The following is a 224971-nucleotide window of genomic DNA, read 5'->3' on the forward strand; positions in this document are numbered from 1 at the left end:
AGCGATCGCGGCTTCCGCCGCTCCTACAGGCAAGGCCCGCTCCGCGTCCACGAGCCCGAAGACCTGCCGACAGCCGCGCGAATGCACGACCGCGCGGTGCCGGCCGCAGGATCTCCGGGGGGAGATGGCTGGCGAAGCAGCCCGGACGCGGCCATGCCGCGCTGTCCCGGTTCCTGCGACGCCTCCGCGACACCCTCGCCGTTCCCAACGCCACCCCGGCCGCCGCGGGACGGCCCGGACGCGTGCGCGACGCGTGGAGGACGCCATGAGCAGCACCCAGACCCCGGCCGCCGAAGCACCGGCCATCGATCCCGTTCCCACCGCCGCGGCCAGTCAGGCGAGCCGCGCCGAAACGAACGCAGCCACCGACGCGACCGGCGACGACGACGCCATCCCCGCGCCGCGCACCGCCGCCGCATCCGACGCACCGGACGCCAAAGCGGCCGTCTCCACCTGGATCACCAAGGAAGCCGGCAACCGCCGCATCCCCTTCGACCGCGCGCGCCTCGCACGCAGCATCGATCGCGTCCACGCCGAATTCCCGCAGCTGGAGATCGACGACTACAAGCGCAGCGTGTTCGGCTTCGTCGAGCGCAAGGCCGCGGTCAACGCCGACGACCTCACCGACCACCTGATCCGCGAGGCCGAAGCGCGCGTGGATGTAACCGCGCCGGAGTGGGAACAGTTCGCCGCTCGCCTGTACCTGCACCGGCTGTACAAGCGCGCCAGCCGCAACCGCTTCTACGACACCGAGCACAAGTACGGTTCCTACGTCGGGCTGCAGGAGAGCCTGGCCGACCGCAACGTGTATTCCAACGACATCCTGCGCGCGTACTCGAAGGAAGAGCTGCAGGAGGCCGGGCGCATGATCGACCCGGAGCGCGACAAGCTGTTCGCCTACAACGGCCTGTACCTGCTGGCGACACGCTACCTCGCCACCGACGCCTCGCGCGAGGTGTACGAACTGCCGCAGGAGCGCTGGCTCACCATCGCGCTGTACCTGATGCAGGAGGAAAAGCCTCGCGAGCGCCGCATGCAGCTCGTCGGCGAGGCCTACTGGGCGCTGTCGAACCTGTACATGACCGTGGCCACGCCGACGCTGCAGAACGCCGGCAAGACCGGCGGACAGCTGTCGAGTTGCTTCATCGACACCGTCGACGACTCGCTGCAGGGCATCTACGACTCCAACACCGACATCGCGCGCGTGTCCAAGGGCGGCGGCGGCGTGGGCGCGTACATGGGTTACGTGCGCGCGTCGGGTTCCGCCATCCGCGGCGTGCCCAATTCCTCCGGCGGCGTGGTGCCGTGGATCAAGCAGCTCAACAACACCGCGGTGTCGGTCGACCAGCTCGGCCAGCGCAAGGGCGCGGTGGCGGTGTACCTGGACGTGTGGCACCGCGACATCGAAGCGTTCCTGGACCTGCGCCTGAACAACGGCGACCAGCGCCTGCGCGCGCACGACGTGTTCACCTCGGTATGCATCCCCGACATTTTCATGGAAGCCGTCGAGCGGCGCGGCGACTGGTACCTGTTCGACCCGCACGAGGTGAAGCGGATCAAGGGCTGGTACCTGCAGGATTTCTTCGACGAGAGGAAGGGCGAGGGCAGCTTCCGCACGAAGTACGAGGAAGTCGTCGCCGACGAACGCATCGCGCGCAGGACGGTCAAGGCGATCGACATCTTCAAGCGACTGATGGTGTCGCAACTTGAGACCGGCAACCCGTTCATGTTCTACCGCGACGAGGTCAACCGGAAGAACCCGAACAAGCACGCCGGCATGGTGTATTCGTCCAACCTGTGCACCGAGATCCTGCAGAACATGAGCCCCACGCGGCTGATGCAGGAGATCATCAGCGGCAACCAGATCGTCACCACGAAACAGGCCGGCGACTTCGTCGTGTGCAACCTGTCATCGATCAACCTCGGCCGCGCCGTGGTCCAGTCCGAAGGCCAGGGCGACCTGATCACCGACGTGCTCGAACGCCTGATCCCGATCCAGGTGCGCATGCTCGACAACGTGATCGACCTCAACGCCCTGCCGGTGCCGCAGGCCACGATCACCAACCGCAAGTACCGCGCGATCGGCCTGGGCACGTTCGGCTGGCACCACCTGCTGGCGCTCAAGGGCATCGAGTGGAACGCGAAGGCCGCCGAGGACTACAGCGACGCGCTGTACGAGCGGATCAACTTCCTGACCGTGCAGGCCAGCATGGAACTGGCGAAGGAGAAGGGCGCCTACCCGACATTCAGCGGAAGCGACTGGCACACCGGCGCCTACTTCCGCGACCGCGACTACAACAGCCCGCAGTGGCTGGAACTGGCTGCGCAGGTGGCCGTCAACGGCGTGCGCAACGGCTGGCTGCTGGCGGTGGCGCCCAACATGAGCACCGCGCAGATCGCCGGCTCCACCGCGTCGATCGACCCGATCTACTCGGCGTTCTACTACGAGGAGAAGAAGGACTACCGGCGCCCCGTCGCCGCGCCCGGACTGTCGCTGGAGACCTGGCCGTACTACGAAAAGGGCGCCTACAAGGTCGACCAGTTCGCCTCGGTGCGCCAGAACGCACGCCGCCAGCGCCACGTCGACCAGTCGATCAGCTTCAACTTCTACGTGCCCAGCACCATCCGCGCCAGCACGCTGCTGGACCTGCACATGACGGCCTGGCGCGAGGGGTTGAAGACCACCTATTACGTGCGCTCGAACGACATCGACATCGCCGAATGCGAGTGGTGTAGTAGCTGATTGCTTCACTCCCTCCCCTGCGAAGGCAGGGGAGGGTTGGGGAGGGGTGTCGTTGGCGTCACCGCGAACCGTGGGCACCCCCTCCCAGCCTCCCGCTGCCGTCGCAGGGGGAGGAGCCAAGGCGCAACCCCCACCCCTCGCGCTCCGCACAACAAGCCTTCCGGGAACCACCATGTCCGCCACCGCACCGCTCACATCAACTTCGCTCGACCGCATCCGCATCCTCGAGCCGCGCCACCCCAACCGCTCGACCGGCATCATCAACGGCCGCACGTCCGGCATCCTCAACTGGAACGACATCCCGTACCCGTCGTTCTATCGCGCCTACAAGGAACTCTCGACCAACTTCTGGATCCCGGACGAGGTCGACATGAAGGCCGACGCCAGGCAGTACGGCGAGCTCTCGGCGCGCGAGAAGAACGCCTACGACTCGATCATCGGCCTGCTGGCCACGCTGGATTCGCCGCAGACGCGCTTCATCTACAACGTCGCCGAATACATCACCGACCCGGCCGCGCACGCCAACGCCGCGATCATCGGCCAGCAGGAGGTGATCCACAACGAGAGCTACAGCTACGTGCTGGCGTCGATCACGGATCTGGCCAACCAGAACCGGATCTTCGAGATCGCACGCACGCACCCGACCATCCTCAAGCGCAACGCGCCGATCATGGCGTCGTACGACGACTTCATGCGCGAGAAGACCGCCGAGACCCTGCTGCGTTCGCTGATCCAGTCCTCGATCCTGGAGGGCATCAACTTCTATTCCGGATTCGCCTACTTCTACAACCTGGTGCGGCAGAACCGGATGGCCGGCACCGGCAAGATCATCAGCTTCATCAACCGCGACGAACTGGCCCACACCAAGTTCATCAGCGAGGTGATCCGCGCCATCGTCGGCGAGAACCCGGAGCTTCAGACCGACGAGCTGACCGACTACGTGCACGGCGCCTTCGAGCATGCGATCGAACTCGAGATGCAGTGGACCGGCGAAGTGCTCGACGGCATCGACGGCATCGACGTCGACGAGATGGTCCGCTACGTGAAGTACCGCGCCAACAAGATGGCCGGGATGCTGGGCATCGAGAAACTGTACGCGGAGTCCACCGATAACGTCATGCCCTGGATCCGCGCCTACGCCGACAACTTCACCGAGACCAAGACCGACTTCTTCGAGATGCGCAATGCGTCGTACAAGAAGACGAATGTGGATAACGGGTTTGATGACCTGTGAGGGGCGGGACTGGGGACTGGGGACTGGGGACTGGGGACTGGAAAAGGCAAAGGCAGGGATGCCCTCGCCCCAACCGCCAGCCCCTAACCCGTAACCCCTAACCCCTAGGCCCCAGCCCCCAGCCCCTGACCCCTGCCCCATGCGCATCCTGATCGCCTTCACCTCGCTCAGCGGCAACACCCGCGACCTCGCGCGCAGGGTGCGGGCGCGTTGCGAGGAACGCGGGCATGCCGTGACCTGGATCGAAACCGACATCGAGGGCCTCGCCGCGGCCGGGCCCGATCCGCGCCACGACCTTTACCTGCTCGGCTCGTGGAGCGACAACGCCGGGCGCACGCCGCCGGAGATGAAGCGCTTCATCGCCGAGCTGGTCGCCGCGGTCGGCAAGCCGGCCAACCTCGCGGTCTTCGGCACCGGCGAAACGCAGTGGGGCGAGGCGTACTACTGCGGCGCCGTACGCCGGATGGCCGCGTTCTTCGGCACCCGCCACCCGCGCCTGGAGATCGAGCAGATGCCGCACGGCGAGCACGACTCCACCAAGGTCCGACGCTGGACCGACCACATCCTGGATACCATCGAGACCACCGACCATGCAGACCCTGCACGCCACGTCGCCTGACGACTACGCCGCCGCGCTCACCGCCCACCCGCGCCTGCTGGTGGACTACCACAAGGACGACTGCCCGGGCTGCCGCATGCTCGACGTGTCGCTGCGCAAGTTCGCGGCCGAGCCGGCGGCGGCGAACCTCGTCCTGCTCAAGGTGAAGATGGAAACCCTGGGAGAGGAATTCTTCCGCGGCCTCGGCCTGCGGCAGACACCGACGCTGTCGCTGTTCGCCGACGGTAGCGAAGCGACGCGCCTGCCCGGCTTCCAGACCCCGGCACAGATCGCGCAGGCAGTGGCGCGCCTTTAGGGACCGGGCAGCTTGCTCCAGCCTTGCACGCCGAGAACCTCACCGCTTCCGCCGCTCCTGCGACGGCCCAACGCCTTCCTTGCCAGAGTCAATCCATGCCCAACCGCACGATCACCGAAGCCCGCCTGCTGGAAATGGTCTTCCCCGACCACACCAACCACCTGGGCACGCTGTTCGGCGGACAGGCGCTGGCGTGGATGGACAAGGCGGCGTTCATCGCCGCGTCGCGCTACGCGCGGCGCACGGTGGTGACCGCGCGTTCGGAGCAAGTCGATTTCCAGCTGCCGGTCCGCCAGGGCCAGCTGGTGGAAACCGTCGCCCGCGTGGTCGAGGTGGGCAACACGTCGATGCAGGTGGAAGTGGAGCTGGTCGCCGAGGACCTGCTCAGCGGCGAGCGCGAAACCTGCACCCGCGGGCGCTTCGTGATGATCGCGCTGGATTCGCGCGGGCGGCCGACGGCGGTGCCGGCGCTGCCGTCCGGCTGACGCACGCGGTAGCATCGGCGCTTCCTCCGACGAAGGACACCGCCATGCGCCTCGCCCATCGCGCCAGCCCGCTGCTGCTTGCCATGCTGTTCGCATCGCCGTTCGCGGCCGCACAGGATGCGGCGCCGACGCCGCGTCCGGAAGTCGCCGCCGCGGCGCAGGAACTGCAGCAGAAGGTCATCGACTGGCGCCGCGACTTCCACGCCCACCCGGAGCTGTCCAACCGCGAGGAGCGCACGGCGGCCAAGGTCGCCGAACACCTGCGCTCACTCGGCCTGGAACCGCGCACCGGCATAGCCCACCACGGCGTGACCGCGATCATCAAGGGCGGCAAGCCCGGGCCGAAGATCGCGCTGCGCGCCGACATGGACGCGCTGCCGGTGACCGAACGCAACGACCTGCCGTTCGCGTCGAAGGTCACCACCACCTTCAACGGCCAGCAGACCGGCGTGATGCACGCCTGCGGCCACGACGCGCACACCGCGATCCTGCTCGGCGTGGCCGACGCGCTGGTGGCGATGCAGGGCGAACTGCCGGGCGAAGTGATGCTTGTTTTCCAGCCCTCGGAAGAAGGCGCGCCCGAAGGCGAAGAGGGTGGCGCGTCGCTGATGCTCGAAGAAGGCCTGTTCGCCGACTTCAAGCCCGAGGCGATGTTCGGCCTGCACGTGTTCTCGTCGGTGCAGGCCGGGCAGATCGCGGTGCGCGGCGGGCCGCTGATGGCCGCGTCGGACAAGTTCACCATCGACGTGCACGGGCGCCAGACGCATGGTTCGGCGCCGTGGGGCGGCATCGACCCGATCGTCGCCGCCGCCGACCTGGTCGGCACCGCGCAGACCGTCGTCAGCCGCCGCAGCAACATCTCGAAGCAGCCGGCGGTGGTGAGCTTCGGCTCGGTGCACGGCGGCATCCGCTACAACATCATTCCCGACTCGGTGCAGCTGGTCGGCACCATCCGCACCTTCGACGAAGGCATGCGCGCGCGCATCCACGCCGACCTGGACAACGTCGCCAACCACGTGGCCGCCGCGCACGGCGCCACCGTCACCACCGACATCCCGGTCGGCACCGGCAACCCGGTCACGGTCAACGACCCGGCGCTGACCGCGCGCATGCTGCCCAGCCTGCAGGCCGCGATCGGCGCCGGCAACGTCTACGAACCGCCGCTGCAGATGGGCGCCGAGGACTTCGCCTACTACGCGAAGGAAGTGCCGTCGATGTTCTTCTTCGTCGGCGCAACCGCCAAGGGAATCGACCCGGCCGAGGCGCCGAGCAACCACTCGCCCGAGTTCATGCTCGACGAGTCCGCGCTCGACGTGGGGCTGCGGGCGATGCTGCAGGTGACACTGGATTACCTGGGCTCGCCGGCGACGTAGGTCGGGGTTGCATCCCCGACGGTTTCGATCGCGGGGCGTCGGGGGCGTAGCCCCGACCTACGGCAGGTTGTTGGCTGAGTGCGGGTCGATCGAATAGGGGAAGGTCTCGTCCAGGAACCCGGGCTGCGCGCGCACGCGGTCGATCCAGGCCCGCAGGTGCGCATGCGGTGCCAGCGACAGGCCGTCGGCTTCGTCGGCGCGGCTGGCGTAGGCGAACAACCCGATGTCAGCGACGGTGTAATCGTCACCGACGATGAAGTCGCGCAGCGCGAACTGCGCGTCGAGGATCTCCAGCGCACGCAGCGCGCCCCGACGCTTCGCCTCCACCAGTGCCGGCGCGCGCCGCGCCAGCTTGCCGGTCAACGTCCAGTGCCGCAGCGCGCCGACCTGGCTCTCGATCCGCTCCTGCTCGAAACTCAGCCACTGCCAGACCTTCGCCCGCGCGAACGCATCGCCGGGCAGGTACCGCGTTCCGTCGGCGAGAAAACACAGGATCGCGTTCGACTCGGCCAGCGCACGGCCGTCATCGAGCACGATCGCCGGCACCGTGCCGGTCGGGCTGATGCGCACGAACGCCTCGTGCCGGCCCTCGCCTTCGAAGATGGACACCTGCTCGGTGCGATGGGGTCGTCCGAGATGGTGCAGCAGCTGGCGCACCTTCCAGGCGTTCTGCGAGGGCAGGTAGTCGTACAGCACCAGCATGGTCGTCTCCGCGTGCAAAACGGCAGGATCACCGGCGGCCGCTGCGCGCGAACTCCGTTTCCTGCGGCGGAATGTTCCCGCGACGCCATCGGTGCGGGAAGCAGGCAGCGTTCGGGCCCGGCCACGACCGGCCAAGTAGAATCCGCACATGGCTTCCCACGACCTCCCCCTCGGCCGCGCCGTCGACTACCCGCGCGGCTACGACCCGAACCTGCTGTTCCCGATCGCGCGCGCGCACGGCCGCGCCGAGCTCGGCGTCGGCGACGCCCTGCCCTTCGAGGGCATGGACCGCTGGCACGCCTATGAGTTGGGCTGGCTCGATGCGCGCGGCAAGCCCGCCGTCGCCACCGCCACGATCACCGTACCGGCGCACTCGCCGCAGCTGGTCGAATCCAAGTCGCTCAAGCTCTACCTCAACTCGTTCAACGCCGAGCGTTTCGACGGCGCCGAGTCGGTGCGCGAGCGCATCGCCGGCGACCTGTCGCGGGCCGCCGGCGCAACGGTCGAGGTCGCGTTCGGACTGCCGCCCATCGACTCGCGTGCCGCCGCGGACGACGACGCGGTGTCGATCGACGCGATCGAGATCGACTGCGACGCCTACGACGCGCCGCGTCCGGATTTCCTGGCCGCCGACACCGGCGACATCACCGACGAAACGCTGCGCTCGGACCTGCTCAAGTCCAACTGCCCGGTCACCGGCCAGCCGGACTGGGCCAGCGTGCGCATCGCCTACCGTGGCCCGCGCATCGACCGCGCCGGGCTGCTGCGCTACCTGGTGTCGTTCCGCGAGCACGCCGGGTTCCATGAACAATGCGTCGAGCGCATCTTCGTCGACGTGCTGGCGCGCTGCCGGCCCGAATCGCTGGCGGTGGAAGCGCGCTACACGCGCCGCGGCGGCCTCGACATCAACCCCTGGCGCGTGCTGCCGGGGACGGCCGCGCCCTCCGCCGCGCGGGACCTTCGGCAATGAACGTGAAATTCACGCTGGGGCGCGGCGCGATATTTTCTTAACAGTCGCCGTGGGACGCTGCCGTCCGCAAACGCGGCACAGGAGGCCCCGATGAGCACCCCCAAGAACCCCAACGATCCCGATTCGCTGTCCCTCGCCCCCAGCGGCAGCAAGAAGAAGGCCGATTTCTCCAACGTGCAGAGCGGCTCCAGCAGCACCGAGGCCGACGCGCCCAAGGCCGATTTCAGCAACGTGCAGGGTGGCTCGAGCAGCACCGAGGAGTCCATCGGCGAGCAGACCTATACCGTGCAGAAGGGCGACACGCTGTCGCACGTCGCCAAGCAGTTCTACGGCAAGGCGAGCGCATGGAACCGGATCTTCGAGGCCAACCGCGACCAGCTCGACAACCCCGACCTGATCCAGCCCGGCCAGGTGCTGAAGATCCCGCCGCAGGCCGACTGACCGGCGCGCGACGCATTCCTTTCCCATACGGAGACATTCCATGACACGCAAGACGCTCAATATCGCGATCGCCGCCGCCCTGCTCGGTACGCTGGCGCTGGTCGGCTGCAAGAAGGGCCAGGACGAAGCGGCGATGACGCCTCCGCCGGCGACCACTGAACCTGCGCCCGCGCCTATGCCGGAACCGGCACCCGCGCCAGCCAGTTCGGCCTCGGTCACCGCGGTCGACCTGGGCAATTCCATTGGCGCCGACATGAAGGTCGCCACGCCGTCGACCTCGTTCGCGCCCACCGACACCATCTACGCCTCGGTCGCCACGAGCACCAGTGATCCGGCGGCGAGCGTGCCCGGCACGCTGAGCGCGACGTGGACGTTCGAGGACGGCCAGGTCGTCAACGAGGAGAGCAAGTCGGTCAACCTGACCGGCGCCGGCAACACCGAGTTCCACATCGCCAAGCCCGACGGCTTCCCGGCCGGCAGCTACAAGGTCGAGATCTCGCTGGACGGCAACGTGGTGCAGAGCAAGGATTTCTCGGTGAAGTGACGCACTGGCCCATGCGCTGATCCTCGTGGAAGCGGGGATCAGCGAGTCACCCACGCCCGCGCCCTGCGCGGGCGTTTTTTTGGTTCTTCTCGCAACTGAGGGAGGTGAAGATCCAGGCAAGCGGTCTTTGTGCGCGCTTCGGACACTGCGTCGTCCCGACCGGGGCATGCTCCCCGGCTCGGCAGGATCGCCGCTGTGCGGCTCCCCCCGGCCCGGCGCAGCGCGCCGGGCATTCGCACAGGCGCGCCAAGCAGCCCGTGCTCATCCATGCCTGACTCGCCGCCGCAGGCCATCCATGGCCTGCTTTCCGCATCCCCCGGTCTGGACGCCGCGCCGGCGATTCACTGTCATGGCTTGTTCATCGGCAACCGAAGATCAAAGGCCGTCGGGGACGTAACCCCGACCTACGCGGCTTCAACCGAAGCGACGAAGGTCACGTCAAGATGAGCCGTGTCCTGACGGGCGGGGGCCGCGAGCAGCAATCCGCCCGCGCGCTTTGCCCACGCCACGGCGGCGGGCGACAATGGCGGGCCCGATCCGCGTGCCAGCGCGCGGCCCCGCCGGAGCGATGCCGCAGCGCATCGCTGCCCGCCCCGACCCGCAATTCCGCAGCGAGCCCGACACGACATGTCCGAGACCCCGAAGATCCTCTACACCCTGACCGACGAAGCCCCGTGGCTGGCGACCCGATCACTGCTGCCGGTCGTGCAGGCCTACGCCGCCACCGCCGGCATCACGGTCGATACCCGCGACATCTCGCTGGCTGCGCGCATCCTGTCGCAGTTCCCGGAGGCGCTGCGCGAGGACCAGCGCGTGGCCGACGACCTGGCCGAGCTGGGTGAGCTGGCGAAGACGCCCGAAGCCAACATCATCAAGCTGCCCAACATCAGCGCCTCGGTGCCGCAGCTCAAGGCCGCGATCGCCGAGCTGCAGGCGCAGGGTTACGCGCTGCCGGCGTACCCGGACGAACCGCGCGACGAATCCGAGCGCGAGACCAAGGCGCGCTACGACAGGGTCAAGGGCAGCGCGGTCAACCCGGTGCTGCGCGAGGGCAATTCCGACCGCCGCGCGCCGGCTTCGGTGAAGGCCTACGCGCGCAAGCACCCGCATCGCATGGGCAAGTGGGAGAAGGATTCGAAATCGCACGTCGCGCACATGGACGGCGGCGATTTCTACGGCAGCGAGCAGTCGGTGGAAATCGCGCAGCCGGGCTCGGTGCGCATCGAACTGGAAGGCCGCGACGGCCGCCGCCACATGCTCAGGACCGGCGTCGCGGTGCAGGCCGGCGAGCTGATCGATGCGGCGGTGATGGACGCGGCCGCGCTGTCGCGCTTCGTCGGCGAACAGATCGACGATGCGCGCGCCAAGGACGTGCTGTTCTCACTGCACCTGAAGGCGACGATGATGAAGGTCTCCGACCCGATCATGTTCGGCATCGCGGTCGAGGCGTTCTACAAGCCCGTGCTCGACAAGCACCGCGCGGCGCTCGACGAGGCCGGCTTCGACCCGAACAACGGCATCGGCGACCTGTACGCGCGCCTGCCGTCGATGCCCGCGGACGTCGCCGCGCAGATCACGGCGGAGATCGACGCGCTGTACGGACAGCGCCCGGGCCTTGCAATGGTGAACTCCGACAAGGGCATCACCAACCTGCACGTGCCCAGCGACATCATCGTCGACGCGTCGATGCCGGCGATGATCCGCGACTCGGGCCGGATGTGGAACGCGGCCGGCGAACTGCAGGACACCAAGGCGCTGATCCCCGACCGCAGCTACGCCGGCATCTACCAGGCGGTGATCGAAGACTGCAAGGCCCACGGCGCGTTCGACCCGGCGACGATGGGCAGCGTGCCCAACGTCGGGCTGATGGCGCAGAAGGCCGAGGAATACGGCTCGCACGACAAGACCTTCCGCATCCCCGCCGACGGCACCGTGCGCGTGCTCGACGAGGCCGGCAACGCGCTGATGACGCACGAAGTGCACGCCGGCGACATCTGGCGCATGTGCCAGACCAAGGATGCGCCGATCCAGGACTGGGTGAAGCTGGCGGTCAACCGCGCGCGCCTGAGCGGCACGCCGGCGGTGTTCTGGCTCGACCCGCAGCGCGCGCACGACGCCAACGTCGCGCGCAAGGTGGAGCGCTATCTCAAGGACCACGACACGAACGGCCTGGACATCCGCATCCTGCCGCCGGTCGAGGCGATGAAGCTCTCGCTCGAACGCATCCGCCGCGGCGAGGACACGATCAGCGTCACCGGCAACGTGCTGCGCGACTACCTCACCGATCTGTTCCCGATCATGGAACTCGGCACCAGCGCCAAGATGCTGTCGATCGTGCCGCTGATGGCCGGCGGCGGACTGTTCGAGACCGGCGCCGGCGGTTCGGCGCCCAAGCACGTGCAGCAGTTCGTGGCCGAAGACTACCTGCGCTGGGATTCGCTGGGCGAGTTCCTGGCGCTGGCCGCCTCGCTCGAACACCTGTCCGAGACCACCGGCAACAAGCGCGCGAAGGTGCTGGCCGACGCGCTGGACGCGGCCAACGCGCAGTTCCTCGACAACGACAAGTCGCCCACGCGCAAGCTCGGCGGCATCGACAACCGCGGAAGCCACTTCTACCTCGCCCTGTACTGGGCGCAGGCGCTGGCCGCGCAGGCCGCCGACGCCGGACTGAAGACCACCTTCGCCCCGCTGGCCGCGGCGCTGGCGGAGAACGATGAGAAGATCGTCGGCGAACTGATCGCCGTGCAGGGCAAGCCGGTGGACATCGGCGGCTACTACCGCCCCGACCCGGCGAAGGCCTCGGCGGCGATGCGGCCAAGTGCCACGCTCAACGCGGCGCTGGAAAGCCTGGGCCAGGCCGACGGGGCCGCGTAAACCCGTCCACATCCCGCTCTTCCCCTTGAGGGATGGGCGGGAGTGCGGCTACGGCTTTCTTTCCGACCCCGGGTCGGGCGACAGCCGATCGGGTCGCCGGCGCTCACGCAGGATGAACCGGACGAAGGCCTCCACCAGCGCCACCCCGCCCAGGAGCATCAGGCCGAGCCACGCCACCAGGTTGGTCAGGCCCCAGGCGGTTCCCAGGTCGGTGCCCGGGGTCGAGCCGGTGTAGTCCAGCGTGGCCATCGACAGCAGCAGGAACAGCGCGAGCAGGCACGCCGCGACGAACACCGCGCTGGCCATCCGCACGGTACCCAGGATGATGGCCAGCACGATCATCGGCCATGCCGGCCACCACAGGTCCGTCGACAGCGGCCTGCCGGGGTCGTCCCGGTGCGCCAGCAGGAGCAACAGCCCCGCCATGACCAGCGGCACCGTCACCACGACGATCCGGGCCGGCAGCCTCCACTTCCCTTCGCGTTCCATGGCCATGGCCATGGACATTGACAGGGCCAGGCTGACCAGGACGTGATGTCGCGGATCCGGCGGCCGGCCATGCCCACCGCCGGGCGCCATCGCGGACCGACGCGCCCCTGACGTGAAAGAGCGAGCGAAAACCCGCGCCGCACATTCATTCCGCCCACACCCGCTCCTGCCTACGCTCCCGGCTCCATCCTCAGGAGCCATCGCATGTCGTCCTTCGTGCTGTACCTGATCGGAATGCTGATCGTCATCGGCGGGCTCGCCTATGGCGCCTCGCTGGCCGGGCTGCCGACGCAGTGGATCGCGGTCGGCGTTGTGGTGCTGCTGGGCATCGGCATCGTCACCGGCGTGTCGAAGACCCGGCGCCGGGATCCGCCTGCCGAATGAACCGGCCCGGCGGGCCGGCTCAACGGAACGGCGACAGCGCCACCGAGCAGATCGAAGCAATGGCGCCGCGCCGGAACGGCCGCGGGGGGCGGCCGCAATCGGTGTCGCGCGCACCGCCGGCTGCGTCCGGCGGCGGAGCGCCGTCTTCCGGCTCCCCGGCATGGTCGGCCGCCAGCGAGAGCGCCAGCTTCGTGTCCTGGATGTAGCCGTTCTGGAACAGCAATGCGGTGTAGATGCTCATGCTCCACTCCTGCGTCATCTTGAGTGGGAAGAAAGATATGTGCATGCTGTTCGCCGGAAAAGCGACCTTTTCGCAAGCCTGTCTTGAATCAAAATCAATACAAGCTACCGGGATCCTCATCCATGAGCCGCCTCCCGCTGCACGCCCTGCAGGGCTTCGTCGCCGCCGCGCGGATGGGCAACCTGTCGCGCGCGGCCGAGTCGCTCAACCTCACCGTCAGCGCGCTCAGCCACCAGATGCGTGGGCTGGAGGCGCGGCTGGGCCAGCAGCTGCTGGTGCGCAAGTCGCGCGGCGTCGGCCTGACCCCGGACGGGCAGCGGCTGCTGGAGCGGATCGGGCCGCACCTGGACGCCATCGGCCAGGCGCTGCAGCCGTTCGCCGCGCGCCACGACAACCGGCTCGCGGTCAGCGCGACGCCGTCGATGGCCTCGGCCTGGCTGGTGCCGCGGCTGGGCGGCTTCCTCGCCGCGCATCCGCAGGTCGAGATCAGCCTGCAGTCGACCGAATCGGTGGTCGACTTCAGCCGCGAAACGCAGATCGTCGCGGCGCTGCGGATCGGCCTGGGCCAGTGGCCGGGGGTGGTGTCCGAGCACCTGTTCGACGAATGGCTGGTGCCGATGGCCAGCCCCGCGCTGGTCGAACGCATGGGCGGCTTGCAGGCGCGGCCGCTGGGCGAGTGGCCGCTGCTGGGCGATCCCGACGGCCAATGGGAGCGCTGGTTCGAGACCTTCGGCGTGCAGCCGCCGGCGCGCTACGCGGCCGTGTTCGACGACTCCGAATCGCACCACCGCGCCGCGCTCGACGGCGTCGGCGTGGCGCTGGGCCGCGTCACCCGCGCGCGCCTGCTGCTCGACTCCGGGCAGCTGGTGATGCTGACCGGGCAGCGCCTGAAGGCGCGCTACTCGCACTGGCTGGTGTATCCGCCCGAGGCCGCGACGCACCGGGGACTGCAGGCCTTCCGCACCTGGCTGCATGAAGAGGCGGCGGAGCATGTGGGGCATACCGAGCGCGAAGCACCGGCCTGACCTGGTCTTGCAGGAGCGGCCGCGAGCGGCGCGTTGTGTCACGCTTGCCCCCCAACACCCGACCGGAGCCCTCCCATGCGAACCGTCCTGGCCGCCTGCGCCCTCACCGTCGCACTCACCGCGTGCACTGTCACCACGTCCGCGCCGCAGGCCGGCGCCGAGGCCGCCGAGACCACGGCTCCGGTTCCGGCGCAGGCCGAAGCCGACGCACTGCAACAGGCAATCGCCGGCGACTGGCGCGACCCCGCCAACGTCGCCCGCGATCGCTACCGCCATCCGGCGCAGACGCTTGCGTTCTTCGGCCTGGAACCCGGCCAGACCGTGGTCGAGATCACCCCCGGCGGCGGCTGGTACGCCGAGATCCTCGCGCCGCTGCTGCGCGACAACGGGCACTACGTCGCCGCGGTGGTCGACCCGATGGCGATGGAGGAAGGCGGCGGCCGCGACTACCAGCAGCGGTCGAAGACGCGGCTGGAGGAAAAGTTCGCCGCCGCGCCGGCGCAGTTCGACCAGGCGCAGGTCGTCGCCTACGATCCGGCCGCACCGGTGTTCGGCGCGCCCGGGTCGGCCGACGTGGTGGTGACCTTCCGCAACGTACACAACTGGCGCTCCAACGGCCAGGCCGAAGGCATGTTCCGCGGCTTCTTCGACGTGCTCAAGCCAGGCGGCGTGCTCGGCGTGGTCGAGCATCGCGCCGAGGGCGACGTGGCCGACGACGACAAGTCCGGCTATGTCGGCCAGCAGCAGGTGATCGCGATGGCCGAGGCCGCCGGCTTCACCCTCGACGCGACGAGCGAAGCCAACGCCAATCCGAAGGACACCAAGGACCACCCCAACGGCGTGTGGACGCTGCCGCCCAGCAACAACCACGACGACGCGGACGACGCGAAGTACCAGGCGATCGGCGAGAGCGACCGGATGACGTTGCGGTTTGTGAAGCCGTGATTGGTGATTGGTGGATTGGTGATTCGTAAATGCAAGGGCTGGCCTTTGCCTTTGCTTTTGCCAATCACGAATCACCAATCGCCAATCACATCCCATGCTCCTCGCCCTCAACAAACCCTTCCACGTCCTGTGCCAGTTCACCGACCGCAGCGTGCCGGCGCGGCGGACGCTGGCGGAGTTCGGGTTGCCGGCGGGCGTGTATCCGGCCGGACGGCTGGACCACGACAGCGAGGGCCTGCTGCTGCTCACCGACGACGGTGCACTCGCGCACAGGATCACCGACCCGCGCCACAAGCTGCGCAAGACCTACCTGGTGCAAGTCGAGGGAACGCCGACCGACGCGCAGCTGCAGGCGTTGCGCGACGGCGTCGCGCTCAACGACGGCCGCACCCGCCCGGCGCATGTGCGGCTGCTCGAAACGCCGCCGCCACTGTGGCCGCGCGACCCGCCGGTGCGCTTCCGCAAGACCGTGCCCGACGCATGGCTGGAGCTGGCGATCAGTGAAGGCCGCAACCGCCAGGTGCGGCGGATGACCGCGGCGGTGGGCCTGCCCACGTTGCGCCTGGTCCGGGTGGCGATCGGCGACTGGCAATTGCAGGCGCTGCAGCCAGGCGAATGGCGCACGCTGTCGGATTCACCTTCCTGAACCCATTCAGGGTCGGACGTTTTTTTGCGTTCCCATGTTCGCGGGCGCGCGGTTGCGTCGATCGATTCTGGTAACGTGACGAACGCGGCACATCGCATTCAGTTTCATCAGGGCAACGGAACGATTCCGGCATGACCAACTCGACGGCCCACGCGTCCGGCAGCATCCTCGTCGTCGACGACCAGCCCGCCAATCTTCGCGTCGTCAGCGCCCTGCTCTCGCGCCACGGCTACGAGGTCATCACCGCCGACAGCGGCGAGGAAGCGCTGGCGATCGCGTCGGAACAGGCGCCCGACCTGATGCTGCTCGACATGATCATGCCCGGCATGGACGGCTTTGCCCTGCTCGAACGGATCAAGCAGCGGCCGGAGCTGCTGCGCTTGCCGGTGGTGTTCCTCACCGCCGCGCACGATCGCGAACTGCTGCTGCGCGCGTTCGACGCGGGCGCCGTGGACTACGTCACCAAGCCGTTCATGCCGGAAGAGCTGCTGGCCCGGGTCAACGCGCACGTCGGCCTGAAACAGACGCGCGACCGCCTCGAACGCGTCGCCCGCGAGCGCCAGGAACTGGTGAACCTGGTCGCGCACGACCTCAAGAACCCGCTGACCAGCGTGCTGTTCGCCAGCGACATCCTGGTCCATAACGGCACCCGCCCCGAACGCATCCCGCGCTATCTGGAGATGATCCATGAAAGCGCCCAGGACGCGCTGGGCTATATCAAGCGCTACCTCGAAGCGCAGGCCGACAGCGTGCTGTCGCGGCAGCATGCCGAGTCCGGCGATGTCTCCGCGCCGCTGCCCGAGGTGCTGGCGTGGCTGTCTCGCCGCTACGGGCTGCAGCTGGAAGGCCGCGGCATGCAGCTGCGCGTGCAGGCGCCGCCGCGGTGCAAGCCAGTGGCGATCGACGACCTCGTGCTGCGCCAGGTGGCCGAGAACCTGGTCAGCAACGCGATGAAGTACGCGCCCGACAGTGACATCGAGATCTCGGTGCGCGGCAGTGCGCCGGGCTTCTGGCAGCTGCTGGTGGAAGACCGCGGCCCGGGCATCCCGGCGTCGCACCAGCGCGAACTGTTCAAGCCCTTCACCCGACTGGGCGAGATCGATCCAACCGATGGCATGTCGAGCGGCCTGGGCCTGTCGCTGGCTCGGCAGATCGTGTCCAACGCCGGCGGGCAGCTGTGGTACGAAGACCGCGACGGCGGCGGCGCGCGCTTCGTGATCGAGCTGCCGGAGGCGGCGGAACGCGGCTGATCGCTGCGACGCGCAATCCGAAAACCACGCAGGAGCGGCGGAAGCCGCGAGCTTTGGGTTTGTTCCCATGCGGAACGAAAAGCTCGCGGCTTCCGCCGCTCCTACGGCTGTGTGGCCATGGGTCAGTCGGCAGTCGTCTTGCGCGCACGCTTGGCAGTGGCGCGCTTGCGCGGCGGCGCCTTCTTCGCCTCGATCCGGGTCGCCTTGCCTTCGATCGCCTGCTCGCGCGACTTGCGCTGCTGGCGACGCACCGCGTACAGCAGCAGGCCCGCGCCGACCGCGCCGGCCACGGCGACCGCCGGGTTGCGGCGCACGAACTTGGTCGCCACGCGGCTGCCGGCCTTGAGCGCGCCGAGTGCGGCCCCGGTTTCGATCCACTTCATGGCGCGATCGGGGACGCGGTCGCGCAGGGTGTCGCCGACGCTGCCGGCCAGCTCCAGCGCGCGGCCGGAGATCGATTCGAGTTTGCTCATGGGGGGATGCCTGGGGAGGTTGGCCGACCGCCAGTTTCGCGGCGGCGGTGTTGAGTCGGCGTGAGCGCGGTGTGTTTTGAGCTGACCGGAAAGCAAATCCCCCATACCCCCTTTTCAAAGGGGGCAAAGGCGAAAAGCCTTGCCCGAACCCCGAACCCCGAACCCCGAACCCCGAATCCGAATCCGAATCCGAATCCCGAATCCCAGACTCACGTCCCCCGCGGCTTGGCGCGATGGGTGGCGACGGCGTTCCACGGATCTTCCGGCCACGGGTGCTTCGGGTAGCGGCCCTTCATCTCGCGGCGCACCTCCGGGTAGGTGTTTTGCCAGAAGCTGCGCAGGTCACGCGTGACCTGCAGCGGGCGGCCCGCCGGCGAGAGCAGGTGCACGGTCAGTGACATGCGGCCGTCGCAGATGCGCGGAGTGTCGGCGAGGCCGAACAATTCCTGCAGCTTCACCGCCAGCACCGGCGAAGCCGGCTTGCCGTCGTCGCCGAACGCGTATTCGATGCGGCGCTGTTGGCCCGAGGGCACGAGGACCTGCGTCGGCGCGAGCTGGTCGATGCGCTGCCGCAGGTTCCAGTCGAGCGGCGATTTCAGCGCGCCGGCCAGTTCGTCGGCCAGCAATGCATCGAGCCGCGTCTTGCCGGCGAACGCGGGTCGCAGCCAGTCATCGAGCGAGGCGAGCAGCGCTTCGTCGCCGAGGTCGGGCAAGGTGAGTTCGGGCATCCACTCGCGCAGGCATCGCACGCGCGTCCGCCACTGCCGCAGGCCATCGCTCCACGGCAATGCGTCGAGGCCGAGATCACGCACCGCATCGATGAGCGCCTGCGCCGCCTGGCCGGAATCGACGCGCCCGGCGGGGCGCGCGTCGAGCACGATGCCGTCGAAGCGCTGCACGCGCTCGGCGACCAGCGCGCGGCGTTCGACGTCCCAGCGGGTTTCGTCGCGATCGGAAAAATGCGCAGCGAATGTGCTGCGCAGGAAACGTTCGTCGACCGGCGCCGCACGCAGCAGCAGCGCATCGCGCGCCTCGAAGCGCAGCTCGCTGGCGACCAGCCACGGCTCGCCGACCAGCGCGCTGTCGTCGAACAGCCGCGCCATGCGTCCGTTGCCCAGCTGGTAGCGGCGCGGGTCGTCGGCATGGCGATGCGCGATGCGATCCGGGAACGCATGCGCGAGCAGGTCGCCGAGGCGGTGCGCCTCAACCTCGCGCGGCGGCGCCGCGTCGACGCGCAGGCGTCGGCGCCACTGCTTCGCGGCGGCGTCGATGGCAGCGAGCGCGGAACGGTTGGCATCGTGCGGAACGCGCCCGTCGCGGAACGCGGCCAGCGCGCGCCAGCGTTCGGCCAGCGCGTCGGACCGCGATCGCAGCGGATCGCGTGCCTCCACCAGCGCGGCCAGGTCACAGGCGAGCGCGCGGCCTTCGCCCTCGCGCGCGGCCAGCAGCATCGCCGCCAGCCGCGGGTGGGTGCCGAGTGCGAGCATGCCTCGGCCTGTCGACGTGATCGCATGCGCCGCGTCAAGCGCACCGAGCCGGCGCAGCAGGTCGCGCGCGGCAGCCAGCGCACCGGGCGGTGGCGGGTCGACGAAGCGCAGCGCATCCGAGCCCCAGCCGGCCAACTCCAGCGCCAGCCCGGCCAGCTCGACCTGCATGATCTCCGCGCGCCGCTGCGGCTCCAGCCGCTGCGACTGCGGCCACAGGCGGTACGTCCAGCCCTCGGCGACGCGACCGGCACGGCCGGCACGCTGGTCGGCCGAAGCCTGCGCGATGTTCACTACGTCCAGCCGCGAGAAACCGCTGTTGGGATCGAAACGCGGCTCGCGTGCCAGGCCGCTGTCGATCACCACGCGCACGCCGGGCAGGGTGACGCTCGACTCGGCGACGTTGGTGGCGAGCACGACGCGGCGGCGGCCCTGGGGGTCGGGCTGCAGGACCTGCGACTGCTGGTCGACGGGGAGGTCGCCGTGGAGGGGGAGCACCACGAAGCCCTGCTCCTCCCCCTGCCTTCGCAGGGGAGGGAGCAAAGCGGACTGCAGTCGCGTGATCTCGCGCCGGCCGGGCAGGAACACCAGCACGTCGCCCGGGTGTGTGGCGAGCGCATGCTCGACCGCACGCCGCGCCTGCGACTCCGGCGACTCGTCGCGGCGCGCGGGGAAGTGCGCGACCTCGACCGGAAAACTGCGCCCCGCGCTCGACAGCCGCGGCGCGTCAAGGAATTGCGCCAGCCGCTCGCCGTCGAGCGTCGCCGACATCACCACGATGCGCAGGTCGTCACGCAGCGATGCCTGCACGTCGAGCGCCAGCGCCAGGCCGAGGTCGCCGGCCAGGTGTCGCTCGTGGAACTCGTCGAACAGCAGCGCGCCGACGCCCCCCGGCCCGCTGCCGCCCAGCTCGGGATCGTCCTGCAGCATGCGCGTCAGGATGCCTTCGGTCACCACCTCGACCCGCGTGCGCGCCGACACCCGGCTTTCGAAGCGGATGCGATAGCCGACGGTGTCACCGACCGCCTCGCCCAGCTGCCTGGCCATGAACCCCGCGGCCGCGCGCGCGGCGACGCGGCGCGGCTCAAGCATCACGATCCTCCTGCCCGCCAGCCACGGCGCGTCGAGCAGCGCCAGCGGCACTTGCGTGGTCTTGCCCGCACCAGGCGGCGCCTCGAGCACCAGCCGTGTGTGTGCGGCGAGGGTGTCGCGGACCTGCGGCAGCAGCGCGTCGATGGGGAGTGTCATCGGGGTCACCGCGCAAGGATACGGGCAACGCGTATCCGCACTGGTGCGGCGAAGAGCCGAACCCTCACCCGGCGCTTCGCGCCTCCCTCTCCCGCAAGCAGGAGAGGGACTGGAACGCGCGAGCATCGGCAATCGGCGAACATGGCGAGTGCGAGCACCGAAGACCGTCAACCGCACGCCATTGCAGAGCCGGCGCGGGCGGGAATCGCGGAAAGTGCGCCATGGATGGCGCACGGCCCCGACTTGGGCCATGGATGGCCCACGGAGGGGTGGAGCGATCCCGCCCGCGCCGGCGGACCGTCCGAAGCCGCGTCACTCAAGGCTTCGTATCAAAATCGCGACGACCTCTCATCGCCGCGACCGCGTGCATCGGTCCCGCCAACCCGCACAACCACAAGCCGCTATGCTTCCGCGTCCACGACGAACGCGGACCAAAAGCCCGTGCAACTGATCGACATCGGCGCCAACCTCACCCACGACAGCTTCGACCACGACCGCGATGCCGTGCTGCAGCGCGCGCGCGACGCCGGGGTGGTGCAGATGGTGGTGACCGGCGCCAGCCGCGAGCACTCGCCGCAGGCGCTGGAACTGGCGCGCGCGCATCCTGGCGAACTGTTCGCCACTGCCGGCGTGCACCCGCACCACGCCGCCGAGTACACCGCCGAGTGCGACGCCGAGATGCGCGAACTGCACGCGCACCCGGAAGTGGTGGCAGTGGGCGAATGCGGCCTCGACTACTTCCGCGACTTCTCGCCGCGGCCGGCGCAGCGGCGCGCGTTCGAACTGCAGCTGCAGGTCGCCGCCGACACCCGCAAGCCCCTGTTCCTGCACCAGCGCGACGCGCACGCCGACTTCCTGGCGATCATGCGCGAATTCGAAGGCAAACTCGGGCCGGCCGTGGTGCATTGCTTCACCGGCACCCGCGAAGAGCTGTTCGACTACCTCGACCGCGACTGGCACGTGGGCATCACCGGCTGGCTGTGCGACGAGCGCCGCGGCCAGCACCTGCGCGGACTGGTGCCGAACATCCCCGCCAACCGGCTGATGATCGAAACCGACGCGCCCTACCTGCTGCCGCGCACGCTGTCGCCGAAGCCGAAGGACCGCCGCAACGAACCGGCGTTCCTGCCGCACATCGTCGAGGAACTCGCCCGCGACCGCGGCGAGGACGCGGCCGTCGCCGCGGCCAATGCCACGGCGACGACGCGCGCCTTCTTCGGCCTGCCCGAAGCGCCGCTCAAGGCTTCCGGCGGCGGGTACTGACGTACACGTCGCCCGGGTCGGCGGCGGTCAGCTTGCGGCCGAAGTACAGCCGGGTGCCGTCGCCCGACAGCGACGCGCGCGTTTCCGAACCCGGCGTGTTGACGTGGGGATTGGCGATCCGCACCGGCTTGCCCCACTTCGCACGCACGCTGCGTCGGGTCGCGACGTAGATGTCCTGGTCGAACGCGGTGGCGCCCGCGCGGTTGGAGCTGAAGACGATCTCCAGGCCATCCTTGCGTACGTTCGGCATGCGATCGTCGAAGGACGTACTCAGTTCGGCCACGCGCCGGCCTCGCAGCACGGTGCCGTTGCGCAGCACGCGGCTGACGTAGATGTCCTGGCCCTGGCTGTCGGCGTAGCCGTTGCTGGAGAAGTACAGGAACGTACCGGCCGACGTCTGCACCAGCGACGGACTGAACTCGGCGCCGGCGGTGTTGGGGCCGTGCGGGGCGCAGCCCAGGTGCAGCGGCGCCAGCCAGTGGCCGGAGCGGAATTCGCGGCTCAGGTAGATGTCGCCCGGCGCGGGGCCGGCGGCTGGCGTGGGCGGTGGTTCGCTGCCGGGGTAGCAGTCGTCGGCGTGCGCGCGCGAGCTGACGAACATCAGCCAGTTGCCGCGCAGGGGCGTGGGACAGTAGTCGAACTCGGTGGAGTTCACCGGCGTGCCGAGGTTGCGCGGGGTGCCCCAGTCGGCGAATCGCCCCCTGCCGCGGCGCGAACGGTAGATGTCCAGCTTGCCCTGGGCGCCGGGCGCGCTGCGGTTGGAGGCGATGTACAGCTCGCGCCCGTCCGGCGATTCGATCGGGCAACCCTCGGCGGCGACAGGCGTGTCGACCACGGCCGGCAGCATCTGCGCGGCGCCCCACGGGCCGTAGTGGGGGCCCCGGTTACCGGCGACGGCCGCAGGCGCGGCGCAGGCCAGGGTCGCCGCAACGGCGGCGACGAGGATGGCAGGGGTGTTGTTGTGGTTCATGGCGCGGCTGTTCATGGTGATTTCCTCGACCGGATGCGCCGGCCCGACGCGCCGGCGGGTGCCGGCGCCGCCAGACTCCGCCGCGGCGCGCCAACGGTCTTGAGGCGGCGACTCGGGCGTTGATCGGGTTTGCTTGGAAAGCTTGGGAAATGCTTGGGGCCGCTCGCGACGGCTTTGTACGTATGCCCGGTTGCGCCCGGATTTCCCGCGGAGGCTTTCGATGCAGCCGGCACCCGCCAGCCTTGCCTTCGACGACGTGCTGATCGATTTCGCCGGGCGGCGGCTGGTCCGCGGCGGCGTCGGGCAACCGCTGGAACCCAAGGCCTTCGATGTACTGGCACTGCTGGCCGGCAGCCCGGGGCAGGTGTTCACCCGCGACGGGATCCTCGACGCGGTCTGGGGCCATCGCCACGTCACGCCGGGCGTGCTGAACCGGGTCATGACCCTGCTGCGCCAGGCGCTGGGCGAGGACGCCCACCACCCGCGCCTGCTGCACACCCTGCATGGCGTCGGCTACCGGTTCGACCTCCCCGAACCTGCTCCCGGCGTCGCGACGGAAGCGGTGCAGGCACCAGTGCCGGAAACCCCACCGGAACCGCAGCCTGTACCGGCACAACCGCCGATGCGCCACGCCGACGACCGGCCACCCGGACTCCCGCGCCTCGCGCTGTGGTCGCTGCCGTTGCTCGCGCTGCTCGCCTTCGCCGGTTGGAAATGGTGGCCGCATGCGTTGCCGCCGGCCACCGCGGGCGCTCCGGCCGCGACCGTGCCGGAGCGCAGCATCGCAGTGCTGCCCCTGGTCAATGCCAGCAACGACCCCGAACAGCAGTTCTTCTCCGATGGCCTTTCGGAAAACCTGATCGACACGCTGTCCCGGTTCGAGGAACTCAAGGTGATCGGCCGCATTTCGGCCTTCCGGTTCCGCGGCAGCAAGGACGACAGCGCGACCATCGGCCGCAAGCTCGGTGTGTCCTACCTGCTCGGCGGCAGCGTGCAGCGTGCGGGCGACATGGTGCGCATCAACGCTTCCCTGACCAAGGCCACCGACGGCAGCACGCTGTGGTCCGAGCATTACGATCGCCCGTACAAGGACCTGTTCGCGCTGCAGGACGAGATCACGTCCGCAGTCACCGGCGCATTGCGGGTGGAGTTGCTGTCACCCGGGGAAGCCGCGAAGCACGACGACCGCCCGCCCAGCGGCAACATCGACGCCTACGACGCCTATCTGCAGGGCTTGAAGCACTGGCACGACGAGGACTTCCGGAAGGCCGCCGAGTACATGACCCGGGCCGTGGAAATCGATCCCGACTATGCGATGGCATGGGCGCACCTGTCGGGGTCGTGGAGCACCGTCGCCACGTTCTTCAACGAGCCCCCCGCGGTTGCCCGCGAACACATGCGCCTGGCGCGCCTGGCGGCGGACAAGGCGCTGCAACTGGCGCCCGATCTTGGCGCGTCCCACGCTGCCCGCGCCTACGTGCGGTTCTACGGTTTCGACCACCAGGGCGCCCTGGCCGAGTGCCGTCGCGCCGTGCGGCTGGCGCCGGACGATGGCACGGTCCTCAACGGCTGCGGCTATACGCTGGCCGGCATCGGAAAACTGGGCGAAGCAATCCGGCTGCGGGAGCACCTGCTTTCGATCGAGCCGCTGTACACCGTCAACAATTTCGAATACGCGCAACTGTTGATGGCGACCGGCCAGCTGGACGAGGCGCAGAAGTACCTTCGCATTGCAGAAGGCCTGTCGCAGCCTGGCTCATCGCCGATCCAGCTCATGCATGTCGCCATTGCGCGCGGCGACGCGAAGGCCGCGCAGGATGTCGCCCGCAAGCAGGCTTCGCCCTGGCGGGAGCTGGACCTGGCGATCGCAGCGCAGATTTCCCCGGACCGCGCGGCGGCGGATGCCAGTCTGGCGCAGGTCCTGGCCGACGGGATCGCGACCAAGGCCAGCCCGTATTCCGTCGCGCAGGCCTATGCACTGCGCGGCGACTACGACAGCACCATGCAATGGCTGGAGCGTGCGCCGCCCCACGAGTTCCTTTTCATGCTGGCCGATCCCCTTGTCCTGCGCTTGCGCGACGATCCGCGCCTGATCGCCCTGTGCAGGAAGATCGGCCTGCCGCCGCCAGCCACGAGCGAAGCGCTGAGCCTCGACCAGATCCGCGCGGCGGACGGCGCGGCGCGCTGAACCCGTACGTACCCGAATGGAAACGTAACGGCCGTTTCCTTCAATTACTGAACTTGCCAGTACAATTGCGGCCCCGCTGCCGGCCGGCGGCGGTCCCTCCCCACGGGAACCCCGCATGCACGCAAGCTTCCGCGCCGTTGCCGCCGCCTGCCTGGCCGCCCTGCTGGCCGGCTGCGGCGGATCTGAACCCGCCGAAACCGACGCCCCCGCCTCCACTCTCGCCGTCACCCTGGCGCCCGCGCAGATGCGGCCGATCCAGCGCACGGTGGTGGTGTCCGGGCCGGTCGCTGCCTTTGAAGAGATGCAGCTGGGGGTGGAGATCAGCGGCGCGCGGGTGACCGCGCTCAACGTCGACGTCGGCCAGCAGGTCCGAGAGGGCGAGGTGCTGCTGGAGCTCGACCACCGCAACCTCGACAGCGAGCTGCAGCAGGCGCAGGCGGCGCTGGCCGAAGCCGAGGCCGGCGTCACCCTTGCGCGCGCCAACCTCAGCCGCGGCGAACTGCTGGCGAAGGACAAGTACATCAGCGCCTCCCAGCTCGACGAACTGTGCGCCGCACGCACCCAGGCCGAAGCCCGCCGCAACACCGCGCGCGCCAGCCGCGACGCGGCGCAGCTGCGGCGCGACTTCGCCGAACTGCGCGCGCCCGCCGACGGCATCATCTCCAAGCGCCTGGTGCAGCCCGGCCAGGTGGTCGCCGCCGGCACCGAGCTGCTGCGCCTGATCCGCGACGGCCGCCTGGAGTGGCGCGCCGAACTGCCCGAAGACGACCTGGCCCGGGTCGAACCCGGTGCCACCGTGCGACTGCCATCCAGCGCCGGCACGGTCACCGGCCGCATCCGCGCGGTCAGCCCCGGCGTCGACAGCCAGACCCGCACCGGCACCATCTACGCCGACCTGCCCGAGCCCGGCCCGCTGCAGCCGGGCACTTACGTCGAAGGCCGCATCGTCACCGGCGCCGGCAACGGCCTGACCGTGCCCGCCGCCTCGGTGGTGCAGCGCGACGGCCACGCCTACGTGTTCACCCTCGACGGCAAGAACGTCGCCCACCGCGTGCGCGTGGCCACCGGCGCCAGGGTCGGCGACCAGGTCGAAATCGTCGACGGCCTCAAGGCCGGCGACGCGGTGGTCGAACAGGGCGCCGGCTTCCTCGGCGACGGCGACACGGTGCGCGTGGTGGCGGCGAAGCCGGCAGCGACCACCACCGGCGCGGCGACCGCGCCATGAATTTCTCGGCCTGGGCGATCAGGCGCCCGCTGCCGGCGCTGATGCTGTTCTTCGCGCTGTGCGTGGCCGGGCTTTGGGGCTTCCACGAGCTGCCGGTGGCGCGCTTCCCCGACATCGCGTTCCCGATGACCACGGTCACCATCACCCAGCCCGGCGCCTCGCCGAGCCAACTGGAGGCCGAGGTCACGCGCCGGGTCGAGGATTCGGTGGCGACGATCCCCAACATCAAGCGGGTGATGTCGAGCGTCAGCGAGGGCGTGAGCACCACGTCGATCGAATTCCAGCTCGAAACCGATCTTGCCACCGCGCTCGACGACACGCGCGATGCAGTCACCAAGATCCGCACCGACCTGCCGCAGGACATCCAGGAACCGGTGATCTCGAAGGTCGACATCGGCGGATCGCTGATGACCTACGCGGTAGTCGCGCCGAAGCTGCGTCCGGACGAGCTGAGCTGGTTCGTCGACCGCGAGGTGACGCGCGCGATGTACGGCGTGCCCGGCGTGGCCGCGGTCAAGCGCGTCGGCGGCATCGACCGCCAGGTACGCGTGGACCTCGATCCCGACGCGCTGCAGGCTTTCGGCGTCACCGCCGGCGACGTCTCGCAGCAGCTGGCACGGATCCAGGTCGAACGCGCCGGCGGCAAGGCCGAACTCGGCGGCGAACAGCAGGTGATCCGCACCGTCGGCACCATCGACAGCGCGAAGGCGCTGCGCGATTACTCGATCAGCCTGCCCGACGGCCGCGCGGTGCGGCTGTCGGCGGTGGCGCGGATCACCGATGCCGCCGCCGATCCCACCGAGGCCGCGCTGCTCGACGGCAAGCCGGTGGTCGCGTTCTCGATGTCGCGCACGCGCGGCTCGAGCGAGGTCGCGGTCGCCGACGGCGTCGAACAGGCGCTGGAAACGCTCAAGGCCGACCACCCCGGCGTCGACTTCCAGCTGGTCACCACGGTCATCGACGAAACCGTGCGCTCCTACGACTCGTCGATGACGATGCTGTGGGAGGGTGCGCTGCTGGCGCTGCTGGTGGTGTGGCTGTTCCTGCGCGACTGGCGCGCGACCTGGGTCTCGGCGGTGGCGCTGCCGCTGTCGATCATCCCAACGTTCGCGGTGATGCACTGGTTCGGCTTCAGCCTCAACCTGATCACGCTGCTGGCGCTGAGCGTCGTGGTCGGCATCCTCGTCGACGACGCCATCGTCGAGATCGAGAACATCGTGCGCCACCTGCGCATGGGCAAGAAGCCGATCGACGCCGCGCGCGATGCCGCCGCCGAGATCGGCACCGCGGTGATCGCGACTTCGCTGACCCTGGCGGCGGTGTTCGTGCCGGTGGCGTTCATGCCCGGCATCGCCGGCAAGTTCTTCCGCGAGTTCGGCTGGACCGCGGCGACCGCGGTGATGTTCTCGCTGCTGGTCGCGCGCCTGCTCACGCCGATGATGGCCGCCTACCTGCTCAAGCCGCACGGCGAGGAGAAGGCCGAATCGAAATTGATGGCCTGGTACCTGGGCTGGGTGGATGCGGCGCTGCGCCACCGCGCGCGCACGCTGTGGATCGCGACCGGCCTGTTCTTCGCTTCGCTGGCGATCGTGCCGTTCATCCCGACGACCTTCATCCCGACCTCCGACCTGGGCCGCAGCAACCTCAGCCTGGAGCTGCCGCCGGGCACCACCCTGCAGGACACCACCGCGGTGGCCGAGCGGGCGCGCGCGCTGCTGTCCGATATCCCGGAACTGACGCAGGTCTACACCGCGGTCGGCAGCGTCCTCGACGTCGGCGACCCCTCCAAGTCCGGCGTCGGCGAGCCGCGCAAGGCGACCCTGATCCTGGACTGGGGCAAGCCCGAGGATCGCGACCGCGACCAGAAGACCCTGGAGCGGCTTGCCCGCAGCCGGCTCGCCGACCTGCCGGGCGTGCGCGTGAGCTACATCAGCACCGAGCCGGGCGAGATGATGCAGCTGGTGCTGGCCGGCGACGACCCGCAGCGGCTGCAGTCGGCGGCCACCGCGCTCGAGCGCGACCTGCGCAGCATCGACGGCCTCGGCAGCGTGACCTCGTCGGCGTCGCTGCTGCGCCCGGAGATCGTGATCACGCCCGATCCGGCGCGTGCCGCCGACCTGGGCGTCGCTACCGCCGACATCGCCGAGGCCGCGCGCATCGCCACCGCCGGCGACTACGAGCAGCGCCTGGCCAAGCTCAACCTGCCCGAGCGCCAGGTGCCGATCCGGGTCGGATTCTCCGAGGCAGCGCTGGCCAATCCCGCGCTGGTCGGACAATTGCGCGTGCGTGGCAAGAACGGCCCGGTGCCGCTGTCGGCGGTGGCCGACATCCGCGCCGCCAGCGGCCCGTCGCAGATCTCGCGCTACCAGCGCCAGCGCAACATCACCTTCACCGCCGAACTCAACGGTCGTCCGCTGGGCGAGGTGATGACCGAAGTGCAGGCGCTGCCGAGCGTGCAGCACCTGCCCGACGGCGTGAGTTTCCTCAACACCGGCGACTCCGAGGTGTTCATCGAGCTGTTCGTCGGCTTCGCGATCGCGATGGTCGCGGGGCTCGCGTGCATCTACATGGTCCTGCTGCTGCTGTTCAACCATCCGCTGATGCCGCTGACCATCCTCACCGCGGTGCCACTGTGCGCCGGCGGCGCGTTCGGCGCGCTGCTGCTCACGCAGAACATGCTCTCGCTGCCGGCACTGATCGGCCTGCTGATGCTGATCGGCATCGCCAGCAAGAACTCGATCCTGCTGGTCGACTACGCGGTGATGGCCGAGGACGAGCACGGGCTGTCGCAGCACGATGCGCTGATCGATGCCTGCCGCAAGCGCGCGCAGCCGGTGATCATGACCACGCTGGCGATGGGCGCGGGCATGATGCCGATCGCGCTGGGCTTCTCCGGCGACTCCAGCTTCCGCGCGCCGATGGCGATCGCGGTGATCGGCGGGCTGATCACCTCGACCCTGCTGAGCCTGATCGTGATCCCGGCCGCGTTCACCGTGCTCGACGACCTCGGCGACTGGGTGGCGGGGAAGTTCCACCGCCAGCCCCAACACCCGGCGCAAGCCGAACGCTGAGCCGCACGCCCCGACCTTCTGTGGGACCTGCCTTTCGTGGGAGCGGCTTCAGCCGCGAGCTTTTGGGCCAGGGATTCGGGATTCGGGATGTGCGTTTCACCGATTCCCAATCCCCGATCCCGCCCCCAAAGACTTGCGGCTGAAGCCGCTCCCACAGGGACTCGATGGATGGGGTCAGGCCCGCCCCGCCTCGTACGCCTGCAGGTGCACCCAGGCCGCCGCCAGCAGCGGCGCGTCGATGCCGTGGGCGCGGGCGCGGTAGAGCATGTCGCCGACGATGTGCTCGCCCTCGATCGCGTGCCCGGCCTGCAGGTCGCGCAGCATCGATGCCTGCAGCGGCGAACCGGGCTGGGTCAGCGTCGCGCGCGCCTTCTCCACCGCCGCCTCCGGCACCGGCTCGCCTTCGGCCGTGGCCACGGCCAGGCATTCGCGGTGCAGCGCGTCCATCAACTCGCGCCCGCCCTCTGCGGCAACAATGCAGCCGACGCTGGCGCGCACCAGGCAAGTGCCGGCGGCGAGCGCGGCGAGGAAGCTGTACTTGCTCCAAAGCTCGCGCGCGATGCGCGGGCTGCACAGGTGGTCGATGCCGGCCTGCGCGCACAGCGCCGCGAAGGCCCGGGTCCGCGCGCTGTCGACGTCACCGGCACGTTCGCCGAAAGTGATCGAGGCCGGGTGGCCGAGATGCAGGATCTCGCCGTCACCGCCCTTGGCCGCGCTGATGAAGCACAGGCCGCCGACCACGCGGTCGGCGCCGAAGCGCGCGTCGAGCGCGGCGAAGTGGCGCAGGCCGTTGAGGATCGGCAGGACCGCCGTGCCCGGTCCCACCGCAGGCGCGATCGCGTCCATCGCACTGTCGAGGTCGTAGGTCTTGCAGCTGAGCAGCACGAGGTCGAACGGCGCCTGCGCGGCCAGCGCGGGCAATCCGTCCGCCGTGGCGTGCGCGACCTCGAGGTCCGCGTCGCCCAGCGGGCTGCGGATGCGCAGCCCGCCCTGCGCAAGCTGCGCCGCGCGCGCTGGCCGCACCAGGAACGTCACGTCCACACCGGCCTGCGCCAGGCGGCCGCCGAAGTAACCGCCGGTGCCGCCGGCGCCCAGGACAAGGATTCGCATCGTCTTGCAGCCTCCAGCAATTGGGAGCGATCCATGGCTCGACCGCGCGTAGGTCGGGGCTACGCCCCCGACGGCTTCGGCCCGCGCGTTTGACCCGCACGCGTCGGGGGCATAACCCCGACCTGCCGCATGTCAGCTGCGCAGCCCGACGCCGCGCCGCAGCAGCCACAGCGCCAGCGCCGCCAGCGCGACCACGAACCCGAGCATCAACGCGTAGGCCACCCACAGCGGCACGTCGCTGGTGCCGAGCAGGCCATAGCGGAACGCATTGACCATGTAGAAGATCGGGTTGGCGTGGGTCAGCGCCTGCGCCCATCCGGGCAGCAGCTGGATCGAATAGAACACGCCACCCAGGTACGTGAGCGGGGTGAGGATGAAGATCGGCACGATCGCCACGTCGTCGAACTTCTTCGCGTACACGGCGTTGACGAAGCCGGCCAGCGAGAAGATCGTCGCGCCCAGCAGCACCGTCGACAGCGTGACCAGCGGATGCGGGATGCGCACGGTGGTGAACAGCATCGCGATGCACAGCACGATGATGCCGACCATCAGCCCGCGCAGCACCGCACCGGCGACGTAGCCGCCGAGGATCACCCAGCTCGGCATCGGGCTGACCAGCAGCTCCTCGACGTGGCGGCCGAACTTGGCGCCGAAGAAGCTCGACGAGATGTTGCCGTAGCTGTTCTGGATCACGCTCATCATCACCAGCCCGGGGACGATGAAGTCCATGTACCGGAACCCGCCCATCTCGCCCACGCGCGAGCCGATCAGGCCGCCGAAGATCAGGAAGTACAGGGTCATGGTGATCGCCGGCGGCACCAGGGTCTGGCCCCAGATGCGCAGGATGCGCACCACCTCGCGGCGGGCGACGGTGTACAGCGCGATCCAGTTGCGGCGCGTGTCGCTGGCGGCGGATACGTCGGCGCGGGGCGTGCTCATGCGGCTTCCCCCTGCTGCGGCGCGGCGTTGCCGTTGCCCGTCATCCGCACGAACAGCTCCTCCAGGCGGTTGGACTTGGTCCGCATCGAGCGCACGCGGATGCCCGCCTCCCCCAGCACCGCGAACACGCGGTTGAGGTCCATCGCCCGCGGCATGTCGAGGTCGAGCGTGTGCCGGTCGAGCGCGACCAGGGTCGCGCCTTCGATCTGCGGCAGCACGCCCGGCAGGTCGCCGTCGACGTCGAACAGGAAGCCCTCGACGTCGAGCCTGGCCAGCAGCGCGCGCATCGGCCCCTGCGCGACGATCGTGCCGTGGTCGATGATCGCCAGGTTGCGGCACAGGCTCTCGGCTTCCTCAAGGTAATGCGTGGTGAGGATGATGGTGGTGCCGGCGGCGTTGATCTCGCGCAGGGTCTTCCACATGTCGCGGCGGATCTCGATGTCCACGCCCGCGGTGGGCTCGTCGAGGATCAGCAGGCGCGGCCGGGTCATCATCGCGCGCGCGATCATGAGCCTTCTCTTCATGCCGCCCGACAGCGTGCGCGCCGTGAGCTGCGCCTTGTCCCACAGCTGGGCGCGCCTGAGTTCTTCTTCCGCGCGCGCCAGCGCCTCGTCGCGCGCGATGCCGTAGAAGCCGGCGTAGTTGACCAGGATGTCGAGCGGCTTCTCGAACATGTTGAAGTTCAGCTCCTGCGGCACCAGGCCGATCAGGCGCATCGCTTCGTCGCGCCGCGCGTGCAGGTCGACGCCGAACACGCGCACGTCGCCGGACGTCTTGTTCACCAGCGAGGACACGATGCCGATCAGGGTCGACTTGCCGGCGCCGTTGGGGCCGAGCAGGGCGTGGAAGTCGCCCGGCTGCACGTCGAGCGAGATGCCCTTGAGGGCCTCGACGCCGTTGTCGTAGGTCTTGCGCAGGTCGCGCACCGACAGCGCCGGAGGCGCCGCCGCCGATGCGCCCGCGGAGGGCTGCGTGGTTGCGGTCATGGGGCTCCTGGAGGCCGCGGCGGGCGCGGCAAGCCGGTATTATAGGCGTCCTGCGGAGTCCACTCCGGCAACACAACGTCCGATTTCTTGTCCGCCATCAAGCGCTTTCCCATGAAGCTCACCGGCCGGCGCATGCTCGCGCCGACGGTCGCGCACCTGTCGTTCGTGCGCGACGACGGCCAGCCACTGGACTTCATCCCCGGCCAGTTCCTGCAGGTGCACTTCGAGTACGCCGACGGCACCGCGACCAAGCGCAGTTATTCGCTGGCGACGATCCACGACCACGCGCTGGCCCCGGGCGATGCGGTGGAGATCGCGGTCAGCTACGTGGCCGGCGGCGCCGCGACGGCGCTGTTCGAGGGCCTGGACGAGGGCGACCACGTCGAGGCCAGCGGGCCGTTCGGGCGCTTCTGCCTGATGCCCGCCGACGAGAATCGCCGCTACCTGCTGATCGGCACCGGCACCGGCATCACGCCGTACCGGGCGATGCTGCCGCTGCTGGAAAAGCAGATGGCGCAGCGTGGCGTGGAAGTGGTGCTGCTGCAGGGCGCGCGCTCGCCGGGCGAGCTGCTGTACGGCGACGAGTTCCGCGCCTTCGCCGACGCGCACCCCCGCTTCCGCTACCTGCCCTGCCTGTCGCGGGAACTGCCCGGACCGGGTTCGCCGCAGGCGCACCCCGACGTGTGCCACGGCTACGTGCAGCAGTTCCTGGGGCAATTCGCGCCCGACCCCGAGCAGGACATCGCCTACCTGTGCGGCAACCCGAACATGGTCGACGCCTGCTTCGAGGCGCTCAAGGAACACGGCCTGCCGGTGCCGCGGATCCGCCGCGAGAAGTACGTTTCGTCCAAGTGACGTTCTTGCGGGAGCGGCTTCAGCCGCGAGCTTCTAGGCTCACTCGACAACCAAGAACCCGCGCTGCGACCCTGTAGGAGCGGCGGAAGCCGCGAGCTCTTCGGCCGCCGCGGGGAAAGCTCGCGGCTCCCGCCGCTCCTACGGACATCGTGGAGGCCAACCCATGTCACATTCGCCGCGGGGCCGCGTCGTGTCATCCTGACCCCTTGCTCCCGCCCCGCTTCCGCAGGCCACCATGTCCCGCAAAGCCCGATTCATCCTCGTCGCCATCGTGCTGCTCGCGCTCTTCGGCTACCGCCAATACCGCGACCGCGCCGGCGACGCGCCCGCCGACAACAAGGCCGTCGCTTCCGCCAAGGCCGGGCGCGCCGACGCACCACCTGCGAAGCCGCGCATGCTCGGCGATATCGCCTTCCGGCCCTGCACGCTGCCATCGCAGATGGGCGCGCCCGGCGTCGAGGCACAGTGCGGTTCGCTGTCCGTGGCGGAGAACCCCGCCCTGCCGCAGGGCCGCAGGATCGAGCTCAACATCGCCTGGATCCCGGCCGACGAGGACGGCGACCTGCAGCCCGACCCGGTGTTCATGCTCGCCGGCGGCCCGGGCCAGTCGGCGACCGCCAGCTACCCGGCGGTGGCACCGGCGTTCAAGGACGCGCTCAAGCAGCGCGGCGTGGTGCTGGTGGACCAGCGCGGCACCGGCAAGTCCAATCCGCTGCAGTGCAAGGAGCTGGCCGAAGCGGAGATGTCGGGCGACGAAGCGCAGATGCAGCAGGTGATGCTCGCGGCGGTCGAACGCTGCCGCGATGAACTGTCGCAGCGCGCGGACCTGCGCTTCTACACCACCACTGACGCGGTTCGCGACCTTGATGCGGTGCGCGACGCGATCGGCGCGGACACGATCAACCTGCTCGGCATCTCCTACGGCACCCGCGTCGCGCAGCAGTACGCGCGCGCGTATCCGCAGCACACGCGCACGCTGGTGCTCGACTCGGTGGCGCCGAACGACATCTACCTGGGCAACGACTTCGCCCGCAACCTCGAATCCGCGCTGGACCTGCAGTTCGCCCGCTGCGGCAAGATCCCGGCCTGCGCGAACGCACTCGGCGACCCGGGCGCGCAGCTCGACGCGCTGATGGCGCGGCTCGAGGCCGACCCGCCGCTGGTGACCTACCGCGACGCGTCCACCGGACAGTCGAAGCAGGAACGCCTGCTGCCCGCGCACATCGCCGGCCTGGCGCGCATGTACGCCTACTCGCCGATGGTCTCGTCGATCCTGCCGCTGCTGATCCACGAGGGCGCGCAGGGCCGCTTTGATGGGCTGATGGCGCTGTCGAAGATGCTCGGCAGCCAGCTGTCGGACCAGATGGCCTACGGCATGCAGCTGTCGGTGATCTGCAGCGAGGACGCGGACGGACTGGAGGACGACCCCGGCATGGACGATTCGCTGCTGGGCAACTCGCTGGTCGCCGGACTGGTCGCGCAGTGCGACGCGTGGCCGAAGGGCAAGCGCCCGGACGACTTCCACAAACCGCTTGCCAGCGACGTGCCGGCGCTGCTGCTGTCGGGCGAACTCGACCCGGTCACCCCGCCCGCCTACGCCGAGCGCGTCGTGAAGACCCTCCCCAACGGCCGCTCGCTGGTGCTGCGCGGCCAGGGCCACAACGTGATCGGCGCCGGCTGCATGCCCAAGCTGTTCGCGCAGTTCCTCGAAACCGCGGATGCCAAGGGGCTGGACGTGGCATGCCTGGACAAGCTGGCGTACACGCCGCCGTTCACGACTTTCAACGGGTGGGGGCCATGATGGTGGTGCAGGGGCTGGGATCTGGGGGCTGGGGGTTGGGAAGAATTAAGACCCCGGCTCCAGGCAGCCAGTTCCGCGGCGCCCTCCCTGCATTCGCTCGACACCCCAGTCCCCAGTCCCCAGATCCCAGCCCCCGGTCCAGACCATGATCACCGCCGAACACCTCCGCAAGACCTTCCCCGGCAAGGGCAAGGACAAGGCTCCCGTGGTTGCGGTCGACGATGTCGGCTTCGAGGCGCGCGACGGGGAGATCACCGGCCTGCTCGGCCCCAACGGCGCAGGCAAGACCACCACGCTGCGCATGCTGTATTCGCTGATGGCGCCGGAAAGCGGGCGGGTGCTGGTCGACGGCCGCGACGTCGCCACCGACCCGGTCGCCGCGCGCCGCGCGCTGGGCGTGCTGCCCGACGCACGCGGCGTGTACAAGCGCCTGACCGCGCGCGAGAACATCCGCTACTTCGGCGAGCTCCACGGCCTGCCGCGCGCGATCGTCGATGCGCGCATCGCCACGCTGGCCGCCGCGCTGCAGATGGAAGACTTCCTCGACCGCCAGACCGAAGGCTTCAGCCAGGGCCAGCGCACCAAGACCGCGATCGCGCGCGCGCTGGTCCACGACCCGCGCAACGTGATCCTCGACGAGCCCACCAACGGCCTGGACGTGATGACCACGCGCGGGCTGCGCGGCTTCCTCAAGGAACTGCGCGCGGAAGGGCGCTGCGTGATCTTCTCCAGCCACATCATGCAGGAGGTCGCGGCGCTGTGCGATCGCATCGTGGTGATCGCCAACGGCCGCGTCGCCGCGCAGGGCACCGCCGACGAGCTGCGCGCGCAGACCGGCCATGACAACCTCGAGGATGCCTTCGTGGCGCTGATCGGTTCTGAAGAAGGGTTGCACGCATGAGCGCGCTGTGGACGGTTTGCCTGAAGGAGCTGCGCGAACTCTCGCGCGATCGCCGCACGCTGATGCTGGCGCTGGTGATGGGGCCGCTGCTGATGCCGGCGCTGCTGTTCGGGATCCTGACCCTGGCCCAGAGCCGGGCCAAGAGCCAGATCGAGAAGCCGCTGGAGATCGCGATCGTCGGCGCCGACCGCGCGCCGCAGCTGGTCAAATGGCTGGCCGCCGAAGGCATCGAACGCAAGACCCTGGAGGGCGATCCGGACGCGGCGATCCGCAGCCAGGACGAGGACGCCTACCTGCGCATCGGCGACGACTTCGGCGAGCAGTGGACGTCAGGCACGCCGGCGCTGGTGGAGATCGTGCACGACAGCACGCGCCAGGATTCGGCCATCCCGGTGCGGCGGATCGAGAACGCGCTGCAGCGCTACGGCCAGCAGGTCGGCGCGCTGCGGCTGCTGGCGCGCGGCATCAGCCCGGCGGTGGCCGCACCGCTGTCGGTGGCGCACAAGGACCTGTCCACGCCGGAAGCGCGGCGCGGCATGTTGATGGCGATCCTGCCGTACTTCCTGATCCTCAGCGCCTTCATCGGCGGCGCCTACCTGGTCATCGACACCACCGCCGGCGAGCGCGAACGGCAGTCGCTGGAGCCGCTACTGGCCACGCCCGCCTCGCGCGGCGCGATCGTCAGCGGCAAGATCGTGGCGGCCTCGCTGGTGGGATTGGCGACGCTGCTGCTGACCCTGCTTGCGCTGAAGATCGGCGCGCAGTTCGCGCCCGGCATCGGCCGGATGATGGACGTGAGCCTGCTCGCGATCGCCAGGATGCTGCTGGTCCTGCTGCCGATGCTGTTCATCGGCACCGCGCTGCTGACCTTCATCGCCGCCGGCACCAAGTCGGTGAAGGAAGCGCAGAGCTACATGTCGATGCTGATGCTGCTGCCGATCGTGCCGACGGTGATCCTGATGGTCAGCCCGGTCCGGACCCAACTGTGGCAGTTCGTGGTGCCGTTCCTGGCGCAGAACCAGATGCTGCTGAAAGTGATCCGCAGCGAGACGATCGCGCCGCTGGAATGGGCGGTGTACTTCGGCGCCGGCTTCGGCCTGGCGGCACTGCTGTGGTTCGCGGCCACGCGCCGCTACCACCAGGAGCGGCTGGCGATTTCGGCCTGAGGCGCCGCGCCGCCGCTCCTACGAACACGCGTCGTCGGCGCCAAACCTTGCATCCCCGCGATTCGCCGCCATCCTCGTGCCATGCACCTGGATACGCCCGAACCGACGCTCGACCCCGCCGCCCAGCGCCGCCACGACCGCGGTCGCCTGGCGCGCGCGCTCAAGGCCAGCCTGGCCTTCGTGCTGCTGCTGGTCGTGGTGTTCTCGGCGCAGCAGGCGCTGGACTGGCGGCCGTTCGCGGTGGTGCCGCAAACCGCGACCGGCCTGCTCGGCCTGCTGACCGCGCCGCTGCTGCATGGCTCGCCCGCCCACCTGGGCGCGAACGCGGTGTCGCTGCTGCTGCTGGGCACCCTGGCCGGCGCCGTGTACCCGCGCGCGACGATCCGCGCACTGCCGCTGGTCTGGCTCGGCTCGGGCCTGGGCGCGTGGCTGCTCGGCGACGCCGGCTCGCACCACCTGGGGGCAAGCGGGCTCGGCCACGGGCTGCTGTTCCTGGTGTTCGTGCTCGGCCTGCTGCGCCGCGACCGCGCCTCGATCGCCACCGCGATGATCGCGCTGTTCCTCTACGGCGGCATGCTGCTGACGGTGCTGCCGCGCGAGATCGACGTGTCGTGGCAGTCGCACCTGGGCGGCGCGGTCGCCGGCGTGGTGGCCGCGTTCGCGTTCCGGCGCAAGGACCCGCAGGCGCCGCGGCGGCGCTACAGCTGGGAGATCGAAGAGGAGCAGGCCGCGCGCGACGCGCAGGCCGCGGCCGCAGACCGCGACCAGTTCGAAACGGGCTCGCCGCGCGACGTACCCGTGCTGTGGCATCGCAATGACGATGCAGCGGAAACGGGCATCGTCCTGCCATTCCCGCCCCGGCGCGATGCACGGCCGGCGGCCGGAAACCGTGACGGCGGTGATTGACGGCGCGCGCAGGCACGGCGATCCTTCCGCCGCCCACTGACGGGCGTCGCGATTCGAGGGAGTGAACATGCGCAAGATCCTGCTGCCGGCCTGCATGCTGGCGACCGCACTGCTGCCGATGTCGGCCATGGCCAACCGTGCCGATTACGGATTCGTCCGGGTCGAAGCCGGCAGCACCGACGCCGAACTTGAATTCGACGGCCAGTCGGCCAGCGACGACGACAACAGCTACAGCATTCGCGGCGGCTATTACTTCAGCCGGAACTGGGCAGTTGAAGGCTTCTACAGCCGTTACGGCGAAAGCGAATACTTCGCGGGCCCGGAAAGCGGCGCGTCGCTGGAGCTGTCGGGCTTCGGCGCCGGCATCACCGGCAAGAAGAACTTCGGCGACGACGGCCTGGGCTTCTACCTGGGTGGTCGCGCCGGCGTCGTCGCCAGCAAGCTCGACATCGAGGTTTCGGGGGTCGCCGGCATCACCGGGGAAAGCGACGACTCGGTCGACGCCTACGCCGGGGTCAGCGCCGGCTACGACTTTTCGACCAACCTCGGGCTCGGCCTGAGCTACGACTGGTTCGAGGCCGGCCCCGAGATCGCCGGCGCCGACGTCGACCTGACCGTGCAGACGCTGGCGCTGGGGCTCGAGTACCGGTTCTGAGCCAGGGGTGTCGTCGCTCTGTTTTTGACGGTGGTCGCGGCTTCCGCCGCTCCTGCGGAGGGAGTCCGGGAATCCGGCCTGCCGTGGCGTGACGATCGACGGTCGGCGTCGCCGGTCACTCCTCCCGCAGCGGCGCGAGCTTGCGGCCGATGACGGCGTAGTAGTGCAGCGGGTTGCCCTCGATCGAGATGCGGTGGCGGTAGCGTTCGAGGTGGTGCAGCTGCATGAACTCGCCGGCGATCAGGTGCTTGACGAACAGCGCGAAGCCGCTCGCATCCGATTCGCCCAGGAACGTTTCCTTGATGTTGAACGCGATCCAGCCGCCGTCGACGACCAGGTTGAAGGCCTCGCGGAAGGCGTCGGCGGGAATGTCGTCGTAGCCGAGCGCGGCGATCGTGGTCAGGCAGGTGAACTGCCAGCGTTCGAGCGCCTGCTTCAGCGCAGGGTCGGGCTCGGTCACATCGGCGACGTAGTAGGCGTCGTAGAAGCCCGGGCGGTCGCGGTCGAGCGCGGCCTCGGCCGCCGCGGAAATGTCGGCGCCGACCAGCCGCGACACGCCGTAGTGCGACAGCTCCTCGCCCATCATCCCGTTGCCGGCGCCGAAGTCGAGCACGCGCTGGCGGTTGAGGTCGTCGCCGCTCTGCACCAGCACCTGGTTCAGCAGCTGCGCGAGGAAGCGCGGCGAATCGCACTTGAGGCGTTCGTAGAAGATCTGCTCGTACAGCCCGGGTACGCGATAGATGCTGTCGTAGTCGTGGAAGCGGATGCGCTCGCTGCGGCCGTCGGCGTGGTCGAGGACGAAGTAGACGTCGCTCTCCGGCTGGCTGCTGAAGTTCACGTCCGGCAGCCGGATGCGGTGTCGTACGTGCTGGATCATTCGATGCTCCCTCTGCTTGAAGAGTTCGTTCGAGGCCCTACTGCCGCGCGGCCAGGCGCAGCCCGCGCGGGGTGAGCGCGCGTTCGACCAGTTCGAACACGCCCTGCACCAGCAGCGCCAGCAGCGCGGCGGGCACCGCGCCTTCCAGGATCAGGCCGATGTCGTCGAGGCGGATGCCGGCCAGGATCGGCTGGCCGTAGCCGCCGGCGCCGATCAGCGCGCCTAGGGTCGCGGTGCCGACGTTGATCACCGCGGCGGTCTTGATACCGGCCAGGATCGTGCGCAGCGCCAGCGGCAGTTCGATCCGCCACAGCCGCGTGCGCGGCGGCAGGCCGATCGCGGCCGCGGTCTCGCGCAGCTCGCGCGCGATGCCGGCCAGCCCGGCGTGCGTGTTGCGCACGATCGGCAGCAGGCTGTAGAGGAACAGCGCTGCGATCGCCGGCCCCGCGCCGATGCCGAACAGCGGGATCATGAACACGAAAACCGCCAGCGACGGCAGCGTCTGCAGCAGGCCGGTCGCCGTCAGCACCACCTGGCCCAGCCGCGGCCGGCGCGCGGCGACGACGCCCAGCGGCAGCGCGACCAGCAGCGCCAGGCCCAGCGAGATGCCGACCAGCGCGAGGTGTTCGACGGTGCGGCGCCAGATGCGCTGCGCGAGCCCGCCACCTTCGGGCGCGTCGACGCCGAGCCAGTCGGCGGCCACCTGCGCGCCGGTCTCGCGGTCGATCTTCACCCGCGCGTTGAGCCGCTGCATCGTCTGCGCATCGATGCGCCCAGCCATGCCCTGCAGCGCCGCCAGCCAGCGCGGCGCGCGCTGCGCGAGGTCGGTGCGATACAGGTACACCGCCTCGTAGGACGGGAAATAGTGGCGACTGTCGTCGAGCACGCGCAGCCCGTAGTACGGGATCTCGGCGTCGGTGCGGTACAGGTCGGTGACGTCGAGCGCGCCGTCGGCAAGGCCGCGATAGGCCAGGTCGTGGTCGAGGCCGTTGGCACGTTGCGGCAGTTGGTATGCGGCGCGCAGGCCGGGCCAGCCGTCGGCACGCTGCATGAACTCGTTGCTGAAACCCAGGCGCAGGTCCGGATGCGCGCGCAGGTCGTCGATGCTGTCGATGTCCAGCGTCTGCGCTCGCGCTTCCGCCATGCCCAGCGCATAACTGTTGTCGAAACCCAGCGGATCGGTCATCGCCAGGCCGCGTTCGGCGAGCGCCGCGCGCAGCGCGTCGATGTCGGCGCCCGGCATCTGCAGCAGCTCCTGCGCAAGCGTGCCGGTGTACTCGGGATAGGCGTCGATTTCGCCTTCGAGCAGCGCGCGCCACAGGATGCGCGTGCCGCCGAGCTGGCGCCGGTGCTCGACCTGCGTTCCCGTGCCGGGCCCGAGCGCGGCGCCGATGTCGCCGAGGATCACCGACTCGGTGAAGTTCTTCGAGCCGATCACCGCGCTGGCCTGCGGTGACGATTCCTGCGCAGATTCCTGCGCCGACGCAGCGCCGGCGAGCAGCAGCAAGGGCAGTAGCAAGGGCAGCAGCCACGCCCTCACAGCGCGTCGTCCAGGCTGCGCTGCGCGGTCATGAACTGCGCCACGAACGGATCGGCGGGCGACTCGACCAGCTCGCGCGCGCTGCCCTGCTGGACGATGCGGCCGGCGCGCAGCAGCACCAGCGTGTCGGCCAGCCACGCCGCCTCGGCGACGTCGTGGGTCACCAGCACCACGGTCTTGCCCAGCGTCGCGAACAGCTCGCGCATCTGCGCCTGCAGCTCGTGGCGGATGACCGGGTCGAGCGCGCCCAGCGGTTCGTCGAGCAGCAGCACCGGCGGGTCGAGCATCAGCGCACGTACCAGCCCCACGCGCTGCCGCTGCCCGCCCGACAGCTCGGCCGGGTAGCGCTGCAGCAGGCCGTCGGGCAGCGCACACAGTTGCGCAAGCTCGCGACTGCGCTCTTCGATCTTCGCAGCCGGCCATCCGAGCACGCGCGCGACCAGGGCGACGTTGTCAGCCGCGGTCAGGTGCGGGAACAGGCCTCCCTCCTGGATCACGTAGCCGATCCGGCGGCGCTGCTCAAGCAGGCGTTCGCGGCGCAGCGGCTCGCCGTCGAAGCGCACCACGCCGCGGTCCGGCCAGTCCAGCCCGATCAGCATCCGCAGCACCGTCGACTTGCCGGCGCCACTGGGACCGATCAGCGCCGTGGTGGCGGCAGAGTCGATGTGCAGATCGACGCCGTCGAGCGCCACGACCGATCCGTAGCGCTTGGCGATGTCCTGCAGTTCGAACACCGCGGTACCTTAACGCATCGATGCCAGCGGCACCTTGGTCACCACTGGGCTAAGATCGGCGCATGCGCATTCCAGCCTCCCTGCTCGCCGGCACGCTCGCCGGACTGTTCGCGCTCGGCGGCTGCGCCGCCACGGGCCCCGCAACGCCGGCTTCGATCGACACCCTGATGCGCGACTACAGCGGCGACGTGCCCGGCGCGGTCGTGCTGGTGCTGCGCGACGGCCAGCCGCTGGTGCGCCGCGGCTACGGCCTGGCGGACATGGACGCCGGCACGCCGGCAACGCCCGGGACCAACTTCCGCCTGGCCTCGGTGAGCAAGCAGTTCACCGCCGCGGCCATCGTGCTGCTGGCGCAGGACGGCAAGCTCTCGCTCGACGACCCGGTGCGCAAGTGGCTGCCCTCGCTGCCGGCCAGTGCCGACCCGATCACCCTGCGCCACCTGCTCACGCACGGCTCGGGACTGATCGACTACGAAGACCTGATGGCGCCCGACGCCACCGAACAGGTGCATGACATCGACGTGTTGCACATGCTCGAGAAGGAAGACCGGCTGTACTTCGAACCCGGCACCAGCTACCGCTACAGCAACGGCGCCTACGCGCTGCTGGCGCTGATCGTCGGCAAGGCGTCGGGGCAGGACTTCGCCACCTTCGTGCGCGAGCGCATCTTCAAACCGCTGGGCATGGACAACACCGTCGCCTACGAGAAGGGCATCTCCACCGTGTCCAACCGCGCCTACGGCCACAGCCTGGTCGACGGCAAGTGGGTGCGCACCGACCAGAGCTCGACCAGCGCGGTGCTCGGCGACGGCGGCATCTACTCCTCGATCGACGACCTCGCGAAGTGGGACGCGGCGCTGTACGACGACCGCCTGCTGTCGGACGCGATGCGCTCCGACGCCTTCAGCGTGCAGAACCCGATCCACGACGAAGTGGACGTGGACGGCTACGGCTACGGCTGGCGGATCCACGGCGAGACAATGTGGCACTCGGGCGAGACCATGGGTTTCCGCAACGTCATCGTGCGCTGGCCGCAGGAGCATTTCACTGTGATCGTGCTCACCAACCGCAACGACCCCGAGCCGTACCGGCTGGCGATGAAGATCGCCGATTTGTACCGGTAAAGCCTTCCTGCCGTAGGTCGGGGCTACGCCCCCGACGGGCTTTGCCCGCACGGTTGCCGTGACCGATTGGGACGCACCGCGACCCGCACGAAAGGCCGTCGGGGACGTAGCCCCGACCTACGTGCTAGCGTCGCGGCTTCCCAAGCCGGAACCTTCGCGATGCGCTGCGCCGCCACTACTGCCTGCCTCCTGGTCCTGCTCTGCCTGGCCGCCTGCAACCGCGACTCGCCGCCGACCGATTCGCCATCCGCCCCGGACGCCGCGCCGGCGCCCTGGGCCAACGACCCGTCCGCGCTGCGCATCGAGGCCTACGTGCGCAAGCTCGCCGACGACGCGATGGAGGGTCGCGAAACCGGGACCCGCGGCTACCGCATGGCATCCGACTATGTCGCCGAGCGTTACGCCGAAATCGGCCTGGAGCCGGCCGGTGACGCCGGCACGTTCTTCCAGCGCGTACCGCTGCTCAAGGCCACCCGCGAACGCGATGGCGCGCGCTTCACTGTCACGCGCAACGGGCGCAGCATCGCACTGCGCTTCCAGGACCAGTTCCTGCCGCTGCCCAACTTCAACGCGGCGCAGGCCGCAGTCGACGCGCCGGCGGTGTTCGTCGGCCAAGCGGTGTATGCGCCGGCGCTGGGCGTGGACGATTTCAAGGGGCTCGACCTCAATGGCAGGATCGCGGTGCTGTTCGGCGGCGCGCCGGCGCGCTTCGACGACGACCGCCGTGCGTTCCATTCCTCGTACCGCGAGAAGCTGCGCGAAATTGCCGAACGCGGCGCGGTGGGCGCAGTGTTCGTCAATACGCCGCAGGACGAGGCCGGCTGGCCGTGGGCGCAGCGCTCGGCCAACTTGGCGCGCCCGGCGATGCGCCTGCGCGGCGATGACGGCAAGGGCATCGACACGTTCCCGCAGCTGCGGGTGGTGGCGTCCGTGAGCGCCGCGGCGGCCGACCTGGTGTTCGCCGACGGCGCGCAGACCGCCGCGCAGCTGTTCGACGCCGCGGAAGCGGGCACGCTCGAGGGTTTCGCCCTGCCGGGCACGATCACGCTGGGCTCGCGTTCGGTGATCGAGCCGATCGAGTCGCGCAACGTCGTCGCCCGGCTGCCCGGCGACGACGACGCCCTGGCCGGCGAGCACGTGGTCTACAGCGCGCACCTGGACCACATCGGCATCGAGGCGCCGACGGAGGGCGACCGCATCAACAACGGCGCGCTCGACAACGCGCTGGGCGTGGCGATCATGCTCGAAACCGCGCAGCAGCTGTCCGATGCAGGGGACCGGCCGAAGCGCTCCCAGCTGTTCGTCGCCGTGACCGCCGAGGAGAAGGGCCTGCTCGGCGCCGAGTGGTTCGCCACCCATCCCACCGTGCCCGCGGAGTCGATGGTGGCCAACATCAACATCGACATGCCGGTGCTGATGGCGCCGACCTCCGACGTGGTGCCGATCGGAGTCGAGCATTCCACGCTGCAGGCCGTGCTGGAGACGGCGGCGAAGGATATCGGCGTGACGCTTTCGCCCGATCCGTTCCCGGAGGAAAACGTGTTCGTGCGCAGCGACCAGTACGCCTTCATCCGCGCCGGCGTGCCGGCGGTGTTCCTGAGCGGCGGCGTGGTGCCGGCCGACGAGGACGATGAGCGCGATCCGAAGGTGGCGCTGCGCTATTTCCTGCGCAACTGCTACCACCGTCCCTGCGACGACGCCGACACCCAGCCGATCCAGTACGGCGACGCCGCCCGCATGGCGCGCCTGAACGCACGCATCGGCCAGCTGGTCGGCGACGCGCCCGAACGCCCGCGCTGGAACGAGGGTGACTTCTTCGGCGAGATGTTCGCCAGGTAGCCGCGGCCCGGGGCAACGCCCCGACCGGGACAATGCCGGAAACGCCGTAGGTCGGGGCTACGCCCCCGACGCTCTTCGTGCAGGTCACGACGCATCGCCTGATTGAGGCACGGCAACCCCACGGGTAAAGCCGTCGGGGGCGTAGCCCCGACCTACGGCACTTCGTGGGCTGTCGCAGCCGCTTTAAACTCTGGCTTCCCATCGCAAAGGACGCCCCCCATGGCCCACTGGTACTTCAGCTCCGGCAGCAACAGCCCGCGCGTCGGTCCGCTCGACGACAACGCCGCGCACGCGCATGCGCAGCAACATCCCGAGGACCTGTGCTGGCGTGACGGCATGCCGGCGTGGAAGCCGGTCGGCGACGTGCCGGAACTGGCGCCGTCCGCGAACGCGCCGCCGCCGTCGATGCCCGCCCTGCCCTCGACCGGCTCGGGCCGCGGCCAGGCCGACGAGATCGACTACCGCATCGTCGGCGGCGACATGCAGTTCGTCGAGATCGAGCTCGACCCGGGCGAGAGCGCGATCTCCGAAGCCGGCGCGCTGATGTACAAGGATGCCGCCGTGCAGATGGACACGGTGTTCGGCGACGGCTCGCACGCCGGCCAGGGCGGCGGCATGTTCGACAAGCTGCTGTCGGCCGGCAAGCGCGTGGTCACCGGCGAGAGCCTGTTCACGACCATGTTCACCCATGGCGGCCAGGGCAAGGCGAAGGTCGCGTTTGCAGCGCCCTACCCCGGCACGGTGATGGCGATGAAGCTGTCCGAGCACGGCGGGCGACTGGTCTGCCAGAAGGACAGCTTCCTGGCCGGCGCGCGCGGCGTGTCGGTGGGCATCCACTTCCAGCGCAAGATCCTCACCGGCCTGTTCGGCGGCGAGGGTTTCATCATGCAGAAGCTCGAAGGCGACGGCTGGGTGTTCGTGCACGCCGGCGGCACGGTGATGGAGCGCCAGCTTGCCGCGGGCGAGCGCATCGACGTCGACACCGGTTGCGTAGTCGCGTTCCATTCCAGCGTCGACATGGACGTGAAGGCGGTCGGCGGCATCAAGAGCATGCTGTTCGGCGGCGAGGGCGTGTTCCTGGCCACGCTGACCGGCCCGGGCACGGTGTGGCTGCAGTCGCTGCCGTTCTCGCGCATGGCCGGGCGCATGCTCGCCGCCGCGCCGCAGTCGGGCGGCAAGGACCGCGGCGAAGGTTCGATGCTGGGCGGGATCGGGCGGCTGCTGGACGGCGACAACAGCTTCTGAGCCGGCCGCCAATTCGTAGGATGGGTAGAGCGTAGCGAAACCCATCGGCCATTTGCTAACGAGCGAACGATGGGTTTCGCTACGCTCTACCCATCCTACGGTTGCGGCGTCGCCAGCCGGTCGTGGTTGAGGATCGCGTTGAACACCAGCGGATAGCTGCCGATCGTGCCGCCGCGCCAGATGGGGTTGATCGCGAACAACAGCACGTTGCCGCTGCCGTAGCGCGCGTTGACCACCGCCGCGCGCCCGGCCATTTCACCGCTGCCGTCGAGCAGGCCGGACACCAGGAGCTCGTCCGCATTGGCGAAGCGCAGCACCACCTGCGGCCGCTGTGCGGGCGGGATCAGCCACGGGTTGTTGCGCGCCTGCTCCTCGTTGACCGCGGCCGCCTCCCAGGGTTCGGGATCGGGCAGCGGCGCGGCGGCGACGAACGGCCGGCCCTGTGGCACGTCCACGTCCTGCTTGCCGCCGCGGCCCGTGGGTCGTTCGTAGTTGTCGGCGATGGCAAGGCTGCCGCGCTTGCGCGCCTTGCCGCCGGGCGATGCGATGCTGGACACCTGGAACGACAGGCCTTCGGCGCTGTAGACCGCCAGGTCGTCGCTGTCGTAGCCGCTGGCGACCGGATGCTTGCGGTCGACGAACTTCGCCTGCAGCACGCTGCCGACGACCTTCAGGTCGTCGGTGGGGGTGACGAAAACGCCGGGCGCCAAGCCCACGTCGATGGCGAAGACCGCGCTGTCTTCCGCCGCGACCAGCAGGCCACCGTGCGCGACGAATTCCTTGAGGTTCGCCACGCCGCTCTCGCCCATGCCCGGGCGCATGTCGTCGGTCGCGTCGATGCGGCCGAGGTTCGGGGTCAGTTCGGTGGTCTTCCACGGCAGCGCGTTGCCCCACATCGGCAGGCCGTCGATGATCTGGCGCGTGTTGCCGCGCCCCACGGGCGCGAACAGGATCACGTCGTACTTCGCGCGCAGGTCGGCGTCACGGGTGATGTCCTGGGTACTGATGTAGGTGTAGGGCACCTGCAGCCGGTCCAGCTCCATCCGCCACCAGCCTTCGGTCTGGGTGCTGAGCCAGGTGTGCATCAGCGCGATGCGCGGCAGCGGCTTGCCGGCGTCCGGCACGTCGACGCCCGCAAGTCCTTGCGGAACGGCGACCGGGCCTTCGACCCGTGTCATCGGCGCGTCGAGGATCGCGGCATCGGTGACGCGTGCAACCTGCACGTCGAACAGGTCGCCCATCGACCAGCCGGTGTCGTCGTAGGGCGTGTCGTACTTGTCCTTCGGCGACCAGTACTGGCGGTCGAACAGGGTGTCGGCGATGCGCGAATACGGTTGGTCCATGCGCACCACGTAGCTGCCGGCCGGGAAGCGGTGCTTGCCGGCGGCGTCGCCGGTTTCCTTGCCGGCCTCGTTCGTACGCCTGGGTTCGTCCACCGTCACCGCGGAGTCCAGGCGGCTGACCTCGACATGCTGCAGCTGCATGATCCGCAGCAGCCGCGCCTGCGCGCCGCCGCGCTTTTCGCCGGCCGGGAACACGTAAGCCGCCGGGCCCGCTGCGCGCGGCTTTTCGATCGAACGCTTGCTCTTGTCGTAGAAGTTGCGCAGGAACATCCGCCCGTTGTCGGCGAAGTAATGCAGCGCGGTCAGCAGCGCGGTCTGCTGGTAGTTGTTGTTGTTGCGCGCCGACCACAGCACCTCCGGCCATGGCGGGTTGGGCCGGTACCAGGTCCGTGAGTACTGGTCGGGGCGCAGGATGCGCTTGACCGTGTCGGCGCCGTCGTTGCCGTAGGTTTCGTACAGCCGGCTGATGCCGTTGTGGGTGGCCGCCATGAACATCAGGTAGCCCGGGCTCCAGGCGTCGAACTCGCCGTGCGTCCACACGCCCGGCATGCCCATCTTCGTGAGCTGCTGGACGTTGTCCCAGCCCATCTGCTGCCACTCACCGGCCAGGATCGGATCGATCCAGGCGTTGTACGGGCCGGTGCCGATGGTGTTGTCGTACAGGAACGCATACGACTCGTGCAGGTCGTGGATCACCTGCGCGCCCTGCCCGACGTAGGTGTCGAGTACCGCGCGGCTGAGGTTGAGCGTCAATCCCATCGCATCGCGGTTGTTGTCGTGGGCGACGTAGTGGCCCCAGTAGGCGAGTGAGGGGTAGGTCTTGCCGGGATTGGCCAGGTGCCAGTTGTAGACGTCGACCTTGCGGTCGCGCCCGTCCACTTCCACCACCGGCGTGATCAGGGTGATGACGCCGGCGCGGATCGCGCGGATGTACGGCGCCTCGTCCACCGCCAGCCGGTAGCCCAGCTCCATCAGCGCGGTCGGCGAGCCGGTCTCGGTCGAATGCAGCGCGCCGGTGATGTAGTAGACGGGCGTCGATTGCGCGATCAGGGCCTCGGCGCGTGCGTCGTCCATGTCGATCGAACGCGGGTCGGCCAGTTTGCGCAGGCGCGCAGCGTTCGCGTCCAGGCCGGCGATCAGCGCCTCGTCGGCGATCGCCACCGCGATCATCTCGCGCCCCTCTTCGCTGTCGCCGATGTGGATCACGCGTACCCGCGGGCTGGCCTTCTCCAACTCGCGGAAATAGCGGTGCACGTCGGCGCTGTAGGGCAACCAGCCCTCGGCGCCGGCGATGCGGCCGAACACGTCCAGCGGCGTGGGCACGGTGTCCGAGGCCGGCAGGTAATCGGTGAACGGCGAGTTGAGCGCGGGGTCGGTGGTGAACTTCGCGATCAGGTCGGTGTACGCCTGGTCGATCGCCTGGTCGGGCGCGCGCGAGTATCCGGCCGGAGCTTCGGGCCCCGCGACCGCCGGCAACGCCACCACCAACGCCAGCAACATCCAGAATCCGCGCACGGCCACTCCCCTTGGGTTCATTGCAGATCTTTGCATCGACGCCGCGCCAATGGCGCCGGTCGCAATGAACGACGAACCAGTGCGCGCCTGCCCCCATCGGGGGAGGCTTGCCGGCAGCCGCCCGGCACCGGGCACCGCCCGAGGATCCGGACAACTGCTGTCACCCCCGCAATGACGGGGATGACGATCAAGAGCGGATTGTCCAGGCCCTCCCTAAGGCGCGCGGGCGCGGATCACTGCGTCGATGGTCGCGTTGCGGACGTGCTTGCGGAAACGCGCGACGATCTTGCGCTCCACGGCGCGCGCGTCGCCCAGGCCGATGGCGACTTGCTCGTCCTGCTTCGCCAGCGCGGGCGCCAGCGCCTCGAACGCGTCCATCTGCTGCCTGCAAGCGGCAAAGGAACCGGCCGCGATCTCGCTCGGCGCGGCATCCACGTGCGTGGCGTAGCGGTCGGCGTACTGCGTGTGGCACTCCAGCACCGCGGCTTCGACGGATGCGCGCGTCGGCGCGGTCGCCTGCGCATCCGGCGTCGCGGCCTGTGCGGTTCCGGCCAATGCCAGGGCGATGGTGATGGTGATGGATGGAATCAGGTGCATGTTCTTCTCCTTTCGCTGATGTCCGCGATGTCACGCGCAGGACACAGAACAGCAAACCGTAGGATGGGTAGAGCGCAGCGAAACCCATGCTGTCATGCAGGACGATGGGCTTCGCTGCGCTCTACCCATCCTACGTGGCGCGCAGCGGCGCTTCTCAGGTGCCTTTGTTCCCATCGTCCCAGGCCATCGGCTGCCAGAGTTCGACCTTGTTCCCCTCCGGGTCCATGATCCACGCGAACTTGCCGTTCTCGTGCGACTCGGGGCCGGCAACGACCGGCACGCCGGCCTCGTGCAGCTGCGCCAGCAATTCATCGAGGTCGTCGACCCGGTAGTTGATCATGAATGACGAGTCGCTCGGGCTGAACCACTGGCTGTCCCTGTCCGCGACGTGCCACACCGTGAGCCCCCCGTCGTCGGCCTTGTCGTCCGGCCACCTGAGCACCGCGCCGCCGAAACCCTCCAGCGGGATGCCCAGGTGCTCCTGGTACCAGGCCGCCAGCGTCTTGCTGTCGTCCTTCGACTTCAGGAACACGCCACCGATTCCGGTCACTCTCGCCATCGTGGTCTCCGGCTGTTTCGATCTGGCCGCGCGGTCAGGCGTCGGGCCCGGACCAGACGGCAAGCTCGTTGCCGCTGGGCTCGGTGAAATGGAACCGCCGGCCGCCCGGAAACGAAAATATCGGCTTGACGATCTCCCCGCCCGCGGCCATTACCTTCGCGAGCGTGCCTTCAAGATCGTCGCTGTAGAAGACAATCAGCGCGCTCCCCCGGTCGACGCGCGCGGCGGATTCGGCCCGGAAGAAGCCACCGTCCAGGCCTTGTCCCGAGAAAGCCGCGTAATCGGGCCCGTAATCCTCGAACGACCAGCCGAACGCCTGTTCAAAAAAGCGCTTCGTGGCATCGAGGTCCCGCGCGGGGTATTCGACGTAATCGATCATTTCGTGTGTCGGCATGGTTGTCTCCCGGGTGACGACTCCAAACTGCGCTTCGCGCTCCGGATAGCCCGCTGCCGGCCACGCATCGCTTTGCCCCCGCTTGCGCGTGACGCTGAATCGGTGTCCGCCTCTTGGGACACGATCTCTCAAGTGGAATAATTCCCTCCGTCCCCACAAGCTTGTTCCCACAAGTTTGATCACCAGAATCTCCACCATGGCTTGCCCTTCTTGGCAGACCACTGGCGATATCTACAATCAATAGCGCGCTTGAGCTTTGCATAGTTGCTGTTTGAATAAACGACATGGAACTCGGACGGAAGGTTGCCGACAAGCGTGCGCTGATAGTCTTTGAGGTATTGGCCACGATCATAATCAAAGTAGGCCATTGCAAATTCATTGCCTTGGTCTGAGATCATGTCGCTGATGAGGCATGTGTCCCACCACTCAAAGAGTTCGTGGATAGATACCTCCCCGGCTCGGTAGCGCTCGAGCGGTTCGCGACCCTCCGACGTGAAGAATTCACTCATCAGGTCGTTCTCGATCAGCCAGCGAAAAACTGGAACTATGTGGTTACTCGCGTGCGCGTCGGGAAGACCGGCCTGAGAAATGGTCTCGTAGTGGTACTTGGCTTTGTCGTAGACGTGAGTGTCTGTCATGGGGCCTAACTTCTCGTTACACCAAGTATCCGCAGCATAGCCCCGCCGACAACACGTTGTTTCTCTCCGTGGCAGCGACGCTCACGCTCCCGGCAACGGCATCCCCCGGAACGCCTTCACCGTGCGCAGCACGAAGCTGGAGTTGACGTCGGCAACGCCCGCTTGTGCAAGCAGGCGGTCGAGGAGGAAGCGGGAGAAGTGTTCGAGGTCGCTGACGGCGATCTGCAACAGGTAGTCCATGTCGCCGGTCAGTGCGTGGCAGGCGACGACTTCATCCCACTCGTTGACGAAGTCGGCGAAGGCGGCGACGGATTCGGCGTCGTGGTGGTTGAGCTGGACGCGGACGAAGGCCTGCAGGCCCAGGCCCACGTGCTCGGGATCGACCTCGGCGCGGTAGCCGGCGATGACGCCGTCGCGCTCCAGGCGCTGCACGCGGCGCAGGCAGGCCGAGGGCGAGAGGTGCACGCGTTCGGCCAGCTCGGCGTTGGTGAGGCGGCCGCGGCGCTGGAGTTCGGCGAGCAGCTGGAGGTCGGTGCGGTCGAGGTCGCTGGAGGCCATTCAAATGCGCCATTTCCGGAATTGACGCAATAATCGTGCGCCAATACGCGCCTTTGGCGCAACTTTGCAATCCTGTTGCGTGGCCTGGCGGATAGAGTGGAGAGTCGTACGAAAGGAGAGCCGCCATGTCCGCCACCCCGCGCCGCGTCGAAAACCTGCATACCGACAAGGGCAAGGTGCCGGTCTATGCCACCGGCATCGTCGAGCAACCCTGGGACGACTATTCGGACGACGACCACGCCACCTGGGCGACGCTGTACGCGCGCCAGCGCGAGGTGCTGCGCGGCCGCGCCAGCGACGAGTTCATCGCCGCGCAGGACGCGATGGGCATGACCCCCGACCGCATCCCGAAGTTCTCCGAGCTCAACGAGGTGCTGCGCGAGGCCACTGGTTGGACGCTGATGGGCGTGGAGGGCCTGCTGCCGGAGCTTGATTTCTTCGACCACTTGGCCAACCGCCGCTTCCCGGTGACCTGGTGGATCCGGCGCCCGGACCAGGTCGACTACATCGAGGAGCCGGACCTGTTCCACGACCTGTTCGGCCACGTGCCGTTGCTGATGAACCCGGTGTTCGGCGACTACATGGAGGCCTACGGCCGCGGCGGCGTCAAGGCGCACGCCATCGGTCCCGACGCGCTGCAGAACCTGACCCGGCTGTACTGGTACACGGTGGAGTTCGGCCTGATCCGGCAGAAGGATGGGCTGCGCATCTACGGCAGCGGCATCGTGTCGTCGAAGGGCGAGTCGCTGCACTCGCTGGAGTCCGACGCGCCCAACCGCATCGGCTTCGACCTCGAACGCATCATGCGCACCCGCTATCGCATCGACACGTATCAGAAGACGTACTTCGTGATCGACAGCTTCGAGCAGTTGATGGAGGCGACGCGGCCGGACTTCACGCCGATTTATGCGCGGCTGGCGGAGCAGGAGTCGATCCCCGCCGGCACGGTGCTCGACACCGACACGGTGTACCAGCGCGGCAGCGGCGAGGGCTGGGCCAGCGACGGTGACGTGTAGCTTCCGTCCAAGCCCGGCAAGCCGGCGGCGCGCCTCTTCAGGCCAGCGATGACGGGCGCGAACCGGTGGCCACGGCCGGCGCCCGTGGAGGTTGCGCGGTGTCATCCAGCACGCCACGCGGCAGCGACGCCCGCGCCCGCGCGCCTCCGTACTTGCGGTTGAGCCAGACCGCGGCCACCACCGCGACCACGAGCGGGCCGAACCACGCCAGGTACTGCACCACCACCAGGTCCAGCTCCGCGAGGACCGAGCGCAGGCCGATGGAGACGAACGCGATGTGCACGGCGATGCCGTTGCCGATCATCGCGTTGAAGTGCTCCCTGAGCCACCAGCGCGGATTGTCTGGCGCACGACGCCACTGCACGACCGAATCGACGCCGGCCGCCACGCCGACCGCGCCGAAGACCTGGAACAGCAACGCCCCGATCATCGTGCCCATGACCGCCACGCCCAGCCCCGACACGCCGACCAGCGCCGCGAAGATCCAGTACATCGGCCCGAAATAGCGCTCGCGATGGTTGCGGTCGCGGATCGCGCGCCACGCGCTCCAGCAGGCACTGCCGGTGAGCAGCAGGATGTAGCCGAGGAAGATCGCCGTCAGCGGGCGGCCGCGCTCGGCGATCGCCAGGCTCAACGGCACGCCGCTGGCCAGCACCGGCAGCATCGCCAGCAGGAAGGCCCGGCCAGCGAGACGGTGCCGCGGCGTGCCCTTGCGCATCGCGGCGGCGGTCCAGTACGTGGCCAGCGCCACCGTGCCGGCGGCGACATGGATGAACAGGAACCAGCGGTATGCGTCCATGGAGATCCTCCCATTGCCCGGAGGGCAGTCTCGTCGCCGGCGCGGCGCGGGCTCAGGTGCCGGCGGTCATCGATCGCGGGTGCCGGAAGTCACTATCTGCGCGCAACGTCTTGCCCGGCGCCACCCCGGCACGCAAGCTGGCGCCATGCAGAGCAACTGGCACGAACGGGTCGACGGACTGCTGTCGCCACTGTCGCTGGCGGCCTACGCGGCGTGGGCGGCAGTGTGGCTGGCCGCGGGCGGTGCGATGGCCGGCGACCCCGCGGTGGCCTGGGCGCTGCGGGCAGCCCTGGTGCTGTTCCTGCTGCTGTTCGTGTTCGAGCACCTGGTGTCCGAACGCCTCGGGATGCGTGGCTTCCTCGCCGTCTGCGCAGCGATGGCGGCGCTGGCGCTGTGGATCACGGCAATGACGCCGCACGGACTGTCGATCGTCCTGCTGGTGCTGCTGGCGGCGGTGCTCGGCTCGCGGCTGGCGTGGCGCGACCTGCTGCTCGCACTGGCGCTGGTCAACCTGGGTCTCGCCGTCGTGGTGTGGACCGCCTGGCAGGGCCGCACGCAGCAGTTCCTGATCGTCATGTGCGCCTATCTCAGCTTCCAGGTCTTCGCCGCGCTGGTGATGCGCTACGCGGCACAGGCGGAGGCGATGAGCGAGGAACTGCGCGCGGTGAACGCCGACCTGCTGGCCACCCGCGAGCTGCTGGCCGAAAGCGCGCGCGACAACGAGCGCCTTCGGCTGTCGCGCGAACTGCACGACATCGCCGGGCACAAGCTCACCGCGCTGAAGATCAACCTCGCCGCGCTGGCCCGCGAAGCGCGCGACGACGACGAGCGCGTGCGCCTGTGCGCGCGGCTGGCCGACGAACTGCTGGCCGAGATCCGCGGCGTGATCGAACAGATGCGCACCGACGACGGCCTCGAACTCGGCGCGGCGCTGGCCGCGCTCGCCACGCCGTTCCCGCGGCCGCGGGCGCACATCGAGATTGCGCCCGCGGTGCGCGTGGGCACGCTGGTGCAGGCCGAAGCCGTGCTGCGCACGGTGCAGGAAGGCCTGACCAACGCCGCGCGGCATTCGCAGGCGCGCAACCTGTGGGTGGTGCTGCGGCGCGAGCGCGACATGCTGCAGCTCGACATCCGCGACGACGGCCGCGACGCCGGCGCGCCGCTGCGGCCCGGCAACGGCCTGACCGGCATGCGCGAACGGCTCGAGGCGGCCGGCGGCGGGCTGCTGGTCCGACGCACCGATACCGGCGGTGTGCACCTGCAGGCCTGGCTGCCGTCCGCGGCATGAGCACGCCCCGCGGCAACGCACCGGGCGCGGACGCCACGATCCGCATCGCGCTGGCCGACGACCAGGCGCTGGTGCGCAGCGGATTGAAGGCGTTGCTCGCCGGCTTCGACCGGACCTGCGTCGTGCTGGAAGCCGGGGACGGCGAAGCGCTGCTGACGGCGCTGGCCGACACGCCCGTCGACGTGGTGCTGTCCGACATCCGCATGCCCGGCATGGACGGCTTCGCCCTGGTGCGCGCGCTGCGCGAACGCGGCGACGCCACGCCGGTGGTACTGCTGACCACGTTCGACGACGCGGCGCTGCCGCTGCGCGCCGCCGAGGCCGGCGCGCAGGGCTTCCTGCTCAAGGACGCCTCGCCCGAGGACCTGTACGACGCCGTCGCGCGCGTGGTCGCGGGCGAAACCCTGCTGCAGCCGGTGAGCACCGACCCGGTGCGCGCGCGCTTCCGCTTCCGCGACGACAGCGCGCCGATCGACACCTTCAATGAGCGCGAGGTCGCGATCCTGCGGTTGCTCGCCGGCGGCTATTCGAACCGCGAGATCGCGCGCTCGCTGTTCCTGGCCGAGGGCACGGTGAAGAACTACGTGTCGGTGATCCTGGACAAGCTGGGGACGCGGGACCGGACCCGGGCGGTGCTGAAGGCGATCACGCTGCGGGTGATTTGAGGGGCGGGCAGCTCAGCAGGTATCGACCTGGCGCAGGTACGCATCAAGCCCGCGCGCCGGGTCGTCGTCGAAGCTGCGTCCGGTTTCCCGGATCTGCGCGATGCGGTCGGGGCGGAAGTTGCGGAAGTCGCCGCGCAGCCGGCACCAGGCGCCCAGCGTCCAGACGCCGCCCCAGAAAGCCAGGCACAGCGGCTCGACCTCGCGCGCGGTGACGCGGTCGTCGCCGTCGCGGTAGTCGAGCAGCAGCAGCTCGCGCGCCTCGATCGCGGCGTGCAGGCGGTCGACCGGGCCGCGCGTTTCGTGCCGGCCCGGGATCACCGGCGCGAAGATGCGGGTGCGGCGGCTGCGTTCGCGCAGGTCCGGCGGCAGCACCGCCTCGATCTTCAGCAGCGCCGCGCGCGCAGCCACGCCCAGGCGCTCGCCGCCGAAGGCACGCACGAAGCGCGTGCCGACCACCAGGGCCTCGAGTTCGGCGGCGTTGAACATCAGCGGCGGGATGTCCGCGCCCTTGCGCAGCATGTAGCCCACGCCCGCCTCGCCCTCGATCGGCACGCCGGAGACCTGCAGGTCGGCGACGTCGCGGTAGATCGTGCGCAGCGACACGCCGAGGGTCTCGGCGAGGCTGCGCGCGGGCAGCGCGGAGCGGCGGCCGCGCAGGGCATGGATGATCAGGAACAGTCGGTCGGCGCGGCGCATGCGGGCGCATGATCCCCCATTCCGCGCCCGCGCGGCAGCGTCACTGCTGCGACCACAGCCCGACCCGGTTGCCCTCGCAGTCGCGGAACTGCGCGAAAACGCCGAGGCCGTCGTGCAGCTCGGTGCGCGGCACCAGCACTTCGCCGCCCTGCCCCGGCATGCGGTCCAGCACCGCGGACACCGATTCGACCGAAAGGTAGACCGTGGTGCCGGTCATCGACGGCGCCATCTTCGGGTGCGCCACCAGCGCACCCGACGAATTGGGCTTGCCGGCGTAGGGGAACACGGCCATTTCGTCGTCGGCGAAGCGCTCGCGGGTGAGCGACGTGCCGAGGAGACCTTCGTAGAAGGCTTGGGCGCGGTCGAGGTCGGCCACGGGGATCTCGAACCAGGCGGGGATGTTGGGGTTGAGCATCGGGGACTCCGTCGTCGTGCGGCATTGCACCGGCACAGCCTGCGCCGGGCCTGCTGCCAGCGTGGCGTCAGCACGGCGCATGCGACAATCGCGGCCCCGACCCAGAGGATTGCATGCCGTGTCGCACGATGCCTTGCCCGCGCTTTCGTCCCAGCAGCGTTCCCTTACGCGCTTCCTGATCGAGGCCCAGCGCGAGGGCCAGATCAATGCCGAACTGCGCCTGCTCATCGAGGTGGTGGCGCGCGCCTGCAAGCGGATTTCCGTCGCGGTCGGCAAGGGCGCGCTGGGCGGCGTGCTCGGCGATGCGGTGGCGGCCGGCGGCGACGGCGGCGCCAGCATCAACGTCCAGGGCGAGGCGCAGAAGAAGCTGGACGTGCTCAGCAACGACATCCTGCTCGAAGCCAACGCCTGGGGCGGGCACCTTGCAGGCCTCGCTTCCGAGGAAATGGACCACAGCCAGCCGATCCCCGACGCCTATCCGCGCGGCAACTACCTGCTGCTGTTCGACCCGCTCGACGGAAGCAGCAACATCGACGTCAACGTCAGCGTCGGCACGATCTTCTCGGTGCTGCGCAGCCCGGAGGGCGTGGCCGAGGTCGGCGACGAACACTTCCTGCAGGCCGGCCGCGAGCAGGTCGCCGCCGGCTACTGCATCTACGGGCCGAGCACGATGCTCATCCTCACGCTTGGCCACGGCACGCACGCGTTCACGCTCGACCGCGAGCAGGGCTCGTTCGTGCTGACCAAGCGCGACATGCGCATTCCCGAGGAAACGAAGGAGTTCGCGATCAACATGTCCAACCAGCGCCACTGGGAAGCGCCGATGCAGGCCTACGTGCGCGACCTGCTGGCGGGCAAGGAAGGCCCGCGCGGCAAGGATTTCAACATGCGCTGGATCGCGTCGATGGTGGCCGACGTGCATCGCCTGCTCACCCGCGGCGGCATCTTCATCTACCCGTGGGACCGCAAGGATCCGTCCAAGGCCGGCAAGCTACGGCTGATGTACGAGGCCAACCCGATGGCGATGCTGGTCGAACAGGCCGGCGGCGCGGCCACCAACGGCCGCACGCGGATCCTCGACGTGCCGCCAACGCAGCTGCACCAGCGGGTGCCGGTGTTCCTGGGATCGAAGCGCGAGGTGGAGGAAGCCACCCGCTACCACGTCGATCACGACGCGTAGGCCGGGGCTACTTCCCCGAGGGATTTTGGCGGGTCACGTCACCCGCGGAGAGGGCGGGCAACGAACGGCAAGGGCGTCGGGGGCGCAACCCCCGGCCTACGGGAAGGTGCCGTCCAGGTAGTACCAGCGGCCGCCTTCGCGCACGAAGCGGCTGGCCTCGTGCAGACGCACCGCCGAGCCGCCACCGATGCGGTAGCGGGCGACGAATTCGACCACCGCCGCGTCCGGTGCGCCCTCCTCGTGTCGCTTCACCGACAACCCGAGCCAGCGCACGTTTTCGTCGAGCTCGAGCGTGGGCGGGCGGGTGGACGGATGCCAGCTGGCGAGCAGGTAGTCGCGCGCGCCGCGCACGTAGGCGCTGTAGCGCGAACGCATCAGGGCTTCGGCCGTCGTCGCCGTGGCGGTGCCCGCGAGCAGCGGACCGCAGCAGGCGTCGCCAGCGCGGCCGGAGCCGCAGGGACAGGGCATGGAAGTCATGGCGTGCATTGTCGGCGGCGGCGCGGCGCCATGCATCCCCGGCTGCATCGTCCGGCCACTGGGTCCTCCGGCCCACGGGGGCTGCACGAACGAACGCCGCGCGATTACGATGCGTCCATGGCCACGCATCCGATCCTGCAGGACGACCAGGTCGAGCAGCTCGCCGACCTGCTCGAGCAACGCGCCGTGCCGTTCGGTGGGCTCGGGCTGGAGGCATTGGACGGCTTCTTCTCGGCGCTGGCGGTCGGGCCGGACGGCATCGACGAGGTGCAGTGGCAGGCGGTGGTCTGGGGCGGGCCGGCGCCGCGCTGGAACGATGACGACGAGGCGCGCGAGGTCGCGGAACTGCTGGCTGGCGCGCGCGAACTGGCGCTGCGCCGCGCCTGCCACGAAGACGAGGCCTTGCCGGACCGGCTGATGCCGCTGCTGTGGCTGCCCGAGGATCCCGATGCGCCGCATCCGGACACGCTCGACGCCGGCCGCGACTGGGCCGAGGGCTTCCTGCGCGCGGTCGAACTGCGCGAGGGTGCGTGGGACGCGTGGCTGGACGAGGACGAATGGATCGCCGCGATCCTGGGCCTGCTCGACCAGCTCGCCAGCGGCGAGGTGCTCGGCGAGAACCCCGCCGACCCGGCCGCGCCGCTGACCTGGCGCCAGCGCGTGGACATCATCGCCGCGCTGCCGGGCATGCTGGCTGACTTGCAGCACCATCGCATCGCCATGCTTACCTCGCGCGTGCCGCTGCAGCGCGCGGACACGCCGGGGCGCAACGAACCGTGTTCGTGCGGCAGCGGGCGGAAGTACAAGAAATGTTGCGGGGGTTCTGCGGCTCCGGGTGCTTCCATGCCGTAGGAACGGCGGGAGCCGCGATCTCGTGCAAGCCAAGGTCAAGGGCAAATCCCCCATACCCGCTTTTTCAAAGGGGGCAAAAGCAACCGCTTCTCCCTAGCCCCCAGTCCCCAGTCCCCAGTCCCCAGCTCCCAGCTCCCAGCTCCCAGCCCAGACTAGCCCCCCTCGCGCGGGTGGTTGAGCACCAGCCAGTACATGCCGACCTGCTTGACCGCCCACACGAACTGTTCGAAATCCACCGGCTTGCGGATGTAGCTGTTCACGCCCAGCGCGTAGCTGGCCTCGACGTCGAACGGTTCGGTGCTTGTGGTCAGCACCACCACTGGCAGGCCGCGGGTCTTTTCGTTGGCGCGGATCGCCTGCAGCACCTCGCGCCCGTCGACCTTGGGCAGGTTGAGGTCGAGCAGCACGATCGAGGGCAGGTCGTCGGGGTCGCGATGCGCGTACTGGCCGCGCGCGAACAGGTAGTCGAGCGCCTCGGCGCCGTCGCCGACCACCTCCAGGCGGTTGGCCACGTTGGCCTCGGCGAAGGCGATGCGCGTCAGTTCGACATCGTCCGGATTGTCCTCGACCAGCAGGATGTCTTTCTGGCTCATGCCTGGTTCCCGGGATCCGGCACGGCCGGCAGTTCGACGAAGAATGTGCTGCCGGCGCCGGGCTCGGACTGCGCCCAGACGCGGCCGCCGTGTCGCTCGGTGACGCAGCGCACGATGGCAAGGCCCAGGCCGTTGCCGCCGCCCTGCTCCGGCCCGTGCAGGCGCTGGAACGGTTCGAACAGTTTGTCGGCATAGCGCATGTCGAATCCGCTGCCGTGGTCGCGCACGTGCATCACGATGCGGTCGTCGCGGCGCTCGCCTCCGATTTCCACCTGCACGCGCTCGCGGCCGCGCGAGAACTTCCATGCGTTGTGCAGCAACCGGGTGACCAGCAGCCGCAGCTGGCGCTCGTCGCCCCAGGCCTGCAACCCGGGCTGGACTTCGATCCGCGCTTCGCGGCCGGCGTCGGCATCGGCAAGCTCGGCGTGGGCCCAGTCGACCAGGAGGCCGATGTCGACGGGCGCTTGCTGGAGCTCGGCGCGCATCGCGCGCGAGAGTTCGAGCAGTGCGTCGATCAGCTCGGCCATGCGCGCGCTGGCGCTGCGGATGCGCGCGATGTAGTCGCGCGAGGTCTCGTCGAGGCCGCCGTCCAGGTGCGCGGCGAGCAGCGCGGAGAAGCTGTCGATCGCGCGCAGCGGCGCGCGCAGGTCGTGCGAGACGCCGTGCGCGAACGAGGCCTGCAGGCCTTGCATGGCGGCCAGTTCTGCGCGGGCCTCGGCCAGCTGCTGCGCCACCGCGGCCGTCTCGTCGCCCGTGGATTGGCTGGAAGTTCCTGCGCTCGACATGACCCGGCCCTGCGTGCTGTGAGGAAGGTATCAAGGCCGCGTCACGGCGGGGTGTAGACAATGTGAACGCTTTCGCAGGCAGAATGCGCCGATGGCCCTGGACCAGATCCTCTTCCTGTTGATCCTCGCCGGCGGACTGTACCTGTTCGTCAGCGAGCGCGTGCGCATCGACGTCAGCGCGATGCTGATCCTGCTCGCGCTGGTGGTGACCGGCGTGCTCGACAGCGACCAGGCGCTGTCGGGCTTCGCCAGCGAGCCGGCCATCATCGTCGCCGCCGTGTTCGTGATCTCCGGCGGCCTGGCCGCGACCGGAATCACCGAGCACATCGGCCAGTGGATCGGCCGCGCCGCGGGCAAGAGCGAGGCGCGCGCGATCGCGGTGACGATGCCGGCGGTGGCGGCGATGGCATCGTTCACCCACCACGTCATGGTCACCGCGATGATGCTGCCGATCCTGACCCGCTTCGCCAAGGCGAACGGGCTGTCGGCCTCGCGGCTGCTGATGCCGATGTCCTTCGCCGCCTCGCTGGGCACCACCCTGACCCTGGTCAGCGCGCCGGCCTTCCTGCTCGCCGACAACCTGCTCGAGCGCTCGGGAAGCGGCGGCCTGGACATCTTCTCGATCACCCCGATCGGCATCGCGCTGGTGGTGTTCGGACTGGCCTACATGCTGCTCGCGCGCTGGATGCTGCCCAAGCGCAGCGGCAAGGACGGCGGCGACGAGTACCTGCGCCTGGATCGCTACCGCACCGAGCTGCTGGTGGTGAAGGATTCGCGCTGGAACACCCGCCCGCTCGGTGACCTGCAGAAGGCGCTGGGCGACAGGTTCCGCCTGGTCGCCTGGCTGCGCGACGACAAGCGGCGCAGCGACCTGGGCAAGGACAATCCCCTGCTCAGCGGCGACGTGCTGGTGGTGGAAGCCTCGGCCGAAGCACTGGCGTCGTTCCACGACGACCCGGGCATCGTGCTCGCGCCGGTGGCGCGCTTCGGCGGCAGGGGCGACGACAAGGAATCGCAGCTGGTGCAGGCGGTGATCGGCCCCGGCTCGGAGTTCATCGGCCGCAGCATCCGCGAACTCGAGTACTCGCGCCAAGTGGATGCGGTGATCGCCGGACTGTGGCGCCGCGACGGCGAGATCGCCCCGCGCCTGTCGGATGCGCGCCTGCGCGAAGGCGACCTGCTGGTGCTGTGGGGCAAGCCGGGCGACTTCGCCGACCTGGCCGCGCACCACGGCTTCCTGATGCTGGTGCCGTTCGCCGGCGAGGCCAAGCGCCGGGTGCGCGCGCCGCTGGCGCTGGCGATCCTGGGCGCGACCATCGCCGCGGTGGTCACCGGCTGGCTGTCGGCGCCGATGGCGTTCCTGGCCGGCGCGGTGGCGATGGTGGCGCTGCGCTGCGTGGAGATCGGCCAGGCCTACCGCAGCATCGACGTGCGCGTGTACGTGATGATCGCCGGCGTCATCCCGCTGGGCATCGCGATGGAGCAGAGCGGCACGGCCAAGCTGCTGGCCGACGGCCTGCTGCCGCTGGTGCACGACTGGCCGGCGCTGCCGATCCTGCTGGTGATGTTCACCGCCGCCGCGCTGCTGACCCAGATCCTCTCGGACTCGGCGACCACGGTGCTGCTCGGCCCGATCGCGGTGGCGCTGGCCGACTCGCTGGGCATGCCGGCCGTCCCGTTCGTGGTCTGCACCGCGCTGGGCGCGGTGGTGGCCTTCCTGACCCCGATCGGCCATCACGGCAACCTGCTGATCCTGGGGCCGGGGCAATACCGCTTCGCCGACTTCCTGCGCATCGGCGCGCCACTGACGATCCTGCTGGCGTTCGTGTGCGCGTGGATGACGCGGTGGTTGTGGCTGGGGGGGCCGCTGCTGCCGTTCGGGGGCTGACGCAACACGCTGTTGCTGTTGAACTTGCTGTTGCGCTTCCCCATGCCTGAAAGATCTTGAAAACAAGATCAAAGGCTTTCGCCTTCGGCGACTTCATTTCTTTTGATGAGCGTCACTGCGCGCGCAGGAGCGCGCGCGAACAGCGAAGCTGGCCCCGAAGGGGCGAGCGCCATGGATGGCGCGAGTAAAAGAAACAGAAGCAAAGAAAAACGCTTTGCGCCCAGAGCTGACCGGGCTATTCATTGATGCAGGGATTTTTCTACGGGTCTTCTGCCATTCGGCAGGGCGGTGAAATCTTTAGCAGCAAAGGGCAACAACAACAGCGGCTGACGCCGATCAGAACAACTCGCCCTGCGGCGACGGCTTGCGCGGCGCGGTGAACTGCGTGGTGTCCAGCGCCGGCATGCGGCCGAAACCCAGGCGCCTGTGCGCTTTGGCAAAGCGGGCAGCAATCAGGTCGGCGAACGGCCCTTCGCCGCGCATGCGCTTGCCGAACCGTGCGTCGTAGTCCTTGCCGCCGCGCATCTGCCGGATCAGGCTCATCACGTGCGCGGCGCGCTCGGGATAGTGCAGCTGCAGCCATTCGCGCCAGATGTCCTTGAGTTCATACGGCAGGCGCAGCAGCACGTGGCCGGCCGACTGCGCGCCGGCTTCGCGCGCGGCTTCGAGGATGGCTTCCAGGTCGCGGTCGGTGATCATCGGGATCACCGGGGCGACCAGCACGCCGACCGGCACGCCCGCTTCGGCCAGCGCGCGGATGGTCTTGATCCGCGTGTGCGGTGCCGCCGCGCGCGGTTCCATCTTCGCCGACAGCCGGTTGTCGAGCGTGGTGACCGACAGGTACACGCTGGCCAGGCCGCGTTCTGCCATCGGCGCGAGCAGGTCCAGGTCGCGCAGCACCAGCGCGCCCTTGGTGACGATGCTGACCGGGTGGTGGCATTCGGCCAGCACCTCCAGCAGCTCGCGCGTGATGCGATGGCGGCGCTCGATGGGCTGGTAGGCGTCGGTGTTGATGCCCAGCGCGATCGCGCTGCAGCGGTAGCCGGGTTTCGCCAGCTCGATCCGCAGCTGTTCGGCGGCGTTGGTCTTGGCGTACAGCCGGGTCTCGAAGTCCAGCCCCGGCGACAGGTCGAGATAGGCGTGCGAGGGGCGCGCGAAGCAGTACACGCAGCCGTGCTCGCAGCCGCGATAGGGATTGACCGACTGGCTGAAGCCGACGTCCGGCGACTGGTTGCGGCTGACGATGCTGCGCGCGCGCTCCTCGGTCACGCGGGTGTCCGGGCGCGGCGGCGGGGCCTGTTCGCCGGCGGCATCGGTCGGGTCCCAGGCCGAGCCCCAGCCGTCGTCCTCGCTGCGCGCGACCCGCTTTTCGAAGCGGCCGCCCACGTACGAGGCCGCGCCGCGCCCCTTGGGCGCGCCGTGCATCGCCAGCGCCGCTTTGCCATCGTCACGCATCGACTTAGGCTAACGTGAGTGGATCGCAGCGGCCGCGACATCGGTCCATCCCCGGCACGACGAGGAACCGGCATTCATGTTCGACACGCTGCAAGACGCCTGGCGCGCGTTCACGGGCATCCCCTACATCCACCTGTACGTCTCCGCGGTCTGGATCGCCTACATGATCGGGCTCGGTGGCTGGATCGTGCTGCAGAAGCGCGAGCCGGTGGCCACGCTGAGCTGGCTGCTGGGGCTGGCGGCGCTGCCGGTCGTGGGCCTGCTGGTCTACCAGGTGTTCGGGCCGCAGAAGATCAAGCGCCATCGCCTGCGCCGCAGCCGCAGCCGGATGCCGCGCGAAGCCGCCGGCCTGCCCGGCGACCACGACGAGGCGGCCGAGCTGGCCCGGCTGGGCGCCGCGTCGACCGGACTGCCGCCGTCGACGGCGCAGTCGGTGCAGCTGCTGGTCGACGGCGCGGCCAAATACGCATCGCTGCTCGAGGCGATCGCCAGCGCGCGCGAGCACATCCACGTCGAGTACTACATCTGCCAGCCCGACAGCACCGGCAACGCGCTGCTCGAGGCACTGGTCGAACGCGCGCGGGCCGGGGTCAAGGTGCGGCTGCTGCTCGACGCGGTGGGCTCGGCGAAGGCGACCAAGCGCTTCTTCGCGCCGCTGCTGGCGGCCGGCGGCGAGTTCGCCTGGTTCCATCCGGCGCGCTTCGGCCGGATCTGGACCCGGACCTGGATCAACATGCGCACCCACCGCAAGATCGTGGTGATCGACGGCCGCATCGGCTTCACCGGCGGCATCAACATCACCGACGACGAGAACGACCGGCTGCGCGACGATGCCTACCGCGACCTGCACCTGCGCATCGAGGGCGACGCGGTGCGGCTGTTGCAGGTGGTGTTCGTCGAGGACTGGATGTACGCCACCCGGAGCCGCGCGCTGCTGGGCGAGCTGTCGCGCGACCTGCCCGAACGCCGACCCGGGCCGGTACTCGCGCAGGCGCTGCCGTCGGGGCCGGACTCGTCCTGGGAGTCGATCCACCGCCTGCACGTGTCCGCGATCCACGTCGCGCGCGAGCGCGTGTGGCTGATGACGCCCTACTTCGTGCCCACCGAAGCCGCCCTGATGTCGCTGACCTCGGCCGCGCTCGGCGGGCTCGACGTGCGCGTGATGGTGCCGGCGCGCAGCGACAGCCTGCTGGTGACGCTGGCCGCGCGCTCGTACTTCGACGACCTGCTCGCCGCGGGGGTGAAGGTCTACGAATACGGGCCGCGCCTGCTGCATACCAAGGCGCTGCTGGTCGACGACGACTTCGCCCTGATCGGCTCGGCCAACTTCGACAACCGCAGCTTCCGCCTCAACTTCGAGCTGTCGATGCTGTTCCACGACGCGGCGATCGCGGCCGAGCTGGCGGCGCTGTTCGAGCACGACCTGGGCCAGGCACCGCGCGTGCGCGACGACCGCGACCGGTCGCTGCTGCGGGCACGGCTGCCCGAGGCGCTGGCGCGGCTATGCGCACCGCTGCTGTGATCCCGGCCACGAACCGACGGATGCGCGCACCAGGGCGCCCGGCGGCGCGGCGACGGGGCCGGCGCGGCGGTTAGACTGTCGCCCTCCCCCGGCCGAGGATCCGGTGCATGGTCTGGCTCTACCTGCTGTTGGCGCTGGCCGCGTTCGCGGTGGCGCTCAAGACGACGTCGATCGCGCTGGCGGTGGTCTGCCTGCTGGCGGCGCTGGGTTTCCTGGTGGCCTGCGTGCTGGGGCTGCTGGCGCGCCGCATCGGCAGCCAGAGCCGCGACGAGAGCCTGATCCTGGATCCGGCCGAGCTGCACCGCCTGCGCGAACAGGCCCAGGCCCGGCGGGCTGCCGCGGCCGACGGCGGCGAACCGCCCGCCGCCTGATCCGCTCCCGCGCGTGACCGTCCTCAGCGTCAACCTCAACAAGATCGCGGTGCTGCGCAACTCGCGCGGCGGCGGCGACCCCGACTTGCTGCGCGCCGCGCGCACCTGCCTGGACGCCGGCGCGCACGGTATCACCGTGCATCCGCGCCCGGACGCGCGGCACACCCGCGAGGACGATGTATACGCGCTGGCGGAAGTCACGCGCGAGTACGGGGTGGAGTTCAACCTCGAAGGCAATCCCTTCGCGCCGCCGCGCCCGGGCTATCCCGGCTTCCTCGCCCTGTGCGAACGCGCGCGCCCGGCTCAGGCGACGCTGGTGCCGGACGGCGATGCGCAGCTGACCTCCGACCATGGTTTCGACTTCGCCCGCGACGCCGATGCACTGGCGCCGCTGGTCGCGCAGCTGCGGGCGCTGGGCTGCCGGGTCAGCCTGTTCGCCGATACCGGTGCCGACGTGGCACGGGCCGCGGCGATCGGCGCGGCTCGGGTGGAGCTGTACACCGGGCCGTACGCGGAAGCCTTTGCCGGCGGCACCGCCGGTACCGCCCTGCCCGCCTACGCCGACACCGCGCGCGCCGCGGCGGCGGCCGGCCTCGGCGTCAATGCCGGGCACGACCTGAGCCAGGCCAACCTGGGCGCCTTCCTCGACGCGGTGCCCAACGTGCTGGAAGTTTCGATCGGCCACGCGCTGATCGGCGAAGCCTTGTACGAGGGCCTCGACGCCACGGTGCGCCGCTACCTGGCGCTGCTGGCCTGAGCGGCCGTGCAGCAGCTCAGGGCTGCCGCACGAATCCGATGTCCTTCACGCCGGCGCCATCGGCCGCGGCCAGCACCCTGACGAGGGTTTCGTAATCGCTGTCGCCGGCGGCGTCGATCTGCAGCATCGGACGCTCGCCGGGCGCGCGTCCAGCCACGTCCGCCAGCAGCGGCCCCAGTGCTGAAAGGGAAGTCGCGCTTCCGTTCCAGCTCAGTCCGCCGGCCGCATCGATGCGCAGCACGATCGGCTCGGGCGGCGGCAGGCGCTCCGCGTCCGGCGGCGCGGACTGCGGCAGCGTGAGCGGAATCGGCCGCGACAATACCGGCGCGGTCATCATGAAGATCACCAGCAGCACCAGCAGCACGTCCACGAGCGGCGTGATGTTGATCTGCGCCTGTTCCTGCCGAATCGACTGGTCCGCGAACGCCATGTCGCACCTCCCCTTCCGGCTACGGTGGACATCACGTTGCTCCCGGTCGCGTGAAGGCGGAATCCACAAAAAAAACGCCGCCCCGGAGGGCGGCGTTCAAAGGTAAGCCCGGGCGGCGCGCTGCAGGTGCGCTGCCCCGGTGGAACGGTTACTTCTTGACGAAACCGATCTTCTGCATCTGCGCGTTCTTGGCCTCGGCCAGCACCTTGGCGAGGATGCCGTACTCGGCCTGCTCGTTGACGTCGATCTCCAGTGTCGGCTGGTTGTTGACGTCACGCTGGACCTCGGTCTCCATCATGGCGCGCAGCGCCGACAGCGGCGTCGGGCTGTCGTTCCAGAAGATCGTGCCCGACTGGTCGATACGCAGGCGGATCGGCTCGGGTGGTTCCAGCGGATTGACCGGCGGGTTGAGCGACCGCTGCGGCAGGTCGATGTTGATCGGGTACGACGGGATCGGTGCCGTCATCATGAAAATGACCAGCAGCACGAGCATCACGTCCGCGAGCGGAATGATGTTCATGTCGGACATCGCACCGCCGTCGGAATTTGAAGAAAAGGCCATGGCGCAGTGTCCTCAGCGGTTCGTTTCTTTGGTGGCGACGAAGCCGACCTGGCGCATTCCCTTGGCCTGGGCGAGATTGACCACCTCGTTGATCGTGCGGTAACGGGTGGTCTTGTCGCCGCGGATGTTGATCGCCGGCTGCGGGGTCTTCTGGGCCTCGACCGCCAGCTGGCTTTCGAGCACGTCGCGGGTGACCGCCTGGTCGTTCCAGTAGACGTCTCCTTCCTCGGTCACCGCCAGGGTAATTGGCTGCACCTTGTTCTTGATCTCGTCTGTCTGGTCGAGGTTGGCCTCTGGAAGCTCGACCTCGATCTTGTGCGACATCAGCGGTGCCGTGACCATGAAGATGATCAGCAGCACCAGCAGCACGTCGACAAGCGGAACGACGTTGATGTCAGCCTTCGGCGCGCCGCTGCCGCCATCGTTGGTGCTGAAAGCCATGTCAGGACTCCGTCAGGCGATTGCGGGTTAGCGCTTGACCGAAGCTTCGCCGACGCGGGAACCGGTCGCGAAGAAGTCGTGCAGGTCGTGCGCGAAGGTGTCGAACTTGTTGTTCGTGATCCGGTTCAGGCGCACGAAGAAGTTGTAGCCGAGCACCGCCGGGATGGCGACGAACAGGCCGAACGCCGTCATGATCAGCGCCTCGCCGACGGGACCTGCCACGGCGTCGATCGATGCCTGGCCGCCGGCGCCGAGCCGGATCAGCGCACCGTAGATGCCCCAGACGGTACCGAGCAGGCCGACGAAGGGCGCGGTGGCGCCGATCGATGCCAGCACGGTCAGGCCGCTTTCGAGCTTCATCGACTCGCGGGTCACGCCCTGGCGCAGCGCACGGTCGACGAACTCGGAGCGGTTGAGCGACTCGACCAGGCGCGAGCCTTCGCTCTGCTGGTGGTGCGCCGCGGCCTGGGCTGCGTCGAGCGCGATCTTGGAGAACGGCTCGCTGCGCGGCTGTTCTTCCATGTAACGGATCGCGTCCTGGGCGTTGGTCGTTTCCCAGAAGGTGGAGACGACCGAGTCACCGCGGCGACGCAGGTTCATGTTCTTGAGCAGGTTGACGACGATCCAGTAGATCGACATCACCGACATCAGGATCAGGGTGAGCGCCACCACCCACTGGACGATGTGCTGTCCCGGGTTGGTGACCATTTCGTTGATCAGATGGTCGACACCCATCTGGGAGAGTGCAGCGGCGGCGTCGCCTCCGGGGGCGGGCGCGGTGGTGGTTTCCTGCAGCATGACGCTTACCTTTGGATGTGGTGGTTTGGAGTTTTTGGATCGGTGTGACGGGTATAGCAGATGGAACCGGTTGTCGGAATGCGGACCGGGTGGTCAGCCGCCGAGCGTGAAGTCCACGGGGACGCGAACCCGGCCTGCGGCCTTCTGCCCGTTCACGATCGACGGGTTGAAGCGCCACTTCTTGGCCGCCGCGATCGCGGCGCGGTCCAGGTCGCGGTTGCGGCTGGATTTTTCAACCGACACATCGACCACGTTGCCGTTGGCGTCGACGTCGATGATCAAGATCACCGTGCCCTCGATGCCGGCGCGGACGGCCGCCGGCGGATACCTGGGCGGGTTCATGTTCTTCGACGAAACGTCGACGCTGGCGCCGATGTTCGGCTGCGGCGCGGGCGGCGCAGGCGGGGCCGGCGGCGGGGCCGGGGTGTCCATCGGCGAGGGCTCGTCGAACACCACCGGCGGCTCCTCCGGCGGCGGCGGCAGCGGCGTGGGCTGCGGCGGCACCAGCTCCTTGATTTCCTTGGGCTTGGGCGGCTCCGGCGGCGGCGGCGGCGGCGGCGGCGGCGGTGGCGGCGGCTCGATGATGACCACGCGGGTCACGTCTTCGTCGTCGTCGGCCCCGCCCGGGGGGGCCACCGGCGCCAGCAACAGCAGCAACGCCGCGACGTGAACCGCGATCGCCAGGGTGATGCCGGTGATGCGCGGCCAATTGAGGCCATCGTCACCTTCGCGGTCGTTGTGCTTGTGGTGGATCGGCTGCTGTTCCGTCATGCGTAGCGGGCTCGAAATAGGGCCGGACGCCGCGGCGCCCCGGATGTCATTGGTCCGCGGCCGTTTCGGCCGCGGGAACTTCCAAGCTTATACCAATCGATGCGGTCGATACCAACAACTTCCGCAGCAATCGGCTGTGTCGTCAACCCTTCTGGGCAAGAATCTTCCTGGCTTCCTCGGGCTTTTTCACGCCCTTGTCCAAGGCCTTCTGCGCCGCCTGCTTGGCTTCGCCCAGCTGGCCCTCGCCCCACAGGATACGTGCCAAGTTGAGGTAGGCCTCGCCATCCGGCGCCATCTCGGCGGCCTTGCGGTAGTTCTCGATCGCCGGGCCCGGCTGGTCGGTGAAATAGTAGGCCTGCCCCAGCGCCAGGTAGGTCTGGTAGTCCGGCTTGAGCACGCCCTTTTCCATGCCTTCCTTGATCACCGCGATGCCTTCCTTCTCGCGGCCCTCGGAGTTGAGGTAGAGGGCAAAGAGGTTGCGGTAGTCGCGATCCTCGGTGAGCTGGCCGCTGGCGCGCATCTTTTCCAGCAGCGCGATCGCCTTGTCGTTCTGGTCGGCCTGCATGTAGATCGAGGCCAGGTTCATCTGCAGCTTCTTGTCGTCCGGGTTCTTGGCCAGCGCGGCTTCGGCAATGCTGGCCGCTTCACCGGCCTTGCCGCTGTCGAAATACGAGGCCATCAGCAGCTGCTGCCATTCGGGCTTGGCGTCGGCGCCAGCGGTGTCGATGGCCTGTTTGAGCGCCGTGATCGCCTCCGGGTAGCGTTCGAGCCGGTACAGCGCATTGCCCCTGATCGCCTGCACGTCCGGGTTGGTGGTCTTGGTCTCGGCGACCAGCTTGTCGAGGGTCGCCAGGCCCGCGGCATCGTCGTCGGACTGCATCTGCAGCTGGCCGAGCATCAGCATCGAGTCGTAGTGCTCGTTGTTGTTCAGGCCGTTGAACTCGAGCGCCTTGCCCAGGTAGGCCATGGCCTTGGCGTCGTCCTCGCCGATCAGGCTGGCGGCGGCCAGGCGCGCGGAGATCGAGCGCTCGTAGGCGTTGGCCTTTTCGTTGGCGATCATCTCGTCGGCCAGCGGCACGACCTTGGCCGAATCGCCCTCTTCGTACGCATCGAAGATCTTCTTGAGGTCCTTGCTCAGCTTGGCCGAGGCCTTGGCTTCGGGTTCCTCGCGGGTGGCGTCGGGATACTTGGCCTCGGCCTTGGCCTGCGCCTTTTCTTCCTTGGCCTTCCTTTCAGCCCTGGGGCCCTTGCGGTTGAACGCTTCGGACGCGGACTGGGCGAAGGTCTCCGTCGCGGCGCCGGTGAGGAACAGCGCAAGCACGGCAGCGCTCAGGGCGTGACGAACGGGAAAGGACTTCGACATGGGGTCACCTTGCGGTCGTTGCTGGGATGGCGGCGCGCAGCGCGGCCGGGTTGGGAAAACTAGCAGAAACATCTTTCACGCGCGCTATCCCGGCTTAACAAAAGCTTCAGCCGCAGCGTGGCTTGCGACCGCTCGCGCGGGCCTGTTCGTAGGTGGGAAGCAGGCCGCTGGCGCGCGATTGCAGTTCACCGATGCGGGCCTGCGGGTCGGGGTGGGTCGACAGCCACTGCGGCGGACGGCTGCCGCCGGCGGCGATCATGTTCTGCCACAGGTTCACCGCCGCGCGCGGATCGAAGCCGGCCTTGGCCATGAGCCGCTGGCCGACCACGTCTGCTTCGCTTTCCTGGTCGCGCGAATTCGGCAGCAGGAAGAAGCCCTGCGCCGCCATGCCGCCGAGTTGGGTGGTGGTGTTCGCGGCGCCTTGGCCGTAGCGCGAGCCGACCAGCTCGCCGGCCACGCCCAGCGCGCCCTGGGCCATCAGCTGCCGGGTGATGCGTTCGTCGTGGTGGTGGGCGACGACGTGGCCGATCTCGTGGCCGATCACCGCGGCCAGCTGGTCCTGGTTCTTCGCCACCTTGAAGATGCCGGTGTACACACCGACCTTGCCGCCGGGCAGCGCGAAGGCATTGGGTTCGTCGTTGACGAACACCGCGGTCTCCCAGGACGTGCCCTGCCCGCTGTCGGCGGGAAGTTCGCGGATCAGCGCGGTGACCACGCAGCGCACGTACGCCAGCTGCCTGGTGTCCTTGGTCTGCGGGGTCTTGGCCTTGGTCTCGACGAAGGCCTGCGCGCCCATCTGGTTGAGCTGCGCCTGGGAAACCGCGCCCACGTACTGGGTCCGGCCAGTCGGCGAGGTGGTGGTCGCGCAGCCGGCGGCGGCGGCCGCGACGACGAGGCCAAGCAGGAGCTTTTTCATGGCGCGGTTTCCCTGTAATCGAGGCTTCGGTTGTACGGCAGCACGGATCAACGCCCTGTTAATGCGCGCCCTGTTAATGCGCGCCCTGTCAATGCGCGACCCGTCAATGCGCGACCCGTCAATGCAGGCCCGCCAGCAGCAGCGTGCAGGCGATCAGGTTGTTGACCGCGTGCGCGCCGATCGCCGCCCACAGCGTCCCGGTGCGGCGATAGACCCATGCGAACAAGGCCCCCATCATCGCGTAGCACGTCCACAGCAGCGCGCCGGCCAGCAGCCCGTTGCCGCCGGTGCCCGGCAGTTCGTGCATGCAGGCGAACGCCGCGCTGCTGAGCGCGATGCCCAGCAGCGGCCTGCCCGCGGCCCACAGGCGCCCGAACAGCACGCGCCGGAACAGCAGTTCCTCGTAGGCCGGCGCCAGCAGCGCCACGAGCAGCAGCAGCAGCGCCGGGCTCTGCGCGCCCACCGCCTCGATCAGCGGCTGGTTGGTCGGCACTTGCTCGACGCCGGCCTGCTGGCCGAGCGTGGTCGCCAGCGCGGTGAACGCGAACGCCCCGACGCCCGCCAGCAGCGCCCAGCCCCAGGTCGACGGCCTGCGCGCTGCCGCGTGCGAAGCGGAGCGCTCGATGGCTCTGGCCGGGCGGCGCCAGAAATACAGCACCAGCGCGGCGGACGCGGTCGCCGCGACGCTGATCAGGACCAGGGCCATGCCCTGCGGCTGTCCAATCTGCGCGGCGACCTGCTGCGGATCGGTCGCCTCCCCGCCCGCCAGCCCCAGCTGCACGCCCTGTACCAGCGCCCAGCCAATCACGCCGACGATGGACAGCCCGAACACCAGTCCCACTGCCAGCAGCAGGTCGACCGCGGACGCGGCCAGCGCACGCCGCCAGGGCTGCGCGGGCAGCGGCGGGATGGCGAGTTCGGCGCGGGCCTCCATGCAGCGGCTGCCCTCAGACGTCGAGGTTGGAGACCTTCAGCGCGTTGTCTTCGATGAACTCGCGGCGCGGTTCGACGACATCGCCCATCAGGGTCGAGAAGATCTGGTCGGCGGCGACCGCGTCTTCGATCCGCACCTGCAGCAGGCGGCGCGTGTCGGGATTGACCGTGGTGTCCCACAGCTGCTCGGGGTTCATCTCGCCCAGGCCCTTGAAGCGCTGGATCTGGCGGCCTCGCTTGGCTTCCTCCAGCAGCCACGCCTGTGCTTCCGCGAAGCTGGCGATGGGCTGCGCGCGATTGCCGCGCACGATCTGCGCGCCATCGCGGACCAGGCCGTGCAGCAACGCGGCGGTGTCGCGCAGCGGGCGCAGGTCGCCGCTTTCGAAGGCAGAGAACGGCAGCACCTGGACCAGTTCCTCACCCATGTGCCGACGCGTGACCAGCAGTGCGCCGGGCTGGGTATCGCTGGCCGCCTGCAGTTCCAGCGAGTAGCGCGGCTTGCCCAGCCCGCTGCGGTTGAGGCGCTTTTCCAGCGCGTCCAGCTCATGGCGCTCGTCGGTGTTGCGCGCGAAGTGCGCGGCGTCGAGCGGGGTGAAGTCGATCAGCGATTCGAGCACCAGCGGGTCGAAGCGGTGCGCGTTGCGGGCGATGGTGTCGCGCGCGCCGGCGTAGGCCAGCAGCAGCTTCTCCAGCGCCTCGCCCTCGATCGGCGGCTCGCCGTCGGCGGGAACCAGCGACGCGCCCTCGACCGCGTTGCCGGCGAGGTACGCGTTGAGCGCCGCGTCGTCCTTCAGGTACAGCTCGGTCTTGCCCTGCTTGATCTTGTACAGCGGCGGGAGGCCGATGTAGACGTAGCCGCGCTCGATCAGTTCGGGCATCTGCCGGTAGAAGAAGGTCAGCAGCAGCGTGCGGATGTGGCTGCCGTCGACGTCGGCGTCGGTCATGATGATGATGCGGTGGTAGCGCAGCTTGTCCGGGTTGTACTCGTCCTTGCCGATGCCCGTGCCCAGCGCGGTGATCAGGGTGCCGACTTCCGCGGACGAGAGCATGCGGTCGAAGCGCGCGCGCTCGACGTTGAGGATCTTGCCCCTCAAGGGCAGCACCGCCTGGTTCTTGCGGTTGCGGCCCTGCTTGGCCGAGCCGCCGGCCGAGTCGCCCTCGACGATGAACAGTTCGGACAGCGCCGGGTCCTTCTCCTGGCAGTCGGCGAGCTTGCCGGGCAAGCCCGCGATGTCGAGCGCACCCTTGCGACGGGTCAGGTCGCGGGCCTTGCGCGCGGCCTCGCGGGCGCGGGCGGCGTCGACGATCTTGCCGGCGATGGCCTTGGCCTCGTTGGGGTGTTCCTGCAGGAACTCCTCCAAACGTGCACCGAACGTGTGCTCAACTACTGGTCTCACTTCAGATGAGACGAGCTTTTCCTTGGTCTGCGAGGAGAAGCTGGGATCCGGCACCTTGACGCTGAGCACGGCGATCATGCCCTCGCGCATGTCGTCGCCGGACAGGTTGACCTTGGCCTGCTTGGCGATCCCGTTCTGCTCGATGTAGTTGGTCAGGGTGCGGGTGAGCGCGGCGCGGAAGCCGATCAGGTGGGTGCCGCCGTCCTTCTGCGGGATGTTGTTGGTGAAGCAGAACATCGTCTCCTGGTAGGAGTCGGTCCACTGGATCGCGACGTCGACGGTGATGCCGGCCTCCTCGCCGCTGACCGAGATCACGTTGGGGTGCAGCGGCGTCTTGAGCTGCGCCAGGTGCTCGACGAACGAGGCGATGCCGCCTTCGTACTGGAACACGTCGCGGCGCCCTTCCCCGCGCTCGTCGACCAGGGTGATCTTGACGCCCGAATTGAGGAACGACAGCTCGCGCAGGCGCCGGGCGAGGACGTCGTAGTGGAATTCGACGTCGGTGAAGGTGTCGCTGGCCGGCCAGAAGCGCACCAGGGTGCCGCGCTTGTCGGAAGCCTCCTGCCGCTCCAGCGGCGCCACCGGCTCGCCCATGGCGTATTCCTGATGGTGGTGGAAGCCGTTGCGCCAGATGTCGAGGGTGAGTTTCTCGCTCAGCGCGTTGACCACCGAGACGCCGACGCCGTGCAGGCCGCCGGAGACCTTGTAGCTGTTGTCGTCGAACTTACCGCCGGCATGCAGCTGGGTCATGATGACCTGCGCCGCCGAGACGCCCTCTTCCTTGTGGATGTCGACCGGGATGCCGCGGCCGTTGTCGGACACCGACACCGAACCGTCCTCGTGGATGGTCACGGTGACGTTGTCGGCGTGCCCGGCCAGGGCTTCGTCGATGGAGTTGTCGACCACCTCGAACACCATGTGGTGCAGGCCGGTGCCGTCGTGGACGTCGCCGATGTACATGCCCGGGCGCTTGCGCACGGCCTCCAGGCCACGCAGCACGGTGATCCGGCTGGAATCGTAGACGTTGCTCTGGCCGCCCTGCTCGGCGTCCTGGTTGGATTCGGTCATTCGGCTCAAGGCTCCCACGGCGACGGGAGGGCCGGCACCGAGACACATTAGCTATGGATGCGGCAATTATAGCAATTTCCGGGCCGAATCACCGTTCGACGCCCGCCGGACGCGGGTTTCAGGCCGGATCCACCCGACCCTGTTCCACGTGGAACACGACGTGTTCGCGGCCGCGCAGGGCGGCTTCGGCGGGCAGTTCGGTTCCAGTGACGAATACCTGCGCGTGCCCGGCTGCCAGCCGCGCCAGCACGCGCTGCTGGTGCGCGCGGTCCAGTTCGGACGCCAGGTCGTCGAGCAGCACCACCGGCCATTCGCCGCGCCGGTCCACGTAGTGCTCGGCCTGGGCCAGCACGCAGGTCAGGGCGGTGAGCTTGGCCTGGCCCCGCGACAGGGTCTCGCCGTTGGGCAGCGCGCCGTGGCGGACGCGCCAGTCGGCCCGGTGCGGGCCGACCGAGGTGAAGCCCGACTGCAGGTCGCGGTCGCGGGCCAGGAGCAGGGCATCGGCCAGCGGCAGCTCGTCGCGGCGCCAACCGGGCTGGAATTCGACGTCAGCCGTTCCCAGCGCAGGCGCCAGTTCGGCGGAAATGGCACCCAGCGACTCCTGCAATTGCACCAGGTAGGCCTCGCGCAGGCGCGTCATCGGTTCGCCAACCTCGGCCAGCTCGTGGTCCCAGGCATCGAGCTGCCCGTCGCGGACGCGCTGCTTGAGCAGGCTGTTGCGCTGCTTGAGGGCGCGGGCGTAGCGGCGCCACAGCGGCAGGAAGTCCGGTTCCACGTGGAACAACCCCCAGTCGACGTAGCGCCGACGCGGCTCGCCGCCACCGCTGACCAGGGCGTGGCTGCCGGGTTCGAAGCTGACCACCGCCAGTGCGGCGCACAGGTCGCCCAGGCTGGCGACCGCCTGTCCGTCCAGGCGTCCTTCCCAGGCCTGTCCGCCGTGGCGCAGGCCGGCCTTGCGGCGTCGGCCGCCGCCGGCTTCCTCGTCCCACTCGGCGTAGACCTCCAGCGCCGGCGCATCGCTGGCCACCAGGCCGTCGCGCACGCGGCCGCGGAAGCTGCGCCCGTAGGCAAGCAGGTGGATGGCCTCCAGCACGCTGGTCTTGCCCGCGCCGTTGTCGCCGACGAGCAGGTTCAGGCCGGGACCGGGGGAGACGGCCACCTCGGCCAGGCGGCGCAGGCGACGGATCTCAAGCCGTGACAGGCGCATGCGGGTTCAACCGGCGCACAACAAAACGCCCGGAGCGGGCCGGGCGTTGTTGTTCCACGTGAAACCAACCCGGATCACAGCCGCAGCGGCATCACGACGTGGCGGCAGCGCTCGTTGGAAGCCTCGCGCACCAACGCCGAGGAATTGGCGTCGCGCAGGGCAATCACCACGTTTTCGTCGCGCAGGGCGCTGAGCGCGTCGAGCAGGTAGTTGACGTTGAAGCCCACCGCCAGGTCATCGACCTTGGTGTCGGCCTCGACTTCTTCCTGCGCTTCTTCCTGCTCAGGGTTGTGGGCGTTGATCTTCAGCTGCCCGGGCGAGACTTCCAGGCGCACGCCGCGATACTTCTCGTTGGACAGGATCGCCGCGCGCTGCAGCGCCGCGCGCAGCACTTCGCGGTCGATCCGGACCTCGCGATCGGCGCCGATCGGGATCACCGCCTCGTAGTCGGGGAAGCGGCCGTCGATCAGCTTGCTGGTGAAGGTGACATCGTCACGCTTGACCCGGATGTGGTTGCGGCCCATCTCCAGCTCCAGGGTGCGGTCGCCGCCCTCGAGCAGGCGCTGCAGCTCGGTCACGCCCTTGCGCGGGACGATGATCTGGCGCTTGGTCTGGCCTTCGGCCTCCAGCGCGGTTTCGCACAATGCCAGGCGATGGCCGTCGGTGGCCACGCAGCGCAGGCGACGGTCGCCCAGGTCGAACAGCAGGCCGTTGAGGTAGTAGCGCACGTCCTGCTGGGCCATGGCGAACGCGGTGCGCTCGATCAGCTCCTTGAGCGCGGACTCGGGCACGCTGACGCGCTCGGTAGCCTCGACCTCGTCCACCGACGGGAAGTCGTTGGCCGACAGGCTGGCCAGGGTGAAGCGGCTGCGGCCGGCCTGCACGGTGACCTTGTCGCCGGTCTGCGAGACCGCGACCTTGCTGCCGTCGGGCAGGGCACGGACGATGTCGAACAGCTTGCGCGCCGGGATCGTGGTCTCGCCGTCCTGGGCATCGTCGACGGCGCTGCGCGCGATCATCTCGACTTCGAGGTCGGTGCCCGTCAACGACAGTTGCCCGTCCTTGACCTGCACCAGCAGGTTGGCCAGCACGGGCAGGGTCTGGCGCCGTTCGACGACGTTGACCACCTGGCCCAGCGGCTTCAGGAATACTTCGCGCTGCAGACTGAAACGCATGCCGGTTTGTTCCCCTATGCCCTTGCTTCAAGAATGGGATAAATACAAAAGCTGGTGGTGCTGGTGTCGCGCGAATCTGGTTGTAACACATCCAAGCTGTTGAATTTATTGAACTTTATCGCCTTCACACCGCGTTGATAACTGCTCGCCCGCTCCGGGACAGCCTGTGGACAACTTTCCAGTCCCGGAATCGTCCCCGGGTTGTCCACAACCTGTCCACGTCCTGCCCACCGCGCCGTCGATCATTCCATGTCCGTGTCCGCATCGCGGCCGCCGCGGTCATTCGCTGAGCTTGCGGATCAGCTTTTCCCAGTCCTCGTGCAGCTTGCCGTCGGTGTCGAGCAGGCCGCGGACCTGGCGGCATGCGTGCAGCACCGTGGTGTGGTCGCGCCCGGCGAAGGCGTCGCCGATCTCGGGCAGGCTGTGCTCGGTCAGCTCCTTCGCCAGGGCCATCGCCACCTGGCGGGGGCGGGCCAGCGAACGGGTCCGGCGCTTGGACAGCAAATCCTTGATCTGCAACCCGTAGTAGTCTGCCACGGTCTTCTGGATATTGGCGATGCTGATCGCCTGCTGCTGCGCCCGCAGCAGGTCGCGCAGGGTCTCCTGGGCGAACTCGGCGGTGATCGCGCGGCCGGTGAAGTTGGCGCGCGCCGCCAGCGTGTTGAGCGCGCCTTCCAGGTCGCGCACGTTGGAGCGCATCTTCTTGGCGATCAGGAACGCCACGTCCTCGGGGATCTGCGCGCCGCGCTCGCGCGCCTTGGACAGCACGATCTGGGCGCGGGTCTCGAAGTCGGGCGGGTCGATCGGCACCGACAACCCGGACGCCAGGCGTGATTTCAGCCGCGGTTCCAGGCCTTCGACTTCGCGCGGGAAGCGGTCGCAGGTCATGATGATCTGCTGCTTGCCGTCGAACAGCGCGTTGAAGGTGTGGAAGAACTCCTCCTGGGTGCGGTCCTTGCCGGCGAAGAACTGGATGTCGTCGATCAGCAGCGCATCGACCTGCTGGAACTGGCGCTTGAAGCCGTCCATCGCCTTGTCCTGCAGCGCCTTCATCATCGCGCTGAAGAACTGTTCGCTGCGCACGTACAGCACCCGCATGCCGGGGTTGTGGCGGCGCATCTGGTTGCCGGCGGCGAACATCAGGTGGGTCTTGCCCAGGCCGGTGCCGCCGTAGAGCAGCAGCGGGTTGTGGGCGCGGTCGCCCGGGTTCTGCGCGGCGTGCGAGGCAGCCGCGCGGCCAAGCTGGTTGCTGCGACCCTCGACGAAGTTGTCGAAGGTGTAATGGCTGTCGAGGTTGCCGGCGAAGGCCACCGCTTCGTTCGCGCCGCGCGCCGGCGAGGCGGGCAGGGGGCGTTCGGCCGCCGCGCGCGGCATCGAGCCGACTTCGAGGGTCACGTCCGGGGTCCCGGCGAAATGGCCGAGCAGCTCGCGGATGCGTTCGAGGTAGCGGCTGCGGACCTCGTCGCGGACGAAGGCGTTGGGCGCGTACAGCACGGTGGCGTCGTCGCGCCAGGTGGCCTGCAGCGGCTTGAGCCAGGCGTGCACGTCCTCGGCCGGGAACTCGGCTTCAAGGCGTTCTAGGCAGCGGGGCCAGGCATCCATACGTTCGGTTCTGCACAATGACGGCGCCGCGTCGCGCATCCGGATCCGGGCGCGCAACGGTCGCGGAAACAAGGGGACAGGCAGACTACCACCACCCCCCGGCGGGTGCATCGCCGCGGTTCGCCGATCCGCGCCAGGCGCGCGTCCGCCGGACGGCCGGGCTTCGGCGCCTGCGCCTGCTTGACCGGCCAAATCGGCACGCAGTAAACTCTCCGGTTCTTTCCGACGCGTATCGTCCCGAGTCCGCCATGGCCACCAAGCGCACCTACCAACCCAGCAACCTCAAGCGCAAGCGCGACCACGGGTTCCGTGCCCGCATGAAGACCGCCGACGGCCGCAAGATCCTCGCCCGTCGCCGCGCCAAGGGCCGCAAGCGCCTGACGGCCTGAGGCCGTTTCGCCCCGGCCGGCCGATGCCGATGGTCGGGATCGAACCGTTTCTCCCATGAATGCCCGTTTCCCGCGCCAGGTGCGGGTACGCGCGCGCGCCGAATTCGACCGCGCCTTCCAGCAGGGACGGCGCACCGCCTCCCCGCTGTTCTCGCTGCATTTCGTCGCCGGCCCGCCGCCGGCGCGGCTGGGCCTGGCCGTCTCGCGCAAGGTCGATCCGCATGCGGTCGGCCGCAACCGCATCAAGCGCGTGCTGCGCGATGCCTTCCGCCGGCTGCGGCCGCAGCTGGCCGCCGGCGACTACGTGGTGGTGGCGCGCAAGGCCGCGGCCGACAGCGAAAACAAGGCCCTGCGCGAAGGCTTCATGAGCCTGTTGCAACGCGCCGGTACGTTGCCGCAGGCCGGCATGGACGGCACAATCCCCCCCGCGGCGCCCGCTGCCCCTTCCTCCCATCCCGCGTCGGATGATCGATCCGACGGCTCGAGCCTGCCTGCCTGATGAACCAGACCCGTACGTTCCTGATCTTCGCCTGGCTGATGGTGGCGGTGCTGCTGTGGATGGAGTGGGGCAAGGACAACAACCCTGCGCCTGCGCCGGTCGAAAGCGCACAGCAGCAGGTGCCGCCTTCCCCCGGGGCGCTGCCGGGGATGGTGCCCGATAGCGATGCGGGAATCCCCGCTGCGAAGGACAGCGCGATCCCCAGCGCCAAGCCCGCCGGCTCGACCGGCGCGCCGGTCGCCGACGTCGCCGCGGCGCCGGTCGCCAGCGACCACCGGGTCACGATCACCAGCGACGTGCTGACGCTGTCGCTCGACGGCGGCAACGTGTTCGACGCGCAGCTGCTGCAGTACCCGCAGACCAGGGAGCCCGGCAGCCCGCCGGTCAAGCTGCTCGACGCCGACCCTGCGCACTACTACATCGCCAGGAGCGGCTGGATCGGGCAGGGCGGGACCCGCGTGCCTGAACTGGTGCCCGAGGATCCGCAGCAGCGCGAGATCGACCTGACCACCGGCCAGCCGACGGTGCAGGTCAGCTTCGTCTCGCCGCCCGGCGCCGGCGTGCGCATCCGCCGCACCTACACGCTGTCGCGCGGCAGCTACGCGATCGCCGTGCACGACGAGGTGCTCAACACTTCCGGCCAGCCGTGGCAGGGCTACATCTACCGCCAGCTGGCGCGGATCCCGCCGCAGACCAAGCGCGGCATGACCGGCATGACCAACCCCGAGTCCTACAGCTTCGCCGGCGCCAAGTGGTTCAGCGCCGCCGACGGCTACGAGGGGCGCAAGTACGCCGACTTCGTCGACGACGGCCCGCTCGACAAGACCGTCACCGGCGGCTGGATCGCGCTGCTGCAGCACCACTTCTTCACCGCCTGGATCCCGCAGAAGGACCAGGCCGCGCGCTTCGGCCTGACCACCTCCGGCCAGGTCCACGGCATCCACGCGATGGGCCCGTCGTTCTCGCTCGCGCCGGGCGAGAAGGCGGTCACCAACGCACGCCTGTGGGTCGGCCCGAAACTGGTCTCGCAGCTGGCCGCGCAGGACGTGCCGGGCCTGGAGCGCGCGGTCGACTACAGCCGCTTCCAGCTGTTCGCGGTGCTCGGCCAGGGCCTGTTCTGGGTGCTGGCCAAGCTGCACGCGCTGTTCGGCAACTGGGGCTGGGCGATCATCGCCATGGTCTGCCTGCTCAAGCTGGCGCTGTTCCCGCTGTCGGCCGCGCAGTACAAGTCGACCGCCAAGATGCGCCGCTTCCAGCCGCGCATCGCGCAGCTCAAGGAGCGCTACGGCGACGACAAGCAGAAGTTCCAGATGGCGATGATGGAGCTTTACAAGAAGGAGAAGATCAACCCGGTCGGCGGCTGCCTGCCGGTGCTGCCGCAGATGATCATCTTCATGGCCCTGTACTGGGTGCTGATGGAGTCGGTGGAGCTGCGCCAGGCGCCGTGGATGGGGTGGATCCAGGACCTGACCGCGCGCGATCCGTACTTCATCCTGCCGGTGCTCAACATCGCGATCATGTGGTCCACGCAGAAGCTCACGCCGATGACCGGCATGGACCCGATGCAGCAGAAGATGATGCAGACCATGCCGCTGATCTTCGGCGTGATCCTGGCCTTCCTGCCCGCGGGCCTGGTGCTGTACCAGGTGGCCAACGGTGGCCTGGGCCTGCTGCAGCAGTGGGTGATCACCAGGAAGTACGCCGAGCCGCCGCCCGCGGCGGCCGCCGGCAAGAGCTGATGACGCAGGCCCGCCGCAAGGCGGGCCTTGCGCATCCGGGTCTGCGAAACTGCCGGCCATGCACGACGACCGCGACACCATCGTTGCCATCGCCACCGCGCCGGGCGCCGGCGGGGTGGGGATCGTGCGCCTGTCGGGCCCGCGCGCCACGACGATCGCGCGCGAGGTGTGCGGCGTGCCGCTGCGCCCGCGCCTTGCGCGCCACGTGCGCTTCCGCGACGCCGACGGAATCACCATCGACGACGGCATCGCGCTGTATTTCCGCGCGCCGGCCAGCTACACCGGGCAGGACGTGGTCGAACTGCAGGCCCACGGCAGCCGCGCGGTGCTGCAGCAGCTGGTCGAACGCTGCCAGGCGCTGGGCGCGCGCGGTGCGCGGCCGGGCGAGTTCAGCGAACGTGCCTTCCTTGCCGGCAAGCTCGACCTGGCCCAGGCCGAAGCCGTCGCCGACCTGATCGCCGCCGGCGACGCGCGCGCCGCACGGGCCGCGCGGCGCGCGCTGGACGGCGAGTTCTCGCGCCGCATCGACGCGATCGCCGCCGAACTGCTGGCGCTGCGCGTGCACGTCGAGGCCGCGATCGACTTCGCCGACGAACCACTCGACACCCTCGGCGGCGGCCCGCTGCGCAGGCGCCTGGATGCCGCCATCGACCTGCTCGCCGCGCTGCTCACCGACGCCGAGCGCGGCCGCAAGCTGCGCGACGGCCTGCACGCGGTGATCGTCGGCCCGCCCAACGCCGGCAAGAGCTCGCTGCTCAACGCGCTGGCCGGCAGCGACCGCGCCATCGTCACCGACATCGCCGGCACCACCCGCGACCTGCTGCACGAGACCGTGCGCATCGACGGGGTCGAACTGACCCTGGTCGACACCGCCGGCCTGCGCGAGTCAGGTGACGTGATCGAGCGCGAAGGCATGCGCCGGGCACGCGCCGAGCTCGGGCGCGCCGACATCGCCCTGGTCGTGCTCGACGCCCGCGATCCGGAAGCCGGCCGCGCAGAACTGGAGACCGCGGTCGCCGGCGTGCCGACGCCCGTGTGGCTGCTCAACAAATCCGACCTGCTCGCCGGCCCGCCGCCGGCCCCCGGGATCACCGGCGCCCTGCCGGTCTCGGCGCGCACCGGCGCCGGCCTCGACCACCTCCACGAGCGCCTGCGCGTGCTGTGGCAGGGGCATGCGGCGGACACCGCCGAGGGCACGTTCACCGCCCGCGCCCGCCACGTCGACGCCCTGCGGCGGGCCGCCGCCGAACTCGAAGCCGCCCGCCAGGCGCTGGCCGGCGAAAGCCTGGACCTGGCCGCCGAGGCCCTGCGGGCGGCCCACGACGCCCTGGGCGAGATCACCGGCCGGGTCGCGCCGGACGATCTACTGGGTCACATTTTTTCCAGCTTCTGCATCGGCAAGTAGCGCAGCACGCATTCAGCTGGCCGGGGAGTTGACAAACCCGCTGTACTATCGCGTCCTACGCAAGTGCACCAATCGCACATCCAGGGGGAGTACCGATGTCACTTTCACAGTCCATGTCACCGCTGGCGCCCGACGCGCGGCCGGCACACCTGCGCCTGGCGCTGGGGGTGCTGCTGGTCGTCGCGCTCAGCGCCTGCGGCAAGAAGGAAGAAGCCGCGCAGCCAGGCCCGGGCGCCGAGCCGGCCGCCACCACCCAGCCGGCCAAGGCGCCGCCCAAGGCCGTTTCCGACGAAGTCGCCGCGCTCAGCGCCGACGACCTGCGCAAGAAGGCCAGCGAGGCCTACCAGGACAGCCGCCTGTACGCACCGGCCGGCGACAACGCGATGGAGTACTACCTCGCGCTGCGCGACAAGCTGCCCGGCGACCCGGGCGTTTCCAGCGCGCTGACCGACCTGCTGCCGATGACGGTGATCGCCACCGAGCAGAGCCGCGACCGTGGCGACTTCGACGAAGCCCAGCGCCTGTACGCGCTGATCGAGAAAGCCGACAAGGACCATCCGTCGCTGGCGCGGCTCAAGTCCAGCGTTGCCGCCGCCGAGCAGGCCGAGGCCCAGCGCGTCGAGCAGCAGAGGCTCAGCGCCGAGCAGGAAGCCGAAGAACAGGCGCGGCTGGAGCGCGAGCGCGCCGCGCAGCAGGAGCAGCAGCAGCGCGAGGCCGCCGCACAGCTGGCCGCCCAGCAGCAGGCCGAGCAGAAAGCGGCCGCCGAACGCGAAGCCGCGCAGCAGGCTGCCGCCGAGCGCGAAGCCGCGCAGCAGCGCGCCGCACAGCAGCGTGCCGCGCAGCAGGCCGCCGAGCCGGCCGAGCCGAAGGTGGTCTCGGCCAGCGACCTGCGCCCGATCAGCACGCCTGCGCCGCGCTATCCGATCGACGCGCTGCGCGCGGGCCGCTCAGGCGAGGTGCAGGTGGAGTTCACCGTGGCTGCCGACGGCTCGGTGACCAGCGCCCGCGTGGTGCGCTCGAACCCGCCGCGCGTGTTCGATCGCGAAGCCGTCGCCGCGGTCAAGCGCTGGCGCTTCGAACCGACCGGCGCACCTGTCACCACCCGCCGCACCATCGGCTTCAACCCGGGGGGGTGAGGCAGGCCGCTTGCGCGGCACTGCCGCGCGGCCTGTCGAACGCCCGGCCATGGATGGCCGGGCCGGGCGATCCGGAGCCCATGTCGTTGCGCCATGGATGGCAGCGATCCATTACCGAGTGAAGCGTGCACGAGCGGCACTGCCGCGCGGCCGCGAACGCCCGGCCATGGATGGCAGCGAGTCACTTCGAACGAGACGCACGGGAGCATGTGGGAGCGGCTTCAGCTGCGAGCTCTTCGCTCCAGCGGGAAAAGCTCGCGGCTGAAGCCGCTCCCACACGATCTGCCGGCGTCGGCGTCGGCACCGACGCCAAAGACAAAGCCCGCCACCCGGTGCGCGATAATGCGCGCATGAACGACACCATCCCCACCGTCCACCTGCGCAACGCCTGGCGCGGCAGCCATCCGTGGATCTTCCAGAAGCTGGTCGACAAGCCCGCGCAGCGGCCCAGGCCCGGCAGCGTCGTCGACGTGGTGGGCGTGGACGGCACCTGGATCGGCCGCGGCTTCTACAACGGCCATTCGCGCATCGCGCTGCGCATGCTGGAGGCCGATCCGGGCGTCGCGATCGACGCGGCCTGGTTCGCACACCGCATCGGCGAAGCGGTGCGCCTGCGCCGCGACGTGCTGGGCCTCGATGCGGTGTCCGACGCCTGGCGCGTGGTCCACAGCGAAGGCGACGGCCTGTCCGGCCTGGTGGTCGACCGCTACGCCGACCTGCTGGTGGTCGAGTTCTTCAGCGCCGGCATGTTCCGTCACCGCGAGTGGATCTACGACGCGCTGCGCGAACAGTTCCCCGGATGCCGCTTCCATGCCTTCGCCGACGAACACGTGCAGAAGCAGGAGTCGTTCGACTTCAAACCGTGGAACAGCGAGGGCACGCAGGCCTCGGCCCCGGCGATCATCACCGAGCACGGGGTGAAGTTCCGCGCCGACCCGGCCGGCGCGCACAAGACCGGTTTCTTCGCCGACCAGCGCGACAACCGGCAGTGGCTGTCGCAGCAGGTCGCCGGCAAGCGCGTGCTCGACCTGTGCTGCAACACCGGCGGCTTCGGCGTGTACGCGGCGGTGCGCGGCGCCAGCGAAGTGGTCGGCGTGGACATCGACCAGGACGTGCTCGAGATCGCCCGCGGCAACGCGAAGCTCAACGACGTGCGCGTGCGCTTCGTGCAGGCCGACATCTTCCCCTGGCTGCGCGACGCGGCGGCCGGCGGCGACGCATACGACGTGGTGATCCTCGACCCGGCGAAGATGACCCGCGACCGCGAGCAGGTGATCCCGGCGCTGAAGAAATACCTCGACATGAACAAGCTCGCGCTCGGCGCGGTGAAGCCCGGCGGGCTGTTCGCGACGTTCTCGTGCACCGGCCTTGTCCGCGAAGACCAGTTCCTCGACATGCTCCGCCGCGCCGGCTACTACGCCGGGCGTACGCTGCAAATCCTGAAGGTCTCGGGCGCTGGCGCGGACCATCCGTTCCTGGCCAACGTGCCGGAGTCGCGCTACCTCAAGGCGGTGTTCTGCCGGGTGTTGGACTGAGCGCAAGCCGCGGCGCGTGACGCACGCGAAAGCCCGGTTGCCGCGCGTCCGGTGCGGTGCGCGCGACCCGGCCATGACCGGCTTCATCGGGAGACGTCATCTCGACGCGCTATCCTGCCGCGCGCAGGCACAGGCCCGCCTGCGCGACACCCCCGAACAAGGAGTTCCAATGAAGCTGTCCGCACGCACCGCGCCCCTGCTCATCCTTGCCGTCCTGCTGGGCGGCTGCCAGGAATCCGCGCCTGCCGATCCTGCCGTCGACGCCGGCGCTCCCCCTGCACCGGTCGCATCGGCTCCCGCCGGTTCCGAAGAAGCCATCGCCGATGCCGGCGCGCCCGGCGACGCGACGCCAGCCCCCGCTGCATCCGGGACGCCGGCCTTCGACATCGACGCCATTCCGGTCTCCGATGCCGCGCTGGGCGAGTTCCCGTATTTCTCGCTGCCCGCCGGCTACGAGCCGATGAACAAGCCGGTGGAGATGGATTACGCACGCTTCCCGTTCTGGACCGGGCAGGGCTTCGAGTGGGTCGAGGGTCGCAGCTACGAGGCGTCGATCGACGCGGCCGATGGCAAGACCTGGTCGGAGTTCGAGCTGCGCAAGAACCTCGAAACGCTGCTTACCGGCGTCGGCGCGGTCAAGGTGACGTCGTCGAAGATTCCGCGGGAATGGACGGACAAGCTCGAAGACGACACCACCCAGGGCCACATCGACGGCCTCGGCGACATCTACAACGAAGCGGCGACCGTCTACGTCCTGCGCCGGGCCGACCGCAACATCTGGGTCCACTTCGTGACCAACAGCGCGATGGGCAACTGGATCATCATGGAAACCGCGCCGTTCGAGCCGACGGCGAAGCTGATCGACGCCAGCGCGATGAAGCGCAGCCTCGACGCCACCGGCAAGGTCGCGCTGCAGGTCAACTTCGCCACCGACAGCACGCAGGTCGAACCGTCGTCGCAGCCGCAGGTCGAACAGGTCGTGCAACTGCTGCAGGACGATCCGTCGCTGCAGCTGTCGATCGACGGCCACACCGACAACACCGGCGACGGACAGCACAACCAGGTGCTGTCCGAGGGCCGCGCGGCTTCGGTGGTGGCCGAACTGGTCGCGCGCGGCATCGATGCCGCGCGGCTGCAGGCGCAGGGCTACGGCGACAGCCAGCCGGTGGCCGACAATGGCACCGAAGCCGGCCGCGCGCAGAACCGGCGGGTGGAGCTGGTCAAGCGCTGAGGCGCAGCCCGGGCTCTTGTGGGAGCGGCTTCAGCCGCGAGCGTTTCGATGTGCGTCGGTGGGATCAGGAACTCGCGGCTGAAGCCGCTCCCACAAGAGCCTCGTTTCTGCTTGGCACCAAGGTCCCGGTTAACGCTTGCGGTGCGCCTGCAGGTACTCGCACAGCGCCACGGCGTTGTTGTGTTCCTCGTCGTGCGCGCCGAACAGCAGCGTGTTGCGGCCCTTCGGCGCCAGCGCCTTGCGCAGCGCAGCCACGCCTTCCGGGTTCGCAGCGAGCTCGGCGAAGTAGCGTTCGCGGAACCCGTCCCACTTCGCCGGCTCGTGGCCGAACCACTTGCGCAGCGCGTCGCTCGGCGCAACTTCCCTGACCCACGCCACGTCGCCCAGCTTCTCCTTCGACAGCCCGCGCGGCCACAGCCGGTCGACCAGGACACGGTTGCCGTCCTCCGGATCGGCTGCCAGGTAGACCCGTTTGGCGCGCAGTTGCACGACAGGCTCCTCAGTGCGGATGCGGGGCAGGGGTGGTGCCGGCGTTGGCATCCGGGATCAGCGCCAGCAGGTCGGTGACGCCAATGTCCACGCCGGCCTGTGACAGCAGCGTTGTCGCTTGGCCACGGTGGTGGGCCTGGTGGTTGAAGAAGTGCAGCAGCAGCGGGACGAGTTCGCGCGTGAAGCCATTGCCGCGCGTGTTGGTGTAACGCAGCACTTGCCGCAGGTCGTCGTGGTCCAGGGTCGCGATCCAGCGTTCGATGATCGCGTCCAGCCAGTGGCGATGCGCGGCGAGCGCGTCTAACTCCGGGAACGGCAGGGCGTCGAGGCGTTCGGGCGTCGGCAGCGCGCGGACCGGGTCGAGCTCCGCATGGCGGGCAGGCAGGGCTGCAAAGCGCTGCAGCCAGATCGTGTCGGCGACCACCAGGTGGTTGAGCGTGCCCAGGATCGAACCGAAGAACGCGCCGCGGTCGCGCGCCAGCTCCGCGGCCGGGAGCGTGGCCGCCGCGGCGTACAGGCGCTCGTTCATCCAGCGGTTGTAGGACGCCAGCAGCGCGAAGTGCGATTGCAAGCCGAACCTCCGATGCAGGTGGCCTCGTGCGCATTGTTGCGCTGCAGGGCCGCACGATCCAGCGGCCGGCTCCTGAGGGCGGGTCTTACGCGGCACGATTTGATGGGAAGTCCCCGACAGGCACAGAATGGAAACTCACTTGCAAAGTGGGGTTTCGCCATGAAGACCACGTTGCGGAACAACGGCATCGGCGCTTTCGTTTGCATGCTGGCCTGTACCTGCGCCTGGGGGGCGTCGGACGGCTGGACGCGCATCACATCGGAACGCAGCATTGCCGCGGACTCGCCCGAACAGCATGAAGTGCGCGAATGGCTCCAGGCACGCGCCGCGCCCGGGCTCGGGACGCCGGGTGCGCTTCGCCTGGGCGTGACGCGGGTGTTTCCCGGCCAGTCGGAGCTTTCCGCGGCGGCCTCCGGGCCGGCGCCGGGCTTGTTCCCGCTGGTGACAACGGATGGCAACGCGGTGCGGGTATTGAGCTGCTCCGGCGGGCGTACGGAGTGGACCTATCGCGCGGACGGCGGGCAGTGGGTCCTGCAGCACTATGCCGCGCTCGGCGACGAGCCGTGCGACGTGGCGCAGCCGCTGGCGAAATTCGAGCCCTGACGCACCGCCCACCGGGTCGGCAAGAACGATCGCATTCGCTGCGACCGGGACGCTTACACTGGCGGCATGTCCGACACCCAACTGCTGTTGCTCCTGCTGGTCGCCGTGTGCGCGGCGATCGTCCTGCTGGTCGTGCTGCTGCTGCGCAAGCCCGGGCGCGCGCTGGAAGCGGCGCTGCGCGAGGAGCAGCGCGATGGCCGCGGCGAGCTGCGGCAGCAGCTCGACAGCCTGTCGACGGCCCAGGCGCAGCGCATCGACGGCTTCGGTGCGCGCCTGACCGAGTTCAGCATCCGCACCGACCAGCGCCTGGACGTGCTGCGCGAGACGCTCACCGAAGACGCGCGCAAGGCGCGCAGCGAAGGCGCGGACCTGCAGCAGCGCTTCGCCGACACCCTCGGCCAGCGCCTGGCCGAACTGACCCAGCGCAACGAACAGCGCATCGGCGAGATGCGCGCCACGCTCGAATCGCAGCTCAAGGCGCTGCAGGCCGACAACGCGCACAAGCTCGAACAGATGCGCGCCACTGTCGACGAGAAGCTGCAGTCCACCCTCAACACGCGCCTGGACGCGTCGTTCAAGCTGGTGTCCGAGCGGCTGGAAGCGGTGCAGCGCGGCCTCGGCGAGATGCAGCAGCTGGCGGTCGGCGTGGGCGACCTCAAGCGCGTGCTCGGCAACGTCAAGACCCGCGGCACCTTCGGCGAGGTGCAGCTGGGCGCACTGCTCGAACAGGTGCTGACGGTCGAGCAGTACGAAACCAACTGCGTCACCGTGCCCGGCAGCAGCGAGCGGGTGGAGTTCGCGGTCAAGCTGCCCGGCACCCACGCCGATCAGCCGATCCGGCTGCCGATCGACGCCAAGTTCCCGCGCGAGGACTACGAGCGGCTGATGGACGCGCACGACCGCGCCGATGCCGACGCGGTGTCGGCCGCGGCGACCGCGCTCGAACGCCAGGTGCGAGTGGAAGCCAAGCGCATCCGCGACAAGTACCTTGCGCCGCCGCACACCACCGACTTCGCGCTGCTGTTCCTTCCCACCGAGGGCCTGTACGCCGAAGTGCTGCGCCGGCCCGGATTGTTCGACGGCCTGCAGCGCGAGTTCCGCGTCACCCTAGTCGGGCCGACCACGCTGCTGGCGCTGCTCAACAGCCTGCAGATGGGCTTCCGCACGCTGGCGATCGAACAGCGCTCGAGCGAGGTGTGGCAGCTGCTGGGCGCGGTGAAGGCCGAGTTCGGCAAGTTCGCCGGCGTGCTGGAGAAAGCGCACGGGCAGCTGGACACGGTGCAGAACAGCATCAAGGCTGCAGGTGTGCGCACGCGCGCGATCGAGAAGCAGCTCAAGGGCGTGGAAACATTGCCGGGCGCCGAGGCGCAGAAGCTGCTGGGCGAAGACGGCGAGTGAGGCCCTCGCCGCGCTGCTTTTGTAGCCGCGCTGCTTTGTAGGAGCGGTTTGAACCGCGAGCTTTTGCCTTGGCCCCTCCCCCTGCGAAGGCAGGGGGAGGCTGGGAGGGGGTGCCCACGGTTCGGGCTGATCCCAACGGCACCCCTCCCCAACCCTCCCCTGCCTTCGCAGGGGAGGGAGCTAGAAGCTCGCGGCCACAAAGCCGACGATCAGTTCGTCGGCGCGCCCGGAATGATCGGCATCACGTCCACCGGCACCGTCGGGTTGGCGCTGTCCTCGCGCAGGTAGTCGGGCAGCGAGTCGTCTTCCTTCTGCTCGCGGTCGCCGGAGATCTGGTAGTTGCGGCGCTGCAGCCACGCGTCGCGCACCAGCGCGTAATCGTCGACCGCGCCGGCGCGCATGCTGTCGACGGCAAACAGCTGCGTGCGCACGTCCACCAGCTGCAGGCCCTGCAGGAACACGCGCGTCTTGTCGTCCTCCACCTGGCGGATCGGCGACAGCTGGCCGTCGCCGACCAGGCCGAAGGTGTCGCGCACCGTGCGCGGGCCGAACAGCGGCAGCTCGACGTAGCGCGAGGTCTTCCACCCCCACACGCCCAGCGTCTGGCCGAAGTCCTCGCTCTTGTTGGGCAGCTTCGCGTCGCTGGCCGGGTCGAAGATGCCGCCGATCCCCAGCGTGCTGTTGATCGCGAAGCGCGCCAGCGACTGCCCGGCCTGCTTCGGCTTGCCCTGCAGCAGCGCGTTGAGCGCGCTGATCGGCTGGCCGAGGTTGTGGAAGAAGTTGCTCACGCCCAGCCGGATCGGCCGCGGCACCACCTTCGCGTAGGCCTTGGCGAGCGGCTTGGCGATCGTGCGGTCGACGGCATTGTTGAACGTGTGCACGCGGCGGTTCATGCCTTCCCACGGGTCGTAGCTCTTCGGCAGCTGTGCCGGCGTGGGCAGGGTGTCGTCGTAGACCGGATCGTAGGGCGGCTCGCCGTAGATCGCGGCGTAGTCGAGTTCGGCCTGGGTGGGCGTGCCGTCCCCGGCTGCCGCGGCAGGATCGACCTGCGGCGCGGCGGCCGGCGCTGCCTCGTCGGTCGGCGCCGTCGTCGTTTCGGCGGCACCTGCGGCCGGAAGCTCCGCGGGCGCGGGCGCACCGTCTGCCGCGCCCGGTGCAACCATCGCCGGGGCCGCGCTTCCCACCGGCGGCGGCGGCGCGTCGTCGCGCACGCCGCTGTGGCTGGCGCAGGCGCCGAGCGTCAGGGCCAGCGATGCGGCGAGCATTGCTCGGAAGGCGGCGTGACGGGTCATGGATTCGATTCGCAGGATTCGGGGGAGGGGAGGGACATCCAGGTCACCGGGTCGAAAGCGGCTCAGGCCGCGAAGCCGAGTGCGGGCGACAGCCGGTACGCGCCGCGCAGTTCGGCCAGCCCTTCCGGCGTACCGTCGACGGCGACTTCGCCACCGGCGCGCGCGGCGAGCTCGGCCAACAAGGCCAGGCCGGCGCTGTCGATGCGCTCGACCGCGCTCACGTCGAGCCGCCGGACGCCGTCGAGCGCATTCGACGCGGGCCGCCAAAGCGCGGCCACGTCCTCGCGCAGCAGCGCGCCGGCGAACACCAGCGCGTCGCCGTCGCGGCGCACGCTGGAACTACTTCTCGGCATTCGCGTTGAGCTGGCCCTTGCGCAGCTCGGCGGCGACCTGCGCGATCGACTTGTTCTGCAGCTCCTGGTCGAACTGCTGGCGGAAGGTCTGCACGAACGACACGCCCTCGACCATCACGTCGAACACCTTCCACTGGCCGCCGGACATGCGCATCAGGTAGTCGACCGGGATCGCCTCGCCGTCGCTGCGCAGCATTTCGCTGGACACCTTCACGCCCAGGCCGCGCGGCAGCGGGGTCTCGGACTTCACCCGCACGCGCAGCTTGGTGTTGAAGCTCAGCAGCGACGAGCCGTAGCGCTGCATCAGGTTCTCGGCGAGCGCATCGCCAAAGGCGCTGATGTCCTCGGCCGACGCGCCGCGTCCGTGGCGGCCGAGCACCTGCCGCGCGGCGTAGTCGCTGTCGAACATGTTGTCGAATTCGCTGCTGACGAACTGGCGCAGCGCCGCGGGGTTCTTCGTGAACTCGGCGCGACGGCTTTCCAGCGTGGACAGGATGCGTTCGCTGTTGTCGAGCACCAGCTTGCTGGGCGAAGCCACGCGCACGGCCGAATCGGCCTGCGGGGCGGCGTGGACCGGGGCCAGGCCCGGCACCGTGGCCAGCAGCGCGCCGGCGACGAGGAGGGGAACGAGCTTGCGGTTCATGGCTGGGGGGTTTCCATGGGGGAGGGGGACTGCGGTGCCGCGTTGCCGGCATCGGCCGGCGCGGCCGCGGCATTGTCGCCGCCGCCGCTGAACATGTACTTGCCGACCATCTGGATGATGTCGACCGCAGGCGTGGTGAATGCGATCTCTTCGCCCGGTTTCAAGGACTCCGGGTCCCCGCCCGGCTGCAGGCCGATGTAACTCTCGCCGAGCAGGCCATTGGTGAGGATGCCCGCCGAGGTGTCGATCGACAGGTCCTGGTAGCGGTTGTCGATGTCGAGCGTGACCACCGAGTCGAGCTTGACCGGATCGAGCGTGATCTCGCCGACCCGGCCGATGGTGACGCCGCCGATCTTCACCGGCGCCATCGGCCGCAGCGGCCCGATGTTGGTGAAGCGCGCCGTCAGCTCGTAGGTGTCGCCGCCGAAGCCGAACTTGCCGTTGGTCGAGGCGATCGCCAGCACCAGCAGCGAAGCCAGCGCCAGCAGCAGGAACGCACCGACCGCGAATTCGAGACGTGGACCGCGGGTTGTCATGTTGAAGTCCTCAGGTTCTTTCCGTTGCCGTCATTCCCGCGCAGGCGGGGATGACGATCAAATGCGTGGCTGTGCGACCGGCTCATCGGAACAGCAATGCTGACAGCACGAAGTTGAACATCAGCACCAGCAACGACGCGTTGACCACCGCGCGCGTGGTCGCCACCGAGGTGCCCTCGATCGTCGGCTCGGCGTGGTAGCCCACGTAGCAGGCCACCAGCGCCGCGGTGCCGCCGAACACGGCCGCCTTCTGGAAGGCGACGATGAAGTCGTGGCGATAATCGACCGCGTCGCGCAGCACCTGCCAGAAGGTGCCGGCGTCGATGCCGATCACGTGCACCGCCTCGAAGTAGCTGGCGGTGATGCCGAGGCTGCAGAAGAATGCGGTCAGCAGCGGCACGCAGATCACCGCCGCCCAGAACCGCGGCGCGACGGCTTTCGCGACCGGATCGATCGCCATCAGCCCGAGCGCGGTGATCTGGTCGGTGGCGCGCATCAGGCCCAGTTCGGCGGCGATCGACGACCCGGCGCGGCCGACGAACAGCAGCGCGGTCAGCACCGGCGCCAGCTCGCGGTACAGGCCCAGGCCGACCAGCGCGCTGATCTGGTTCGCCGCGCCGTAGGTTTCCAGCGCGCGGTAGCCCAGCAGCGTCACCGACAGCCCGACGAAGGCGCCGCCGACCGCGATGATCGGCAGCGAGCGCGCGCCGATCTTGTAGATCTCGCGCAGCAGCTCGGCGAAGAAGTCCGCGGTCGGCTTCGACGCGCGCAGCACCGAAAGCGAGAACAGCCCGGCGCGGCCGAGCGAGCGGGTGGCGGCTACGAAAGGCATGGGGCGACCCGCAATGGCATGGCGAACGAAACCGTCCAGCGAACCGGACGCTGCTTTTGCCCCCTTTGAAAAAGGGGGTATGGGGGATTTGCTCCGTGGCCTTGGCCAAGACCAGAAGCAAATCCCCCTCTGTCCCCCTTTTGCAAAGGGGGAAGACAAGCGGCCTGCGTCGTCGCGCTCATGCCGCGCGCTCCCGTTCGGCCGTATCGAACGCAATCGGCCCGTCCGGCTCGCCGCGCAGGAACTGCAGCACCAGCGGGTCGTCCGTCGCTTCCAGTTCCGCCGGCGTGCCGGAAAACACGATCCGGCCGTTGGCGATCACGATCGCGCGGTCGGCCACCGGCAGCGTCTCGTGCACGTGGTGGGTGACGATGATGCTGGTCAGGCCGAGGCTGTCGTTGAGGCGCGAGATCAGGCTCATGATCACGCCCGATGCAATCGGGTCCAGCCCGGTCAGCGGTTCGTCGTAGACCATCAGCGGCGGATCCAGCGCCAGCGCCCGCGCCAGTGCCACCCGGCGCGCCATGCCGCCGGACAGCTCGCGCGGATACAACTCGCCGGCAGTGCGCAGGCCCACCGCGTGCAGCTTCATCGCCACCAGGCGGTCGATCACCGGCCGCGGCAGTTTCGTATGCGTGCGCAGGGGCAGGGCGACGTTCTCGGCCGCGGTCAGGTCGGTCAGCAGGCCGTTGCCCTGCAGCAGCACGCCGATGCCCTTGCGCAGCTCCAGCAGCGCGCGCTGTCGGCGCGGCACCGGCTGGCCGAACACCTCCACCGTGCCCGCCGCCGGCACCAGCTCGCCGGTCAGCGCCGCCAGCAGCGTCGACTTGCCGCTGCCCGACGGTCCCAGCACCGCGGTGATGCTGCCGCGCGGCACCGCAAGGTCGATCCCGGACAGCACCGTCCGCGTCCCGCGGTCGAGGCGGACGTCGGTCAGGCGCACGGCGATGTCTTGCGTTGGCGTTGCGGCGGGCATGCGGGGGAGGGCTCGGAAGCGGGGCCGCATCATGCGGACGAAATCCTGCGCAGCATGGGCAAATCCGGCTGAACAGGGCTGGAGTCGCTGAACCGGACAGTACAGGAATTATCGCGCAATCCGGCGTCGGGGGCATAAACGCGGCACGACATCGCTCCCACGTAGGTCGGGGCTACGCCCCCGACGCCCGTGCGCCGTCACGCGCGCACTCGCTGCATCCGAGCCGAGGCAAAGCCGTCGGGGGCGTAGCCCCGACCTACGTCAATGGGCGGCGGCGTCCGACATCTTCGTATCGCGACATGCGACCACCCTCCGGCATCATGCCCGGATGCCCGATGCCGCCGGCTTCCACCTCGTAAGCAGCAATCGCCTCGAAGCACTCGCCCGCCACCTGGCCGGGCGGCTTTCGCGGCCGGTGGCCGAAGACGCGCCGTTGTGGCCGGACACGATCCTGATCCCGCAGCCGACCCTGCGCCGCTGGCTGCAGGCCTGGCTCGCCCGCCACCTGGGCATTGCCGCCAACCTGCGTTTCCAGACGCCGTCCGAGTTCACCTGGGAACTGCTGCGCGCCGACCGGCCGGAGCTGCCCGAAACCTCGCCCTGGGATGGCGCGCGCCTGCGCTGGCGGCTGTACGCGCTGCTCGGCGACGACGCGCCGCCGGAGGTCGCCGAACACCTGCGCCGCGCACCGGGTTCGCAGGAACTCGCGCGCTGGCACCTGGCCGAAGCCCTCGCCGCTGCCTTCGACCGCTACCAGGCCTACCGTCGCGGCTGGCTGGAGGAGTGGGAAGCCGGCCGCGACCCCGACGACTGGCAGGCGACCCTCTGGCGACGCCTGCTCGACGACGGCGCCGGCCCGCCGCGCTCGCGCCTGCTCGGTGACTGGCTGCGCCGCCACGACGGCAGCGGCACGCCGCCGCCCGGCGTGCCGGCGCGGATGACCGCCTTCGGCACCGTGCACGTCTCGCCCGACGTGCTGCGCCTGCTCGCGGTGTGCGCGCAGACGATCGAACTGGATTTCCATCGGCCTTCGCCCAGCGCGGCGTACTGGGGCGACGTCGAGGCGCTGCGCGTCGTCCTCCGTCGCGACGGACCGGACGCGCTGCCCGAAGCGCTCGCCGCCGCCGCGCACGACAACCCGCTGCTGCAGGCCTGGGGCGCGGCGGGGCGCGAGTTCGACGCGCAGCTGTTCGCCTACGACCTGGTGCAGCCGGACACCGAGATCGAGCTCTACCGCGAACCGTCGCGCGACACCCTGCTGCACGCGCTGCAGGCCGACGTGTTCGCACGCACCGCGCCGGCGCCGCTCGAACTGCACCCGCGCGACCAGTCCATCCAGGTCCACGCCTGCCACTCGCGCCTGCGCGAGGTGGAAGTGCTGCACGACCGCCTGCGCGCGATGCTCGACCCGGCCACCGACGAAGGCGCACGCTTCGACCCGCCGCTGCAGCCGCGCGAGATCGCCGTGCTCGCGCCCAACATCGGCGACTACCTGCCGCTGGTGCGCGCCGTGTTCGGCGGCGTGCCGGGCGACGACCCGCTGCATATCCCGCACACCCTGTCCGACCGCCCGCAGGCGCAGGCGCATCCGCTGGTGGCGATGTTCCTGTCGCTGCTCGACCTGCGCGAGGCCCGGCGCACGGCATCCGAAGTGCGCGACCTGCTCGCGGTGCCGCAGGTGATGGCCGCGTTCGAGCTGTCCGAGACCGACCTCGACCGCATCGACGACTGGTTCGCCGCCGCCGGCATCGCCTGGGGCGAGGACGAGGCCCACCGCGAGGCGCTGGGCGTGGGCCGCTGGCGCGAGCACAGCTTCGCCTTCGGCCTGGACCGGCTGCTGCTCGGCTACGCGACCGGCGAAGGCAGCGACGACGTCGCAGGCATCGCGCCCTGTGCCGTGGCCGAGGGCGGCGATGCCGGGCGCCTGGACGCGCTGGTATCGCTGCTTGCACGCCTGCACCGGCTGTCCGCGTGGCTGCGCGAGCCGCATCCGGCCGAGGAGTGGCGCCGGCGGCTGGCCGGAGAATTCACCGCGCTGCTGCCTGCGATCGCACGCGACGATGGCGAGCAGCAGGCGCGGCGCATCGTGCTCGAAGCGCTCGACGGCTTCGCCGCGCAGGCGGCAGGTACCGGCCCGCTGCCGCTGGACGTGGTCCGCGCCGCGCTCGATGAAGCGTTGCAGGCGCCGTCCCCGCACCAGCCTTTCCTCGGCGGCGGTGTCACCTTCGCCGGCATGGTGCCGCTGCGCACGGTGCCGTTCCGCGCGATCTGCCTGCTGGGCATGGACGCCGAGGCGTTTCCCCGGCGCGAGCCGCCGGGCGACGTCAACCGCCTGGCGTCCGGGAGTGTGCGCGGCGGACGCCGGCTCGGCGACCGCTCGGTGCGCGAGGACGACCGCTTCCTGTTCCTGCAGCTGCTGGCCGCGGCCGGCGACGCGTTCCACGTCAGCTATGGCGGCCGCGACGCGCGCGACGGCAGCGTGCGCGAACCGTCCGCGCTGGTGTCCGAACTGCTCGACGTCGCGCAGCGCTACCTGCCGCCGGGACAGGATGCGCGGCAACGGCTGGTGCTGTCGCACCCGCTGCAGCCGTTCTCGCCGCAGGCCTTCGGCGCGCCGATGCCAGGCGAGCAGGCATCCGACGTCGCGCTACGGCGCTTCTCGTACCGCGCGCAGTGGTGGCAGCCGGCGCGCGGCGGCGCGCTGCAGCCGGCAACGCCGTTCGCGGCCACCGCGCTGGCGGCGCGCGACGATGGCGAAGCCGACGCGCTCACCCTGCAGGAGCTGCAGTCCTTCCTGCGCAACCCGGCGCGCGGCTTCCTGCGTGGACGCCTGGACATGGCGCTGCCGTACCGCGACGACGCACGCGGCGACGACCGCGAACCGCAGGGCGACAACGCGCTGCTGCGCCACCAGGTGGTAACCGCGCTGATCGAACGCGAGCACAACGATACCGCCCTGCGCGCGCGCGGGCTGCTGCCGCCGGGGCACGAGGGCGCCGGCTTCGCGGCCGATGCGCGCACGCGCGCGACGCTGCTGCGCGAAGCCGTGATGGAGTGGCGCGGCGACGCACCGGCGGCTCGTATCGAACGCGCCATCGCGCTGCCCGGCCTGCTGCTCGACGCGCGCATTGCCGACGTGCACGAAGGCCGGCGCGCCGTGGCGCTGGCCGGCAGCCTGAAGGGCAAGCACTGGCTGCGCGGGCTGCTGGAGCATCTCGCGCTGGCCGCGGTGCTCGGCGAAGACGCGCGCACGCGCCTGTTCTGGCTCGAGTCCGCGCGCGACGGCACGCTGGACCTGGCGACCGGCGACATGCCGTCGCTGGCGCCGGAGGCGGCCACCGCGCGGCTGGCCGACCTTGCCGCGCTGTGGCGGGAAGGCCGGACGCGGCCGCTGCCGTTCGCGCCGGATGCCGCGTTCGCATGGCTCGAAAAGCTGGACAAGGGTGAGGGCGCGGCGTGGAAGGCGGCGTGTGACGTATTCGAAGACCGCAACGGCTTTGGCGACGGCCACGACGCCTGGTTCCGGCTCGCGTTCCGCCCGCACGGCATGCTCGCCGCGCGCGACGACGCCAACGGCCGCGAATTCGTCACGCTGGCGCGGCGCGTGTTCGAAGGCGGTGAGGCATGACCGCGCCGAGCGCCACCCCCGCGCCCGACGACCTCGCCCTGCGCCTGCCGCTGTCCGGCGTGCACCTGGTCGAGGCCAGCGCAGGCACCGGCAAGACCTTCGCCATGACCGCGTGGATCCTGCGCCTGCTGCTCGAGCGCGGCGTGCCGCTGCCGAACCTGCTCGCGGTGACCTTCACCCGCGCCGCGACCGCCGAGCTGCGCGAACGCATCCGCCGCCGCCTGCGCGACGCCGAGTTCCTGCTCGGCGGCGGCGCGCCGCGCGATGACGAGGAGCGCCAGACCGCGGCGATCATCACGCAAGCAGTTGCCGCCGGCGGCGACGCCAGCGTGCGCGCGCGCCTGGCCGCCGCGTTGGTGCAGCTGGATGAAGCATCGGTGTCGACGATCCACGGCTTCTGCCAGCGCGCGCTGCGCGAGTTCGGCTTCATCGCCGGCAGCATCGGCGACGAGTCCGTCATCGATGATCCGCGCGAGGCCTGGGCCGAGGTCGCCGCGGACCTGTGGCGCCGCGCCAACACCGGCGGCGAAGACGACGCCCGCCACCTGCGCGCGCTGTGGAAGACGCCCGGCGACCTGGCCGGCGACCTGCCCGGCATCTGCGACCCGGCGCGCGCGCTGCTGCCCGCGGCCGATGCCTCCGACATCGCGCAATGGCTGCACGCGCTGCGCGACGACGCCCGCACGCGCTTCGCCGCGGAGCTGGCGCGCCGCCGCGAGCGCAGCCAGGACCAGTTGCTCGAACGCATGCACGCCGCGATGGCCGGCGCGCGCTTCGCCGCCGCGGTCGCCGCGCGCTGGCCGGTGGCGCTGGTCGACGAGTTCCAGGACACCGATCCGCAGCAGTGGGCGATCTTCCGCCGCCTGTACGAGGCCGGCACCGCGCGCGTGCAGCACGGCGAGGCGGAGCCGCCGCTGCTTGGCCTGGTCGGCGACCCCAAGCAGGCGATCTATGCCTTCCGCGGCGGCGACCTGGACACCTACCTCGCCGCGTGCAAGTACGTGGACGAGCACGGCGGCAAGGACAGCCTCGACACCAACTACCGCTCGCGGCCCGCGGTGCTCGGCGCGATCGAGGCGCTGTTCACGCACAGGCCGAAGCCGTTCCGTTCCGACATCGACTTCCACCCCGTCCTCGCCGCGCGCACCGGCGACGAGGACGCACTGACCGTGGACGGCGCGGTGCCGCCCGGCCTGACCGTGCACTGGCTGCCGCCGCCGGAAGACGCATCGAAGAAGAAGCGCCCCAAGGACGACGACGTCCGCGACGCGATCGCCACCACTGTGGCGCAGATCGTGCGCCTGCTCGAACACGGCCGGCTGCGCGACAAGGACGGCCCGCACGCCAACGACGGCACGCGCGCGGTGCGCGCTTCCGACATCGCCGTGCTGGTGCGCAAGAACAAGCAGGTCGCGTGGGTGCGCGACGCACTGGCCGCGGCCGGCATCGGCGCCGCCACCCAGGGCAATGACAGCGTGTTCGCCTCCGAGGCTGCGGGCGAACTGCACTGCCTGCTCGCCGCCTGTGCGCACCCGGGCGACGCCGCGCGCGTGCGCGCCGCGCTGGCCACGCGCCTGCTCGGCCTGGACGCCGCGGCGATCGACGCGCTCGACCAGGCGGTCGACGACGGCACGCCCGCGCTGCCCGCCTGGCAGGCGCGCTTCGAAGCCGCGGGCCTGGCCTGGCAACAGCGCGGCCCGCTGCCGGCGCTGATGCCCTTCCTCGACGGGCAGCACCTCGATGGCCCGGACGGCAACGCCGCCGCCGCGCGCCTGGCCCGGGCCGGCGGCACCCGCCTGCTCACCGACGCGCTGCACCTGGCCGAGCTGCTGCAGGCGCGCATCGACGCCAGCCAGGGCCTGCACGCGCAGCTGCGCTGGTTCGCGCAGCAGTGCGCCGCGCCGCCGCAGGGCGACGACCTCGCCCTGCGCCTGGACGCCGACGCCGATGCGGTGCAGGTGATGACCCTGCACAAGGCCAAGGGGCTGGAATACCCGGTGGTGTTCCTGCCGTTCACCGCCTTCGCCGACGACGGCCGCGACAACAGCGGGCTGCGCCACAGCCGCGTGCGCGGTGACGACGGCGCCGCGGCCAACTACTTCCACCAGCACCGCGGCAGTGGCAAGGGCAAGACCATGGTGCTCGGCGACGCCGCCCGGCACGACGCCTGGCTCGCGCGCGAAGACGAGGAAGAACGCGCCGAAGACCTGCGCCTGCTCTACGTCGGCCTGACCCGCGCGCGCCTTGCGCTGCACGTCACCTGGGGCCATACGTACGACTCCAACGGCAGCGCCATGCACTGGCTGCTGCACGGCGGCGAGAAGGCCGGGCGCAAGGAAGACACGCTGCAGCCGGACGGCATGCGCACGCACATCGACGCGCTGGCCGCGGAGTCGAACGGCCGCATCGTGGTGCAGGCGATGCCCTCGCCGGTGCAGGCGGCCGTGCTGTCGCCCGCTGCCGGCGAACAGGGCGCGGACACGCCCGAAGCGCGCACCGCCACCGCCCGCCTGTCGCGCGGCGGCGGCCAGTACAGCTTCTCCGGCCTGCGCGGCGAGCACCGCGAAGCGCTGCCCGCGCGTGGCGCCGACGACGAGGCCGCGGCCGCCGCGCCGCCGGACGCCGTCGCCACGCCGCTGGCCGGCGCGGCGTTCGGCAACGTCGTGCACGACACGCTCGAAGCCGCCGACTTCGCTGCGTGGGACGGCGTCGCCGAAGCGCCCGACGCCGCGCACGACGCGATCCGCGACGCGCTCGCCCGCCACGGCCTGCCACAAGGGCCGGACGCCGTGGCCCAGGTCGGCGACCTGGTCGCGCGCGCGCTCAACGTGCCGTTGCCCGGCATCGATACGCTCGCGCATTTGCCGGCGTCGCATCGGGTGGCGGAGATGGAGTTCCACTTCCGCCTGCGCGCCACGCGCGTGCCGGCGCTGTATGCATTGCTGGAGGAACACGGCTACCCGCGCGCCACGCCCGCCGCGCGCGGCGGCGCCATCGAAGGCCTGATGCACGGCTACGTCGACCTGCTCTACCGCGACGACGCCGGCGCGCATTACGTGCTCGACTACAAGACCAACCGCCTCGGCGACTACGCCCCGGCCGCGTGCGCGCAGGCCATCGCCGCCAACGACTACGACCTGCAGTACCTGATCTACCTGGTCGCCGTGCAGCGCTGGCTGCGCCTGCGTCTTGGCGAAGCCTACGACCCCGCCCGCCACCTCGGCGGCGCCGTCTACCTGTTCCTGCGCGGCCTCGTCCCCGGCGACGACGCCCGCGGCATCCATCGCGACCGCCCGACGCAGGCGCTCATCGACGCCATGGACGCCCTGTTCGACGGAGGCATCACATGACCCACCTCCGCCACCTCCCCAACGCCCGGCTCCAAAAGCCCTCCCCTTCAAGGGGAGGGTTGGGTGGGGATGGGTTTCTCCTTGGCCGCAGAAGCACAACACCCCCCAACGGCTCCCGCCCCGGAGCCCCCCCATGACCGCCGCCGACACCCTCGCCCAGCTCGCCCGCGGCAAACCGTCACCGCCGCTGCGCGAAGTCGACCGCGCCTTCGCGCGCCTGCTGCAGCGCATGGGCGGCACGCCCGAAGTCGCGCTCGCCGGCGCACTGGCCATGCGCGCGGTGTCGCTCGGCCACGGCGGCTTCCCGCTGGCCGGCGCACGCGCCCTGCTCGACGAACTCGACGCCGACGCCGCGCTGCCCGACGCCGACGCCTGGGCCGACGCGCTGCGCGCCAGCCCGCTGGTCGCGGCCGGCACCGAGGCCTCCGCGCCGCTGGTGTTCGAGCACGACATGGTCGCCCTGCGCCGCTACGCGCGCTACGAACAACGCCTCGCCGACGCACTGCGCAACCGCCGCGGCGTGGTTGCCGAAGCCGTGGACGACGACGCGCTCGCGCGCCTGTTCGCATTGCCCGTAGGGCGGGTCTTGACCCGCCATCCCGACGATGGCGATGCACGGACCCGGAGCAGCGGCGACGACAGCAACAATGGCGACAACAGCGGCGGGTCAAGACCCGCCCTACAGGTCGACCGCCAGGCGCTGGCCGCGTGGACCGTGCTGCGCCAGCGCCTCACCCTGGTCACCGGCGGGCCCGGCACCGGCAAGACCACCACCGTCGCGCGCATGCTCGCGCTGCTCGCCGCGCGCACGCCCACCGATGAGGCGCAAATCGTGCGCATCGCACTGGCCGCTCCCACCGGCCGCGCCGCCGCGCGCCTGGGCGAAGCCGTCGCCGATGCCCTCACGCGCGATGTCGAAGCCGGCCGCCTCGACGCCGACATCGCCGCGCGCGTCCCGCGCCAGGCGCAGACCCTGCACCGCCTGCTCGGCTGGCAGCGCAGCGGCGCCTTCCGCCACGACGCCGCGCTGCCGCTGCCCTACGACGTGGTGGTGGTGGACGAAGCCTCGATGGTCGACCTGCCGATGATGGCCCGGCTGGTCGACGCGGTCGCCCCCGACGCACGCCTGGTATTGCTCGGCGACCCCGACCAGCTGCCCGCCGTGGAAGCCGGCGACGTCCTCGGCGCCCTGTGCGCCGCCGCCGGCGACGGCCTCGCCGTGCCGGCGGAGTTCGAAGCTCTCGCCGCGTCCGGCGACCCTTCAGATCATCATCCCCACAACCTTTCAGATCGTCATCCCCACAACCTTTCAGATCGTCATCCCCGCGAAAGCGGGGATCCATGGACGTTCCGCGACGAAGAACCGATGTCCACGGACTCCCGCCTTCGCGGGAGTGACGAACAAGTGGTCGCCGTCACCGCCCCACTCACCGGCCACCGCATCCACCTCACCCGCGGCTACCGCCAGGCCAACGCCGCCGGTGTCGCCAAGCTCGCCCGCGCCGTGCAGCACGGCGAAGCCGCCGACGCGCTCAACCTGCTGCGCAACGGCACCGACGGCGTGCACTGGATCGACGCCCCGCCCACCGCGCTCGAACGCCACCTCGAAACCGAAGTCCTGCCCGCCTACCGCGCCCTGGCCCAGGCCGAAGACCCGCGGGCCGCCCTGCGCCTGGCCGCCCGCGTGCGCGTGCTCACCGCCCTGCGCCACGGCCCCGCCGGCGCCGCCGCCTGGAACGCCTGGTTCGCCCGCCGCCTCGGCCACGGCGACGCCTGGTTCCGCGGCCGCCTGCTGATGGTCACCGCCAACAGCTACCGCCACCGCCTGTTCAACGGCGACACCGGCGTGTGCTGGCCCGACGCCGACGGCCACCCCGTGGTCTGGTTCGAACAGGACGGCCAGCTGGTCCCGTGGTCACCCGGCCAGCTGCCGCAACACGACACCGCCTTCGCCACCACCGTGCACAAGGCCCAGGGCAGCGAGTTCGACGACGTCTGGCTGCTGCTCCCCGCCCGCGACAACCGCGTGCTCTCGCGCGAACTGGTCTACACCGGCATTACGCGTGCACGGAAGGAGTTGCATGTTGCGGGAAGCGCCGAGGTGATCGAGACGGCGCTGGGGCGGCATGCAAGTCGTTGGTCAGGATTAGGGTGGCGGCTTGGTTCGTAGGGGCCGCTTTCGACCCAAAGCGGACATCGACGAGCCCTGCAAGTGCCGCTCGAGCAGCGAGACGTTGGCGTTTTCGAGCGCAGGTCGAGCCACTCCTCCGAGCACCCGCTCTGAGAACCGCGAGTGGCGGTACTGCAACGGAAAGCAACGCGTTGTCGCGAGTGAGAGCCCTCCCGGCCACCCTGCCTGAGCGCGCTGCACGGTCGGTCAGCTGAATATCTCCGCAGCGAGCGCATTGTTTCTCCAAGTCTCACATCTGAGCACCAAGGTCGCTCCGTCGACGGCGAGGCTGTGCGCTGTCTCGAGGATTTCCATGGAGCGTCCATTCCCTGCTGTTGCCATCAGCATTTCTCGTGGATCGAATTCTCGCAGCGCTGAGCGGGTAGCGACCATTTACGCCTTGGCCAAAGTCGCAGCCGCGCCGGGCTCCGCGGCGAGCCTAATTGCCGCTATCGTGAGCCGCGTGTCTTGACGGCAGTGCGACTGGCGCCCGCCTTGGCAAGCCTTCGCGGCCGCCACCAGCCCACGGGGTTGGACCGCGTTGTGCGCGTCACCGGGGCGCGGTACGGTGCGATTGGGGAATTGATCTTTTGCTGTATCGACTGGATGCGCACGGGATGCGCGCATCTTCAACGTATGCGGATGCGACATGCATAGCCTCTATCAATCCGAACTCGCCATTGCTCGTGGGCTTAGCCCCGGCGTCGCGGCGCTCACACACCTGTCCTCAATCCTCCGGTCCGTGCTCCAGAGTGCGGCGATCTGCGCGATCGAGATCGTCCATCAATCGGCGCCCGCGACAGAGCACGACTGGGAGTTGGAGGGGTACCTCGACCGTTTCGGCCAGCCATCGGACGGCTTGCCCATCGAAGTCCTCGATCACCTCGTTCCGGCGATTCGCGGCATGGTGTCGCGCCAGTACTTCCGTGGCTGGTTCGAGACGAGTGATGCCGGCGATCCGCCGCTTGTCTCTGCGTTGAGTGAATGGGTCCGATTTCGCAATCAACGCTTGGGCCACGGGGTCGTCGATGCGCCCACTTCCGCCTTGTGGTCCGAGAAAACCGAAGCACTCATCATGCGGCTCTTGGCGGTCGATACCGGCGTGTTGCCCACGAGCACGAAGGCTGGCTTGCATATCCGCGTCGGCGATATCGACGTGCGGATCACCACGCCGCTTGTCATTGACGAGCGCCCGATCGTCGTCACGAAGGTCGGTCCCAGCCGAGGTGTCTGGAAGCTGCATGCGCAGCTGCTGTCGTTGCACAACGCTCGCGTGCTGACTGTCGATCTACCCGCGACCAACGTTTTCGTCGCCGACGGAGTGCGGCCGGACAAGTTCCGCTGGACCGAAGTCCCGTCCAGCGACGGGTCAAAGCTCGTGCTTCACAACATCCCGGGTCGACAGACGTCGACGTTCGTTGGGCGAAAGCGCGAACTCGAAAAACTTGTCGACTGGTTCGACGAAATGACCGACTACCGTCCATGCCTCGTATTCGGTGATGGCGGCTTCGGCAAGACTACATTGGTGCTCGAGTTCTTTAATTCGCTCATCGAAGGCGAGGACGAAATCAAGGCGCCGGTGCCGTCAATCATCAGCTATTACACGGCCAAACGAACACGATGGTCGGAGGATGGACTCATCCACATTAAGGGCATGTCCGAGGCGATGGAGGACAGCGTCCGGGAGCTGATGTACTGCCTCCGCCCTGTCCTGAGCCGGGAGTGGTACCGGGCCGAGGGCCGCGCCCTCGTCGACAAGGCGGCAGGCGAACTGAGGGCAGAGGGCTTCTCCCGTGATGACGTGCTGCTCATCATCGACAATACCGAAACGCTCGCGACGTCCACCGCTGACGCTGAGGCCTTGGGCGATTTCCTCAAGCACGTGGCGAGGTCCATCGGGCGGGTCGTCATCACGTCTCGACGGCGGGAGCTGCTCGCCGCCGAGCCTGTGCCTGTCGCCAAACTTTCGGATCCCGAAGCTCTCACGCTCATCCAGCGGCTCGGTGACGTATATGGGGCGGTCGCGATCAAGCAGTCGGGCGACGCGAAGTTGCGTCGTGCCTGCGAGCAACTGATGTATAAGCCGCTGCTCATCGACACACTGGTGCGATACGTCGCGCGATCGTCATCGAGCGTGCAGGAAGGCTTGGACCAAATATTGCGCAAAACCAACGATGAGCTCCTAGAATTTCTGTACGAAGACGCGTGGCAGCGAATGCTGCCGACCGTCCAGGATGTCTTTATGACCCTCGTTCTGTTGGTCACGCCCGTCGATGGAAAGTCGGTGGGCGATGTTTGTCGCGAGATTGGCGTGCAGCACGCGGAGTTCCAGGCGAGCCTAGCCGAAACCTACTTCGCCACGGTCGTTGACCACGGTGAGACGTACGACATGGAGATCGTCGAGCTAGCTAAGGAGTTCTTCAGGCAGAAGAAGAAGCGTTTGGTCGGCCACGACGCGGAGAAGCTAGAGAAGATCGCGACTCGAGTCGACAAGCTCGCAACGGAGCGCTTTGAGATCGCCAAGAACTATCGCCAGGATCGTGTGGCGGATGCTTTCCGGAGTGAATTCGCGAAGGCGGCGAAGATCGCGACCTTCAAAAAGGATCATACGGGTGCCCGAGAGCTCTTCGAGCTGGCACTGCAGGACGAGCCGTTGAATGCGGCGCTGCGTGAGCGGTACGCGTCGTTCCTCTTTCGAACCATACGTGATGCGGCGGCGGCGCTCCCCGTAGCTCAGGCGGCCGTCGACCTCGACCCCAAGAACGCCGATGCCCACCTGACACTGGGCCTGATCCTCTACAAGCAGGGCCAGCTGGGTCCCGGCGACAAGTCGATCGCGCGGGCGGAGGAACTGGGCAAAACCACCGCTCTGTGCATGCTGAGGCGCGCAATCGCGCGATACCACGCGGTTGCTCGCCAACCTTACGCGCGATCGAGCTCGCGTCTTTTGCGCGAGGCGGAACAGTTCATCGAGTTGGCCATGCGCACCGGCAACACAAAGGACCTTTATTACGAGAAGAACCGCAAGGTAGCTGAGAAGTACGCAGCGATGATCAGCGCGCTGAGGAGTCGGATCAGCCGCCGCGAAGCGTCAGCCGACAACGCGCCGGAACATGCTTAGGAAGTTTCCTGCGGATTCGCTGAGCTGCGTTGTCGGCCGGTGCGTACACCGATCGGAGGCACAAGTGTTCGGGTCGAAGCGGACTAGCGTGTCGGCCATGGCCAGCCAGTGTCGGCTTGCGACCCAAAGCGGGCCTTCCTCCCTACACGCCTGGCAGCGCCCGCTCATACCAGCATCGCGAGCGGTTCACGATCTTCACCACCGATAGCATCACCGGCACTTCGATCAACACGCCGACCACGGTTGCCAGCGCCGCGCCCGATTGCACCCCGAACAGCGCAACCGCTGTGGCAACCGCAAGTTCAAAGAAGTTGCTCGCCCCGATCAGTGCGGATGGTCCGGCGACGCAATGCGCCACACCCAACCTGCGATTCAACAGGTAGGCGAGTCCAGAGTTGAAGTACACCTGGATCAGGATCGGAACCGCCAGAGTCGCGATGATCGCGGGCTTCTCGATGATCTGTTGTCCTTGAAAGCCGAACAGCAACAGAAGTGTTGCCAGCAACGCAACCAGTGATATCGGCCCGAGGCGTGCAAGCGTCGCGTCCAGCCTTGCGGTGTCGCCATCGGCCAACAACCAGCGACGAAGCACAACCGCAAGGGCCACCGGCACCAAGATGTACAGGCCAACGGACAACGCCAACGTGTCCCAAGGCACAGTGATCGACGACAGCCCCAGCAGCAGCGCCACCAGCGGCGCGAAGGCCACGACCATGATGGCGTCATTGAGGGCGACCTGACTGAGGGTGAAGTTGGCGTCACCCCGGCACAGGTTGCTCCATACGAACACCATGGCAGTGCACGGCGCCGCGGCCAGCAGGATCAAGCCCGCCATGTAGGAGTCGATCTGATCGGCTGGCAACCAGTCCACGAAGATGTGCCGGAGGAATATCCACCCCAGCAGCGCCATGGAAAACGGTTTGACCGCCCAGTTGATGAACAGCGTGACGCCGATGCCCCGCCAGTGCGTGCCTACGTCGCGCATTGCGCCGAAGTCGACCTTCAGCAGCATGGGGATGATCATCAGCCAGATCAGCGCGGCGACGGGCAGGTTGACCTTGGCAAGCTCAATGCGGCCGAGGACGGCAAACGTGTCGGGGAACAAGTTCCCGAGCGTGGTGCCGGCAACAATGCACAGTCCCACCCACAAGGTCAGGTAACGCTCGAACGTTCCCATGCGGGGCGCCGCATCAGTCACGATATTGCGCCTCGTCGTCCGGCTCCACGAATCCAATGCGATCGAGCGCCTGCTTCAAGCCTGTGCGGTCTTCCCAGATGGCCGAGGGCAGCGCCAGCAGCGCCAGCAGCCGCGCCTTGACGATTCGGTGGGCCTGGCGGAAGGCTTCGCGCTTGACGGTGTCGTCGCCTTCGACCGCCGCCGGGTCAGGCAGCCCCCAGTGCACCCGCAGGAAATCGCCGAACACGACCGGACAGGTTTCGGTCGCGGCCGAGTCGCAGACGGTCACCACCAGATCCATCGGAGCCACGCCCGGGGCCGCAAACTCGTCCCAGGATTTGCTGCGCAGGCCGACGGTCGGGATGCCTTCGACTTCCAATTGCTGAAGTGCATACGAATTGACGGCACCAGTGGGCTGGCTACCGGCACTGAAGGCCTCGAAGCGGTGGCCGGCCCAGGCGCGCAGCGTGGCCTCGGCCAGCACGCTGCGAGCGGAATTGCCCGTACAGAGGAAGAGTGCGCGACGTTTCATGGAGAAGGCTCGGGTTGGATGGACAGGGCAAGCGGTCAGCAGGCGCAACCGGTTGCAGGGGCGCACCCGTCGTCCGGTGCGCCGACGCAGCAGTTGTGGGTCAGGTAGGCGACGAGTCCGTTCATCACCTCGAAGTTGGCGCGGTAGCAGACATTGCGGCCGCGGTTCTCGCTGTCGACCAGGCCCGCATGGACGAGCTCCTTCAGGTGAAAGGACAGGGTCGCCCCAGGCACGACCAGCGCTTCGCCGATCTCTCCGGCCATGCGGCCTTTGGGACCGGCCTCGACAAGCAGCCGGAAGGCAGCAAGACGTGTGGAGTGCCCGAGCGCCGTCAATGCGGTGATTGCCTGATTGGTTTCCATTATTTTAGAATAATAGAATGAATATCGGCCAGCAACCCCCCGAAAGTCCGGACCTTCCTCAACTGACTCCCGCCCTTTTGCCAGCCCCGCGGCACGATGTCCTGGGCGTCGACGCCAGCGCGCATCCGCCTCGTATCCTGCTTCTGTACGGCTCGCTGCGGTCGCAGTCCTACAGCCGCAAGCTGGCGCTGGAGGCTGAGCGCATCCTGCGCAAGCTCGGTGCCGACACACGGGTGTTCGATCCCGACGGGCTGCCGTTGCTGGACAGCGTCGACCGCAACCACCCCAAGGTCCAGCAGCTACGTGAATGGTCGCAGTGGTCGGAAGGCCAAGTTTGGGTTTCGCCCGAACGGCACGGGACGATAACCGGAGTGTTCAAGAACCAGATCGACTGGCTTCCCCTCGAGGACGGCAGCGTGCGGCCCACACAGGGGAGGACACTCGCAGTCATGCAGGTGTGCGGAGGCTCGCAGTCGTTCAACGTGGTCAATACGCTGCGCGTGCTCGGGCGTTGGATGCGGATGGTGACGATTCCCAACCAGTCTTCTGTGGCCAAGGCCTGGCAGGAGTTCGACGAAGGAGGCCGGATGCGACCTTCTCCCTTCTACGACCGCGTCGTGGACGTCATGGAGGAGTTGATGAAGTTCACCCTGCTCGTGCGCGGACGGAGCGACTACCTGGTTGATCGCTACAGCGAGCGGAAGGGCGCCGATGCGGCCCGTCGCCTCGCCCAGGAGTCCGGTGCGGTCGAAGACAATCCTGCAGTGGCTACCTGACAGGCACCATGTCGTGTCGGCTCATGGTGTCGAGCGACAAATGCAGCAGCTGATGGAGACCCGGCGTGAGCCAGTGGGGCAATTGATTCGCAGGGATCTTTCCCCGGACAATCCCCGCCTTTGCAGGCAATGTTGCTTGCCGGAAGACGATTCGCATGGACATCCGCAATGCCACGGTCGATGACGCGGCAGCAATCGCCGCGATCTATAACCCATATGTCGCAAATACCTGTACCACCTTCGAAACCGACACCGTCTCGGCGCAGGACATGCGTGAGCGGCTCGCGGAAGCAGACGAGTTGCAGCTCCCGTGGCTCGCTGCGACGGAGAGCGGCTCGGTTGTCGGTTACGCCTACGCTTCCAGATGGAAGGGGCGCTGCGCCTATCGGCACTCGGCCGAATCGACGGTATATCTGGATCAGTCAAGCCGGGGGCAAGGCATCGGGCGGGCGCTGTACACCGTGCTGATTGATCGCCTGCGCGCCCAAGGCATTCATACCGTCATCGGCGGCATCGCGCTGCCGAACGACGCCAGCATCGCATTGCATGAGCGGCTTGGTTTCGAGAAAGTTGCCCACTTCAAGCAGGTGGGCTTCAAGCGGAATCGGTGGATCGACGTTGGATACTGGCAACTTTTGCTTAACAAGTTCCGCGAGCAGGCAGCCTGATTCGTACGTTGATCGAACGTTGATTCTTGGCCGGAGCAGTCACCAACGGTCTGAAACTGTGTAGCAGTTGCCGGGTGGGTCAACGTACGCGCATGTCATCGCCTTGGCAAAGGCACGCAGGCCGACCAAAACGGGGTCGGAGTCGACCTTGTACCCAGCGTCCGCTTCTGGCCGAAAGGAGCCGCCACTTCCCTCGGAAGCATCTCGGGGCAGCCGTTCTCTCCACGCCCTGCGCCATGGCGTTGCCGTTGTGGTCGACAACTGCCGCGCCCGCTGGACTGCCGGCGCGTTCCGCCGTGAGCCGGCCCGGTCGGGCCGGCTGCCGGGCAAGGGAAGAACGGGGTGGGAAGAACGGGGTCAGGTTTACTTTTCGCGCGAAGTCCCCGTTCTGGGAGGAATGAAAGTCCACTCTGGCCCCTGTTTTCTCATGATCGGTTGATTGCGCGTAGATTTGCGCTGCAATGACCCAGGCCCTCACCCTCGACGGCACGCGCATCCACGACATCCCGTCGTTCTACGACGAGATCAACCGGGTATTCATGGTCGGTGTCGGCTGGACGCTCGGCCCCAGCCTCGATGCGCTCGACGACATGTTGTACGGCGGTTACGGCGTGCTCGACGGCGATGCGCCGGCGACGCTGGTCTGGACGGACTTCGAGGCGAACCGCGAGGCGCTCGGCGTCGAGACGACGCGACAATACCTGCTCGGCAAGCTGGCGCAGCCCGAGCGCTTCAACAGCGCGCACTTCCAGCGCGCACTCGATGCGCTGGAGGCCGGGGCGGGACAGACCTACTTCGACATCGTGCTGGAAATCATCGGAGCGCATCCGAACATCACGCTGCTGCCGCGCTGATGCCGGGGAAACACTGCACTGGTCGAACGGAGTCGGTTCACTTGTGTGGCTGTTGAGAAGTGAATCTGCCCTTCTGCCCGGCAGCGGGCCTGGTCGGGCCGGCTGCCGGCAAGATCCGGCGATGTGGGCCGTCGTGAGACTCAAAGCGAAAAAGGTGTCAGGGTCAGTTTGCTTCAAGGCCTGCGCGCCTTCGATATCGGCTCGAGATCCCGTGCGTTCTACGTGGACCCGGCACCCGCACGGTCGAACACCAGCACCCCGTCATCGGCGATGAGCCTGGCTTGCGCGACTTGTCGATCGCTTCCCCTGTCGAACACGATCTGCAGGGTGCCGGCGGGGACGTAGGCGTCCGGGAAGACGAATCGATGGCTGCTGACGGGTTTCAGGGATTGCAGCCGGCCATCGGCCTCCAGCGCGAGTCCCTCGGCGGTGCGGCTGACCACCAGTTCCTCCGCCTCGATCCTGGTGTCCAGGATGCCGGCCAGGACCGGGCTCTGGCTGGCGCGCCGTGCATAGCGGCCGGTGAAGCCGTCGAAGAGTTCCGATGCAGCGGTGGAACTGATCCGGACGGACCAGTCGCCCGGCCAGCCGAGCACATCGGATACCGCGTTGCGGATCTCGTCGCCCAGGACGCCGCCGCGCTCGCCGTTGGTCAGGATCACCAGCCCGTCGCCCGTCAGCAGGTTGCCTTCGATGTAGGCCTTGTAGCTGTCGTTGGCGCCTGCGTGGTGGAAGATCCGCGACGCGCCCTCGCCGGCCAGGCGAAGCCCGAGTCCGAACGTGCCGGGCGAGACCTCGGTCATCATGTCGAACGCCAGTTCCCGCGGCAGGAAACCATCGCGTCCGCGATAGCTTTCGCCCAGCGCCCCGACCAGGCGGCCCAGGTCGCGGGCAGACGCCCACAGCCCGGAGGGCGCCAGTTCGGGAAAGCTCTGCCACCCGCGGGGGAGAGCGGTGGGCCGGCCGCTTTCGTCGTGGGCATGCGCGATATCGGCGGTGTCCCGGGCGGGCGTGGCATCGAACCGGCTGCGGGTCATGCCGAGCGGCTCGAACAGGTGCCGCTGCGCCACGGTATCGAAGGGCTGGCCGGTCGCATCCTCGATGACGGCCTGCACGACCATGTACCCGCCCCCGGAATAGCGGGAACGCGTGCCCGCGCGGTCGATCCGCGCCAGTGGCTTGTTGAGGGCCGGGGGTTCGCCGGTGAGGATCTGCACGAGCGATGGCAGCTGCGCGGACGGGTCGAAGTCCTTGAAGCCGTGCACGTTGAAGCCGGCCGTGTGCGACAGGAGCATTCTCAGCGAAATGCCGGTCTCATCGCCGTCCGGTCCCGGCGGGATGCGCCAGCGACGCAGCCAGCGGCCAACGTCCGCTTCGAGGTCCAGGATGCCGTCGGCGACGAGCTTCAGGCACAGCGCCGCGGTCGCCACCTTGCTGACCGAGCCGACGGAGAACAGCGTGTCCGGCCCCACCGGCATGGTGCTGCCCGCCAGCCTGGAACCGTAGCCTTCGAGCACCTCCACATCGCCATTGCGGAGGATGGCGACGGCGACGCCGGGTACGGCGTGGAACGACATTCTTTCCGCCAGCGACCACCGCTCGACCCCGGTATGGACCGTGGGGCGCAGGCGGGATTCGAAGGATGGTTTCGAGGATGGCGGCCGGGATTGCCCGGAAGCCGACAGCGAAAGAAACGGCAGGGCCAAGCTGCCGGCAAGAAGCTCCCGACGGTTGATGACAGGCATGTGCTGCCCTCCATTGTCTGGTTGGCAGCGCCCGCCCGGTAGGGAATGCAACGCTGGTCCGGTGCCCTAACCAGCGCCATCGCGCGAACGCGATGGACCGAGGGTACAGAAGATCGATCGTCGTCTTCAATCGGTGGCGGCGCCCAGGGACGATGGCCCGAACGCGGCGGGCCGATCACGCGCCCGTCAGAACGCTTCGTGCCTGCGGGCGAAGCTGGATCCGGACAGCTTGCTGCCGAAGCTCAGGAAGCGACGCCGAAGAACGGGGTCAGGTTTACTTTTCGCGCGAAGCCCCCGTTCTGGGAGGAATGAAAGTCCACTCTGGCCCCTGTCTTCTCATGGTCGGTTGATTGCGCGTAGATTTGCGCTGCAATGACCCAGACCCTCACCCTCGACGGCACACGCATCCACGACATCCCGTCGTTCTACGACGAGATCAACCGGGTATTCATGGTCGGTGTCGGCTGGACGCTCGGCCCCAGCCTCGATGCGCTCGACGACATGCTGTATGGCGGTTATGGCGCGCTCGACGGCGATGCGCCGGCGACGCTGGTCTGGACGGACTTCGAGGCGAACCGCGAGGCGCTCGGCGTCGGGACGACGCGACAATACCTGCTCGGCAAGCTGGCGCAGCCCGAGCGCTTCAACAGCGCGCACTTCCAGCGCGCACTCGATGCGCTGGAGGCCGGGACGGGACAGACCTACTTCGACATCGTGCTGGAAATCATCGGAGCGCATCCGAACATCACGCTGCTGCCGCGCTGATGCCGGGGAAACACTGCACTGGTCGAACGGAGTCGGTTCACTTGTGTGGCTGTTGAGAAGTGAATCTGCCCTTCTGCCCGGCAGCGGGCCCGGTCGGGCCGGCTGCCGGCAAGATCCGGCGATGTGGGCCGTCGTGAGACTCTGCGCGAGGCGATTTGGCTTGCGTGCAAGGGTTTCAGGTCTGCGCGCAAGGGTCTGACCCTTGCGCGCAAGCCAAAAAGCGCCGCGCTCCGACCGCTGAGGTCCGAACGCCGACCAATTTCATTGGACGCCCGACCGTTCTGGTCGGGCCGCGAACCAGAAAGCCTCGCGCGCAAGGCGTTCCGGCTTGCGGCTGGAGCAAAAAGCATCGCGTTTCGAGTCGCGGAGGCCGGCGCGCGAGGCAATCCGGTCGGAACGCCGGTCAATCCGGTTGGAACGCCAGGCTTTTCGCCTTGCGCGCAAGGCTTTTTCGCCGGCGGTCGGGACTTTTCCGTTGGCGCGCCGGGCTCAGGCCCTTGCGCGCAAGCCCTGGACCCTTGCGCGCAAGGGTCTGAGCCTTGCGATCGGGGCGTTCGCGGACGCGTGCGGCGACGAAGAACGCGGGTTCACTCCAACGTGGAGGGAACGACGCAAAGCAGGGTCAGAGTCAACTTTCCGCGCGTCCTGCGTTACCACATCAACGCCAGCAGCCACGCATCCAGGGCGGTGCCCGGCAGGGCGAACGCGGGTGCGAGGTGCACGACCAGGAAGAACGGGACGCCCCACAGCGTTTCGCGGTGCACGCGCCGCAGGGTGAGCAGGTCGTGCAGCACGAGGATCGCGGCCAGCAGGAGCAGGCCTCCGATGGTCAGCAGGATGGCGTCGATCCCGGCGAAGGCCGGCAGCCCGGCGATGCGGATCAGCGCCGGCGAGATGATCGAGAACGAGGCGAGCAGCATCAGGCGCCGGTGCGCGTCGGCCTGCCGGCGCTTGCGCAGGCCGCGCACGAGGAACACGACGTAGGCCACCAGTGCGCCGAGGTCGCCCCAGGCGATCAGCCCGATGAGGCCGCGCTGCGCGTCGACGTCGATGCCGTCCGCGCGCCAGTTGTGCACGATATGCAGGATGGTGAACAGCGAGGTGGCGACCACTCCCGCGGCAACAACGGCGGCCAGCACGCCCAGCCGGCGGTGCGTGGCGACGTTGCCGGTCGAGACCAGCAGGGCCTGCGCCGCGAACAGCACGAACCACGCCGCGACCACGGTGCCGTGCAGCACGAGATGGGGCTTGAGCGGGATGCCGCTGCCGTCGCGGAAGAAGAAGCTGTTCCAGAAGCCCGCGATCACGGCCGCCAGCAGCAACAGTCCGATCGAGGCAGCGAACACCCTGCGTCGCGGTGGCACGAAGGTGGCCGCTTGCGGCAGCGGCAAGATGCTCGGGTCGTGCATCGACGCTCTCCCTCTCCGGGTGCGGCTTGCCGGTCGTTCCCGCCGTTCGGGCGGCTGCGGCGGGCCGTCTCCGGTCTGTAACGCGGAAAAGGCGGCAATGCAGCCAGCATCGCGAGCGGTCGCGGGAAAAGAACGGGGCCGGGGCCGCTTCCGTGGCTCGGCTGCCTCTTTCGAAGGTCGTTGGCGACGGGAGTGCCGCGCCACCGCGCCCGATCAAACCCGCCGCGCGCACCAGCCGTGGATCATCCCTGCCTGGTGGAAGCGCAGCGGGGTTTCGAATCCCGCATCGGCCACCAGCGCCGCCACGCGATCCGGCGGCAGGATCGCCACGTCGCGGGCGTAGTTCGCGCGCATGCGTTCAATCGCCTCATTGTCGAGGCCGGCGCCGGACATGGTGCGCATCCACAGCTGCAGCATCGCGCGGTAGTCGGGCGCGCTGGTGTCCCAGGCCAGGTCCGCCCACGCGAGCGTGCCGCCCTTGCGCAGACGACGGCCGATGGCGGCGAAGAAGGCGGTGCGCTCGGCGGGGTCGAGCAGGAACTGCGACACGAGGAAGCAGGTGGCGCCGTCGAACGCGGCGTCTTCCGGAAGCGTCTCCACCAGTCCGGCGTGGAACTCGCAACGTTCGGCGAACCCGTCGCTCTCGGCGCGCGCGCGGCACGCTTCGATCATGCCCGGTGCGGGGTCGAGCGCGAGGAAGCGCCAGCGCGGGAAGCGCCGCGCCAGGTGCGCGATCTCGGCGCCGGTGCCGGCGCCGACGCACAGCAGGCGCGCGTCTTCGGGCAGGTCGGCGAACACGGTTTCGAGCAGGAAGTGCAGGCTCTCGCGGATCGGCGCCATCCGCGCCCACTGCGCGTCGTAGCCGGCGGCCTGCTGGTCGAAGAGGGTGTCGAGTTCGTGCTGCTGCATGGAAGGCACTTCCGGAACGTGGGTCGCCTCCACGATACAGAAGGCGTCAAGCCGCCCGGCGCCTGTTCCCCTTGCGGCAGAGTGCGCTAGCGTCGGCGGATGCGCGTCCAGATCGGCCGCGCGCAGGCGATGCCGATGCCCAGCGAAGCCAGGGCGACACCCAGCTTCTCAACGTCGATGTCGTCGCTGGTCAGCACCGACCACATCACGAACACGCCGCCGCCGCCGAACAGGAGCGTGGCGAACAGCCAGGCGCCGAGCCCGGTACGGGCCATCCTGGGCGGTTCGCCGCGCGCTTCGCGGCGGGCCAGGGCGCGCGCTTCGAAGCGACGGACGACGGGGAATGCGATCGCCGCCAGCACCAGCGCGCTGCCGGCGAAGATCGCGAGCTGCCACCAGCCGGCATCCTTCAGCGCGGGCCACCGGAGGTTCGAGAAGATGACGACCGCGCCCGCGGCGACTGCGCACAGCAGGATGATCGCGAAAGGCGAGGTGCGGTAGGGCACCGGCTTGTACAGGTCGGCAAGCGGCTGCCCAGGTTGGTCATGCCTCATCGCGTGCACCTTGTGCAGGAGCGGGAGTGGTTCTCACGGCCGTCATCTTGCCCGGAATCGTTCGAAGAACGAACCCCGATCCGGGCGGGAGTCGCCTGCGTGCTGCTGCATGCCCGGAGAGATGTCGAATCGATGCCTGGTCGTTCGTCGTCGCACCGTGGACCCGGATGGCGTCGCAGCGCCTCCCTTCCATGTCGCATGCATTCGCCGGGCGGATGCATCCATCCATCGACCGTGCGAGACAAACGATGACCCCGACCATCACCGCCTTTGAACGTTCACCCGACCGCGGCCAGGGCCTCGCGCGCGACATGCGCGTGCGCTGGGCGCTGGAGGAAGTGGGCCAGCCCTACGATGTCCGCTTCGTTTCCTTTCGGGCGCTCAAGCAAGCCGCGCATCGGGCGCGCAATCCGTTCGGTCAGATCCCGACCTACGAGGACGGCGACCTGGTCCTGTTCGAGTCGGGGGCGATCGTGTTCCATATCGCGCAGCAACACGCCGGGTTGCTGCCGGACGATCCGGAGTCGCGCCTGCGCGCGCTGGCCTGGATGTTCGCTGCAACCGGCACCGTGGATCCGCCGATCATGGAACGTTCGATGGTCGCGCTGTTCGAACGCGACAAGCCGTGGTTCGAGGAGCGCCTGCGCGTTGTCGACGAGCGCGTGCGCAAACGGCTGGACGAGCTGTCGGCCCGCCTGGGCGACGCCGACTGGCTCGACGGCGGTTTCAGCGCCGCCGACCTGCTGATGGTGCATGTGCTGCTGCGCCTGCGATCATCGGGCCTGCTGGATGCGTTCCCGCGCGTGGCCGCCTACGTCGCCCGCGGCGAAGCGCGACCCGCCTACCAGCGCGCGTTCGCCGCGCAACGGGCGGTGTTCACCGCGCACGCTGGTGGTTGAAGCCTCCCGCCTGGTCACCATCGTGTTGTCATCACCGTGCCCGGTTTGTGCCGGAGGCGGGGCAGCGGGCACCATCGTCGGCATGGACAAGGCCGGACCGCCAGTGATGCGCTTCGTTCCCGCCGTGTGGGCGGCGCTGCTGCACCTGGTGCTGTTCGCCGGGGCGTTCGCGCTGTTCCTCGGCCGCAAGCCCGGGGTGTTCCGCTGGCAGGCGGTCATCGACCTGGTGCCGGGTTTCTATACCCACGTCTTCAACTTCTCGCTGTCGTACCTGCTGCTGGCCGGCATCGGTTTCATGTGGGTGATGATGGGCGTGGCGCTGCGACACGTGGCGTGGGCGGCGCTGTTCCTGGTCGTGGGCAACCTTGCCTACGAGTTCCTGCTTCCGCTGCTGAACACGCGCGACCCGGTCGATGCGGCCTACGGCGTCGGCGGGACGCTGCTTGCCTTCGCCTGGCTGTGGATCGTGCAGCGCGCCGGCCTGCGGCCGAACCCGAAAGCAGGGTTGCGCGGGTAACTCCGGACTTGATCCGGGGCACCCGGGACCTTTCGACACGTGGCGGAGCCCCGGGTGCGGCACGCTGGATTGGTGAGCCAACCCAGCCTGCGGTTGATCCGCCAGCGGCAGGACGCCATGCGTGCCGCCGGGCCGCGGCTCACCGGTACGCGCCCGGCCCGCTCCACAGCACTTCGCCAAGCCGGTAGACGCGGTGCATGGTGATGACGTCGCGCGCGTCGCCGATGGCCGCGAGTTCCGGATCATCCGGTTCGACCAGGCGGCAGGCGCCGGACTCGCGGTGCAGCGCGGTTTCCAGCGGGCAGACCATCAGCCGTTGCGTGCCGGGCAGGGGCAGGAAGAGTTCGGTCATGCCTTCGTCGTGCCAGGCGCGCAGGCGGGTTTCGTCGAGCAGGTCGTAATAGACCTGGTAGCCGCCCACCTCCAGGCTGGTGCCGGAGGCGGCCGTATCGTTGCGGCGGCCGCGGTTGGTGCCGGGGCTGCGGGCCAGGCCCGCGTTCGCCGGCGCGAGGTCTTCCGGGAGCATGCCCGGCGGCTGGCCCCACACGTGCGCGGGGCGCTGCGCGGCGGGTTCCGGCACGTCGGATGGCGGGGATTCCGGCTCGGGCGGGGTGGCCGGGATGTCGACCACCTGGAGCGCCGGCGAGTCATCGGCCTGCTCGACCGGCGTGGCCTGGACGCGGCTGGCCGGGCGCGCGGGCGCGGGGCGTTCGCGCGGCGGTTCCGGGCGCGGGTTGGGCACGGGTGCGGGCGAGGGTGGCCGCAGCGCGTCGTCGATGTACGTCACCTGCAGGCGGCTGCCGGCTGCGCCGCCGGCCTCGGGCGCGGTCACGGTGATCGGCGGGGACAGCACCAGCAGCAGGAGCAGCAGCGCGTGCCACAGCGCCGACGCGAGCGCCGCGATCCAGGCGTGCGTGCGTTCGGTCCGGTCCGGGGCGGTGGGCGCCGCGCCACGTGATGCGTTGCTCATGCCACCGCGGGGGCGTCGGAGCGGCGGGCCTTCACGGTTGTCCTGCGGCAAGCGGCATGGGGCCGGCATCGTAACGTGCCGGCCCCCGGGCGGACTGTGCGCGTGGTCCGGCGATGCGGCCGGTGTTCACGCTTGCGCGCGGCGGCGCGCGGGCCGGCTCAGGCCGCGCCGGCCAGCAGCCGGTTCATCCGCTGCACGAAGGCCGTCGGGTCGACCAGCTGCGCGCCGGCCGAGAGCAGCGCCTGTTCGAGCAGCAGCGTGGCCAGGTCGGCGGCGCGGGCGTCGTCGGTTTCGGTTTCGACCTGCCTGAGCAGCGGATGCGCGGGATTGATCTCCAGCGTCGGCTTGTTCTCCGGCACGTCCTGGCCGGCCTCGCGCAGCAGATGCGCCAGGTGCGGGGCCATCTCCCACTCGGACATCGCCAGGCACGAGGGCGAATCGGTCAGGCGCGCGGACACGCGCACGTCCTCGACGCGGTCGCCGAGCAGGCGCTTGAGCTTCTCCAGCAGCGGCGCGGCGGCCTTGGCGGCTTCTTCCTGCCTGGCCTTGTCGGCGGCGTCCAGCGGCAACTCGCCCTTGGCGACGTGCTTGAGCGGCTTGCCCGCGTACTCGTGCAGGTTGCCGAGCATCCACTCGTCGATGCGGTCGGACATCAGCAGCACCTCGATGTCCTTTGCGCGGAAGGCTTCGAGCTGCGGGCTGCCGGCGGCGGCGCGGTAGCCGTCGGCGGTGACGTACCAGATCGCGTCCTGGCCGGGCGCCATGCGGCCGACGTAGTCGTCCAGTGACACGGTCTGCGCTTCGCCGTCGCTTTTTGTCGAGGCGAAGCGCAACAGCTTTGCGATGCGCTCGCGGTTGCTCGCGTCCTCGACGATGCCTTCCTTGAGCGTGTTGCCGAAGGCCCTGAGGAAGGCGGCGAACTTTTCCGGCTCGTCGCGCGAAAGCTTTTCGATCAGGTCCAGAACGCGCTTCACGCACGCGCCCTTGATGCGTTCGAGCTGGCGGTTGTGCTGCAGCAGTTCGCGGCTGACGTTGAGCGGCAGGTCGTCGGCGTCGACCACGCCGCGCACGAAGCGCAGGTAGTTGGGGAGCAATTCCTCGGCGGCGTCCATGATGAAGACGCGCTTGATGTACAGCTTCAGGCCCTTGCGCTCGTCGCGCCCGCCCATCATCAGGTCGAACGGCGGCCTGGCCGGCAGGTACAGCAGGGTGGTGAAGCTCTGGCTGCCCTCGACGCGGTTGTGGGTCCAGGCCGCGGCGTCGTTGAAGTCGTGGCCGAGCGACTTGTAGAAGGCCTGGTACTCCTCGTCGCTGATCTCCGACTTGGGTCGCGACCACAGCGCGGAGGCGTCGTTGGCGGTTTCCCATTCGGGGGCGGCGTCGGCTTTCTTGTCGTCACTGTCGTCGTCGCCGGCCGGCGCTTCCTTCGGCATGCGGATCGGGAAGGCGACGTGGTCGGAGTACTTGCGCACCAGTCCGCGCAGCTTCCAGCCGTCGAGGAACTCGTCCTCGCCGTCCTTCAGGTGCAGCACGACGGTGGTGCCGCGCTCGGGCAGGGTGGCGGATTCGAGCGTGTACTCGCCGCGGCCGTCGCTGTCCCACTTCACGCCGTCCTCCGGCGCCGCGCCGGCGCGACGGGTGAGCACGGTGACGCGGTCGGCGACCACGAAGGCGGAGTAGAAGCCGACGCCGAACTGGCCGATCAGGCGCGCGTCGGCCTTCTGCTCGCTGCCCATCGCTTCCAGGAAGCGGCGCGTGCCGGAGCTGGCGATGCTGCCGATATTGGCCACCACCTCGTCGCGCGACATGCCGATGCCGGTGTCGCGGATGGTGATGGTGCGCGCGTCCTTGTCCCAGCTCACGTCGATGCGCAGCTCGGCGTCGCCGGCCAGCAGGTCGGGGCTGGCGATGGATTCGAAGCGCAGCTTGTCGCAGGCGTCGGAGGCGTTGGAGATCAGCTCGCGCAGGAAGATTTCCTTGTGCGAGTACAGCGAGTGCGTCACCAGGTGCAGGACCTGGGCGACTTCGGCCTCGAAGGCGCGGGTTTCGGCTTGGGTTTCGGTGCTCGTGGTCATCGGGGCGATCCGGATTGCATGGCCATGGACACGCGGATATGCGCGCGATGGCGTGGATTTCAAGTCAGGCGGGGGTTCGCGACCGGGTCGGATCCGGACTCGCGTGGTCGCGGCGCGGGGATGACTGGCGATGAAGCGCTATCGGGCCGACGGTGACCCGGGAGTGGCAGCCTGCGGCTGCGGACCCGGGTGGATCATCACCCGCTTCCACCAAGGCAGGACTTACCGCTGCGACGACCGGCAGCCGGGCACCGTGCACGTGCTGGATTGCAGCGTCTGGCCGATGCCGGCCACGGCCTGGACACCTATACCAACCAGCATGCGCGCGACGATTACGAGAAGCGACTTGGCTAGTCCGTCGCCATATCCGGCGTTTCGTCGCATTCGGCTTGCGGATGCGGGCCGCTGGCCGCACGGTGGTGGTTGCTGCGCGTGCAGCGCCGTCGTTCCACCGGAGGCCCGACCATGAAAACCCTGATCGCCCTGCTGGCCTGGTGCGTGCTGTTCGTGCTGTGCTGGCCGCTCGCGCTGTTGGCGCTGGTGCTGTGGCCGCTGGCCTGGCTGGTGCTGCTGCCGTTTCGCCTGGTCGGCATCACCTTCGCGGCGCTGTTCGCGTTCCTGTACGCGGTGTTGACGTTGCCCGCGCGCCTGCTCGGCTGGCGCCCGCGCCAGGCGACGCAGGCGATGGCCTGACTCTCTCGGCGGGCATCCCGATCGGCGTCGGTGGTAGATTCGTCGTCATGGCAAACGCAACGAAGAAGATCCGCTTCAAGACGAAGCTGCTGCGGCCGAAGAGCCCGAAGGATGCCGCATGGACGTTCCTCGTGCTGCCGAAGACGGCCAGCGCGAAGCTGCCCACGCGCAGCATGGTCACCGTCGACGGCACGCTCGAGGGCGAGGCGTTCCAGGCGACGCTGGAACCGGACGGCGAAGGCAGCCACTGGCTCAAGGTCGACAAGGCCCTGCGCGAAGCCGCCGGTGTCGTGGCGGGCGATACGGTCGCGCTCGAGATCGCGCCGGTGGAAGTGGAGCCGGAACCCAAGGTGCCAGCCGACCTGCGCAAGGCGCTTGCCGCGAATCCTGAAGCAAAAGCGACCTGGGACGACATCACCCCCGTCGCGCGACGCGACTGGATCCACTGGATCATCTCGGGCAAGAAAGCCGAGACGCGCGCCAGGCGCATCGACACCGCCTGCGACAAGCTCGCCTCCGGCATGCGCCGCGCCTGCTGCTTCGATCGCTCGGGGATGTACAGCAGGGGCAACATGGGCGCGCCGGCAGCGGCGGAGTAGGGCTGCCCCTGCCCGGACTTCTCCCGGACTTCCGCCGCTCCTGCAGGCATTCAAGAGCAAAAGGCCGGGCATGTGCCCGGCCTTTCGCATCGACCGCGATCGTCAGGCCGCCGTCAGGCCGTGGTCTTCTTCTCCCCGGCGATCCAGCCGTCCACGCGACGCTCCAGCAGGTCCAGCGGCAACGCGCCGCCGCCGAGCACCGCGTCGTGGAAGCCGCGGATGTCGAAGTCGTCGCCCAGTTCGGTCTCGGCCTTCCTGCGCAGCTCCTGGATCCTGATCATGCCGACCTTGTAGGCGGTGGCCTGGCCGGGGAAGACCAGGTAACGCTGGATCTCGGACTTGATCGCCGCATCGGGCACCGAGCTGTTGGCGCGGAAGTAGTCCACCGCCTGCTGCTCGGTCCAGCCCTTGGCGTGCATGCCGGTGTCGACCACCAGGCGGATCGCGCGCCACATCTCCGACATCAGGCGGCCGTACTCCGAATACGGGGTCTCGTAGGTGCCGGGCATTTCCTTGGCCAGCCATTCGGCGTACAGGCCCCAGCCTTCGCTGTAGGCGGTGGTGCGGGCCTGGGTGCGGAACTTGGGGATGCCCTCGAGTTCCTGCGCGATCGAGATCTGCATGTGGTGGCCGGGGATGCCCTCGTGGTACGCGATCACCTCCAGCTCGGTCTTGGGCATCGAGTTCATGTCCGACAGGTGCGCGTAGTAGATGCCCGGTCGCGAGCCGTCGGGCGTGGCCGGGTAGTAGTGCTGCGCGGCGCCGTCCTGCTCGCGGAACGCTTCCACGCGCTTGACCACCAGGTCCGCCTTGGGCAGCAGGCCGAAGTACTCGGGCAGGTGCTGCTTGATGTTGTCGATGTCCGCGGTGGCTTCGTCGATATAGGCCTGGCGGCCGGCGTCGGTGTTGGGGAACAGGCGCGCGGGGTCGTTTTGCATGTGCTTGAAGAAGGCCTGCAGGTCGCCTTCGAAGCCGATCTGCGCCTGCACCTTCTCCAGCTCGCCGCGCAGGCGCGCCACTTCGGACAGGCCGAGCTCGTGGATCTGCTCGGCGGTCATGTCGGTGGAGGTGTTCCGCTTGAGCTGGTAGGCGTAGTACGCGGCGCCGTCGGGGTGGGTCTGGCCGACGCCGGTCGGGTTCACCGCGGCCTTGGGCAACTCGGACTCGGCGAACGCGATCACGCGCTCGTAGGCGGGCTTGACCACTTCCAGCAGCGCCTTGCGCGCGTCTTCCTTCAGTTCCGCGGCGCGCTCGGCGGTGATCTTGCCGTCCTTGGCCAGCGCGTCGGCCTTGGCCTGGGCATCGGCCCACAGCGCGCTGTCCTTGCCGTCGTCGAACGGCGCACCGCTGACGACCTTGCGCGACTGGTCGATCACGCCCTCGTAGGCGAACTTCGGCGGACGGATGTCCTTGGCCGAGGACGCGCGGCCGCGTTCGAGCAGCTGGTCGAAGGCCGTGCCGAACTTGCGCAGGCGCGAGACGTAGGCGACGTAGTCGGACTCGTCATCAACCTTGTGGAAGTTGATCATGAACATCGGCGCCTGGCTCTGCATGCCGTTCATCTGGTCGAACGGATAGCCGTCGTCGAGGAAGGGCAGGCCAGCCTGGGCGAGCTCGGCCTGCTTCTTCCACAGGTCCCACGACAGCTGCGCCTCGGGGCCGAGCTTGTCCCGGTCGAAGCCCGCTTCCATCTCCTTCACCGATGCCTGCAGCCAGTCCACCCGCTTGCGGATGCCGGCCTCGGACATGTCGTCGATCTGGTCGTACAGATCCTTGCGGCCGAGGAAGGTCAGCTGGATCGGGCTGAACTGCAGTTGCTCTTCGTACTTCTCGTCGAACCAGGCGTTCAGGCGCGCGGTTTCGGCCTGCTGGTCGCTCGTGGTGGCGGGGTTGGCGGCGTCGGCGCTGGCGGACGGGGCGTCGGCGGCCGGCTGCTTGCAGGCGACCAGGCCGAACGGCAGCGCCAGCGCCAGTGCGGCGGCGAGGGAATTGCGGGCGAAAAGGGTGCGCACGATGGGTCTCTCCCGGACGGTTGTCGGCGCATTGTGGGGCGCAATGCCGGCGGCGGCCATGGCGGATGGTCATGGTTCGGCGCGCAGGAGACGCAATCGTGCGCGCCGCGGGTCCGCGGTCGGCGCGGGCGCGGCGGACACGCGCCGGCGTGCGCTGTCGTTCATGAAGATCAGCAGCGCCGGGCCGGTGTACGGGGCCATCGCGTGTCGGGTTCAACCGGCGCATCGCATGAAGAGGAAAAACAGCGAGCGACGATGTTCAGCCTCGACGCGAAAACTTCACGAGTGCGCGACCCCGCGACCGATAGCCTGCGCGTGTATCCGGAGTTTTCCGTTCCGGTCCCGACAAGAAAACGACCGCTCCGTGCGGCATTCCCGAGACGCTTCGAAAGCGCGACCATGCAACGCCATTCCCCCAAACCCGACGCCGACACCAACCAGAAGCCCGACAGTTACGACGAAGCGCACTATCGAGCAGTGTTCCTCGATGCGCCGTATTACTCGACCGGGCGCAACTGGCGCGACTACGCACCGGCCTACCGTTACGGCCATGCCGCGCGCGACGAGCATCCAAACGAACGCTTCGAGCAGGTCGAACCGCAGCTCGCGCGCGAGTGGCGGCGGCGCAAGGCCGATTCGCGCCTGCAATGGGCCGAGGCCCGCGGCGCCGTGCGCGAGGCATGGCGCCATCACGACGAGGTCGCGCGCTGCGGCCATTGATCGGTGCCATCAACACGTTCGTGTGGGAGCGGCTTCAGCCGCGAGCTTTTGATTCCCTTCCCGGATCAGACAAGAACTCGCGGCTGAAGCCGCTTCCACGAGGGCAATGCCCCCGCAAGCCCGCACGCGCCGCGTTACCATGCGCATCCACCCAAGGAGCAGCGCCATGGCCGACACTGACGAACAACGCAACGGCGTCGGCCGTGCACAGGCCGAAGACGCGGTCCGCACGCTGCTGCGCTGGGCCGGCGACGATCCGGGCCGTGAAGGCCTGCTCGACACGCCCAAGCGCGTGGTCGACGCCTACGGCGACTGGTTCAGCGGCTACGTCGACGATCCGCGCGAGTACCTGGAGCGCACCTTCGAGGAAGTCGCCGGCTACGACGAGATGATCGTGCTGCGCGACATCGAGTTCGAGAGCCATTGCGAGCACCACATGGCGCCGATCATCGGCAAGGCGCACGTGGGCTACCTGCCCGACGGCAAGGTGGTGGGCATCAGCAAGCTCGCGCGCGTGGTCGAGGCCTACGCGCGCCGCTTCCAGGTGCAGGAGAAGCTGACCGCGCAGATCGCGACTGCGATCGAGTGCGTGCTCAAGCCGCGCGGCGTCGGCGTGGTGATCGAGGCCAGCCACGAGTGCATGACCACCCGCGGCATCCACAAGCGCGGGGTGAGCATGGTGACGTCGAAGATGCTCGGCGGCTTCCGCGAGGATGCGCGCACGCGCGCCGAGTTCCTGCGCTTCCTCGACAAGACCGGGCGCTAGAAAGGTAAAGCGCAGGCCAGGCCCGGGGATCGCCGGGAAGCCGCTCCCACAAGGTACGCGCACAAGCAACATTCGATATCGTCATCCCTGTGCAGGCGGGGGTTGGTGGAGCTAACCGGGAAAAGCCCGCGGCTCCGCCTCTCCTGCGGGGGCGCTTCCCGCCGGGCGTGCCGCTACGGCGTGGCTGCGGCACAATCGCGGTCCACGCCGAACGAAAGGATCGTCCGCATGCGCCTTCCAGTCCTGCTTGCCATCGCCGTCGCCGCCAGCGCCTGCGGCGGGGTCGAGTATCGCGACACCAATGCCGCGGTCGACGCCAACCCGCTGTGCGCCAGCGCGCCCAGCCAGCCCGGCGAGCCAACGTCGAAGGATTGCGAGCGCACCACCGAGGCGACGTGGAGCAGCGAACGCAAGGACCAGGGCGAGCCGCTCGACTTCAGTGGGAAGAACGACGACTGACACCGGTCATCGCCCCGCGTGCGCGGATTGGCAGGAGCGCACCCGGGCGCGACCCCGCGTCTCCGGTTACGCCGGTCCACGCCGGATATTCCACGCCGGATACCTGCGTGGTTACCGGCGGCGACCGCACACGGAATATGCGCAAGAAAAACCCGCCTTCCCATGGGAAAGGCGGGCAATGAGCTGAGCCTGGAGAGAGAGGTAGGTCAGCCCTCGGGCGGCGCCGTTGGATCGGTGGGCGCGTCCGGGTTCTCGGGATCGGCCGGGGTGTCGGCCGGCGGCGGCATCGTGGTGTCCGGCGGCAGGGTGTCGTCGGTGGGCGGCGGCGTCATGGTGTCGTCGACCGGTGGCGGCATCGGCTCGGGCATGGTGTCGTCCGGCGTGGTCTGCTCGACCGGCGGCACCGGATCGGGCGACATCACGCTGTCGTCGTCCCGGCCGCAGGCCGCCAGCAGCAGCGCCGCGGCCGCAAGGGGAAGAAGGGCGTGTTTCATCGCGTGTCCTCGTCGTCGTGGTGACGGCTGCAGTGTGCGTGGCGGTTTGTAGCCGGACCGTTAGTTTTCGCGAATGAAATCGTACGATCGGCGCCTGCGCGATGCGCGTGTTGCGGGGGGTTCATGTGCACGGCGCCGGCGTTCAGTCCGGCTCGATCACCTCGTCCAGTGCCTGCGCCGACAGCGGTACCAGCGTCCAGAACGGCACCCGCTGCGCGGACCACGTCGCGGCGGCGGCATCGAGGATCTCGAGCAGGGTCGTGAACTGGCCGGCCTCGGCCGCCCGCCAGGCGTCGACGCGGTCGAGCAGCAGCAGGTAACCCTCGGCCGGCCACCAGGACAGGTCGCCCAGGCAGTCGGCCAGCGCATCCCAGTTGCGGCCGAACCAGTCGGGGAAGCGCAGCGCGGCGGCGAAGCGGTCGAGCACCTCGTCCTTGTCGCGGCAGCCGGCAAGATCGATCGCAGCCACGGCGAAGCCGGACTCGCGCGCGATTTCGTCCAGCCCTTCGCGATCGCGCACGTCGATGAAGTAGGTGCCGTTCTGGCTGGCGTCGGCCAGCAGCGCGCGCAGCTCGAATGCGCTCATCGGCGCGATCCCGCGGGCGTGAAGCGGCGGAAGCTGCGGTAGTGGTCGTCGGTGTAGAAGAACTCCGACGGCGGGTTGCCGCCGGACACGATGCGGCGTGCGCCGCGGTCGCGCGAACCGGGCGTGCGCACCGTGTACTCGCGGTAGTAGCCGCGCGGCTGCGACGGCAACAGGCGTTCGCGGTTCTGGAACGTGCCGCCGTCCTGCCGGTGCGGGTACGGGCCGCCGCGTTCGATCAGGGCCAGCGTGTCGAGTGCTTCGGCGGGCAGCCAGGCCGGATAGCCGGTGCGCGCGGATTGCGGGGGCAGTGCGAGGGGAGCGTGGTCGCCGGAGGTCCGGCTCGCCGCAGGCGTGTCGCCGGCGGGGACGGCGACCTGCGGGCCGTACTGCGACCACGCCCACAGCCCGACCAGCAGCAGTCCGATGATCAGCCAGGCGTTGCGTCGCATCGCGTGGATCCGCTCAGCCGCAGCTGATGCGGACGATGGCGTTGCCGTCGTCGACCTCGACGTTGAGGCGGTCGGCGCGGAAGTCCATCGTCACCGGCTGCCCCGGCTTGATCACGCGCAGCGCGCCGGTCGCGCCCGCGGCGGCCTTGGCCTGGGCGACGGTGGCTTCGCTGGCGTCCTGGCCGATGTATGACTGCGCTGCGTCGGCGTTGCACTGCGTGGCCGCGTCTGCCGGGGCGGAAGCGGGATCAGGTGCAATCACGTCGTTACCGGCCTGCGCGGCCTGCGCCTGCGCCGCGGCGTCGCCAGGAGGCGTGGCGCAGGCGCCCAGCGCCAGTGCGGCGACGAGCGCGACAAGGGACGGCGGATGGCGGGCGATGTTCATCGGCGTGCTCCGTGGCGTGCCTTCCAGCGTGGGCCGCCAGCGTGCCGCCGCCGCCGTGTGCAAAACGTTAACCCGTGCCGGCCGCGCCTTTGGCGTGCAGGGCCACCAGTTCCGCCATCAGCAGGGCGAGGGTCACCACGTCCTGGTGGTTGTGCGCGGCCACCCGCTTGAGCTGCGACGACGAGCCGCCGCGCAGGTACTGCAGCCACGCTGCCGGCGCCTGCGAACCGGGGAGGTCGTCCTCGCGCACCACGCCCAGCGCCTCGCGCTCGATCGTTGCCAGCCGGCAGTTCTCCCAGCGCCCGCGCCAGCGGCGGCGCGAGGGAAACAGCAGGTCGACGTGGCGCAGTTCGCGCAGCGGATCGGGCTGGCGCGCCAGCCGGTAGCGCGTCTTCAGCAGCGGCGCGTCGTAGCAGCGGCCGTTGTAGCTGGCCAGCACCGTGTGCGGCGACAGCCAGCCGGCGAAGGCGCGCAGCATGTCGGCCTCGGCCGCCATCGTGGCGATCAGCAGCTGGCGCACGCGCAGCCCATCGCCGCGGTCGCGGTGATGGTGGAAGTCGGCCGCGCCGACCATGAAGGCGCGGGTGCCGGTGCCGCCGGCAAGGCCCGTGGTTTCGGTGTCGAAGAACAGCAGGTCGCGCGGCTCGACGTCGACCTGCGCCGCGGGGTCATGGCGCATCGACGCGCGCGCGGAGAAGGCCAGCGACCAGGTCGCCGGCGGAGCGGGCATCGGCAGGTGCGTTTCGACCAGCCGCACGCCGGGCGCGATCTCTTCGCCGGGCAGCGAGCGGTCGACCGGTCCGCGTGCAGGCAGCCGTGCGACGGTGCGTGCGCGGACGCCGAGCAGGCGGCGCAGGGAGTCGATGGATTGCGCGGCGGGTTTCGGTTCTCCTGCGCGTGGATGCGGGTCGCGCGGCGAGGTTCCTTCGTTTGCGACGGCGTCGAAGGGTTGGCGTGGGCTTGTATTGGCGCACGCGCTGCTTTCGGAGGGTTGTGCCGGATCCGACGCAACCCCCTCCCAGCCTCCCCCTGCCTTCGCAGGGGGAGGGGCCGAGGCGCCACCGACCTCGCGGCGCAGCGTGCGCAGTTTCTGCAGCGAGACGCTCATCGCCAGCGTTCTCGTGGGAGCGGCTCCGGCCGCGAGCTTTGGGCTTGGCTCCTCCCCCTGCAAAGGCAGGGGGAGGCTGGGAGGGGGTGCTCACGGTTCGCGATGATCCCAAAGACACCCCTCCCCAACCCGCCCGGCCCGCCAGCACAGCTGGCGGTCGCTCCGCGATGCGCGAGCCAATGGCTCGCAAGCGCATCGCTACGCCCCCTGCCTTCGCAGGGGAGGGAGCTGGAAAGCTCGCGGCTGAAGCCGCTCCCGCAGCGGCGTGTGGCCCTCACGCTGCCGACCCGGCCAGCAGGCCCAGCACCTGCAGGGCCAGTTGCTTCGGCGTCGCCAGCGTCTTCGCTTCGTCGATCGCAAGCACCGGTCCAACGCAGGCCGGGCAGCCGGCGCGGCAGTCGCAGCGTTCGACCAGTCCGCGCGCGTGCTGCACCAGTTCGGCCTGGCGCTGCCACAGCGGTTCGCTCAGGCCCACGCCACCGGGGAAGTTGTCGTACAGGTACACCGTGGGCACGAACTGCGCGGATTCGAAGACCACGCCGTCGGCCGGCGCGTCGGCGCCGATCGCCACGGCCCTGCCGTCCGCATCCTGCGCGCGCCCATGGCCGTCGCCGTCCTGCGTCGCGAACCACGCGCCGTCGCCGTTGCCCACCGACTTCTGCAGGTCGCGTGCGTCGGCCATCATCGCGACTGTCGCGACCACGTGCAGCGCGTGCGCAGCACCGAGGAAGCCGTCGAGCGCGTCCTGCTTCGACGCGAAGGCGCGCAGCAGCACCGCCTGCGGCAGCTGCCACCAGGCCGCGGTGGTGTGCAGCTCCTGGTCGGGCAGGTTGACCGGGCCGTAGCCGATGTTCTCGTGGGTGTAGTAGCGGATCTTCTTGTAGCCGGCGACACGCCGCACCACGTGGACTTCGCCGTGATGGGCGTCGCCGCGCCCGGCCTGGCAGCCGTCGAAGCGGTCGAGCACCTTCAACTTCGTGTAGTCGATGCTGTCGGTGTAGTAGTCGACGTGCGTACGCGCGACGAAGGCCTTGCGGCCCTCCCAGTCCAACCGCTCCACCTGGTAGGGCGTGGACTGCACCATGTGGATCGCGCCTTCGTACAGGGTGAGCGCGGCAGCCGAGTAGTCGACCTCGGCGATGATCTTCTGCGCGCCGTCGGTGCGGTCGACGACCACGAAGTTGCCGTCCGCCACCGAGCGCAGCGACACCGCCTGCGCGGGGTAGCTGTCGGCGATCCACTCCCAGCGCGCGCCTTCGCGATGCACGACTTCGGTTTCCGCCAGCGCTTCCAGGTAGACCTCCGGATCGACCGGGCCGAACCCGTCGCCCGCTGCGAACGGCAGCTCGAACGCGGCGCAGCGGATGTGGTCGAACAGCACCAGCGGCTGGTCGGGCGCGATGCGCGCGTGTTCGGGCGTCGCATCGGCGAAGAAGTCCGGGTGCCGCACCACGTACTGGTCCAGCGGCTGCGAGTTGGCGACCAGCACGCCCAGGCTCGCGCGCTGGCGACGGCCGGCGCGGCCGAAGCGCTGCCAGGTCGCCGCCACCGTGCCGGGATAGCCGTTGAGCACCACCACGTCGAGGCTGCCGATGTCGACGCCCAGCTCCAGCGCCGAGGTGGCGATGATCCCGTCGATGCGTCCGGCGCGCATGTCGCGCTCGGCGGCGCGGCGCTCGGTGGGCAGGTAGCCGCCGCGGTAGGCGCGGATGCGCGGATGCCTGCGCGGGTCGTGGTCGAACACGTCCTTGAGGTACTTGGTCAACACCTCGACCATCAGGCGCGTCTGCGCGAACACCAGCGTCTTCAGTCCCGACCTGATCGCGATGCGCGCGATGCGGTTGGACTGCGAGCGCGCCGACGCACGCAGGCCGAGGTCGCGGTTGACCACCGGCGGGTTCCACAGCAGCACGTGCCGCTCGCCGGTCGGCGCGCCCGATTCGGTGATCGCGTGCACCGGCGCCTCGACCAGCGCCTGGCAGTGTTCGCGCGGGTTGCCGATCGTGGCCGAGCACAGGATGAACTGCGGCGCCACGCCATAGAACGCACACACGCGCTTGAGCCGTCGCAGCACGTTGGCCACGTGCGAGCCGAACACGCCGCGGTAGGTGTGCACCTCGTCGATCACGACGTAGCGCAGGTTCTCGAAGAACTGCGCCCACTTGGTGTGGTGCGGCAGGATCGCCTGGTGGAGCATGTCCGGGTTGCTGACCACGATGTCGCCGTGCAGGCGGATCGCCTGGCGCGCGTCGCCGGGGGTGTCGCCGTCGAAGGTGAAGGCCTTCACGCCGAGCTCGCCGGCGCGGTTGAGCTCCAGCAGCTCGGCGACCTGGTCCTGGGCCAGCGCCTTGGTCGGGAACAGGAAGAGTGCTTTTGAAGCCGGGGCCTCCGCCGGCGACGTCATCGCCGCGGCGACCACCGGCAGCGTGTAGCACAGCGACTTGCCTGACGCGGTCGGCGTGGCGATCGCGACGTGTTCGCCGCGCTGCGTCGCGTGCCAGGCCTCGGCCTGGTGCGAGTAGAGCCGTCCGACGCCGCGTGCGCGCAGCGCCGAGCGCAGGGCCTGCGGCACGTCGTCGGGAATGGGGGCGTAGGCGCCCTCGCGGCCGGGAACGGTGAAGCTGCCGGTGATCCGGTCGCCGTAGCGCCGCGACAGCGCGCGGGTCAGCGCCGCGCCGTCGCCCGTGCGGCGGCCGTCGTCGCCCAGCGCCAGCGCACGCTCCTCGTCTTCCACCCGCCTTGCCAGTGCCTGTGCCATGCGTCGTTCCCGTCAAGTTGCGTGGCAGTGGGCCCGACGGGCGTCGCAGCCGGTGAGACGGGCGGCCGCGGGGTTCAGGCCAGTTCTGCAGCCGCGACGCGGCGCACGGTGAACGCCCGCAGCCGCGCCGGGCTCGACACGCCGATGCCCTGCGCACGGCCGGCGGTGTACAGCGTCACGTGCGGCGGCGGCACCGGCAGCTGGCGCCCGAGCAGGCGTCCCAGTGCACGGTGGAAGGGCGCCATCGCCGGCAGGTCGATGCGTTCGATGAGCGAATGCGCGACGACCACGCGGCCGTCCTCGACGACCGCCTTGCGCAGCAGCAGGTGCCGGTCGCTGCGTTCGAACCGCCAGTCGCGCGCGTCGCGCAGCGCGCGGACCAGGACGCCCGCATGATTGCCGGCGGTGGCGTGCAATTCGGCGCCGAGCGCGGTGCCGACGAGGGTGACGTGGAGTTCCGGTTTGGGCTCCAGGTGCAGGCCGTCGACTTCCACCGTGGCCAGCGGCGGCGGCCAGCGCTCGGGCGCGATCGGGAGGACGAGCGTGTGCGGGGCGGTGGCTCGGGCCATCGCTGCATCATGCCGCTCCTGCTCCCCGGCCGCTCGCAAGGTCGATCGCGTGGCAGGGCATGCACTACCCTGCACCCTGGTACGGCAACGCCCGCACCGAAGTCCCCGGATGACCGAACCCGAATGACCGGAAAACCCTTCGCCCCCGCCTGCGAGCGCAACCGCGAACCGATCCTGGCGGTGCTGCGCGAACGCTTCGCCGGTTCACGCCACGTGCTGGAAGTGGGCAGCGGTACCGGCCAGCACGCGGTGCATTTCGCCGCGGCCATGCCGTGGCTGCAGTGGCAGTGCTCGGACCGGGCGGAACACCTGCCGGGCATGCGCTCGTGGCTGGACGACGCAGCGCTGGACAACACGCCGCCGCCGCTGGCGCTGGATGTCGCCGATGCGGCGTGGCCGCGCGCGCCGACCGGCTGCGGGCGCTTCGATGCGGTGTTCAGCGCCAATACGCTGCACATCATGGGCTGGGACGGGGTCGAGGCGTTCTTCCACGGTGTTGGCGAGGTGCTGGAACGCGAGGACGGCGTGTTGGTGGTCTACGGGCCGTTCAACTATTCCGGCGCGTACACCAGCGACGGCAACCGTGACTTCGATGCCTGGCTCAAGGCGCGCGACCCGCGCTCGGGGATCCGCGACTTCGAGGCGGTCGATGGACTCGCGCGCGGCACCGGGTTGCGGCTGGTGGATGACGTGGCGATGCCGGCGAACAACCGCTGCCTGGTGTGGCGGCGGATGCGGGGACAGGTGCCGTTCCGGCGTGATGCGAAAAGCGCGTCGGGGATGTAACCCCGACCTACGGCATCTGGATCACGTAACTTTCCGATGCAGGGCGTTGCCGCGCGGTCGTAGGTCGGGGCTACGCCCCCGACGCTCCGCGCTCCTCAACCCACCCGCGCTCCTACAGGTCCGGCGGGGTCTTCAAGCTGCACGAGCGGCGACGGCGGCCACGCGTGACATGTCTTCCGGCGTGACGTGCAGGTGCGGCGCGATCCGCAGCAGCCCGTGACGGCGGGTGCAGATGATGCGTTCGCGCCGCAGCGCATCGAACACCGCATCCAGCCGCTCCGCCGGTGGCCGCAGCGCGGTGAGGTGCGGTGCGTGGCCGGGCGTCTTCCACGCGGACAGTCCGTGCGCGTCCAGCGCGTCATCGAGCGCGCGGGTGCATTTGCCGAGCGCGGTGGCGATATCGGGTACGCCCCAGGCCAGCACCTGTTCGAGGCCGGCGGCGGCCATCGCCAACGGCAGCGGCTCGTCCAGGCCGCCGGCATCGAAGCGGCGTGCACCGCGCCGCGGTGGCGGGGGTGCCTCGACCGGGAATCGCCAGCCGTCGCCCGCGTCGCGCGCCGACCAGTGCTGCTCGATCGCCACGCCCGCCTCGCGCCAGCGCGACGCCGCCCACAGCCAGGACAGCCCGCGCGGCCCCAGCAGCCACTTGTAGCCGACGCTGGCCACGAAATCCGGCTGCCAGCGCGCGATGCCTGCCGGCAGCGCGCCCAGGCTCTGGCTGAGGTCGAGCACCAGCGCGGCGCCGGCCGCGTGCACGCGCGGGGCGATACGGTCGAGATCGAGCAGGGCGCCGTCGTCCCAGCGCACCTGCGGCAGCGCGACCACGCGCACGCGCGGCTCGGCATCCAGCGCGGCGAGGACCGCGTTCGTCCAGCCCTGGCCGGGTGCGCGCCGCACCGCGGCAATGCGTGCGCCGGTTTCGGCGCAGCGCTGCTGCCAGGGCAGCAGGTTGGAGGGGAACTGGCCTTCCAGTAGCAGCACCGCCTCGCCGGCCGCCAGCGGCAGGTTGCGCGCGGCGGTGGACAGCGCGAACGCGGCCGAGGGCACCGGCGCCACGGCCTCTGCGTCGCCGTCGAGCAGCCCTGCGGCCAGCGCGCGCACCGCTTCGACCTGCGCTTCGAGCGCGTCGAACGACTGCGTCCACGGCGCGGCATTGGCTTCGAGCGCGAGCCGTGCGGCCGCATGCACGCCGCGCAGCATCGGCGCGCGCGCGGCGCAGTCCAGGTACAGGACGTCGCCGAAGGGCATGAATGCGGATGCGGCGTCTTCGGGCGGCAGGGGCGCGTGCGCGGGTGGCATCGGCCCACTTTACCGGGAGCGCGGGCCCGGCGCGGCCGGGTCGTCATCCGGCGTTCGGCCGGAATTATTATGCTGTGCGCATGTCCGCGTTTCCTGCCCCTACAGAGGACGCCCGCCAAGGCGCTCCCGCGCTGGCCGAACGCTACCGCGCGGTGCGGGCGCGCAGCATCGCGCTGGCGGCGCCGCTGTCGGCCGAGGACGCGATGGTGCAGAGCATGCCCGACGCCAGCCCGGCGAAGTGGCACCTGGCCCACACCACCTGGTTTTTCGAACGCTTCGTGCTCGGCACGCGCGACGGCTATGCGCCGGTCGACCCGCAGTGGGACTACCTGTTCAACAGCTACTACAACAGCGTCGGCCCGATGCACGCGCGGCCGCGGCGCGGGCTGGTGTCACGGCCGTCGCTGATCGAAGTGCTCGAATACCGGGAAGAGGTCGACGCGCGCATGGCGCGACGCTTCGATGCCGGCGACCTCGACGAGGATGCCGAGCGCGTGATCCTGCTCGGTACCCACCACGAGCAGCAGCACCAGGAGCTGCTGCTGACCGACATCAAGCACGCGCTGTGGTGCAACCCGCTGGGGCCGGCGTACCGCAACGATCTTCCGCAGCGACCGGGACGCGCGGCACCGCTGCGCTGGATCGCGCGCGACGAAGCCGTTGCGGAGATCGGCGCCGCGCCGTGGCCGCAGGCGCGCGGGTTTGCCTACGACAACGAATCGCCGCGCCACCGCGAGCTGGTCGCCGCGCACGCGCTCGCCAGCCGGCCGGTGAGCAATGCCGAGTACGCGAAGTTCGTCGACGAAGGCGGCTATGCCGAACCGACGCTCTGGCTCAGCGATGCGTGGGCCCTGCTGCGCGCGGAAGGCTGGCAGCGGCCGCTGTACTGGCACGAGGACGGCGCGCGCGAGTTCACCCTCGGCGGCTGGCGCGAACGCGATCCACACGCGCCGGCCTGCCACCTGAGCCTCTACGAAGCCGACGCGTTTGCGCGCTGGGCCGGCGCGCGCCTGCCGACCGAAGCCGAATGGGAACAGGCCGCGACCGGCGTCGCCGTCGACGGCAACTTCGCCGACGCCGGCGCGCTGCATCCGCAGGGCGCGAATGCCGGCGGCAGCGGCTTGCAGCAGCTGTTCGGCGACGTGTGGGAGTGGACGTCCTCGGCCTACACCGCGTATCCCGGCTTCCGCCCGCTGCCCGGCTCGCTGGGCGAGTACAACGGCAAGTTCATGAGCGGGCAGAACGTGCTGCGCGGCGGCAGCTGCGCCACGCCCGCCGACCACGTGCGCGCCAGCTATCGCAATTTCTTCCCCCCTACCGCTCGCTGGCAGTTCTCGGGCCTGCGCCTGGCCAAGGATCCCGAGTGAATGCCGCTCCCGAGCTGACCGACCTGCATCCCACCCCCGACGACATCCTCGGCGACGTGCTTGCCGGCCTGTCGCAGTCGCCAAAGCGCCTGCCGTCGAAGTACTTCTACGACCGCCGCGGCTCCGAGCTGTTCGAGCAGATCACCCGCCAGCCCGAGTACTACCCCACCCGGATCGAGCTGCAGCTGCTTGCCGACAGCGCCGCCGAAATATCCGCTGCCGTCGGCCCGCGCGCGCACGTGGTCGAGTACGGCAGCGGCAGCGGGCGCAAGACGCGGCTGCTGCTCGACGCGCTGGACGACCCGGTTGCCTACACGCCGATCGAGATCTCGCGCAGCGCGCTGCTGGCCAGCGTGGAGCGGCTGGACCGCGAGTTCGATGACGTCGAGGTGTTGCCGGTGTGCGCCGATTTCACCCATCCGGTGCCCCTGCCCAGGCCCGCGCGCAAGGCCGAGCACGCGCTGGTGTTCTTCCCCGGCTCCACGCTGGGCAACTTCACCCACGCCGAATCGCTGCGCCTGCTGCGTGCGATGCGCGAAACCATGGGCGAGCGCGGCGGCGCGCTGGTGGGCATCGACCTGCAGAAATCGCCCGAGGTCATCGAGGCTGCGTACAACGACGCGGCCGGGATCACCGCGGCGTTCACGCTCAACCTGCTGGCGCGGCTGAACAATGACATCGGCAGCGATTTCGATCTCGACGGCTTCGAGCATCGTGCCGTGTACGCGCGCGAGGCCGGCCGGATCGAGACCTTCCTGGTCAGCCGCCGGGCGCAGGACGTGGTCGTCGATGGCCATCGCTTCCACTTCGACGAAGGTGAGGCGATGCAGGTCGAGTACAGTCACAAGTACACGGACGCTGGTTTCGCGGCGCTGGTTGCTGAAGCGGGGCTGCGTGTTGCGCAGCGGTGGAATGATCCGCGGGACTGGTTCGGGTTGCGCTTGCTGCGGCGCGATTAGATGTTGTGGCCGCATCGGCCTGTGCCGCAGGTCGGAGCTACGTCCCCGAGGCGCTTTTCGCGTTGCGGCGCCATCGTAGGGCGGGTCTTGACCCGCCTGCTGTTCGGTGGAGATCAAAGGCAAAAGCTTTCGCGCCGTGACGGCGCGAGCCACCTTTCTTTGCTTGTGCAAAGAAACCTGGCGCAAAGAAACACACCCCGCCTACGCGCCCGGTGCTGTGCACCGGGTCCGCGGAGCCGGCGGGATTTTTCGAAGGGGCATCCTGCCCCTGCGAAAAACGCCGCACATCCCTGTGCGGCGCCCTTCGGGTCTTGTCCGCCGGCTCCGCCGCTTCGGAGGGGCCCCGAAAGTCAAAGTCGACGGCAACGGCAAAAGGCGCATCTGCGCGGGCTGGCCGTAGGTCGGGGTTACATCCCCGACACGCTCTTCGCGTGGTCGCCGCCGCGAGCTCCTGGTCTCCGGGTATCTCTCCAGTTCGCGGCTGAAGTCGCTCCCACAAGCCTCCGGTTGCCGATATCCCTGCGCGCACCATGCCCAATGGCACGGTGACGAACGACCCATGTCGGGCGAGGATGGGATTGTCCCGATACGCAGGAATCGCCGCATGCGCCGTTCGCACCTCGCCAGCCTGTCGCTCGCCGTCGCCCTCGCGCTGTCGTCGCCATTCGCGGCGTCGACCGCGCAGGCCGAAGTGCCGCCACCGGTCGACGTGGCGTATCCGGGCACGATCGACATCGAGGTCGATGCCACCGACCTCGCCCAGCGCATCTTCCGCGTGAAGCAGGAAATGCCGGTGCAGCCCGGCCCGCTGACCCTGCTGTTCCCTGCCTGGCTGCCGGGCAACCACCGGCCCGCCGGCCCGATCGAGAAGATCGCCGGGCTGGAGATCACCGCCAACGGCCAGCGCCTGGAGTGGAAGCGCGACCCGCTCGACGTCTATGCCTTCCACGTCGAGGTGCCGGCCGGCGTGTCGTCGCTGTCGATGCAGTACCAGTACCTCACGCCCACCGACCGCAACCAGGGCCGGGTGGTGATGACGCCGAACATGCTCAACCTGCAGTGGAACGCGGTGGTGCTGTATCCGGCCGGCCACTACGCCAGCCGCATCCAGTACGCCGCGTCGGTGAAGTATCCGGCCGGCTTCCAGGCGGCCAGCGCGCTCGATGTCGCCAGCCGCGATGGCGCGACGGTGCACTACCGGCCGGTGCCGCTGGACATCCTGGTCGACTCGCCGGTGTACGCCGGCCGCTACTTCAAGTCCTTCGACCTCGCGCCCGGCGCGAAGGTGCCGGTGCGGCTGAACGTGGTCGCCGACGCGGCGAAATACCTGGAAGCCGAGCCCGAGCACATCGAACAGCACCGCGAACTGGTGAAGCAGGCGCTCAAGCTCTACGGCGCCCAGCATTACGACCACTACGACTTCCTGTTCTCGCTGTCCGGGCAGATGAGCGGCAACGGGCTGGAACACCAGCGCTCCAGCGAGAACGGCGTCGGCACCGACTACTTCACCGACTGGGACAAGAAGACCGGCAGCACCGACCTGCTCGGCCACGAGTACACGCATTCGTGGAACGGCAAGTACCGCCGCCCGGCCGACCTGTGGACGCCCAACTACAACGTGCCGATGCAGGGCAGCCTGCTGTGGGTGTACGAGGGCCAGACCCAGTACTGGGGCAACGTGCTGACCGCGCGCGCCGGGCTGCGGCCGATGCAGGCCTCGCGCGACGCGCTGGCGCTGGTCGCGGCGACCTACGCCGACAACCGCCCGGGCCTGGAATGGCGCGCGCTGCAGGACACCACCAACGACCCGGTCGTCGCCCGCCGCCAGCCCAAGCCCTATCGCGGCTACCAGATGAGCGAGGACTACTACTCGGGCGGGCAGATGATGTGGCTGGAGGCCGACGCGCGCATCCGCGAGCTGAGCCGCGGCAAGAAGTCGCTGGACGATTTCGCGCGCGCGTTCTTCGGCGGGAACGATGGCGAGTGGAAGACGCAGGACACCTACACCTTCGACGACGTGGTTGCCACGCTCGACGGCGTGGTGGAAAGCGACTGGCGCACGTTCCTGCGCGACCGCCTCGACGGCAAGGCGCCGCTGACCGGTGGCCTCGAAGCCAGCGGCTGGAAGCTGGTCTACCGCGACGAGCCCAACGCCTACGCCAAGGCGCGGGCGAAGGACGACCGCGGCGGTGCCAGCTTCATCTATTCGCTCGGCATCAACCTCGACAAGTCCGGCGAGGTGTCCGAGGTGCGCTGGGACAGCCCGGCGTTTGACGCCGGCGTGGGCAGCGGCATGACCGTGGTCGCGGTCAACGACATCGAATACGGCAAGGACGCGCTGACCGACGCGATCAAGGCCGCGAAGGACGACAAGGCGCCGATCCGCCTGCTGGTCAAGACTTTCGACCGCTACCGCACGATCGACGTCGACTACCACGGCGGCCTGCGCTACCCGCATCTGGAGCGCATCGAGGGCACGCCGGATTACCTGACGAAGATCCTCTCGCCGCGCAAGTGATGCCGCAGGTGTCGTAGGTCGGGGTCACGCCCCCGACGGCTCTTGACTGCGGCATTCCCGGAGGGCCAAGCACCGCATTGCGCCGGGCCTGGGGAGTGTCACGCAGCCTGCACGATCCGCAGCGGGTTCTTCCATTCCGCCAGCAGTTCGGCTTCGCGCGCCTTGGCCTTGTGCAGGTGCGCTTCCTTGACGTGGCCGTAGCCGCGGATCTGTTCGGGGATGGCGGCGATCTCGGCGGCGAGATCGACGTTGCCGGCGTCGAGTGCGTCGAGCAGGCCGCCCACCGTCTGCTCGTAGTCGTCGATCAGCCGGCGTTCCATCCTGCGTTCGGCGGTGTAGCCGAACACGTCGAGCGCGCCGCCGCGCAGGCCGCGCAGCTTCGCCAGCACCTTGAACGCGGTGAATACCCACGGGCCGTACTCGCGCTTCACCAGTTCGCCCGTCGCGTTTTTCTTCGCCAGCAGCGGCGGGGCGAGGTGGAAGTGCAGCTTGTAGTCGCCGTCGAACTGCTGCTCGAGCTTCCTGCGGAAGTCGCCGCTGGTGTACAGGCGCGCGACTTCGTACTCGTCCTTGTAGGCCATCAGCTTGAAGAAGTAGCGGGCGACGGCTTCGGCGAGGTCGGTGGAACCGGGCGCCTTCGCCTGCTCGGCGCTGCGCACCCTGGCCACGAAGTCGGTGTAGCGCCTGGCGTACTTCGCGTCCTGGTAGTCGGTGAGGAATGCCGCGCGGCGGCTCACCAGTTCGTCGAGCGAGCGCGACAGGCGGCTGTCGTCCAGCGGCAGGAAGGCGACGCCGTCGCCGCCGTGCGCGGGCACGTGGCGCAGTTCGTCCTCGTCGCGCGCGGCCTTCGGTGCGGAGGTCGCGCCCCACTCGGTGCTTTCCCATTCGCCCGGCGGCAATGCCTGCAGGTCGCGCGGCGTGCTTTCGGCGGCGGTGGGCGCGTTGCGGACGATGCCGGCGGCTTCGAACACGGCGTCCGGATCGATCGCCGCCAGCCGGCCCCAGGCGAAGGCGGTCTTGTTCATCTCCACCGCGGCGCCGTTGAGTTCCACCGCGCGCATCAGCGCCTCGAACGACAGCGGCACCAGTCCGCGCTGCCAGGCGTAGCCGAGCATGAACAGGTTGGTTGCGATCGCATCGCCCATCAGCGCGGTCGCGACGCGCGTGGCGTCGAACTGCAGCGGTGCGCCGCCGTCGAGCGCGTGGCTGACCGCGGCGACGATCTCGGCGGCCGGGAACTGCAGGTCGGGGCGGGTGGTGAAGCTGCCCGGCATCGCCTCCCAGGTGTTGAGCACCACCTGCGTGCGTCCGGCGCGGATCTTCGACAGCGTCCAGTAGTCGTTGACCACGACCATGTCGCAGCCGAGCACCAGGTCGGCCTCGCCGGCGGCGATGCGCACGGCGTGGATGTCTTCCGGCGCGCGCGCGATGCGGATGTGGGTGGTGACCGCGCCGCCCTTCTGTGCCAGCCCGGTCTGGTCGAGCACGGTCGCGCCCTTGCCCTCCAGGTGCCCGGCCATGCCCAGCAGCGCGCCGATGGTGACCACGCCGGTGCCGCCAACGCCGGTGAGCAGGATGTTCCAGGGCTGCGAGAGGTCGGAGGCGGCGGTCGGCATCGGCAGCTCGGCCAGGCGCTCGGCGGCGTTGGCCTTGCGGCCCTTGCGCGGGGTGCCGCCGTGCACGGTGACGAAGCTGGGGCAGAAACCCTCGACGCAGCTGTAGTCCTTGTTGCAGTTGCTCTGGTCGATCTCGCGCTTGCGGCCGAATTCGGTTTCCTTCGGCAGCACGCTGACGCAGAACGACTTCTGCCCGCAGTCGCCGCAGCCCTCGCACACCAGGGTGTTGACGAACACGCGCTTCTGCGGATCGATCATCTTGCCGCGCTTGCGGCGGCGGCGCTTCTCGGTGGCGCAGGTCTGATCAAAGATCAGCACGCTGACGCCCTTCACTTCGCGCAGGCGCTTCTGCACCGCGTCGAGTTCGCGGCGGTCGAGGAACTCGACGCCGGACGGGAAGATCGAGCGGTCGCTCCACTTTTCGATGTCGTCGCTGAGTACCACGATCGCCTGCACGCCCTCGCTGCGCATCTGGTGCGCGATCTGCGGCACGCTGAGCTGGCCGTCCACCGGCTGGCCGCCGGTCATCGCCACCGCGTCGTTGTAGAGGATCTTGTAGGTGATGTTGACGCCGGTCGCGACCGACTGCCGGATCGCCAGCGTGCCGGAGTGGAAATAGGTGCCGTCGCCGAGGTTCTGGAACACGTGCGGGGTGTCGGTGAACGGCGCCTGCCCGGACCATGTCACGCCTTCGCCGCCCATGTGGGTGAAGGTGTCGGTGTCGCGGTCCATCCACGTGACCATGTAGTGGCAGCCGATGCCGGCCATCGCGCGCGAACCTTCCGGCACCACGGTCGAGGTGTTGTGCGGGCAGCCCGAACAGTAGTGCGGCACGCGCGGAAACTGCGCGCGCGGCAGGGTCAGGGCGCCTTCCTTCTCCTGCATCCAGTGCAGCACCTGCTCGATGCGGGCGGCATCGTTGGCCTGCATCGGGATGCCCTTGCGGATGCGGCGCGCGATCACGCCGGCGATGGTCGCCGGGGTCAGCTCGCCGGTGGACGGCAGGATCCACTCGCCGCTTTCGTCGTACTTGCCGACGATGCTCGGGCGGCGGCCGCCGTCGAGGCCGAAGTCGAAGTTGTAGAACAGCTCCTTCATCTGGCCTTCGATGAAGCCGTGCTTCTCCTCGACCACGAGGATGTCCTCCAGCCCGCGCGCGAACGCGCGGATGCCGACCGGCTCCAGCGGCCAGGTCATGCCGACCTTGTAGACGCGGATGCCCAGCGCCGCGCAGGCCTCTGCGTCCAGGCCGAGGTATTCGAGCGCCTGCAGCACGTCCAGGTAGCTCTTGCCGGTGGTGACGATGCCCAGCCGCGCGGTTGGTGAATCGATCACCACGCGGTCGATGCGGTTGGCGCGCGCGAACGCCTGCGCGGCCTTGACCGCGTAGCGGTGCAGGCGCATCTCCTGTTCCATCGGCGGATCGGGCCAGCGGATGTTGAGGCCGCCCGGCGGCATCTCGAAGTCGTCCGGGGTGACGATCTCCAGCGCGAACGGGTCCACGTCCACCGACGCCGACGACTCCACCGTCTCGGCGATCGTCTTGAAGCCCACCCAGCGCCCGGTGTAGCGGCTCATCGCCCAGCCCAGCAGGCCCATCTGCAGGATGTCCTGCACGCCGGCCGGGTTGAGCACCGGCATCATCGCGCTGACGAACTCGTGCTCGGAGCCGTGCGGCAGGGTCGAGCTGCGGCAGGCGTGGTCGTCGGCGGCCAGCGCCAGCACGCCGCCGAGCTTCGAGGTGCCGGCGGCGTTGGCGTGCTTGAACACGTCGCCGCAGCGGTCCACGCCCGGGCCCTTGCCGTACCACATGCCGAACACGCCATCGACCTTGGCGCCCGGGAACAGGTGGGTCTGCTGCGTGCCCCAGACCATGGTCGCGCCGAGGTCCTCGTTGAGGCCGGGGGTGAACTTCACGCCGGCGGCTTCGAGATGCCTCGAAGCCCGCCACAGCTCCAGGTCGAAGCCGCCCAGCGGCGAGCCGCGGTAGCCGCTGACGAAGCCGCCGGTATTCAAGCCGGCGGCCTCGTCGCGCAGGCGCTGCATCAGCGGCAGCCGCACCAGCGCCTGCACGCCGGACAGGTAGATGCGGCCGCGGGTGCGGGTGAACTTGTCCTCCAGCGTGTAGTCGGCATCGACCACGCCGCGGGTCAGGCCGGTGCCGGCGGAGGCGGGGGAGGACAGTTCGGCGGTGCTGGTCATGGCGGCGGGCCTTTGGTCTGGCTGGCGACCTGCAAAGTCGCGGGCTGGGGCGGGCGCAAGTGCCCGTCGCGGCTGGGAAAAATGGCGCGGAATTGTAGCAGCGGGCGGCCTTTTCCCCGGTTGCCGGCCGGCGTGGCGTCGTTGCGGTTGCAGCGGATTCGTCGCGGTCGTGTTGGCGCGTCAACACCATGATGGTGCCGGTGTGCGAGCGTGGTGCAGGGGCCGTGTTGCGCCGCGTGCGGTGGCCGCGACCTGCGCCAGCGGCTACCATGCGCGCCGGGGAAGGGGTTGCCCCGCCACACGAAGTCGCAATGAACATGTCCATCGCGCGCCGTTTCGGCGCTTTCGCACTGCTGTTCCCGCTCCTGCTTCCGATCGCACTGCACGCGCAGTCGCTGCCCAAGCCCAAGGAGTTCTATTTCGACGGGGACGGTTCCACCACCGCGCCGCTGGTCCTGCTCGAGGGCAGCGATGCCGCGACCCAGGAGCGGCTGCTCAAGGCCATGAAGGGCCACGGGCGCAACGCCGACCTGGCCGCCGCCCAGCTTGCGCACATCGCCTACGCCAGCGGCCGGCCGGAAACCGGCAGCGCGCTGTATGCGCGCGTGCTGGCCGACCTGGGCAACAACAGCCGCATGCGCCAGCCGCTGCTGTGGAACCACGGCTGGGACCTGTATCGCTCCGGGGATGCCGCCGCCGCGCTGTTGCGCTGGAAGGAGGCGGGCGTCGACACCTACAACAATCCGAGCTGGGTGCCGCCGACGCTGGCACTTGGGCTGTGGGCGCTCGACCGCCGTGAGGAAGCGGTGGAGTGGTACGCCGCCGCGGTGCGTACCGAGCCGACGCGCTGGCGCGATCCGGCCAACCTGCCGGCGCTGCTGCCGGACTGGAGCAAGGACGACGTCGCGAAGCTGGCCGAAGTGGCCGCCGCGTGGGCCGAGGCGCCGCCGAGCTGGCCCTGAGCGGCCTCCCGCGAACCCTGTAGGAGCGGCGGAAGCCGCGAGCTTCTGATCTTCCCAGGCGGCGTGGAAAGCTCGCGGCGTCCGCCGCTCCTGCAGGACAGCGGTCGGGGTTATTGCGCCGACGCGTCCTCGATCGGGACATTGTGGCCGCGCAGCCATTCGCGCACCGCATCGCGTTCGCGTCGCGCGGAGGCGTTGAGCGTGGCATCGCGGGTCATGAACAGGTAGCGCTGGAAAGTCACGCCCTGCGCGTTCACCGCGCCCGGGCTGGCGCCGGCATCGAGCAGCTTCAGCACCCAGTCCATCTGGTTGATCTTGGCGGCCACGTGCAGCGCGGTGTTGTGCTGGCGGTCGATGGCGTCGACCTGCGCGCCGGCGTCGAGCAGCCGCTGCGCGTTGGCGCCGCGCTCGGTCATCAGCGCGGCCATCAGCGGCGTGGCGCGGGTGACAGTGTTGGGCGTGTCCGGGCTGGCGCCGCCCGCGAGCAGGGTTTCCAGCCAGTAGGGCGTGTCGGCCTGGGCGGCCAGGTGGACCGCGGTCAAGCCGTCGTCGTCACCCAGGGCCGGATCGGCGCCCGCCGCGAGCAGGGCTTCGAAGCCGCTGCGGCTTTGCTGCAGCATCGCCCACTGCAGCATGGTGGTGCCGTTGTCGCCCCGGGCGTTGGGATTGGCGCCACCGGCGACCAGTTCGCGGATGCGCGCGGCATCGCCGGATTTCGCGGCCTGCGCGAGCTGGGCGGCGGCGGGATCGCTGAAGGTCTGCTGGGTCATCGAAGGGGTTTCCTGCTGGGCGCACGCACTGCATGCGAAGAGCATGAACGTGGACAGCGCGAGCGCCATGGGCGCGGCGTGTCGGCGGCGGCGTGGGATCGGGGGCGTCGTGGCGAAGGGATTCGGCATCGGCGGTTCATCTTAGGCCGCGCGGGCGCCGGCTGTCGTGATGCCGGTTTCGCGGCGCGCATGTGCCGGCCACTGCGGGCCGTGCCGGTCAACGGGACTGCATCGCAGGCGCGCGGCCCGCGCAGGCGGGTGGCGGGTGGGAACCATGGTCACGTCGCATGGGCGTGGCTGCCCGCGGCGGATTACCAGTTCCAGGGCATCGCCTTGCTGACCTTGTCGCCGACCCAGGATGCGCCGTCGGCGATCTTGCCACCGGCCCAGGCCGCTCCGTCGGCGATCTTGCCGCCGGTCCAGGTCACGCCGTCGACGATCTTCTCGCCGGTCCAGGTCGCGCCCTCGACGATCTTTTCACCGGTCCAGGTTGCGCCCTCGACGATCTTCTCGCCGGTCCAGACCGCGCCCTCGACGGCCTTGTCGGTCAGCCACTGTGCGCCGTCGCCGGCCTTGTCGAGCAGCCATTCGCCGCCGTCGCCGAGCTTGTCGGTGGCCCATTCGATCGCCTCGCCGCCGGCGTCGGCCCAGTCGCTGAGCGTGCTGCCGGTTGATTCGATGACCCCTGCGATGGCGTCGGCCGGCTTCTGCAGGCCGGTGAACTCGCCCAGGTCGCGGACCAGGCTGCCGGTGAAGTCGGTGGCGTTCTCCACTGTGCCGCCGGCCCAGCTCACGGCGCCCGAGGCGGTGTCGCCGGCCAGGTCGAGCCCGCCGTCGACCACGTCGCCGAGGATGCTGGCGGTGCCTTCGACGTAGTCGCCGTTGGCGTAATCGGTGGCGACCACGTCCTTGATCTGGCCGACGGTGTCCTTGCCCACGTTGATCGCGTCGCCGACGAGGTTGGTCACCGTATCGATCGTGTTGCCGAGGGTGTTGAAGTTGAACTCGCTGAAGTTCTGGAAGGCGTCGATCCCGAGCCCGGCCAGGGTGCCGTCGAGCGGGTTGACCGGTTCGTACGGGGTGTTCTGCTTCAGCGCCTCGACGTAGGTGGTGTTGTCGCCGCTGCCGCCGTGGGCGCCGATGATCGGCGTGGTACCGGCCGGGGCCTGGATGCGCAGCTCGTGGCCGACCGCGTCCGGCGGCGACAGCGGCGGCGCGAACGGGATCGGCAGCGCCGGCACGTCCTGCTGGGCCAGGGTCAGCGGGTCGCCGTTGACCACGTAGCGGCGCATCTGGCCACTGTCGGCAAGCTCGCTGCGCGCGGCATTGGGGTTGAACCCGAGGTCGCGCAGGGTCTCGTTGCTCAGCCCGGCGGCGTTGAAGGTCACCGCGGAGGCGTCGACGGACAGCGCCGCGGCCGAAGCCAGGCCGCCGCCCAGCGAGTGGCCGGTGAACACCACGTTGCCGTCGCCGAACGCGACCTCGGCTTCCTTGGCCAGCGCGACCGCCTGGTTGTACTGCTTGGTGTCCATGCCGAACGCCTGGGTGGCGTCCGCCTTGATGTCGCCCATCTCCTTGGGGTTGGTGCCGGCGAAGGCGACGACGTACTGGCCCTGGTCGTTCTGGTAGATCGCGGCGCGGAAGCCCGAATTGCTCTCGAGCGAGGCCGGGTCGATGTTGATCACGTTGCCGTCGGCATCGACCAGGTGGTCGCCTTCGGGCTGCAGGCGGTTCCAGCCGGCCGCTTCGAGCTCGGCCTCGGACTGGGTGCCGGTGACGCCGTCGGGGCCGCTGAGGGTGTAGGAGTCGTTGGACATCTGCGCCAGCTGCAGGTCCACGTCCTGCTGCGGTGCGGTGCCGGCCACCTGGCTGCTGAACTGTCCGTTCCCGGGCTGCAGCGGCTGGTAGGGCGAGTTCGCCGGTGCAGGCAGGTTGGCCGGGTTGGCGATGGACGGCGGGATGAAGTCCGGGCGCATCTGGGTCTGGAAGCTCATCTTCGCGTGCCTGCACGTTGGAATGCTCCCAGTGAGCCATCCAGGCGCCGCCACCGACAGCTGGGAAGAACCCTAGGGTGTGCGGGCGCACGGCCGCTGCGGGTATCGTCGTCGCATACCGTCCACGGGAACCTCGCCGATGAAATCGACCCTGTCCTGCCTGATCGCCCTGCTGTCCGCGGCCACCTTCGCCTGCGCCGCGCAGGTGCCGATGCCCGGCGACACACGGATGAGCCCGCAGGAGGCCGCGCAGCTGCAGGCGGCGCAGGAGGCCTCCGCGGCCTACCACGCGCGCATCGCGGCCGAACTGGCCGCCACCGGCCAGCCGCGCGAGCTGGCCTTCGCCGCGGCGCTGCGGCCTCTGGCGGACCGGACCCCGTCGCAGGGCGCGGTCCCGGGTGGTGACACGCCTTCGCAGGCCATCCCGCAGGACCCGCGCGAGGCCCGGTGGCGGCAGTTGGCCTCGGCCCGCGCCGGCAGCGACGTGCTGGCCAACATCCTGCTGCTGCAGGGCGACCCGAGTACCGGCGCTGCGACGCGGGAACAGGCACTGGAACGCTGGCAGCGCCTGGAGCCCGACAACCTTGCCCCGCGCCTGTTCGCCGGGGACGCCGAAGCCTGGCTGCCGCAGGCCGGCGCCTACGCGCGGCTGGACATGCACTATTACGAGCGGCTGCGCTGGATCCAGGCCGAACTGGTCGCGCATCCGCCGCGGGCGGTCGAGCGGGCCATGTTCGGCGGCGCCAACATGGCCCCGGACGAAGCCGCGGCCATCGGCGCGGCCGGGATCCTGGCCGCGGTGGCGCTGCCGGGGTTGCGGACGCTGACCGAGGCCTGCCGCGGCGACGCGCTCGACGCCACGCCGACCCGCCGCGCCGACTGCAGGCACGTCGGTCGGGTGGCCGCCGATACCGCGGACACCAGCATGGGCATCTCCATCGGCATCGGCCTGCTGGAGGCCACCGCGGCGAATCCGGCGCAGCGGACCGAAGCGCAGGCGCTGCGGCGGCGCCAGGACTGGCAGATGATCCAGTGGAACCGCGCCGCGACCTCGCAGCCCGACGACGGCGCCGCCCAGTTCGTGCGCCTGCTGCGCGACCCGGCGGTGCGCGGCGAGCGCGACCTGGTCGAACGCGTGCTGGCCGAAGCGGGCATCGCGCTTGATCCGCCCGCGGGCTGGGAGATGCCGCGGCGGTAAACGGAAGCTCGTAGGTCGGGGCTACGCCCCCGACGGCTTTCGAGGTGACGCGGCGCGTACGTTTCGGAAACCCGGAATCAATGCGCGCAGATCAAGAGCCGTCGGGGGCGTAGCCCCGACCTACGGTGTCGGGATTGCGGGGGATCCCGCGAACCTGGCTTGCGTGTCGCGCTACTCGTGCCGCAGCGCGGCGATCGGGTCGAGCCTTGCGGCCTGGCGCGCGGGATACACGCCGAAGGCCAGGCCGACCAGCGCGCAGAACGTGGCCGACAGCAGGATCGGCACCGGCGCCCAGGCCACCTGCCAGCCGGCGAAGGCGGCGATCGCGTACGCCAGCGCGGTGCCGAACAGCAGCCCCAGCAGCGCGCCGGAAATGCAGATCACGCTGGCCTCGCGCAGGAACTGCGCGACCACGTCGCGGCGGCGCGCACCCAGCGCGCGCAGCAGGCCGATCTCGCGCCGGCGTTCGAGCACGTTGGCCAGCATGATGTTCATGATCCCGATGCCGCCCACCACCAGGCTGATCACCGCGATCGCGCCCATCACCACCTGGAAGATGCGCTGGGTCTGCTGGTGCTGGCGGAACAGCTGCTGCGGCACCACCAGTTCGTAGTCGGCCTCGCCGCCGTGGCGCTGCTCGAGCACCGCGCCCAGCACGCCGGCGCCGGCGGCCAGCTGCGCGGGGTCGTCGATGCGCAGCAGGAAGCGGTCGAGCTCGTCGTCCTGCGACTGGAAGCGGAACCGCGCCAGCGCACTCGCCAGCGGTACGTAGATGCGGTTGCTTTCCAGCCCCAGCTGCACGCCCTCGAACTTGTCCTTGCCCAGGTCGCGGTCTTCCAGCACGCCCACCACTTCCAGCCAGACGTGGTTGACCTTGACCAGCTGGCCGATCGGGTCGGTGCCGTCGGCGAACAGGCTGGTGGCGGCCTGGTAGCCGAGCACGGCCACCGCGGCCAGCGCGTCGTCGTCGGCCTGTGTCAGCGCGCGGCCGCTGCCGACGCGCAGCGACGATAGCGCGAAGTAGTCCGGGCTCACGCCGCTGGCCTGGGCGTCGCTGTGGCCATGGTCGCTGAAGGCGGCGTAGGTCTTGACCGCCTTCTCGGCGGCAAAGCGCTCGGCGCCCGGCACCACCGCCAGCGCGGCGCGCGCGTCGGCGACGCTCAGGCCAAGGCTGCGTTCGCGGGTCTCGCGGCGCGCGTCCTCGTCCTGCGGGCGGGCCTGCGCGATCAGGTTGTGCAGGCCCAGGCTCTCCACAAGCTTCAGCGCCTCGCGGCGGCTGCCTTCGCCCACCGCCTGCATCGCCACGATCGCGCCGACGCCGAACACCAGGCCGAGCAGGGTCAGGCCGGTGCGCAGGCGGCGGCGCCAGAGTTCCTCGACGGCTTCGCGCCAGATCGGGGGCAGGGCGGCGAGCAGGCGGTTCATGGGCTGTCGGTCTCCGTGGCGTCGTCGTCGGCGTCAACGTCGGCCGTTCCGCCTTCGGTTGTCTCCTGCTTGCCGGCGGCCGCATCGGCGTCGTCCGCGTCCTCCGGCACCGCCGCGTTCGCCAGCAGCACCTGGTCGCCGGGCGACAGGCCCGAGAGCACCTGCGAGCGCGCGACGCCGCGCGCGCCCAGCTCCACCTTGCGCCAGTCGAAGTCGCTGCCGTCGCGCACCCGCACCACGCGCGCGCCGTCGCGGCTGCGCAGGGCGACGTTGGGCACGCTGATCGCCTCCGGCGCGTCGAGCTGGATGATCCGCGCGCGCATCTGCTGGCCGGGCACCAGGCCCAGCCGCTCGGCGGCCTCGCGCGGCACCGGCGCGCGCATCGACAGATACTTGACCGGGTCGCGGCGGCTGCGCGACTTGGGCGCGCTCGCCACCCACGACAGCTCGCTGGCGATCGTGTCCTGCGGCCGCCCGAGCGGGTACATCTCCACCGCCTGGCCCACGCGCACGCCCTGCGCTTCGAGCTGCGGCAGCGACAGCTCCACTTCCATCGCGTTGGCATCGGGCAGGCTGCCGAACTCGCGGCCGGCGTACAGCGAGGCGCCGGTCGCCGGCTTCACCCCGGACCAGTTGGCGGCGAGCATCAGCACGCCGTCGTTGGGCGCGCGCAGCTCCAGCGCGGCCAGGTCCTCGCGGCGCGCCTTGGCGTCGAGGGCGAAGGTCGCGCGCTGGGCGTCGAGCAGGGCCTGTTCGGCGCCGCCGCGCACGTCGGCCTGGTCGCGCTGCCACTGCAGCGTGTCCTGGCGCGCCTCGAGGTAATGCACGTCCTCGATCGCGTCGAGCACGTCGTTGCGCGCCAGTGTGCTCAGGTCGGCGCCGGCGTAGCGGCGCGCGATGCCAAGCTGGGTGGCGACCTGGGCCATGTCCACGCCGACCCGGCCCTGCGCTGTGGCCAGCTCGTCGTCCTTGGCCGCGCGCGCCAGCGCGTTGCGCTGCAGGTCGACCAGTGCCTGGGCCAGGTCCTGCTCGCTTTCGTCGCTGCTGAAACGGGCGATCAGCTCGCCCTTCTTCACCCGGCTGCCCTCGGGCAGCATCCATTCGATCCGGCGCGAGGACCAGCCGGTGCCGGGCACCTGCAGCGGCGTGGGCTTGGCCGAGCGCAGCACGCCGTCGGCGCGCGTCTGCAGCACCAGCGGGCCGGCGACCACGGTTTCCGTCACCGGCGGCGCGGGCGGTTCGCCGCAGGCGGCCAGCAGCAGCGCCGCGGCCAGCGGCCATGCGCGGTGAATGCGCTGGACCGTCATTGCGTCTTCTCCGTGGCGAGGTCGGGCACGGTCAGTTCCACCCGCACCGCCTGGCCCGGCTTGAGCCGGGCCTCGGGATCGTCGAGGCGGATTTCCACGTCCATCACCGGGATCGGCTGCACCTGCGACTTGCTGCGCACCGTGCGCCCGACCGAGGCGACCCTGGCCGGGAACACGCCACCGCCGCCGTCCACGCGCACGCGCGCGGCCATGCCCGTGCGCACCCGCAGGTAGTCGCGCTCGGGCAGTTCGGCGCGCACCGCCAGCGTGGCCGGGTCGGGGATCTCGGCGATCGTCTGGCCGCGCCAGACCTGGCTGCCGACATCGAACTTGTCGCCGTTCCAGCTGCTGCGGTGCATGAGGATGCCGCTGCGCGGGGCGGCGATGGTGAGGTCGGCCTGGGCCTTGCCCAGGCGCGCGACGTCGGCGGTGAGCTGGGCGATCTCCGAGCGCACCAGGCGCAGTTCCTGCGTGCGCTGCTCGGCGTTCGCGGCCTCGAGCTCGCGCGCCAGCTCGAGCTTGCGCTCGGCCTGCTTGCGGGCGACCACCAGCTTGCGGTACTCGATGCCGGCGATCAGCTCCTGCGGCTGCTCGGTCTTGCGCGCGGCTTTTTCCAGCTCGGCGCGCGCCTTCTCGGTTTCCAGGTGGCTGCTGCGCTCGCGCTCGGCCAGCTCCAGCTGCAGGCGGTCGAGCTCGCGCTGCTTTTCCTGCAGCTTGCTGTTCTTCTCGGCCAGCGACTTGAGCACCGTGCTGGCGTCGAAGGCCACCGCCACCGTGCCCTTTTCCAGCGGCGCGCCGTCGGGCGCGAGCTGGGTGATGTTGAACTGCCACATGCCCTCGACCGTCGGCGGCATGATCTGCGCGCTGGTGCGGGCGTAGACCTCGCCGTCGATGCGCAGGGTCTCGGCGCCGGCCGGCAGCACCAGCGCGAGCAGCAGGCAGGCCAGCAACGGCTTCATGGCGCGGCTCCCGTTTCGCTGGCGGCCGGCGACGGGGCGACGACGCGCACGCTCATGCCCGGCAGCAGCGGCAGGTCGGTTTTCGGCGGAAGTTCGATGTCGACCACGAAGTAGCTGCCGTTGCCCCATTCGGCGCGCGGTTCGGGCGCGCCGGCGATGCCGCGGATGTGTCCGGTCACGCTGCGCCCGGGCAGGGCGTCGAACGACAGCCGCACCGCCTGCCCCACCTGCAGGCCGCGGCGATCGGGTTCCAGCGCCCAGGCGCGGACCCGCATCGCGCTGCCGGGCGCGACCACCTGGCCTGCCTCGCTGCCGGGCATCGCCGATGAACCTTCGTCGATGCGGCCGCCGAGCCAGTTGTTGTTGTAGCCGTGCACCACCACGCCGTCGCGCGTGGCGCGCACCTCGGCGTTGGCGGCGACGGTGGCGTAGTAGTCGCGCTGGAGCTGCAGTTTCTCCACTTCCAGCGCGCTGTCCTTGCGCTGGCGCTCGACCGCCTCGCGGGCGGCGTCGAGCTGCTTGCGCATGAGGTCGGCCTCGTGGGTGGTGCGGTCGAGTTCGCCCTGGTAGCGGTCGTAGTCCAGGCCGGACACCAGCTCGGGCGGCAGCGCGGCGTCCAGGCGCGCGGTTTCGAGTTCGGCCTGGGCGTCGACCAGCGCCGATTCGGCCTCCAGCGCCTTGACCTGCAGCTCGGCCAGCGTCTTGGCGGCGGTGGCCTGGGCCTGTTCGATCTGGGCGTCGAGTTCGGGCAGCTGCGAGGCCGCCTGGCCGGGGTCGATGCGCAGCACCGGGTCGCCCTTCTTCACCCGCTCGCCTTCGGGCACGAAGAAGCGGATGACCACCGGCGAGCTGTTGGAGAACGGGGTGTAGATCACCTGCGCGTCGGTCGCGCGGACCTCGCCGGTCAGCACCACGGCGCCGGCCGTGGCCGCCCAACCGGCCAGCGCCAGCGCCAGCAGCGCCGGGGCGAGCCGCGCGATGGCGCCGCGGTCAGCGCGTGACATCGGATTCGATCCTGCCGTCGCGCAGCGCGACCTCGCGCGGGGCGTGGGCGGCGACGTCGCGGTCGTGGGTCACCAGCACCACGGTCTGGCCGCCCTTGTGCACTTCGTCGATCAGGCCCAGCACGTCGGCCGCGCTCTTCGAGTCGAGGTTGCCCGTTGGCTCGTCTGCCAGCAGCAGCGCCGGCTGGAGCAGCAGCGCACGGGCGATGGCGGCGCGCTGCATCTGGCCGCCGGACAGCTCGCCGGGGCGGTGCCCGCCGCGCTCGCCCAGGCCGACGCGTTCGAGCAGGTCGCGCGCGCGCCGTGGCGCCTCGGCGGGCGGCTCGCGGTGGAAGCGCAGCGGCAGCAGCACGTTTTCCAGCACCGTCAGCCGCGGCAGCAGGTGGAAGCTCTGGAACACGAAGCCGATGCGACGGTTGCGGATGTCGCTGCTGGCCTCGTCGTCGAGGGTGGCCACGTCGCGGCCCTCGACCAGGTAGCGGCCGCTGCTGGGGTGGTCGAGGCAGCCGAGGATGTTGAGCAGGCTCGACTTGCCCGAGCCCGAGGGCCCGGTGACGGCCACGAACTCCCCCGCGCCGATCCGCAGGTCCACGCCAGCCAGCGCGTGCACGGTCTGGCCGCTCATCGCGTAGCGGCGGTGCACCTGCTGCAACTCGATCATGTCGCGCATCCCATGGCGCTCCCCCTGCGCCGCTGCGCGCAAACCCGTCCCCTGAACAAGACCACGCCCCGCGCCGTCGGTTCCCCTGGGGGAGGATAACGACCGCGGCGAGCAGGCGTCGAGGCGGCCGGTCGCGGCCGCCCCCGGGCCGGTGTACCCTCGCGGATCGTTTCGTCGTCCGGAGGAAGCGCATGAAGACAGTGTTGGTCGCCAGTTCCAAGGGCGGTGTCGGCAAGACCACGATCGCAACCCATCTCGCCGCGCAGTCGGCGCTCTCGGGACAGCGCACCGTCCTGGTCGACGCCGACCCGCAGGGCTCCTCGACCCGCTGGGCCGAGCGCCGCGCCGGGCTGGAAAGCGCGGTCCTGCCGCTCGACGGCACCGGCAAGGGCTGGCGCCGCGCGGTCCCCGACGACGCCCAGCGCCTGGTCATCGACGCCCCGGCCGGGGCCATGCGCGGCGACCTGGACGGCTTCCTGGAGCACGCCGACGCGTTGGTGGTGCCGGTCCTGCCCTCGTCGCTGGACATCGACGCCACCGTGCCCTTCCTCAACTCGCTGGCCAAGCACCCGCGCATCCGCCGCGGCCAGCTGCGCGTGGGCCTGGTGGCCAACAAGCTCAAGCCCTGGACCAATGCCTCGCAGCAGGCGCTGGACCTGCTGGCGCAGTGGCCGTACCCGGTGGTCGCGCAGCTGCGCGACAGCCAGGCCTACGTGCTGCTGGTGGGGCTGGGCAAGAGCCTGTTCGACTACCATTCGGCGCAGGTCCGCGACCACCAGGACGACTGGCAGCCGCTGCTGCGGTGGCTGAAGAAGTAGCCATGCGCGAACTGATCCTCCTGCGCCACGCCCACGCCGAGCCGCCCGCGACCGGGCAGTCGGACCTTGATCGGCCGCTGTCGGCCGAAGGCAACGCCGAGGCCGAGGCCGCCGGCCGCTGGCTGCAGGAGCAACGCCTGGTCCCCGACCTGGCGCTGTGCTCGCCGTCGCGGCGCACGCGCGAGACGCTCGAATCGGTGCTCGGGCAGGTCGGCTACGTCGACCAGCGCCTGGAAGACGACATCTACGAGGCTTCGCCCGGCGCGCTGGCGGCGCTGGTGGACCGGCACCAGGAGGTCGAGCGGCTGCTGGTCGTCGGCCACAACCCGGGGCTCGAGCGCCTGGTCGCGCTGCTGCACAGCGGCCAGTCCGGCGACTACCGCGGCATGCCGCCGGCGGCGATCGCGGTGCTGGCGCTGTCCGGCGACGGCGGGATCGAGCCGGGCGCCGCGACCCTGTCCGCGTTCTGGTGGCCGTGACGCCGAGCCGTACCTTCGCGGCGATCGCCGCCTGCCTGGTCGCCGCGCTGCTGCTGGTTCCCGTGCTCCGCGCCGCGGAGATCGACCCGGCCGCGTCCCACGTCGGCTTCGCCCTCAAGACCCGCTGGGGCAAGACCCTGGTCGGCCATTTCCCGCACTACGAAGGCCAGGTGGCCGCGCTGCCCGACGGCCGCCACCAGGTGCGGCTGCGGCTGTCCGCGGCCACCGTGGAGATCGAGGACAGCCCCACCTTCACCCGCCTGACCCGTGGCGAGGGCTTCTTCGAGGCCGACCGCTACCAGTGGGTCGAGTTCGTGTCCGATCCGTATCCGGACGCGCTGACCCGCGAAGGCGGCCGGCTCGGCGGCGCGCTCACCATCCGCGGCATCGAGCGGCGCGAGTCGTTCGTGATCCGGCCGGCGGCCTGCGACAGCCCCGGCGTCGAGTGCGACATCGTCGCCCGCGGCAGCATCAACCGCGACGCCTACGGCATGGGCCGCTGGGGCTTCGCGATCTCGGACAAGGTGGTGTTCTCGCTGCGCGTGCGCACGCTGCCCGGGAACGGCGCGTGACGCCCACCGCGGCGCGGGCGCTGCGCTGGCTGCTGCCGTGGCTGCTGCTGGGCGCCAGCGCCTGCACCAGCCTGTCGCCGCTGCAGCGCGAGCGCGCGGTGCAGGTCGCCGCGCAGGCGCAGTCGACGCTCGACACCTGCGAACGCGACGACGCCTGCGCCGACCCGTCGCCGCTGCGCGCGCTGGGCAGCCGCGCCTACGCGCAGAGTTCGCCCGAGTCGCCGCACCACTACGCGCTGCTGCTCGACTACGGCCAGGACGCGCTGCTGGCGCGGCTGAACCTGATCCGCAGCGCGCAGCGCGCGATCGACCTGCAGACCTACATCTTCGACGAGGACGACGCGGGCCACCTGGTGCTCGACGAACTGCTGGTCGCCGCGCGGCGCGGGGTGCGCGTGCGCGTGCTGATCGACCAGCTCTCCGCGCTCAAGCACGTCGAGACCCTGGCAGCGCTTGCCGGCGCGCACCGCAACTTCGAGCTGCGCATCTACAACCCGGTGCTGGGGCGGGCGCACATCAACTACCCGCAGTACGTGCTGGCCGCCGCCTGCTGCTGGCGGCGCCTGAACCAGCGCATGCACAGCAAGCTGCTGCTGGTCGACGACATCGTCGGCATCACCGGCGGGCGCAACTACCAGAACGACTATTACGACTGGGACCCGGTCTACAACTTCCGCGACCGCGACGTGCTGGTGGCCGGGCCGGCGACGCGGGAGATGGCCGCCAACTTCGAGGCGTTCTGGGACGCACGCCGCACCCGTCGCATCGCCGAGCTGGTCGACGTGGGCAAGGCCCTGCTGCGCGATGGCGTGCCGCCGCTGCCGCATCCGGAATTCGACCTGCCCGGGCGCGCGCAGCGCATGGCCGTCGACGCGGGCGACGACGCGCTGGTCGAGCGGCGCCTGGCGTCGGCGGCGCTGCCGGTGGGCGAGGTCGAGTTCATCGCCGACCTGCCGGCCAAGCATCGCCGCTCCGGCGAGGACGAGGTCGCCCCCTCGACGCGCGGCCTGCGCGAACTGATCGCGTCGGCGCAGTCGGAAGTACTGCTGCAAACGCCGTACCTGGTGCTGTCGCCGGCCGCGCAGGACCTGTTCCGCGAACTGCACGATCGCGACGACCCGCCGCGGGTGCTGGTCTCGACCAACAGCCTGGCTGCGACCGACGCCTTCATCACCTACGCGCTGTCGTACAAGTACAAGCGCCGCTACCTGCGCGACTTCGGCTTCGAGATCCACGAGTTCAAGCCGTTCCCGGCCGACGCGCCGATCGACCCCGAGGCCACCGGCGCGTTCGGGGTCTCGTGGCGCGAGGACGGCACGCCGGTGTTCACCCGGGCCGCGCAGCCCGAAGGCCGGCGGCCGCTGGGGCGCGAGTACTCGGCGCTGCGCTGGTCGGGGTTCTCGGCCAACGAGCCGGTGCCGCTGCAGCGCGCCGGCGTGCGCTTCGGGCTGCACGCCAAGTCGCTGGTGATCGACCAGCGCATCGGCGTGGTCGGCACCCACAACTTCGACCCGCGCGGCGACAACTACAACACCGAGAGCGCGGTGGTGATCGAGGACCCCGTGTTCGCGAAGGCGCTGGCCGACAGCATCCGCCGCGACATGGCGCCGGCCAATGCCTGGACCATCGCCCGCCGCCCCAAGCCGCCGGTCTTCTCCGGGCTCGAATACTCGCTGGCGAAGATCTCCGAGCACCTGCCGATCTTCGACCTGTGGCCGGTGCGCTATGCGACCAGCTACGAATTCCAGCCCGGCCCCGACTGCCCGCTGCCGCTGCCGCCTTCGGACCCGGGCTTTCGCGCGTGCTACGAGCCGGTGGGCGACTTCCCCGAGGTCAGCCTCGGCATGAAGAGCGTGCTGACGCGGATCTTCACCGGCTTCGGCGCGGGGCTGGCGCCGATCCTGTAGGGCGCGCCTGCACGGCGCGGCTCAACTCGTCTCACATCGACATCGCGGGGCCGGCGCGGACGGCGGCATCGATGTCGTGGGTCGGCTGCCGTGCGTGCGACTGCTCCCGCGCGATGGCCTGGTTGGCGGCCTGCAACTTTTCGTCCGACTGTTCCACCGGCGTACGGATCGCGTCCTCCACGCGCACCGCCGCGCGCTTGTGTGCGGGGTCGTCCAGGCGCCCCTCGACGGCGAAGATGTTGCCGGTCGTGCCCAGCACCACGTGGTCGACGCGGCCCAGGGCATTTGCGGCCCCGGCGGTGCCGGCGGTCGCCCGATGGCCCTTGCACGCCGCCAGCAGGCTGCGGCTGACGCGTTCGCTCATCGCGTCGTGGGATTTGCCCAGGCTCTCGTCGATGCGGCGCACGCCGGCGCGGATCTGCTCGAGCATGGCGTGGTCGGGGTGCTTGGGATCGTCGGGGTCGCGATGAGCCGGGGCCGCCGGCACGTGCTGGTGGTCGTGTGTCGGATGGACACTGCCGTCCTGGGTGTGGTCGAAGTGGTGCAGGCTCGCCGGCGTGGTGGCGCTGTCGTAGTACGGCCGGCGCGCCTTGTTGGCACCCAGGTCCAACCCCTCCATCTCGATCAGGTCCTCCTTCAGGCCGACCCCGGCCATGTCGGCGATGACCCGCGGTGCGGCGCCCTGGTGCCGTACGCCCGCGTGCGCCTCGGCGGCGAGGATCCGCTCCCAGGCCCAAGCGCCGTAGTAGTTGGCGTAGTCCGCGGTCGGTCGCGGATTGCCGGCCAGGTCGCGGTGCTCGCCGATGCCGAGCGGGCGCTGGCCGGGTTGCGCGTAGTTCGGCGACGGGCGGTCGAAGTAGTGCCGGCCCATGGCGGCGATGTTGGTCGGCGTCTGGGACAGCGAGCCGTCGGGGTTGAAGGTGAGGCCGGGTTTGGGCTGCGCCGGAGACGAGCGCGTGCTGTGCGTAACAAAGTCATAAACGCGGCCGTTCAGGGTTGCCTCCATGTCCGCATAGGAGGCGCTGGGGTTGCTCTGCTTTTCGCGGCTCAGCAACGCGTTCCATCCGGCGATCTCCGCCTTCGCCTCGTCCTCGCGTCCGGCCTGGATATAGGCCTTCAGTTCATCCGTGTAATCGTGCACCTGGCCTTTTGCCCCGGCCTGCTGCCGGATGTCCTCCAGGAAAGTTCGGGTTGCCGCGAGCTTTGCCTGGTGGTTGAAGCCGTGCTGGAGTTCGTGCCCCATCACGAAGGTCAGGTCGCGCACGTCGTAACGCCCCTGCGGGTTGCCGACGGAACCTGTCTGCAGCACCTGCGCCGGAAGGTTCATCGCCTTGACCGTGTCCCTGCCGTCGTAGGTGGCGCCCGCCGACATCGCCGGGTCGAGAATGGCGAAGCGCTCCAGGTGTCCTTGTCGGGCTGCGGCTTTTGCCTGCTCGGCAAGCACCGGCGAACCGTTGAGGGTGGACTGCAGGTTGTCCAGCATGTTGGCACTGACGGCATGCGATTGATTGGCCAGGTCGCGATAGCTCTGATGGGCAAAATCGACCGACATCGACTGCAGTTCGATCACCGACCGCAGGTCGTCGCCGGCAGCGCCGCCGCCGGGCCGAAAGCTGGCAATCGGCAGGGAGACGAGGCCGGTGTGCTTGTCGTATCGGCCGATCTGCGTGGCACTGCCGGGAGCTTCGAGCGCGAAGCCGTTGATCCGGCCGAGTGCGGCGTCCTGGTTGAGCTGCGCGAGCCGGTCGGCGTCAGCGGTCAGTGCGGCGCGAAGCTGCGCTGCCTGGTCCGACGTGGTGCCCGGCTGGGCGGCGAACTGTGCAAGCGCGGCTTCGAGTTGCGGATTGGGTTTGGCCATCCCGGGCTCCTTCCCTGGATCAGGATCAATTCAATGTACCGATGGACTTCACGCAAAGCCGGCCGGACACCCCGGCGACCGCGTTCTGCGGAATGATCGAGAGCGTGATGTCGTTCTTGTAATAGCGCCAACTCTGCAGCTGGCCGATCTCGCCGTGGATCGGCGCGTCGCGGTAACCCATCGCTTTGAGTGCGGAGTTGTAATGGTCGAAATCGAAGGCGCACACAGGCGACATGTCCGTGTCCTGGTCGTCATCCCTCCAGAAATGCAAATCGATGCCGGCCTTGGTGGACGCAGTGACAAGGCGATAATTCATCGCGACATGCCATCCATCGGCAAGAGCCTGCTCGTACCCGTATAGCCGCTCGTCTGATGAAGGGTTGAAAGTCAGACCTGTTTCTTGCTGCGCTCTTTCCAGGCTCAGATCGCTCCGCGACTCCAACCCCTCGATCAGCTTCAGGAACCGCCTGCCGATCTCCTCGGCGGTGAGCGTCGGGTGGTCGGTCGGCGTGGCGGGTGTGGTCATTGCGGTGGACTCCTGTGCCGGCTTTGGAGACGTGGACGGATTCGAGTGGGCGCAGCCGGAGAGGAACACGGCTGATGAAACCAGGAGCAGCGTTGCGGCACGCCGTCGCGGGTTTCCTTTGCGGCACGAACTCATCGTTGCGTTCCTTCGCATGGCCAGCGGTGGAGTCTATCCAATGCGCATCAGACGCGGCCGCGACGGTCGTCACGCGAGGGCTGCCTGCCGGGGCGCCACCCGGCGCGCCAACCCGCTGTCCACACGCTTCCTCGCCGGTCACCCCTGCCATCCGATCAATGACTTCCGGCCCATGGCCAATGTTCTTTGGTGTTGTAGATTACCAACACACCGAAGCACCACCCACCCAGGAGTCAGCCATGAACACCCAGTTCCACGCCCCGACCGGTCACGTCGCCCCCCGCCCGTCGGCCCCGTCCATCGCCCGTCCGGCGTCCTACCGCGACGCTCCGCGCAACCGCGATTTCGGCGTCGGTTATGGCAACAGCAGCGGCTATGCCAGCGGCAAGCACTACGCCACGAACTGGGGCAACGCCCGCTTCCGCTGCGGCTGAGCCCGCCACGGCGGCGGCGCGGCAGGCAGCGATTTGTTGACGCCCGCGCGTGCGGCGCCCTAGTCTTCGCAGTCTTTCCCTTCCTGCGGACCGGCCATGTCGATCACGGTGACCATCGATCTCAGCGATCGCGATCTCGAGCACTTCCAGAAGGCGATGGAAGCATCGCGCAAGACTGCCGAGGGCAAGACGCCCGAGGAAGTGGTGGCCGCCGCCGGCAAGCTGCTGGCCGATGCGCAGAAGGTGCACATCCCGGATTTCGTCCGCGAACGCCTGCTGCAGCTCGACGACATGATCGCCATGGTCCGCGACCAGGGCTGGCACATGGACGACAAGGACCGCCAGCGGGTGATGTCCGCGCTGGTCTACTTCGTCAACCCCAAGGACGTGATCCCCGACCAGGTCGAGGTGCTCGGCTTCCTCGACGACGCGATCATGATCGAACTGTGCGTGCGCGAGCTGCGCCACGAGCTCGACGCCTACGACGACTTCTGCGAGTACCGCGCCCACGAGGCGACCAAGCGCGGCGTCGAGCCGTCCGGCGTCGGCCAGGCCGACTGGCTGGAAAGCCGCCGCGAGGAACTGGTCGACCGCATGCACACGCGCCGCGAGCGCGATGTCGGCGTCGGTTACGGCAGCAGCAGCGGCTACGGCGGCCGGCGCAGCTACACGCGCGCCTGGCGCCCGGGGATGTTCACCTTCAAGTGAGCCGCCACCCCTGCGCGCCGTGGACAGCGGCGTGATCTTCCGCAAGGCCACCAGCCTCGAAGCACTCAACGCCTCCTCGCGCGACACCGCGATGGAGGCCTTGGGCATCGTGTTCACCGAAATCGGCGACGACTACGTGCGTGGCACGATGCCGGTCGACGCGCGCACCCACCAGCCCTACGGCCTGCTGCACGGCGGCGCCTCGGTGCTGCTGGCCGAGACCCTGGGCAGCAGCGCCGGCAACCTGTGCGTGGCCGACGACGCGATGTGCGTGGGCATCGAGATCAACGCCAACCACCTGGCCGGCGTGCGTGAAGGCACCGTCACCGGCACCGCGCGGCCGCTGCACGTGGGCCGCAGCACGCAGGTGTGGGAGATCCGGATCGAAGACGACCGCGGCCGGCTGGCCTGCGTGTCGCGGTTGACGCTGGCGGTGGTGCCGCGGCGCGGCTGAAGCCGCTCCCACAAGGGCTGCTTTCCGGTGGTCGAATCGGTAACGCCACGCTTCCGATTCCTCGCCAGCCGGCGCATCCGGTATCTTTGCGCGGATGACCGCGCAGCCTTCCCCCGTCCCAGCAGCAGCACCGGCGCCGGGAAGCGCCCTGCAGCGCGCGTGGCGCTACGTCTACCGCGTGCCGTTCCTGCTGTGGCACATCGTGGTCGACCTGCCGGTCACGCTGCTGCTGATGATGCCGCCGTGGGGCAAGCTCGAACTCGGCGGCTCGCGCCTTGACCACCGCATGGTGCGTGCGTGGTCGTCGGGGCTGCTGCGGGTGTTCGGCTTCCGCCTGGTGCGCATCGGCGCGCCGGTTCCCGCGGCGACGCTGTTCGTCGCCAACCACGTCAGCTGGGTCGACATCGTCACCCTGCACAGCCAGCGGATGATGGGTTTTGTCGCCAAGCGCGAGATCGCCGGCTGGCCGCTGGTCGGCTGGCTGGCCACGCGCGGCGAGACGATCTTCCACCAGCGCGGCAGCACCGAATCGCTGGGTGGCGTGCTGCAGGTGATGCTGGCGCGGCTGCGTACGGGGCATTCGGTCGGCGTGTTCCCGGAGGGGCGCACCGGCCACGGCGACGAGGTCGGCCCGTTCCACGCGCGGATCTTCCTGGCCGCGGTCGAGGCGGGCGCGCCGGTGCAGCCGGTGGCGCTGCGCTACGGCGCCAATGCCAGCGCGCAGACCATCGTCGCGTTCCGGCCGAAGGAAAGCTTCCTCGCCAACTTCCTGCGCCTGATCGGCGAGCCGGCGCGGGTGGTGGAGGTGGTGTTCCTGCAGCCGATCGTGCCCGGCGACGCGGAAGGGCGCCGGCGCATCGCCGAACTGGCGCGCGCGCGCATCGTCGAGGCGATGGGCGGCGAACCGGAACCGGCCGCGAAGCCGTAGCGATGCCGATGTCCCGCGTCCCGCCGCCACCGCGCGAGACCCCGCCTGCGACCACGGACGAAACGGTGGCGTCCGCCGGCACCCGCCCCCTGCACGGCGCCGACTACCGCCCGCCGTTCTGGCTGCGCAATCGCCACCTGCAGTCGATCCTCGCCGGCAGCCCGATGCGGCGCATGCGCGGCGCCTACGGCCTGAAGCGGATCGGCGCGGTCAGCACCGGCCACATGATCGACGGCGGCGACGGCGTGCGCCTGCACGGCCTGCACACCACGCTGCCGGGGACGCAGCCGCGCGGGCTTGCCCTGCTGCTGCACGGCTGGGAAGGCAGCACCGAGTCGAGCTACATGCGCATGACCGCGGTGCAGCTGCTGCGGCGCGGATTCGAGGTGTTCCGCCTCAACTTCCGCGACCACGGCGACACCCACCATCTCAACGAGGCGCTGTTCCACTCCAATCGCATCGACGAAGTGGTGCACGCGGCCTGCGACATCGCGCGCCGCTTCCTGCCCGCAGGCGGGCCGCCGCGGCCGATGGTCGCCGCCGGGCATTCGCTGGGCGGCAACTTCGTGCTGCGCCTGGCGCTGCGCGCGCCGTCCGCCGGCCTGCAGCTGGCGCGCGTGGCCTCGGTGTGCCCGGTGCTCGACCCGGCCCGCACCATGCTGCAGATGGAGCGCGGCACGCCGATGTACATGCGCTACTTCGAGAACAAGTGGCGCGAGTCGCTGCAGCGCAAGCGGCGGCTGTTCCCCGAGCAGCACGACTTCGACGACGCCACGCTGAAGCTGCACATGCGCGAGTTGACCGAGTGGCTGGTGCAGCGGCACACCGACTTCGGCACCCTGGACAACTACTTCGACGGCTACTCGATCGCCGGCGACCGGCTTGCCGCGCTGGCGGTGCCGACCGACATCCTGATGGCAGCCGATGACCCGGTGATCCCGATCGAAGACTTCCACGAACTGGCACTGCCGGCGACGGCGCGGCTGGAGATCGCGCGCTGGGGCGGGCACTGCGGCTTCATCCAGAACGCGCGCCTGGACGGCTTCGCCGAGCGCTGGGTGGCGCAGCGCTTGGCGACGACGCTGGCCTGAAGGTGGCGCGCGGGTGGCTGCAGCGCGCAGCCGCCGGCGCGGGCGGCCGCTAGAATGGGCGGATTCCGGGCCCCTGGCCCGCCGACACTGATCCCATGCAAGCAGACATCCTCGACGCGCTCCGGCGCGGGGCGAACGAAGACGCCCTGTCGCTGGCCCGCGCCGCGACCGCCGCCAATCCCGAAGACCCGCAGGCGCACCGCGCGCTGGCCATGGCGCTGCGTGCCAGCGGCGACGGCGATGCCGCGCTGGCGAGCATCGACCGCGCGATCGCGCTGGCGCCCGAAGACGCCGACCTGCACTTCCACCGCGCCGGCTACCTGGTCGGTGGGCGGCAGCTGGAGGCCGCGCAGGCGGCGCTGTCGCAGACCGTGGAGCTCGACCCCAACCAGTTCGGCGCCTACGTCATGCAGGCGCAGCTGGCGCTGGGCCGCGGCGACATCGACGAAGCCGAGCGGCTGGCGCGGCTGGCGGCGCGGGTCGAGCCGGAGCACCCGTGGACGCGCCTGCTCGAAGGCAGCGTCGCGCTGGAGCGCGGCGACGCCGATGCCGCCCTGGCGCTGCTGTCGCAGGCGGCCGAAGAGGCCCCCGACGACGCGCAGATCCGCTACGCGCTGGGCTTCGCGCACCTGAAGAAGGGCCACCTGGCGTTCGCCGAGCAGGCCTTCCGCGGCGCGCTGGAGAAGATGCCCTCGGCACGCGGCGTGCGCGCGCTGCTGGCCGACCTGCTGCGCCGGCAGGGTCGCCCGCAGGAGGCCGCCGACGAGCTCGCGCCGCTGCTCGAAGGCGACGACACCACGCCCGCGCTGCGTCGCCTCGCCGGCGAGCTGGAGCTGCTGGCCGGCCGCCCCGAGCGCGCGCTGCCGCAGCTGCGCCTGGCGCTGGCCGCGCAGCCCGACGACACGCGCATGCTCCAGGCGCTGTACGAAGCGTTGCGCCGCAGCGGCGACCGCGAGCAGGCGCGCAGCGTGTTCGAGGCCGCGCTGGCGACGTCGCCGCAGGTGGCGGCGCTGTGGCAGGCGCGGCTGGCGGTGGAAGACGCCGCCGACCCGCTTGCACTCGACGTCGCCGGCCGCTGGCTGGCGCAGATGCCCGAGTCGGTGCCGGCGCTGGAGGCGAACATGGCGCTGCTTGGCATGCGCCGCGATGGTGAGGGCGCCGAGGCGATGGCCCGGCGCATCGTCGCGCTCGTGCCCGGGCACCGCAGCGCGCAGATGCGCATCGTCGACCGGCTGGTGGCGCGCGATCCCGACGCCGCGTTCGCCCACATCCAGTCGCTGATGTCGCAGACGCAGGCGCTTGAGGCGCAGTACGAACTGCGCGATTGGCTTGCCCACACCCAGCTGCGGGCCGGGCACCGGGAAGCGGCGATCGCGGGCTGGGTCGGACTGCACGCCGATGCCGCTCCGCGCAGCCTGCCCCTGCCGGAGCCCACCGCGCCGGCCCCGGCCCTGCCGCCGATCGTCGAGCCGGCCGCGGACGCACCCGCCGTCGCCTTCCTCGCCGGCGCGCCCGGTTCGGGCGTCGAGCGCTTGGCCGCGATCCTGGCCGGCGCGCTGCCGGCCTTCCGCGGCGACCGCTTCATCCATGGGCGCTCGCCGGAAGACCTGCTGCAGAACTTCAACACCACCGCGAAGCTGGCCGCGGGCGAGCTGGATCCGGCCGCGGTTGCCGCCGACTGGCGCGACCAGCTGCCGGCGCGCGGCGTGGCCAACGGCGAGGTGGTCGACTGGCTGATGTGGTGGGACAACGCGCTGCTGCCGATGCTGCGCACGCAGCTTTCGCACGCGCGCGTGCTGATCGCCGTGCGCGATCCGCGCGATATGCTGCTGGACTGGATCGCGTTCCGCGCGCCGCTGATGCTGCAGGTCGAGTCGCCGCTGCAGATGGCGCAGTGGCTGGCGCGCCACCTGGAGCACGTCGCGGTGCTGCACGAGGGATCCCCGATCATCTACGCGCTGCTCAAGCTCGACGAGATCCACGACGACCCGGCCGCGGTCGCGACGATGCTGGGCGAGGCGCTCAACGCGAACCTGCCCGCGCCGCCGGCGGACATCTTCGGCCCGTCGCACTTCGAAGCCGGTCGCTGGCGCGAGTTTTCCGGCGTGCTGGCCGACGCCTTCGCCGCGCTCACGCCGGTCGCACGGCGCCTGGGCTATCCCGAAACCTGATCCGAGGAGGCACGCGATGCGCATCCACAGCAGCAGTTTCGACAGCAACGGCCCGATCCCGGCGGAGTACGCGCTCGGTGCGCCAGGCGGCTTCGGCGGCAACCGCAACCCGCAGCTGGCCTGGGACGACGTGCCTGCAGGCGCCCGCTCGTTCGCGCTGCTGTGCATCGACGCCGACGCGCCCACCGATCCGTCGCTGGCCGGCAGGGACGATGTCGAAATCCCGGTCGCGCACCCGCGCGGCGAGTTCATCCACTGGGCGATGGCCGACATCCCCGCCGACGTGCGCGGGATCGCCGCCGGCAGCTGCAGCGACGGCGTCGACAAGGGCGGCAAGCGCGCACCCGGCGGCCCGGCGGGCGCGCGCCAGGGGTTGAACGACTACACCGGCTGGTTCGCGGGCGACGCCGAACTGGGGGGAGATTACTTCGGCTACGACGGCCCGTACCCGCCGCCGAACGACCTGCGCATGCACCGCTATTTCTTCCGCCTGTTCGCGCTTGATGTCGACAGGCTCGACCTGCCCGAACGCTTCACCGCCGGCGACGTGTTCCGCGCCATGCACGGCCACGTGCTGGCCGAAGCCGCGGTGCACGGAAACTATTCGCTGCATCCGGACAACGCCGCCGCGTAACGCAACGGCGTTGTCCGTAGGATGGGTAGAGCGCAGCGAAACCCATCGTCTCGTATCCAGCGCACAGGGAACCGATGGGTTTCGCCTTCGGCTCTACCCATCCTACGCATGCCTATCGCGTGAGCTCCGACTCCACCACCATGTCGAGCACGTAGGCGATCGACGACGCATCCGCCGGCACCGGCCCGGGCTTGTCGAACTTCTTCAGCCGCAGCACCTTGCGCTCGCCCTGGCGGAACTCGAAGCCCTCGATGTCGCCGTAGAACGCCTCCCATTCGCCGGGCGGCTGCTTCACGCCGTTGTCGTCGTAGCGGATCTCGCGCACCTGCAGGCACTTGTAGTCCGGCATCATCGGGTGGTGGCAGTCGATGCGCTGCGGCGCGACCTCCATGAACACTGTTTCGCCTTCGCCGCCATGGCGGGTTTCGGCCGTGGCCTCGCCCGTCCACGTCGTGGTGCTGCCGTCGGCCGCGACCAGTCGCAGTCGCGGCGGCGTGTCTTCCTCGAAGTGCACCTCCTGCGGCTGCGCCAGCAGCGTTGCGATGGCCGAGTCGGCGTCCATCAGCGGAGGCTCGCAGGCCATCTGCGTGGACATCATCTGGCCGATCTCCAGCTTGCCGCCGTCGCCCACGGCGTAGCTTGCGCCCTGGCCGTTGCAGCCGCCGGACACCGACACGCGGCCGTCGGCAAACGTGAGCGTCAGCACGTGGTCGCCGCCCGGAAACAACGCATCGATGCGCCCGCCGCCTGCGTCGGTGGCCGATGCCAGCCGCCAGTGGTAGCCGGCGAGCGTGGCGCTGTCGGCGACGTACGGGGCGCTCGTGTCCGCGGGCGGAGGTGTCGGGCCGGTCGGCGTGGGCGCGGGTGGGCCTTGCGTGCAGGCCGCCAGGGCCAGCGCGACGGGAAGCAATAGCGTCGTCTTGTTCATGCCGGGGACTCCTTTGGGAAGGCCTGCAAACGCACGGGCGCGCAGGACGGGGTCGACGCTCGGCCGGCGGGCGCGGTGGCCGCCGGCACCGGCAACAACAGCGCCGAAGCAGCCCCTCACGCGCAGCCTGCAGGCGCAACACCAGTCACGCCGCCACGAATCATGTCATGACGACTGCTGCACGGCAGGGGCGGCAGTCGCCGCATCGGCGCCGCCCGGCAGCGGCAACCCCACCTTCCTGCGGAACGCCATGAAGCGCGGGTCATCGTGGTATGGCCGCAGCAGCGGGTCGCCGAACAGGGTGAGCATCATGGTGAGGTCGTACTGTGCCGCGCCGCGTTCCAGCCACTGGAACATTTCGTCCGGCTGCCGGCGCACGGCGTACAGCTGGGCAACGGTGTACGGCGCGGCCTTGCCGTACTGGTCGATGTAGGCCTGCAGTGCGGCATCGGCGACGGCGCGATCGTTGCCGAGTTGTTGCGCCAGCGCCAGCGCTGCTGCTTTCAGGTCCGGATCGATTTCCTGTCCGGCCTCGCGCAGCGCGGTGGCCGCGTCGCCGCGTTCGATCGCGAAGGCGCTGAGCGCGGCATGCGCGTAGGGTAACTCCGGATCCAGCGCCAACGCCTGGTGCACCGCTTGTTCGGCCTCGGCAAGTTGTCCGCTGTAATCCAGCACCAGGGCGGCTTGCAGGTGGTTGGAAGGGTCGTCCGGCGCCATCGCCACCGCCTTGCGCGCGGCTTGCCCGGCGCCGGTGATGTCCCCATGCGCTACCAGCGCAGTCGCCAGCTGCATATGGTTGCGGGGGTTGTCCGGCTCCAGGTCCAGCTGCTTGCGCAGGGCAGCATCCGCGGCGTCGAATTGCCCCAGTTGCTGCAGGGCGTTGCCCATCAACCCGTACCAGTCGCCGCGCAGCGGGTCACTGGCGATGGCCTTGCGGAACAGCGGCAGCGCCGCTTGCGGTTGGCCGGCATTCTTCAACTTGTCGGCAAGTATCACCATCGTCATGCCGTCGTTCGGTGCCATTGCCAGTGCCTTGCGCGCCTCCGCCAGCGCGCCGGCCGGGTCATGGTCCAGGTAATCAAGAAAACTGCTGCGCAGCCCATGCACGAACGCCGATTCCGGCGCCAGCGTGGCCGCACGCTCCAGCGCGGCGCGGGCCTCGGCCAGTATCCGTTGCCGTTCCGCGCCCCCCAGGAACGAGGTACCCAGGACGAGCTTGACCTGGGCCATCGCGCCCCAGGCATAGGCGTATTCGGGGTCGAGTTCGACCGCCCGCTCCATCAGCGCGATGGCCTGCTCGAAGTCCGTCCGGGTCTGGCGCCGTGACTGCTCGCGGCCCTGCAGCAGCAGTTGATACGCATCGACATTGCCGCTGGGCGGCTTCTGCCGATCGATCAACGAAGTGCCGAGCAGCTTGATCTTCAGTGCGTCCGCCACCGCCCGGCCGATCTCGCTCTGGATCGCGAACACGTCCTGCAGCGGCCGGTCATAGGCCTGCGACCACAGCGCGCTGCCGTCGCTGGCGCGGATCAGACTCGCCGTCACCCGCAGCGTGTCGCCCTGCTGGCGCACCGAGCCGGTGACCAGGTTCGCCACGCCCAGCGCCGCGCCGATCTGCGCCGGCGAGTCCTTCGAATCGCGGAACTTGAAGCTGGAGTATTTGCCGATCACCTTGAGATCGGCCAGTTGGGTCAGCGCGGTGATCAGTTCCTCGGACAGTCCGTCCGAGAAGTACGCCTGCTCCGGGTCACCGCTTTCGTTGGTGAACGGCAGCACCGCGACCGACTTCGCCGGCACTTTGGCGAGTTCGGCGGCAACGGCCTTCGCGTCGGACCGGTCGGCCACGCTGGTGGCGTCGCGCCGCAACACGAAGGTGTTGGTGACCAGCAGTACCACCGCGACGGCGAGCACGCCGATGATCCAGAAATCCAGCTTGCGGCCGGTACTGTGCGTGATCGAGTCGCCCGGTGCGACCTCCGATTCGCGCTTCAGGCCCTGTGGCGTGAATTCGTAGAACCACGCGAACGCGATCCAGAACGGGAAACCGATGCAACAGGCGATCACGAACCAGCGCGTCCCCCAGTCCGGCATGCCGAACGCCGGCCCCAGCTGCGCGATGCCCTGCGCCAGCGCCCACGCCGCGCCGATGTAAAGCACGCCCGCGCGCAGCACGTTGCGGCGCTTGAGTTCGGCGAAGAAGCCGCCGGAGGCGCGGCTGGCCGCTGCCGGTTCGCCCTGACCTGCTTCCATCCGCGGCCCCCCAGTGCGCTATCCGGAACTCCAACGCAGGTACCCCCGCCAGGCGGCCAGCATCGCTTGCCTCAGACCGTTGCCGGCAACCACAGCAACAGCGCCGCGCCCAGCGCCACGCGGTACACGGCGAACGCGGTGAAGCGGTGCGACTGGATGTAGCGCAGCAGCCATTTGACCGAGATGAAGGCGGTGATCGCCGAGGCGACGAAGGCGACGGCCAGTGCGGTCCAGTCCTCGTTCGCCGCCTCGCCGCTGCCGATCACGTCGACCAGCTCGTAGGCGGTGGCCGCGAACATGGTCGGGATGCCGACCAGGAACGCGAACTCGGTTGCCGCCACCCGGCTGGTGGTGCCGAACAGCAGCGCCACGAAGATCGTCGCCGCCGAGCGCGAGGTGCCCGGGAACACGCCCGCCACCACCTGCGCGATGCCGACCAGGATCGCCACCGTCCAGCTGATCGCTGTGCGCTCGCCCAGCGCCTGCGCGCGCTTGGCCGCGAAGTGCTCGGCGGCCACCATCCACACGCCGCCGAGGATCAGTGCCCAGGCGATCGGCTGGACCCGGTCCGGCAGCTCGAAACCCAGCTGCTTGACGACCACCCCCAGCACGCAGGTCACGCCGAAGGCGACCCCGAGCTTGAGCGCGTAGTCGCGCGCCTGCGCCGGGTCCAGCGTGATGCCGGCCGGATCGTGCGTGGCCGGGGCGCGCCGGCCGAAAAAGCCCATCGCCAGGTCCCACAGCCGCTGCCGGTAGATCAGCGCGATGGCGAGGATGGCGCCAGCCTGGATCGAGATGTTGAACAGGTCGCTGCGGTGGCCCAGCCAGTGCTGGGCGATCAGCAGGTGCCCGGTGCTGGAGATCGGCAGGAACTCGGTGATGCCTTCGATGATGCCAAGCAGCAGGGCGGCGAGCAGGTCGGTCACGGCGGGCCAGGGGTGGAGGCAGGCGGGACAGGATACGGGAGCGCCGCCAGGTTCCGGCCGTCACTCGCCGTAGGATGGGTAGAGCGAAGCGAAACCCATCATCCCGCGCATCTGGGCATGCCGATGGGTTTCGCTTCGCTCTACCCATCCTACGTAGCTCCGAGCAGCCGAAGATCTGCATCAATTTGGTGCTAATGGCGAACAGATCGCACCAACAAGGTGCAAAAGGATCAAATTCATCCCTTGTTTCTCAACAAAATCAACAGCTTGCAATCCATCCCGCCTTGGCACGCCACTTGCAATATCCAAGGCAACCTCCCAGCCGGCCACCCGCCATGTCCATCGAAAACATCGAAAAACTCATCGCCGACCATCGCGTCGAATTCGTCGACCTGCGCTTCTCCGACATGCGCGGCGTGCAGCACCACGTCACGTTCCCGAAGTCGATCATCGAGCCGGGCCTGTTCGAGGACGGCAAGATGTTCGACGGCTCCTCGATAGGCGGCTGGCGCGGCATCCACCAGTCCGACATGGTGCTGCTGCCCGACCCGGACACCGCCTTCCTCGATCCGTTCACCGCCGATCCCACGCTCGTGCTGACCTGCGACGTGCTCGACCCGACCACGATGCAGGCCTACACCCGCGACCCGCGCGGCATCGCGCGCCGCGCCGAGGCGTTCCTCAAGTCCAGCGGCATCGCCGAACAGGCGTTCTTCGGCCCGGAGCCGGAGTTCTTCATCTTCGACTCGGTGCGCTACGCCAACGAGATGGGCCACACCTTCTTCCACATCGATTCGGAAGAGGCGCACTGGAACTCCTCGCGCGAGTACGCCGGCGGCAACACCGGCTACCGGCCGGGCATCAAGGGCGGCTACTTCCCGGTCGCGCCGCTCGATTCGCTGCACGACATCCGCGCCGAGATGTGCAAGACGCTCGAGGCGGTCGGCATCGAGGTGGAAGTGCACCACCACGAGGTCGCCAACGCCGGCCAGTGCGAGATCGGCACCAAGTTCAACTCGCTGGTGAAGAAGGCCGACGAGCTGCTGACCACCAAGTACGTGATCAAGAACGTCGCCCACCGCAACGGCAAGACCGCGACCTTCATGCCCAAGCCGATCGTCGGCGACAACGGCAGCGGCATGCACGTGCACCAGTCGCTGGCCAAGGGCGGGGTGAACCTGTTCAACGGCGACGGCTACGGCGGCCTGAGCCAGACCGCGCTGTGGTACATCGGCGGCATCTTCAAGCACGCGCGTGCGATCAATGCCTTCGCCAACTCCACCACCAACTCCTACAAGCGCCTGGTGCCGGGCTTCGAGGCGCCGGTGATGCTGGCGTACTCGGCGTCGAACCGCTCGGCGAGCTGCCGCATCCCGTACGTCGCCAACCCCAAGGCGCGCCGCATCGAAGTGCGCTTCCCGGACCCGATGAACTCCGGCTACCTGATCTTCACCGCGCTGATGATGGCCGGCCTGGACGGCATCAAGAACCAGATCGACCCGGGCGGCCCCAGCGACAAGGACCTGTACGACCTGCCGCCGGAAGAAGAGAAGAACATCCCGACCGTGTGCCACTCGCTCGACCAGGCGCTCGAAGCCCTCGACGCCGACCGCGAGTTCCTCAAGGCCGGCGGCGTGATGACCGACGACTTCATCGACGCCTACATCGGGTTGAAGATGAAGGAAGTCACGGCGTTCCGCGCCGCGACGCATCCGCTCGAGTACCAGATGTACTACGCGATCTAGGCAAAGGCGGGAATGGGGAACAGGGAATGGGGAATGCGAGATGCGTTCCCCGTTTCATTGCACCTCGTACACGCACCCGTAGGAGCGGCGGAAGCCGCGAGCCCTTGCCGTTGCCCCTCCCCCTGCGAAGGCAGGGGGAGGCTGGGAGGGGGTGCCCACGTCTCAGACGATGCCAACGACAGGCTCTTGCAGGAGCGGCGCGAGCCGCGAGCTTTCCCCGCGGCCGCCGACGAGCTCGCGGCTTCCGCCGCTCCTACAAACGCTTTTCGATCCGGATTCACCGCGTGGTTGCAATCAGCCCGCCCGCGCGCTGCAATGCCCCCATGCCGATCCGACGCCTGACCCTCCTCGCCCTGCTGGCCATCGCGCTGTCGGCCTGCAGCCACGCCCCGCCGCGCAATCCGATGGCGCAGTGGGTGCCGTCGCCGAACTTCGACGAGCGGCGCCCGGTCATCATCGTCGTGCACTACACCGAGCAGGAATCGGTCGAGCAGAGCCTGCACACGCTGCGTACGCGCAACAGCGGCGGGCCGGTCAGCTCGCACTACCTGGTCGGTGACGACGGCGCGATCTACCAGCTGGTCGCCGATGCCCACCGCGCCTGGCACGCCGGCGGCGGGCGCTGGGGCACGATCACCGACCTCAATTCGGCCTCGATTGGCATCGAGATCGACAACGACGGCCGCGAGCCCTTCACCGAGCCGCAGGTGCAGGCGGTGCTGCGCCTGCTCGACGACCTCACCGCGCGCCTGCGTATCCCGCGCACGCAGGTGATCGGGCACTCGGACCTTGCGCCCACGCGCAAGATCGACCCGGGTCCGCTGTTCCCATGGAAGCGGCTGGCCGAAGCCGGCTTCGGGATCTGGCCGGCGGACGACGCGCCGCCGGCGCCGGAAGGCTTCGATGCGATGCGTGCGCTGCGGCTGGTGGGCTACGACACCACGGATCCCGAAGCCGTGGTCCGTGCGTTCCGGCTGCACTTCCGTGGTGACGCGCAGACGGTCCTGGACGAAGAGGACCTGCGGATCCTGCATGCGCTGACGCTGCCGGACGGGGCGGGGCTGCTGGCGCCGATGCCCGCGGACCGCTGATCGAGCCTGCCAGGCGCTTGCCTGGTGGCCAAGATTCCAAAAGCGGTGCCTCTAGAACACCATAGTCGGTGCCTCTGTTGGCCAGCGACCGCACAGACTATGCGCTTTAGAATGCCAGCTTACCTAGAATCCCATATAAATCATGCGTTTACCGTGGTCAAAGGGCTGGGTTGAAACTGCATAGTTTGTACGGGCTCCGCCGCATGAGGCACGCCGCCGCTTCAGCCATGCCCTGCTCGGAGGCTCTCGTGGTAAATGAAACTAGAGCATCGCAAGTGCTGCAGCACTCCGATGGTCAGTCGAACTTCGCGTCAGAACGCGATCCTTGAACGGCGACCATCTTGGGCCGCTTACGACCCAAAGCGGACATCGCTGGCTCCAAGTCTCCGTCGCGGTCGACTGATTCTCGTGATCAACGCTTCGACCGCATACCTAGAAGCGGTACAGGAGCCGACCCTGGAGCAGCTGGCCGGCGAGCCCCCCCTCAGTGACTGCCGACGAACTCCTATTGCGGAAGGCACCGAGATCGGTGTCCGGAGACCATCGCTGGGCACAGTCGATTCAGCCAGCGGCGTCTGCTGCTGGTTCACAGCGGAACCAGCGCATAGCCTTGCTGCTGCAGCGTGATGATGCTGGTCAACGCCGAAAGCGATATTGCGATGCTGGGTGCCAGCGAGTTGCTGTCCAGCTGCCGGGAGTGCAAGGCCTGGCCGCACACGAACATTTGCACTCCCGCCGCCGACAGTTGCGCGATCAGCCCGAGGTTCGGGTTAGCGACCCCATGGCGGACGCGGTACGCGGGATCAGCCAGCGCTGAATCCGTTGCTCCTTCGCTGAGCAGCACGACGAAGTCCAACTGCTTCTTCGTCACTCCGCTTGCCTTGAGCAGGTTGACGGCGCGCGCGACCCGCTCCAAGCCCGGATCCGTCGCAGCGGGTGAAGCCGGCGCCACGGTCAGGCTGAATACCGCCCGCCGGCGCATTTTCGGGTCGGGTTGGTGGGCGGCGTCCGGCAGGACGATCGCTTTGCCATGCATGGCGATAGTGTGGGCGGGAGACGTCGCCGGCGTCGCCGCCTGCGCGAAGTAGGTCATGCCCGCCAGCACCAGGCCCAATAGCAAGGATGTGCCCCGCATCAGCGCGGTCCGAGCACGGTGGCCAGGTCATCTGGTGCCGGCATGCCGGCTCGGCGCTGGACCGTGCCGTTGTCGTCGCGGAACAGGATGCCCGGCGTGCCTTGGAACCCTAGTTGGACCATCAGTCTTTGGTTCGCATCGAGGGTGGCGCGCACATTGGCGGGCACGGAGGCCGCCGGCTTGATGCCGCCTGAGCTGTAGCTGGTTTCATTGCGACGGAGCGCCTCCGACGGCGAGCTGGCGGTCATGATCGTGGCAACCTTGTTGGCGCTGTCCGGACGGATCACACCGACCATGATGTGCCGCAGTTGCACCTTGCCCGAATCCACCCACGGCCGCGCTGCACTCCAGAACTTGTTGCAGAACGGGCAGTTCGGGTCGCTGAACGTGTAGATCACGCGGGGCGCATCGGCCTTTCCGTCGGCGATCCATTCGCTCGCCTCCAGCAGTGCCCAGGTGCGGGCCGACATCGGACCGGCGACAAGTCGCTGCAGCGCCTCGGCGCCGATGTCCTCGCCCTTTGCATTGATCAGCGTCCCAACGACGGCATGTTCGCCTTCGTTGGTCGCGTATACCGCCACGGGCTGCTGGCCTGCGACGCCTGCAAAGCCGCGAAGACCCGATGGGGCGTCGAACTCGCCGAGCACTTCGAAACCCTGGGCTTCAATGGCTTCGATCACGGCGGGCCTTTCAGTCTCCGGGTTGCTGGTGGCGTTCGTTGGGACAGCCGGTGCGGTGGAAACCGACTTTTCCTCGGCGGCCTGACTGCAACCGGTGGCGAGCAGCAGGGCGGACGAAAGCAGTATTGCAGTGGGGTTCACTCGTGCCATCACGGCACCTCCTTGGTTGGAAGGGTTGGGGGACTCGATGAGGGCGCAGCACCGAAGCGCCGCAGCTTTACGGCAAGGCTCGCATTCGAGAGTTCGCCCATGTGGGTGTCCACAAGCCGGCCGTCGGCATCGAAGAACAGCGTCGTTGGCAGGCCGCGCGAGCCGGACTCCTGCATTACGGACGAGAATGGATCGAGCAGCACATTGCTCAGTTGCAGGTGACTCTCGCGCAGGTAGTCACGGATCTCCGATTCGGATTCCCCCTGATTGACGAAGACGAACGTCACGTCGCCGCGTTCTTCCTGCGCCTTGGCCAGGACCGGCATTTCGCGGCGACACGGCGGGCACCACGTCGCCCACAGGTTCACGACCATCGGCTCGCCGGTCATCGCCGAAAGCTTCGTGCTGCCGCCGTCGAGCGTGCTCAGTTCGGTCGCCGGCAGTTTCACCACCGACTGCTGCATCAACAGCAGCGCGCCACCGAGAACGGCCCAGGAAGCCAGCCCTGCGATCGCACCGAACAGCAGCGGACGTCGCAGCGCGGGAGCGTTTCGCGCTCGCCATGCGCCGAATGCGAGGCCCGCGAGCACGCCCGCCCAGATCGAGAAGCCGCCGTCGCCGATGCGGACAATTGACCACGGATCCGCGAGGTACTGCGGCCACCATGCGAGCACGAAGGCTAGCCGCGCCGCGAGCACGCCGACCATCAGCATGTCGAGGAACGTCGAAAGCGGCTTGATCGCGGGTTGCCCGGGCAAGGGCACAACGAACTGCCGGGCGACCAGTGCGGCAATCGCGAGTGCGACCAGCAGCACCACCAGGGACATGGGAAACGGGCCAAGACTGACCATCATTGCGCTCCTTGCTGGACGCGCTGCAGGCGGGCCAGGAATGCTTCGGGGGTGATCTCGCCCACCGTGCGCTCGGCGCGGTGTTCTTGGCCGTCGGGTCCGATGAGCAGCAACGTCGGCGGACCGGCCACCTGCCATGCCTTCATCAATGCCCGATCGGCCACATCGTTGGCGGTGACGTCGGGCCTCACGACCTGCATGCCGGCGAGCATCGATGCCACCTGCGGATCACCGAACACTTCCCGTTCGATGACATGGCAGGAAACGCACCAGTCGGCGTAGAAATCGACCAGCGTCCATTGGCCTCGCGCACCGGCTTCGGCGATGCGACGTGAAAGGTCGTCGGCCGTCTTGGCTTGGACGAAGGCGACCGTCGGCGCGGCTGTCTGCGCACTCGCATCGCCGGCACCGAGTCGTTCCAGGGGGCGCCACGGATCGCCGGAGCCGCTGGCACCGCCAATCATGAGTGCCAGTGCCCAGACCGCCGACGCGGCTGCAAAATAGCGCGGCAGCCACAGGCGCAGCGGGCCGCTTGCAGGCGGTGCGACCAGGGCCAGGAAACCCGCCGCCACGCCGAGCAGCCAGGCGCCCCATAGCACCAGCGCCGTCGCCGGTGCCAGCACCCGCGCCAGCATCGATATCGCCAACGCCAGCAGGACGTAGCCGAAGACCGCCTTGACGCGATCCATCCACGCGCCGGGGCGCGGCAGGATGCGTGCGCCGAACACCGCAATCGCGAGCAGGGGCAATCCCATGCCCAGCCCAAGCGCGAACAGCGCCAGGCCGCCGGTCAGCGCGCTGCCGGACTGGCTGATGTAGAGCAGCGCGCCGGCAAGTGGCGCAGTCATGCACGGTCCCACCAGCAGCGCGGACAGGAACCCGAGCGCGGCGGCGCCAGCGAGCGTGCCGCCGCGCTGCTGGCGACCGGCGCGATCCAGGCGGTTGCCGAGCCACGCCGGCAACTGCAGCTCGAACGCACCGAACATCGACAGCGCAAGCACCACGAACACCGCCGCGAAGGCGCCCAACAGCCACGGGTTCTGCAAGGCCGCCTGCAGGTTGGCACCGGCGATCCCGGCGGCCACGCCGAGCGCGGCGTAGGTCAACGCCATCGGCAGAACGTAGGCCACCGACAAGGCGAGCGCACGCCGCGTGGTCGGCTGTCCGCCAACGATCAGGCTGGAAACGATCGGGATCATCGGCAGCGTGCACGGCGTGAACGCGAGCAGCAGCCCCATGCCGAAGAACACCGCGACCGACGCGAACAGGCTGGCATCGGCGAGGCGGCTGGCGAAGCGCTGGTCCTCGCCGGCAACGGAAGGCGCCGGGGCGGCCTCCCTGATCGAGCCCGTGACGGATGATGCGCCGACGCCTGCCGAGTTTTGTGCGACGGAGGCCGCAGAGGGGGAGGTGGGCGGCTGCGGGGCGCTGTCGCTTGTCGCCTTTTCCGAGGGCGGCGTCGTCGCTGCGGTGTCCACAGCGGCATTGGTTGCCGGTGGCGTCTCGACCGATGGCAGATCGACCGGCATGGTCTGCGGCGGATAGCAGATGCCGGCATCTGCGCAGCCCTGCCAATGCAGCGTCGCCGAGCGTGCGTCGCCACCATTGACTATGATTTCGACAGTGTCGTAATAGACCTCGGTGCGGCCGAAGAACTCGTCGGTTTTCGCCCTGCCGTTCGACAACTGCAGCGGCAACGCCTTGCCGCCGTCGAGAACAACGCTCAGGCGGTGTCGATAGAGGTAGTAGCCCGGCGCGATAGTGCCGCTCAGCCGGGTCGCGCCATCCTTCACGGCCGTTGCCTCGACCCTGAACACCTCGCTGACCTCGAGGAACTCGGGCTGCTGCTGCCCGCTCGGTGGTGCGAGCCAGCCTTGCGCCATCGCGGGCACGGGAACCGCCAACATCGGCAACATCAACAGGCTTAGCAACAACCGGCGCAGCAACAGCATCATTCAGTACTCCGGAGATCCAGGCCGGCCACGATGAAGGCGCGCGATTAAGTCACGATTAAAGGCCCCCCAGGCTGGAGCCATGACCCGGCGGTGGCGACGCCGGGTACCCTGCGCTAGGGTGCAGCGCGCATCTGGTTTCCGGAGTTGGCATCAATGAGGATCCTGGTCGTTGAGGACGACGAATTGATCGCCCGGGGCATAGTCTCCGGTCTTCGGGCTTTTGGAATGACAGCCGATCGCGTGGAGAGCGTCGCGCACGCCGAACTCGCGCGACAGACGACCCATTGCGACGCGATGGTGCTGGACCTTGGGCTGCCCGACGAGGACGGTATGCAGCTGCTGGTGCGCATGCGCCAGAGCGGTGATGAATTGCCGGTGCTGCTGCTGACCGCGCGCGATGCGGTGGAAGATCGCATCGCCGGCCTGCAAGGCGGCGCCGACGACTATCTGGTCAAACCGTTCGATCTCGGCGAGCTCGTGGCACGGCTGCACGCCTTGTCGAGGCGTGCCGCTGGCCGCAGCGTGAACCTAATCGAAGCCGGTTCACTGGCGCTGGATCCCGCCAGTGGGCAGGCTTGGCTCGACGGCATACCCGTCGACCTGTCGCGTCGCGAGACCGCACTGCTCGCCAGCCTGATGCAGGCAGGCGGGCGCTGCCTGTCCGGCGAACAGCTCAAGGATAGCCTGTACGGTTTCGAACAGGAGGTCGGCAGCAACGCAATCAACGTGCACATCCATCACCTGCGCCGGAAACTCGGTGCCGATGTCATTCAAACCGTGCGCGGACTCGGATATCGGTTCGGCAGGGCCGAGCCATGAGCCTGCGATTCCGCCTGGTGCTGACAATCGGCATCGCCTTGGCGGTGCTGTGGAGCGTGGCGGCGGCGTGGATGCTGCGTGACCTCGATCGCAACCTGCAGCATACCCTCGACGACCGGCTGGCGATGTCGGCACGCATGGTGTCCGGACTGCTGGCGCAGGGCGCGTTGGTGGGCGCCTCGCCGGTAGCGGCGGCTGATGCGGTGACCGTTGCCGGCAGTCGCGGGATGGCGTGCCAGATACGCTCGCTGCGTGGGGAGGTGATCGCCACCACCCAGGGCGCATCCAGCGCACTGATGGCGACCGACGCGCCGGGCTATCGCACGCGTGAGATCGAGGGTACGGCGTGGCGTACCTACACGCTGGAGGCGAACGGTTACAGCATTACCACTGCCGACAGTCTCGGTGAGCGTGCCGAACTGAGCCGCCAGATCGCGCTGGCGGCCGGGCTGCCGTTCCTGATTGCCGCGGTGGGTGGCTTGCTTGCGTTGTGGCTGGGCGCGGGCCGTGCGCTCGCGCCGCTCGATCGGCTGCGTCGCACGCTTGCGCAACGCCAGCCCGATGCCGACGAGCCCCTCGACGCGCAACCAATGCCGGGCGAACTCCGGCCATTGGTCGAATCCCTCAACCACCTGCTGCAGCGCGTTTCCGACGCGGTGTCACGAGAGCGCAGCTTCACCAACCATGCTGCGCACGAACTGCGCACACCCTTGACTGCGATCGACACTCACCTGCAGGTTGCGCGGCTGACTGGTGGCGAGGACTCACGACGTGCGCTGGCCGATGCCGGTGAAGGCGTGCAGCGTATGCGTGCGACGCTGGACCAGTTGCTGATGCTGGCGCGGGTCGAAGGACGGCTGCCGTTCGACGACGGACAGTGGATCACCGCCGCGCAGGTGGTGGAGCAGGCGGTGGCGGCCAGCAGTCCGGCGGCCAATGGCCGGGTCGTTGTCGTGGCTGGAAGCGGTAGTCAGGCGGTGCCGGCGGTGCCTCCCGCGCTGTCCGTGGCGGCGTTGCGCAACCTCGTCGACAACGCGTTGCGCTATTCGCCTCCGGGAAGTGCCGTAGACCTTGTTGCTGATGCCGATGCCACCACGGTACGGTTCCGTCTGACCGATCGTGGCGCTGGTCTCGAACCTGACGAGTACCGGCAGGCGACGCAACGGTTCTGGCGAGGACGCGCGACCGGCAGCGCAGGAGGCAGCGGGTTGGGGTTGACGATCGTCGAGGCAATCGCCGAGCGTCATGGCGGGTACGTGGTCTTGCGTCCCAGGGAGGGAGGTGGGACGGTCGCGGAGCTCGTCCTGCCGAGGCAGGACGGTTAGATTCGGCGGCCGTGGAATGCCTCCAACCCCCGACCCTCGCTAACCTTGGGGGCTTTCCGCCATTTCCTGACAGTACTGGCGAAGGTGCTCCGGCAGGTCCGGAGGACACTGCCCGCACGCCTTGTTACCCGGCACGGCATAGTCGATGAACTTCGGGTATGGCAGGTTCAGGTTTTCCATCAGCTCGATGAAATCCTCGAGCGTGCGTTCGGCGCCGAGCCGCGGGTTGCGCTGCTTCTCCTGCGCGATGCTCGATACCCACCGCCCCTGGTAGTCATGCGCCGGGTACACGAGCGTCTCGCCCGGGAGGCCGAACAGCCGACCGCGTACGCTCTCGTACAGTTCACGCGCGTCGCCGCTCTGGAAGTCCGTACGGCCGCAGCCGTCGATCAGCAGCGCGTCGCCGGTGAACACGCGGTCATTCATCACCAACGCGAAGTGGTTGTCGGTGTGGCCGGGCGTATGCATCGGGTCTATGCGCACGCCGCCGACCTGCAGGGGGACGCCGTCTTCCATCGGCACGTCGGTACAGGACAATGCATCGAGCGCGGGGGTAGCGATGCGGCTGCCTACCTCCCGCCGGAGCATCGACGCCGACGTGATGTGATCTGCATGAATGTGCGTGTCGATCGTCATGACGAGCTTCAGACCGAGCTCGTTGACTACCTGCAGGTCGCGCTGCCAGGCGGGCATCACCGGATCCACGAGGGCGGCTTCGCGCGTTTCGGGGCAGGCGATCAGATAGGTGTAGGTCGAAGACACCGGCTCGAAGAGCTGGCGGAAGATGGTGGCGGGACCGATCATGACCGGGCTCCTTCTTTTTCCGCGAGCGCCACTACGGCCGGCTCCAGCGTCGCCAGACCGGCCTCACGGCCGCGCTTGAGTGCCGCTTCCAGCGAGCAGCCGCGGTTAAGTGTCGCGTCAAGCGCGATCATTGCGCCCACGCGGTTGGAACTCGCGCAATGGATCAGGACCCCGCCTTCGCGGCGCGCATCGTCCAGCGTCTGGCCGAACTCGCGCACCCGGGCTCGGTCGAGATCGGCGGCGCCGGCGATCGGCAGCGACACGTAGTTCAGGCCGAGCCGGGCGGCCTCGGCGGCTTCGTCATATTCCGTGGGCTCGTCCGGGGCACGCAGGTTGATAACCGTGCGCACGCCCTCGCGCACGAGTTCGGCCAGATGCGCCGGCGTGGGCTGCCCACCGGCGTAGTGATCTTCAGCGAAGCGCCAGGGTGTGTTCATGGGAGCCTCCGGAACGTTTGCGGGGAAGAACGAAATTCAGATCCAGCCGAGTTCACTCGCGGTGCGGTACAGCATGTACACCGCGACGACGACGATCAGGCCGGCAAGCACCGTGTTGAGCACGCCCTTGCGGTCGCCCAGGCGTGTGGCGAGGCGGGCGCCAAACAGACTGCCGACCGCGCCGCCGCCGATGAACGCCACCGCAAGCGACCAGGCGACCAGTCCGGAGCTCGCGTAGCTCAATGCGGTGGTCAGTCCGAAGGCGGTAACGGCGAGCAGCGATGAACCGACCGCGAACAGGATCGGCATGCCGGTCGAGGCGATCAGGCCCGGTACTACCAGAAAGCCCCCTCCAATACCGAAGAAACCCGACAGGAGCCCGGTGACCGCGCCCGAACCCAGCAGCTTCGGCGCGTTGCCCCGATTGAGCACCACCGCCGGATCCCCTTCACTTCCGCGCGAGCGGAACATCATGCCGGCGACCACGAGCATCAGGAGCGCGAACAATGCAAGCAGCTGCTGCCCGTCCATGGCCTTGCCGAGCATCGCCCCGAACCACGCGCCCAGCACGCCGGCGATAGCGAACGCCGCGGCGCAACGCCACTTCACGTTGCGCTTGCGGGCATGGTTGGTCAGGCCGATAAGTGCGTTGGCCGCAACCGCAAGCGCGCTGGTGCCGATCGCCACATGCGGGTCGCGCACCCCGACGAGGTAGACCATGAGCGGGACCGCGAGAATGGAGCCGCCGCCACCGACCAGCCCGAGCGTGAAGCCGACGACGCCGCCGGAAATGACCCCCATCACTAACTGGAACGTGGTCATTGGACAGCCTCCTGGCTGCCACAGTAGGCGGCGTATAGCGTATCGAGCACGCTTGCAGCAGGGCCCTCGGCTAGCGCGTAGTAGATGGTCTGCGCCTCGCGACGCGTCGTGACGAGCTGCATCTCGCGCAGTACGGCCAGGTGCTGCGACAGGGCGGATATGCTGAGCCCGGTAATCGGCTGCAACTCTCCTACCGAAGCCTCGCCCTCGACCAGCTGGCACAGCACGAGCAGGCGTGCCGGATGGGCCAGTGCCTTCAACAGTGCGGCCGCTTCATTGGCATGCTGCGCCATCTGCTCGGTCGAGGGCATCGGACGTATCTTCTTTGATGAACGGGCCATGGCGGATGTAGTTTAGTAAGTTCTTGACAAGGACAGGTGACGAATGTAATTTAGCAGTACCTAAAGTACAGAGCAAGAAGCTGTCAAATGAATCCGCAGGTGCAGAGCTTTTACGACCCGGCCACGTTCACCTTCACCTACGTGGTCTACGATCGTGACGGTGGCCATGCCGCCATCGTCGACCCGGTGCTCGACTACGATCCCGCCTGTGCCCGAACCTCGACCGCCTCGGCCGACCGCGTGCTCGCGTTCGTGCGCGATCATTCGCTGATCGTGGACTGGATCCTTGAAACCCATGCGCATGCCGACCACCTGACGTCGGCGGCATACCTCAAACGCGAAACCGGCGCGAAGGTCGCGATCGGTCGCGGTATCACCCAGGTGCAGGAGCGCTTCAAGGCGCTGTTCGGGATGGAGCCGGAGTTCGCCACCGACGGCCGCCAGTTCGATCGGCTGTTCGCCGATGGAGACACGTTCGCCATCGGCGAGCTCGAAGCGCGTGCGATCGCGACGCCCGGTCACACCGACGATAGTCTGACCTATCTCGTTGGTGACGCCGCGTTCGTGGGCGATACGGTGTTTGCCCCTGAAACGGGCACCGCGAGAGTGGACTTCCCAGGGGGCGACGCGCGCAAGCTCTACCGATCGATCCGCACCTTGTTCGATCTGCCCGCCGACACCCGCCTGTTCCTGTGCCACGACTACCCGCCGGCCGAGCGCGAGGCGCATCCGCAGAGCTCGCTCGACGAGCAGAAGCAGCGCAATGTGCATGTGGGCGGCGAGGCAGATGAGGAGACGTTCGTGAAGTTGAGGACCGAACGGGATGCAAAACTGGCGGCGCCCAAGCTGATTCTGCCGGCGTTGCAGGTGAACATTCGCGCTGGCGAGCTGCCGCCGACGGACGCGAACGGCATCCGCTACCTGCGGCTGCCCCTGAACCAATTGGGAGGTGAGGCATGACCACGTGGATGATCGCCCTGGCAGGCGGGGTGCTGATTGGACTGTCCGCGACGTTGTTGCTGTGGCTCAACGGACGGGTCGCGGGCGTCAGCGGCATCCTCAACGGCGTTCTGTTCCCGAAGGCAGGTGATGTGTCGTGGCGCGCCATGTTTTTGCTGGGCTTGATCGTCGCCGCGGGCCTATACATGGCACTGGTGCCCGGTGCACCACTGCCGCGGACGGACTATTCGCGAGTCGGGCTGGTGGTCGCCGGGCTGCTGGTGGGCTTCGGCACGCGCATGGGCAACGGCTGCACGAGCGGCCACGGCGTGTGTGGGCTCGGCCGACTGTCCATGCGCTCGCTGGCGGCCGTCCTGACCTTCATGGCCACGGCCATTGCAACCACCTTCCTTGTGCGCCACGTCTGGAGTTGATGATGAAGAAGTTTTTACTCGCCGCGCTGCTGTCGGGGGCCCTGTTTGGTCTGGGATTGGCGATGTCGGGCATGACTGACCCCCGCATCGTGCTCGGCTTCCTCGACGTATTCGGCGATTTCGACCCGACGCTGATGTTCGTGCTCGGCGGCGCCGTCGCCACCACCACGCTGCTGTTCCGCTTTGTGCTGCGCCGCGGCAGCCCGGTGCTCGCCGATACGTTCCAGCTGTCGAACCTGAAGCACGTCGACCGCAGGCTGTTCGGCGGTGCGGCATTGTTCGGGATCGGCTGGGGCATTGCCGGCTACTGCCCCGGCCCCGCGCTCGCCGGCCTCGGCATCGGCTCAATCGAAGCACTGTGGTTCATTCCGGCCATGTTGGCGGGCATCCTGTTGCACCGTCTCGTCAATCGCGCCTGAGGGTTACGCCATGAAGTCCCTTCCATTGATCTTCCTTGTCGTTGCGCTCGCAGGCTCCGGCTGCGCCTCCGCCACGCACCCGACTGCGCTGCCGACCGTCGCGGATGCGGTGTCGCCGGCCCCGGGCATCGTATCGGGGGGTCGGCTGGCTGCCGACGACATCGCACGTGTGCGCGATGCCGGCATCCGCCACGTGATCGACCTCACTCCGGATGCGGAGACGCCGGATTTCGACGAGGCGGCAGCCGTCCGTGCGGCCGGCCTTCTGTACTCCAACCTGCCGCTACGCGGCGCAGTGGATCTCACCCGTGAGAACGTGATGACGTTCGACGCCCTTGTCCGCGACGCGGAGAGACCGGTGCTCGTGCACTGCGCAAGCGGCAACCGTGTCGGCGCGATGGCGGCGCTTCGGGCCGCATGGGTGGATGGGAAGAAGATCGATGAGGCTATCGCAACCGGGAAGGCCTGGGGGCTCAAGGGTCTTGAGGAAGAGGTGCGCCGCAGGATCGAGGCCAGCGCTTCCCAAGCCAGGAGCAAGGTCCCGGGCTAACGACCACTGCGTGCCGCGCCCGGTCAGTGCCGGACTGCGTCCATGATCCGGTAAGCGTTCGCGCTGTCTGCAGGCATATCGAAGTCGCCACGCAGCGCCTGCAGTGCGAAACGCTCTTTATCGATTTGACGGCGGGTCCGAAAGCGGCGCCACCGATGGTCATCGCCGCCTCCAGTTCGATTACACGCTCGACGTCCCACTCCCGGTCGAGTGAGTCGAGGCGGCGGTCGACGTCGGCGCGCTCACCTTGCGCGCAAGCGGCAACGTGACTCAGGGCTCGCTGGGCGATCCGATCATTCGTCTGCGGATGTAGCGGCTTCCAGGCGATGGGCCGTGTCGATCATCCCGCACTCCTGGTCGGCGTGCCGGCGCACGACGCCACGGTGCCGCAGAAGGCTGGCGGCAATCACGTGCCCGTTTCCGCTGCCTCCACGAGTTCTGCGCGCGTTCTGAACTCGTTGCGCAGGTATCAGATGCTCCGCACTCCTGGCGACGGCGAGGTCCGCTTATGGCCCTGGATTCAATTGATCGATGCAACACACTGAAGACTGCCACGAGCAGCAGGAGTGTTGCAGATGAAGTACAGGAAGAGGATCTACTACACCGATAGCCAGAAGGCCTTGATGTGGGATCGTTGGCAGCGGGGCGAGTCCCTGCATCAGATTGCAGCGCTGTTTGATCGGCGGCATACCTCGGTCCGAAGGATCCTGGCTGAGTCCGGCGGCATCCGTCCGCCTCAACGACGACGTTCGGTGCGAGCGCTGAGCTTGGCCGAGCGAGAGGATATCTCCCGGGGCATCGCCGCCGGACAGTCAATGCGCGCGATTGCAGCCTCCCTGGGCCGGGCCCCATCCACAGTGAGTCGTGAACTTCGACGCAACGAAGGCCCCCTCGGCTACCGGGCCAGCCAAGCCGACCAAGCTGCTTGGGATCGTGCGTGTCGCCCCAAGCCCTGTAAGCTGACTCGACATCGGGCCTTGGCACGCCAGGTGGCCAGCAAGCTGCGACAGCAATGGTCGCCACAGCAGGTGGCAGGCTGGCTCCAACGCACGTACCCCGACGACACGAGCCGTCAGGTGTCTCACGAGACGATCTACCGCACGCTTTACATCCAGTCCCGCGGAGCCCTGAAGCAGGAGCTTCTGGCGCACCTGCGGCGAACTCGAGGCATGCGTCGCTCGCGCCACCACACACAGAAGACGCCTGATCACGGCAGGATCAAGGACACGATCTCGATCAGCGAGCGCCCCGCTTCAGCCGAGGATCGGGCCGTGCCGGGGCACTGGGAAGGCGACCTGCTGTTCGGGGATAGGAACAGCCAGATTGCCACCTTGGTGGAGCGACACACACGTTACGTGATGCTGGTGAAGGTTGACGGCAAAGACACCGAGACGGTGGTCAACGCCCTGATCAAAAATGCACGCCGCCTACCGAAACAACTGTATCAATCGCTGACTTGGGACCGGGGCAAGGAGATGGCGGCACACCGCCGCTTCACCTTGGCCACCGACATCCAGGTCTACTTCTGTGACCCGCACCATCCATGGCAGCGCGGCACCAACGAGAACACCAACGGGCTGCTGCGGCAGTACTTCCCCAAGGGCGTCAGCCTGTCCAACGTCTCTCAAGCAGAGCTTGATGCGGTAGCACGCAAGTTGAACGAGCGGCCCCGGAAGACGTTAGGCTACGAAACGCCAGCCGAGCGATATCGGCAAGTCGTTGCATCGATCGGTTGAATCCAGGGCCGGGAGCCGACGCTCGGCGAGTTGGAACACACTCGGACTAGCTGTGATCTCTCAGTAGGTTGTTCACCCGGGGCATCTCTGGAAGATGGGGGTTACGAAGCCAACCCAACCCCCAGGAGCCCCGGATGAACTTGCATAAACATGCCCGTCTTACGCCTCGCGGTCGAGCCCTGCTTGTGGAGCGGGTGATCGACCATGGCCTGCGGGTCGAAGAAGCCGCCCACGCAGCCGGGGTGAGCGTTCGAACGGCTTACAAGTGGCTGCGCCGCTTCCGCGAGGAAGGCCCTGCGGGATTGCAGGATCGCTCCTCGCGTCCGCTTCATTCGCCCCACGCCACACCGTCACCGGTGGTCGAGCAGGTGATGGCGCTACGTCGTCAGCGGCAGACCTATCGCCAGATCTCGATGGCCTTGCCCGTCGGACTGAGCACGATCGCGCGGCTGATGCGTCACGCCGGACTGCACCGGCTGGCCGAGCTTGAGCCGGCGCGCCCGGACAACCGCTACGAGTACCCGCGGGCCGGCGACCTGCTGCATCTGGATATCAAGAAGCTGGGGCGGTTCTGGCGTCCCGGCCATCGCGTCACCGGCGATCGCCAGCGGGCTTCCGATGGCGCGGGCTGGGAGTTCGTTCACCTGGCTATCGACGATCACTCCCGGGTGGCCTTCGGCACCATTGAGGACGATGAACGTGGCTCCAGTGCCTGCCGCGCACTGCTGCAGACGCTGCGCTACTACCGCAATCTCGGCGTTACCTTCACCCGGGTGATGACGGACAACGGCGCCTGCTACAGGAGCCGGCGGTTCCGCCGACTCCTGCGACGCCTGGGCCTGCGTCACCTGCGCACACGGCCCTACACGCCACGCACCAACGGAAAAGCCGAACGGCTGGTCCAGACAGCGTTGCGGGAGTGGGCCTATGCTCGCGCCTACGACAGCTCGGACCAGCGACAACAGGCGCTTCCCCAGTGGTTGCACCAATACAACTGGCATCGCCCCCACGCCAGCCTCGGCTACAAATCCCCTGCCAGCCGCCTCCAGCTTCCGCTGAACAACGTCATGGGTTTACACAACTAGCCCTGCACAGTTTGGAAAGCGATCGCCTGGCGCGGTCGCCGCACCTGTGCGGCGTGCCGGTGGAGCCGTACCCGATGATCCTCTTGCTGGATCCACCCGGTGCAAGGTTGACGGCCGGTGTGACGACTTATCGTGAGGGCCGCTCGTGCTGGTAGATAAGCACTTCAGATCCGCAAGCCGAGCGCAGGACCACGCCAATTGGTTCCCCGGTTATGGCGAAGCGATCGCCAGCATGCCCTATGGCTGACTCCACGGCTTCCGACTTGGTGGCCAAGTTGCTCAGCGGCAGACCCCGAAAGGTGAACGACCAGCCATAATCTGCGGGTTGAACGAGGATCATCCTGCTCTGCATCGCCGGCACCTTGAAGATGGAGGGCGCCCCGGCCCAGCTTCACGACTAGCTCAAGGTCGCGGACTATCTACGTTGCTGAGCGGCATCCGTTGCCGATGCATAGACCGTGCTGCCGGGACACGGAAGATTGCTCGGGCCACTGGGTCCTGTCAGTCAGTGGATGTCGCGCCGTGGGGTAGGGGAATTCCTACATCACCCACGCCTACAGCGACGAGGGGTCTTTTTCGGCAGCCGGCACGAGGTGGTCCGCTAGCGCTTCTGCGCTATAGCCGAGGAGGGAGCGCCTTTCGATCAAGATCGGCGGTGGAGTGGTGCCTGGCGCTTAACCAATTTCTACATCCGCTAAAAAAGCAGAGGAACTATCCGGCCAGCAACATTGGATTCGCATCGCGCAGGCTGGTCACTGAAGATCGCTTGGTCGGATAAGCCAATCTCTAGCGTACTTCATGATTGGAGTTTCGCGACAAGGGAACTTTTCGGATGGGTTCACTCATCCTGCGGAGAACTACCAGCGATCTTTTCGAGGCCAGTACTCATTCTGGCCTTGCGCATGCGCCAGCGCATTCTTGAGGGCCTGCATTCTGGCTTCCGTCACCCCATCCTCAACGAGGTCCTCGCATACGAGTTCCAGCGCCCAATAGTTTGGAGCGGCATTGTTGATGGAATCGAGCCAACGACGAATTTCTTCGTTGCTCGGTAGTGTTCCGGCGCTGAGGTGGTTGACGATGTCGAAAGACAGGAATTGCAAGGTTTCAGCAATATCCCAAGGACGCTTCTTATTGAGCATGAGCCTGCTGGAACTTGGTTGACTACACTGGCGGAACGAAGACTTTGAGGCTTTCCATGGTGAAGGAGCGGGAATCGAGATCAGTCGTTGATGATCTCACTGACGCTTTCCCGAAGAAGCCTGGCACCCTCGATCGCTGAGTAACGGTTGCCCTCACGACTGGATTGCAGCACAGCGGACGCTGTACACGTCGTCCCATTCCTGTAGGGAACACATCCGATCCGCACAGGCTGGACTTTATCGCCAACTTTCACGCAATAGACCGGATCACCAACGCCATTCTCGTAGTCGAAGCCCAAGGCCCTTGGATACCCGACGTTGTTGCACCCCTTGTCTGCGAGCCGATCGAAATTTGCGATCGCGGAGTCGGGTGGGTACTCGCTGGGTACTGAGAACTTGTACCGCACCTTGAAGGTGTCACGAAGCACAGCAGTTGGCGAAAAGTCCGGAGCCTCCCAGAGATTCATGAACGAGCCCTTTTTGTAGGGTTCGGCCGCGCCGTCTGCCTGGAAGCTCAAGATGCAGGACTCAGGCGATGCCTCATGCTGGAGCTTGAACCGCTGTCTTTGACCTTTGCCGGTGCTTCCATTGGCCGCACCCTTGAAGGTGGTGATGAGTACGGCGGCTGAGGATTCACGCTCGACCTTCCCGGACCGGCTGCCTTTGACGTTGTCGATCACATAGGAGAATCCGAACGTCGTGCCGCAGCCGAGCCCTTCGTCACTGTTCTCATTGTCAGCCGGTGCGACGAAGACCAGCGCGCTGCCATCACGTGCATTCGCGGGTTCTTGGGCCGAAGAGGCGCCCAAGGCTCCCAAGCCAACGAGGGTCAGTGCCAGACTCCATGAAAATGTGCTCATCGTGAGTCGCTCCTTCAAATAACATCTATAGGTGGCCTATCTTAAAGACTGTAGAGCTTTAGCTGGTCCATTTCTAGTGTGTCGGGCATGTCGACGTCCCTGCCCGCGAGAATTGGTCTGGCCATCAGGAAGCGAAGGGAGCAACTTGGCGTCAGCCAGGAGGCCTTCGCCGACAGCATCCAGATGCACCGAAACTATTACGGCGCGATTGAGCGCGGCGAGAAGACCATGCGGCTGGACACCCTCGAACGGGTTGCTGTCGGTCTGGATGTGGAAGCTTGGCGCCTGCTGCGGGAGGCGACGGACTGAATCACGGGCTGGCGGGTCGACCGGGTTGGTCGCCGAGGTGCAGGCAACGGGCGATCCCGTGCGTTCGCCAATGCGTCAATAACTCGTACTACGATGATCAGGCTACCGATTGTGCGATCAGACAGCTCCGGTCAGAAGCAGACAGAGGTTGTCGACAAAGCTAGGGTGCGCCTAGACACACTGCGGTTGCAGGTTCGTCTGTTAGGGATTAGCTCTCCCGCAAGTACTTCGACAACTCGTGTGCTCTGAGCATCTGGTTGATGCGGTCAGGACGGGCGAAGATCCCGCTCATCTAGGTTGACCGGGGGGCTTCGGACGTACGAGCGTACGCTTGAGCTTGGTTCCACACTGGCACTCCGGTTGCCCCGGATCTGACGGTTCCTCACACAATGGGCTGGATCGCCCAGTCTTTCGTAGACACCCAGAGGCCATAATCCATGGCAACAGCAGAGGTGTCTATGAGCAACAAGCAGTACACGGATGAGTTCAGGGCCGAGGCGGTGAAGCAGGTACTCGAGCGCGGCTTCACGGTGGTGGATGTGGCCGCGCGCATCGGGATCCCCAAGCACACGCTGTACGACTGGGTGCAGAAGGCGAAGAAGGCCGGCAGGCCGGCCGCAGGTTCCGCGCCGGCGGGGACCGACTCGGCTGAAGTGCGCCGCCTCAAGGCCGAACTGCGGCGCGTGACCGAGGAGCGCGACATTCTAAAAAAAGCCGCCGCGTACTTTGCCAGGGGGTAAGGGCGAAGTACGCATTCATGCGTGCGCACATCGGCGAGTTCCGACTGGTCGCGATGTGCCGGGTGCTCGGCGTGCACCGGAGCGGCTACTACGCCTGGGTTCGGCAGTCGGCCAGCCTGCGCGAGTGCGAGGATCAGCGGTTGCTCGGCTTGATCAAGCACTTCTGGTTGGCCAGCGGAGGCGTGTATGGCCACCGCAAGATCACGCTGGATCTGCGCGAAGCGGGCGAGACCTGCAGCCGCCACCGCGTGCAGCGGCTGATGAAGGCCGAGGGCCTGCGTGCGCAGGTCGGCTACGGGAGCAAGCCCCGCCATCGCGGTGGCCCGGTGGGTGTGGTCGACAACGTGCTGAACCGCGAGTTCGCCCCCGACGCCCCCAACAAGGTCTGGGTCACGGACATCACCTACATCCGCACCTATGAGGGCTGGTTGTTCCTCGCGGCGGTCATCGACCTGTACTCGCGGCAGATCGTGGGCTGGGCCACGGCGCCGACGATGACCAGCGACCTGGTGCTGCAGGCCCTCGTGGCAGCAGCGTGGCGGCGCAAGCCGGGGCCGGGCGTCATGGTGCACTCCGACCAGGGCAGCCAGTTCACCAGCAGCGACTGGCAATCGTTCCTCAAGGTGCACCGGATGGTTCCGAGCATGAGCCGTCGCGGGAACTGCCACGACAATGCGGTCGCCGAGAGCTTCTTCAGCGTCTTGAAGAAGGAGCGGATCAAACGGCGGATCTACCCGACCCGGGCCGCCGCAGCCTCGGACGTGTTCGATTACATCGAGATGTTCTACAACCCGGTTCGCCGCCATGGTTCCGCCGGCGACGTCTCACCGGTAGAGTTCGAAAGGCGCTACGCGCAAAGCGGCCGATGAGTGTCTATGAAACTCTGGGCGATCCAGGGCAGAGAGTGTAGGGTTCGCCGTGTTCCTCGAAAATAGAGATCAGCTCCGCCCGTTTTCGTACTCGACGCTCTTCTTCCGACTCTCTTGTTGGCGGGGTCGGGAGTGAAGGTGTAGGTCCCATAGGGCCAGCTTTCTCGAACATGGATAGGTCTGCTTCAGTGGAGACCACCTCATAGACCTTGAACGTGTCGGTTGGCTCAACCAGCCCGGCGCGCCAAAGTTGATCGGCAAGCGCCCCGACGAGTTCGAAAGGAGATGGGATCAGTTCGTTCTCCCAATCCTCGAAAAACCAGGCGCGGTACTGGCCCCATCGGCGGAACCCTTTTTCACGTGCGCCTTGCGAGTCCCTCTGCTGTGCGTCAAACAACCGCTTCAGCGCGCTCTTGTATCCGAACCTATTGCCAAGCCAAGGTACCCAACGCTTCGTATCGATCAAGGTTCCGACCGGCATGTCATGCACGAATTCGCCCCACAAACTCAGCTGCCAAAGCCACGGATGCGCGCCAACCAACTGCCAGCCCTTGCGGATATGCGAAAGGAAAGGGGGCAAGTGCTCATCGTTCAAGTAACGCCGGCTTGCTAACTCGATTGCCTTGCTGTCCCTGTCGAACTGTGCCTGTAGTGCCAGACGAGCGGCATGGGGATCAGCAAAGGCAGAGAGCGCCTCCAGATCTTTGAGATGAGGAGCGCGTAGCTTGGTCCGGTACCGCTCCCGGCTACGGCGCTGGCCGTCCAGCTGAGCCTGATTGCGCCGTCTGCGTTCTTCTAGTTCTCTACGAGCCTTCAGGATCTTGCGGTTGAGATCAGCAACCCGCTGCTCTAAGGCGCGCTCGGCACGTCCGAACGCCTTCTCAGCTGCGGGAGAGTGGATCCATGCGCGATTCGCGGCCTCGTGTAGAACAACGTTGGCAAAGGCTTCTTCGAGAACGGTATCAGAGTCCAGCTTGGATAGGTCGATTTCGATCATGGCCCAGCCGCGCTTGTGTACCAGCGCGGCCTTTGTCTGATCTACGGCATGGGTCACCCTGATCTCGACGAGGAGAGGTGGAGTGCGCGCATCATCAACTTCGAGGACTACATCTGGGCGTGCACCGACCATCCATTCCTCCTGCCTGGCCCGGGCATAGTTCCAGATCCGCGCGGCGCGAGTGACTGGCTCGAAGTGTGGCTGTCCATCAAGGTCATTGAGCCAAGCAGTGCGCTCCCACGCAGGGAGCATCACATGACGTGCGTCGAGCAATACCTGTTTCGCCATCTTGTGCACCGCCGTCTCGTAGCAGTGCTCTTCGCCTCCCCCTCGATAGTGGGCGAAGTTTGGTCGTTGTCGCGGGCCCTTGCGAGCCACCAACTGCCGACCGCATCCTGGGCAGTGGCAACCGCAGGCCAGGCCACGCTCTATGGCCGACGCGGGGTAGAGAATGCCGTCGCGTTCGCCAAACGGTACCTGAAGGCCGACTGTGTTGGCGTCTTGCTTAACCACTGGATACCCACGCAACCCGATCTCATTCTAGGATGACTGAGCAAGGAATGGCGCTACGGACGGCGCCCTGCAGTCGGTAACTGTCATATTGAGTATGGTCGAACGGGGGGTAGTTCCGCTCAATGGACCTGCCGAGGTGGCGAAGGTTTGTCATTACTAAAAGGGTTGATCTTAGCGAGCGGCGGAAGGGAGCTCCACACTTGCCAGAAGGTCCTTGAAATAAACCTATTTGTAGCGCTCTTGATCAAGCGGGCCGGGCGAGAAGAATGTATCCCACCAACTCCACCCGGCACCGCATTCCGGAATCATCTCGGGCTTAAGAAGCTGCCGACGATGAAGCTTCAGCTCGTGCGGGACGGAGCGGTTGTTCTGCCACATCTGCTCGCATTCAATTACTGCAGCACGGCGACCGATTGAACCGCTGACTCGGGGCAACTCAAAAAGCCTGGCATCTGCAAACGGCTGCCAGCTTAAGAAGTAGTCGACGGCAGCAATCAGGGTGTCCTTCGAGATCAGCAGGTGGCGGCTACGGGCGATAGACCTAGGCAGCATCCTCCAGCAGACCTGCATACCTTCTAGTCCGCCATCGAAGTTGCCGAGCAGCTGCTCCAGCCGCATCCGTGCCACGAGCGCAAACCATGCGGTTGGCGTTCCGACATGCTCCAACCCTGCGCGCAGGTCGTGCGTCCACGGTTCCAATGCGATCGCCTCGATGCCTCTTGTCTGGATGCGCGGACATCGCCAGATCAGTTCCCGTACTGGTCCGGTCGGCAGCTTCCTAAGAAGTGACAACAACTTGTCTGTGCTGAGGCCTGGGTGGCACAACACGTAACCAACCGGATGGAAGACCCATAGCGAGAGGTTCGACTCCGGAAGTACAGCTTGCAGGCGGCTTGCATGGCCAGGCTTCAGTGAAGATCCGGCCCTCAAGGCATGGAACGTCTTCTTGCAACGCGTCGGTCTTCCCCGGCGCCGAATTTCAGCAATAGCCTCTGCGTTGCTGAGACCAGCTAGGCGTTGGCTTGTGTATGCCTCCATCTGGTCGACGTTCCACGACCTTGAGACACGGGCCAGTTCGAGATCTGCAGCTGCCGAACTTAGCTCTCGGTACAGGAGCCTCGCCGGCTCCAACAAGATTGTGCCGGCCCCAGGTTCCGCATCGCTTGGAAAAATCGCAATGGACATTTTCCCGTGGAATGACGTGCAAGGAGCACTTATGTTGACATAACCGAACAGAGCCGAACGCATCGATGTCGACCAAGGCGGAGCTAGTTGAAAGATATGGGCCGCTAGTGTCCGGCAGCGACCTTGCAAAGCTTGCGGGCTTCAAGAGTACGGACGCACTTCGGGTCGCCGAACAGCGCGGCCGACTTGGCTTCAAGGTATTTCGAATCGAGGGTCGGAGAGGGCGCTTTGCCCATGTCGAAGACGTGGTGAACTGGATCGAGTCACAGGGCCAAAAAGCGTCAGGAGGGCAGGCGTGAGATAACCCGCATCCGAAGAAAACAAAACCGGCGCCTTGCAGGGCGCCGGTTCTGAGAATGGAACGTCGTCCGGAAACGTATCTAGTCATTGGCGTGACAGAGCGAGTCTCTATGACGGCGGGCCGACAAGTCAAGTCGTCTGTTTTCTGTTCAGGACCAGCCCGAACAGAGCCGAACTGAGACCGCCTATCGTGCTTGATCTCACCATAGATGTGACCGTTGGAAACTCGAATGTAATCAGCGAAGCCGTCGCCCGAGCCTTGGGCAAGGCGATGCCGCCACCGAGTCCTGACTTCCCGCAAGCCCGTGCCGCGGAGCTGTTCACCAAGGAGCGGCGAGAGCTGATCTACAGGACATTGGGCTTGGCTCCGCCACAAGTTCAGCAGATCGAAGACATGGTCTCCAATGCACCTGCCCGGAAGCCCGGGAAGGGTGCCCTGAACAACTTAGTTAGCCGTGTTCAATCACTCAAGAATGGTGGGCCGCGGTGGCTCGAGAGTCACACCGTCGAACGCCTCTTCTTCTACTCCCTCGAGCGAGATCCTGAGGTTGTGGGCTATGTAACTCAGGTCAGCTGCCCCGGCGTTACACGCGAGGGAAAGCGCGGCAAACACGTCACCAATCCTACGCTGGACTTCCTGGTCTTCTACTCCAACCGAATCGTACTAGTTGAGTGCAAGACAGAAGAGAAATTGGAACAACTCGCTGCGAAGAAGAGCGACGAGTGGGTGCGAAAGGATGAACGATGGAGCAACTCAGTACATCAGAGATACGCCGAGACACTTGGAATTGAAGCAGAAGTATTCGCGGTAAGTCGCCTCTTCGCGTCTGAGCTTCAGAATGCAGAACTCATCAACGCCGAGCTGTGGCAGGTCGACACAGTTGCCGAGAAGGGCCTCCGAGCGGCCGCGAGAACGCTGCTACGACATAGACCACATACAATCGACGAGTTGTCAGAGCGGGTTCCTGGATTCTCAATCCGAACCGCAGCCCGCATGCTTGCGGAGATGAGTGCTTATGGGCTCGAACGGATTATCTCACTCGGAGATGCAGACGCGTTCCTGCTGTTCAGCACGGAAGGTCACCGGGACGTCGTCGATGCGGAGCTCTGGAACGACCAAATCAATGAAACCGCAGAGCTCGCGATAACTGACAAGCTTCTGCTCGCCAAATCTGAACACGTAGAAGCGGCGCGGAAGCGCTGGAATCGGCTCCAAAGGATCGCTTCAGGTGAGCTGCCAAGGACCAGAAGAATGGCAGCCTTGGCCAAGGTCGTCTATGCAGCAATCGCAAATGGCGTGAGCCCCATAGAGGCATGCCTCACCGACCACTGCAACTGTGGCAACCGTGGCCGGAGGCTCGTAGAAGGTCAGATCTCCGCATTGGCGATGGTTGTGGAGCGCTGGAACCGTGGCGAGTATCCGGACCGCGTCGGGGCATTTCTGGACCTGCGGGCGCGTTGTGTTGCCGCCAACGTCCCCGCCCCACATCAGAGCACGCTGCACAAAGAGATCAGAAGTACCGACCAAACACGTAGAACGCTGATCGTAGACGGTATCCGCCAGTACCAGAAGGAGAGGGCGAGGACGGACGGTACTAGCTGCAGTCTCCCGAGCATTATGTTCGGCCACACTCTCGTCATCGACTCATCCAACTTCGATCAAAGAGTTGCGGCCAACCTCCTTACCCTATTCCCTTCGGCCGTTCCCAAGTTCTATGCCGGAATCGATGGTGCCACTGGATTTCCTATGGCGCATGCCCTGCTGTTCGGCCCTGCACGAACGGATGGCCTTGCAATTCTGATGCGAGAGTTTGTTTCACGCCATGGATTCCTGCCCCGGTGCATACAGCTTGATCGCGGACCGGAGAACACGGGTTCGTGGATCCAATCTTTCGCAGAGCACTTTGGCATCGAGCTCCGGTGGACTCCAACTGGAGGCAGCAGGTACAACGGCCTGGCCGAGAATGTCATAGGGCGAGTGAACCACTTTGTTGCGCACAAAGGAGCTGGAAGCACGCTCCCTGACCAGAAGGGAAGGGCGAAGGATGGCCGAATGAAAAGCCGGAAAACTGCGATCCATAACTTCGCCTATGTTGTGAGGCAGTTCGAAGGCTACTACTACGGAGAGCTCGCCAAAACCAGGGATCAGGAGAACATGAGTCCCGAGGACAAGCGGGAGTACTTGCTGCAGCTGGGCGGACAAGGAGGGCGGCCGTGCAGCCTCGACGATGCATTCAGGGTGATCACCTCCGTTGAGATAGATGTTCCTCGTACCATCGATGCTTCCCGGGGCATTCGTTTGACGGAGGGAACATATTCTGGCGCCGCGCTCAACACAGCACTTCTAACTGGCCGCGTTACTGAGCTGAGGAAAGATTGCGTCAATCCGTCGGTGGTGTACGCCAAGATCGCCGAGAAGTGGTACCGAGCGTTCCGTCGGGATGGGGTTCCGCTTCTGAATCGTCCCGCGGAGTACAGGCTCTTCAAGCTGCTTTGCGAGCCGATCTGGCGCTCTGAGCGTGCAGCCCATAATCTGGAGGTTCGGCGCGCCACCATTGAGAGGCGAGACGCTGAGAAGTCCGAAGCGATGGTGGGCAAAGAACACCTGGCACCCGATGACGAAGGCAGTCAATCAAAGCCCTCAACAGAGGGCCCAGACAAGACTACACAACAAGTTGTCTATCCGTCAGTGAATTGGTCGGATCTCCGCTCCGGTGCCGCCGCATGATCAAGGAAGCGTTGGCGCACGCTCATTTCACTCATGCCGAGATCCTATTGCAGGACAGTCTGACCCGCCACGCACCCGGAAGACTCGTCGGGATAGTCGGAATGCCCGGTAGCGGAAAGACGTTCCTTAGAAACTTGGTCGTGCGAAGAATCATCGGATCACCTGAAAGCTGGGGAACAGGAAAAGTACATGTCACCGAGGTGATGGCCCTGCTGGATATCAATGCCAAGTTCTCGGCCAAAGGATTCGCAGCTCGAGCGCATCGAAGCGTACTGTGCCCAGATCTTCGCTCTCTGTACCGCGAAGCAACGGATGAAATCAGCGAGGCATACATGCGGTCACTCCGTGACGCGGATACGGCGTGGAGAAAGGGGTCTGCTGCCAGCAACACGAGCGAATCAAGATACTGGGCTGCTTTCACCGAGGCTGCGATCGGCCGAGACCTGAAGCTTCTTCTGGTTGAGCACGCAGCGGCGATCGGCAAGGCGCAGAGAGGCGAGGAACCGAAGGACCATATCTGGAACCTGATGAGCATTCTGGATCAGGTTGGGTGCATGGGGATCCTCAACCTTATTCCAGAAGGATTCGCACTTTGGGACGGACGCCCCGAGATCGCCGAGAGAATGGATCGCATCTATATCAAGCCTTACGACCTGCGAGACCGAGAGCAACTTACCGAGTTTGCGCGGATAGTTCTTCACGTTGCGGAAAAATACGAATGGGAGAGCGAAAACGCAGTTCAGGATCGGATCGTTGATATCGGGATCGCAACCGCAACTGGCATGCGAGCTCTGCAAGAGTTGTTCGCAAGGGCCGATATAAACGCAAAAAGAAGGGGGAGCGGAAGAATCTGCGGAAAAGACATAGAGGATGCGTATGAAACAGAAACGCACATTGCGAATCTATGGCGTCAGGTAGACCTTCTCAACAGAATCAGCAAGCCTGCCACAAATGGTGCGCTTCGAGATATCCATAGGGACTTCGTGGAAGCGGAGCTGTGAGCAATTGCAGTGCATCGTTGTTCACGCCGCTGCCACCCGTGCCGCTCCGAACCGCGGGCCCCGGATTGCAAGAGTCTTTGCATCACTATGCTCTCAGAATCGCAGATATCGGCTGCGTGAGCCTACGGGCGCTTGAGAGTATGCTGCTCAGAAGTAGTGATAGGGCTGGGATAAATTGTAATGCAGTCTTTCCGAGCAGTTGGATAGGTCCTCGAAGCAAGTTCAGGGAGCTTCTATCCGCCCTGGAGCGAGATACTGGCGTCGACAACCTGCGTATCGGCACCTTTCATGTTGTCGCAGACGTGCTTGGACGGGGTGGGACGCGTCGAAGGCAGGTGCGCGGAGAAGGTCGCGCGTGGTGCCCGGCCTGCTATCACCTTTGGGACGAAGGTACCAGCTGTGAACCGTTGCTGTGGGCATTCGACATGCTTACCGCGTGTCCGATTCATGACACTCGCCTAGAGACGAGTTGTCCAGAATGCAACTCTAGTCAAAGCTTCTCCGTGCCCTACAGATCTCGTCGACAATGCACGGATTGTGGTGCAAGACTTGGGCACCTGCATGGTCTAATGGAACGTGACAAACAGAACAGATGGGTAAATCAGACACTGCTCTCTTTTGCGCGCTGGATTGGTGATACTCGCGAACCAGTGAACAGCGGCAGCTATGTGCAGTTCATTCACCATGTGCGCAACCGACCGCCGGAAGCATCGCCGCTGCCAGAATGGGCGGTTCGGTACCACTCGAATCAGCGACCTGACTTAGCACTTCCAACCATATCGACGCTGCTCAACTGGGCGGCGCTTCAAGGTACGACGGTGCAGGAAATCCTATGCGATCCGTCCACGGCTGCCTCGACGGGCCTCTTTGATTCGCAGTCGAACCAGTTTGATGGCCTGCTGTTTCGACGCCGTGATCTAACGTTGCCCTTAAGGAAAGTGGTCTTCGTGCTCTCAGAGCTCGCGAGTAGCAGTTGCCTTGTGCCGCCCCCATCAATCGTTTGGCTCGAGTTGGGGCTATGGTGCTCCGTCGTAGAGGATGTTTGTCCGTTGGAACGTAGTGCTTACGCCGAAAAGTATCGTACGCAGAAGCATTCAATGAGTGCTCAAAGGTTCAAGCGAGGGGTCACGTCCTGCATGAGGCGTTTTAAGAAGAGCGCGAGTGATGTCGATGATCGCGATGGGTGCCTTAGCCTTCTCATGTCTCTTGGATACTCAGCGGACAGCGCGAACGAGTGTGTATCAGCGAGCATGGCGCTGAGAGCCGCCCTATACAGGGCAATGGATAACGCTAAACTCGAAGAGTTCGACGCAATACGCGCTGCGCGCGCCTCGGCTTGGGCAACCAACAAGCTTGAGGAAAAAGGCAAACGAACGCCAGAAGAACCGACTTCAGGCTAGTGGTATACGGGTGAAGGGAGAGTCGGGTAGACCCGCCAGATGTGCTGGAATACTTCGGCGGACAAAGTATCGACATCCCGCTCGTCATAGCTATCGACGGGCAAGCCGGTCGCATCGGCGTACAGATAGTCGTGGATCGTGACGCGTACGACGTCCCGATTGGCCTCCGTCGCTTGCCAATCGGCGATCTCGGTCAGGCGCGACTTCAAAGCATCCAACAAGCCTTGAGCCACCTGTTTCAGCTTCTCGACGCCCTTCTTGTCCAGATCTGGCTTACGTAGCAAGTCAAAGAGCGCCAGCGTCTCCTCGTCCAGGCCCAGTTCGACAGCCCGCTGCTCTTCCTCGCTCATGGCCTCAGTCAGCAGCAACAACTGTTGAAAGGTAGCCTCGATGGTCGCTCGATCCTTCTCCCGGTTGTAAGCGGCCACAATCTCCTCGTAGCGCGCCTGCAGATCCTTGCGCAGCGGGTTCCTTGCCAGAAGCCTTGCGAGCTTGGATTCGATCATCGCTTTCAGGCTCTGGACTGCAGTGTGCTTGCGTTTGCTCCGCTGGAATTCCTTCATCAGCTTATCGAAGTCGATCTTGCTGATATCGAACAGACGATTCTTCCCGTCCGGCTCTCCGTCGTCCACCGATTTCGCGCCGGCCGTGACGATTGCATGATCCACCTCGCCGCGCAGTGCTTCGATGATGTGGCTGATATCGCTCTTGTCCACATCCTGCTGCAAGCTCTTGTAGACAATCTTCAAGGCATCCACGCGCGTGCGGCGGGCGTGCACGCCCTCTACGTGCACGCAGGCCTTGAACCGCACGAACACGTCTCGCGCCATCAACTCGAAACGCTTGCGCATCTCGTCGTTCTCGTTGATGGCCTCTTTGGCATCGAGGATGGCCTTGTTGCGAGCAAACCCGGTGCTGCCCAGGATCGCATCCAGCGAAACGCCGCGCTTGTCCAGCCACCCGCTGATCTCCGCCAGCGACGCATCAAGCCGATCCAGCAGTTGCACTTCCGGCTTGGCCGGGTCGACCTCATCTTCGCCGGGCTCGCCGTCCGTGCGGGTCCCTGCGAAGGTCGCCAGTGCACGGCGCAGGTTCTTCAGGATTCCGCAGTAGTCCACGATCAGGCCATTGGTCTTGCCCTCGGCAACGCGGTTGGCACGGGCGATTGCTTGCATCAGGGTGTGCGCTTTGAGCGGCTTGTCCAGGTACAGCGTGCCCAGGCTGGGAACATCGAAGCCGGTCAGCCACATGGCGCAGACAATGGCAACGCGGAAAGGGTGGTCGGACTTCTTGAACGCATCCTCCATGCTCAACGGCTTAGGAGAGCCCGGCACGCGCCATCCTTCTTTCATCCTCCTGCGATGCGGGGTGATATCCAGACCGAGCCTGCGGAACCGCTCGACCTCGCCCTGCTCTTCGCTGACAACCACGGCGAACTGCGTTTCACCCATCCACTTGAGCTGGCGGGCGCGGCGGGCCAACTCCTGATCATCTGCCTCCCGGTTCCTTTCCAGCGTCAGAGCCTGTATGTGCTCGGTCCAGTACCGCTCAATCAGCGCATGCATCCGCACGCAGGTCGGCTTGTCGATACACACGAACATCGCCTTGCCGCTCTCCCAGCCTTCGGCATAGTGCTTGACGAAGTCCCGGGCGATGCGATCCAGGCGCTCGCCTGCGGTAATGACGTGGTAATCGCGTCCCATCGCCTGTTCGAGGCGACGCTGTGCATCAGGATCGTCGGCCAGTTCATCCTCGAACTCCGCCAACTTGTCGGCCACCCTCTGGTTTAGATCGTCAATAGCTACCTTGAGCTTTTCGCCGCGGGCGTCGTAGTACAGGGGCACAGTCGCGCCATCGTCCACTGCGCGCTGGAAATCGTAGGTGGAGACATAGTCACCGAATACGCGCCGCGTCACCTCGTCATCGCCCATCAGCGGCGTGCCGGTGAAGCCGATGTAGCCGGCATTGGGCAGCGCCGTGCGCATGTTCAGCGCCAACGTTCCATACTGCGTGCGGTGGGCCTCGTCGCTGATGACGATGATGTCGTCGCGCCGCGAGTACGGATGATCCGGGTCGACGGGTTCGTTGAACTTCTGTATTAGGCTGAACACGTACCCCCTGTGCTCGGCCAGCAACCGCTTCAGGTGTGCGCCGCTGGCGGCGCGGTTTTCGTCCTTCTCGCCAACCACCCCACAGCCCACGTAGGTCTGATAGATCTGGTTGTCCAGGTCATCGCGGTCGGTGACGATGAGGAAGGTGTAGTTGCCTCCGATGCGACGGTGCACTTTGCGGGTAAAGAACAGCATCGAATAGCTCTTGCCCGAACCTTGCGTGTGCCAGAACACGCCCAGCTTGCCCAGGTTCCGGGCGCGCTCGCCCACTGCGCGGATGGCACGGTTGACACCCAGGAACTGGTGATTGCGGGCAACGATCTTGATCGTGCGCTCGCCTACTTCATCGAACAGGATGAAGTTCTCGAACAGATCAAGGAAGTTGCGCTTGTCGCACACGCCCTTGAGCAGGGTTTCCATGTCCACCACGCCTGGCGCGGCCTCCTCCAGCCGCTTCCAGTTGTGGAAGTGTTCGTAATCACCATCTAAGGCGCCAATGCGCGCTTCGCTGCCGTTGGCCAGCAGGAGGAAGGCGTTGTGGTGGAACAACTGCGGAATGGTGTCGCGGTAGTCACTGAGATTTTGGTCGTAGGCCTTGCGCAGGTTTCGATGGATGTTCTTGCATTCGACGAACAGCAGCGGGATGCCGTTGACGAAGCCGATGATGTCCGGGCGGCGACGGTACAGGTCACCTTTGACCCAGAGTTCGCGCACGGCCAGGAAGTCATTGTTCTCCGGATTATCGAAGTCGAAGACGCGCAGCGTGCGCGCATCCATCGTGCCGTCGTTCTTCCGGTACTCCACCTTCACGCCGTCGCGCAGGAGTCCGTATTTCTCGCGGTTGGCCAGCATGGCACCTTGGCCGGCGCCAACCTCCACGATCCAGCGCAGCGCGGCCTGGTAGACGACGTCCGGCAGCCCGGGATTCAGCTCAACCAGTTTCTCGCCCAAGAGGCGCGTCAACACCACATCCTTCTCGGACTTGCGGCCGAAGGTGCCGTCCGCACCGAGGACTTCGCTGTTGTACGCGTACTCGCTTCGCCAGCCCAGCTCGTCGCGCAAATAGTCGGCGGCGGTCTGTTGGACCAGCGTGTCCTCGTTCAATGCCACCATGACACCCCTGTACGATTACCCCGCACCCGCATGGGTCGGTCGCCTTCTAACGAGTCAGATAGACGACCTTCTCGTGGTTATTACCTGTGCCATCGTCCCAAATCAAGGTGATAGGCATCTTGGCCGGGCTGCCCATATGGATGGCAGCTGGCAGATCAACGCCTTGCTGTGGTTCCAACGTCTCGAGCGGGAAAATTTCTCGGTTGAGCAGCTGGAATCCGCCGCCCGTCTCGTCGGTCACCAGCCGCACGTTCCGCGCGGCCGCCCTTCCGGCATTGAAGACCTTGACCTTGGATCCCTTCAACTCCCGGACCATGCGCGCAGATACGTCGGCCTTCCTTGCATTGGCTGCCTCAGCTTCTTCCTTCTCGACCAGGATGCGATTCAACCGCTTCTGATCTTCCAGCAGCTCGGCTTGCTTCTGCGCCAGGCTGTACGTCTTACGGAAGGTATAAACGGAGAAACCGAGAGCGAGCAGCGCAGCGACAGTTTGCCAATCGATGTCCGGCATCACTTCACCTTGAACATCTTGCTGCCTTTGAAGGCATCCTGGAGCTGCTTCCTGAGATCAGCAGCCACATCATCTTTGATCTGCTCGACGTGGGCGCCAATGTTGTCTCCGTTGGCTGAGATCAGGTCTTCCCGGGATATGACAAGGCTGCAGGACGTGCATTTCACGGATGCTGTATCGTCGGCGTCGTCGAACTCGAACTGAGTGCCGCCACAAGTCGGACAGCGCAACTCGATACTTCGATCATACTTTCCGCTGGTCATGTCGCCTCCAAAGATTCCGTTGAACTCACGACATCTCCACTCATCAAGTGCGGGAGCAGGAGATCGCGAGCTTGGCCGAGCCTCTCGATTTGCTGATCGAGAACTGCGATCTGCTTGAACATGGGGGCTACCGAACCATCGAACTCGCTCAACTGCGACGATGGCGGCAAGGCAACCCAGTACTCGTCGAAGCAACCGACTTGCACCCGTTGTCGACCCGACGATCCAATCATGCTTTTGATGGCGTGCTCGCGAAAATCATACGTGCGCGCCAGGCAATAAACGAAGTATGGGCTCACCGACGTACCACGCAGAACGATGAACTCGGTCGAACCACAAGCGATGTCACCTTCATCAAGGAAGTAGACGAAACCTGTTTTTCCGTTCTCAAGACAGGGCGTGATCCGCGCGAGCAGCACGTCATTGGTTCGGAACTTCACTGTGGTATGCACTGTTCGTCGTTCGAAGTCACCTCGATCAACGGTCATTCCTGTTTCCGATAGCGCTGCCATCGGGACATACCATGCTTCCTTGCCCCGCTCAATGCGTTCCTTGGGATTGATCGCGATCAGATCTGGTACGAACTTCCGCTCCCACCCCACCGGCACGCCATCCACCACCTTGACGTGCTCGTGCCCGGGGAAGCGCAGGTGCACGAACCATTCGCGGTACAGCAGACGAGCGGATTCTTCCAGCAACTTGATCCGTCGGCGGTTGTTTTCGATCAGGTCGTCGTAGGCAGAGAGCGTGTCGGCGATGCGCTCCTGCTCGGGTCTCGACGGATAGCGGACCTCAACCTTGGCCAGGTTCTGTCCAGGCAAATGCTTGATGGTGGAGCCTGTGAACAACCCGCTGAACCCGTCGTTTCGTCCCTTGTACAGAAAGGAGTAATACAGGAACCGGTAGTCCAGTTCCTCACCCGGACGAATGCGGTGAAGGGCCTTCTGGATCATCATCCCCGGCACTTCGTCTTTCCAGATGGCGCAGCGGCCCGGCTCGCCGCCTTCGCACATCACGATATCGCCATGCTTCAACCCGTACCGATCCAATTCGTTCGGCTCGAACCGCATTTCACGCAGGCTGTCGAGATCGAACTCGCCCCAGCGAACATTGACGTTCGCCAGATAGGGCATGGGATCGCCCTTGTTCTTCTTCTCGTCAAGCATCTTTCCGAGGCACAGGTCTGCAACCTGAGCGAGTGGCTTACGCAGCCAACTCACGCCCCCAGTTCCTCGAAGTTGCGCACGATCTTCGCCGCCAGTTCCACCGCCTCCTCGTTCAAGCCTTTCAGCTCCACATGGATGTCGCGCAGCGCAGCCTCGAAGTCGAAATCCTCGTCCACTTCCTCCGGCGCCACGCCGACGTAGCGGCCCGGCGTGAGCGACCAGTCGCTCTTCTCGATTTCGGCGCGGCTGACCAGCTTCACCAACCCCGGCACGTCGCGCAGTTCGGCGTCGGGAAAGCGCTCCTGCAGCCACAGTGCCTGGCGGTGGAAGTAGCGCACCGGCTTGAGCGCTTCCACGGCCGCCTTGCGGGCTTCGTCGGTGGTCTTGCGCTGGCGATTGAGGTCGCGGGTGTTGCCCTCGCCGTCTAGGGCGTCCAGCACGTGGCCGGCGAGCTTGTAGAGATGGTCGGCGCTCTTGATGAGGTCGCGGCTGGTGTCGGCCAGCGGCGCAAGGCGTTCGGTAGCCTTGCGCAACGCGGCGTTGCCGGCGTTGTCGGCGATGGCTTTTGCGGCCCGCTTTTCGACCGCCATCGCGTAAGCGGCCACGTCCGCGGCAAACGTGGACAACGCGTCGTCGAGGGCCTGCCATGCGGCCAGGATCGTTGCATCCCCGCCCTCGCGTGAAAGCCCGGCAAGTGATGCGGCGCGGGCCTTCGCCTGCACCAGGTATTCCTGCAGCGACGCGACACTGTCCTGTGCGGCAGCGAGGCCGTCCAGAAGATGCCGGCGCACCAGCGCCAGGAAGCGGTCGGCCTGGCCGCGGTACAGCCAGACGATGCTGGTGAGGTTGGCCAGCTGCTCGGGGCTGAAGTCGTGGATCTTGCGGGTCACCTTGCGGTAGACGTTGCGCGCATCGAGCATCAGCACGTGGTCACGACGCGCCTTCGGCTTGCCCTTGTCGAAGAACCACAGCTCGCAGGGCACGGTGCGGGTGTAGAAGAAGTTGCCGCGAATCGCGACCATCACGTCCACGTCGCCGGTTTCCACCAGCTTGCGGCGCACCGCGGCCTCGTCGCGGCCGGCACTGGAAGCCTGCGAGGACATCACGAAGCCGGCACGGCCGCGCTTTGACAGATAGCTGTGGAAGTAGGAGATCCACAGGTAGTTGCCGTTGCTGACCTTGCCGGCCTTGTTGACGCCGGGCAGGCCGAACGGCAGGCGCGGGTCCTTGCGGACCTTTTCGGCATCCACCTCGTCGACGTTGAACGGCGGGTTGGCCATCACGTAGTCGGCCTTGCCCAGCAGTTCGTGCGGGTCGGCGTAGTAGCTGATGGCCTCGGCGATGTTGCCCTGCAGGCCGTGCACGGCCAAGTTCATCTGCGCCAGCTTGATGGTAGTGGCGTTCTTCTCCATGCCGTAGAAGGTCAGCGCCTTCGTCGGGTCGCCGTAGTTGCGCTCGACCAGGTTGGCGCTCTGCACGAACATGCCGCCGGAGCCGCAGGCCGGGTCCAGCACGGTGCCGCGGGCAGGCTCGATGACGTTGGCGATCATCTGCACCAGCGAGATCGGGGTGAAGAACTCGCCGCCGTCGTGCGCGCCCTGGTCGGCGAACTGGGTGAGGAAGTACTCGTAGATGCGGCCGAAGATGTCGCCGTTGGCTGTCTTGAGTTCTTCCGGGTTGAGCTTGCGCAGAAGTTCGCCCAGGTCGTCGTTGCCGATCTTGTGGTACTCGGTCTTGGGCAGTACGCCGCGCAGGGACTCGTAGTCCTCCTCGATTCCTTCCATCGCGGCGATGATGGCGGCGGCACGGTCGGCCGAATCCGGCAGACTCACGAGGTGGTCGAACTGCGCTTCGGGTCGCAGGTAAATGGCCCCCTGCTGGCCAAAGTCCTCCCGGGTCAAAGCGCGGACCTTGCCACCGCGTTTGGGCAGCGTTGCTTCGATCTGCGGCCTGACGGCCAGATAGCGGCTGTAGGCGTGACGCAGGAAGATCAGGCCCATCACGGGCATGAAATACTCATTGCTGGCCAGGCCGGAGTTGGCCCGCAGCAGGTCGGCAGCGCTCCAGAGGCGCTTCTCAATAGCTTCTAGGGATTGAAGTTGGCTCATTGGGCCATTTTGGCAGGAAGGCGGAACGCACGGCAGCTGAGCATGGGATGCTTTGGTCTCAGCAGTCGCGATGGCATCCAAGAGCCCTTTGACACTGTCGGGCCTAACGCATGCGGTTATACGAATCTGGGCCGATTCGTATAATTAGCCAGAGCCGTATATTCGTGGCTAATCCTTGTGGTGCTTCCTCGGGAAGGTGATCGAGGTGGAGTGCAGCCGCAGGGTGCGGAGCACAGGGGGAGGGAATGGATGAGCTGTTCGAGAGTCTGGTGCGGGAGGGCATGGCCCGAATGCGCTGGACACGTAAGCGTGCCGAGGCGCAAGCCAATCGATATCTGAAGCGTGCCGGGGCAGGCAAGGCGAAAGCCGCGATAGGAGTTCTAAAGAAGGGTGCCCTGCCGGCGGCCCGGCCGGCTCCGAAGATCCGCGTGGTCAAACCACGTTCGAAGGCCAAGGCTCGGCCTTCTGCCCCCGACCCAAAATTGGCGGAGTCGAGCACCAGGCCCGCGCAAAAGGCGGTGGAAAAGCAGTTACGCAAGAAGGTGAAGAAAGCTCGCGCGAAGCAGGCCGCAGTAGCCGCTGCAATAGCGAAGCCAGCCGCCAAGCGGACCAAACCAAAGAAAAAGCAGCTGACGCCGCTGCAGCGCCTAGAGCGGGCACTGGGTCCGGACGATGGACGAAGGCGTGGAGGGAGTCCCTTCCTCCAAGGGGGTAGCCCGGGTTTGGGGCGCCGGCGCTGACACTCCCTGCGAGAGGGCGGCAAAGGTGGCGTCCAATGCCCATTCAATGAGGTCAGTTGGGTGTGCTGGAACAAGAGCTAAGTTACTGATTATTGAGCGATATTGCACGCGCTTCGGTGGACCCCAGGGAGCCCCCAAACGGTCGTGGCACTGTCGATCGCATAGTTTGTGCAATGTGTACAAACTATGCAGTTCTGCGCACTGGGGTCAGCGTGATTGGGGTCCCGCCGTCGGCCTGGGCCCTGCACTAAGATGGTGCAATGCCCCCCGCGCCCGCGCCGCCGCCCGATCTCGATGCCCTCGCCACGCCGCTGGCGTGGGCCGGCACGGACGGCGCCGTGGCCGGCTGCAATCCGGCCTTCGCGCGCTGGCTCGGGGTGGGCGCTCGGCGCCTGCGGGGGCTGCCGCTGGCGGCGCTGGAGTTCGAGGGCGACGCCCTGGCGCGCTGGTTGGCGGCGGGGGCGCCGCAGGAGCAGGTACGGCTGCGCCGGCTGCCGCTGGCGTTCCCCGGCGCGACGCCGCGTTTCGCTGATGTCTGGGTCGGGGCGCTGGAGGACGGCGGTTGGCTGCTCGAGGCGCATCCGGTGGACGAATTCCCCGGCGAGGATCCGGTCGCGGCGTTGCCGTCGGCACTGTCGGCCGCGCTCAAGGGATTGGCGCACGAGCTGCGCAATCCGCTGGCCGGGCTCAAGGGTGCGGCGCAGCTGCTGGCGCGGCGCGTGGACGACGAGCAGTCGCGCGAACTAACCGCGCTGATCGGCTCGGAGGTCGAACGCCTGGCGCAGCTGGTCGACCGGCTGCTGTCGCCGGCGCCGCCACGGCCGCATGCGCCGCTCAACATCCACGCCGTGCTCGAACGCGTGTTGCGCCTGGCCGAATCCGATGCCGGCTGGGCGGTGAAGCTGGTGCGCGACTACGATCCCAGCCTGCCGGACCTTGCCGGCGACGCCGACCGCCTCGTGCAGGCGACCTGGAACCTGGTGCGCAACGCGATCGAGGCGGGCGCGGCGACCGTCACCCTGCGCACGCGCGCCGAGCACGCGGTGCGCATCGGCGACGAAGTGCATCCATTGGTGCTGCGGCTGGACGTGGTGGACGACGGTCGCGGCGTGCCGGAGGCGCTGGCCGAGCAGGTGTTCCTGCCGCTGGTGTCCGGGCGCGCGGAAGGCAGCGGCCTGGGGCTGGCGCTGGCGCAGCAGGTGGCGCGCGAGCATCGCGGTTCGCTGGCCTATCGTTCGCGGGCAGGGCATACGGTGTTCACGCTGTTGCTGCCGGTGGTGCAGCCGGAGAGCGATGAGGAGGGCAACGATGCTTGACGGCAAGCGCTGTTGCTCCCTCCCCTGCGAAGGCAGGGGAGGGCTGGGGAGGGGTTGCGTCGGCGCCGACGCGGCAGCCAGATGGTTGCACCGGCCCCGACGGCACCCCCTCCCAACCTCCCCTGCCGTCGCAGGGGGAGGAGCTTGAAGCCATGACCGACACCATCTGGGTCGTCGACGACGATCGCAGCGTGCGCTTCGTGCTGGCCACGGCGCTGCGCGAGGCCGGCTTCGACGTGGTCGGCTTCGATTCAGCGGCGGCGGTGGTCGACGCGCTGGGCACGCGTGCGCCGCCGCAGCTGCTGTTCACCGACGTGCGCATGCCCGGCGACGATGGGCTGGTGCTGCTCGACCGGCTCAAGCATGCGCATCCGCGGCTGCCGGTGGTGGTGATGTCGGCCTACACCGACGTGGCCAGTACGGCCGGCGCTTTCCGCGGTGGCGCGCACGAGTTCCTGTCCAAGCCTTTCGACCTCGACGATGCGGTCGCGCTCGCCCGGCGTGTGCTGGCGCAGCGTGGTGCTGGTGGCGATGAAGGCGATGCTGCGCCGGAACTTCCCGCGGTTCCGGACAGCGATGCGCTGGTCGGCGACACGCCCGCCATGCGCCAGCTGTTCCGCGCCATCGGCCGCCTCGCGCAGGCGCCGCTGTCGGTGCTGGTCACCGGCGAGACCGGTACCGGCAAGGAGCTGGTCGCGCGCGCGCTGCATCGCGAGTCGCCGCGCGCGCGCAGGCCGTTCGTCGCGCTCAACACCGCGGCGATCCCGGCCGAGCTGCTGGAAAGCGAGCTGTTCGGCCACGAGGCCGGCGCGTTCACCGGCGCGAACAAACGCCACGTCGGCCGCTTCGAGCAGGCCGACGGCGGCACCCTGTTCCTCGACGAAATCGGCGACATGCCGCTGGCGCTGCAGACGCGGCTGCTGCGGGTGCTGGCCGAGGACGAGTTCTTCCGCGTTGGCGGGCGCGAGCTGATCCGGGTCGACGTGCGCGTGATCGCCGCCACCCACCAGGATCTCGAGGCGCGGGTGGCCGACGGCCGCTTCCGCAGCGACCTGCTGCATCGCCTCGACGTGGTGCGCCTGCACCTGCCGCCGCTGCGCGAGCGCCGCGGCGACGTGCCGACGCTGGCCGAACGTTTCCTGCAGGCGGCGGCCATGCGCTTCGACGCGCCGCCAAAGCGCTTCGGCAAAAGCGCGCTCGAGCGCCTGCAAGGGCACGACTGGCCCGGCAACGTGCGCGAACTGGAAAACCTGTGCTGGCGGCTGGCCGCGCTGGCGCCCGGCGACACGATCACGCCGGCCGACCTCGACGGCATGCTCGCCGCATCACGGCCGGCGCCCGCGCGCGAGTGGGACGACGCGCTGTCCGCGTGGGCGCGCGCGCGTCTTGCCGAAGGCGAAAGCGGTTTGCACGCGCGGGCGCTGGAACGCTTCGAACACGCGCTGCTCGACGCCGCGCTCGAACACACCGGCGGCCGCCGCGCCGAGGCCGCACAGCGGCTGGGCCTGGGCCGCAACACGCTGACCCGCAAGCTCGGCCCCGGTCGCCGGCGCCGCTGAGGTGCCGCGCGCGTCTTTTTTCATCCACCCTGAACCCCGCGCGCGCTAGCGTGCGGCACACTTTCAACAAGGAGTCCGTCATGTCCATGCATCGCCGTCATCACCTGCTCGCCGTTGCCGCCGCCTGTGCGCTCGCGGCCTGTTCGACCACCGGCGAGAAGGCCGCGCCGCCGATGTCGTCCCCGACGCCGGCTTCGCAGGGCACCAGCACCGCCAGTTCGGCGACGGTGAACCTTGCTTCCGCGTCCGGCAGCCTGGTCAGCGGCAAGCTGTCGATGGCGCCGATGGGCGACGGCGTGCACATCACCGGCCAGATCGGCGGCCTCGGTGCCGGGCAGACCCACGCCATCCACGTGCACGAGAAAGGCGACTGCAGCGCCGCCGACGCCAGCAGCGCGGGCGGGCACTTCAATCCCACCGGCAGCGCCCACGGCCGCGCCGGCACGCCGACCCATCACGCCGGCGACATGGACAACATCGTCGCCAACGCCGAAGGCGTGGCCGATATCAACATCCACCTGTCCGGCGTGACCCTCGGTGGAGGCGCAGCCAACGACATCGCCGGCCGCGCGGTGATCGTGCACGCCGCGCCGGACGACTACACCTCGCAGCCCTCCGGCAACGCCGGCGCACGCGTGGCGTGCGGGGTGATCAACGCGGCGATGTGAGCCGCGCCGCGAAACCATGCGCCGTAGGTCGGGGCTACGCCCCCGGCCAGGGTTTTGTCGAGCATTGCAAGGGTCGGGGGCGTAGCCCCGACCTGCGATGACGACCACGCACACCATCCGCGAAGCCGTCGCCGCCGACCGCGACTGGCTCGCCGAGTGCGCCATCGCGATGGCGCTGGAAACCGAGCACAGGCATCTCGATGCCGACACCGTGCGCGCAGGCGTCGCGGCCGGCATCGCCGATTCCGCGAAAGCGCGCTACTTCGTCGCCGTCGATGGCAACGGCGCGCCTGTCGGCACCCTGATGCTCACCCGCGAATGGAGCGACTGGCGCAACGGCGACTGGTGGTGGATCCAGAGCGTGTACGTCGTTCCCGCGCAGCGCCGCCGCGGCGTGTTCGCGGCGCTGTATCGCCACGCTGAAACCCTGGCGCGTGCGACGACCGGCGTGGTCGGTTTGCGGCTCTATGTCGAACGCGGCAACGACGCGGCGCGCCGGACGTATGCGGCGCTGGGCATGGTGGACGCAGGCTACGACATCCTCGAAGCCGAAATGCCGTAGGTCGGGGCTACGCCCCCGACGCCCCGGGATGATCGGCACCCCCGCGTCGGGGGCGTAGCCCCGACCTACAGCTCGCTTGCGGGATCGCCCTGGCAATGCGCGAAGGTCACCGGCACGCCGTGCGCGCGCAGCACGGCGGCGAACTGGCGCTGGCGCGCCTCGTAGTGGGCGAAGCCGCGCTGCAGGCGTTCGTCGTCGGCGTCGCTGCCGCCGCCATTGGCATCGCCCGGTTCCGCATTGCGCCCGCGCCAGGCGCCCGGGGTCAGCAGGGCGATGCGCGCCTCGCGGTCGGCGTAGCGCAGCAGCGGCTCGGGTGGGGCGTCGAGCCAGGCTTCGCGGTCTGGCGAGAGCAGTGCGGTTTCCAGCACCGGCCACAGCGGGGCGAGGCCGGCGTGGTCGTACTGCATCGCCATCAGCGCGCACAGGTCGTGCAGGGTGAGGTGGCGCGCGTGCTCGACCTGCAGGCCGAAGGCTTCCTGCGCCAGCAGCGCGGTGTCGGCGCCGGCCATGCCGCTTTCCATCAGGTCGCGCTCGCAGGCCTCGCCCACCGCGCGCGCGACGCCGGCGTCGCCGGCCAGCGACCAGGGCACCAGCCGCAGCGGGCCGCCGGCGTAGTCGGGCGAGGGCGACAGCGCGCCCGGCAGGCGGTTTTCGTGGCTGCCGAAGGCGATGATCCGGCCGCTGCCTTCGCCGCGGCCGCCGGGCGCGCGGGCGCCGAGCTGGTCGAGTTCGCGGTGGATGGGCCAGCCCGGGCGCAGCAATTCCACCGGATCGTAGTGGGCGCCGGCGGTGGTCAGGTCCAGCGTGGCGGCGTCCGGCGCGAAACGGGCCAGGTCGCGTGCGATCGCCGCGCCCAGCTCGCCGGCCTCACGCTGCGGCAATGCGTCGCGCGCCGCGGCGCTGCCGGGGGTCAGTTCCAGTGCCAGCGCACCGAGGACATGGAGGATCGCTTCGCTCATCGCCTGCTCATGATTGGCCGTGCACGGTCACGGCGCTAGACTCCATTCCATTATGGCCCGCCACGATGGCAGGCCCGCAACGAGGTAGTCCCATGCTGCATGGCCGCCCCGTCGCCGTCCTCGGCGGCGTCCGCATTCCCTTCTGTCGCCAGAACACCGCCTACGCCGACGTCGGCAACCTCGGCATGTCGGTGCGTACGCTCGGCGCGCTGGTCGAGAAGTTCGGCCTCCACGGACAGCAGCTGGGCGAGGTGGCGATGGGCGCGGTGATCAAGCACCCGTCGGACTGGAACCTCGGCCGCGAGGCCACGCTGTCGTCGGGCCTGTCGCCGCTGACGCCCGGCATCACCCTGCAGCGCGCCTGCGGCACCTCGCTGGACGCGCTGATCACCATCGGCAACAAGATCGCCGCCGGCCAGATCGAAGCCGGCATCGGCGGCGGTTCGGACACCACGTCCGACGTGCCGATCGTCTACGGCCAGAAGCTGCGCCGCCGGCTGCTGGAGGCCGCGCGCGGCAAGACCACGCGCGACAAGCTGGCCGCGTTCAAGGGCTTCCACCTGCGCGAACTCAAGCCCGAGTTCCCCGGCGTCGCCGAGCCGCGCACCGGCAAGAGCATGGGCGACCACTGCGAGGACATGGCCAAGGAGTGGAACATCTCGCGCGATTCGCAGGACGAGCTGGCGGTGGCCTCGCACCACAAGCTCGCCGCCGCCTATGACCGCGGCTTCTTCGACGACCTGGTGGTCAGCTTCCGCGGCGTCTCGCGCGACAACATCCTGCGCGCCGACACCTCGATCGAGAAGCTGGCCACGCTCAAGCCCGCCTTCGACAAGGTTTCAGGGCGCGGCACGCTCACCGCCGGCAACTCCACCCCGCTCACCGACGGCGCCGCCGCCTGCCTGCTGTCCACCGATGAATGGGCGGCTGCCCACGGCCACGAGGTGCTGTGCCACATCCGCGACGCGCAGACCGCCGCGGTCGACTTCGTCCACGGCGAAGGCCTGCTGATGGCGCCGACCGTCGCCGTGCCGGAGATGCTCGCGCGCAACGGACTGACCCTGCAGGACTTCGACCTGTACGAGATCCACGAAGCCTTCGCCGCGCAGGTGCTGTGCACGCTGCGCGCGTGGGAGAGCGAGGACTACTGCAAGACGCGCCTCGGCCTGGACGCGCCGCTGGGCCGCATCGACCCGGCGAAGCTCAACATCAACGGTTCCTCGCTGGCCACCGGCCACCCGTTCGCGGCCACCGGCGCGCGCATCGTCGCCACCGCCGCGAAGGAGCTGCAGCAGCGCGGCGGCGGCCGCTGCCTGGTGTCGATCTGCACCGCCGGCGGCATGGGCGTGGTGGCGATCCTGGAGCGCTGAGGGCTGCACGTCGCCCCCACGCTCGTGGGAGCGGCTTCAGCCGCGAGCTTTTGACCGAGCTCCCGGCCGATCTGCCCGGCCGGAATCAGGCATCAGCCCATCCGCATCGGCGCGACGCGCTGCAGTTCCGATACGGCAAGCTCGGCCGTTGCCGCCTGCGCCTGTTGCGTCCGGGCCTGTGCCGCCTGGTCGAGCGCCTGCAGCTCCCGGAGCGAATCCGCGGCGGGGGTGTCCACGGCAAGCTGCGTCTTCATGTGCGCGCGCAGGTGTGCAGGATCGTCGAGCCGGCCCTGCACCACGAACACGTTTTCGCCGGGCCGCAGTTCTTTCGTCGGTCCGCCGAGCACGACGTGGTCGATGCGTTCCAGGCCGTTGCGCCGCGCAAGGCAGGCGAGGCTGGCGATCATGTTCCCGCTATGCCGGTCCGGCGCGCGGCCGAGCGAGGCGTCGAGCCGGTGCACGGCGTCGCGGCTGCCCAGGTACAGATGATGGTCGGGGTGGTCGGGGCGGGTGGGATCGGACATGGCGATCCGCGCGGCCCGCGAAGGATCGCCGGCATCGGCCAGTGTCCACGGACTTTCGGAGATGCCGCGTTCGCGGGCGGGATCGAGCGGATGGAACTGCCGGGCCTTCTCCTGCCGCTCCAGGCGCACGGCGCGTGCGTCGTCCAGTTCGGCGATGCGTTCCGGATCGGTGACGCGGCGGATCACCGGGCCGCCGATGCCGCCGCCGCTGACGGTCGACCATTCGCGCGCGTTGCGGTCGTACAGGTGGTAGAAGCCGGCCGCGCCGATCACGTCCGGGTCAGTGGCAGGCCGGTCCTGCGAGGCCATCGCGCTGGCGCCGGCCAGCGCGCCCGTGTAGCGCAGGGCAGGCAGCTGGTCGTCGTCGTAGCGCACGATGTCGCCGAGGGTGATGCCGGCGCGGCCGATGCCCAGTCCGAGGCCTAGCGTATTGTTGTCGAGCATCGCGTGCCACACGCCTTCGGCGGCCTCCTCGCCGCCCTGCCGGCGCGCGGCCTCGAGCAGCTGGCGCGGGGTCCATGTGTTGGGGTCGATGCGGGCCCGCTCGAAGGACGCATCGTGGGCGGACTGGACGTCCTTGACTGGCAGGTTGAGCGCAAGATCAGGGCGATCCTTGCCCACCCAGTACTGTCGTCGTTCGAGGTCGCGCACAAGCAGGTCCTGACCGAACTGCTCCCATTCGCGCTCGGTCAGCACGCGATCGTCGTGTCTGCGGGCGTGGTTCTGGGCGAAGTTGTTGGCCACCGCGCCTGGCATGTTGTCGTTACGGACGACGCCAAGCGCGAGCAAACCGTAACCATCACTGCCCACATGCTGGGCGAGATAGTTCCAGTAGAGCTCGCGATTACCCTGCTCGGCGTACCAGCCGAGAATGCGCATGTCCCCGGAATCCAGTCCTGACATCCTGCTCTCCTTGCAATGTGGTCACTGACTCATCGAACGCGATACTGCTTCAACAGTTCGCGTGAGCGAATCTCGATTCTTTTCCAGTCCTTGAGGAAGGCGCGAACGTAGAACGCGGAAAACGAGATCTTCTCATCCGGCATCAAGAAATAATGGGTGCAGCCGCTCGAACGGCCTTCTTCCCGCGTGAGCCTGTCGCCCTCGATGCTGATACCGTCTGGCTGGAGCCGGGAGTCGCACTTGATCACGGTGGTCAAGCGGCCATCGGTGCCCCGGTCGAGATACCAGTCCTTCTGGTCTTCGAGCCTGGCATGCGATTGATAGCCGTACTCCTGCTCCCACTCCTTCAAGTACGCGGCAAACTTGTCGCTGTTGACCCGATAAGGTGACAGCCCGAATTCCTTCGGCTCCTCGTCTCTCAGTTCCAATCGCTCCGAAGGATGATGATGTTCCGGAGTACCTTCGGGGCCGTAGTGGTGGATCGACTTCTCCAGCAGCCCCTCCATGGGCACGCGGTCGATGTAGTCGGGCGAGATCGTGATCTGCTTCGCGAACGTCTCCATGTCCTGCTTCGAGCGTTCGCCCGGTGGCAGCGGCTGCAGGTCGGGCCACTGCACGAGCAGGCTGAAGTTGCCCTGGAAGTCGGGGCCGATCTGGTCGCGGAAATAGTTGGCCGGGATCAGGTAGCGGTGCGGGCCGAGGCGGGCTTCGACCGGGCGGTCGTTGTAACCGTACTTCTGGTAAGCCGCGGTGGCGGGGTCCAATCCCATGTCTTTCTCCTGCGCGTCCGTGCGGGTGGTACAGGCGGCCAGCAGGCAGCCGAGCAGCAAGCACAGACAGCGCGCGAATCCCTGCGTCATCCCGATCTCCTTGTCGAAGGGAAAGCATACCTTCACTCCATCGGGAAGGATTGCGACGCGTGTCACGCGGAGATTCCGGCGTTCGCTCATGCAGGTGGCCGCGCGCGGTGCTAAGCGCGAGTGCCAGTCTCGCGCTACAGGCTGCGACGAATCGCAGCCTCGGCGGCGCGCCGGATCGCCGGCCAGTTTCGGGTGCCATCGGCGCGACGGGCGCGCCGGCGCGGCATGCGGGCGCGAACCAGGCGCGCGTGTCGCCATGATCGTGCCGGCGATGGCACGAACACCGCGACCACCTCGCCGTTGAGGCCGGCGCCGAGGTCCACGCGACCGTGCGCGTCGAGTTCTCCGTACAGCGGCTTGGCGGCGTAGTAGCCGAGCAGGCTTGCGTGCGCGTCATCGCCGGCGCGCAGTGGATGGAAGTCGTGTGCGTGCAGCGGGTAGCGGAACCAGTGCGCGAATCCGGGGACTTCCTCGCGCAGGTCCTCGGGATCCAGGGAACGGGGCAGGGGCATCGTGCGGGGTCCGTAGGAGCGGCGGGAGCCGCGAGCTTTTGAGGAATGGCTCGGGGTCTTCAGGAAAGAGCTCGCGGCTCCCGCCGCTCCTACGGACGTGGACAGCTGCGTTGGTTACTCGCGCAACCTCGGCAGGCCGTGTTCGTCGCGTTCCTCGGTCACTGCGCGGTCGTAGATTGTCTGCCGCAGGTCGCGCTGGGCGGGCAGCGGCTCGATCGCTTCGCCGCGCGCGGCGCGCAGGGCGTTGGCGTAGGCGATGCGGGCGCTGGCGTCGTCGCCGGCACCGGCGAATCCATGCCCGAACTCCTCCCACGCCTCGCTGCCCGCGCCCTGCGCCAGCGCGCGATGCAGGTAGTCCTGCGCCTGCGGCCACTGCCCCTGCGCGCGTGCCAGTCGCGCCAGCGTCAGCAGCAGCGCGGGGCTGGCCGGCTGCGACTGCAGCCAGCGCTCGGCGTTGCCGCGGCGCTGTTCGAGGCGGGCGATCGGCAGCGTGCCGTAGCGCGCGGCGAGGCGCTCGTCCCAGCGCGCGTCGAGCGCCTGTTCGATGCTCCTGGCCGACGCATCCTCCCAGCGCAGCTCGGCGGCGCGGTCGGCGTAGGCGATGACCACGCGCGGCTCCGACTTCAGCGGCTTGGGCAGCGCTTCCCAGCGGTCGGCCAGCACGTTGGCGTCGTCGGCTTCGTGCAGCGAGGCCTCGGCCCAGCGCGTTTCAAGTTCCGACAGGCGCGCTTCGGGCAGCGCTTGCTGCTGGCGCATCGGGCCGAGCATGCCGTAGGCCTGCGCGCCCTGGCCGGACACGGCAAGCGCGTCGGCGCGCAGCGCCAGGCCGCGCGGCGGCAGCGGCTGCGCGGCCGGCGCGTCGAGCGCGACCAGCGCGTCGGTGGGGCGGCCGTCGGCCAGCGCGATCTCGGCGGCGGCGATCGCGCGCGAGGCTGCGTGGCGTTCGCCCAGCGCGTCGACCTGCGCGCGCGCGGCTGCGGTATCGCCGCGCGCGAGCGCGGCCTGCGCCGCCGCGCTGCGGGCGACGCCGGCCGCCGATTCATCGTCGGCCGCGGCCTGTTCGAGCAGCTTCTGCGCGCGTGCGTAGTGGCCATGGTGCAGCGCTTCCAGGCCGCCGCCCAGGCGTGCGCGCGACTGCCTGTCGCGGTGCCCGCGCCAGGCGCGGAACGGCAGCGTCACCAGCTTCCACACCAGCCACAGCGCGAACAGCACGCCGAACAGGATCAGCAGCCCGGCCGCCACGGTGGTGGTGTAGTCCATGCCGCGGTAGCGCACCAGCACGTAGCCCGGGTCGGCCAGCAGCAGCTGCGCCAGCAGCGCGCCGACCAGCGCCAGCACGATCCAGAACAGCAGGTTGCGGAACAGGTTCATTGCACGGCCTCCATGTGTGTCGGTGGTCGTCGATCCGGATCGCGACGATGCGAGCGGGTCGGATCAACCTCCTCATCCCGTAACGCGAAGAACGGCCACGGGAGGTATTGAATGTCGAACGTCCTATCTATACCGCGTGCGACGTGAATCCAGCATCGGCCCGCTGAACGGCCGCGAACCACGATGGGTGGCGCGTGCGCAACCGCCCACGGAAGCCCTGGACAGCTGTCGTCATCCCCGCGAAGGATTCCCGCCTTCGCGGGAATGACGATCAGGAGCGAATCGTTCAGAGCTTCCCTAGTTCGGCGCCACGCGCATGGCGCGCAGCTGCTCGAGCGTGGTGCCGAGCGTGGGCAGGTCGATCGCCAGCGGCAGTTCGCGCAGTTCGCGCAGCTGTGCGCGGCGTTCGCGCAGCTGCGGCGAGTCCGGCCACAGGCGCGTGGTCCAGCCGTCGGCGCGCGCCAGCGCCTGCCGGTAGCCGTCGCGGTCGCGACGCTCGGCGGCGGCTTGGGCGAGGGTGAGTTCGAGCTGCAGCGCGGCCAGGCCGGCGGCGCGGTCGCCCGGTTCGATCGCCACGGCGGTATCGGCGTGGCGCACGTCGACGATGCGTGCGAACGCGCGCCGCCACCAGGGCAGCGTGGCGTCCTCGCGCCCGGCCACTGCGATCGGCAGTGCCGGCAGCGAGGCCGCGAACGCCTGCAGCCGGCCGGCGGCGACCGCGCGCGGATCGGCGCCCAGCGCGTCGAGTGCAGCACGCTCCTGGACCAGCGCCTGGCGCAGGCTCAGCCAGGCCGGGTCGTGGATGCCGTCGAGCAGGCTGGCCGCCAGCGCGTAGCCGCGGCGCGCGCCGTCGAGGTCGCCGGCCAGCCGCAGGCGCTGCTCGGCCAGGCCGAGCACGATCTCCAGCTCGTCCAGCCGCAGTGTCTGCGCGCCGTTGCGCTCGGGATCGGCAAGCTGCGACACGCTGTCTTCGAGCAGCGCGGCGCGCTGGCCGATGCCGAGCAGTTCGTCGCGCAGCACGCGGTTGGTGGTGTCCGCCTGCTGCAGCCGCTTGGCCTGTGCGCGCTGTTCCTGCTGCAGCGTGTCGATGCGCTGTTCCAGCGCGCTCACGTGCTGCGCGGCCTGGGTTTCGACGCTGCGCTCGTGCTGCACGCGCGCCTGCAGCCACTGCCAGCCGAACCAACCGCCGCCGGCGAGCACCAGCAGCGCCACCAGCCAGGCCAGTGCCGACGAGCCGCGCCGTCGCGGCACGGTGGAGGTTGGGGGCGCGGGAGTGCTCAAGAGGGAGGCCGGTCGTCGGGAATGGCGCGAATGCTAGCGGATCAGCGCCGTTTCCGGGATGCCGGCGTGGCGCGCGCGGCGGCGTCGAGCAGGTCGCGCGGGATGGCGCTGGTGGCGGTGATGATGCGCGTGAAACCTTGATCGCGGGCCAGCCGGGCGAGGCGTTCGCTGGCCGCCACCACGCGTGCGCGGCGCAGCGCGGCGACGGCATCGCCGGGCAGGGCGGTGAGCAGGTGCTCCAGCGCTTCGCCGCTGCTGAGCAGCAGCCAGGCCGGCGCGTCGAGCTGCAGCAGCGCTGCGACCGCGCGCAGCGACGGCGCGATCGGCACGCGCTCGTAGACATCGGCGCGAATCACCCGCGCACCGCGCCGGCGCAGCGCGGGCGCGATGCGGCCGCGCCCGCCGGGTGCGGTCAGCATCCCGATGTCGCCACCGCGCACGTCGCGCAGCCCCGGCAGGGCGAGCAGGCCTTCGCTGTCCATGCGCGCGGGCGCGGCGACTTCGTCCACGCCCGCGCGCCGCAGCGCCGCGGCGGTGCCGGCGCCGACCGCGAACCACTGCTGCCCGCGCCTGCGCCGCAGTGGCTGCAGTGCGCCCGCGGCGCGGACCGCGGCCGGGCTGGTCGCCAGCACCCGCCCGGCGGCGAGCGCGGCGCGCAGGTCGCCGCGCGTGGCACGGTCGTCGCGCGGCATCAGTTTCCACGGCGACACCGCCAGCACGCGCCCCTCGAGCGTCGCCGCCGCGCGCCGGATCGCCGCATGCCCGCCCACCGGGCGCAGCGAGATGACGTAGCATCCAGCCAGGGCGGGGGACGATGGCGGTCGATCGGGCATGCGGCCAGCTTGGGCGGTCGCCGTGGCGGCCGCAAGCCTCGCCGCGAACCGTTCCAGACAGGACAATGCCGTTGCAAGCCGAACAATCCCTGCGCGCGCTCGACGCCCATTACCAGGCCATGCCGCCGGTCGCGGCGATGCAGCTGCGCATCGCCGGCTACGACGGCGACGCGCTGACCCTGGAAGCGCCGCTGGCGTTGCACGTCAACGACAAGGGCTGCGCGTTCGGAGGCAGCCTGGTGTCGCTGCTGACGCTGGCGTCGTGGGGGCTGGTGAACCTGCACGTGCAGGCGGCCGGGCTGGACGCCGACGTGTTCGTCGCCGACAGCGAGGTGCGCTACCTGGCGCCGCTGTTCGCCGACCTGCGCGCGCAGGCGCGGATCGCCGAGGGCGAGTCGTGGGAACGCTTCGTCGCCACCCTGCGCGAGCGCGGGCGTGCGCGGACCACCCTGGTCGCGACGGTGCCGCTGCCCGATGGCGGCATCGCGACCACCTGCCGCGCACGCTACGTCGCGATCGCTCGCAAGCACGGATGAGCGCGGGGTTGCTACCCTTGCCGCCACGCCGGGACCGGGAAGGAGAAGCGCGATGCGGATGATGAAGCACTGCTGGCTGGCCATGGCCGTCGTGCTGCTGGCCGCGGGCTGCGCCAGCATGGGCAGCAAGGACGACAAGCTGCGCGAGGCGCAGTACGCCTGGTCGGCGGCGATCCGCTGGGGTGACTTCGAGGGCGCCTGGAACCTGGTCGAGCCCGAATACCGCAAGGCGCACCCGATGACGCCGGTGGAGTTCGAGCGCTACAAGCACGTCGGCATTTCCCGCTACCACGACCTGGGCGAGCAGGCCCTGGCCGGCGGCGACGTTGCCCGCGAGATCGACCTGGGCGTGATCAACAAGCACACCATGACCGAGCGCGGCATGCGCTACACCGAGCGCTGGCACTACGACGAGGAAGCCAAGACCTGGTGGCAGATGAGCGGTTTGCCGGACCTGTGGCAGGGAGAATGACGAAGAGCGGGGGCTTGGATCCGGGGACCGGGGACTGAAAAGCAGAGGCGGGGCTCCGCTTTTGGCTTCCAGATCCCAGTCCCCAGCCCCGGCCCCCGCTTTTTTGCGACAATCCCCGCCCGCTCGCCTCGCACCGATCCCCGTGAATCTCGAAGAACTGCTGGCCTTCGCCGGCCGCCACCAGCTCCTGTCGATCGCCCTGGTCGGCCTGACCATCGCCATCATCGTCAACGAGGTCATGCAGCTGTTCCGCGGCTACAAGACGCTGCGCCCGGCCGGGCTGACCGCGCTGATCAACCGCGACAACGCGCTGGTGATCGACCTGCGCCCCATCGCCGACTTCGAGAAGGGCCATATCCCCGGCTCGAAGAACGTGCAGATGAGCCAGTTCGACCCGGAGAACAAGCAGCTCGCGCCGGCCAAGGCGCTGCCAGTGGTGCTGGTGTGCAAGACCGGGCAGTCCGCCGGCACCGCAGCCAAGCGCCTGAAGAAGGCCGGATTCGAGCAGGTGCACGTGCTCGACGGCGGCATCGGCGGCTGGCAGCAGGCCGACTTGCCGCTGGCCAGGGGCAAGTCCCGCAACAAGGGCTGATCCGGCGCGGCCCGGCCGGGCGCGTCCGCCCGCCATGCCATAATCGGCTCCTTTCCCCGCCATTTCCTTCGTCTTTCCGGAGTCACGACATGTCCGACCAACCCGTCAGCAACGGCGCCGCCGCGCCGGCCAAGAACGGCCCGCAGTTCAGCGTCGAAAAGATCTACGTCAAGGACGTGTCCTTCGAGGCCCCGGGCGCGCCGGCGGTGTTCAACGAGCAGGCCCAGCCGCAGCTGCAGATGAACCTCAACCAGCGCGTGCAGCGCCTGAACGAGACTGCGTTCGAAGTCGTGCTCGGCATCACCCTGACCTGCACCATCGGCGAGGACAAGACCGCGTACCTGGCCGAAGTGCAGCAGGCCGGCGTGTTCGGCCTGAGCGGTTTCGACGACGCCGCGCTCGACGCGATCCTCGGCACCCACTGCCCGAACGTCCTGTATCCGTACGTGCGCCAGACCATCGGCAACCTGATCCAGGCCGGTGGGTTCCCGCCGTTCCTGATGCAGCCGATCAACTTCGAGGGCCTGTACGCCGAGAGCCTGCGCCAGCGCGCCGAGCAGCAGGCCAAGGGCGCCGACGGCGACGGCAGCCTCGCCGGCAGCGAGCCGGCCGGCAACGCCTGATCCGCGCCATGGCGGGAGCAACATCGGCGGTCGCCGTGCTCGGCGCGGGCTCCTGGGGCACCGCGCTTGCCGCACTGATCGCCCGGCACGGCCATCGGACCGTGCTGTGGGGGCGTGACGCGGCGATCGTCGAGGCGATAGACCAGCACCACGAGAACACGCGCTACCTGCCTGGCATCGCCCTGCCCGAGGGCCTGGGCGCCACCACGGACCTCGCCGCTGCGCTGCGCGGCGCCGACCTGGTGCTCGTGGTCGTGCCCTCGCACGCCTTCACCGAAACCCTGCGCGCACTGGCGCCGCTGCGCCCGGCGCATGCCGGCGTGGCGTGGGCGGCCAAGGGTTTCGAGCCCGGCTCCGGGCGTTTCCTGCATGAAGTCGCCGGCGACCTGCTCGGCCCGGACGTGCCACTGGCCGTGGTCACCGGGCCGTCGTTCGCCAAGGAAGTCGCCCTCGGCCTGCCGACCGCATTGACCGTGCAGGGCGAGGACACCGCCTTCGTGCAGCAGGTCGCCGACGTGCTGCACGGCCCCGAGTTCCGCGCCTACACCGGCAGCGACATGCGCGGCGCCGAGCTGGGCGGGGCGATGAAGAACGTGCTGGCCGTGGCCACCGGCGCCGCCGACGGCATGGAACTCGGCCTCAATGCCCGCACCGGCCTGATTACCCGCGGCCTCAACGAGATGCTGCGGCTCAACGCCGCGATCGGCGGCCGCCCCGAAACCCTGATGGGCCTGGCCGGCTTGGGCGACCTGGTGCTCACCTGCACCGGCGACCTGTCGCGCAACCGGCGCCTGGGCCTCGCGCTCGGCCGCGGCCAGACCCTGGACGACGCGGTGCGCGAGATCGGCCAGGTGGTCGAGTCGGTGCAGACGGCCAACGAAGTCATGCGCCTGGCCGAGCGCTACGGCGTGGAACTGCCGATCTCCGAGAATGTCCGTGCCGTCCTGCACGGCGACATCACCCCGGCCGAAGGCCTGCAACGCCTGCTCGCGCGCGAACAGAAGGCCGAATACGCACCGGAAGCATTCGGCGCCGGCGCGCCGTAGGTCGGGGCTACGCCCCCGACGCCCGCGCCGTCATCGAGGCCCGGGGCTCCGGACACCGCGTTGTCGGGGATGTAACCCCGACCTACGGCACGCGCCATCATCGAAGCGCCGGTGCTCCGGACATCCGCGTTGTCGGGGATGAAATTCCGGCCTGCGGCATCGTTCGCCGAGGGCACAAAAAACCCGGCCGTTTCCGGCCGGGTCGGTTGCGATGTCGGGGAGAGAGAGAACGTCGCAATAGCCACGTTAGCGCCCGTTGGTGACCGTCCGGTTACCAGGTCAGGCGCGGGCCGACGAACCACTGCGTGTCGCCGTCGGAAAACTTGACGTCGCCGCTCAAGCCCCAGTTCGGGCTGAACTTCCACTGCGCACCGAGGCGGCCGTAGAAATTGCTGTCGTCTTCGAGCAGTCCGTCGCTGTCGTAGCTTTCGTAGCCCGCCAGCGCATAGCCCTCCAGGCTCTGCGTCAGCGCGGCGCGGGCGCCGGCCTCGACGCTGTAGCCGTCGAAGTCCAGGCCGCTGCCGGCATCGAACTTCTCGTAGGCGATGCGCGTGAGCAGGTCGGCCCGGGGCGAGATCTCGTGGTTGTAGCCCACGCCGGCGCGCCACTGGTCGATGTCGATGTTGGTGTCGTCGATTTCCTGCTGGTTGAAGGCGCCGAACAGGTGGAAATTCGGATGCACGGCCACCGAGCCGTCGATCGCCCAGCCGTCCGCGTCGACGTTGCCGTCGCCGTTGGTGGCGGTGTAGCCGCCCTGGACATAGTTGTAGGACACGTCGTCGGCGGCCGACGCAGTTGCGGCCATGGCAAAGGCCGGCACCGCCAGCAGCGCGGCGGCAATCAGGGAGTTCTTCATTCGGGGGACCCTTCTTTTGAGATCTTGTAGGTAAAGGGCCGGCCAGGCGCCGGGGGAGGGAGAGAGACCGTCGGGGAAACGGCAACGACGCCTGGGCCGGTGACGCGCATTGTCCGCATGCGGCGGCAACGCAGGCTGAATAGTGAACTTGACAGTACAGGAACTTTTCCGGGCTGGCCGGGTCAGGTGGCGCCGGCGAAGCCGAGCTGCCGCCAGGCCTCGTACACCATCACCGCCACCGCGTTGGACAGGTTGAGGCTGCGGTTGTCCGGGCGCATGGGCAGGCGCAGGCGCTGCGCGTCGGGGATCGACGCGAGCA

General features: G+C 68.5%; 207 protein-coding genes and 1 riboswitch (2 of these 208 running past the window's edge). Of the genes, 104 read left to right on the top strand and 103 right to left on the bottom strand.

Annotation, left to right across the window (positions count from 1 at the left end):
• A riboswitch (cobalamin riboswitch) is annotated at positions 1 to 85 on the top strand (it extends 217 nt beyond the left edge of the window).
• Positions 86 to 265: 180 nt separating this feature from the next.
• From ACFONC_RS08220 to ACFONC_RS08245, 6 genes are all read left to right on the top strand, one after another.
• A complete protein-coding gene (locus ACFONC_RS08220; protein WP_386743248.1) occupies positions 266 to 2743 on the top strand; it encodes a ribonucleoside-diphosphate reductase subunit alpha in 2478 nt (825 codons plus the stop codon).
• A gap of 172 nt (positions 2744 to 2915) precedes the next feature.
• A complete protein-coding gene (locus ACFONC_RS08225; RefSeq protein WP_386743249.1) occupies positions 2916 to 3977 on the top strand; it encodes a ribonucleotide-diphosphate reductase subunit beta in 1062 nt (353 codons plus the stop codon).
• A gap of 139 nt (positions 3978 to 4116) precedes the next feature.
• Positions 4117 to 4596, top strand: coding sequence for a flavodoxin (locus tag ACFONC_RS08230; protein WP_386743250.1), 480 nt, complete (start codon positions 4117 to 4119; stop codon positions 4594 to 4596).
• Complete coding sequence (locus tag ACFONC_RS08235; RefSeq protein WP_386743251.1) at positions 4568 to 4891, top strand: thioredoxin family protein; 324 nt, start codon at positions 4568 to 4570, stop codon at positions 4889 to 4891. Before ACFONC_RS08230 ends, ACFONC_RS08235 begins: the two co-directional genes overlap by 29 nt.
• A 95-nt stretch (positions 4892 to 4986) precedes the next feature.
• Positions 4987 to 5376, top strand: a complete 390-nt coding sequence (locus tag ACFONC_RS08240) for an acyl-CoA thioesterase (protein ID WP_386743252.1) — start codon at positions 4987 to 4989, stop codon at positions 5374 to 5376.
• Between the two features lie 44 nt (positions 5377 to 5420).
• Positions 5421 to 6749, top strand: a complete 1329-nt coding sequence (locus ACFONC_RS08245) for an amidohydrolase (protein ID WP_386743253.1) — start codon at positions 5421 to 5423, stop codon at positions 6747 to 6749.
• A gap of 57 nt (positions 6750 to 6806) precedes the next feature.
• On the opposite strand, the gene ACFONC_RS08250 is transcribed toward ACFONC_RS08245, so the two are convergent.
• Positions 6807 to 7451, bottom strand: a complete 645-nt coding sequence (locus tag ACFONC_RS08250; RefSeq protein WP_386743254.1) for a glutathione S-transferase family protein — start codon at positions 7449 to 7451, stop codon at positions 6807 to 6809.
• Between the two features lie 148 nt (positions 7452 to 7599).
• Between ACFONC_RS08250 and queF the strand changes: the two genes are divergently transcribed.
• The 4 genes from queF (at position 7600) to ACFONC_RS08270 (ending at position 12280) form a co-directional block, all read left to right on the top strand.
• Positions 7600 to 8421, top strand: a complete 822-nt coding sequence (queF, locus tag ACFONC_RS08255) for an NADPH-dependent 7-cyano-7-deazaguanine reductase QueF (protein ID WP_386743255.1) — start codon at positions 7600 to 7602, stop codon at positions 8419 to 8421.
• A gap of 90 nt (positions 8422 to 8511) precedes the next feature.
• Positions 8512 to 8862 (top strand): LysM peptidoglycan-binding domain-containing protein, encoded by a 351-nt coding sequence (locus ACFONC_RS08260; RefSeq protein WP_386743256.1) that lies wholly within the window; start codon positions 8512 to 8514, stop codon positions 8860 to 8862.
• Between the two features lie 40 nt (positions 8863 to 8902).
• Positions 8903 to 9406 (top strand): hypothetical protein, encoded by a 504-nt coding sequence (locus ACFONC_RS08265; RefSeq protein WP_386743257.1) that lies wholly within the window; start codon positions 8903 to 8905, stop codon positions 9404 to 9406.
• Positions 9407 to 10033: 627 nt separating this feature from the next.
• Entirely contained in the window at positions 10034 to 12280 is a 2247-nt protein-coding gene (locus ACFONC_RS08270) for an NADP-dependent isocitrate dehydrogenase (RefSeq protein ID WP_386743258.1), read from the top strand.
• Between the two features lie 48 nt (positions 12281 to 12328).
• Here the strand turns inward: ACFONC_RS08270 and ACFONC_RS08275 are convergent, their stop codons facing one another.
• Positions 12329 to 12769, bottom strand: coding sequence for a hypothetical protein (locus ACFONC_RS08275; protein ID WP_386743259.1), 441 nt, complete (start codon positions 12767 to 12769; stop codon positions 12329 to 12331).
• 204 nt (positions 12770 to 12973) lie between these two features.
• Here ACFONC_RS08275 and ACFONC_RS08280 point away from each other — a divergent pair, with 204 nt between their 5' ends.
• On the top strand, positions 12974 to 13153 hold the full coding sequence (locus ACFONC_RS08280) for a hypothetical protein (protein WP_386743260.1): 180 nt from the start codon (positions 12974 to 12976) through the stop codon (positions 13151 to 13153).
• 19 nt (positions 13154 to 13172) lie between these two features.
• Here ACFONC_RS08280 and ACFONC_RS08285 read toward each other — a convergent pair whose 3' ends face one another.
• Entirely contained in the window at positions 13173 to 13394 is a 222-nt protein-coding gene (locus ACFONC_RS08285) for a hypothetical protein (protein WP_386743261.1), read from the bottom strand.
• Positions 13395 to 13516: 122 nt separating this feature from the next.
• Here ACFONC_RS08285 and ACFONC_RS08290 point away from each other — a divergent pair, with 122 nt between their 5' ends.
• The 4 genes from ACFONC_RS08290 to ACFONC_RS08305 all read left to right on the top strand — a co-directional run bounded on the left by ACFONC_RS08290 (position 13517) and on the right by ACFONC_RS08305 (position 17260).
• Positions 13517 to 14419, top strand: a complete 903-nt coding sequence (locus ACFONC_RS08290) for a LysR substrate-binding domain-containing protein (RefSeq protein WP_386743262.1) — start codon at positions 13517 to 13519, stop codon at positions 14417 to 14419.
• 75 nt (positions 14420 to 14494) lie between these two features.
• The gene (locus ACFONC_RS08295) at positions 14495 to 15364 is read left to right on the top strand and encodes a class I SAM-dependent methyltransferase (protein WP_386743263.1); all 870 of its coding nucleotides are present in this window, start codon (positions 14495 to 14497) and stop codon (positions 15362 to 15364) included.
• A gap of 94 nt (positions 15365 to 15458) precedes the next feature.
• A complete protein-coding gene (locus ACFONC_RS08300; protein ID WP_386743264.1) occupies positions 15459 to 16010 on the top strand; it encodes a pseudouridine synthase in 552 nt (183 codons plus the stop codon).
• A gap of 131 nt (positions 16011 to 16141) precedes the next feature.
• Entirely contained in the window at positions 16142 to 17260 is a 1119-nt protein-coding gene (locus tag ACFONC_RS08305; RefSeq protein ID WP_386743265.1) for a hybrid sensor histidine kinase/response regulator, read from the top strand.
• A gap of 122 nt (positions 17261 to 17382) precedes the next feature.
• Here the strand turns inward: ACFONC_RS08305 and ACFONC_RS08310 are convergent, their stop codons facing one another.
• Together ACFONC_RS08310 and hrpB are read right to left on the bottom strand one after the other, a co-directional pair.
• A complete protein-coding gene (locus tag ACFONC_RS08310; RefSeq protein ID WP_386743266.1) occupies positions 17383 to 17733 on the bottom strand; it encodes a hypothetical protein in 351 nt (116 codons plus the stop codon).
• A 209-nt stretch (positions 17734 to 17942) separates the two neighbouring features.
• Complete coding sequence (hrpB, locus tag ACFONC_RS08315; protein ID WP_386743267.1) at positions 17943 to 20465, bottom strand: ATP-dependent helicase HrpB; 2523 nt, start codon at positions 20463 to 20465, stop codon at positions 17943 to 17945.
• Between the two features lie 441 nt (positions 20466 to 20906).
• On the opposite strand from hrpB, the gene ACFONC_RS08320 reads away from it, so the two are divergent.
• Entirely contained in the window at positions 20907 to 21728 is an 822-nt protein-coding gene (locus ACFONC_RS08320) for a TatD family hydrolase (protein WP_386743268.1), read from the top strand.
• Here the strand turns inward: ACFONC_RS08320 and ACFONC_RS08325 are convergent.
• Positions 21703 to 22713, bottom strand: coding sequence for a hypothetical protein (locus ACFONC_RS08325; protein ID WP_386743269.1), 1011 nt, complete (start codon positions 22711 to 22713; stop codon positions 21703 to 21705). The two genes, ACFONC_RS08320 and ACFONC_RS08325, sit on opposite strands and share 26 nt — an antisense overlap.
• A 205-nt stretch (positions 22714 to 22918) precedes the next feature.
• Here ACFONC_RS08325 and ACFONC_RS08330 point away from each other — a divergent pair, with 205 nt between their 5' ends.
• From ACFONC_RS08330 to ACFONC_RS08340, 3 genes are all read left to right on the top strand, one after another.
• Positions 22919 to 24886, top strand: a complete 1968-nt coding sequence (locus ACFONC_RS08330) for a winged helix-turn-helix domain-containing tetratricopeptide repeat protein (RefSeq protein ID WP_386743270.1) — start codon at positions 22919 to 22921, stop codon at positions 24884 to 24886.
• Between the two features lie 115 nt (positions 24887 to 25001).
• Positions 25002 to 26111, top strand: a complete 1110-nt coding sequence (locus tag ACFONC_RS08335) for an efflux RND transporter periplasmic adaptor subunit (RefSeq protein ID WP_386743271.1) — start codon at positions 25002 to 25004, stop codon at positions 26109 to 26111.
• On the top strand, positions 26108 to 29182 hold the full coding sequence (locus tag ACFONC_RS08340) for an efflux RND transporter permease subunit (RefSeq protein WP_386743272.1): 3075 nt from the start codon (positions 26108 to 26110) through the stop codon (positions 29180 to 29182). The genes ACFONC_RS08335 and ACFONC_RS08340 overlap by 4 nt, the downstream gene beginning before the upstream one ends.
• Positions 29183 to 29356: 174 nt before the next feature.
• On the opposite strand, the gene panE is transcribed toward ACFONC_RS08340, so the two are convergent.
• From panE to ACFONC_RS08355, 3 genes are all read right to left on the bottom strand, one after another.
• Entirely contained in the window at positions 29357 to 30292 is a 936-nt protein-coding gene (panE, locus tag ACFONC_RS08345; protein ID WP_386743273.1) for a 2-dehydropantoate 2-reductase, read from the bottom strand.
• Between the two features lie 132 nt (positions 30293 to 30424).
• Complete coding sequence (locus ACFONC_RS08350) at positions 30425 to 31231, bottom strand: ABC transporter permease (RefSeq protein WP_386743274.1); 807 nt, start codon at positions 31229 to 31231, stop codon at positions 30425 to 30427.
• Positions 31228 to 32217, bottom strand: coding sequence for an ABC transporter ATP-binding protein (locus ACFONC_RS08355; protein WP_386743275.1), 990 nt, complete (start codon positions 32215 to 32217; stop codon positions 31228 to 31230). The genes ACFONC_RS08350 and ACFONC_RS08355 overlap by 4 nt, the downstream gene beginning before the upstream one ends.
• 111 nt (positions 32218 to 32328) lie before the next feature.
• On the opposite strand from ACFONC_RS08355, the gene ACFONC_RS08360 reads away from it, so the two are divergent.
• The 6 genes from ACFONC_RS08360 (at position 32329) to ACFONC_RS08385 (ending at position 38501) form a co-directional block, all read left to right on the top strand.
• On the top strand, positions 32329 to 33072 hold the full coding sequence (locus ACFONC_RS08360; protein WP_386743276.1) for a ferredoxin--NADP reductase: 744 nt from the start codon (positions 32329 to 32331) through the stop codon (positions 33070 to 33072).
• A 235-nt stretch (positions 33073 to 33307) separates the two neighbouring features.
• Complete coding sequence (locus ACFONC_RS08365) at positions 33308 to 34873, top strand: alpha/beta hydrolase (protein ID WP_386743277.1); 1566 nt, start codon at positions 33308 to 33310, stop codon at positions 34871 to 34873.
• Between the two features lie 145 nt (positions 34874 to 35018).
• Complete coding sequence (locus ACFONC_RS08370; RefSeq protein ID WP_386743278.1) at positions 35019 to 35774, top strand: ABC transporter ATP-binding protein; 756 nt, start codon at positions 35019 to 35021, stop codon at positions 35772 to 35774.
• On the top strand, positions 35771 to 36940 hold the full coding sequence (locus ACFONC_RS08375; RefSeq protein WP_386743279.1) for an ABC transporter permease: 1170 nt from the start codon (positions 35771 to 35773) through the stop codon (positions 36938 to 36940). The genes ACFONC_RS08370 and ACFONC_RS08375 overlap by 4 nt, the downstream gene beginning before the upstream one ends.
• Before the next feature lie 87 nt (positions 36941 to 37027).
• Entirely contained in the window at positions 37028 to 37846 is an 819-nt protein-coding gene (locus ACFONC_RS08380; protein ID WP_386744612.1) for a rhomboid family intramembrane serine protease, read from the top strand.
• Positions 37847 to 37913: 67 nt separating this feature from the next.
• Positions 37914 to 38501: a porin family protein gene (locus ACFONC_RS08385; RefSeq protein ID WP_386743280.1), complete on the top strand. Its 588-nt coding sequence runs from the start codon at positions 37914 to 37916 to the stop codon at positions 38499 to 38501.
• A gap of 115 nt (positions 38502 to 38616) precedes the next feature.
• Here ACFONC_RS08385 and ACFONC_RS08390 read toward each other — a convergent pair whose 3' ends face one another.
• From ACFONC_RS08390 to ACFONC_RS08400, 3 genes are read right to left on the bottom strand one after another with little or no spacing between them, the layout of a single operon-like run.
• Positions 38617 to 39378 carry a methyltransferase domain-containing protein gene (locus tag ACFONC_RS08390; protein WP_386743281.1) on the bottom strand — a complete coding sequence of 254 codons (762 nt, stop codon included), beginning with the start codon at positions 39376 to 39378 and terminating at the stop codon, positions 38617 to 38619.
• A 37-nt stretch (positions 39379 to 39415) separates the two neighbouring features.
• The gene (locus ACFONC_RS08395) at positions 39416 to 40879 is read right to left on the bottom strand and encodes an ABC transporter permease/substrate-binding protein (RefSeq protein WP_386744613.1); all 1464 of its coding nucleotides are present in this window, start codon (positions 40877 to 40879) and stop codon (positions 39416 to 39418) included.
• 35 nt (positions 40880 to 40914) lie between these two features.
• Complete coding sequence (locus ACFONC_RS08400; RefSeq protein ID WP_386743282.1) at positions 40915 to 41652, bottom strand: ATP-binding cassette domain-containing protein; 738 nt, start codon at positions 41650 to 41652, stop codon at positions 40915 to 40917.
• Between the two features lie 62 nt (positions 41653 to 41714).
• On the opposite strand from ACFONC_RS08400, the gene ACFONC_RS08405 reads away from it, so the two are divergent.
• From ACFONC_RS08405 to ACFONC_RS08415, 3 genes are all read left to right on the top strand, one after another.
• Positions 41715 to 42776, top strand: a complete 1062-nt coding sequence (locus tag ACFONC_RS08405; RefSeq protein ID WP_386743283.1) for a serine hydrolase domain-containing protein — start codon at positions 41715 to 41717, stop codon at positions 42774 to 42776.
• 159 nt (positions 42777 to 42935) lie between these two features.
• Positions 42936 to 44615 (top strand): M20/M25/M40 family metallo-hydrolase, encoded by a 1680-nt coding sequence (locus tag ACFONC_RS08410; protein WP_386743284.1) that lies wholly within the window; start codon positions 42936 to 42938, stop codon positions 44613 to 44615.
• Between the two features lie 219 nt (positions 44616 to 44834).
• Entirely contained in the window at positions 44835 to 45860 is a 1026-nt protein-coding gene (locus tag ACFONC_RS08415) for a TIGR00266 family protein (protein ID WP_386743285.1), read from the top strand.
• A 95-nt stretch (positions 45861 to 45955) separates the two neighbouring features.
• On the opposite strand, the gene ACFONC_RS08420 is transcribed toward ACFONC_RS08415, so the two are convergent.
• The 6 genes from ACFONC_RS08420 to ACFONC_RS08445 form a co-directional block, all read right to left on the bottom strand.
• Positions 45956 to 48739 (bottom strand): M14 family zinc carboxypeptidase, encoded by a 2784-nt coding sequence (locus tag ACFONC_RS08420; protein WP_386743286.1) that lies wholly within the window; start codon positions 48737 to 48739, stop codon positions 45956 to 45958.
• 192 nt (positions 48740 to 48931) lie between these two features.
• Positions 48932 to 49315, bottom strand: a complete 384-nt coding sequence (locus ACFONC_RS08425) for a hypothetical protein (RefSeq protein ID WP_386743287.1) — start codon at positions 49313 to 49315, stop codon at positions 48932 to 48934.
• 154 nt (positions 49316 to 49469) lie between these two features.
• Positions 49470 to 49874: a VOC family protein gene (locus tag ACFONC_RS08430; protein ID WP_386743288.1), complete on the bottom strand. Its 405-nt coding sequence runs from the start codon at positions 49872 to 49874 to the stop codon at positions 49470 to 49472.
• A gap of 34 nt (positions 49875 to 49908) precedes the next feature.
• A complete protein-coding gene (locus ACFONC_RS08435) occupies positions 49909 to 50268 on the bottom strand; it encodes a VOC family protein (protein WP_386743289.1) in 360 nt (119 codons plus the stop codon).
• 179 nt (positions 50269 to 50447) lie between these two features.
• Positions 50448 to 50906, bottom strand: coding sequence for a DUF7832 domain-containing protein (locus ACFONC_RS08440; protein WP_386743290.1), 459 nt, complete (start codon positions 50904 to 50906; stop codon positions 50448 to 50450).
• Between the two features lie 81 nt (positions 50907 to 50987).
• Positions 50988 to 51464: an Lrp/AsnC family transcriptional regulator gene (locus ACFONC_RS08445; protein ID WP_386743291.1), complete on the bottom strand. Its 477-nt coding sequence runs from the start codon at positions 51462 to 51464 to the stop codon at positions 50988 to 50990.
• Positions 51465 to 51589: 125 nt separating this feature from the next.
• Between ACFONC_RS08445 and phhA the strand changes: the two genes are divergently transcribed.
• Entirely contained in the window at positions 51590 to 52480 is an 891-nt protein-coding gene (gene phhA / locus ACFONC_RS08450) for a phenylalanine 4-monooxygenase (RefSeq protein WP_386743292.1), read from the top strand.
• A 37-nt stretch (positions 52481 to 52517) separates the two neighbouring features.
• Here phhA and ACFONC_RS08455 read toward each other — a convergent pair whose 3' ends face one another.
• Positions 52518 to 53279, bottom strand: a complete 762-nt coding sequence (locus tag ACFONC_RS08455) for a hypothetical protein (RefSeq protein ID WP_386743293.1) — start codon at positions 53277 to 53279, stop codon at positions 52518 to 52520.
• Positions 53280 to 53424: 145 nt separating this feature from the next.
• Between ACFONC_RS08455 and ACFONC_RS08460 the strand changes: the two genes are divergently transcribed.
• Both ACFONC_RS08460 and ACFONC_RS08465 read left to right on the top strand, forming a co-directional pair.
• Positions 53425 to 54567 carry a sensor histidine kinase gene (locus ACFONC_RS08460; RefSeq protein WP_386743294.1) on the top strand — a complete coding sequence of 381 codons (1143 nt, stop codon included), beginning with the start codon at positions 53425 to 53427 and terminating at the stop codon, positions 54565 to 54567.
• Positions 54564 to 55232, top strand: a complete 669-nt coding sequence (locus ACFONC_RS08465; RefSeq protein ID WP_386743295.1) for a response regulator — start codon at positions 54564 to 54566, stop codon at positions 55230 to 55232. The genes ACFONC_RS08460 and ACFONC_RS08465 overlap by 4 nt, the downstream gene beginning before the upstream one ends.
• Before the next feature lie 12 nt (positions 55233 to 55244).
• Here ACFONC_RS08465 and ACFONC_RS08470 read toward each other — a convergent pair whose 3' ends face one another.
• Together ACFONC_RS08470 and ACFONC_RS08475 are read right to left on the bottom strand one after the other, a co-directional pair.
• The gene (locus ACFONC_RS08470; protein WP_386743296.1) at positions 55245 to 55928 is read right to left on the bottom strand and encodes a helix-turn-helix transcriptional regulator; all 684 of its coding nucleotides are present in this window, start codon (positions 55926 to 55928) and stop codon (positions 55245 to 55247) included.
• A 40-nt stretch (positions 55929 to 55968) separates the two neighbouring features.
• Positions 55969 to 56343, bottom strand: coding sequence for a VOC family protein (locus tag ACFONC_RS08475; RefSeq protein WP_386743297.1), 375 nt, complete (start codon positions 56341 to 56343; stop codon positions 55969 to 55971).
• Between the two features lie 133 nt (positions 56344 to 56476).
• Between ACFONC_RS08475 and ACFONC_RS08480 the strand changes: the two genes are divergently transcribed.
• The gene (locus ACFONC_RS08480) at positions 56477 to 57523 is read left to right on the top strand and encodes a class 1 fructose-bisphosphatase (RefSeq protein ID WP_386744614.1); all 1047 of its coding nucleotides are present in this window, start codon (positions 56477 to 56479) and stop codon (positions 57521 to 57523) included.
• A 96-nt stretch (positions 57524 to 57619) separates the two neighbouring features.
• Here ACFONC_RS08480 and ACFONC_RS08485 read toward each other — a convergent pair whose 3' ends face one another.
• Positions 57620 to 58009 (bottom strand): YchJ family protein, encoded by a 390-nt coding sequence (locus ACFONC_RS08485; RefSeq protein ID WP_386743298.1) that lies wholly within the window; start codon positions 58007 to 58009, stop codon positions 57620 to 57622.
• Positions 58010 to 58117: 108 nt separating this feature from the next.
• On the opposite strand from ACFONC_RS08485, the gene ACFONC_RS08490 reads away from it, so the two are divergent.
• Positions 58118 to 58852, top strand: coding sequence for a UPF0149 family protein (locus ACFONC_RS08490; RefSeq protein WP_386743299.1), 735 nt, complete (start codon positions 58118 to 58120; stop codon positions 58850 to 58852).
• 152 nt (positions 58853 to 59004) lie between these two features.
• On the opposite strand, the gene ACFONC_RS08495 is transcribed toward ACFONC_RS08490, so the two are convergent.
• Positions 59005 to 59445, bottom strand: coding sequence for a response regulator (locus ACFONC_RS08495; RefSeq protein WP_386743300.1), 441 nt, complete (start codon positions 59443 to 59445; stop codon positions 59005 to 59007).
• Positions 59442 to 60230, bottom strand: coding sequence for a sensor histidine kinase (locus ACFONC_RS08500; protein WP_386743301.1), 789 nt, complete (start codon positions 60228 to 60230; stop codon positions 59442 to 59444). The genes ACFONC_RS08495 and ACFONC_RS08500 overlap by 4 nt, the downstream gene beginning before the upstream one ends.
• A gap of 91 nt (positions 60231 to 60321) precedes the next feature.
• Here ACFONC_RS08500 and ACFONC_RS08505 point away from each other — a divergent pair, with 91 nt between their 5' ends.
• Positions 60322 to 62118, top strand: coding sequence for an SLC13 family permease (locus ACFONC_RS08505; protein WP_386743302.1), 1797 nt, complete (start codon positions 60322 to 60324; stop codon positions 62116 to 62118).
• A gap of 336 nt (positions 62119 to 62454) precedes the next feature.
• Here the strand turns inward: ACFONC_RS08505 and ACFONC_RS08510 are convergent, their stop codons facing one another.
• Positions 62455 to 63573 carry a PA0069 family radical SAM protein gene (locus tag ACFONC_RS08510; RefSeq protein ID WP_386743303.1) on the bottom strand — a complete coding sequence of 373 codons (1119 nt, stop codon included), beginning with the start codon at positions 63571 to 63573 and terminating at the stop codon, positions 62455 to 62457.
• Between the two features lie 76 nt (positions 63574 to 63649).
• Between ACFONC_RS08510 and cls the strand changes: the two genes are divergently transcribed.
• The 3 genes from cls to ACFONC_RS08525 all read left to right on the top strand — a co-directional run bounded on the left by cls (position 63650) and on the right by ACFONC_RS08525 (position 66223).
• Positions 63650 to 65095, top strand: coding sequence for a cardiolipin synthase (gene cls, locus ACFONC_RS08515; RefSeq protein ID WP_386743304.1), 1446 nt, complete (start codon positions 63650 to 63652; stop codon positions 65093 to 65095).
• A gap of 107 nt (positions 65096 to 65202) precedes the next feature.
• Entirely contained in the window at positions 65203 to 65466 is a 264-nt protein-coding gene (locus tag ACFONC_RS08520) for a hypothetical protein (protein ID WP_386743305.1), read from the top strand.
• A gap of 13 nt (positions 65467 to 65479) precedes the next feature.
• Entirely contained in the window at positions 65480 to 66223 is a 744-nt protein-coding gene (locus ACFONC_RS08525) for a pyridoxine 5'-phosphate synthase (RefSeq protein WP_386743306.1), read from the top strand.
• A gap of 16 nt (positions 66224 to 66239) precedes the next feature.
• Here ACFONC_RS08525 and ACFONC_RS08530 read toward each other — a convergent pair whose 3' ends face one another.
• The 12 genes from ACFONC_RS08530 to dnaA all read right to left on the bottom strand — a co-directional run bounded on the left by ACFONC_RS08530 (position 66240) and on the right by dnaA (position 78886).
• Entirely contained in the window at positions 66240 to 66653 is a 414-nt protein-coding gene (locus ACFONC_RS08530; RefSeq protein WP_386743307.1) for an ExbD/TolR family protein, read from the bottom strand.
• Positions 66654 to 66801: 148 nt separating this feature from the next.
• Positions 66802 to 67215, bottom strand: a complete 414-nt coding sequence (locus tag ACFONC_RS08535) for an ExbD/TolR family protein (protein ID WP_386743308.1) — start codon at positions 67213 to 67215, stop codon at positions 66802 to 66804.
• 12 nt (positions 67216 to 67227) lie between these two features.
• Positions 67228 to 67656 (bottom strand): ExbD/TolR family protein, encoded by a 429-nt coding sequence (locus ACFONC_RS08540; RefSeq protein WP_386743309.1) that lies wholly within the window; start codon positions 67654 to 67656, stop codon positions 67228 to 67230.
• A 27-nt stretch (positions 67657 to 67683) separates the two neighbouring features.
• Positions 67684 to 68454, bottom strand: coding sequence for a MotA/TolQ/ExbB proton channel family protein (locus tag ACFONC_RS08545; RefSeq protein ID WP_386743310.1), 771 nt, complete (start codon positions 68452 to 68454; stop codon positions 67684 to 67686).
• Positions 68455 to 68547: 93 nt separating this feature from the next.
• A complete protein-coding gene (locus tag ACFONC_RS08550; protein ID WP_386743311.1) occupies positions 68548 to 69225 on the bottom strand; it encodes an energy transducer TonB in 678 nt (225 codons plus the stop codon).
• 142 nt (positions 69226 to 69367) lie between these two features.
• Positions 69368 to 70588, bottom strand: a complete 1221-nt coding sequence (locus ACFONC_RS08555) for a tetratricopeptide repeat protein (protein WP_386743312.1) — start codon at positions 70586 to 70588, stop codon at positions 69368 to 69370.
• 106 nt (positions 70589 to 70694) lie between these two features.
• A complete protein-coding gene (locus ACFONC_RS08560) occupies positions 70695 to 71504 on the bottom strand; it encodes a M48 family metallopeptidase (RefSeq protein WP_386743313.1) in 810 nt (269 codons plus the stop codon).
• A gap of 118 nt (positions 71505 to 71622) precedes the next feature.
• Positions 71623 to 72438 (bottom strand): CPBP family intramembrane glutamic endopeptidase, encoded by an 816-nt coding sequence (locus ACFONC_RS08565; protein ID WP_386743314.1) that lies wholly within the window; start codon positions 72436 to 72438, stop codon positions 71623 to 71625.
• A 13-nt stretch (positions 72439 to 72451) separates the two neighbouring features.
• On the bottom strand, positions 72452 to 74902 hold the full coding sequence (gene gyrB, locus ACFONC_RS08570; RefSeq protein ID WP_386743315.1) for a DNA topoisomerase (ATP-hydrolyzing) subunit B: 2451 nt from the start codon (positions 74900 to 74902) through the stop codon (positions 72452 to 72454).
• 118 nt (positions 74903 to 75020) lie between these two features.
• Positions 75021 to 76109, bottom strand: coding sequence for a DNA replication/repair protein RecF (gene recF / locus ACFONC_RS08575; RefSeq protein ID WP_386743316.1), 1089 nt, complete (start codon positions 76107 to 76109; stop codon positions 75021 to 75023).
• A 74-nt stretch (positions 76110 to 76183) separates the two neighbouring features.
• Entirely contained in the window at positions 76184 to 77284 is a 1101-nt protein-coding gene (gene dnaN, locus ACFONC_RS08580) for a DNA polymerase III subunit beta (RefSeq protein WP_386743317.1), read from the bottom strand.
• Between the two features lie 279 nt (positions 77285 to 77563).
• Positions 77564 to 78886, bottom strand: a complete 1323-nt coding sequence (gene dnaA / locus ACFONC_RS08585; protein WP_386743318.1) for a chromosomal replication initiator protein DnaA — start codon at positions 78884 to 78886, stop codon at positions 77564 to 77566.
• Positions 78887 to 79134: 248 nt separating this feature from the next.
• On the opposite strand from dnaA, the gene rpmH reads away from it, so the two are divergent.
• The 7 genes from rpmH to ACFONC_RS08620 all read left to right on the top strand — a co-directional run bounded on the left by rpmH (position 79135) and on the right by ACFONC_RS08620 (position 86820).
• On the top strand, positions 79135 to 79275 hold the full coding sequence (rpmH, locus tag ACFONC_RS08590; protein WP_013536759.1) for a 50S ribosomal protein L34: 141 nt from the start codon (positions 79135 to 79137) through the stop codon (positions 79273 to 79275).
• A 55-nt stretch (positions 79276 to 79330) separates the two neighbouring features.
• Positions 79331 to 79774: a ribonuclease P protein component gene (rnpA, locus tag ACFONC_RS08595; protein WP_386743319.1), complete on the top strand. Its 444-nt coding sequence runs from the start codon at positions 79331 to 79333 to the stop codon at positions 79772 to 79774.
• The gene (gene yidC, locus ACFONC_RS08600; RefSeq protein ID WP_386743320.1) at positions 79774 to 81513 is read left to right on the top strand and encodes a membrane protein insertase YidC; all 1740 of its coding nucleotides are present in this window, start codon (positions 79774 to 79776) and stop codon (positions 81511 to 81513) included. Before rnpA ends, yidC begins: the two co-directional genes overlap by 1 nt.
• A 58-nt stretch (positions 81514 to 81571) precedes the next feature.
• Positions 81572 to 82918 (top strand): tRNA uridine-5-carboxymethylaminomethyl(34) synthesis GTPase MnmE, encoded by a 1347-nt coding sequence (mnmE, locus tag ACFONC_RS08605; RefSeq protein ID WP_386743321.1) that lies wholly within the window; start codon positions 81572 to 81574, stop codon positions 82916 to 82918.
• Between the two features lie 113 nt (positions 82919 to 83031).
• Positions 83032 to 84054 carry an energy transducer TonB gene (locus ACFONC_RS08610; RefSeq protein ID WP_386744616.1) on the top strand — a complete coding sequence of 341 codons (1023 nt, stop codon included), beginning with the start codon at positions 83032 to 83034 and terminating at the stop codon, positions 84052 to 84054.
• A 350-nt stretch (positions 84055 to 84404) separates the two neighbouring features.
• Complete coding sequence (locus tag ACFONC_RS08615) at positions 84405 to 85589, top strand: class I SAM-dependent rRNA methyltransferase (RefSeq protein ID WP_386743322.1); 1185 nt, start codon at positions 84405 to 84407, stop codon at positions 85587 to 85589.
• A gap of 169 nt (positions 85590 to 85758) precedes the next feature.
• The gene (locus ACFONC_RS08620) at positions 85759 to 86820 is read left to right on the top strand and encodes an OmpA family protein (protein ID WP_386743323.1); all 1062 of its coding nucleotides are present in this window, start codon (positions 85759 to 85761) and stop codon (positions 86818 to 86820) included.
• A 129-nt stretch (positions 86821 to 86949) separates the two neighbouring features.
• Here ACFONC_RS08620 and ACFONC_RS08625 read toward each other — a convergent pair whose 3' ends face one another.
• Positions 86950 to 87309, bottom strand: a complete 360-nt coding sequence (locus tag ACFONC_RS08625) for a DUF488 domain-containing protein (protein ID WP_386743324.1) — start codon at positions 87307 to 87309, stop codon at positions 86950 to 86952.
• A gap of 10 nt (positions 87310 to 87319) precedes the next feature.
• Positions 87320 to 87880 carry a DinB family protein gene (locus ACFONC_RS08630; RefSeq protein WP_386743325.1) on the bottom strand — a complete coding sequence of 187 codons (561 nt, stop codon included), beginning with the start codon at positions 87878 to 87880 and terminating at the stop codon, positions 87320 to 87322.
• A gap of 159 nt (positions 87881 to 88039) precedes the next feature.
• Between ACFONC_RS08630 and ACFONC_RS08635 the strand changes: the two genes are divergently transcribed.
• A complete protein-coding gene (locus tag ACFONC_RS08635; protein ID WP_386743326.1) occupies positions 88040 to 88483 on the top strand; it encodes a hypothetical protein in 444 nt (147 codons plus the stop codon).
• Between the two features lie 66 nt (positions 88484 to 88549).
• Positions 88550 to 89881 (top strand): DNA recombination protein RmuC, encoded by a 1332-nt coding sequence (rmuC, locus tag ACFONC_RS08640; protein WP_386743327.1) that lies wholly within the window; start codon positions 88550 to 88552, stop codon positions 89879 to 89881.
• Positions 89882 to 90090: 209 nt separating this feature from the next.
• Here the strand turns inward: rmuC and ACFONC_RS08645 are convergent, their stop codons facing one another.
• The 6 genes from ACFONC_RS08645 to ACFONC_RS08670 form a co-directional block, all read right to left on the bottom strand.
• On the bottom strand, positions 90091 to 91173 hold the full coding sequence (locus ACFONC_RS08645) for an MlaA family lipoprotein (RefSeq protein WP_386743328.1): 1083 nt from the start codon (positions 91171 to 91173) through the stop codon (positions 90091 to 90093).
• Positions 91174 to 91235: 62 nt separating this feature from the next.
• Positions 91236 to 91526: an STAS domain-containing protein gene (locus ACFONC_RS08650; RefSeq protein WP_386743329.1), complete on the bottom strand. Its 291-nt coding sequence runs from the start codon at positions 91524 to 91526 to the stop codon at positions 91236 to 91238.
• On the bottom strand, positions 91513 to 92169 hold the full coding sequence (locus ACFONC_RS08655; protein ID WP_386743330.1) for an MlaC/ttg2D family ABC transporter substrate-binding protein: 657 nt from the start codon (positions 92167 to 92169) through the stop codon (positions 91513 to 91515). Before ACFONC_RS08655 ends, ACFONC_RS08650 begins: the two co-directional genes overlap by 14 nt.
• On the bottom strand, positions 92166 to 92705 hold the full coding sequence (mlaD, locus tag ACFONC_RS08660; protein WP_386743331.1) for an outer membrane lipid asymmetry maintenance protein MlaD: 540 nt from the start codon (positions 92703 to 92705) through the stop codon (positions 92166 to 92168). The genes ACFONC_RS08655 and mlaD overlap by 4 nt, the downstream gene beginning before the upstream one ends.
• 82 nt (positions 92706 to 92787) lie before the next feature.
• Entirely contained in the window at positions 92788 to 93537 is a 750-nt protein-coding gene (locus ACFONC_RS08665; RefSeq protein ID WP_386743332.1) for an MlaE family lipid ABC transporter permease subunit, read from the bottom strand.
• Positions 93538 to 93715: 178 nt separating this feature from the next.
• Entirely contained in the window at positions 93716 to 94513 is a 798-nt protein-coding gene (locus ACFONC_RS08670) for an ABC transporter ATP-binding protein (protein ID WP_386743333.1), read from the bottom strand.
• Positions 94514 to 94841: 328 nt separating this feature from the next.
• On the opposite strand from ACFONC_RS08670, the gene recC reads away from it, so the two are divergent.
• The 4 genes from recC (at position 94842) to ACFONC_RS08690 (ending at position 106782) form a co-directional block, all read left to right on the top strand.
• Positions 94842 to 98141: an exodeoxyribonuclease V subunit gamma gene (gene recC, locus ACFONC_RS08675; protein ID WP_386743334.1), complete on the top strand. Its 3300-nt coding sequence runs from the start codon at positions 94842 to 94844 to the stop codon at positions 98139 to 98141.
• On the top strand, positions 98138 to 101491 hold the full coding sequence (locus ACFONC_RS08680; protein WP_386743335.1) for a UvrD-helicase domain-containing protein: 3354 nt from the start codon (positions 98138 to 98140) through the stop codon (positions 101489 to 101491). The genes recC and ACFONC_RS08680 overlap by 4 nt, the downstream gene beginning before the upstream one ends.
• A gap of 133 nt (positions 101492 to 101624) precedes the next feature.
• Positions 101625 to 103661 (top strand): AAA family ATPase, encoded by a 2037-nt coding sequence (locus ACFONC_RS08685; protein WP_386743336.1) that lies wholly within the window; start codon positions 101625 to 101627, stop codon positions 103659 to 103661.
• Between the two features lie 649 nt (positions 103662 to 104310).
• A complete protein-coding gene (locus ACFONC_RS08690; protein ID WP_386743337.1) occupies positions 104311 to 106782 on the top strand; it encodes a hypothetical protein in 2472 nt (823 codons plus the stop codon).
• Between the two features lie 142 nt (positions 106783 to 106924).
• Here the strand turns inward: ACFONC_RS08690 and arsB are convergent, their stop codons facing one another.
• Genes arsB through ACFONC_RS08705 form a run of 3 tightly spaced genes read right to left on the bottom strand, consistent with a single transcriptional unit; the run spans position 106925 to position 108853 of the window.
• Complete coding sequence (arsB, locus tag ACFONC_RS08695) at positions 106925 to 107959, bottom strand: ACR3 family arsenite efflux transporter (protein WP_386743338.1); 1035 nt, start codon at positions 107957 to 107959, stop codon at positions 106925 to 106927.
• Positions 107960 to 107972: 13 nt separating this feature from the next.
• Positions 107973 to 108491: an arsenate reductase ArsC gene (locus ACFONC_RS08700; protein WP_386743339.1), complete on the bottom strand. Its 519-nt coding sequence runs from the start codon at positions 108489 to 108491 to the stop codon at positions 107973 to 107975.
• A 35-nt stretch (positions 108492 to 108526) separates the two neighbouring features.
• The gene (locus ACFONC_RS08705) at positions 108527 to 108853 is read right to left on the bottom strand and encodes an ArsR/SmtB family transcription factor (RefSeq protein ID WP_386743340.1); all 327 of its coding nucleotides are present in this window, start codon (positions 108851 to 108853) and stop codon (positions 108527 to 108529) included.
• 17 nt (positions 108854 to 108870) lie between these two features.
• Between ACFONC_RS08705 and arsH the strand changes: the two genes are divergently transcribed.
• The 3 genes from arsH to ACFONC_RS08720 all read left to right on the top strand — a co-directional run bounded on the left by arsH (position 108871) and on the right by ACFONC_RS08720 (position 111151).
• Complete coding sequence (gene arsH, locus ACFONC_RS08710; protein WP_386743341.1) at positions 108871 to 109629, top strand: arsenical resistance protein ArsH; 759 nt, start codon at positions 108871 to 108873, stop codon at positions 109627 to 109629.
• A gap of 155 nt (positions 109630 to 109784) precedes the next feature.
• Positions 109785 to 110297, top strand: a complete 513-nt coding sequence (locus ACFONC_RS08715) for an arsinothricin resistance N-acetyltransferase ArsN1 family B (RefSeq protein ID WP_386743342.1) — start codon at positions 109785 to 109787, stop codon at positions 110295 to 110297.
• A gap of 461 nt (positions 110298 to 110758) precedes the next feature.
• Positions 110759 to 111151, top strand: coding sequence for a barstar family protein (locus ACFONC_RS08720; RefSeq protein WP_386743343.1), 393 nt, complete (start codon positions 110759 to 110761; stop codon positions 111149 to 111151).
• 218 nt (positions 111152 to 111369) lie between these two features.
• Here the strand turns inward: ACFONC_RS08720 and ACFONC_RS08725 are convergent, their stop codons facing one another.
• Positions 111370 to 112896: a serine hydrolase domain-containing protein gene (locus ACFONC_RS08725; protein WP_386743344.1), complete on the bottom strand. Its 1527-nt coding sequence runs from the start codon at positions 112894 to 112896 to the stop codon at positions 111370 to 111372.
• 372 nt (positions 112897 to 113268) lie between these two features.
• Between ACFONC_RS08725 and ACFONC_RS08730 the strand changes: the two genes are divergently transcribed.
• A complete protein-coding gene (locus tag ACFONC_RS08730; RefSeq protein WP_386743345.1) occupies positions 113269 to 113661 on the top strand; it encodes a barstar family protein in 393 nt (130 codons plus the stop codon).
• 650 nt (positions 113662 to 114311) lie between these two features.
• Here ACFONC_RS08730 and ACFONC_RS08735 read toward each other — a convergent pair.
• The 3 genes from ACFONC_RS08735 to ACFONC_RS08745 form a co-directional block, all read right to left on the bottom strand.
• Positions 114312 to 115070: a hypothetical protein gene (locus tag ACFONC_RS08735; protein ID WP_386743346.1), complete on the bottom strand. Its 759-nt coding sequence runs from the start codon at positions 115068 to 115070 to the stop codon at positions 114312 to 114314.
• A gap of 213 nt (positions 115071 to 115283) precedes the next feature.
• Positions 115284 to 115979, bottom strand: a complete 696-nt coding sequence (locus tag ACFONC_RS08740) for a class I SAM-dependent methyltransferase (RefSeq protein WP_386743347.1) — start codon at positions 115977 to 115979, stop codon at positions 115284 to 115286.
• Positions 115980 to 116065: 86 nt separating this feature from the next.
• Positions 116066 to 116533 (bottom strand): hypothetical protein, encoded by a 468-nt coding sequence (locus ACFONC_RS08745; protein ID WP_386743348.1) that lies wholly within the window; start codon positions 116531 to 116533, stop codon positions 116066 to 116068.
• Between the two features lie 248 nt (positions 116534 to 116781).
• Here ACFONC_RS08745 and ACFONC_RS08750 point away from each other — a divergent pair, with 248 nt between their 5' ends.
• Positions 116782 to 117432, top strand: coding sequence for a glutathione S-transferase family protein (locus ACFONC_RS08750; protein ID WP_386743349.1), 651 nt, complete (start codon positions 116782 to 116784; stop codon positions 117430 to 117432).
• 82 nt (positions 117433 to 117514) lie between these two features.
• On the top strand, positions 117515 to 117949 hold the full coding sequence (locus ACFONC_RS08755; RefSeq protein ID WP_386743350.1) for a hypothetical protein: 435 nt from the start codon (positions 117515 to 117517) through the stop codon (positions 117947 to 117949).
• A gap of 139 nt (positions 117950 to 118088) precedes the next feature.
• Here ACFONC_RS08755 and ACFONC_RS08760 read toward each other — a convergent pair whose 3' ends face one another.
• The gene (locus ACFONC_RS08760; RefSeq protein ID WP_386743351.1) at positions 118089 to 118919 is read right to left on the bottom strand and encodes a type II toxin-antitoxin system RelE/ParE family toxin; all 831 of its coding nucleotides are present in this window, start codon (positions 118917 to 118919) and stop codon (positions 118089 to 118091) included.
• A gap of 158 nt (positions 118920 to 119077) precedes the next feature.
• The gene (htpG, locus tag ACFONC_RS08765) at positions 119078 to 120994 is read right to left on the bottom strand and encodes a molecular chaperone HtpG (RefSeq protein WP_386743352.1); all 1917 of its coding nucleotides are present in this window, start codon (positions 120992 to 120994) and stop codon (positions 119078 to 119080) included.
• Between the two features lie 465 nt (positions 120995 to 121459).
• Here htpG and ACFONC_RS08770 point away from each other — a divergent pair, with 465 nt between their 5' ends.
• Both ACFONC_RS08770 and ACFONC_RS08775 read left to right on the top strand, forming a co-directional pair.
• Positions 121460 to 121687 carry a hypothetical protein gene (locus tag ACFONC_RS08770; RefSeq protein ID WP_386743353.1) on the top strand — a complete coding sequence of 76 codons (228 nt, stop codon included), beginning with the start codon at positions 121460 to 121462 and terminating at the stop codon, positions 121685 to 121687.
• 47 nt (positions 121688 to 121734) lie between these two features.
• Positions 121735 to 122286, top strand: a complete 552-nt coding sequence (locus tag ACFONC_RS08775; protein WP_386743354.1) for a YdeI/OmpD-associated family protein — start codon at positions 121735 to 121737, stop codon at positions 122284 to 122286.
• A 113-nt stretch (positions 122287 to 122399) separates the two neighbouring features.
• Here ACFONC_RS08775 and ACFONC_RS08780 read toward each other — a convergent pair whose 3' ends face one another.
• Positions 122400 to 124298, bottom strand: coding sequence for a DUF885 domain-containing protein (locus ACFONC_RS08780; protein WP_386743355.1), 1899 nt, complete (start codon positions 124296 to 124298; stop codon positions 122400 to 122402).
• Positions 124299 to 124367: 69 nt separating this feature from the next.
• Positions 124368 to 124499, bottom strand: coding sequence for a hypothetical protein (locus tag ACFONC_RS08785; RefSeq protein WP_386743356.1), 132 nt, complete (start codon positions 124497 to 124499; stop codon positions 124368 to 124370).
• 198 nt (positions 124500 to 124697) lie between these two features.
• On the opposite strand from ACFONC_RS08785, the gene ACFONC_RS08790 reads away from it, so the two are divergent.
• The 3 genes from ACFONC_RS08790 to ACFONC_RS08800 all read left to right on the top strand — a co-directional run bounded on the left by ACFONC_RS08790 (position 124698) and on the right by ACFONC_RS08800 (position 126243).
• On the top strand, positions 124698 to 125018 hold the full coding sequence (locus ACFONC_RS08790) for a hypothetical protein (protein WP_386743357.1): 321 nt from the start codon (positions 124698 to 124700) through the stop codon (positions 125016 to 125018).
• Positions 125019 to 125184: 166 nt separating this feature from the next.
• On the top strand, positions 125185 to 125784 hold the full coding sequence (gene folE, locus ACFONC_RS08795; protein WP_386743358.1) for a GTP cyclohydrolase I FolE: 600 nt from the start codon (positions 125185 to 125187) through the stop codon (positions 125782 to 125784).
• 228 nt (positions 125785 to 126012) lie between these two features.
• Positions 126013 to 126243, top strand: a complete 231-nt coding sequence (locus tag ACFONC_RS08800; protein WP_386743359.1) for a hypothetical protein — start codon at positions 126013 to 126015, stop codon at positions 126241 to 126243.
• Between the two features lie 206 nt (positions 126244 to 126449).
• Here the strand turns inward: ACFONC_RS08800 and ACFONC_RS08805 are convergent, their stop codons facing one another.
• The 7 genes from ACFONC_RS08805 to ACFONC_RS08835 form a co-directional block, all read right to left on the bottom strand.
• Positions 126450 to 126737, bottom strand: coding sequence for a hypothetical protein (locus ACFONC_RS08805; RefSeq protein ID WP_386743360.1), 288 nt, complete (start codon positions 126735 to 126737; stop codon positions 126450 to 126452).
• A 142-nt stretch (positions 126738 to 126879) separates the two neighbouring features.
• A complete protein-coding gene (locus ACFONC_RS08810; protein ID WP_386743361.1) occupies positions 126880 to 127323 on the bottom strand; it encodes a barstar family protein in 444 nt (147 codons plus the stop codon).
• Positions 127320 to 127772, bottom strand: coding sequence for a ribonuclease domain-containing protein (locus ACFONC_RS08815; protein ID WP_386743362.1), 453 nt, complete (start codon positions 127770 to 127772; stop codon positions 127320 to 127322). The genes ACFONC_RS08810 and ACFONC_RS08815 overlap by 4 nt, the downstream gene beginning before the upstream one ends.
• A gap of 13 nt (positions 127773 to 127785) precedes the next feature.
• Positions 127786 to 128157, bottom strand: a complete 372-nt coding sequence (locus ACFONC_RS08820) for an I78 family peptidase inhibitor (protein WP_386743363.1) — start codon at positions 128155 to 128157, stop codon at positions 127786 to 127788.
• A 67-nt stretch (positions 128158 to 128224) separates the two neighbouring features.
• Complete coding sequence (locus ACFONC_RS08825; protein ID WP_386743364.1) at positions 128225 to 129265, bottom strand: ribonuclease H-like domain-containing protein; 1041 nt, start codon at positions 129263 to 129265, stop codon at positions 128225 to 128227.
• Between the two features lie 274 nt (positions 129266 to 129539).
• Complete coding sequence (locus ACFONC_RS08830; RefSeq protein ID WP_386743365.1) at positions 129540 to 132023, bottom strand: DEAD/DEAH box helicase; 2484 nt, start codon at positions 132021 to 132023, stop codon at positions 129540 to 129542.
• Positions 132024 to 132097: 74 nt separating this feature from the next.
• Positions 132098 to 132592 carry a hypothetical protein gene (locus ACFONC_RS08835; RefSeq protein WP_386743366.1) on the bottom strand — a complete coding sequence of 165 codons (495 nt, stop codon included), beginning with the start codon at positions 132590 to 132592 and terminating at the stop codon, positions 132098 to 132100.
• 123 nt (positions 132593 to 132715) lie between these two features.
• Here ACFONC_RS08835 and ACFONC_RS08840 point away from each other — a divergent pair, with 123 nt between their 5' ends.
• Entirely contained in the window at positions 132716 to 133378 is a 663-nt protein-coding gene (locus ACFONC_RS08840; RefSeq protein ID WP_386743367.1) for a DUF938 domain-containing protein, read from the top strand.
• 132 nt (positions 133379 to 133510) lie between these two features.
• Here the strand turns inward: ACFONC_RS08840 and ACFONC_RS08845 are convergent, their stop codons facing one another.
• Positions 133511 to 134626, bottom strand: coding sequence for an aminotransferase class V-fold PLP-dependent enzyme (locus tag ACFONC_RS08845; protein ID WP_386743368.1), 1116 nt, complete (start codon positions 134624 to 134626; stop codon positions 133511 to 133513).
• A 131-nt stretch (positions 134627 to 134757) separates the two neighbouring features.
• Between ACFONC_RS08845 and egtB the strand changes: the two genes are divergently transcribed.
• The 3 genes from egtB to ACFONC_RS08860 all read left to right on the top strand — a co-directional run bounded on the left by egtB (position 134758) and on the right by ACFONC_RS08860 (position 139521).
• Positions 134758 to 136044: an ergothioneine biosynthesis protein EgtB gene (egtB, locus tag ACFONC_RS08850; protein ID WP_386743369.1), complete on the top strand. Its 1287-nt coding sequence runs from the start codon at positions 134758 to 134760 to the stop codon at positions 136042 to 136044.
• Complete coding sequence (egtD, locus tag ACFONC_RS08855; protein ID WP_386744618.1) at positions 136002 to 137003, top strand: L-histidine N(alpha)-methyltransferase; 1002 nt, start codon at positions 136002 to 136004, stop codon at positions 137001 to 137003. The genes egtB and egtD overlap by 43 nt, the downstream gene beginning before the upstream one ends.
• A gap of 604 nt (positions 137004 to 137607) precedes the next feature.
• Positions 137608 to 139521, top strand: coding sequence for a M61 family metallopeptidase (locus ACFONC_RS08860; RefSeq protein ID WP_386743370.1), 1914 nt, complete (start codon positions 137608 to 137610; stop codon positions 139519 to 139521).
• A gap of 98 nt (positions 139522 to 139619) precedes the next feature.
• Here ACFONC_RS08860 and ACFONC_RS08865 read toward each other — a convergent pair whose 3' ends face one another.
• On the bottom strand, positions 139620 to 143339 hold the full coding sequence (locus tag ACFONC_RS08865) for an indolepyruvate ferredoxin oxidoreductase family protein (protein ID WP_386743371.1): 3720 nt from the start codon (positions 143337 to 143339) through the stop codon (positions 139620 to 139622).
• A 311-nt stretch (positions 143340 to 143650) separates the two neighbouring features.
• Between ACFONC_RS08865 and ACFONC_RS08870 the strand changes: the two genes are divergently transcribed.
• A complete protein-coding gene (locus tag ACFONC_RS08870) occupies positions 143651 to 144301 on the top strand; it encodes a tetratricopeptide repeat protein (protein WP_386743372.1) in 651 nt (216 codons plus the stop codon).
• Between the two features lie 110 nt (positions 144302 to 144411).
• Here the strand turns inward: ACFONC_RS08870 and ACFONC_RS08875 are convergent, their stop codons facing one another.
• Positions 144412 to 145071 carry an ankyrin repeat domain-containing protein gene (locus tag ACFONC_RS08875; RefSeq protein WP_386743373.1) on the bottom strand — a complete coding sequence of 220 codons (660 nt, stop codon included), beginning with the start codon at positions 145069 to 145071 and terminating at the stop codon, positions 144412 to 144414.
• 311 nt (positions 145072 to 145382) lie between these two features.
• The gene (locus ACFONC_RS08880; RefSeq protein WP_386743374.1) at positions 145383 to 147065 is read right to left on the bottom strand and encodes an Mbeg1-like protein; all 1683 of its coding nucleotides are present in this window, start codon (positions 147063 to 147065) and stop codon (positions 145383 to 145385) included.
• A 139-nt stretch (positions 147066 to 147204) separates the two neighbouring features.
• On the opposite strand from ACFONC_RS08880, the gene ACFONC_RS08885 reads away from it, so the two are divergent.
• Positions 147205 to 148263: a hypothetical protein gene (locus tag ACFONC_RS08885; protein ID WP_386743375.1), complete on the top strand. Its 1059-nt coding sequence runs from the start codon at positions 147205 to 147207 to the stop codon at positions 148261 to 148263.
• Positions 148264 to 148434: 171 nt separating this feature from the next.
• Here the strand turns inward: ACFONC_RS08885 and ACFONC_RS08890 are convergent, their stop codons facing one another.
• The 5 genes from ACFONC_RS08890 to ACFONC_RS08910 are packed head-to-tail and all read right to left on the bottom strand — an operon-like array spanning position 148435 to position 153628.
• Positions 148435 to 149688: an ABC transporter permease gene (locus tag ACFONC_RS08890; RefSeq protein WP_386743376.1), complete on the bottom strand. Its 1254-nt coding sequence runs from the start codon at positions 149686 to 149688 to the stop codon at positions 148435 to 148437.
• Positions 149685 to 150995, bottom strand: a complete 1311-nt coding sequence (locus ACFONC_RS08895) for an efflux RND transporter periplasmic adaptor subunit (RefSeq protein WP_386743377.1) — start codon at positions 150993 to 150995, stop codon at positions 149685 to 149687. The genes ACFONC_RS08890 and ACFONC_RS08895 overlap by 4 nt, the downstream gene beginning before the upstream one ends.
• Entirely contained in the window at positions 150992 to 151954 is a 963-nt protein-coding gene (locus ACFONC_RS08900; protein WP_386743378.1) for an HlyD family secretion protein, read from the bottom strand. Before ACFONC_RS08900 ends, ACFONC_RS08895 begins: the two co-directional genes overlap by 4 nt.
• Positions 151951 to 152958, bottom strand: coding sequence for an HlyD family secretion protein (locus ACFONC_RS08905; protein ID WP_386743379.1), 1008 nt, complete (start codon positions 152956 to 152958; stop codon positions 151951 to 151953). The genes ACFONC_RS08900 and ACFONC_RS08905 overlap by 4 nt, the downstream gene beginning before the upstream one ends.
• Positions 152945 to 153628, bottom strand: coding sequence for an ABC transporter ATP-binding protein (locus ACFONC_RS08910; protein WP_386743380.1), 684 nt, complete (start codon positions 153626 to 153628; stop codon positions 152945 to 152947). Before ACFONC_RS08910 ends, ACFONC_RS08905 begins: the two co-directional genes overlap by 14 nt.
• A gap of 182 nt (positions 153629 to 153810) precedes the next feature.
• Here ACFONC_RS08910 and ACFONC_RS08915 point away from each other — a divergent pair, with 182 nt between their 5' ends.
• From ACFONC_RS08915 to ACFONC_RS08930, 4 genes are read left to right on the top strand one after another with little or no spacing between them, the layout of a single operon-like run.
• Positions 153811 to 154437 (top strand): nucleotide-binding protein, encoded by a 627-nt coding sequence (locus ACFONC_RS08915; protein WP_386743381.1) that lies wholly within the window; start codon positions 153811 to 153813, stop codon positions 154435 to 154437.
• 2 nt (positions 154438 to 154439) lie between these two features.
• Positions 154440 to 154916, top strand: coding sequence for a SixA phosphatase family protein (locus tag ACFONC_RS08920; protein WP_386743382.1), 477 nt, complete (start codon positions 154440 to 154442; stop codon positions 154914 to 154916).
• Positions 154913 to 155488: a YceI family protein gene (locus ACFONC_RS08925; RefSeq protein WP_386743383.1), complete on the top strand. Its 576-nt coding sequence runs from the start codon at positions 154913 to 154915 to the stop codon at positions 155486 to 155488. Before ACFONC_RS08920 ends, ACFONC_RS08925 begins: the two co-directional genes overlap by 4 nt.
• Positions 155485 to 157395, top strand: a complete 1911-nt coding sequence (locus ACFONC_RS08930) for a phospholipase D family protein (protein ID WP_386743384.1) — start codon at positions 155485 to 155487, stop codon at positions 157393 to 157395. The genes ACFONC_RS08925 and ACFONC_RS08930 overlap by 4 nt, the downstream gene beginning before the upstream one ends.
• A 31-nt stretch (positions 157396 to 157426) precedes the next feature.
• Here the strand turns inward: ACFONC_RS08930 and ACFONC_RS08935 are convergent, their stop codons facing one another.
• Positions 157427 to 159253, bottom strand: coding sequence for an XVIPCD domain-containing protein (locus tag ACFONC_RS08935; RefSeq protein WP_386743385.1), 1827 nt, complete (start codon positions 159251 to 159253; stop codon positions 157427 to 157429).
• A gap of 25 nt (positions 159254 to 159278) precedes the next feature.
• Positions 159279 to 159779 carry a hypothetical protein gene (locus ACFONC_RS08940; RefSeq protein ID WP_386743386.1) on the bottom strand — a complete coding sequence of 167 codons (501 nt, stop codon included), beginning with the start codon at positions 159777 to 159779 and terminating at the stop codon, positions 159279 to 159281.
• 374 nt (positions 159780 to 160153) lie between these two features.
• Between ACFONC_RS08940 and ACFONC_RS08945 the strand changes: the two genes are divergently transcribed.
• From ACFONC_RS08945 to ACFONC_RS08975, 7 genes are all read left to right on the top strand, one after another.
• Complete coding sequence (locus ACFONC_RS08945) at positions 160154 to 160348, top strand: hypothetical protein (protein ID WP_386743387.1); 195 nt, start codon at positions 160154 to 160156, stop codon at positions 160346 to 160348.
• A 96-nt stretch (positions 160349 to 160444) separates the two neighbouring features.
• A complete protein-coding gene (locus tag ACFONC_RS08950) occupies positions 160445 to 161056 on the top strand; it encodes a YkvA family protein (protein WP_386743388.1) in 612 nt (203 codons plus the stop codon).
• A gap of 91 nt (positions 161057 to 161147) precedes the next feature.
• Positions 161148 to 161510: a hotdog fold thioesterase gene (locus tag ACFONC_RS08955; protein ID WP_386744620.1), complete on the top strand. Its 363-nt coding sequence runs from the start codon at positions 161148 to 161150 to the stop codon at positions 161508 to 161510.
• Between the two features lie 94 nt (positions 161511 to 161604).
• Positions 161605 to 162438, top strand: coding sequence for a lysophospholipid acyltransferase family protein (locus ACFONC_RS08960; RefSeq protein ID WP_386743389.1), 834 nt, complete (start codon positions 161605 to 161607; stop codon positions 162436 to 162438).
• A gap of 8 nt (positions 162439 to 162446) precedes the next feature.
• The gene (locus ACFONC_RS08965; RefSeq protein ID WP_386744621.1) at positions 162447 to 163529 is read left to right on the top strand and encodes a YheT family hydrolase; all 1083 of its coding nucleotides are present in this window, start codon (positions 162447 to 162449) and stop codon (positions 163527 to 163529) included.
• A 95-nt stretch (positions 163530 to 163624) separates the two neighbouring features.
• Positions 163625 to 165700 (top strand): tetratricopeptide repeat protein, encoded by a 2076-nt coding sequence (locus ACFONC_RS08970; RefSeq protein WP_386743390.1) that lies wholly within the window; start codon positions 163625 to 163627, stop codon positions 165698 to 165700.
• A gap of 16 nt (positions 165701 to 165716) precedes the next feature.
• Complete coding sequence (locus ACFONC_RS08975) at positions 165717 to 166334, top strand: YbhB/YbcL family Raf kinase inhibitor-like protein (RefSeq protein WP_386743391.1); 618 nt, start codon at positions 165717 to 165719, stop codon at positions 166332 to 166334.
• A 112-nt stretch (positions 166335 to 166446) separates the two neighbouring features.
• On the opposite strand, the gene ACFONC_RS08980 is transcribed toward ACFONC_RS08975, so the two are convergent.
• The 3 genes from ACFONC_RS08980 to ACFONC_RS08990 all read right to left on the bottom strand — a co-directional run bounded on the left by ACFONC_RS08980 (position 166447) and on the right by ACFONC_RS08990 (position 170438).
• The gene (locus ACFONC_RS08980) at positions 166447 to 167262 is read right to left on the bottom strand and encodes a DUF4377 domain-containing protein (RefSeq protein ID WP_386743392.1); all 816 of its coding nucleotides are present in this window, start codon (positions 167260 to 167262) and stop codon (positions 166447 to 166449) included.
• Between the two features lie 165 nt (positions 167263 to 167427).
• Entirely contained in the window at positions 167428 to 169512 is a 2085-nt protein-coding gene (locus ACFONC_RS08985) for a tetratricopeptide repeat protein (RefSeq protein ID WP_386743393.1), read from the bottom strand.
• 71 nt (positions 169513 to 169583) lie between these two features.
• Positions 169584 to 170438 (bottom strand): undecaprenyl-diphosphate phosphatase, encoded by an 855-nt coding sequence (locus ACFONC_RS08990; protein ID WP_386743394.1) that lies wholly within the window; start codon positions 170436 to 170438, stop codon positions 169584 to 169586.
• A 335-nt stretch (positions 170439 to 170773) separates the two neighbouring features.
• On the opposite strand from ACFONC_RS08990, the gene glnA reads away from it, so the two are divergent.
• Complete coding sequence (gene glnA, locus ACFONC_RS08995; protein ID WP_386743395.1) at positions 170774 to 172183, top strand: type I glutamate--ammonia ligase; 1410 nt, start codon at positions 170774 to 170776, stop codon at positions 172181 to 172183.
• A gap of 323 nt (positions 172184 to 172506) precedes the next feature.
• Positions 172507 to 173274, top strand: a complete 768-nt coding sequence (locus ACFONC_RS09000) for an N-acetylmuramoyl-L-alanine amidase (protein WP_386743396.1) — start codon at positions 172507 to 172509, stop codon at positions 173272 to 173274.
• Between the two features lie 586 nt (positions 173275 to 173860).
• Here ACFONC_RS09000 and ACFONC_RS09005 read toward each other — a convergent pair.
• Genes ACFONC_RS09005 through dsbD form a run of 4 tightly spaced genes read right to left on the bottom strand, consistent with a single transcriptional unit; the run spans position 173861 to position 178045 of the window.
• Positions 173861 to 174409, bottom strand: coding sequence for a DsrE family protein (locus ACFONC_RS09005; protein WP_100441018.1), 549 nt, complete (start codon positions 174407 to 174409; stop codon positions 173861 to 173863).
• Positions 174409 to 175239 (bottom strand): thiol:disulfide interchange protein DsbG, encoded by an 831-nt coding sequence (gene dsbG / locus ACFONC_RS09010; protein WP_100441019.1) that lies wholly within the window; start codon positions 175237 to 175239, stop codon positions 174409 to 174411. The genes ACFONC_RS09005 and dsbG overlap by 1 nt, the downstream gene beginning before the upstream one ends.
• A complete protein-coding gene (locus ACFONC_RS09015; RefSeq protein ID WP_386743397.1) occupies positions 175239 to 176093 on the bottom strand; it encodes a prolipoprotein diacylglyceryl transferase family protein in 855 nt (284 codons plus the stop codon). Before ACFONC_RS09015 ends, dsbG begins: the two co-directional genes overlap by 1 nt.
• Positions 176090 to 178045, bottom strand: coding sequence for a protein-disulfide reductase DsbD (dsbD, locus tag ACFONC_RS09020; protein WP_236511795.1), 1956 nt, complete (start codon positions 178043 to 178045; stop codon positions 176090 to 176092). Before dsbD ends, ACFONC_RS09015 begins: the two co-directional genes overlap by 4 nt.
• Positions 178046 to 178198: 153 nt before the next feature.
• On the opposite strand from dsbD, the gene ACFONC_RS09025 reads away from it, so the two are divergent.
• Together ACFONC_RS09025 and ACFONC_RS09030 are read left to right on the top strand one after the other, a co-directional pair.
• On the top strand, positions 178199 to 178864 hold the full coding sequence (locus ACFONC_RS09025; RefSeq protein ID WP_100441021.1) for a response regulator: 666 nt from the start codon (positions 178199 to 178201) through the stop codon (positions 178862 to 178864).
• Positions 178861 to 180189: an ATP-binding protein gene (locus ACFONC_RS09030; protein ID WP_100441022.1), complete on the top strand. Its 1329-nt coding sequence runs from the start codon at positions 178861 to 178863 to the stop codon at positions 180187 to 180189. Before ACFONC_RS09025 ends, ACFONC_RS09030 begins: the two co-directional genes overlap by 4 nt.
• Positions 180190 to 180228: 39 nt before the next feature.
• Here the strand turns inward: ACFONC_RS09030 and ACFONC_RS09035 are convergent, their stop codons facing one another.
• The 4 genes from ACFONC_RS09035 to ACFONC_RS09050 are packed head-to-tail and all read right to left on the bottom strand — an operon-like array spanning position 180229 to position 182563.
• Positions 180229 to 180993, bottom strand: coding sequence for an MBL fold metallo-hydrolase (locus tag ACFONC_RS09035; RefSeq protein ID WP_236511794.1), 765 nt, complete (start codon positions 180991 to 180993; stop codon positions 180229 to 180231).
• Positions 180990 to 181430, bottom strand: coding sequence for a fused DSP-PTPase phosphatase/NAD kinase-like protein (locus tag ACFONC_RS09040; RefSeq protein ID WP_132986605.1), 441 nt, complete (start codon positions 181428 to 181430; stop codon positions 180990 to 180992). The genes ACFONC_RS09035 and ACFONC_RS09040 overlap by 4 nt, the downstream gene beginning before the upstream one ends.
• A 36-nt stretch (positions 181431 to 181466) precedes the next feature.
• A complete protein-coding gene (locus tag ACFONC_RS09045) occupies positions 181467 to 182252 on the bottom strand; it encodes a sulfite exporter TauE/SafE family protein (RefSeq protein ID WP_024890245.1) in 786 nt (261 codons plus the stop codon).
• Positions 182249 to 182563, bottom strand: a complete 315-nt coding sequence (locus ACFONC_RS09050) for an ArsR/SmtB family transcription factor (RefSeq protein WP_386743398.1) — start codon at positions 182561 to 182563, stop codon at positions 182249 to 182251. Before ACFONC_RS09050 ends, ACFONC_RS09045 begins: the two co-directional genes overlap by 4 nt.
• Before the next feature lie 117 nt (positions 182564 to 182680).
• On the opposite strand from ACFONC_RS09050, the gene ACFONC_RS09055 reads away from it, so the two are divergent.
• The 6 genes from ACFONC_RS09055 (at position 182681) to ACFONC_RS09080 (ending at position 187756) form a co-directional block, all read left to right on the top strand.
• Entirely contained in the window at positions 182681 to 183553 is an 873-nt protein-coding gene (locus ACFONC_RS09055; protein ID WP_386743399.1) for an MBL fold metallo-hydrolase, read from the top strand.
• Positions 183550 to 183966, top strand: a complete 417-nt coding sequence (locus ACFONC_RS09060) for a YeeE/YedE family protein (protein ID WP_024890248.1) — start codon at positions 183550 to 183552, stop codon at positions 183964 to 183966. Before ACFONC_RS09055 ends, ACFONC_RS09060 begins: the two co-directional genes overlap by 4 nt.
• A gap of 2 nt (positions 183967 to 183968) precedes the next feature.
• The gene (locus ACFONC_RS09065; protein ID WP_386743400.1) at positions 183969 to 184385 is read left to right on the top strand and encodes a DUF6691 family protein; all 417 of its coding nucleotides are present in this window, start codon (positions 183969 to 183971) and stop codon (positions 184383 to 184385) included.
• A 10-nt stretch (positions 184386 to 184395) separates the two neighbouring features.
• Complete coding sequence (locus ACFONC_RS09070) at positions 184396 to 184935, top strand: beta-lactamase hydrolase domain-containing protein (protein WP_386743401.1); 540 nt, start codon at positions 184396 to 184398, stop codon at positions 184933 to 184935.
• A gap of 575 nt (positions 184936 to 185510) precedes the next feature.
• Positions 185511 to 186671: an IS30 family transposase gene (locus tag ACFONC_RS09075; protein WP_386743402.1), complete on the top strand. Its 1161-nt coding sequence runs from the start codon at positions 185511 to 185513 to the stop codon at positions 186669 to 186671.
• A gap of 134 nt (positions 186672 to 186805) precedes the next feature.
• Positions 186806 to 187756, top strand: coding sequence for an IS481 family transposase (locus ACFONC_RS09080; protein ID WP_386743403.1), 951 nt, complete (start codon positions 186806 to 186808; stop codon positions 187754 to 187756).
• A gap of 857 nt (positions 187757 to 188613) precedes the next feature.
• Here the strand turns inward: ACFONC_RS09080 and ACFONC_RS09085 are convergent.
• Complete coding sequence (locus tag ACFONC_RS09085; RefSeq protein ID WP_386743404.1) at positions 188614 to 188895, bottom strand: hypothetical protein; 282 nt, start codon at positions 188893 to 188895, stop codon at positions 188614 to 188616.
• Between the two features lie 80 nt (positions 188896 to 188975).
• Complete coding sequence (locus tag ACFONC_RS09090; RefSeq protein WP_386743405.1) at positions 188976 to 189755, bottom strand: hypothetical protein; 780 nt, start codon at positions 189753 to 189755, stop codon at positions 188976 to 188978.
• Positions 189756 to 189842: 87 nt separating this feature from the next.
• On the opposite strand from ACFONC_RS09090, the gene ACFONC_RS09095 reads away from it, so the two are divergent.
• Positions 189843 to 190064: a helix-turn-helix domain-containing protein gene (locus ACFONC_RS09095; RefSeq protein WP_386743406.1), complete on the top strand. Its 222-nt coding sequence runs from the start codon at positions 189843 to 189845 to the stop codon at positions 190062 to 190064.
• 458 nt (positions 190065 to 190522) lie between these two features.
• Positions 190523 to 191673, top strand: a protein-coding gene (locus ACFONC_RS09100) for an IS3 family transposase (RefSeq protein ID WP_386743407.1) whose coding sequence is annotated in 2 segments (ribosomal slippage) — positions 190523 to 190778 and positions 190778 to 191673 — 1152 coding nt in all. Because the reading frame shifts where the segments join, the coding sequence is not laid out codon by codon here.
• 4 nt (positions 191674 to 191677) lie between these two features.
• Here ACFONC_RS09100 and ACFONC_RS09105 read toward each other — a convergent pair.
• A complete protein-coding gene (locus ACFONC_RS09105; protein ID WP_386743408.1) occupies positions 191678 to 192967 on the bottom strand; it encodes a hypothetical protein in 1290 nt (429 codons plus the stop codon).
• A gap of 441 nt (positions 192968 to 193408) precedes the next feature.
• The gene (locus ACFONC_RS09110; protein WP_386743409.1) at positions 193409 to 194221 is read right to left on the bottom strand and encodes a hypothetical protein; all 813 of its coding nucleotides are present in this window, start codon (positions 194219 to 194221) and stop codon (positions 193409 to 193411) included.
• A gap of 637 nt (positions 194222 to 194858) precedes the next feature.
• Here ACFONC_RS09110 and ACFONC_RS09115 point away from each other — a divergent pair.
• From ACFONC_RS09115 to ACFONC_RS09125, 3 genes are read left to right on the top strand one after another with little or no spacing between them, the layout of a single operon-like run.
• Positions 194859 to 197396, top strand: a complete 2538-nt coding sequence (locus ACFONC_RS09115; RefSeq protein WP_386743410.1) for an integrase catalytic domain-containing protein — start codon at positions 194859 to 194861, stop codon at positions 197394 to 197396.
• Entirely contained in the window at positions 197393 to 198397 is a 1005-nt protein-coding gene (locus ACFONC_RS09120) for a hypothetical protein (protein WP_386743411.1), read from the top strand. Before ACFONC_RS09115 ends, ACFONC_RS09120 begins: the two co-directional genes overlap by 4 nt.
• A 38-nt stretch (positions 198398 to 198435) precedes the next feature.
• Positions 198436 to 199797 (top strand): TniQ family protein, encoded by a 1362-nt coding sequence (locus tag ACFONC_RS09125; protein ID WP_386744622.1) that lies wholly within the window; start codon positions 198436 to 198438, stop codon positions 199795 to 199797.
• Here the strand turns inward: ACFONC_RS09125 and ACFONC_RS09130 are convergent.
• The 5 genes from ACFONC_RS09130 to ACFONC_RS09150 are packed head-to-tail and all read right to left on the bottom strand — an operon-like array spanning position 199794 to position 207069.
• Positions 199794 to 203018 carry a type I restriction endonuclease subunit R gene (locus tag ACFONC_RS09130; protein WP_386743412.1) on the bottom strand — a complete coding sequence of 1075 codons (3225 nt, stop codon included), beginning with the start codon at positions 203016 to 203018 and terminating at the stop codon, positions 199794 to 199796. The two genes, ACFONC_RS09125 and ACFONC_RS09130, sit on opposite strands and share 4 nt — an antisense overlap.
• Positions 203019 to 203067: 49 nt before the next feature.
• Positions 203068 to 203532: a hypothetical protein gene (locus ACFONC_RS09135; protein WP_386743413.1), complete on the bottom strand. Its 465-nt coding sequence runs from the start codon at positions 203530 to 203532 to the stop codon at positions 203068 to 203070.
• On the bottom strand, positions 203532 to 203795 hold the full coding sequence (locus ACFONC_RS09140) for an ECs_2282 family putative zinc-binding protein (protein WP_386743414.1): 264 nt from the start codon (positions 203793 to 203795) through the stop codon (positions 203532 to 203534). The genes ACFONC_RS09135 and ACFONC_RS09140 overlap by 1 nt, the downstream gene beginning before the upstream one ends.
• Positions 203792 to 205015, bottom strand: coding sequence for a restriction endonuclease subunit S (locus ACFONC_RS09145; protein ID WP_386743415.1), 1224 nt, complete (start codon positions 205013 to 205015; stop codon positions 203792 to 203794). Before ACFONC_RS09145 ends, ACFONC_RS09140 begins: the two co-directional genes overlap by 4 nt.
• The gene (locus tag ACFONC_RS09150) at positions 205012 to 207069 is read right to left on the bottom strand and encodes a class I SAM-dependent DNA methyltransferase (protein WP_386743416.1); all 2058 of its coding nucleotides are present in this window, start codon (positions 207067 to 207069) and stop codon (positions 205012 to 205014) included. The genes ACFONC_RS09145 and ACFONC_RS09150 overlap by 4 nt, the downstream gene beginning before the upstream one ends.
• 245 nt (positions 207070 to 207314) lie before the next feature.
• On the opposite strand from ACFONC_RS09150, the gene ACFONC_RS09155 reads away from it, so the two are divergent.
• From ACFONC_RS09155 to ACFONC_RS09175, 5 genes are all read left to right on the top strand, one after another.
• A complete protein-coding gene (locus ACFONC_RS09155) occupies positions 207315 to 207809 on the top strand; it encodes a hypothetical protein (RefSeq protein WP_386743417.1) in 495 nt (164 codons plus the stop codon).
• Positions 207810 to 208069: 260 nt separating this feature from the next.
• Entirely contained in the window at positions 208070 to 209125 is a 1056-nt protein-coding gene (locus ACFONC_RS09160; protein WP_386743418.1) for a two-component system sensor histidine kinase NtrB, read from the top strand.
• Between the two features lie 152 nt (positions 209126 to 209277).
• Positions 209278 to 210684, top strand: a complete 1407-nt coding sequence (ntrC, locus tag ACFONC_RS09165; RefSeq protein WP_386743419.1) for a nitrogen regulation protein NR(I) — start codon at positions 209278 to 209280, stop codon at positions 210682 to 210684.
• An 86-nt stretch (positions 210685 to 210770) separates the two neighbouring features.
• Positions 210771 to 211352, top strand: coding sequence for a superoxide dismutase family protein (locus ACFONC_RS09170; RefSeq protein ID WP_386744624.1), 582 nt, complete (start codon positions 210771 to 210773; stop codon positions 211350 to 211352).
• Between the two features lie 97 nt (positions 211353 to 211449).
• A complete protein-coding gene (locus ACFONC_RS09175; protein ID WP_386743420.1) occupies positions 211450 to 211914 on the top strand; it encodes a GNAT family N-acetyltransferase in 465 nt (154 codons plus the stop codon).
• Positions 211915 to 211979: 65 nt separating this feature from the next.
• Here ACFONC_RS09175 and ACFONC_RS09180 read toward each other — a convergent pair whose 3' ends face one another.
• Complete coding sequence (locus tag ACFONC_RS09180) at positions 211980 to 212873, bottom strand: hypothetical protein (protein ID WP_386743421.1); 894 nt, start codon at positions 212871 to 212873, stop codon at positions 211980 to 211982.
• A gap of 92 nt (positions 212874 to 212965) precedes the next feature.
• On the opposite strand from ACFONC_RS09180, the gene ACFONC_RS09185 reads away from it, so the two are divergent.
• Positions 212966 to 214243 (top strand): acetyl-CoA C-acetyltransferase, encoded by a 1278-nt coding sequence (locus tag ACFONC_RS09185; RefSeq protein WP_386743422.1) that lies wholly within the window; start codon positions 212966 to 212968, stop codon positions 214241 to 214243.
• 92 nt (positions 214244 to 214335) lie between these two features.
• Here ACFONC_RS09185 and ACFONC_RS09190 read toward each other — a convergent pair whose 3' ends face one another.
• The 6 genes from ACFONC_RS09190 to ACFONC_RS09215 form a co-directional block, all read right to left on the bottom strand.
• A complete protein-coding gene (locus tag ACFONC_RS09190; RefSeq protein WP_386743423.1) occupies positions 214336 to 215646 on the bottom strand; it encodes an XVIPCD domain-containing protein in 1311 nt (436 codons plus the stop codon).
• A gap of 53 nt (positions 215647 to 215699) precedes the next feature.
• On the bottom strand, positions 215700 to 216596 hold the full coding sequence (locus tag ACFONC_RS09195; protein ID WP_386743424.1) for a hypothetical protein: 897 nt from the start codon (positions 216594 to 216596) through the stop codon (positions 215700 to 215702).
• Between the two features lie 68 nt (positions 216597 to 216664).
• Complete coding sequence (locus ACFONC_RS09200; RefSeq protein ID WP_386743425.1) at positions 216665 to 217042, bottom strand: hypothetical protein; 378 nt, start codon at positions 217040 to 217042, stop codon at positions 216665 to 216667.
• A gap of 114 nt (positions 217043 to 217156) precedes the next feature.
• Complete coding sequence (locus ACFONC_RS09205) at positions 217157 to 218413, bottom strand: heme biosynthesis HemY N-terminal domain-containing protein (protein WP_386743426.1); 1257 nt, start codon at positions 218411 to 218413, stop codon at positions 217157 to 217159.
• 297 nt (positions 218414 to 218710) lie between these two features.
• Positions 218711 to 219664: a uroporphyrinogen-III C-methyltransferase gene (locus ACFONC_RS09210; protein WP_386743427.1), complete on the bottom strand. Its 954-nt coding sequence runs from the start codon at positions 219662 to 219664 to the stop codon at positions 218711 to 218713.
• A gap of 71 nt (positions 219665 to 219735) precedes the next feature.
• The gene (locus ACFONC_RS09215; protein WP_386743428.1) at positions 219736 to 220527 is read right to left on the bottom strand and encodes a uroporphyrinogen-III synthase; all 792 of its coding nucleotides are present in this window, start codon (positions 220525 to 220527) and stop codon (positions 219736 to 219738) included.
• Positions 220528 to 220592: 65 nt separating this feature from the next.
• Between ACFONC_RS09215 and ACFONC_RS09220 the strand changes: the two genes are divergently transcribed.
• From ACFONC_RS09220 to ACFONC_RS09240, 5 genes are all read left to right on the top strand, one after another.
• Positions 220593 to 221063 carry a YiiD C-terminal domain-containing protein gene (locus tag ACFONC_RS09220; RefSeq protein WP_386743429.1) on the top strand — a complete coding sequence of 157 codons (471 nt, stop codon included), beginning with the start codon at positions 220593 to 220595 and terminating at the stop codon, positions 221061 to 221063.
• A gap of 52 nt (positions 221064 to 221115) precedes the next feature.
• Positions 221116 to 221535 (top strand): hypothetical protein, encoded by a 420-nt coding sequence (locus tag ACFONC_RS09225; protein WP_386743430.1) that lies wholly within the window; start codon positions 221116 to 221118, stop codon positions 221533 to 221535.
• 142 nt (positions 221536 to 221677) lie between these two features.
• Positions 221678 to 222127, top strand: a complete 450-nt coding sequence (locus ACFONC_RS09230) for a rhodanese-like domain-containing protein (RefSeq protein WP_386743431.1) — start codon at positions 221678 to 221680, stop codon at positions 222125 to 222127.
• Positions 222128 to 222216: 89 nt separating this feature from the next.
• Complete coding sequence (gene secB, locus ACFONC_RS09235; protein ID WP_386743432.1) at positions 222217 to 222750, top strand: protein-export chaperone SecB; 534 nt, start codon at positions 222217 to 222219, stop codon at positions 222748 to 222750.
• 8 nt (positions 222751 to 222758) lie between these two features.
• Complete coding sequence (locus ACFONC_RS09240) at positions 222759 to 223796, top strand: NAD(P)H-dependent glycerol-3-phosphate dehydrogenase (RefSeq protein WP_386743433.1); 1038 nt, start codon at positions 222759 to 222761, stop codon at positions 223794 to 223796.
• A 271-nt stretch (positions 223797 to 224067) separates the two neighbouring features.
• Here the strand turns inward: ACFONC_RS09240 and ACFONC_RS09245 are convergent, their stop codons facing one another.
• Together ACFONC_RS09245 and ACFONC_RS09250 are read right to left on the bottom strand one after the other, a co-directional pair.
• On the bottom strand, positions 224068 to 224652 hold the full coding sequence (locus ACFONC_RS09245; protein WP_386743434.1) for an outer membrane beta-barrel protein: 585 nt from the start codon (positions 224650 to 224652) through the stop codon (positions 224068 to 224070).
• A 182-nt stretch (positions 224653 to 224834) separates the two neighbouring features.
• Positions 224835 to 224971, bottom strand: partial view of a tRNA (cytidine(34)-2'-O)-methyltransferase gene (locus ACFONC_RS09250; protein WP_386743435.1) — the final stretch only. The gene runs 328 nt beyond the window's last position; 137 of the gene's 465 nt are visible here — the last part of the coding sequence; its start codon lies off the right edge, out of view; it ends in the stop codon at positions 224835 to 224837.

The organism is Luteimonas soli, from assembly GCF_042648865.1.
GTDB lineage: Bacteria > Pseudomonadota > Gammaproteobacteria > Xanthomonadales > Xanthomonadaceae > Luteimonas > Luteimonas soli.

Coding starts and splice junctions, on each gene's coding strand:
- ACFONC_RS08220 (WP_386743248.1), top strand. CDS start 266: ATGAGCAGCACCCAGACCCCGGCCGCCGAAGCACCGGCCATCGATCCC.
- ACFONC_RS08225 (WP_386743249.1), top strand. CDS start 2,916: ATGTCCGCCACCGCACCGCTCACATCAACTTCGCTCGACCGCATCCGC.
- ACFONC_RS08230 (WP_386743250.1), top strand. CDS start 4,117: ATGCGCATCCTGATCGCCTTCACCTCGCTCAGCGGCAACACCCGCGAC.
- ACFONC_RS08235 (WP_386743251.1), top strand. CDS start 4,568: ATGCAGACCCTGCACGCCACGTCGCCTGACGACTACGCCGCCGCGCTC.
- ACFONC_RS08240 (WP_386743252.1), top strand. CDS start 4,987: ATGCCCAACCGCACGATCACCGAAGCCCGCCTGCTGGAAATGGTCTTC.
- ACFONC_RS08245 (WP_386743253.1), top strand. CDS start 5,421: ATGCGCCTCGCCCATCGCGCCAGCCCGCTGCTGCTTGCCATGCTGTTC.
- ACFONC_RS08250 (WP_386743254.1), bottom strand. CDS start 7,451: ATGCTGGTGCTGTACGACTACCTGCCCTCGCAGAACGCCTGGAAGGTG.
- queF (WP_386743255.1), top strand. CDS start 7,600: ATGGCTTCCCACGACCTCCCCCTCGGCCGCGCCGTCGACTACCCGCGC.
- ACFONC_RS08260 (WP_386743256.1), top strand. CDS start 8,512: ATGAGCACCCCCAAGAACCCCAACGATCCCGATTCGCTGTCCCTCGCC.
- ACFONC_RS08265 (WP_386743257.1), top strand. CDS start 8,903: ATGACACGCAAGACGCTCAATATCGCGATCGCCGCCGCCCTGCTCGGT.
- ACFONC_RS08270 (WP_386743258.1), top strand. CDS start 10,034: ATGTCCGAGACCCCGAAGATCCTCTACACCCTGACCGACGAAGCCCCG.
- ACFONC_RS08275 (WP_386743259.1), bottom strand. CDS start 12,769: ATGGAACGCGAAGGGAAGTGGAGGCTGCCGGCCCGGATCGTCGTGGTG.
- ACFONC_RS08280 (WP_386743260.1), top strand. CDS start 12,974: ATGTCGTCCTTCGTGCTGTACCTGATCGGAATGCTGATCGTCATCGGC.
- ACFONC_RS08285 (WP_386743261.1), bottom strand. CDS start 13,394: ATGAGCATCTACACCGCATTGCTGTTCCAGAACGGCTACATCCAGGAC.
- ACFONC_RS08290 (WP_386743262.1), top strand. CDS start 13,517: ATGAGCCGCCTCCCGCTGCACGCCCTGCAGGGCTTCGTCGCCGCCGCG.
- ACFONC_RS08295 (WP_386743263.1), top strand. CDS start 14,495: ATGCGAACCGTCCTGGCCGCCTGCGCCCTCACCGTCGCACTCACCGCG.
- ACFONC_RS08300 (WP_386743264.1), top strand. CDS start 15,459: ATGCTCCTCGCCCTCAACAAACCCTTCCACGTCCTGTGCCAGTTCACC.
- ACFONC_RS08305 (WP_386743265.1), top strand. CDS start 16,142: ATGACCAACTCGACGGCCCACGCGTCCGGCAGCATCCTCGTCGTCGAC.
- ACFONC_RS08310 (WP_386743266.1), bottom strand. CDS start 17,733: ATGAGCAAACTCGAATCGATCTCCGGCCGCGCGCTGGAGCTGGCCGGC.
- hrpB (WP_386743267.1), bottom strand. CDS start 20,465: ATGACACTCCCCATCGACGCGCTGCTGCCGCAGGTCCGCGACACCCTC.
- ACFONC_RS08325 (WP_386743269.1), bottom strand. CDS start 22,713: ATGAACAGCCGCGCCATGAACCACAACAACACCCCTGCCATCCTCGTC.
- ACFONC_RS08330 (WP_386743270.1), top strand. CDS start 22,919: ATGCAGCCGGCACCCGCCAGCCTTGCCTTCGACGACGTGCTGATCGAT.
- ACFONC_RS08335 (WP_386743271.1), top strand. CDS start 25,002: ATGCACGCAAGCTTCCGCGCCGTTGCCGCCGCCTGCCTGGCCGCCCTG.
- ACFONC_RS08340 (WP_386743272.1), top strand. CDS start 26,108: ATGAATTTCTCGGCCTGGGCGATCAGGCGCCCGCTGCCGGCGCTGATG.
- panE (WP_386743273.1), bottom strand. CDS start 30,292: ATGCGAATCCTTGTCCTGGGCGCCGGCGGCACCGGCGGTTACTTCGGC.
- ACFONC_RS08350 (WP_386743274.1), bottom strand. CDS start 31,231: ATGAGCACGCCCCGCGCCGACGTATCCGCCGCCAGCGACACGCGCCGC.
- ACFONC_RS08355 (WP_386743275.1), bottom strand. CDS start 32,217: ATGACCGCAACCACGCAGCCCTCCGCGGGCGCATCGGCGGCGGCGCCT.
- ACFONC_RS08360 (WP_386743276.1), top strand. CDS start 32,329: ATGAAGCTCACCGGCCGGCGCATGCTCGCGCCGACGGTCGCGCACCTG.
- ACFONC_RS08365 (WP_386743277.1), top strand. CDS start 33,308: ATGTCCCGCAAAGCCCGATTCATCCTCGTCGCCATCGTGCTGCTCGCG.
- ACFONC_RS08370 (WP_386743278.1), top strand. CDS start 35,019: ATGATCACCGCCGAACACCTCCGCAAGACCTTCCCCGGCAAGGGCAAG.
- ACFONC_RS08375 (WP_386743279.1), top strand. CDS start 35,771: ATGAGCGCGCTGTGGACGGTTTGCCTGAAGGAGCTGCGCGAACTCTCG.
- ACFONC_RS08385 (WP_386743280.1), top strand. CDS start 37,914: ATGCGCAAGATCCTGCTGCCGGCCTGCATGCTGGCGACCGCACTGCTG.
- ACFONC_RS08390 (WP_386743281.1), bottom strand. CDS start 39,378: ATGATCCAGCACGTACGACACCGCATCCGGCTGCCGGACGTGAACTTC.
- ACFONC_RS08405 (WP_386743283.1), top strand. CDS start 41,715: ATGCGCATTCCAGCCTCCCTGCTCGCCGGCACGCTCGCCGGACTGTTC.
- ACFONC_RS08410 (WP_386743284.1), top strand. CDS start 42,936: ATGCGCTGCGCCGCCACTACTGCCTGCCTCCTGGTCCTGCTCTGCCTG.
- ACFONC_RS08415 (WP_386743285.1), top strand. CDS start 44,835: ATGGCCCACTGGTACTTCAGCTCCGGCAGCAACAGCCCGCGCGTCGGT.
- ACFONC_RS08420 (WP_386743286.1), bottom strand. CDS start 48,739: ATGAACCCAAGGGGAGTGGCCGTGCGCGGATTCTGGATGTTGCTGGCG.
- ACFONC_RS08425 (WP_386743287.1), bottom strand. CDS start 49,315: ATGCACCTGATTCCATCCATCACCATCACCATCGCCCTGGCATTGGCC.
- ACFONC_RS08430 (WP_386743288.1), bottom strand. CDS start 49,874: ATGGCGAGAGTGACCGGAATCGGTGGCGTGTTCCTGAAGTCGAAGGAC.
- ACFONC_RS08435 (WP_386743289.1), bottom strand. CDS start 50,268: ATGCCGACACACGAAATGATCGATTACGTCGAATACCCCGCGCGGGAC.
- ACFONC_RS08440 (WP_386743290.1), bottom strand. CDS start 50,906: ATGACAGACACTCACGTCTACGACAAAGCCAAGTACCACTACGAGACC.
- ACFONC_RS08445 (WP_386743291.1), bottom strand. CDS start 51,464: ATGGCCTCCAGCGACCTCGACCGCACCGACCTCCAGCTGCTCGCCGAA.
- phhA (WP_386743292.1), top strand. CDS start 51,590: ATGTCCGCCACCCCGCGCCGCGTCGAAAACCTGCATACCGACAAGGGC.
- ACFONC_RS08455 (WP_386743293.1), bottom strand. CDS start 53,279: ATGGACGCATACCGCTGGTTCCTGTTCATCCATGTCGCCGCCGGCACG.
- ACFONC_RS08460 (WP_386743294.1), top strand. CDS start 53,425: ATGCAGAGCAACTGGCACGAACGGGTCGACGGACTGCTGTCGCCACTG.
- ACFONC_RS08465 (WP_386743295.1), top strand. CDS start 54,564: ATGAGCACGCCCCGCGGCAACGCACCGGGCGCGGACGCCACGATCCGC.
- ACFONC_RS08470 (WP_386743296.1), bottom strand. CDS start 55,928: ATGCGCCGCGCCGACCGACTGTTCCTGATCATCCATGCCCTGCGCGGC.
- ACFONC_RS08475 (WP_386743297.1), bottom strand. CDS start 56,343: ATGCTCAACCCCAACATCCCCGCCTGGTTCGAGATCCCCGTGGCCGAC.
- ACFONC_RS08485 (WP_386743298.1), bottom strand. CDS start 58,009: ATGCACGCCATGACTTCCATGCCCTGTCCCTGCGGCTCCGGCCGCGCT.
- ACFONC_RS08490 (WP_386743299.1), top strand. CDS start 58,118: ATGGCCACGCATCCGATCCTGCAGGACGACCAGGTCGAGCAGCTCGCC.
- ACFONC_RS08495 (WP_386743300.1), bottom strand. CDS start 59,445: ATGAGCCAGAAAGACATCCTGCTGGTCGAGGACAATCCGGACGATGTC.
- ACFONC_RS08500 (WP_386743301.1), bottom strand. CDS start 60,230: ATGTCGAGCGCAGGAACTTCCAGCCAATCCACGGGCGACGAGACGGCC.
- ACFONC_RS08505 (WP_386743302.1), top strand. CDS start 60,322: ATGGCCCTGGACCAGATCCTCTTCCTGTTGATCCTCGCCGGCGGACTG.
- ACFONC_RS08510 (WP_386743303.1), bottom strand. CDS start 63,573: ATGCGTGACGATGGCAAAGCGGCGCTGGCGATGCACGGCGCGCCCAAG.
- cls (WP_386743304.1), top strand. CDS start 63,650: ATGTTCGACACGCTGCAAGACGCCTGGCGCGCGTTCACGGGCATCCCC.
- ACFONC_RS08520 (WP_386743305.1), top strand. CDS start 65,203: ATGGTCTGGCTCTACCTGCTGTTGGCGCTGGCCGCGTTCGCGGTGGCG.
- ACFONC_RS08530 (WP_386743307.1), bottom strand. CDS start 66,653: ATGGCGTTCGCGGACCAGTCGATTCGGCAGGAACAGGCGCAGATCAAC.
- ACFONC_RS08535 (WP_386743308.1), bottom strand. CDS start 67,215: ATGGCCTTTTCTTCAAATTCCGACGGCGGTGCGATGTCCGACATGAAC.
- ACFONC_RS08540 (WP_386743309.1), bottom strand. CDS start 67,656: ATGGCTTTCAGCACCAACGATGGCGGCAGCGGCGCGCCGAAGGCTGAC.
- ACFONC_RS08545 (WP_386743310.1), bottom strand. CDS start 68,454: ATGCTGCAGGAAACCACCACCGCGCCCGCCCCCGGAGGCGACGCCGCC.
- ACFONC_RS08550 (WP_386743311.1), bottom strand. CDS start 69,225: ATGACGGAACAGCAGCCGATCCACCACAAGCACAACGACCGCGAAGGT.
- ACFONC_RS08555 (WP_386743312.1), bottom strand. CDS start 70,588: ATGTCGAAGTCCTTTCCCGTTCGTCACGCCCTGAGCGCTGCCGTGCTT.
- ACFONC_RS08560 (WP_386743313.1), bottom strand. CDS start 71,504: ATGAAAAAGCTCCTGCTTGGCCTCGTCGTCGCGGCCGCCGCCGCCGGC.
- ACFONC_RS08565 (WP_386743314.1), bottom strand. CDS start 72,438: ATGGAGGCCCGCGCCGAACTCGCCATCCCGCCGCTGCCCGCGCAGCCC.
- gyrB (WP_386743315.1), bottom strand. CDS start 74,902: ATGACCGAATCCAACCAGGACGCCGAGCAGGGCGGCCAGAGCAACGTC.
- recF (WP_386743316.1), bottom strand. CDS start 76,109: ATGCGCCTGTCACGGCTTGAGATCCGTCGCCTGCGCCGCCTGGCCGAG.
- dnaN (WP_386743317.1), bottom strand. CDS start 77,284: ATGCGTTTCAGTCTGCAGCGCGAAGTATTCCTGAAGCCGCTGGGCCAG.
- dnaA (WP_386743318.1), bottom strand. CDS start 78,886: ATGGATGCCTGGCCCCGCTGCCTAGAACGCCTTGAAGCCGAGTTCCCG.
- rpmH (WP_013536759.1), top strand. CDS start 79,135: ATGGCCACCAAGCGCACCTACCAACCCAGCAACCTCAAGCGCAAGCGC.
- rnpA (WP_386743319.1), top strand. CDS start 79,331: ATGAATGCCCGTTTCCCGCGCCAGGTGCGGGTACGCGCGCGCGCCGAA.
- yidC (WP_386743320.1), top strand. CDS start 79,774: ATGAACCAGACCCGTACGTTCCTGATCTTCGCCTGGCTGATGGTGGCG.
- mnmE (WP_386743321.1), top strand. CDS start 81,572: ATGCACGACGACCGCGACACCATCGTTGCCATCGCCACCGCGCCGGGC.
- ACFONC_RS08610 (WP_386744616.1), top strand. CDS start 83,032: ATGTCACCGCTGGCGCCCGACGCGCGGCCGGCACACCTGCGCCTGGCG.
- ACFONC_RS08615 (WP_386743322.1), top strand. CDS start 84,405: ATGAACGACACCATCCCCACCGTCCACCTGCGCAACGCCTGGCGCGGC.
- ACFONC_RS08620 (WP_386743323.1), top strand. CDS start 85,759: ATGAAGCTGTCCGCACGCACCGCGCCCCTGCTCATCCTTGCCGTCCTG.
- ACFONC_RS08635 (WP_386743326.1), top strand. CDS start 88,040: ATGAAGACCACGTTGCGGAACAACGGCATCGGCGCTTTCGTTTGCATG.
- rmuC (WP_386743327.1), top strand. CDS start 88,550: ATGTCCGACACCCAACTGCTGTTGCTCCTGCTGGTCGCCGTGTGCGCG.
- ACFONC_RS08645 (WP_386743328.1), bottom strand. CDS start 91,173: ATGACCCGTCACGCCGCCTTCCGAGCAATGCTCGCCGCATCGCTGGCC.
- ACFONC_RS08650 (WP_386743329.1), bottom strand. CDS start 91,526: ATGCCGAGAAGTAGTTCCAGCGTGCGCCGCGACGGCGACGCGCTGGTG.
- ACFONC_RS08655 (WP_386743330.1), bottom strand. CDS start 92,169: ATGAACCGCAAGCTCGTTCCCCTCCTCGTCGCCGGCGCGCTGCTGGCC.
- mlaD (WP_386743331.1), bottom strand. CDS start 92,705: ATGACAACCCGCGGTCCACGTCTCGAATTCGCGGTCGGTGCGTTCCTG.
- ACFONC_RS08665 (WP_386743332.1), bottom strand. CDS start 93,537: ATGCCTTTCGTAGCCGCCACCCGCTCGCTCGGCCGCGCCGGGCTGTTC.
- ACFONC_RS08670 (WP_386743333.1), bottom strand. CDS start 94,513: ATGCCCGCCGCAACGCCAACGCAAGACATCGCCGTGCGCCTGACCGAC.
- recC (WP_386743334.1), top strand. CDS start 94,842: ATGCCCGATGCCGCCGGCTTCCACCTCGTAAGCAGCAATCGCCTCGAA.
- ACFONC_RS08680 (WP_386743335.1), top strand. CDS start 98,138: ATGACCGCGCCGAGCGCCACCCCCGCGCCCGACGACCTCGCCCTGCGC.
- ACFONC_RS08685 (WP_386743336.1), top strand. CDS start 101,625: ATGACCGCCGCCGACACCCTCGCCCAGCTCGCCCGCGGCAAACCGTCA.
- ACFONC_RS08690 (WP_386743337.1), top strand. CDS start 104,311: ATGCATAGCCTCTATCAATCCGAACTCGCCATTGCTCGTGGGCTTAGC.
- arsB (WP_386743338.1), bottom strand. CDS start 107,959: ATGGGAACGTTCGAGCGTTACCTGACCTTGTGGGTGGGACTGTGCATT.
- ACFONC_RS08700 (WP_386743339.1), bottom strand. CDS start 108,491: ATGAAACGTCGCGCACTCTTCCTCTGTACGGGCAATTCCGCTCGCAGC.
- ACFONC_RS08705 (WP_386743340.1), bottom strand. CDS start 108,853: ATGGAAACCAATCAGGCAATCACCGCATTGACGGCGCTCGGGCACTCC.
- arsH (WP_386743341.1), top strand. CDS start 108,871: ATGAATATCGGCCAGCAACCCCCCGAAAGTCCGGACCTTCCTCAACTG.
- ACFONC_RS08715 (WP_386743342.1), top strand. CDS start 109,785: ATGGACATCCGCAATGCCACGGTCGATGACGCGGCAGCAATCGCCGCG.
- ACFONC_RS08720 (WP_386743343.1), top strand. CDS start 110,759: ATGACCCAGGCCCTCACCCTCGACGGCACGCGCATCCACGACATCCCG.
- ACFONC_RS08725 (WP_386743344.1), bottom strand. CDS start 112,896: ATGCCTGTCATCAACCGTCGGGAGCTTCTTGCCGGCAGCTTGGCCCTG.
- ACFONC_RS08730 (WP_386743345.1), top strand. CDS start 113,269: ATGACCCAGACCCTCACCCTCGACGGCACACGCATCCACGACATCCCG.
- ACFONC_RS08735 (WP_386743346.1), bottom strand. CDS start 115,070: ATGCACGACCCGAGCATCTTGCCGCTGCCGCAAGCGGCCACCTTCGTG.
- ACFONC_RS08740 (WP_386743347.1), bottom strand. CDS start 115,979: ATGCAGCAGCACGAACTCGACACCCTCTTCGACCAGCAGGCCGCCGGC.
- ACFONC_RS08745 (WP_386743348.1), bottom strand. CDS start 116,533: ATGAGGCATGACCAACCTGGGCAGCCGCTTGCCGACCTGTACAAGCCG.
- ACFONC_RS08750 (WP_386743349.1), top strand. CDS start 116,782: ATGACCCCGACCATCACCGCCTTTGAACGTTCACCCGACCGCGGCCAG.
- ACFONC_RS08755 (WP_386743350.1), top strand. CDS start 117,515: ATGGACAAGGCCGGACCGCCAGTGATGCGCTTCGTTCCCGCCGTGTGG.
- ACFONC_RS08760 (WP_386743351.1), bottom strand. CDS start 118,919: ATGAGCAACGCATCACGTGGCGCGGCGCCCACCGCCCCGGACCGGACC.
- htpG (WP_386743352.1), bottom strand. CDS start 120,994: ATGACCACGAGCACCGAAACCCAAGCCGAAACCCGCGCCTTCGAGGCC.
- ACFONC_RS08770 (WP_386743353.1), top strand. CDS start 121,460: ATGAAAACCCTGATCGCCCTGCTGGCCTGGTGCGTGCTGTTCGTGCTG.
- ACFONC_RS08775 (WP_386743354.1), top strand. CDS start 121,735: ATGGCAAACGCAACGAAGAAGATCCGCTTCAAGACGAAGCTGCTGCGG.
- ACFONC_RS08785 (WP_386743356.1), bottom strand. CDS start 124,499: ATGGCCCCGTACACCGGCCCGGCGCTGCTGATCTTCATGAACGACAGC.
- ACFONC_RS08790 (WP_386743357.1), top strand. CDS start 124,698: ATGCAACGCCATTCCCCCAAACCCGACGCCGACACCAACCAGAAGCCC.
- folE (WP_386743358.1), top strand. CDS start 125,185: ATGGCCGACACTGACGAACAACGCAACGGCGTCGGCCGTGCACAGGCC.
- ACFONC_RS08800 (WP_386743359.1), top strand. CDS start 126,013: ATGCGCCTTCCAGTCCTGCTTGCCATCGCCGTCGCCGCCAGCGCCTGC.
- ACFONC_RS08805 (WP_386743360.1), bottom strand. CDS start 126,737: ATGAAACACGCCCTTCTTCCCCTTGCGGCCGCGGCGCTGCTGCTGGCG.
- ACFONC_RS08810 (WP_386743361.1), bottom strand. CDS start 127,323: ATGAGCGCATTCGAGCTGCGCGCGCTGCTGGCCGACGCCAGCCAGAAC.
- ACFONC_RS08815 (WP_386743362.1), bottom strand. CDS start 127,772: ATGCGACGCAACGCCTGGCTGATCATCGGACTGCTGCTGGTCGGGCTG.
- ACFONC_RS08820 (WP_386743363.1), bottom strand. CDS start 128,157: ATGAACATCGCCCGCCATCCGCCGTCCCTTGTCGCGCTCGTCGCCGCA.
- ACFONC_RS08825 (WP_386743364.1), bottom strand. CDS start 129,265: ATGAGCGTCTCGCTGCAGAAACTGCGCACGCTGCGCCGCGAGGTCGGT.
- ACFONC_RS08830 (WP_386743365.1), bottom strand. CDS start 132,023: ATGGCACAGGCACTGGCAAGGCGGGTGGAAGACGAGGAGCGTGCGCTG.
- ACFONC_RS08835 (WP_386743366.1), bottom strand. CDS start 132,592: ATGGCCCGAGCCACCGCCCCGCACACGCTCGTCCTCCCGATCGCGCCC.
- ACFONC_RS08840 (WP_386743367.1), top strand. CDS start 132,716: ATGACCGGAAAACCCTTCGCCCCCGCCTGCGAGCGCAACCGCGAACCG.
- ACFONC_RS08845 (WP_386743368.1), bottom strand. CDS start 134,626: ATGCCCTTCGGCGACGTCCTGTACCTGGACTGCGCCGCGCGCGCGCCG.
- egtB (WP_386743369.1), top strand. CDS start 134,758: ATGTCCGCGTTTCCTGCCCCTACAGAGGACGCCCGCCAAGGCGCTCCC.
- ACFONC_RS08860 (WP_386743370.1), top strand. CDS start 137,608: ATGCGCCGTTCGCACCTCGCCAGCCTGTCGCTCGCCGTCGCCCTCGCG.
- ACFONC_RS08865 (WP_386743371.1), bottom strand. CDS start 143,339: ATGACCAGCACCGCCGAACTGTCCTCCCCCGCCTCCGCCGGCACCGGC.
- ACFONC_RS08870 (WP_386743372.1), top strand. CDS start 143,651: ATGAACATGTCCATCGCGCGCCGTTTCGGCGCTTTCGCACTGCTGTTC.
- ACFONC_RS08875 (WP_386743373.1), bottom strand. CDS start 145,071: ATGACCCAGCAGACCTTCAGCGATCCCGCCGCCGCCCAGCTCGCGCAG.
- ACFONC_RS08880 (WP_386743374.1), bottom strand. CDS start 147,065: ATGAGCTTCCAGACCCAGATGCGCCCGGACTTCATCCCGCCGTCCATC.
- ACFONC_RS08885 (WP_386743375.1), top strand. CDS start 147,205: ATGAAATCGACCCTGTCCTGCCTGATCGCCCTGCTGTCCGCGGCCACC.
- ACFONC_RS08890 (WP_386743376.1), bottom strand. CDS start 149,688: ATGAACCGCCTGCTCGCCGCCCTGCCCCCGATCTGGCGCGAAGCCGTC.
- ACFONC_RS08895 (WP_386743377.1), bottom strand. CDS start 150,995: ATGACGGTCCAGCGCATTCACCGCGCATGGCCGCTGGCCGCGGCGCTG.
- ACFONC_RS08900 (WP_386743378.1), bottom strand. CDS start 151,954: ATGAAGCCGTTGCTGGCCTGCCTGCTGCTCGCGCTGGTGCTGCCGGCC.
- ACFONC_RS08905 (WP_386743379.1), bottom strand. CDS start 152,958: ATGTCACGCGCTGACCGCGGCGCCATCGCGCGGCTCGCCCCGGCGCTG.
- ACFONC_RS08910 (WP_386743380.1), bottom strand. CDS start 153,628: ATGCGCGACATGATCGAGTTGCAGCAGGTGCACCGCCGCTACGCGATG.
- ACFONC_RS08915 (WP_386743381.1), top strand. CDS start 153,811: ATGAAGACAGTGTTGGTCGCCAGTTCCAAGGGCGGTGTCGGCAAGACC.
- ACFONC_RS08920 (WP_386743382.1), top strand. CDS start 154,440: ATGCGCGAACTGATCCTCCTGCGCCACGCCCACGCCGAGCCGCCCGCG.
- ACFONC_RS08935 (WP_386743385.1), bottom strand. CDS start 159,253: ATGGCCAAACCCAATCCGCAACTCGAAGCCGCGCTTGCACAGTTCGCC.
- ACFONC_RS08940 (WP_386743386.1), bottom strand. CDS start 159,779: ATGACCACACCCGCCACGCCGACCGACCACCCGACGCTCACCGCCGAG.
- ACFONC_RS08945 (WP_386743387.1), top strand. CDS start 160,154: ATGAACACCCAGTTCCACGCCCCGACCGGTCACGTCGCCCCCCGCCCG.
- ACFONC_RS08950 (WP_386743388.1), top strand. CDS start 160,445: ATGTCGATCACGGTGACCATCGATCTCAGCGATCGCGATCTCGAGCAC.
- ACFONC_RS08955 (WP_386744620.1), top strand. CDS start 161,148: ATGGAGGCCTTGGGCATCGTGTTCACCGAAATCGGCGACGACTACGTG.
- ACFONC_RS08960 (WP_386743389.1), top strand. CDS start 161,605: ATGACCGCGCAGCCTTCCCCCGTCCCAGCAGCAGCACCGGCGCCGGGA.
- ACFONC_RS08965 (WP_386744621.1), top strand. CDS start 162,447: ATGTCCCGCGTCCCGCCGCCACCGCGCGAGACCCCGCCTGCGACCACG.
- ACFONC_RS08970 (WP_386743390.1), top strand. CDS start 163,625: ATGCAAGCAGACATCCTCGACGCGCTCCGGCGCGGGGCGAACGAAGAC.
- ACFONC_RS08975 (WP_386743391.1), top strand. CDS start 165,717: ATGCGCATCCACAGCAGCAGTTTCGACAGCAACGGCCCGATCCCGGCG.
- ACFONC_RS08980 (WP_386743392.1), bottom strand. CDS start 167,262: ATGAACAAGACGACGCTATTGCTTCCCGTCGCGCTGGCCCTGGCGGCC.
- ACFONC_RS08985 (WP_386743393.1), bottom strand. CDS start 169,512: ATGGAAGCAGGTCAGGGCGAACCGGCAGCGGCCAGCCGCGCCTCCGGC.
- glnA (WP_386743395.1), top strand. CDS start 170,774: ATGTCCATCGAAAACATCGAAAAACTCATCGCCGACCATCGCGTCGAA.
- ACFONC_RS09000 (WP_386743396.1), top strand. CDS start 172,507: ATGCCGATCCGACGCCTGACCCTCCTCGCCCTGCTGGCCATCGCGCTG.
- ACFONC_RS09005 (WP_100441018.1), bottom strand. CDS start 174,409: ATGCGGGGCACATCCTTGCTATTGGGCCTGGTGCTGGCGGGCATGACC.
- dsbG (WP_100441019.1), bottom strand. CDS start 175,239: ATGGCACGAGTGAACCCCACTGCAATACTGCTTTCGTCCGCCCTGCTG.
- ACFONC_RS09015 (WP_386743397.1), bottom strand. CDS start 176,093: ATGATGGTCAGTCTTGGCCCGTTTCCCATGTCCCTGGTGGTGCTGCTG.
- dsbD (WP_236511795.1), bottom strand. CDS start 178,045: ATGATGCTGTTGCTGCGCCGGTTGTTGCTAAGCCTGTTGATGTTGCCG.
- ACFONC_RS09025 (WP_100441021.1), top strand. CDS start 178,199: ATGAGGATCCTGGTCGTTGAGGACGACGAATTGATCGCCCGGGGCATA.
- ACFONC_RS09030 (WP_100441022.1), top strand. CDS start 178,861: ATGAGCCTGCGATTCCGCCTGGTGCTGACAATCGGCATCGCCTTGGCG.
- ACFONC_RS09035 (WP_236511794.1), bottom strand. CDS start 180,993: ATGATCGGTCCCGCCACCATCTTCCGCCAGCTCTTCGAGCCGGTGTCT.
- ACFONC_RS09040 (WP_132986605.1), bottom strand. CDS start 181,430: ATGAACACACCCTGGCGCTTCGCTGAAGATCACTACGCCGGTGGGCAG.
- ACFONC_RS09045 (WP_024890245.1), bottom strand. CDS start 182,252: ATGACCACGTTCCAGTTAGTGATGGGGGTCATTTCCGGCGGCGTCGTC.
- ACFONC_RS09050 (WP_386743398.1), bottom strand. CDS start 182,563: ATGCCCTCGACCGAGCAGATGGCGCAGCATGCCAATGAAGCGGCCGCA.
- ACFONC_RS09055 (WP_386743399.1), top strand. CDS start 182,681: ATGAATCCGCAGGTGCAGAGCTTTTACGACCCGGCCACGTTCACCTTC.
- ACFONC_RS09060 (WP_024890248.1), top strand. CDS start 183,550: ATGACCACGTGGATGATCGCCCTGGCAGGCGGGGTGCTGATTGGACTG.
- ACFONC_RS09065 (WP_386743400.1), top strand. CDS start 183,969: ATGAAGAAGTTTTTACTCGCCGCGCTGCTGTCGGGGGCCCTGTTTGGT.
- ACFONC_RS09070 (WP_386743401.1), top strand. CDS start 184,396: ATGAAGTCCCTTCCATTGATCTTCCTTGTCGTTGCGCTCGCAGGCTCC.
- ACFONC_RS09075 (WP_386743402.1), top strand. CDS start 185,511: ATGAAGTACAGGAAGAGGATCTACTACACCGATAGCCAGAAGGCCTTG.
- ACFONC_RS09080 (WP_386743403.1), top strand. CDS start 186,806: ATGAACTTGCATAAACATGCCCGTCTTACGCCTCGCGGTCGAGCCCTG.
- ACFONC_RS09085 (WP_386743404.1), bottom strand. CDS start 188,895: ATGCTCAATAAGAAGCGTCCTTGGGATATTGCTGAAACCTTGCAATTC.
- ACFONC_RS09090 (WP_386743405.1), bottom strand. CDS start 189,755: ATGAGCACATTTTCATGGAGTCTGGCACTGACCCTCGTTGGCTTGGGA.
- ACFONC_RS09095 (WP_386743406.1), top strand. CDS start 189,843: ATGTCGACGTCCCTGCCCGCGAGAATTGGTCTGGCCATCAGGAAGCGA.
- ACFONC_RS09110 (WP_386743409.1), bottom strand. CDS start 194,221: ATGGAGGCATACACAAGCCAACGCCTAGCTGGTCTCAGCAACGCAGAG.
- ACFONC_RS09120 (WP_386743411.1), top strand. CDS start 197,393: ATGATCAAGGAAGCGTTGGCGCACGCTCATTTCACTCATGCCGAGATC.
- ACFONC_RS09135 (WP_386743413.1), bottom strand. CDS start 203,532: ATGCCGGACATCGATTGGCAAACTGTCGCTGCGCTGCTCGCTCTCGGT.
- ACFONC_RS09140 (WP_386743414.1), bottom strand. CDS start 203,795: ATGACCAGCGGAAAGTATGATCGAAGTATCGAGTTGCGCTGTCCGACT.
- ACFONC_RS09150 (WP_386743416.1), bottom strand. CDS start 207,069: ATGAGCCAACTTCAATCCCTAGAAGCTATTGAGAAGCGCCTCTGGAGC.
- ACFONC_RS09155 (WP_386743417.1), top strand. CDS start 207,315: ATGGATGAGCTGTTCGAGAGTCTGGTGCGGGAGGGCATGGCCCGAATG.
- ACFONC_RS09160 (WP_386743418.1), top strand. CDS start 208,070: ATGCCCCCCGCGCCCGCGCCGCCGCCCGATCTCGATGCCCTCGCCACG.
- ntrC (WP_386743419.1), top strand. CDS start 209,278: ATGACCGACACCATCTGGGTCGTCGACGACGATCGCAGCGTGCGCTTC.
- ACFONC_RS09170 (WP_386744624.1), top strand. CDS start 210,771: ATGCATCGCCGTCATCACCTGCTCGCCGTTGCCGCCGCCTGTGCGCTC.
- ACFONC_RS09175 (WP_386743420.1), top strand. CDS start 211,450: ATGACGACCACGCACACCATCCGCGAAGCCGTCGCCGCCGACCGCGAC.
- ACFONC_RS09180 (WP_386743421.1), bottom strand. CDS start 212,873: ATGAGCGAAGCGATCCTCCATGTCCTCGGTGCGCTGGCACTGGAACTG.
- ACFONC_RS09185 (WP_386743422.1), top strand. CDS start 212,966: ATGCTGCATGGCCGCCCCGTCGCCGTCCTCGGCGGCGTCCGCATTCCC.
- ACFONC_RS09190 (WP_386743423.1), bottom strand. CDS start 215,646: ATGCGCATTCTCGGCTGGTACGCCGAGCAGGGTAATCGCGAGCTCTAC.
- ACFONC_RS09200 (WP_386743425.1), bottom strand. CDS start 217,042: ATGCCCCTGCCCCGTTCCCTGGATCCCGAGGACCTGCGCGAGGAAGTC.
- ACFONC_RS09205 (WP_386743426.1), bottom strand. CDS start 218,413: ATGAACCTGTTCCGCAACCTGCTGTTCTGGATCGTGCTGGCGCTGGTC.
- ACFONC_RS09215 (WP_386743428.1), bottom strand. CDS start 220,527: ATGCCCGATCGACCGCCATCGTCCCCCGCCCTGGCTGGATGCTACGTC.
- ACFONC_RS09220 (WP_386743429.1), top strand. CDS start 220,593: ATGCCGTTGCAAGCCGAACAATCCCTGCGCGCGCTCGACGCCCATTAC.
- ACFONC_RS09225 (WP_386743430.1), top strand. CDS start 221,116: ATGCGGATGATGAAGCACTGCTGGCTGGCCATGGCCGTCGTGCTGCTG.
- secB (WP_386743432.1), top strand. CDS start 222,217: ATGTCCGACCAACCCGTCAGCAACGGCGCCGCCGCGCCGGCCAAGAAC.
- ACFONC_RS09240 (WP_386743433.1), top strand. CDS start 222,759: ATGGCGGGAGCAACATCGGCGGTCGCCGTGCTCGGCGCGGGCTCCTGG.
- ACFONC_RS09245 (WP_386743434.1), bottom strand. CDS start 224,652: ATGAAGAACTCCCTGATTGCCGCCGCGCTGCTGGCGGTGCCGGCCTTT.